At 60.4% G+C, this 230686-nt stretch carries 215 protein-coding genes, 4 tRNA genes and 1 pseudogene (2 of these 220 only partly in view); 134 read left to right on the forward strand and 86 right to left on the reverse strand.

What is annotated here, in order from left to right; all coding sequences use genetic code 11:
• The 5 genes from M5J06_RS01275 to M5J06_RS01295 all read left to right on the forward strand — a co-directional run.
• Nucleotides 1-183, forward strand: partial view of an AAA family ATPase gene (locus M5J06_RS01275; protein ID WP_250223774.1) — the final stretch only. It extends 2391 nt beyond the left edge of the window; the window shows 183 of its 2574 coding nt (coding positions 2392-2574); the start codon falls outside the window, past its left edge; it ends in the stop codon at nucleotides 181-183.
• A 24-nt stretch (nucleotides 184-207) separates the two neighbouring features.
• A complete protein-coding gene (locus M5J06_RS01280) occupies nucleotides 208-717 on the forward strand; it encodes a MarR family winged helix-turn-helix transcriptional regulator (RefSeq protein WP_070531202.1) in 510 nt (169 codons plus the stop codon).
• Nucleotides 718-783: 66 nt separating this feature from the next.
• Nucleotides 784-1077: a molecular chaperone GrpE gene (locus tag M5J06_RS01285; protein ID WP_250223775.1), complete on the forward strand. Its 294-nt coding sequence runs from the start codon at nucleotides 784-786 to the stop codon at nucleotides 1075-1077.
• Nucleotides 1078-1259: 182 nt separating this feature from the next.
• Nucleotides 1260-1466, forward strand: coding sequence for a hypothetical protein (locus M5J06_RS01290; RefSeq protein WP_154737117.1), 207 nt, complete (start codon nucleotides 1260-1262; stop codon nucleotides 1464-1466).
• A 308-nt stretch (nucleotides 1467-1774) separates the two neighbouring features.
• Nucleotides 1775-2215, forward strand: a complete 441-nt coding sequence (locus M5J06_RS01295; protein ID WP_250223776.1) for a hypothetical protein — start codon at nucleotides 1775-1777, stop codon at nucleotides 2213-2215.
• Between the two features lie 202 nt (nucleotides 2216-2417).
• On the opposite strand, the gene M5J06_RS01300 is transcribed toward M5J06_RS01295, so the two are convergent.
• The 6 genes from M5J06_RS01300 to M5J06_RS01325 all read right to left on the reverse strand — a co-directional run bounded on the left by M5J06_RS01300 (nucleotide 2418) and on the right by M5J06_RS01325 (nucleotide 9220).
• Nucleotides 2418-2491 (reverse strand) — tRNA-Arg (locus tag M5J06_RS01300).
• A gap of 138 nt (nucleotides 2492-2629) precedes the next feature.
• A complete protein-coding gene (locus M5J06_RS01305; protein WP_070597091.1) occupies nucleotides 2630-4222 on the reverse strand; it encodes an alpha/beta hydrolase in 1593 nt (530 codons plus the stop codon).
• A 104-nt stretch (nucleotides 4223-4326) separates the two neighbouring features.
• Nucleotides 4327-4956: a LutC/YkgG family protein gene (locus M5J06_RS01310; protein WP_144014730.1), complete on the reverse strand. Its 630-nt coding sequence runs from the start codon at nucleotides 4954-4956 to the stop codon at nucleotides 4327-4329.
• On the reverse strand, nucleotides 4953-6458 hold the full coding sequence (locus M5J06_RS01315; RefSeq protein WP_250223777.1) for a LutB/LldF family L-lactate oxidation iron-sulfur protein: 1506 nt from the start codon (nucleotides 6456-6458) through the stop codon (nucleotides 4953-4955). Before M5J06_RS01315 ends, M5J06_RS01310 begins: the two co-directional genes overlap by 4 nt.
• Nucleotides 6458-7243 (reverse strand): (Fe-S)-binding protein, encoded by a 786-nt coding sequence (locus M5J06_RS01320; RefSeq protein WP_070708381.1) that lies wholly within the window; start codon nucleotides 7241-7243, stop codon nucleotides 6458-6460. The genes M5J06_RS01315 and M5J06_RS01320 overlap by 1 nt, the downstream gene beginning before the upstream one ends.
• A gap of 324 nt (nucleotides 7244-7567) precedes the next feature.
• Entirely contained in the window at nucleotides 7568-9220 is a 1653-nt protein-coding gene (locus M5J06_RS01325; protein WP_070562998.1) for an L-lactate permease, read from the reverse strand.
• A gap of 236 nt (nucleotides 9221-9456) precedes the next feature.
• On the opposite strand from M5J06_RS01325, the gene argS reads away from it, so the two are divergent.
• The 4 genes from argS to thrB all read left to right on the forward strand — a co-directional run bounded on the left by argS (nucleotide 9457) and on the right by thrB (nucleotide 14882).
• A complete protein-coding gene (gene argS / locus M5J06_RS01330; RefSeq protein ID WP_250223778.1) occupies nucleotides 9457-11118 on the forward strand; it encodes an arginine--tRNA ligase in 1662 nt (553 codons plus the stop codon).
• A gap of 12 nt (nucleotides 11119-11130) precedes the next feature.
• On the forward strand, nucleotides 11131-12468 hold the full coding sequence (lysA, locus tag M5J06_RS01335) for a diaminopimelate decarboxylase (RefSeq protein WP_250223779.1): 1338 nt from the start codon (nucleotides 11131-11133) through the stop codon (nucleotides 12466-12468).
• Nucleotides 12469-12619: 151 nt separating this feature from the next.
• Complete coding sequence (locus M5J06_RS01340; protein ID WP_070563008.1) at nucleotides 12620-13942, forward strand: homoserine dehydrogenase; 1323 nt, start codon at nucleotides 12620-12622, stop codon at nucleotides 13940-13942.
• A 16-nt stretch (nucleotides 13943-13958) separates the two neighbouring features.
• Nucleotides 13959-14882, forward strand: coding sequence for a homoserine kinase (thrB, locus tag M5J06_RS01345; RefSeq protein WP_070525147.1), 924 nt, complete (start codon nucleotides 13959-13961; stop codon nucleotides 14880-14882).
• Nucleotides 14883-14887: 5 nt separating this feature from the next.
• On the opposite strand, the gene M5J06_RS01350 is transcribed toward thrB, so the two are convergent.
• The 4 genes from M5J06_RS01350 to M5J06_RS01365 are packed head-to-tail and all read right to left on the reverse strand — an operon-like array spanning nucleotide 14888 to nucleotide 18388.
• Nucleotides 14888-15586 (reverse strand): helix-turn-helix transcriptional regulator, encoded by a 699-nt coding sequence (locus tag M5J06_RS01350; RefSeq protein WP_250223780.1) that lies wholly within the window; start codon nucleotides 15584-15586, stop codon nucleotides 14888-14890.
• A gap of 57 nt (nucleotides 15587-15643) precedes the next feature.
• On the reverse strand, nucleotides 15644-17374 hold the full coding sequence (locus tag M5J06_RS01355; protein ID WP_250223781.1) for an ATP-binding cassette domain-containing protein: 1731 nt from the start codon (nucleotides 17372-17374) through the stop codon (nucleotides 15644-15646).
• A 9-nt stretch (nucleotides 17375-17383) separates the two neighbouring features.
• Entirely contained in the window at nucleotides 17384-18106 is a 723-nt protein-coding gene (modA, locus tag M5J06_RS01360) for a molybdate ABC transporter substrate-binding protein (protein ID WP_250223782.1), read from the reverse strand.
• 21 nt (nucleotides 18107-18127) lie between these two features.
• On the reverse strand, nucleotides 18128-18388 hold the full coding sequence (locus M5J06_RS01365) for a DUF2249 domain-containing protein (RefSeq protein ID WP_070563016.1): 261 nt from the start codon (nucleotides 18386-18388) through the stop codon (nucleotides 18128-18130).
• A 93-nt stretch (nucleotides 18389-18481) separates the two neighbouring features.
• Here M5J06_RS01365 and M5J06_RS01370 point away from each other — a divergent pair, with 93 nt between their 5' ends.
• Complete coding sequence (locus M5J06_RS01370) at nucleotides 18482-19681, forward strand: beta-carotene 15,15'-monooxygenase (protein ID WP_070563019.1); 1200 nt, start codon at nucleotides 18482-18484, stop codon at nucleotides 19679-19681.
• Nucleotides 19662-21035 (forward strand): multicopper oxidase domain-containing protein, encoded by a 1374-nt coding sequence (locus M5J06_RS01375; protein ID WP_070563023.1) that lies wholly within the window; start codon nucleotides 19662-19664, stop codon nucleotides 21033-21035. Before M5J06_RS01370 ends, M5J06_RS01375 begins: the two co-directional genes overlap by 20 nt.
• On the opposite strand, the gene mobA is transcribed toward M5J06_RS01375, so the two are convergent.
• From mobA to M5J06_RS01400, 5 genes are all read right to left on the reverse strand, one after another.
• Nucleotides 21022-21588 (reverse strand): molybdenum cofactor guanylyltransferase, encoded by a 567-nt coding sequence (gene mobA, locus M5J06_RS01380; protein WP_070563026.1) that lies wholly within the window; start codon nucleotides 21586-21588, stop codon nucleotides 21022-21024. The two genes, M5J06_RS01375 and mobA, sit on opposite strands and share 14 nt — an antisense overlap.
• Before the next feature lie 5 nt (nucleotides 21589-21593).
• Nucleotides 21594-22079 (reverse strand): cyclic pyranopterin monophosphate synthase MoaC, encoded by a 486-nt coding sequence (gene moaC, locus M5J06_RS01385; RefSeq protein WP_070563029.1) that lies wholly within the window; start codon nucleotides 22077-22079, stop codon nucleotides 21594-21596.
• A 128-nt stretch (nucleotides 22080-22207) separates the two neighbouring features.
• A complete protein-coding gene (locus tag M5J06_RS01390; RefSeq protein ID WP_070563236.1) occupies nucleotides 22208-23425 on the reverse strand; it encodes a molybdopterin molybdotransferase MoeA in 1218 nt (405 codons plus the stop codon).
• A gap of 10 nt (nucleotides 23426-23435) precedes the next feature.
• Entirely contained in the window at nucleotides 23436-24569 is a 1134-nt protein-coding gene (moaA, locus tag M5J06_RS01395) for a GTP 3',8-cyclase MoaA (RefSeq protein ID WP_250223783.1), read from the reverse strand.
• Between the two features lie 50 nt (nucleotides 24570-24619).
• Nucleotides 24620-26371: a long-chain fatty-acid--CoA ligase gene (locus tag M5J06_RS01400; RefSeq protein WP_250223784.1), complete on the reverse strand. Its 1752-nt coding sequence runs from the start codon at nucleotides 26369-26371 to the stop codon at nucleotides 24620-24622.
• Between the two features lie 467 nt (nucleotides 26372-26838).
• Here M5J06_RS01400 and rho point away from each other — a divergent pair, with 467 nt between their 5' ends.
• The 21 genes from rho to M5J06_RS01505 all read left to right on the forward strand — a co-directional run bounded on the left by rho (nucleotide 26839) and on the right by M5J06_RS01505 (nucleotide 45874).
• Nucleotides 26839-28743: a transcription termination factor Rho gene (gene rho, locus M5J06_RS01405; protein WP_070525168.1), complete on the forward strand. Its 1905-nt coding sequence runs from the start codon at nucleotides 26839-26841 to the stop codon at nucleotides 28741-28743.
• Complete coding sequence (gene prfA / locus M5J06_RS01410; protein WP_046648926.1) at nucleotides 28743-29819, forward strand: peptide chain release factor 1; 1077 nt, start codon at nucleotides 28743-28745, stop codon at nucleotides 29817-29819. The genes rho and prfA overlap by 1 nt, the downstream gene beginning before the upstream one ends.
• 24 nt (nucleotides 29820-29843) lie before the next feature.
• Nucleotides 29844-30740: a peptide chain release factor N(5)-glutamine methyltransferase gene (gene prmC, locus M5J06_RS01415; RefSeq protein WP_167595745.1), complete on the forward strand. Its 897-nt coding sequence runs from the start codon at nucleotides 29844-29846 to the stop codon at nucleotides 30738-30740.
• Between the two features lie 54 nt (nucleotides 30741-30794).
• Nucleotides 30795-31472, forward strand: a complete 678-nt coding sequence (locus tag M5J06_RS01420) for an L-threonylcarbamoyladenylate synthase (RefSeq protein ID WP_070597073.1) — start codon at nucleotides 30795-30797, stop codon at nucleotides 31470-31472.
• A 10-nt stretch (nucleotides 31473-31482) separates the two neighbouring features.
• Nucleotides 31483-32658 (forward strand): MraY family glycosyltransferase, encoded by a 1176-nt coding sequence (locus tag M5J06_RS01425; protein WP_070525174.1) that lies wholly within the window; start codon nucleotides 31483-31485, stop codon nucleotides 32656-32658.
• A gap of 16 nt (nucleotides 32659-32674) precedes the next feature.
• Nucleotides 32675-33109, forward strand: coding sequence for a Cg1360 family ATP-synthase-associated protein (locus M5J06_RS01430; RefSeq protein ID WP_070525176.1), 435 nt, complete (start codon nucleotides 32675-32677; stop codon nucleotides 33107-33109).
• 447 nt (nucleotides 33110-33556) lie between these two features.
• Nucleotides 33557-34369: a F0F1 ATP synthase subunit A gene (gene atpB, locus M5J06_RS01435; protein ID WP_070525178.1), complete on the forward strand. Its 813-nt coding sequence runs from the start codon at nucleotides 33557-33559 to the stop codon at nucleotides 34367-34369.
• 99 nt (nucleotides 34370-34468) lie between these two features.
• Nucleotides 34469-34711 (forward strand): ATP synthase F0 subunit C, encoded by a 243-nt coding sequence (locus M5J06_RS01440; RefSeq protein WP_010187073.1) that lies wholly within the window; start codon nucleotides 34469-34471, stop codon nucleotides 34709-34711.
• A gap of 45 nt (nucleotides 34712-34756) precedes the next feature.
• A complete protein-coding gene (locus M5J06_RS01445; RefSeq protein ID WP_046648931.1) occupies nucleotides 34757-35329 on the forward strand; it encodes a F0F1 ATP synthase subunit B in 573 nt (190 codons plus the stop codon).
• 6 nt (nucleotides 35330-35335) lie between these two features.
• On the forward strand, nucleotides 35336-36151 hold the full coding sequence (locus tag M5J06_RS01450) for a F0F1 ATP synthase subunit delta (RefSeq protein ID WP_070563259.1): 816 nt from the start codon (nucleotides 35336-35338) through the stop codon (nucleotides 36149-36151).
• Between the two features lie 60 nt (nucleotides 36152-36211).
• The gene (gene atpA, locus M5J06_RS01455) at nucleotides 36212-37852 is read left to right on the forward strand and encodes a F0F1 ATP synthase subunit alpha (protein ID WP_070528750.1); all 1641 of its coding nucleotides are present in this window, start codon (nucleotides 36212-36214) and stop codon (nucleotides 37850-37852) included.
• A 56-nt stretch (nucleotides 37853-37908) separates the two neighbouring features.
• Entirely contained in the window at nucleotides 37909-38892 is a 984-nt protein-coding gene (locus M5J06_RS01460; protein ID WP_070531166.1) for a F0F1 ATP synthase subunit gamma, read from the forward strand.
• Nucleotides 38893-38895: 3 nt separating this feature from the next.
• Nucleotides 38896-40344: a F0F1 ATP synthase subunit beta gene (atpD, locus tag M5J06_RS01465; RefSeq protein ID WP_070528745.1), complete on the forward strand. Its 1449-nt coding sequence runs from the start codon at nucleotides 38896-38898 to the stop codon at nucleotides 40342-40344.
• A 10-nt stretch (nucleotides 40345-40354) separates the two neighbouring features.
• A complete protein-coding gene (locus M5J06_RS01470; protein WP_046648936.1) occupies nucleotides 40355-40723 on the forward strand; it encodes a F0F1 ATP synthase subunit epsilon in 369 nt (122 codons plus the stop codon).
• A gap of 197 nt (nucleotides 40724-40920) precedes the next feature.
• Nucleotides 40921-41406 (forward strand): DUF2550 domain-containing protein, encoded by a 486-nt coding sequence (locus tag M5J06_RS01475; RefSeq protein WP_070624897.1) that lies wholly within the window; start codon nucleotides 40921-40923, stop codon nucleotides 41404-41406.
• Nucleotides 41407-41429: 23 nt separating this feature from the next.
• Entirely contained in the window at nucleotides 41430-42122 is a 693-nt protein-coding gene (nucS, locus tag M5J06_RS01480; RefSeq protein WP_010187052.1) for an endonuclease NucS, read from the forward strand.
• Nucleotides 42122-42406 carry an Rv1322 family protein gene (locus M5J06_RS01485; RefSeq protein WP_083303765.1) on the forward strand — a complete coding sequence of 95 codons (285 nt, stop codon included), beginning with the start codon at nucleotides 42122-42124 and terminating at the stop codon, nucleotides 42404-42406. Before nucS ends, M5J06_RS01485 begins: the two co-directional genes overlap by 1 nt.
• 10 nt (nucleotides 42407-42416) lie before the next feature.
• Nucleotides 42417-42725 (forward strand): thiamine-binding protein, encoded by a 309-nt coding sequence (locus tag M5J06_RS01490; RefSeq protein WP_070525199.1) that lies wholly within the window; start codon nucleotides 42417-42419, stop codon nucleotides 42723-42725.
• Nucleotides 42722-43645, forward strand: a complete 924-nt coding sequence (locus M5J06_RS01495; protein WP_070624899.1) for a tetratricopeptide repeat protein — start codon at nucleotides 42722-42724, stop codon at nucleotides 43643-43645. Before M5J06_RS01490 ends, M5J06_RS01495 begins: the two co-directional genes overlap by 4 nt.
• A 205-nt stretch (nucleotides 43646-43850) precedes the next feature.
• On the forward strand, nucleotides 43851-45428 hold the full coding sequence (locus M5J06_RS01500) for a peptide ABC transporter substrate-binding protein (RefSeq protein WP_101736617.1): 1578 nt from the start codon (nucleotides 43851-43853) through the stop codon (nucleotides 45426-45428).
• 47 nt (nucleotides 45429-45475) lie between these two features.
• Entirely contained in the window at nucleotides 45476-45874 is a 399-nt protein-coding gene (locus M5J06_RS01505; protein ID WP_070563045.1) for an arsenate reductase/protein-tyrosine-phosphatase family protein, read from the forward strand.
• A gap of 91 nt (nucleotides 45875-45965) precedes the next feature.
• On the opposite strand, the gene glgB is transcribed toward M5J06_RS01505, so the two are convergent.
• Both glgB and M5J06_RS01515 read right to left on the reverse strand, forming a co-directional pair.
• On the reverse strand, nucleotides 45966-48086 hold the full coding sequence (gene glgB, locus M5J06_RS01510) for a 1,4-alpha-glucan branching protein GlgB (protein WP_250223785.1): 2121 nt from the start codon (nucleotides 48084-48086) through the stop codon (nucleotides 45966-45968).
• 106 nt (nucleotides 48087-48192) lie between these two features.
• A complete protein-coding gene (locus tag M5J06_RS01515) occupies nucleotides 48193-50199 on the reverse strand; it encodes a maltotransferase domain-containing protein (protein WP_250223786.1) in 2007 nt (668 codons plus the stop codon).
• Between the two features lie 108 nt (nucleotides 50200-50307).
• Here M5J06_RS01515 and M5J06_RS01520 point away from each other — a divergent pair, with 108 nt between their 5' ends.
• The 8 genes from M5J06_RS01520 (at nucleotide 50308) to M5J06_RS01555 (ending at nucleotide 59864) form a co-directional block, all read left to right on the forward strand.
• Nucleotides 50308-51105, forward strand: a complete 798-nt coding sequence (locus M5J06_RS01520; protein WP_369815762.1) for an ABC transporter ATP-binding protein — start codon at nucleotides 50308-50310, stop codon at nucleotides 51103-51105.
• A 50-nt stretch (nucleotides 51106-51155) separates the two neighbouring features.
• Entirely contained in the window at nucleotides 51156-51983 is an 828-nt protein-coding gene (locus tag M5J06_RS01525) for an NUDIX hydrolase (RefSeq protein WP_070531149.1), read from the forward strand.
• A gap of 12 nt (nucleotides 51984-51995) precedes the next feature.
• Nucleotides 51996-53147 (forward strand): THUMP-like domain-containing protein, encoded by a 1152-nt coding sequence (locus tag M5J06_RS01530; RefSeq protein ID WP_250223787.1) that lies wholly within the window; start codon nucleotides 51996-51998, stop codon nucleotides 53145-53147.
• A gap of 34 nt (nucleotides 53148-53181) precedes the next feature.
• Entirely contained in the window at nucleotides 53182-53982 is an 801-nt protein-coding gene (locus M5J06_RS01535) for an electron transfer flavoprotein subunit beta/FixA family protein (protein WP_250223788.1), read from the forward strand.
• Between the two features lie 11 nt (nucleotides 53983-53993).
• Nucleotides 53994-54953 (forward strand): electron transfer flavoprotein subunit alpha/FixB family protein, encoded by a 960-nt coding sequence (locus tag M5J06_RS01540; protein ID WP_070561702.1) that lies wholly within the window; start codon nucleotides 53994-53996, stop codon nucleotides 54951-54953.
• Entirely contained in the window at nucleotides 54953-56077 is a 1125-nt protein-coding gene (locus M5J06_RS01545; protein ID WP_250223789.1) for a cysteine desulfurase family protein, read from the forward strand. Before M5J06_RS01540 ends, M5J06_RS01545 begins: the two co-directional genes overlap by 1 nt.
• A 90-nt stretch (nucleotides 56078-56167) precedes the next feature.
• Nucleotides 56168-57421, forward strand: coding sequence for an alpha/beta hydrolase (locus M5J06_RS01550; protein ID WP_250223790.1), 1254 nt, complete (start codon nucleotides 56168-56170; stop codon nucleotides 57419-57421).
• Complete coding sequence (locus M5J06_RS01555; protein ID WP_250223791.1) at nucleotides 57408-59864, forward strand: bifunctional lysylphosphatidylglycerol flippase/synthetase MprF; 2457 nt, start codon at nucleotides 57408-57410, stop codon at nucleotides 59862-59864. The genes M5J06_RS01550 and M5J06_RS01555 overlap by 14 nt, the downstream gene beginning before the upstream one ends.
• On the opposite strand, the gene M5J06_RS01560 is transcribed toward M5J06_RS01555, so the two are convergent.
• Nucleotides 59861-60265, reverse strand: a complete 405-nt coding sequence (locus M5J06_RS01560; RefSeq protein ID WP_154762065.1) for a hypothetical protein — start codon at nucleotides 60263-60265, stop codon at nucleotides 59861-59863. The two genes, M5J06_RS01555 and M5J06_RS01560, sit on opposite strands and share 4 nt — an antisense overlap.
• Before the next feature lie 197 nt (nucleotides 60266-60462).
• On the opposite strand from M5J06_RS01560, the gene M5J06_RS01565 reads away from it, so the two are divergent.
• Nucleotides 60463-61617 (forward strand): glycoside hydrolase family 25 protein, encoded by a 1155-nt coding sequence (locus M5J06_RS01565; RefSeq protein ID WP_250223792.1) that lies wholly within the window; start codon nucleotides 60463-60465, stop codon nucleotides 61615-61617.
• Here M5J06_RS01565 and M5J06_RS01570 read toward each other — a convergent pair.
• A complete protein-coding gene (locus M5J06_RS01570) occupies nucleotides 61614-62456 on the reverse strand; it encodes a spermidine synthase (protein WP_250223793.1) in 843 nt (280 codons plus the stop codon). The genes M5J06_RS01565 and M5J06_RS01570 overlap by 4 nt on opposite strands.
• 102 nt (nucleotides 62457-62558) lie before the next feature.
• Between M5J06_RS01570 and mnmA the strand changes: the two genes are divergently transcribed.
• The gene (gene mnmA, locus M5J06_RS01575; RefSeq protein ID WP_250223794.1) at nucleotides 62559-63644 is read left to right on the forward strand and encodes a tRNA 2-thiouridine(34) synthase MnmA; all 1086 of its coding nucleotides are present in this window, start codon (nucleotides 62559-62561) and stop codon (nucleotides 63642-63644) included.
• 2 nt (nucleotides 63645-63646) lie between these two features.
• On the opposite strand, the gene M5J06_RS01580 is transcribed toward mnmA, so the two are convergent.
• Nucleotides 63647-64015, reverse strand: a complete 369-nt coding sequence (locus M5J06_RS01580; RefSeq protein ID WP_070525234.1) for a PH domain-containing protein — start codon at nucleotides 64013-64015, stop codon at nucleotides 63647-63649.
• Between the two features lie 108 nt (nucleotides 64016-64123).
• On the opposite strand from M5J06_RS01580, the gene M5J06_RS01585 reads away from it, so the two are divergent.
• On the forward strand, nucleotides 64124-65032 hold the full coding sequence (locus M5J06_RS01585; protein WP_250223795.1) for a uroporphyrinogen decarboxylase/cobalamine-independent methonine synthase family protein: 909 nt from the start codon (nucleotides 64124-64126) through the stop codon (nucleotides 65030-65032).
• Here M5J06_RS01585 and M5J06_RS01590 read toward each other — a convergent pair.
• The 6 genes from M5J06_RS01590 to M5J06_RS01615 all read right to left on the reverse strand — a co-directional run bounded on the left by M5J06_RS01590 (nucleotide 65029) and on the right by M5J06_RS01615 (nucleotide 69078).
• Nucleotides 65029-66159 carry an ATP-binding protein gene (locus M5J06_RS01590; RefSeq protein WP_154737048.1) on the reverse strand — a complete coding sequence of 377 codons (1131 nt, stop codon included), beginning with the start codon at nucleotides 66157-66159 and terminating at the stop codon, nucleotides 65029-65031. The two genes, M5J06_RS01585 and M5J06_RS01590, sit on opposite strands and share 4 nt — an antisense overlap.
• Nucleotides 66160-66267: 108 nt before the next feature.
• The gene (locus M5J06_RS01595; protein ID WP_070528679.1) at nucleotides 66268-66531 is read right to left on the reverse strand and encodes a FitA-like ribbon-helix-helix domain-containing protein; all 264 of its coding nucleotides are present in this window, start codon (nucleotides 66529-66531) and stop codon (nucleotides 66268-66270) included.
• A gap of 4 nt (nucleotides 66532-66535) precedes the next feature.
• Nucleotides 66536-66820 carry a hypothetical protein gene (locus M5J06_RS01600; protein WP_144015104.1) on the reverse strand — a complete coding sequence of 95 codons (285 nt, stop codon included), beginning with the start codon at nucleotides 66818-66820 and terminating at the stop codon, nucleotides 66536-66538.
• A 9-nt stretch (nucleotides 66821-66829) separates the two neighbouring features.
• On the reverse strand, nucleotides 66830-67828 hold the full coding sequence (locus tag M5J06_RS01605; protein ID WP_154737049.1) for a serine hydrolase domain-containing protein: 999 nt from the start codon (nucleotides 67826-67828) through the stop codon (nucleotides 66830-66832).
• Nucleotides 67828-68343 (reverse strand): ArsR/SmtB family transcription factor, encoded by a 516-nt coding sequence (locus M5J06_RS01610; RefSeq protein ID WP_070563064.1) that lies wholly within the window; start codon nucleotides 68341-68343, stop codon nucleotides 67828-67830. The genes M5J06_RS01605 and M5J06_RS01610 overlap by 1 nt, the downstream gene beginning before the upstream one ends.
• Nucleotides 68344-68406: 63 nt before the next feature.
• The gene (locus M5J06_RS01615; protein WP_070563067.1) at nucleotides 68407-69078 is read right to left on the reverse strand and encodes a 3'-5' exonuclease; all 672 of its coding nucleotides are present in this window, start codon (nucleotides 69076-69078) and stop codon (nucleotides 68407-68409) included.
• A 145-nt stretch (nucleotides 69079-69223) separates the two neighbouring features.
• Between M5J06_RS01615 and M5J06_RS01620 the strand changes: the two genes are divergently transcribed.
• Genes M5J06_RS01620 through M5J06_RS01635 form a run of 4 tightly spaced genes read left to right on the forward strand, consistent with a single transcriptional unit; the run spans nucleotide 69224 to nucleotide 74083 of the window.
• On the forward strand, nucleotides 69224-70483 hold the full coding sequence (locus tag M5J06_RS01620) for an ATP-binding protein (protein ID WP_250223796.1): 1260 nt from the start codon (nucleotides 69224-69226) through the stop codon (nucleotides 70481-70483).
• Nucleotides 70484-70536: 53 nt separating this feature from the next.
• Nucleotides 70537-72561, forward strand: a complete 2025-nt coding sequence (gene ligA / locus M5J06_RS01625; protein ID WP_250223797.1) for an NAD-dependent DNA ligase LigA — start codon at nucleotides 70537-70539, stop codon at nucleotides 72559-72561.
• Nucleotides 72558-73328, forward strand: coding sequence for an HAD family hydrolase (locus M5J06_RS01630; RefSeq protein WP_154737051.1), 771 nt, complete (start codon nucleotides 72558-72560; stop codon nucleotides 73326-73328). The genes ligA and M5J06_RS01630 overlap by 4 nt, the downstream gene beginning before the upstream one ends.
• Nucleotides 73325-74083, forward strand: coding sequence for an HAD family hydrolase (locus tag M5J06_RS01635; protein WP_250223798.1), 759 nt, complete (start codon nucleotides 73325-73327; stop codon nucleotides 74081-74083). Before M5J06_RS01630 ends, M5J06_RS01635 begins: the two co-directional genes overlap by 4 nt.
• On the opposite strand, the gene M5J06_RS01640 is transcribed toward M5J06_RS01635, so the two are convergent.
• The gene (locus M5J06_RS01640; protein ID WP_070525255.1) at nucleotides 74080-74739 is read right to left on the reverse strand and encodes an ACT domain-containing protein; all 660 of its coding nucleotides are present in this window, start codon (nucleotides 74737-74739) and stop codon (nucleotides 74080-74082) included. The two genes, M5J06_RS01635 and M5J06_RS01640, sit on opposite strands and share 4 nt — an antisense overlap.
• A 201-nt stretch (nucleotides 74740-74940) precedes the next feature.
• Between M5J06_RS01640 and gatC the strand changes: the two genes are divergently transcribed.
• Nucleotides 74941-75243, forward strand: coding sequence for an Asp-tRNA(Asn)/Glu-tRNA(Gln) amidotransferase subunit GatC (gene gatC, locus M5J06_RS01645; protein WP_070525257.1), 303 nt, complete (start codon nucleotides 74941-74943; stop codon nucleotides 75241-75243).
• 2 nt (nucleotides 75244-75245) lie between these two features.
• Nucleotides 75246-76730 (forward strand): Asp-tRNA(Asn)/Glu-tRNA(Gln) amidotransferase subunit GatA, encoded by a 1485-nt coding sequence (gene gatA / locus M5J06_RS01650; protein ID WP_250223799.1) that lies wholly within the window; start codon nucleotides 75246-75248, stop codon nucleotides 76728-76730.
• A 163-nt stretch (nucleotides 76731-76893) separates the two neighbouring features.
• Here gatA and M5J06_RS01655 read toward each other — a convergent pair whose 3' ends face one another.
• Nucleotides 76894-78168 (reverse strand): HNH endonuclease signature motif containing protein, encoded by a 1275-nt coding sequence (locus M5J06_RS01655; protein ID WP_250223800.1) that lies wholly within the window; start codon nucleotides 78166-78168, stop codon nucleotides 76894-76896.
• Between the two features lie 234 nt (nucleotides 78169-78402).
• Nucleotides 78403-78726: a hypothetical protein gene (locus M5J06_RS01660; RefSeq protein ID WP_250223801.1), complete on the reverse strand. Its 324-nt coding sequence runs from the start codon at nucleotides 78724-78726 to the stop codon at nucleotides 78403-78405.
• A 48-nt stretch (nucleotides 78727-78774) separates the two neighbouring features.
• Here M5J06_RS01660 and M5J06_RS01665 point away from each other — a divergent pair, with 48 nt between their 5' ends.
• The 6 genes from M5J06_RS01665 to M5J06_RS01690 all read left to right on the forward strand — a co-directional run bounded on the left by M5J06_RS01665 (nucleotide 78775) and on the right by M5J06_RS01690 (nucleotide 87113).
• Nucleotides 78775-80151: an MFS transporter gene (locus M5J06_RS01665; protein WP_250223802.1), complete on the forward strand. Its 1377-nt coding sequence runs from the start codon at nucleotides 78775-78777 to the stop codon at nucleotides 80149-80151.
• A gap of 22 nt (nucleotides 80152-80173) precedes the next feature.
• On the forward strand, nucleotides 80174-81205 hold the full coding sequence (locus tag M5J06_RS01670; RefSeq protein ID WP_070524457.1) for an ATP-dependent 6-phosphofructokinase: 1032 nt from the start codon (nucleotides 80174-80176) through the stop codon (nucleotides 81203-81205).
• Between the two features lie 39 nt (nucleotides 81206-81244).
• The gene (locus tag M5J06_RS01675; protein ID WP_250223803.1) at nucleotides 81245-82843 is read left to right on the forward strand and encodes an aspartate:alanine exchanger family transporter; all 1599 of its coding nucleotides are present in this window, start codon (nucleotides 81245-81247) and stop codon (nucleotides 82841-82843) included.
• Between the two features lie 43 nt (nucleotides 82844-82886).
• The gene (gatB, locus tag M5J06_RS01680; RefSeq protein ID WP_250223922.1) at nucleotides 82887-84392 is read left to right on the forward strand and encodes an Asp-tRNA(Asn)/Glu-tRNA(Gln) amidotransferase subunit GatB; all 1506 of its coding nucleotides are present in this window, start codon (nucleotides 82887-82889) and stop codon (nucleotides 84390-84392) included.
• 55 nt (nucleotides 84393-84447) lie between these two features.
• Nucleotides 84448-85503 carry an NAD(P)-dependent alcohol dehydrogenase gene (locus M5J06_RS01685; protein ID WP_250223804.1) on the forward strand — a complete coding sequence of 352 codons (1056 nt, stop codon included), beginning with the start codon at nucleotides 84448-84450 and terminating at the stop codon, nucleotides 85501-85503.
• Between the two features lie 185 nt (nucleotides 85504-85688).
• Entirely contained in the window at nucleotides 85689-87113 is a 1425-nt protein-coding gene (locus M5J06_RS01690) for a YkvI family membrane protein (protein ID WP_250223805.1), read from the forward strand.
• Here M5J06_RS01690 and M5J06_RS01695 read toward each other — a convergent pair.
• Complete coding sequence (locus tag M5J06_RS01695; protein WP_250223806.1) at nucleotides 87110-87799, reverse strand: LysE/ArgO family amino acid transporter; 690 nt, start codon at nucleotides 87797-87799, stop codon at nucleotides 87110-87112. The two genes, M5J06_RS01690 and M5J06_RS01695, sit on opposite strands and share 4 nt — an antisense overlap.
• 70 nt (nucleotides 87800-87869) lie before the next feature.
• Between M5J06_RS01695 and M5J06_RS01700 the strand changes: the two genes are divergently transcribed.
• The 4 genes from M5J06_RS01700 (at nucleotide 87870) to M5J06_RS01715 (ending at nucleotide 90638) form a co-directional block, all read left to right on the forward strand.
• The gene (locus tag M5J06_RS01700; protein WP_070524444.1) at nucleotides 87870-88754 is read left to right on the forward strand and encodes a LysR family transcriptional regulator ArgP; all 885 of its coding nucleotides are present in this window, start codon (nucleotides 87870-87872) and stop codon (nucleotides 88752-88754) included.
• 28 nt (nucleotides 88755-88782) lie between these two features.
• Nucleotides 88783-89757 (forward strand): DoxX family protein, encoded by a 975-nt coding sequence (locus M5J06_RS01705; protein ID WP_250223807.1) that lies wholly within the window; start codon nucleotides 88783-88785, stop codon nucleotides 89755-89757.
• A gap of 132 nt (nucleotides 89758-89889) precedes the next feature.
• Complete coding sequence (locus M5J06_RS01710; RefSeq protein ID WP_070564297.1) at nucleotides 89890-90327, forward strand: hypothetical protein; 438 nt, start codon at nucleotides 89890-89892, stop codon at nucleotides 90325-90327.
• Entirely contained in the window at nucleotides 90324-90638 is a 315-nt protein-coding gene (locus M5J06_RS01715; protein WP_070564300.1) for a transcriptional regulator, read from the forward strand. The genes M5J06_RS01710 and M5J06_RS01715 overlap by 4 nt, the downstream gene beginning before the upstream one ends.
• Before the next feature lie 86 nt (nucleotides 90639-90724).
• On the opposite strand, the gene M5J06_RS12425 is transcribed toward M5J06_RS01715, so the two are convergent.
• The 7 genes and pseudogenes from M5J06_RS12425 to M5J06_RS01740 all read right to left on the reverse strand — a co-directional run bounded on the left by M5J06_RS12425 (nucleotide 90725) and on the right by M5J06_RS01740 (nucleotide 96243).
• Complete coding sequence (locus M5J06_RS12425; protein WP_144676010.1) at nucleotides 90725-91021, reverse strand: IS30 family transposase; 297 nt, start codon at nucleotides 91019-91021, stop codon at nucleotides 90725-90727.
• A gap of 77 nt (nucleotides 91022-91098) precedes the next feature.
• A complete protein-coding gene (locus M5J06_RS01720; RefSeq protein ID WP_250223808.1) occupies nucleotides 91099-91329 on the reverse strand; it encodes a hypothetical protein in 231 nt (76 codons plus the stop codon).
• Between the two features lie 305 nt (nucleotides 91330-91634).
• Nucleotides 91635-91904, reverse strand: a pseudogene (locus tag M5J06_RS12430) (hypothetical protein); the annotation flags it as partial.
• 9 nt (nucleotides 91905-91913) lie between these two features.
• On the reverse strand, nucleotides 91914-92474 hold the full coding sequence (locus M5J06_RS01725; protein ID WP_250223809.1) for a hypothetical protein: 561 nt from the start codon (nucleotides 92472-92474) through the stop codon (nucleotides 91914-91916).
• 99 nt (nucleotides 92475-92573) lie between these two features.
• A complete protein-coding gene (locus M5J06_RS01730) occupies nucleotides 92574-93842 on the reverse strand; it encodes a glycosyltransferase family 87 protein (protein ID WP_250223810.1) in 1269 nt (422 codons plus the stop codon).
• Between the two features lie 11 nt (nucleotides 93843-93853).
• Nucleotides 93854-95707 (reverse strand): dihydroxy-acid dehydratase, encoded by a 1854-nt coding sequence (ilvD, locus tag M5J06_RS01735; RefSeq protein ID WP_250223811.1) that lies wholly within the window; start codon nucleotides 95705-95707, stop codon nucleotides 93854-93856.
• Nucleotides 95708-95709: 2 nt separating this feature from the next.
• Nucleotides 95710-96243, reverse strand: coding sequence for a PH domain-containing protein (locus tag M5J06_RS01740; RefSeq protein WP_070533040.1), 534 nt, complete (start codon nucleotides 96241-96243; stop codon nucleotides 95710-95712).
• Between the two features lie 314 nt (nucleotides 96244-96557).
• Between M5J06_RS01740 and M5J06_RS01745 the strand changes: the two genes are divergently transcribed.
• The 10 genes from M5J06_RS01745 (at nucleotide 96558) to M5J06_RS01790 (ending at nucleotide 109058) form a co-directional block, all read left to right on the forward strand.
• A complete protein-coding gene (locus tag M5J06_RS01745) occupies nucleotides 96558-98390 on the forward strand; it encodes an acetolactate synthase large subunit (protein ID WP_250223812.1) in 1833 nt (610 codons plus the stop codon).
• On the forward strand, nucleotides 98383-98898 hold the full coding sequence (gene ilvN / locus M5J06_RS01750) for an acetolactate synthase small subunit (RefSeq protein WP_070528612.1): 516 nt from the start codon (nucleotides 98383-98385) through the stop codon (nucleotides 98896-98898). Before M5J06_RS01745 ends, ilvN begins: the two co-directional genes overlap by 8 nt.
• Before the next feature lie 109 nt (nucleotides 98899-99007).
• Nucleotides 99008-100021 (forward strand): ketol-acid reductoisomerase, encoded by a 1014-nt coding sequence (ilvC, locus tag M5J06_RS01755; RefSeq protein ID WP_070564318.1) that lies wholly within the window; start codon nucleotides 99008-99010, stop codon nucleotides 100019-100021.
• A 112-nt stretch (nucleotides 100022-100133) separates the two neighbouring features.
• Nucleotides 100134-101927, forward strand: a complete 1794-nt coding sequence (locus M5J06_RS01760; protein ID WP_070524423.1) for a GmrSD restriction endonuclease domain-containing protein — start codon at nucleotides 100134-100136, stop codon at nucleotides 101925-101927.
• 28 nt (nucleotides 101928-101955) lie between these two features.
• Nucleotides 101956-102840: a hypothetical protein gene (locus M5J06_RS01765; RefSeq protein ID WP_250223813.1), complete on the forward strand. Its 885-nt coding sequence runs from the start codon at nucleotides 101956-101958 to the stop codon at nucleotides 102838-102840.
• A gap of 44 nt (nucleotides 102841-102884) precedes the next feature.
• A complete protein-coding gene (gene serA, locus M5J06_RS01770) occupies nucleotides 102885-104471 on the forward strand; it encodes a phosphoglycerate dehydrogenase (RefSeq protein WP_070528608.1) in 1587 nt (528 codons plus the stop codon).
• Nucleotides 104472-104606: 135 nt separating this feature from the next.
• Nucleotides 104607-105626, forward strand: coding sequence for a 3-isopropylmalate dehydrogenase (locus M5J06_RS01775; RefSeq protein ID WP_070685221.1), 1020 nt, complete (start codon nucleotides 104607-104609; stop codon nucleotides 105624-105626).
• 17 nt (nucleotides 105627-105643) lie between these two features.
• Entirely contained in the window at nucleotides 105644-107512 is a 1869-nt protein-coding gene (locus M5J06_RS01780) for a DUF294 nucleotidyltransferase-like domain-containing protein (RefSeq protein ID WP_250223814.1), read from the forward strand.
• Nucleotides 107513-108130, forward strand: a complete 618-nt coding sequence (locus M5J06_RS01785) for an exonuclease domain-containing protein (protein ID WP_144675810.1) — start codon at nucleotides 107513-107515, stop codon at nucleotides 108128-108130.
• 118 nt (nucleotides 108131-108248) lie between these two features.
• Nucleotides 108249-109058, forward strand: a complete 810-nt coding sequence (locus M5J06_RS01790; protein WP_185963178.1) for a fumarylacetoacetate hydrolase family protein — start codon at nucleotides 108249-108251, stop codon at nucleotides 109056-109058.
• An 8-nt stretch (nucleotides 109059-109066) separates the two neighbouring features.
• Here M5J06_RS01790 and M5J06_RS01795 read toward each other — a convergent pair whose 3' ends face one another.
• From M5J06_RS01795 to M5J06_RS01830, 8 genes are all read right to left on the reverse strand, one after another.
• The gene (locus M5J06_RS01795; RefSeq protein ID WP_250223815.1) at nucleotides 109067-110170 is read right to left on the reverse strand and encodes an isochorismate synthase; all 1104 of its coding nucleotides are present in this window, start codon (nucleotides 110168-110170) and stop codon (nucleotides 109067-109069) included.
• A 79-nt stretch (nucleotides 110171-110249) separates the two neighbouring features.
• Complete coding sequence (locus M5J06_RS01800; protein ID WP_250223816.1) at nucleotides 110250-111599, reverse strand: choice-of-anchor M domain-containing protein; 1350 nt, start codon at nucleotides 111597-111599, stop codon at nucleotides 110250-110252.
• Nucleotides 111596-112492, reverse strand: a complete 897-nt coding sequence (locus M5J06_RS01805; protein WP_070524407.1) for an anchored repeat-type ABC transporter permease subunit — start codon at nucleotides 112490-112492, stop codon at nucleotides 111596-111598. Before M5J06_RS01805 ends, M5J06_RS01800 begins: the two co-directional genes overlap by 4 nt.
• Complete coding sequence (locus tag M5J06_RS01810) at nucleotides 112489-113217, reverse strand: anchored repeat-type ABC transporter ATP-binding subunit (RefSeq protein WP_070683074.1); 729 nt, start codon at nucleotides 113215-113217, stop codon at nucleotides 112489-112491. Before M5J06_RS01810 ends, M5J06_RS01805 begins: the two co-directional genes overlap by 4 nt.
• Entirely contained in the window at nucleotides 113210-114109 is a 900-nt protein-coding gene (locus M5J06_RS01815) for a choice-of-anchor M domain-containing protein (RefSeq protein WP_250223817.1), read from the reverse strand. The genes M5J06_RS01810 and M5J06_RS01815 overlap by 8 nt, the downstream gene beginning before the upstream one ends.
• Complete coding sequence (locus tag M5J06_RS01820) at nucleotides 114102-115601, reverse strand: anchored repeat ABC transporter, substrate-binding protein (protein ID WP_250223818.1); 1500 nt, start codon at nucleotides 115599-115601, stop codon at nucleotides 114102-114104. The genes M5J06_RS01815 and M5J06_RS01820 overlap by 8 nt, the downstream gene beginning before the upstream one ends.
• Nucleotides 115601-116698 carry a choice-of-anchor M domain-containing protein gene (locus M5J06_RS01825; protein ID WP_239248679.1) on the reverse strand — a complete coding sequence of 366 codons (1098 nt, stop codon included), beginning with the start codon at nucleotides 116696-116698 and terminating at the stop codon, nucleotides 115601-115603. The genes M5J06_RS01820 and M5J06_RS01825 overlap by 1 nt, the downstream gene beginning before the upstream one ends.
• A 16-nt stretch (nucleotides 116699-116714) precedes the next feature.
• Nucleotides 116715-119057 (reverse strand): choice-of-anchor M domain-containing protein, encoded by a 2343-nt coding sequence (locus tag M5J06_RS01830; RefSeq protein WP_250223819.1) that lies wholly within the window; start codon nucleotides 119055-119057, stop codon nucleotides 116715-116717.
• 162 nt (nucleotides 119058-119219) lie between these two features.
• Here M5J06_RS01830 and gltX point away from each other — a divergent pair, with 162 nt between their 5' ends.
• The 4 genes from gltX to M5J06_RS01850 all read left to right on the forward strand — a co-directional run bounded on the left by gltX (nucleotide 119220) and on the right by M5J06_RS01850 (nucleotide 121711).
• Nucleotides 119220-120719, forward strand: a complete 1500-nt coding sequence (gltX, locus tag M5J06_RS01835; RefSeq protein ID WP_083306845.1) for a glutamate--tRNA ligase — start codon at nucleotides 119220-119222, stop codon at nucleotides 120717-120719.
• Between the two features lie 172 nt (nucleotides 120720-120891).
• Nucleotides 120892-120963 (forward strand) — tRNA-Gln (locus M5J06_RS01840).
• A 55-nt stretch (nucleotides 120964-121018) separates the two neighbouring features.
• Nucleotides 121019-121094, forward strand: a tRNA-Glu gene (locus M5J06_RS01845).
• 53 nt (nucleotides 121095-121147) lie between these two features.
• Complete coding sequence (locus M5J06_RS01850; protein WP_250223820.1) at nucleotides 121148-121711, forward strand: RBBP9/YdeN family alpha/beta hydrolase; 564 nt, start codon at nucleotides 121148-121150, stop codon at nucleotides 121709-121711.
• Here the strand turns inward: M5J06_RS01850 and M5J06_RS01855 are convergent.
• Nucleotides 121706-122035, reverse strand: coding sequence for a transcriptional regulator (locus tag M5J06_RS01855; RefSeq protein ID WP_193634272.1), 330 nt, complete (start codon nucleotides 122033-122035; stop codon nucleotides 121706-121708). The two genes, M5J06_RS01850 and M5J06_RS01855, sit on opposite strands and share 6 nt — an antisense overlap.
• On the reverse strand, nucleotides 122028-122432 hold the full coding sequence (locus M5J06_RS01860) for a hypothetical protein (protein ID WP_250223821.1): 405 nt from the start codon (nucleotides 122430-122432) through the stop codon (nucleotides 122028-122030). The genes M5J06_RS01855 and M5J06_RS01860 overlap by 8 nt, the downstream gene beginning before the upstream one ends.
• Nucleotides 122433-123066: 634 nt before the next feature.
• Between M5J06_RS01860 and M5J06_RS01865 the strand changes: the two genes are divergently transcribed.
• Nucleotides 123067-123139, forward strand: a tRNA-Glu gene (locus M5J06_RS01865).
• Between the two features lie 238 nt (nucleotides 123140-123377).
• Here the strand turns inward: M5J06_RS01865 and M5J06_RS01870 are convergent.
• A complete protein-coding gene (locus tag M5J06_RS01870; RefSeq protein ID WP_250223822.1) occupies nucleotides 123378-125105 on the reverse strand; it encodes a hypothetical protein in 1728 nt (575 codons plus the stop codon).
• A gap of 228 nt (nucleotides 125106-125333) precedes the next feature.
• Between M5J06_RS01870 and M5J06_RS01875 the strand changes: the two genes are divergently transcribed.
• Nucleotides 125334-125696 (forward strand): helix-turn-helix domain-containing protein, encoded by a 363-nt coding sequence (locus M5J06_RS01875; protein ID WP_250223823.1) that lies wholly within the window; start codon nucleotides 125334-125336, stop codon nucleotides 125694-125696.
• Between the two features lie 873 nt (nucleotides 125697-126569).
• Nucleotides 126570-127994 (forward strand): hypothetical protein, encoded by a 1425-nt coding sequence (locus M5J06_RS01880; protein WP_250223824.1) that lies wholly within the window; start codon nucleotides 126570-126572, stop codon nucleotides 127992-127994.
• A gap of 529 nt (nucleotides 127995-128523) precedes the next feature.
• On the opposite strand, the gene M5J06_RS01885 is transcribed toward M5J06_RS01880, so the two are convergent.
• From M5J06_RS01885 to M5J06_RS01900, 4 genes are all read right to left on the reverse strand, one after another.
• Nucleotides 128524-128793, reverse strand: coding sequence for a hypothetical protein (locus tag M5J06_RS01885; RefSeq protein ID WP_250223825.1), 270 nt, complete (start codon nucleotides 128791-128793; stop codon nucleotides 128524-128526).
• A 74-nt stretch (nucleotides 128794-128867) separates the two neighbouring features.
• Entirely contained in the window at nucleotides 128868-129902 is a 1035-nt protein-coding gene (locus M5J06_RS01890; RefSeq protein ID WP_250223826.1) for a site-specific integrase, read from the reverse strand.
• Nucleotides 129903-130242: 340 nt separating this feature from the next.
• Complete coding sequence (locus M5J06_RS01895; protein WP_250223827.1) at nucleotides 130243-131109, reverse strand: site-specific integrase; 867 nt, start codon at nucleotides 131107-131109, stop codon at nucleotides 130243-130245.
• 9 nt (nucleotides 131110-131118) lie between these two features.
• On the reverse strand, nucleotides 131119-134496 hold the full coding sequence (locus tag M5J06_RS01900) for a type ISP restriction/modification enzyme (protein WP_250223828.1): 3378 nt from the start codon (nucleotides 134494-134496) through the stop codon (nucleotides 131119-131121).
• 157 nt (nucleotides 134497-134653) lie between these two features.
• Here M5J06_RS01900 and M5J06_RS01905 point away from each other — a divergent pair, with 157 nt between their 5' ends.
• Both M5J06_RS01905 and M5J06_RS01910 read left to right on the forward strand, forming a co-directional pair.
• Nucleotides 134654-134977, forward strand: coding sequence for a helix-turn-helix domain-containing protein (locus tag M5J06_RS01905; RefSeq protein WP_070684224.1), 324 nt, complete (start codon nucleotides 134654-134656; stop codon nucleotides 134975-134977).
• Between the two features lie 54 nt (nucleotides 134978-135031).
• On the forward strand, nucleotides 135032-135943 hold the full coding sequence (locus M5J06_RS01910) for a site-specific integrase (RefSeq protein ID WP_250223829.1): 912 nt from the start codon (nucleotides 135032-135034) through the stop codon (nucleotides 135941-135943).
• On the opposite strand, the gene M5J06_RS01915 is transcribed toward M5J06_RS01910, so the two are convergent.
• Entirely contained in the window at nucleotides 135940-136782 is an 843-nt protein-coding gene (locus tag M5J06_RS01915) for a hypothetical protein (RefSeq protein WP_250223831.1), read from the reverse strand. The two genes, M5J06_RS01910 and M5J06_RS01915, sit on opposite strands and share 4 nt — an antisense overlap.
• Nucleotides 136783-137360: 578 nt before the next feature.
• On the opposite strand from M5J06_RS01915, the gene M5J06_RS01920 reads away from it, so the two are divergent.
• Both M5J06_RS01920 and M5J06_RS01925 read left to right on the forward strand, forming a co-directional pair.
• Nucleotides 137361-138263 (forward strand): hypothetical protein, encoded by a 903-nt coding sequence (locus M5J06_RS01920; RefSeq protein WP_250223832.1) that lies wholly within the window; start codon nucleotides 137361-137363, stop codon nucleotides 138261-138263.
• A gap of 207 nt (nucleotides 138264-138470) precedes the next feature.
• Nucleotides 138471-139046, forward strand: coding sequence for a hypothetical protein (locus M5J06_RS01925; protein WP_250223833.1), 576 nt, complete (start codon nucleotides 138471-138473; stop codon nucleotides 139044-139046).
• 988 nt (nucleotides 139047-140034) lie between these two features.
• Here the strand turns inward: M5J06_RS01925 and M5J06_RS01930 are convergent.
• The 4 genes from M5J06_RS01930 to M5J06_RS01945 form a co-directional block, all read right to left on the reverse strand.
• Nucleotides 140035-140676 carry a helix-turn-helix domain-containing protein gene (locus M5J06_RS01930; protein WP_250223835.1) on the reverse strand — a complete coding sequence of 214 codons (642 nt, stop codon included), beginning with the start codon at nucleotides 140674-140676 and terminating at the stop codon, nucleotides 140035-140037.
• Nucleotides 140657-141484 (reverse strand): TIGR04255 family protein, encoded by an 828-nt coding sequence (locus tag M5J06_RS01935; RefSeq protein ID WP_250223836.1) that lies wholly within the window; start codon nucleotides 141482-141484, stop codon nucleotides 140657-140659. Before M5J06_RS01935 ends, M5J06_RS01930 begins: the two co-directional genes overlap by 20 nt.
• A gap of 270 nt (nucleotides 141485-141754) precedes the next feature.
• On the reverse strand, nucleotides 141755-142471 hold the full coding sequence (locus tag M5J06_RS01940) for a hypothetical protein (protein WP_250223837.1): 717 nt from the start codon (nucleotides 142469-142471) through the stop codon (nucleotides 141755-141757).
• Nucleotides 142472-142586: 115 nt separating this feature from the next.
• Entirely contained in the window at nucleotides 142587-142877 is a 291-nt protein-coding gene (locus tag M5J06_RS01945; protein WP_070708426.1) for a hypothetical protein, read from the reverse strand.
• 223 nt (nucleotides 142878-143100) lie between these two features.
• Between M5J06_RS01945 and M5J06_RS01950 the strand changes: the two genes are divergently transcribed.
• Nucleotides 143101-143847: a chymotrypsin family serine protease gene (locus M5J06_RS01950; protein WP_246816443.1), complete on the forward strand. Its 747-nt coding sequence runs from the start codon at nucleotides 143101-143103 to the stop codon at nucleotides 143845-143847.
• 76 nt (nucleotides 143848-143923) lie between these two features.
• On the opposite strand, the gene M5J06_RS01955 is transcribed toward M5J06_RS01950, so the two are convergent.
• Nucleotides 143924-144637 carry an IclR family transcriptional regulator gene (locus tag M5J06_RS01955; RefSeq protein WP_070524385.1) on the reverse strand — a complete coding sequence of 238 codons (714 nt, stop codon included), beginning with the start codon at nucleotides 144635-144637 and terminating at the stop codon, nucleotides 143924-143926.
• 48 nt (nucleotides 144638-144685) lie between these two features.
• Here M5J06_RS01955 and leuC point away from each other — a divergent pair, with 48 nt between their 5' ends.
• The 3 genes from leuC to M5J06_RS01970 all read left to right on the forward strand — a co-directional run bounded on the left by leuC (nucleotide 144686) and on the right by M5J06_RS01970 (nucleotide 147719).
• Nucleotides 144686-146128 (forward strand): 3-isopropylmalate dehydratase large subunit, encoded by a 1443-nt coding sequence (gene leuC / locus M5J06_RS01960; RefSeq protein ID WP_250223838.1) that lies wholly within the window; start codon nucleotides 144686-144688, stop codon nucleotides 146126-146128.
• A 16-nt stretch (nucleotides 146129-146144) separates the two neighbouring features.
• A complete protein-coding gene (gene leuD / locus M5J06_RS01965; protein WP_070682996.1) occupies nucleotides 146145-146735 on the forward strand; it encodes a 3-isopropylmalate dehydratase small subunit in 591 nt (196 codons plus the stop codon).
• 75 nt (nucleotides 146736-146810) lie between these two features.
• A complete protein-coding gene (locus tag M5J06_RS01970) occupies nucleotides 146811-147719 on the forward strand; it encodes a hypothetical protein (RefSeq protein ID WP_250223839.1) in 909 nt (302 codons plus the stop codon).
• A 46-nt stretch (nucleotides 147720-147765) separates the two neighbouring features.
• Here the strand turns inward: M5J06_RS01970 and M5J06_RS01975 are convergent, their stop codons facing one another.
• Nucleotides 147766-148764, reverse strand: a complete 999-nt coding sequence (locus M5J06_RS01975) for an NUDIX hydrolase (protein WP_070708422.1) — start codon at nucleotides 148762-148764, stop codon at nucleotides 147766-147768.
• A gap of 147 nt (nucleotides 148765-148911) precedes the next feature.
• Here M5J06_RS01975 and M5J06_RS01980 point away from each other — a divergent pair, with 147 nt between their 5' ends.
• The gene (locus M5J06_RS01980; RefSeq protein ID WP_144675796.1) at nucleotides 148912-149910 is read left to right on the forward strand and encodes an NAD(P)H-dependent glycerol-3-phosphate dehydrogenase; all 999 of its coding nucleotides are present in this window, start codon (nucleotides 148912-148914) and stop codon (nucleotides 149908-149910) included.
• Nucleotides 149911-149931: 21 nt separating this feature from the next.
• Complete coding sequence (locus tag M5J06_RS01985) at nucleotides 149932-151002, forward strand: D-alanine--D-alanine ligase family protein (protein WP_070524372.1); 1071 nt, start codon at nucleotides 149932-149934, stop codon at nucleotides 151000-151002.
• A gap of 50 nt (nucleotides 151003-151052) precedes the next feature.
• On the opposite strand, the gene M5J06_RS01990 is transcribed toward M5J06_RS01985, so the two are convergent.
• Complete coding sequence (locus M5J06_RS01990) at nucleotides 151053-151967, reverse strand: DUF3515 domain-containing protein (RefSeq protein WP_070623535.1); 915 nt, start codon at nucleotides 151965-151967, stop codon at nucleotides 151053-151055.
• Between the two features lie 57 nt (nucleotides 151968-152024).
• Here M5J06_RS01990 and M5J06_RS01995 point away from each other — a divergent pair, with 57 nt between their 5' ends.
• From M5J06_RS01995 to M5J06_RS02030, 8 genes are read left to right on the forward strand one after another with little or no spacing between them, the layout of a single operon-like run.
• A complete protein-coding gene (locus tag M5J06_RS01995; protein WP_070623533.1) occupies nucleotides 152025-153023 on the forward strand; it encodes a thiamine-phosphate kinase in 999 nt (332 codons plus the stop codon).
• A 35-nt stretch (nucleotides 153024-153058) separates the two neighbouring features.
• Nucleotides 153059-153667, forward strand: a complete 609-nt coding sequence (locus M5J06_RS02000) for a uracil-DNA glycosylase (RefSeq protein ID WP_185963192.1) — start codon at nucleotides 153059-153061, stop codon at nucleotides 153665-153667.
• 10 nt (nucleotides 153668-153677) lie between these two features.
• Nucleotides 153678-155063, forward strand: a complete 1386-nt coding sequence (locus tag M5J06_RS02005) for a DAK2 domain-containing protein (protein ID WP_070623527.1) — start codon at nucleotides 153678-153680, stop codon at nucleotides 155061-155063.
• A 3-nt stretch (nucleotides 155064-155066) separates the two neighbouring features.
• Nucleotides 155067-157163, forward strand: a complete 2097-nt coding sequence (locus M5J06_RS02010) for an ATP-dependent DNA helicase RecG (protein ID WP_070623524.1) — start codon at nucleotides 155067-155069, stop codon at nucleotides 157161-157163.
• Nucleotides 157164-157205: 42 nt separating this feature from the next.
• Entirely contained in the window at nucleotides 157206-157808 is a 603-nt protein-coding gene (gene rsmD, locus M5J06_RS02015; protein ID WP_070532990.1) for a 16S rRNA (guanine(966)-N(2))-methyltransferase RsmD, read from the forward strand.
• 2 nt (nucleotides 157809-157810) lie between these two features.
• The gene (gene coaD / locus M5J06_RS02020; RefSeq protein WP_070524357.1) at nucleotides 157811-158287 is read left to right on the forward strand and encodes a pantetheine-phosphate adenylyltransferase; all 477 of its coding nucleotides are present in this window, start codon (nucleotides 157811-157813) and stop codon (nucleotides 158285-158287) included.
• Between the two features lie 6 nt (nucleotides 158288-158293).
• The gene (locus M5J06_RS02025; protein ID WP_070532989.1) at nucleotides 158294-159049 is read left to right on the forward strand and encodes a sulfite exporter TauE/SafE family protein; all 756 of its coding nucleotides are present in this window, start codon (nucleotides 158294-158296) and stop codon (nucleotides 159047-159049) included.
• 25 nt (nucleotides 159050-159074) lie between these two features.
• Nucleotides 159075-159929 (forward strand): PPK2 family polyphosphate kinase, encoded by an 855-nt coding sequence (locus M5J06_RS02030; RefSeq protein WP_070532988.1) that lies wholly within the window; start codon nucleotides 159075-159077, stop codon nucleotides 159927-159929.
• Nucleotides 159930-159932: 3 nt separating this feature from the next.
• On the opposite strand, the gene M5J06_RS02035 is transcribed toward M5J06_RS02030, so the two are convergent.
• From M5J06_RS02035 to M5J06_RS02055, 5 genes are read right to left on the reverse strand one after another with little or no spacing between them, the layout of a single operon-like run.
• Complete coding sequence (locus M5J06_RS02035) at nucleotides 159933-160463, reverse strand: hypothetical protein (protein ID WP_070532986.1); 531 nt, start codon at nucleotides 160461-160463, stop codon at nucleotides 159933-159935.
• Nucleotides 160460-160978 (reverse strand): hypothetical protein, encoded by a 519-nt coding sequence (locus M5J06_RS02040; protein WP_070532984.1) that lies wholly within the window; start codon nucleotides 160976-160978, stop codon nucleotides 160460-160462. The genes M5J06_RS02035 and M5J06_RS02040 overlap by 4 nt, the downstream gene beginning before the upstream one ends.
• Nucleotides 160975-161496, reverse strand: coding sequence for a YbjN domain-containing protein (locus tag M5J06_RS02045; RefSeq protein ID WP_070532982.1), 522 nt, complete (start codon nucleotides 161494-161496; stop codon nucleotides 160975-160977). The genes M5J06_RS02040 and M5J06_RS02045 overlap by 4 nt, the downstream gene beginning before the upstream one ends.
• The gene (locus tag M5J06_RS02050) at nucleotides 161489-162004 is read right to left on the reverse strand and encodes a YbjN domain-containing protein (protein WP_070524343.1); all 516 of its coding nucleotides are present in this window, start codon (nucleotides 162002-162004) and stop codon (nucleotides 161489-161491) included. Before M5J06_RS02050 ends, M5J06_RS02045 begins: the two co-directional genes overlap by 8 nt.
• A 35-nt stretch (nucleotides 162005-162039) precedes the next feature.
• Nucleotides 162040-163437 carry a TIGR01777 family oxidoreductase gene (locus M5J06_RS02055; protein WP_193629634.1) on the reverse strand — a complete coding sequence of 466 codons (1398 nt, stop codon included), beginning with the start codon at nucleotides 163435-163437 and terminating at the stop codon, nucleotides 162040-162042.
• A gap of 161 nt (nucleotides 163438-163598) precedes the next feature.
• On the opposite strand from M5J06_RS02055, the gene pyrR reads away from it, so the two are divergent.
• From pyrR to secG, 29 genes are all read left to right on the forward strand, one after another.
• A complete protein-coding gene (gene pyrR / locus M5J06_RS02060; protein ID WP_070532978.1) occupies nucleotides 163599-164189 on the forward strand; it encodes a bifunctional pyr operon transcriptional regulator/uracil phosphoribosyltransferase PyrR in 591 nt (196 codons plus the stop codon).
• Nucleotides 164190-165161, forward strand: a complete 972-nt coding sequence (locus tag M5J06_RS02065) for an aspartate carbamoyltransferase catalytic subunit (RefSeq protein WP_070524337.1) — start codon at nucleotides 164190-164192, stop codon at nucleotides 165159-165161. It abuts the gene before it with no gap.
• Between the two features lie 44 nt (nucleotides 165162-165205).
• A complete protein-coding gene (locus M5J06_RS02070) occupies nucleotides 165206-166564 on the forward strand; it encodes a dihydroorotase (protein WP_250223840.1) in 1359 nt (452 codons plus the stop codon).
• A 103-nt stretch (nucleotides 166565-166667) separates the two neighbouring features.
• Nucleotides 166668-167831 carry a glutamine-hydrolyzing carbamoyl-phosphate synthase small subunit gene (gene carA, locus M5J06_RS02075; protein ID WP_250223841.1) on the forward strand — a complete coding sequence of 388 codons (1164 nt, stop codon included), beginning with the start codon at nucleotides 166668-166670 and terminating at the stop codon, nucleotides 167829-167831.
• Between the two features lie 30 nt (nucleotides 167832-167861).
• The gene (gene carB, locus M5J06_RS02080) at nucleotides 167862-171203 is read left to right on the forward strand and encodes a carbamoyl-phosphate synthase large subunit (protein ID WP_070564407.1); all 3342 of its coding nucleotides are present in this window, start codon (nucleotides 167862-167864) and stop codon (nucleotides 171201-171203) included.
• On the forward strand, nucleotides 171187-172035 hold the full coding sequence (pyrF, locus tag M5J06_RS02085; protein WP_250223842.1) for an orotidine-5'-phosphate decarboxylase: 849 nt from the start codon (nucleotides 171187-171189) through the stop codon (nucleotides 172033-172035). The genes carB and pyrF overlap by 17 nt, the downstream gene beginning before the upstream one ends.
• Nucleotides 172036-172305: 270 nt before the next feature.
• Nucleotides 172306-172626: an integration host factor, actinobacterial type gene (gene mihF / locus M5J06_RS02090; RefSeq protein WP_010186801.1), complete on the forward strand. Its 321-nt coding sequence runs from the start codon at nucleotides 172306-172308 to the stop codon at nucleotides 172624-172626.
• Nucleotides 172627-172634: 8 nt separating this feature from the next.
• Nucleotides 172635-173204: a guanylate kinase gene (gene gmk, locus M5J06_RS02095; protein ID WP_070524324.1), complete on the forward strand. Its 570-nt coding sequence runs from the start codon at nucleotides 172635-172637 to the stop codon at nucleotides 173202-173204.
• Between the two features lie 38 nt (nucleotides 173205-173242).
• Complete coding sequence (gene rpoZ, locus M5J06_RS02100; RefSeq protein ID WP_070524322.1) at nucleotides 173243-173545, forward strand: DNA-directed RNA polymerase subunit omega; 303 nt, start codon at nucleotides 173243-173245, stop codon at nucleotides 173543-173545.
• Nucleotides 173546-173654: 109 nt separating this feature from the next.
• Nucleotides 173655-174980, forward strand: a complete 1326-nt coding sequence (gene coaBC / locus M5J06_RS02105; protein ID WP_496197094.1) for a bifunctional phosphopantothenoylcysteine decarboxylase/phosphopantothenate--cysteine ligase CoaBC — start codon at nucleotides 173655-173657, stop codon at nucleotides 174978-174980.
• A gap of 115 nt (nucleotides 174981-175095) precedes the next feature.
• Nucleotides 175096-176319, forward strand: coding sequence for a methionine adenosyltransferase (gene metK, locus M5J06_RS02110; protein ID WP_250223843.1), 1224 nt, complete (start codon nucleotides 175096-175098; stop codon nucleotides 176317-176319).
• An 11-nt stretch (nucleotides 176320-176330) separates the two neighbouring features.
• Complete coding sequence (locus M5J06_RS02115) at nucleotides 176331-178373, forward strand: primosomal protein N' (RefSeq protein ID WP_250223844.1); 2043 nt, start codon at nucleotides 176331-176333, stop codon at nucleotides 178371-178373.
• 152 nt (nucleotides 178374-178525) lie between these two features.
• Complete coding sequence (gene def, locus M5J06_RS02120) at nucleotides 178526-179035, forward strand: peptide deformylase (protein WP_250223845.1); 510 nt, start codon at nucleotides 178526-178528, stop codon at nucleotides 179033-179035.
• Between the two features lie 88 nt (nucleotides 179036-179123).
• Nucleotides 179124-180122 (forward strand): methionyl-tRNA formyltransferase, encoded by a 999-nt coding sequence (fmt, locus tag M5J06_RS02125; RefSeq protein ID WP_250223847.1) that lies wholly within the window; start codon nucleotides 179124-179126, stop codon nucleotides 180120-180122.
• Nucleotides 180119-181693 (forward strand): RsmB/NOP family class I SAM-dependent RNA methyltransferase, encoded by a 1575-nt coding sequence (locus M5J06_RS02130; RefSeq protein WP_250223848.1) that lies wholly within the window; start codon nucleotides 180119-180121, stop codon nucleotides 181691-181693. Before fmt ends, M5J06_RS02130 begins: the two co-directional genes overlap by 4 nt.
• Before the next feature lie 28 nt (nucleotides 181694-181721).
• The gene (rpe, locus tag M5J06_RS02135) at nucleotides 181722-182399 is read left to right on the forward strand and encodes a ribulose-phosphate 3-epimerase (protein ID WP_070565344.1); all 678 of its coding nucleotides are present in this window, start codon (nucleotides 181722-181724) and stop codon (nucleotides 182397-182399) included.
• Complete coding sequence (gene ribD / locus M5J06_RS02140) at nucleotides 182396-183421, forward strand: bifunctional diaminohydroxyphosphoribosylaminopyrimidine deaminase/5-amino-6-(5-phosphoribosylamino)uracil reductase RibD (RefSeq protein WP_367615185.1); 1026 nt, start codon at nucleotides 182396-182398, stop codon at nucleotides 183419-183421. Before rpe ends, ribD begins: the two co-directional genes overlap by 4 nt.
• Nucleotides 183422-183439: 18 nt before the next feature.
• Nucleotides 183440-184078: a riboflavin synthase gene (locus tag M5J06_RS02145; RefSeq protein ID WP_070532956.1), complete on the forward strand. Its 639-nt coding sequence runs from the start codon at nucleotides 183440-183442 to the stop codon at nucleotides 184076-184078.
• Nucleotides 184079-184089: 11 nt separating this feature from the next.
• Nucleotides 184090-185352, forward strand: a complete 1263-nt coding sequence (locus M5J06_RS02150) for a bifunctional 3,4-dihydroxy-2-butanone-4-phosphate synthase/GTP cyclohydrolase II (RefSeq protein ID WP_070532954.1) — start codon at nucleotides 184090-184092, stop codon at nucleotides 185350-185352.
• A 42-nt stretch (nucleotides 185353-185394) separates the two neighbouring features.
• Nucleotides 185395-185877: a 6,7-dimethyl-8-ribityllumazine synthase gene (gene ribH, locus M5J06_RS02155; RefSeq protein WP_070524305.1), complete on the forward strand. Its 483-nt coding sequence runs from the start codon at nucleotides 185395-185397 to the stop codon at nucleotides 185875-185877.
• 83 nt (nucleotides 185878-185960) lie between these two features.
• On the forward strand, nucleotides 185961-186584 hold the full coding sequence (locus M5J06_RS02160; RefSeq protein ID WP_070524303.1) for a PH domain-containing protein: 624 nt from the start codon (nucleotides 185961-185963) through the stop codon (nucleotides 186582-186584).
• Complete coding sequence (gene uvrC / locus M5J06_RS02165; RefSeq protein WP_144014409.1) at nucleotides 186584-188638, forward strand: excinuclease ABC subunit UvrC; 2055 nt, start codon at nucleotides 186584-186586, stop codon at nucleotides 188636-188638. Before M5J06_RS02160 ends, uvrC begins: the two co-directional genes overlap by 1 nt.
• A 38-nt stretch (nucleotides 188639-188676) precedes the next feature.
• A complete protein-coding gene (rapZ, locus tag M5J06_RS02170; protein ID WP_070524299.1) occupies nucleotides 188677-189558 on the forward strand; it encodes an RNase adapter RapZ in 882 nt (293 codons plus the stop codon).
• Between the two features lie 76 nt (nucleotides 189559-189634).
• The gene (locus tag M5J06_RS02175) at nucleotides 189635-190633 is read left to right on the forward strand and encodes a gluconeogenesis factor YvcK family protein (RefSeq protein ID WP_070524298.1); all 999 of its coding nucleotides are present in this window, start codon (nucleotides 189635-189637) and stop codon (nucleotides 190631-190633) included.
• 165 nt (nucleotides 190634-190798) lie between these two features.
• The gene (whiA, locus tag M5J06_RS02180) at nucleotides 190799-191788 is read left to right on the forward strand and encodes a DNA-binding protein WhiA (RefSeq protein ID WP_070524296.1); all 990 of its coding nucleotides are present in this window, start codon (nucleotides 190799-190801) and stop codon (nucleotides 191786-191788) included.
• Between the two features lie 481 nt (nucleotides 191789-192269).
• Nucleotides 192270-193277 (forward strand): type I glyceraldehyde-3-phosphate dehydrogenase, encoded by a 1008-nt coding sequence (gene gap, locus M5J06_RS02185; protein WP_070532937.1) that lies wholly within the window; start codon nucleotides 192270-192272, stop codon nucleotides 193275-193277.
• A 237-nt stretch (nucleotides 193278-193514) separates the two neighbouring features.
• Nucleotides 193515-194732, forward strand: coding sequence for a phosphoglycerate kinase (locus M5J06_RS02190; protein WP_250223850.1), 1218 nt, complete (start codon nucleotides 193515-193517; stop codon nucleotides 194730-194732).
• Between the two features lie 42 nt (nucleotides 194733-194774).
• The gene (gene tpiA, locus M5J06_RS02195; RefSeq protein WP_070532934.1) at nucleotides 194775-195554 is read left to right on the forward strand and encodes a triose-phosphate isomerase; all 780 of its coding nucleotides are present in this window, start codon (nucleotides 194775-194777) and stop codon (nucleotides 195552-195554) included.
• A 186-nt stretch (nucleotides 195555-195740) separates the two neighbouring features.
• Nucleotides 195741-195974: a preprotein translocase subunit SecG gene (gene secG, locus M5J06_RS02200; RefSeq protein ID WP_070524288.1), complete on the forward strand. Its 234-nt coding sequence runs from the start codon at nucleotides 195741-195743 to the stop codon at nucleotides 195972-195974.
• 108 nt (nucleotides 195975-196082) lie between these two features.
• Here the strand turns inward: secG and pgl are convergent, their stop codons facing one another.
• From pgl to tkt, 5 genes are all read right to left on the reverse strand, one after another.
• Complete coding sequence (pgl, locus tag M5J06_RS02205) at nucleotides 196083-196844, reverse strand: 6-phosphogluconolactonase (protein WP_250223851.1); 762 nt, start codon at nucleotides 196842-196844, stop codon at nucleotides 196083-196085.
• Nucleotides 196845-196916: 72 nt separating this feature from the next.
• Nucleotides 196917-197849 (reverse strand): glucose-6-phosphate dehydrogenase assembly protein OpcA, encoded by a 933-nt coding sequence (locus tag M5J06_RS02210; protein ID WP_070532931.1) that lies wholly within the window; start codon nucleotides 197847-197849, stop codon nucleotides 196917-196919.
• Nucleotides 197850-197870: 21 nt separating this feature from the next.
• Nucleotides 197871-199403 (reverse strand): glucose-6-phosphate dehydrogenase, encoded by a 1533-nt coding sequence (zwf, locus tag M5J06_RS02215; protein WP_250223852.1) that lies wholly within the window; start codon nucleotides 199401-199403, stop codon nucleotides 197871-197873.
• A 130-nt stretch (nucleotides 199404-199533) separates the two neighbouring features.
• Nucleotides 199534-200622: a transaldolase gene (tal, locus tag M5J06_RS02220; RefSeq protein ID WP_070532929.1), complete on the reverse strand. Its 1089-nt coding sequence runs from the start codon at nucleotides 200620-200622 to the stop codon at nucleotides 199534-199536.
• 44 nt (nucleotides 200623-200666) lie between these two features.
• Nucleotides 200667-202742: a transketolase gene (gene tkt, locus M5J06_RS02225; protein WP_250223924.1), complete on the reverse strand. Its 2076-nt coding sequence runs from the start codon at nucleotides 202740-202742 to the stop codon at nucleotides 200667-200669.
• Between the two features lie 340 nt (nucleotides 202743-203082).
• Between tkt and M5J06_RS02230 the strand changes: the two genes are divergently transcribed.
• Complete coding sequence (locus tag M5J06_RS02230; protein ID WP_101736369.1) at nucleotides 203083-204027, forward strand: heme o synthase; 945 nt, start codon at nucleotides 203083-203085, stop codon at nucleotides 204025-204027.
• A gap of 19 nt (nucleotides 204028-204046) precedes the next feature.
• Here M5J06_RS02230 and M5J06_RS02235 read toward each other — a convergent pair whose 3' ends face one another.
• From M5J06_RS02235 to mptB, 5 genes are all read right to left on the reverse strand, one after another.
• Entirely contained in the window at nucleotides 204047-205018 is a 972-nt protein-coding gene (locus M5J06_RS02235) for a quinone oxidoreductase family protein (RefSeq protein WP_070596572.1), read from the reverse strand.
• A 102-nt stretch (nucleotides 205019-205120) separates the two neighbouring features.
• Nucleotides 205121-206131 (reverse strand): COX15/CtaA family protein, encoded by a 1011-nt coding sequence (locus M5J06_RS02240; RefSeq protein ID WP_250223853.1) that lies wholly within the window; start codon nucleotides 206129-206131, stop codon nucleotides 205121-205123.
• Nucleotides 206132-206213: 82 nt separating this feature from the next.
• Nucleotides 206214-206975: an ABC transporter permease gene (locus M5J06_RS02245; protein ID WP_070524271.1), complete on the reverse strand. Its 762-nt coding sequence runs from the start codon at nucleotides 206973-206975 to the stop codon at nucleotides 206214-206216.
• 45 nt (nucleotides 206976-207020) lie between these two features.
• Complete coding sequence (locus tag M5J06_RS02250; RefSeq protein WP_437177581.1) at nucleotides 207021-207941, reverse strand: ABC transporter ATP-binding protein; 921 nt, start codon at nucleotides 207939-207941, stop codon at nucleotides 207021-207023.
• Nucleotides 207942-209705 carry a polyprenol phosphomannose-dependent alpha 1,6 mannosyltransferase MptB gene (gene mptB / locus M5J06_RS02255; protein ID WP_250223856.1) on the reverse strand — a complete coding sequence of 588 codons (1764 nt, stop codon included), beginning with the start codon at nucleotides 209703-209705 and terminating at the stop codon, nucleotides 207942-207944.
• Between the two features lie 198 nt (nucleotides 209706-209903).
• On the opposite strand from mptB, the gene M5J06_RS02260 reads away from it, so the two are divergent.
• From M5J06_RS02260 to M5J06_RS02290, 7 genes are read left to right on the forward strand one after another with little or no spacing between them, the layout of a single operon-like run.
• Entirely contained in the window at nucleotides 209904-210554 is a 651-nt protein-coding gene (locus M5J06_RS02260) for a helix-turn-helix transcriptional regulator (RefSeq protein ID WP_154736555.1), read from the forward strand.
• Nucleotides 210555-210576: 22 nt separating this feature from the next.
• Entirely contained in the window at nucleotides 210577-212022 is a 1446-nt protein-coding gene (gene sufB, locus M5J06_RS02265; protein ID WP_070532920.1) for a Fe-S cluster assembly protein SufB, read from the forward strand.
• On the forward strand, nucleotides 212023-213213 hold the full coding sequence (sufD, locus tag M5J06_RS02270) for a Fe-S cluster assembly protein SufD (RefSeq protein ID WP_250223857.1): 1191 nt from the start codon (nucleotides 212023-212025) through the stop codon (nucleotides 213211-213213).
• A 27-nt stretch (nucleotides 213214-213240) separates the two neighbouring features.
• Entirely contained in the window at nucleotides 213241-213999 is a 759-nt protein-coding gene (gene sufC, locus M5J06_RS02275; protein ID WP_070524257.1) for a Fe-S cluster assembly ATPase SufC, read from the forward strand.
• 59 nt (nucleotides 214000-214058) lie between these two features.
• Complete coding sequence (locus tag M5J06_RS02280) at nucleotides 214059-215306, forward strand: cysteine desulfurase (protein WP_070532914.1); 1248 nt, start codon at nucleotides 214059-214061, stop codon at nucleotides 215304-215306.
• Nucleotides 215303-215752, forward strand: a complete 450-nt coding sequence (sufU, locus tag M5J06_RS02285) for a Fe-S cluster assembly sulfur transfer protein SufU (RefSeq protein WP_070524255.1) — start codon at nucleotides 215303-215305, stop codon at nucleotides 215750-215752. The genes M5J06_RS02280 and sufU overlap by 4 nt, the downstream gene beginning before the upstream one ends.
• Complete coding sequence (locus tag M5J06_RS02290) at nucleotides 215753-216178, forward strand: metal-sulfur cluster assembly factor (protein WP_070524254.1); 426 nt, start codon at nucleotides 215753-215755, stop codon at nucleotides 216176-216178.
• Here M5J06_RS02290 and M5J06_RS02295 read toward each other — a convergent pair.
• Entirely contained in the window at nucleotides 216175-218187 is a 2013-nt protein-coding gene (locus tag M5J06_RS02295) for a fructose-specific PTS transporter subunit EIIC (protein WP_239248646.1), read from the reverse strand. The two genes, M5J06_RS02290 and M5J06_RS02295, sit on opposite strands and share 4 nt — an antisense overlap.
• A 161-nt stretch (nucleotides 218188-218348) precedes the next feature.
• On the opposite strand from M5J06_RS02295, the gene M5J06_RS02300 reads away from it, so the two are divergent.
• Nucleotides 218349-219980, forward strand: coding sequence for an ABC-F family ATP-binding cassette domain-containing protein (locus tag M5J06_RS02300; RefSeq protein ID WP_250223858.1), 1632 nt, complete (start codon nucleotides 218349-218351; stop codon nucleotides 219978-219980).
• A 147-nt stretch (nucleotides 219981-220127) separates the two neighbouring features.
• Here the strand turns inward: M5J06_RS02300 and M5J06_RS02305 are convergent, their stop codons facing one another.
• The gene (locus M5J06_RS02305) at nucleotides 220128-221336 is read right to left on the reverse strand and encodes an IS110 family RNA-guided transposase (protein WP_005297392.1); all 1209 of its coding nucleotides are present in this window, start codon (nucleotides 221334-221336) and stop codon (nucleotides 220128-220130) included.
• Nucleotides 221337-221887: 551 nt separating this feature from the next.
• Here M5J06_RS02305 and M5J06_RS02310 point away from each other — a divergent pair.
• The gene (locus tag M5J06_RS02310) at nucleotides 221888-222625 is read left to right on the forward strand and encodes a DUF2785 domain-containing protein (protein ID WP_250223859.1); all 738 of its coding nucleotides are present in this window, start codon (nucleotides 221888-221890) and stop codon (nucleotides 222623-222625) included.
• Nucleotides 222626-222655: 30 nt separating this feature from the next.
• Here the strand turns inward: M5J06_RS02310 and M5J06_RS02315 are convergent, their stop codons facing one another.
• The 4 genes from M5J06_RS02315 to M5J06_RS02330 form a co-directional block, all read right to left on the reverse strand.
• The gene (locus M5J06_RS02315; RefSeq protein WP_230307856.1) at nucleotides 222656-223198 is read right to left on the reverse strand and encodes a hypothetical protein; all 543 of its coding nucleotides are present in this window, start codon (nucleotides 223196-223198) and stop codon (nucleotides 222656-222658) included.
• 37 nt (nucleotides 223199-223235) lie between these two features.
• Complete coding sequence (locus M5J06_RS02320; protein WP_154761970.1) at nucleotides 223236-223925, reverse strand: MerR family transcriptional regulator; 690 nt, start codon at nucleotides 223923-223925, stop codon at nucleotides 223236-223238.
• 73 nt (nucleotides 223926-223998) lie between these two features.
• A complete protein-coding gene (locus tag M5J06_RS02325) occupies nucleotides 223999-225363 on the reverse strand; it encodes a PFL family protein (RefSeq protein ID WP_070564503.1) in 1365 nt (454 codons plus the stop codon).
• Between the two features lie 15 nt (nucleotides 225364-225378).
• Complete coding sequence (locus tag M5J06_RS02330; RefSeq protein ID WP_070524521.1) at nucleotides 225379-225648, reverse strand: ACT domain-containing protein; 270 nt, start codon at nucleotides 225646-225648, stop codon at nucleotides 225379-225381.
• 79 nt (nucleotides 225649-225727) lie between these two features.
• Between M5J06_RS02330 and M5J06_RS02335 the strand changes: the two genes are divergently transcribed.
• Nucleotides 225728-226417, forward strand: a complete 690-nt coding sequence (locus M5J06_RS02335; RefSeq protein WP_250223860.1) for an SDR family oxidoreductase — start codon at nucleotides 225728-225730, stop codon at nucleotides 226415-226417.
• On the opposite strand, the gene M5J06_RS02340 is transcribed toward M5J06_RS02335, so the two are convergent.
• The 5 genes from M5J06_RS02340 to can form a co-directional block, all read right to left on the reverse strand.
• Entirely contained in the window at nucleotides 226414-226911 is a 498-nt protein-coding gene (locus tag M5J06_RS02340; protein ID WP_246816444.1) for a hypothetical protein, read from the reverse strand. The two genes, M5J06_RS02335 and M5J06_RS02340, sit on opposite strands and share 4 nt — an antisense overlap.
• A 257-nt stretch (nucleotides 226912-227168) precedes the next feature.
• Entirely contained in the window at nucleotides 227169-227951 is a 783-nt protein-coding gene (locus M5J06_RS02345) for a hypothetical protein (protein WP_250223862.1), read from the reverse strand.
• 98 nt (nucleotides 227952-228049) lie between these two features.
• Nucleotides 228050-228607, reverse strand: coding sequence for a hypothetical protein (locus tag M5J06_RS02350; RefSeq protein WP_250223863.1), 558 nt, complete (start codon nucleotides 228605-228607; stop codon nucleotides 228050-228052).
• A 282-nt stretch (nucleotides 228608-228889) separates the two neighbouring features.
• Nucleotides 228890-229462: a TetR/AcrR family transcriptional regulator gene (locus tag M5J06_RS02355; RefSeq protein WP_070520589.1), complete on the reverse strand. Its 573-nt coding sequence runs from the start codon at nucleotides 229460-229462 to the stop codon at nucleotides 228890-228892.
• Nucleotides 229463-229632: 170 nt separating this feature from the next.
• Nucleotides 229633-230686: the 3' portion of an aconitate hydratase gene (can, locus tag M5J06_RS02360; RefSeq protein ID WP_210386600.1), read on the reverse strand. 1763 nt of this gene lie beyond the right edge of the window; the window shows 1054 of its 2817 coding nt (coding positions 1764-2817); its start codon lies beyond the right edge, outside the window; it ends in the stop codon at nucleotides 229633-229635.

Below are 230686 nucleotides of genomic sequence, written 5' to 3' on the forward strand. Positions count from 1 at the left end.
GTGCCTGTTTTGATCGATGATGCGTTGGGTTCCACGGACTCCCAGCGCCTTCAGCTCATGGCGGCGCTGTTTAGTAAGGCAGGGAAAAGCACCCAGGTCATCGTGCTGACCTGTATGCCGCAGCGCTATTCCTGGGTGCCTGGGCGCATGGAGCTAGATATGGAGAAACTTACAAGGGCCTAAGTCCCGGAGTGTAGGGTATGAGCCATGACAGCGGACACTCGATGGCTCACCGAAAGCGAACAGGATCTGTGGCGCCACATTCTAGCTAGCATTCGCAAGATCAATCGCGGTATGGAGGAAACCCTGTTGGCCTGCGGCGATATCTCAGCCGCGGAGTTTTCGGTGCTTGTTTCTCTTTCGGAAGCACCCGCGCACACGCGGCGCCTGCGCGAACTCTGCACGGAGTTGGAGTGGGACCGCTCCCGCGCCTCCCACCAAATCACCCGCATGGAAAAACGGGGTTTGGTGCGCAAGGAAAAGTGTGCGGGCGATGCGCGCGGCGTGGAGGTCGTCATGACGAAGTCCGGCCGGGAGCGTCTAGAGGCGGCGGTACCTGAGCACGTCGAGTCCGTGCGCCGCATGGTTTTTGATCACCTCGATCCTGCCGACGCTCCGGCGGTCCTGCGTTTCTGCGAAGGCGTCCTTTCAGAAAGCAACCTTCCGGGATATGACGGCTTCGTGCCGGATGAGCGCTTGGGTATTCACACCGACTAGTTGTGCTTCGTACGGGTAGTGTTAGTTTTCGACCGTTTACTCACCAGGAGGTGATCTGTCCGCACCATGATGGGACAAGAACTGTTTGAGCATCCCGAGCGCCAGTACGCTACGTACGGCATTACTCCGCTGAAAGAGCTCAGCGCCCAAGTCGGCCCGGTCGATGATCTGGATGAGCTCTCCGAGGAACAAGCCACCGCGCTTGAGGCGGCCCTCGAGCAGCACCCGGAGGGCGCGCTGACCTTCGATGACGCCTCGCAGCTGTGGATTATCGGCGCGGATGAGGATATTGAGCGTATGTTCCAAGACCGCGAGGGATTCGTCGAAGCGCTCAACAACAACGAAGACCCTGGGGTCTAACCCACAGTCGGTGTCATACTAAAGGTGGATGGCGGCTAGATTTACTGGGTTTAACTACGGGCGGCTCTGTTTAAACTGCTAAGATACTCTGTGTTAAAGGGCGAGCATCCCCGCGCTTTTCAGAGGCAGCTTGAGCGAGAGTGCCATCTGGCTAGGGGAGCTAAGTGAAAGGACAAAACATAATGGTCGAGCGCGATTTGGCTCAGGAACAGCGCGAAGCAGCTGCACGTGACAAGGCTGACGGCTGGGTATCCGTCTTCGTTCAGTGGATTCCCTCTATGCTTCTCTCCGTGGTGATGCTGGGCGCCATGATGTTCGGCATGTACTACATCGAGCACGGCACCTTGGACATCACCCAGCCGATCGTCAACCAGTACATCACCCAGTAACCTGGTTCGCTCCCTCGCTGCCGCCTGGCAGGGGGAGAACAGCTTGACTTTAAGCCCCAGCAGATTTGCCTGCTGGGGCTTCCTCTTTATCACCAGGCTCATCTCTCTAACTCGTGCCGTGGATCCATCAGGCGGCTTGAGCCACTGCTAAGCCTGAGAATTAATCTCCGAGTGCGATGTCTCGAGGCATGATGACTCCTACACCCTTCGCGCTCACCGTCGTTCCTTGATCAGCCGCCGCCCGTCCTTTCGGTGAGCGCGAAGGGCGTATTCGTCCGAGAGAGCGCTAATCCGATAGCCTGAACTCCATGGACTCTCGCATCTACATTCGCTATCTCAACGGTCCGCTCCTGTGGATGGGAATAGTCGTTGGCCTTGCCGTCGTGTCAGCGGTGGTGCCCACGATGATTGATTCCACGTGGGCAGCAATCCTATTTGGTGCCCTAGTCATCATTGCAACCGTGGCCTGCCTGCTGATGCGGGTGAAGATCGCCGTCAACGATGGCGAGGTTGCGGTGTCCGTCTTTGGCGTCTTCACAAAGAGAATTCCCCTGCGCGAGATCACCGGGGTGAGTATCGGTCCTGAGACGGGGCTTAAAGAAGGTGCGGGCCCGCGCATCGTCGATGGCGCACCAGCCTATATCGTCTCTGGGCCGACGGTGCGCTTCGAGTACGGCTCAAACGCTCTTGTTGCCTCGGCGAAGAATCCAAAGCAAGTGGTCGAGGATGTAGAGGCGCGCTTGCGATAGTTCCATATCCCCAGACCTCGATCCCGAAACCTCCTGGTGGGTGGTGGGGCGTTGGTAAGCGCTAGGCGACGCCCACCTGCAGGTTGCGGGTTTCAGGTCTGGGGAGATGCAAAATGAGACAAGCCGCCCACCCGCAAACGTGGCGTCGTAAAAAGTGGGCCGGGGCGTACTGGCCGATTCGGGGTAGGCGGGCATGAAAAAGTGCCCCTGACAGGACTCGAACCTGCGACCTTCGGTACCGGAAACCGATGCTCTAATCCGCTGAGCTACAAGGGCATTGCTGGCGAAATGCCAACGATGCGATTCTAACCTATAAAGACTGAAGCGCAGTAATTGGCCTAGCGCCGATGGGGGTGTGGTGGGAAAGAAGCAGCGGCCGGAGTAGCCACTGCTTCGAGTTTTTCGCTGGGGCGCTTACTGGGCCGGCTGTTCCTGGGGCTGGTCAAAGAAGCCCGGGGCATCCGCGGTGTGGACCTCGCCAGTGCGCAGGTAGTCAACCACAATCTGGTCAACAGCCTTGTTGCCCACCGCGAAGTGCCCGTGACCTGGGCCGTGGACGGTTACCACGCGGGATTGCATCGGGTCAGACAGGCCGCGGTAGAAAGCGTATGGGGTCTGCGGGTCACCGGTAGCCTGCAGCTGCAGCGGCTTGGTCTGCAGCTTGTCACCAGAAACGGCAATCGGGGTAGTGATCGGTGCGCGGCCGGAGCAACCGGCGCCGGAGGCATACATCGCGTTGAACAGTGAGAACGGGTCAACCGTGACATAGTTAGACCAGAGGAAGGCCGGTATGAAGGCCGGATCCGTCGGCGCAGTGTTCTCATTGCACATGATGATGTTCTGCATGCTCATGGAGTTGAGAATCTCTTGCTGGACCTTTTGCGGGTCCTGCTCGCCCTGTTGTGCGGCCTGCGCCTCAAAGTTGATGGCTTCGACGCCGCCAATGTGCTTGGCTAGGGAGTCCCACGACTCCGGGCGGGGAAGGAGGTCACGGGTAGCGGTGAGCGTCGGCGAAGTGGCCTGAACAGCCTGCGGGTTCTGGACCTTGCCCGCGAGGTGCTCTGCCTGTACGCGCAGCTCACCGGTCGCAGTCATGACATTGGCGCCGGGCTGGCCGGCAAACTCGAGCCCCGGCGGGAGGTCACCAATCTGAGCGTTCGGAGGAAGCACGGTGGGGCGCACGCCCGCCTCCGCGGCCACAATCTGAGACCAGCGCTCGTAGGCCTTCAGCGGTGTCGTGCCGGCGTGGTAGGTGGCGTCGTTCTTCGCCACATAGCTAAAGAAGTCATGCAGAGCATTCTCATAACCAGCCTGCTGAGAAGCGAAAATCTGGTTCCACGCCATGTTGGGGTTCATTCCGGAGTCCAGCACGACCTTGTCGGTGTGCTCCGGATAGAGCGTGGAGTACGTGGACCCCAAGAAGGTGCCGTAGGAGAGGCCGAAGATGTTGATCTTCTCCTCACCAAGCGCCTGGCGCACGACATCCCAGTCCTTGGCGGTGTTCTCCGTGGTCAGGGAATCGGTGTAGCCCGGAGTGTTCTTCTCGCAGTCATCGCGGGTAATGGAGCCGATCTTTGTCAGCTGTTCTAGAGGGTTTCCGCCCGCCTCAGTTGACGAGCAGTTCACCTGTGCGGACTCGCGCAAACCACGCGGTTGAACGCCGATGATGTCGTATCCTTGTTTGACTTCCTCAGGCCAGGCAGCGAAGTTGACCCAGCTATACGCGTCACCGCCTGGACCGCCCGGGTTGGTGAACAGAGTGCCTTGGCGCTCGCCCGTGGCCTTCAACCGGATAAGGCCGACGTCGATAGTGCCCTTCTCGGGAGCATTATGGTAGGTCGGCACGGTCACGTGGCCGCATTCGGCGCGCTCTTCGGTGACCCCTTCCGGGCACGGGCCCCAGTTGATGGCGGGTTGGTCGGCGTGAGCAACGGCAGGTGCCGCAACCAAGCCAGCGGCGATGGTTACAGGTCCTAGAACCGAACCTAAAACGCGAGAAAGACGCATAGAACAAGGCTCCTAAAATCGTAAATTGATACGAGCCTTATCCTATGCGTCAGGGGTGATGTGAGCCGAGCTCTCATACAGGGCGGGTGCCCCCGAAAGCCTCACTACTTAACAATCACCACAATGAGATCGCGCGGGCCGTGGACACCCTCCACGCGGGAGAGCTCGATATCCGAGGTCGCGGAAGGGCCCGAGATCCACGTTGCCGGGCGCTCAGGGTTGATGCGGGAGACCATCTCCGGGACACCGTAGACAATCTGGTCCTTGCGCACGATGCACACGTGACGGTCCGGCACCAAGGTCAGCGCGCGACGGCCGCAGGTCTCATTGGATTCGAGCACGATGGTGCCGGTCTGCGCGGAGGTGACGTGGGATTCGGTCACCACGGCGTCGACGGCGTCGAGCTCACGCGGGTCCTTGGCGTTGTCATCCGGGGTGATGGTGCCCTCGAAGCCGGCGAGAAGCCCAGCGTCCATGCCGGGGGCGTAGACGACGTTCGAGCAGCCGCGCTCCTTGAGGATGCCCACGAGGGTGGAGTTCAGGCCGGACTCATCGGTGACGTGCACGTCAGCCTTGTAGTCCTCGAGGCGGTCCACGAGCATCTCACGCAGCTCATCTTCGTTGAGCGTGCCTTCCTTCTGGTATTCGCGCGGGATCTCTACGTGGTCCGGCAGGCCGGCCTGCTTTTGGGCGGCGGCAATGCGGTTGAGGATTTCCTCTTTGGCGGTGGTCACTTGATGCCCTCCTTCTTGGCTTGGGCGAGGAGTTCTTGAGCTTCGTCAGAGTTGAACCATTGGCGGAAGGACTTCTTCGGCGGAACGGCAGTATCGCGTACCTCGGACCAACCAGACATGAACAGCGGTAGCTTGTCGATGACTCCGTTGAAGCCACCGAGGACACGGCCGAGCGCCACCATGTGGGTGATCTGGTTCCAGATCTTCGGGTTCTTCCACACCAGCTCCACGACCTGGAAGAGCTTTTCCTCCACCGGCGGGGTGGCGTTAGTGACCTTCTGGTAGCGGTTCTCCAAAATGACTTGGGAGAGCGGGATGCGCACCGGGCATACTTCGTCGCAACGGCCACACAGGGAGCAGGCATAAGGCAAGCTTGCCGACGGATCGTTGTGGTCCTTCATACCAGTCAACTGCGGCGTCAGGGAGATGCCAATTGGGCCCGGGTAGACAGAGCCGTAGGCGTGTCCGCCGGCGCGCTCGTAGACCGGGCAGACGTTGAGGCAGGCAGAGCAGCGAATGCACTTGAGTGCTTCGTGGCCCTTGGGAGAGGACAGGGCTGCGGTGCGGCCATTGTCCAGAAGCACGATGTGGAAGTTCTGCGGGCCGTCGCCTTCGGTCACACCGGACCACATTGAGGTGTACGGATTCATGCGCTCAGCGGTGGAGGAGCGCGGCAGCAGCTGCAGGAAGACCTCAAGGTCCTGGAAGGTCGGGACCAGTTTCTCAATACCCATGACAGTAATGAGGGTCTCCGGCAGGGTCAGGCACATGCGGCCATTGCCCTCAGATTCTACGATGTTGATGGTGCCGGTTTCTGCGACACCGAAGTTAGCGCCGGAGATGGCGACCTTGGCCTTCATGAACTGCTCGCGCAGGAAGCTGCGGGAAGCCTCAGCCAACTCCGCCGGCTCGGCCTTGAGGGAGTCATCGGTGTTCGGCATCTTGTTGACAAAGATGTCCCGAATCTCCGCGCGGTTGCGGTGGATGGCCGGGACCAGAATGTGGGAAGGCTTATCCTCACCCAGCTGGACGATGAGCTCCGCCAGGTCAGTCTCCTGGGCGTGAATGCCGGCTTCTTCCAGGTGCTCGTTGAGCGCGATTTCCTGGGTAGCCATGGATTTGATCTTGACCACGTCGGTCTCACCGGTCTCGCGGATGAGGCCCTCGATGATCTCGTTGGCTTCCTTGGCGTCGCGCGCCCAGTGGACAATGCCGCCGCGCTTGGTCACCTGCTCTTCGAACTGGACTAGCAGTTCGCCCATGCGAACAGCAACGTCATCCTTGAGAGCGGAACCGGCGTCACGCAGCTGCTCCCAGTCCGGGGTTTCCTCCACGGCGTGTTGGCGCTTGTTGCGAATGGTGGTGGTGGCGTGGTGCAGGTTGCGGCGCTGGGTGGCGTTATTGAGGCCAACGTGTGCCAGCGGCACGAACGCCTTCGAACCACGCAGGTTGCCGTAGCCTTCTGGGGCGCGGGGAGGGGTGGTGTCGAGGAAGGAAGTCATTAGAGCATCTTCTCCTTGGAGTAGGCCGCGGAGGTGGGAGTCCACGGGTGTTCCTTGGTGGAGGCGAGGATTTCCGCCAGGTGGATAGCGCGAACACCGGAGCGCTGGCGAGCCAGAGCGCCTCCAATGTTCATCAGGCAGGAGGAGTCACCGCCGGTAATATATTCGGCCTCGGTTTCACGGATGTGGCGGGTCTTGTCACCGACCATCGCTGCAGAAACCTCGGCGTTCTTGAGGGCGAAGGTGCCGCCAAAACCACAGCACTCCTCAGCATTAGGTAGCTGGACGAGGTCGATTCCTTCGACCTCCTTAAGAAGCTGGTAGGGGCGGTCACCCAGTTTGAGGAAGCGCAGGCCGTGGCACGAAGGGTGGTAGGTCACGCGGTGGGGGAAGAAGGCACCGACGTTGGTGACACCGGCGACGTCGACAAGAAACTCCGGCAAGTCCAAAGTTTTGCCGGCGGCCTTCTTTGCACCGTCCACATCGGCGGAGGTGCCGAAGCGGTTTGCGATCATCTCGTGCTGCTCGCGCACGGCCCCTACACAGGAGCCGGAAGCGGAGACGACGTAATCGATGGATGGATCCGCAAAGGCATCCGCGTAGGTGCGGATCATACCCAAGGTCTGCTCCTGGTAGCCGGTGTTAATGTGCATCTGGCCGCAGCAGGTCTGTTGCTCCGGGAAGACCACCTCATGTCCTAAGCGGGAGAGAATGAGGGCCGTGGCCTTGTGTGCATCGGGGAAGAGTGAATCACCGATGCAGGTGGAAAACAATGCTATTCGCATTTGTGAGCGCTCCTTAATCTGCCTCCATGTGGCTTGTCCCGTGCTGTGCACAGCGGAGTTGTGCTCGGATGCGCGCTACCAGGACAGCCGCACTGGGCATTTTTCGAGTGTGTACCTTTAAGCCTACCGCCCAAAACTCACATTATCGACACAGGATTACCCCTCCTACCTGGCTTTTTATCGCAACACTAATGTTGTGAAATTCCTAACGTGCGGTGATGGTCGCAGCGGTCGCGGCCGATATGAGGCAACCCCCAGACTGGGCGATGAAGACGCCCGAATCTGGGGGTAGTTAGTGGTGTAGAACTTTATGGCTAAACCCTTTTAGGGGACCAAGAAGCCCAGCACGTTGGTCATGAGGAAGACGATGACGCACACGACGGCGAGGAAGGCCACGGAGTAGCCCACGACCGCCTTGAAGATGCGGGATTCCTCGCCCTCCATCTGCACGGCGGTGGCGGCGATGGCCAGTGACTGCGGGGAGATCATCTTGCCCACAACGCCACCGGAGGTATTGGCGGCCAGCATGAGGTCCGGATTGACGCCGATGCGCTCGGCGGCGGTGACCTGCAGGTTGGCAAAGAGTGCGTTGGCGGAGGTATCCGAGCCGGTGACGGCGGTGCCGATCCAGCCCAGGACGGGGGAGAAGAGCGCGAAGATGCCGCCGACAGAAGCCACGAACTGGCCGATGGAGATGGTTTGGCCGGAGTAGTTCATGGTGTAGGCCAGTGCGAGGACCAGGATGATGGTCAGCGCGGAGAACTTCATGCGGGAGACAACCTCGCCGAACTTGGTCAGCGGCGCGGAGGCGTCCAGCTTGTAGCGGCCGTTCTCGTTGAAGGTCATGTAGATAAGGGCCACGATGATGCCGGAAATCAGCAGTAGGGTTCCCGGGTTGCCCAGCACGTTGAACGTGAAGGCGGTGTCCATGGCGTGGCCTTCGGCGTCGAAGACGGTGCCGTCGAGAAGCGGCCAGGCAACGTTGACCTGGAGGAAGCCGAAGATGGCCGGCCATGCGGTGGCGATGGCGAAGACAGCGGTGACCACGGCATAGGGCAGCAGGGCCATCCAAATGCGGCTGCTGTTGAGATCCGTGACCTCCTCCTGGGCGGGCAGCTCCATGCGCTCGCGCAGGCTGTCGACACCCTTGGGCTTCCACACACGCAGGAAGATGAAGCCCGCGCCGAGGGAGACGATGCAGGCCACGACGTTGGTGAGCTGGTAGGCGAAGAAGGTAGCCGCGGCCCACTGGGCAATGGCGAAGGAGATGCCGATGACGGCCGCGGCGGGGCCGGCCTCCTTAACACCGCGCATGCCGTCAAGGATAAAGAGGATGAAGAAAGGCACGACGGCGGCAATGAGCAGGACCTGGAGGGAAATCAACGCGGCGATGTCAGCGGTCTGCTCGGCGGTGCGCCCGCCGACCGAGCCCGCGGTGGTGACTGGGATGCCCACCGCGCCGAAGGCCACGGGCGCGGTGTTGGCAATGAGCACCGTGGTGGCCGCCTTGAGCGGCTTAACACCCAAGGCCAGGATCATGGTCGCCGTAATCGCCACGGGGGCGCCGAAGCCGGCGAGGGCCTCCAGCAGGCCGCCGAAGCAGAAGGCGATGAGGATGGCCTGGATGCGGATATCGCCATCGCCCAGCAAGTCAAAGGTCTTGCGCAGGTCATTGAATCGTCCGGAAGCCACGGTCACTTCGTAGAACCAGATGGCGGTGATGATCACCCAGACGATGGGGAAGAGGCCGAAGAGCCCGCCGCGCACCGCGGAGGACAAAGCCATGCCGGTTGGCATGCCCATGCCGAAAATGGCGATGAGAACCGCTACGAGAAGCGCTACCGCACCCGAGGTGTGGGCGCGGGCCTTGATCCCCAGGAGCATGATGAAGAACGCGATGAGCGGCAGCGTGGACACCAGCGCGGTAAGCCCCACGTTGCCAGCTATGGCGTCGGTGGTGATTGTGAATGTAGACATAACGCTCACTTCAGGTTGAGTCCCGCCGGCGTCCCTGCGGTGGTCCCCGCGGTGTGGCACCACAAGTTTCGGCCGGGCGAGAGAGGCGAAAGAATAAATCGGTTCAGATATCAAGTTTAGGGTAAAACCATGCGAGTGCTTGTGTCGCCGGATTCAGACTACGGGGGTGGGTGACCTTGCTAACGTCCGCGACCTGATAGTGCCTCCCAGCGGCGGGGACGATAGACTTTGGCCCTATGAATCCTGAAGATCTTTCTGTCCTGATCAAGAACACCGCTGCCGCCGTGCTCACCGAGCATGAGCTGGACGCCTCAGTCCTGCCAGAGACCGTGACCGTGGAGCGCCCGCGCAACCCGGAGCACGGCGATTACGCCACCAACCTGGCCCTCCAGGTGGCTAAGAAGGCTGGCGCCCAGCCGCGCGAGTTGGCGCAGTGGCTTGCCGACGCCCTTGCAGGCAACGACGCCATCGATGAGGCCTCCATCGCGGGCCCGGGATTCCTCAACATTCGCCTCGCTGCCGCCGCACAAGGTGCCATCGTGGCGCAGGTTCTTAACGCCGGCTCAGAGTTCGGCAGCAATTCCACCTACCAGGGCAAGAAGATCAACCTGGAGTTCGTCTCCGCGAACCCGACTGGTCCCATCCACCTGGGTGGTACCCGTTGGGCCGCCGTGGGGGACTCACTCGGCCGCGTGCTCGAGGCCTCCGGCGCGGACGTGACCCGCGAGTACTACTTCAATGATCACGGCGGACAGATCGACCGTTTTGCTCGCTCCCTCGTGGCCGCGGCCAAGGGCGAGCCCACCCCGGAGGATGGCTACGGCGGCGACTACATTAAGGACATCGCGCAGGCGGTAGTGGAGAAGAACCCGCAGGCTCTCGAGGGCAGCGATGCCGAGGTCCAGGAGAACTTCCGCGCTGACGGCGTGGAGATGATGTTTGCCCAGATCAAGGAATCCCTCCACGAATTCGGCGTGGACTTCGACGTGTACTTCCACGAGAATTCCCTCTTCGAATCCGGTGCCGTGGAGAAGGCTATCCAGACGCTCAAGGACAACGGCAAACTCTACGAAGCCGAGGGGGCGTGGTGGCTGAAGTCCACCGAATACGGCGACGATAAGGACCGCGTGGTCATCAAGTCCGATGGCAATGCTGCCTACATCGCCGGCGACATCGCTTATGTGGCCGATAAATTCGACCGTGGCCACGACCTGGCCATCTACATGCTCGGCGCTGACCACCACGGTTACATCGCCCGCCTGCGCGCCTCGGCCCAGGCTTTGGGTTATGACCCGGAGGCCGTTGAGGTGCTCATCGGCCAGATGGTGAATCTGGTCCGCGACGGTAAGGCGGTCAAGATGTCCAAGCGCGCGGGTACCGTTATCACCTTGGATGACCTCGTCGAGGCCATCGGCGTCGACGGCGCGCGCTACTCGCTGGTGCGCTCCTCCGTGGACTCCAGCCTGGACATTGACTTGGGCCTGTGGGCCTCCCAGTCGTCCGATAACCCGGTCTACTACGTGCAGTATGGCCACGCCCGCATCTGCTCGATCCTGCGCAAGGCCACGGACCTGGGCTTCGACACTGCCGCGCTTGGCGACGCCCCCCTCGACCTCCTCACCCACGACAAGGAAGGCGACCTTATCCGCACCCTGGGCGAGTTCCCCGAGGTTGTGGCCACCGCCGCCACGCTGCGTGAACCGCACCGCATCGCGCGTTATGCCGAGGAGCTCGCTGCCGTGTTCCACCGTTTCTATGACCAGTGCCAGGTGCTGCCGAAGGCAGGCGAAGAGACCGAGCCGATCCACTCCGCACGCCTTGCCCTGGCTGCAGCCACCCGCCAGGTCATGGCGAATGCCTTGACCATGGTCGGGGTCAGCGCGCCGGAGAAGATGTAAGAAAAGGTATCGATGACTGATTTCAATTCTCTTCCGGCCCACGTGTGGCCGCGCAACGCCGCACGGGACGCTAACGGAGTGGTATCGATTGGCGGTGTCTCCCTGACCGAGCTGGTTGCAGAATACGGCACCCCGCTCTATGTCTTCGACGAGCAGGACTTCCGCTCGCGCTGTCGGGATATGGCCCAAGCCTTCGGCGGGCCCGACCACGTGCACTATGCCTCCAAGGCCTTCATTACCAAGCGCATCGTGCGCTGGGTTGACGAGGAGGGCTTGTGCCTCGACGTGGCCTCCCTCAACGAGGCCAAACTGGCGCTGGCCGCAGGCTTCCCGGCGGAGCGCATGACCGCCCACGGCAACAACAAGGAAGACGAGTACCTGCAGCTGTGCGTGGACAACGGTATCGGGCACGTCGTCCTCGACAACGAGGAGGAACTCTCGCGCCTCAACAGCATCGCGGCATCCGCCGGCCGCGTCCAGCCGGTGATGATCCGCGTGAAGCCCGGCGTGGATGCGCATACCCACGAGTTCATCGCCACGGCTCATGAGGACCAAAAGTTCGGCATTTCCCTGTCCACCGGTGCAGCCTTCAATGCCGCACAGAAGGTGCTGGAATCCGCCAACCTTAAGCTCGTGGGCCTGCATTGCCACGTGGGTTCTTCGGTGTTTAATGCTGATGGTTTCAAGCTGGCCGCCGAGCGCGTGCTCAGCCTGTACAAGCGCATCCACTCCGAGCTCGGCGTAGCCCTCGAGGAGCTGGACTTGGGCGGCGGCTTCGGCATTCCCTATATGGAATACGAGGAAGCGCTCGACGTCGCCACGCTGGCCAAGGATCTGCTCGACGCCGTGGAGCGCACCGCCACCGAGCTCGACATCACGCCACCCTTCGTACTGGTGGAACCAGGCCGCTCCCTGGTGGGTGCTTCCGCGGTCACCGTGTACCGCGTGGGCACGGTCAAGGATGTAGAAACCGGCAAGGCGGATCTGCCGATGCGCCGCTACCTCTCCGTGGACGGCGGCATGTCCGATAACATCCGCCCAGCCCTCTATGGCTCCGAGTACGACGTCCGCGTGGTCAACCGCCGCACCCGGGGCGAGCCCGTGGATTCGCGCATCGTGGGCTTCCACTGCGAGTCCGGTGACATTCTGGTCAACGAGCGCCGTTTCCCCTCGGATATCACCACCGGTGATCTCCTCGCCTTCGCCACCACCGGCGCCTATCAGTACATGATGGCCTCGCGCTATAACGGTGCTCTGCGCCCGGCGGTCGTGTCCGTGCGCGACGGCAAGGCCCAGCTCATGCTGCGCCGGGAGACGGTGGAGGACTTGCTGGCGTTGGACGTCGATTAGCGCGGCGTTGTCACAGCTCACCGTATTTTATTCACTATGACATGGCCGGTCGCGCCCAGTGCCGGCCATTTTGTATAGAAATAGACAGCTCGTTCTGTATAGTGATGGGCTAGCACGTAAGAATCAAACGCAACATCAACAAAGGGACACCATGACGACGAACCGTAGCAAGAAGCCCGAAGGCGAACCAGTAGGTATTGCGCTGCTTGGGTTTGGCACCGTAGGCGCCGAGGTTTTCCGCCTCGTGCAGGAGAATGCGGACGCTTTTGCGCACCGCATCGGCGGCCCGGTGGAGATCCGCGGCGTAGCCGTGCACAACAAGAACAAGCTTCGTCCGGGCGTGCCGAAGGAGCTGCTGACGGACGACGCCAAGGCGCTCGTCCTGCGCGATGATATCGATCTCGTCGTCGAGGTTATCGGCGGCATTGACTTCCCGCGCGAGCTCGTCCTTGCCGCCCTTAATGCCGGTAAATCCGTGGTCACCGCTAACAAGGCCCTCGTGGCCGCGCACGCGGATGAGCTGGCGGAGGCTGCTGAGCGCGCTGACGTCGACCTCTATTTCGAGGCCGCCGTGGCTGCTGCCATCCCGGTCGTCGGCATGCTGCGCCGTTCCCTGGCCGGTGACAAGATCCAGCGCATCTCCGGAATCGTCAACGGAACCACCAACTTTATCTTGGACGCCATGGAGACCACCGGCGCCTCCTACGAGGACGCGCTGGCTGAGGCCACCCGTCTGGGCTACGCCGAAGCCGATCCCACCGCGGACGTGGAGGGCCACGACGCCGCCTCCAAGGCCGCCATCCTGGCTTCCCTGGGGTTCTACACCCGCCTGACCTTCAACGACGTCTATTGCGAGGGCATTTCCAAGATCACCGCCGATGATATTAAGGCTGCCAACCAAGCCGGTTATTCCATCAAGCTGCTCGCTATTTGTGAGCGCTTGGTTGATGAGGAGACCGGTGAGGAATCCGTCAATGCCCGCGTGCACCCGACTTTGGTCCCGAAGGATCACCCGTTGGCGTCGGTTAGCCAGTCCTACAATGCCATCTTCGTCGAGGCGGAGGCCGCCGGTTCCCTGATGTTCTACGGCAACGGTGCCGGCGGCAACCCGACGGCTTCGGCTGTGCTGGGTGACGTCATCGGCGCCGCACGCAACATTGTCCACGGCGGCCAAGCGCCGGGGGAGAACACCTACGCCAACCTACCTATTGCGGAGTTCGGAGAAGTGGAAACTCGTTATCACATCGACATGGAAGTTGAAGACCGCACCGGCGTGCTTTCTGCCATCTCCGGTGTCTTTGCCCGCCACGGGGTCTCCCTGCGCACCGTGCGCCAGGAGGACGGCGATGCCACCGCTCGCCTCATCGTGGTGACCCACGCGGCGAAGGAAGCGGTGCTCGAAGATATCGTCGCCGCCCTCGGCGAGCTCGATGAGGTTAAGGCCGTTCACTCCGTCATTCGCCTGGGCGTATAGGGACTCAGAGAGAACAATGAGTATCGATATCGAAGTAGGCACCAAGGTCACTGTCCAGGTTCCGGCATCCTCGGCCAACCTGGGCCCGGGCTACGACACCCTGGGTATTGCGCTGAGTCTCTACGACACCGTGGAGGTGGAAGTCACCCGCTCCGGCCTGGAGGTGGAGATTTTCGGCGAGGGCGCAGACGAGCTGCCCCGCGACGGATCCCACCTCGTTGTCAAGGCCATCCGCTCAGCGCTGAAGGCTGCCGACGTGGAGGTTTCCGGCCTGCGCGTGGTGTGCACGAACAACATCCCGCAGTCCCGTGGCCTGGGCTCCTCGGCGTCCGCCGCGGTGGCCGGCGTGGCCGCGGGCAATGGCCTGGCGGGATTCCCGCTTTCGGAACAGCAGGTCGTTCAGCTCTCCTCGGCTTTCGAGGGACACCCGGATAACGCCGCTGCCTCTGTGTTGGGCAATGCCGTGGTGTCCTGGACCACCGTGCCTGTCGACGGCCGCTCGCTGCCGGAGTACCGTGCCGCCACCTTGGACGTGCACCCGAGCATTAAGGCCACGGCCTTGGTACCGGATTTCCATGCGTCGACGCAGGCCGTGCGCCGCGTGCTGCCCTCGCACGTCACGCATGCCGATGCCGCCTTCAACGTCTCCCGCACTGCAGTAAACGTGGCGGCGCTGACCACCTACCCGGACCTGCTGTGGGAGGGTACCCGCGACCGCCTGCACCAGCCCTATCGCGCTGATGTCCTGCCGGTCACCGCGGAGTGGGTGAACCGCTTGCGCAACCGCGGCTACGCCGCCTATCTCTCCGGCGCTGGCCCCACCGTCATGGTCCTGCACACCGAGCCCATCGAGGAGGAGATCCTCGATGATGCCCGCGGGCAGAACCTGCGCGTGCTGGAGCTGGAGGTCGCCGGGCCGGTCTCCGTCGAGCGCGGTTAGCCTAGCTAGCTGCTCTTTTCCACATCGATTCGGCACACGCCGTTTCCGGCTTTAGGAATGAGCTTCAGGCTAAGCCGCCCGCCGGAATCGGCAGCCGCTTGATCTAGGTAGCCATCATGGATGGCGCAGACGAAGGGGGAGGGCTGAATTCCGGCCGTGACGAACGGGCAGGCGTGGAGTTGCACTGTGGTGCGGCCTTCTTCGGCGAATTGCTCCACCGAAGTTACCGGGTCAAAGCCCATATCGCGCATCGTCTGGTAGAGAGGTGCCAGCGCCTCAGCACCGCGGCTGTTCGCCGTGGCTTTAGCCCACGCGCGGCCGATCTCTCGCGCTTGCTCGGATGAAAAGTCATTGAGCTGGTCTTTATCCGCCAGCGCTGCGACTAAGACGCTAATTAGCGTGACGTATTCCTCCGCCACCGAACGGTTATCGGGTACACGTACTTGGAAGATCAGGGAGGGGCGCCCGCGCCCGTGCGCTGGGGCGGTGACTACACGTACCGCGCCGGCGTTAACGAGCTCATCTAGGTGGCCGCGCGCGGTGTTGACGTGCATCCCCAGTTCCTGTGCGATCTCGGCGGCGCGTGCTCCTTGCGGGAATGTCTGCAGGGTTGAGAGAACCTCGCTCTGCTTGGGGGAGAGCTTCATCGTGTCGGGAAAAAGCTCAGTAGACGAGCGCGGGCTATGCGCAGATGACGTAGACATAAACGGCCTCTCCTTGGACAATGCTACGAGGATCTTACATCTGCTCGCAGCTCTTCCCTATTTCAGTGCATAAAGCCTTAAAGCAGCGGAATCGAGGAACACAGGCACAACCTCACCGGGGGCCTTGCTGTGTGCCGGTTGGTCTAGAGTCACCCGTTGGCCATCGATCTCTACCAGGGTTGAGCTGCCTAAGTCAGCAAGAATTGTGGCGCTCAGTGCCCCGGCAGGGTCGAAGCGCAGAGCGCTGTGGGGGAAGGCCGCCCAGTGGTCACCGCTGCGAGCAGGAGTGAACACTCCATCGCGGAGGCTACCTCGTAGCAGATTAACGCCTGATAGCTCTGCCATGAAATGAGTGGTGGGCTGCTCCAATAGCAGGGACACGGGTCCTTGGGAGATGACCTCGCCGGCTTCCATTACAGCGATGTCGTCTGCCAGCGTGGTGAGGTCCACGCGGTTGTGGGTGACAATGATGGTGGTGCGGTCGGCCGCCGAGAGGCGCAACAGGTGGCGCCACCGGGCGGCGGATTCGACGTCCATGGCGGCAAAAGGCTCGTCCACGACCAGGACCTCCGGGCGCGCCGCAAGCGCGCGCAGGAGGGCAACCTGCGCGGCCTGCCCGCCGGAAAGCTCGGAAACATGGCCCAGCTCCTGCAATCCGGCTGCGTTGAGCAACTGCCGGGTGCTTTGTCCATCCTTGGTCACCATGGTCAAAGCTTGTTCCACTGTGGCGGTGGGAGGCAGCCCGGGGTCTTGGGAGAGCATGACCACACGCTCGGCATCTGTCTGGGCTCCCTGTAAGCGCCCGCTAATGAAACGCATCAACGTGGTCTTTCCCGCGCCGTTGGGGCCAACCACTGCAGTCACGCGCCCGCCACGGAACGTCGTGGTGGTGTCGCCGACCGTGGCTAAGAGATCGCGGGGAGAGTCCTGCGGGGAGGTCATCGTGCGGAGCTTAGCCGTGTCCATCGGCTGCAAAGCGCGCACAGCTTGCTCGCGGCGGCGGCGCAGCAGCAGGGGTATTCCGGCGGCGGTGAGCGTGAGGATGGCTATCCCGATCAATACGGCCGACAGCGCATAGGCATTGTCCGCGCTGACCTCACGCTCAAGGTAAATGCCGCTGGGCATGGTCCGAGTAGAACCGGGCAGGGATCCGGCGAAGGTGATCGTCGTTCCGAACTCACCCAGTGAGCGGGCGAACGCAAGAGCACCGCCGGTGAACACGGCAGGGAGGATTGCGGGCAGGATGATGCGCCGAAGAATGGTGCTGGGGCTCAGGCCAATGCCCCGCGCGCTGGCCACGACCTCGGGGTCGAGCTGCCGCAGCGCAGAATCTACCGCCACCACCACGAAGGGCAGGGTGACGAATAAGTGAGCTGCCACAACACCGGGAAAGGCGAAAGACACGTGCAGCCCAGCCTGCTCCAAAACCGGACCAAGCAGTCCGCGGCGCCCGAGCAGCGCGGTGAGTGCCAACCCGCCCACCACGGGAGGCATGGCCAAAGGGAGATAGACCACCAGACGCACAAGGTGAGACACGCGGCGTAGCTGCTGGAGCCACAGAGCCAGACAGGTGCCCAGGATTGTGGATAGCAAGGTAGACAACGCCGCCGCGGAAAGGCTGACGCGGAGGAGGTCATGGGTCGCCGGAGCGCTCAGCGTGTCGGCGAGGTTCGGCCAGGGCACTCGCAGCCCGAGGGTGAGCACCGGGGCAAGGATGTAGACCGCAGCGAGCACGCCGGCGGCGATGACCGGCCACGTTGTCCGCGGGCGCTGTTCGCGCAAAATCACGCGTGACACTTAGTCCACCGGGGTGAAACCGTATTTTTCCCAGGTGCTGTCAAAATCCGAATCGAGGAGGTTGAGGACATCCTGGGCTTCGTCGTGCCGGGGTGAATCAGTTACCACCGCGCCCATGATCTCATTGCGGAAGTCTTCCGCGTGGTCCAGCGGGATGGCCTCGACGTCCTCACTAGCAGCGGCATCGGTGGAATAGACCCATCCGGCGTCCGCCTCACCGGAGGCGACCTTACCCAGGACGTCAGCTACCTGTCCCTCCAGGGAGGAAGCGTGCAGGTCCCAGCCGTTGGCCTCCATGATGCGCGTAGAGATGGCACCGCAGGGCACGCTTGGGTCGCAGAGCACGAGGCGTGCCGAGGGATCCAGGTCGGCTGCGGAGCGCAGTCCCAAGGGATTGCCCTTCGGCACCACCATGACCATAACGTTGCTGGCTAGGGTCACGGGGGTGTCGACGGTGCCCTGAGCAGTCGCATCATCCATGGTCTCCCGGGAAGCCGTGAGGAGCAGATCCGCGGGAGCGCCTTCATTGATTTGCTGAACTAGGGCGGACGAGCCGCCGTTGTTAAACGCCAGCGGGGTTTCGGCTGCGCCGGAGAGGTCGTCATTAAGCACGCGCGTGGAGGACGCGGCGAAAACCTGCAACGGTTCATCGGAGCTGGAGGTGCAGCCGGCGATAGTCAGTGCGGCGGCGAGAGCGGGGACAGCAATTTTGAGAAGGCGCATGCTTAGTACCTTACGGCTCCTCTACGCGGTTCGCGTGAATTTAATGTGAACTTCCTTTGGTTCCTTCTTGAGGTATTCACGGTCGAAGGATTCTTCGCGCTGGTCCACCTCTGTGAGCAACGGAAGCGGGTCGTGTGGAGCAATGAGAATCATGGATTCGCCCACGTTGAGGGTGCCCAGGGCTCCATGGATGGCGCCGTGGCGCACTGCATGAGGGATTTCGGACGCGTTAAGGGTGGGAATGTCGCGGCCCTTGGAAGTGTCGACAAGCGGCAAGTTCATTGATGGATTCCTTTCGAGTTCTAGGGCGGCGGGCGTTGCTGCCCGTGCAACTAATTTACTACGATTATATCCGTGCAAATAAGTATGTCAGATATGTCTCTGCGTGATGTCTCCCTGGCTTCGCGCCGGCGCTGGCACACCCTTGCCTTTAGTCTCGTCGCGCTCTGGATCACGGTCGGCGTGGGAATCACCGTGGCAAGTTTTTGGGGAGCACCCGTCGTGTGGTGGGACCTCATCCACCCATTTACCCTCGGCGCGCTGACCACCGCGATCCTCGTATTCAGTACCCACTTCACGGAGGCGCTCACCCGCACTCCGGCCGCCGGTTTCCGCGGGGTGGGCGCGCGGGTAGGCCTGGTTCAGGTGGGGCTGGTTCTTCTCCTTGTTGATCGCGCGGGCTATGACTGGGGCGTGCTCTCAGATAGCGGCTCCGCACTGGTCATCGTTGCCGTTGCGTGGCACCTGTGGGCGCTGTGGACCACGCTCCGGGGCTCTTTGTCTGGTTCTTTCGCCGTGACCGTGCCTTTTTATCTGGCGGCGGCCTGCTTCATGGTGTTCTCGGTGCTACTGGTCATTCTGGCTGCGCACGGGGTAGGGAATTACTCGCTGTTGGTGGCCGCGCACTCACGCGGGATGGTGTGGGGCTTCGGCCTGCTTACCATCCTGGGCACGGTCATCACGCTGTTGCCCACGTTGACCCGAACCCCAATCTCAGCGGTTGCGCGGGCGCGGTGCAGCCGGGCTTTGACCGTGCATTGCGTGGGGCTGGGGGTGGCCATGCTTGCCGACGCCTCCGGGCTCACCCGCGCCGCCGGCATGGCGCAGCTGCTCACCGTGCTTGCTGCCGTGCTCATCATCCAGCCAGTGCTGGCCGGCGCGCTTGGTGGCGAGAAGACCACGGCTAGTGTGTCCGCGATGGCGGGGCTGGTGTGGATGGTGGCTCTCTGCGCTGGTGACGCCGCAGCCACCATCGCAGGGGCCTACCCACGCGCGGTGACGTTACTGCTCATGCCGGTGTTTCTTGGCGCCGGCCTGCTGCAGCTGGTCACCGGGGTGCTCCATCACATGCTGCCCATCCTGGCGGGTGCGGCCCGTCCCGCGCACGGGCATGTTGCTGGGTTCCTGCGCGTGGCGCTCATTAACGTGGGCGGTGTGCTCAGCCTCCTCGGCATTGCCGGTGTGTCTGTGGTCGGGCTTATCATGATGGGGCTTGGACTCATCGCCAATAGTGCGGCCCTGGCATGGGCCGTCGCATCATCTCAAGGAGAAGTTCATGTCAAGCGTGCCCGTTAAGAAGGAGCATTCCGAAAAGAAGTGGGCGTCCTGGCTCATCATCATCGTCGCGCTCCTCGCTGTCATTGGACTGGCTGTGTTCAACTCGACCACAGGCAAGCAGGACCCAGCTACGGTGGCATCCGCCGACGCCGTGACTGTTGACGTCTCCGTGGACGGCATGGCTTTTGTCCCGTCCTCCATTAACGTGGCAGCGGGCAGCCACCTCGTAGTGAATTTCACCAACACCGGTGACCAAGTTCATGACCTGAAGATTGGGCGCGAGGAGACGGGCCGGGTGGAACCGGGCGAGACGGTGCAGCTCGATGCTGGAATCATCGAGGAGTCCGTGGAGGGCTATTGCACGATCGCCGGGCACAAGATGCAGGGCATGACGTTCATGGTTAACGTCGGGGAGTCAGCCTCCGGCGAAAATGATCACGCGGGGGCGTCGGCAAGCACGGGCTCCGCAGGTGCCCCGGCGACGGTACCCTCGGCTGCCGAGCGCATGGCAGCCCGCGAGAACTTTAAGGCTTTTGATGCCTCCCTTGCCCCCGCCGAAGGGGACCTCCATGAGGAAACGTGGGTGATGACCGAGGAAGAAGTCGAGGTTGCCCCAGGCGTGCGCCAAACCCGGTGGCTTTTCAACGGGCAAGCACCCGGGCCGACCTTGCGCGGCAAGGTGGGGGATAGATTCCGCATCACCATCAAAAACGAGGGCTCGATGGGGCACTCGGTGGACTTTCACGCGGGTGAGGTCAACCCGGATGAGAACATGAAGACGATCCAGCCGGGTGAATCGCTGACCTATGAATTCGTGGCACATAGGGCGGGTATCTGGATGTATCACTGCTCGACCATGCCGATGAGCCTGCACATTGCCAACGGCATGGCGGGAGCGGTCATCATCGATCCTCGCGGGGAGGACGCGCTGGCAGACGTCGATGCGGAGTACGTCATGACGGCGAACGAGGTCTTTCTAGCCTCTGCGGGTAAGGAAGCTGAGGGCGCTAACGCGCAGCGCGTCAGCGACGGCGACTATGACCTCACGGCCTTCAATTACTATCCCAACCAGTATGATGTTGCTCCGCTGCGCGCCAAGGTGGGCGATACCGTGCGCATCTGGGTGGTCAACCTCGGCCCGGATCTGCCGTTGAGCTTCCACGTCGTGGGCGAGCAATTCGACACCGTGTACAAGGAAGGCGCCTACCTGATTAAGGGCGCGAAGGATTCCGGATCCCAGGCGCTCGACCTTCTACCTGCCCAGGGCGGATTCGTGGAGATGACCTTCAACGAGCCGGGCACCTACTCTTTTGTCAACCACCTCATGACGAACGCGGAGAAGGGCCAGCACGGCCAGATTATCGTTGAGTAGCAAGGCGCTCGCGCCGTAGACGTAATTCGTCCAAGGTGTCGATATCGCGTACTGCGTGCGTTGCCTCGACCTCGGCGATGGTGCCCGCGAGCCTCAGTAAGTGCATGGCCGGCTTGTTGCGTGGATCTCCGAGCTCCTCCAGCGCGCGGGTGAGGGCCTTAGTGCGCCACAGCGCACACAGCGGTTGTAGGCTCCCGTCGAGGGTAGCCACAGCGACATCCGCGCCCGAGCTAGCCAGAGACTTGTGGAGGGCGGGCAGTACCTGCGGGGAATCCGGGGCATCGACGGCAAAGATTGCTGTGGTAGTCCTCGCGTCACCAGCCAGTGCGGCGTGGCCCGCGGCGATACCTGCAGCTGGCCCGCCGAAGAGGGGGCTTTCGCACACCTGGGGCATGCCCAAACGATAGGGCGAGACAACCGCTACCGGCGCGCCATAAGGAAGCTGGCGCAGTAGCCGGTCGATGAGGCGTTCACCGGCAAGCCTCACGCTAGCCTTGTCCACGCCTCCCATGCGCTGGCCGCGCCCGCCGGCCAAAACAATGACACCTGGCACTTTGCTTAACCTTTCGTTCCGGGCAGCTCGCGGGACCAATCACCGGAGCGGCCCCCGGACTTCGCGGTGATGCCGCAGCGCCGGATATAGGCGGAGCGGTCGACGCCTTTGACCATGTCAATGACCGCCAAGGCGGCGATGTTCACCGCGGTGAGCGCCTCCATTTCCACACCGGTGCGGTCAGCGGTGCGCACTGTGGCTTCGATGAAGACGTGGTCTTCACGCAGCTCAATGTCCACCGCACAGCCATGCACCCCAATGGTGTGGGCCAACGGAAGGAGATCGGGAACCTTCTTGGCCGCCGCGATGCCAGCCACACGCGCAACCGCAAGCACGTCCCCCTTAGGCACGGTTCCCTCCCGCAGCGCGGTGAGAACTTCTGGTGAGCACGCGACCTCGCCTTGGGCGGTAGCGGTGCGTACCGTGGGCTGCTTTTCGGTGACGTCCACCATATAGGCGGAGCCGGCGTCGTTGAGGTGAGTGAACTTCATGTCTAAACAGGGATCCTTTCCTAGCGTGGACCTAGCCTAGCTGACGAAGAGTGGACCGATCTGGGTGTTCAGATGCGCGATCTTTGGCAGCATCGGAGGGGTGGGGGATGTGGAGGTGGATTGTGAAGCTAGTAAGGGTAGACGGTAAGTTGCTCGCCGGCGGCGACCGGACTCGTCAGCAGCGCAAAGCCGTGTGTGCCCGGAAGGGCGGCAACGTGGTGGCTGCGCATACGCGGACCCGGCGGTGGGCTTGCGGTAATGGATTCCGTCATGGTGATGGAGCACGGCTGAATGAGCGGGTGGTGAGGTTCGGGGAAGTCCGCACCGGCGACGGCCGTGAGGCACGGCCGGTCCTTGACACCCGCGGGGCGGGGCAGTCCGCGCAGAGAGCGCAGCAGTTGGGTGAGGTAGAGGTGTGCGGAGACAAACGCCGCCACCGGGTTGCCCGGCAAACACACCACGGGGATACCGTCCCAGAGCGCATGGCCCTGAGGCGCGCCGGGCCGTTGGTTGACGTGGCCGAACCAGTAATCATCGCGTTCCACGGCATCCTCAATCACGGCGCGAACCACGTCGAAGGCGCCGGCCGAGACGCCGCCGGTGGTGACAATGAGATCGGAATCCGCAGCGGCCGCGTTGAAGCGCCGGTGCAGCTCAATGGGGGAATCTCCACAGACCGTGCGGGTGATCTCGCAGAGACCGGTGGAAGAAATGAGGGCTTCGAGCATGGGCCCATTCGAATCGGAAAGCTGGCCGTTGATCAGCTCCTCACCCGTGGCAATGATGGTTACTCGTGGGATGCGGTGAACCACGGCGCTGTCAACGCCGGAGGAGAGGCTGGCGGCGATAAGGGGGGCGTCGACAAGCGTGGCAGATCCAGCGAGTTGGTGGCCGGCGTCGATGTGGGAACCGCGTCGCCGGATATGGTTACGGTCGGGCAGGTGGTGCACCGTAACGGTTTCAGGCACAGGTCCGGGCCCTAGGGGAACATCGGTGTTTTCTACTGGTATGACCAGGCCATCAAAACCCTCCGGAACCTCCCCGCCAGTCATGATTCGCACCGCGGTCCCAGGCTGCGGGACCTGAGTGGGTGAGCCTGCTGGGACATCACCTATAACAGGCAGCGTGAATGGGGTGGTTAAGTCATCAGGTGACGCCGGAGCTGGGATGAGGAAGCCGTCCATCGCCGAATTATCCCGCGGCGGGAGGGGAAGACGGGCGAAGAGTGGCTCGGCCAGAACGCGGCCTTGTACAAGGGGAGCGCGCTCCGCAGGCAGGACGCGAACCAATGCGTGGAGGCGGTCGAAATACTCCTCGATGCTTAAGTCAGTCCCAGTGCTTGTCATTGCACCCAATCTAGCCGCCGATGGCGGACATCGGGCGATCGGGCTGGAGGAATCCTTCATCATCCACACCATGGCCCGGCAGCTTCTTCCACATTTCGCCCGCCCACGCGGCGGCGAGTTCCGCGTCGCTAGCGCCGCTGCGCAACAAGTCCCGCAAGGACGTCTCCGAGTTGCCGAACAAGCAATTACGCACAGCGCCGTCCGCAGTGAGTCGCGTGCGGTCGCAATTGCCGCAGAAAGGCCTTGTCACGGATGCGATGACGCCGATTCGGCCTACCTGTATTAAGCCATCGCGCGCTTGCGCGGTCCACAGTGCGGCGGGGGCGGAGCCTCGGGGCTTCTGCACAGGCGTGAGCTCGAATTCTTCTCCCAAACGAGCCAAAATATCTTCTGCGGTGACCATCCGGGAGCGTTCCCATTCTTCGCGCGGGCCTAATGGCATCTGCTCGATGAAGCGCAGCTGCGCGCCTCGCTCGAGGCAGTAGCGCGCCAAGGGGACGATGTCCTCTTCATTTACTCCGGGCATAACTACGGCATTAACTTTGACCGTGCCCAGACGCCCTTCGCGGTGGGCGGCTGTGGCGGCTTCGATGGCGGCGAAGACATCGCCAAGCCTGTCGCGCCGGGTGAGGCGGGCATAAAGCTCAGGATCAATGGTGTCTAGGGAGATGTTGACGCGGTCCAGTCCAGCCTCAATGAGACCGTCCAGGCGGCGGGGGAGTCCCAAGCCATTGGTCGTCAGTGCGGTGGCGGGGGCCAACTTTTCGTCTGTGCGTAGCTGCGTGGTAGCGGCGATAATCTTCTCTAGCGACTTGCGCAGCAAAGGTTCGCCGCCGGTAAAGCGCACCTGGCGAATGCCCAAGTGGGTTACGGCAATCCTGATGAGGCGGATGGTCTCGTCGTCGCTGAGCGTCTGTGCAGTGGGCATCCACTCGAGGCCCTCGGCGGGCATGCAATACGTACAGCGGAGGTTGCAGCGATCGGTCAGCGAGACTCGAAGGTCGCGCGCTTGGCGTCCATAACGGTCGAGCAAGTCGCGGCGACCATCGCTTAATGCAGGCGGCAGGTCCGGAGGCGTTGCGTCGGCACCGCCGCGGGTGGAACCGCGCGGGGAGGGCGTAGGCAGAAAGACGCGATCAGACATTAACCACACTTTAGCCGGAGTAATAGCAGATCTATAGTCGCTCGGCCCCTCTACTGCGTGGCGCCCTCTTCGGTATCGAGGCGCTGCGCCTCGCCCGGGCCCTTCAGCCGGATGATGTTATAGGCGCCTTCGGCAAGATGGGCACGAAGATCCTTCTTGTCGAACTTGCCCACCGAGGTCTTGTCGATGGACTTCACGAAGGTCCAGTACTCCGGCAGCATCCACGATGGAAGCTCAGAGCGCATCCCGTCACGCAGGCGCTCGGCGGTCTCAATCGTGGGGCTGATATCCGCGGCGAGTACGGTGACGGCCAGCGGGCGCTCGACCCACTGCTTGTCGGGGTAGCCAATGACGGCGCATTCGAGCACCACCGGGTTGGCCATGATGAGGTTTTCCAACTGGACGGAGTAGATCCACTCGCCGCCGGAGCGGATGACATCGCGCGCGCGATCCTCCACGGTGAGGAAGCCATCCTCGGTGACGAATCCGACGTCACCAGTGCGCAGCCAGCCGTCGGCCGTGAACTTGGAGGTCGCATCTTCGACGTCCTTCCCGCGGAATTCGTGGGCGGCGCCGCCGTCCTCTGACGTGGGCGAGTGATAGTAGGAGCCGGTCACCAGGTTGCCGCGTACCTGGATCTCGCCGGCATTACGGTCCGTGGTGTTGACCACGTGGCCGTCATTGACCACTCGGTATTCCAGGGAGGAGGGGAAGCGCCCCTGGGAAATGCGGTAGGCCCACCGGGCCTCGCCCGAGGCGCCTGAGGGCGGGCGCGCCACGGTACCCACCGTGGTGGTTTCCGCCATGCCCCACACGTGAACCACGTCCACGCCATAGCGCTCCTCCCAGCTCTTGATGAGCTGCGGCGGGACGGGCGATCCGCCGGCGAAAATCTCCGTCAGCGTCATGCGCTCCGGCGGGTTCTTGAGGTAGTGCACGAAGAGCTGAATCCAAATGGTGGGCACGCCATGCGCCACGCGCGGGGAGGTGGCGGCGATGATCTTGGCCAGGGTAGCGGGGGAGACGTCGGCGTCGGGAAGCACCAGCGGCGTGCCCGTCATCCACGCCGCAAAGGGAACGCCCCAGCTCAACACGTGATAGATGGGAATGCAGCACAAGAAGGTCTCACCATGGGTCACGCACAGGGAGTCGGAAGAACGCAACTGCATCCCCTCCAAAAACAGGGCGCGGTGCGAGTAGAGCACACCTTTCGGAGCGCCGGTGGTGCCAGTGGAGTAGCACAGGGCGGCGGCGGTGTGCTCATTCAACACCGGCCAGTTGTACACGGTGGAGCGCCCATCCAGAAGCTGTTCGTAGCTATAAACCTCAACGTTGCCCGGCAGGGGAATGCTGGGCTTGTCGACGCCCGTGAATACCACCGCGCGCACGCACTCCACGCCGTCCAATACGCGCGCGAGCTGATCCGCTAACCGGGCATCTGCGACGATGACGCGAACCTCGGCGTGGTTGATGATGTGCCGGATCTGATCATTCATGAGCTGCTTGTTGAGCGGCGTAAACACCGCTCCCTTGCAGGCAGTGCCAAAAAGTACTTCGAGGTGCTCTGCGCAATTCCACATCAGGGAGCCCACGCGTTCATCACCAGTGATGCCGAGCGTGTCATGCAGGGCGTGGGCGAAAGCGGCGGCGCGTGCACCGATATCGGCGAAGGTCGTCTCTTCGCGTTCGTTGCCGGGATTGGCGCTGTGCCACGTGACTACCTGGGTTTGGCCGTGAACGGAGGAGCCGTACTCCAGGATGCGGGTGAGGGACAGCGGGATATCCTGCATTGTGGAGAGCATGCGCACCACTTTAGCCGTGTCAGTGTGAGCGCGGTGGATGGATGCGGTATAGTTGTTCGCGACTGGCGGGGAAAGCCTTCCTCGCACCTCCGAGCTCCCTCCACGGCGTGCACACCTGCGGTGAAAAACTCATGGCAGTCCAACGGTGCGCGCGGCAATGAGAGGGTAGAGATACGCTCGCAGTCGCCTTCTTAAAATATCTCCCCGCGATTGACCCGCGGCCGCTTCCTTGAGTTCTTTTCGGAGTGCAGCAAGGAGTTCTTCACGTTCCGCTCCGCAGGGCCGGAGAGGGGGGAGAGCCAAAGAAAACCACCGCCCACGGGGATCGCGGTTGCGTGAACTCGCTGGTGGCGGCGGACCATCTCAATTACACACTGGCTTCCAACGCCCACGTGGAGCGGCACCACGCACAGTGCGGGTGCGGCTGAATAGACGGCGCGCGTTGGTGAAGCGACGAAAGGATATCCGTGAGCGATACGGACAAGACCGCAGCACAGGATCTCGCGTCCCTGAAGCTGCCGGAATTGCGCAAGCTGGCTGCGGAGCGCGGACTTCGCGGCGTCTCCGGACTGCGCAAGGGGGATCTCATCACCGCACTGACCACCGGCCAGGTGCCAGCGCGCGGCGCGAAGGCCGCTGCCCAAGCGGAGCCCAAGAAGGACGAACAGCCGCGCCGCGCTACCCGCAAGGCTTCTCGCCCTGCCGGCGCCGCAGACCAGGAGTCCGAGCAGCCGGAGCAGGATAAGAAGCGCAAGCAGGACCAGCCGAAGCAGCAGAATGATGAAGCTGCCAAATCTGACAAGGCTGATAAGTCCGAGCACAACGACGGTAACGACGAGCACCGTTACGAGTCCCGCTCCCAGGCTCGCCGCGCCCGCCGCAACCGCGCCCGCCGCCAGGAGCGCGAGGCCCGCGAAGAGGCCAAGGGTAACGGCAATGGGAACAACAACGGTGCCGAGGACAATAACGGCAAATCCGAGGACAACCAGTCCCGCGGTGGAAACAACTCCGATAACGGCGATCGCGGCAATGGCGGCAACGGTGGCGGCCACAACAATAACCGCCGCGACAACCACCGCAACGACGATGACAACAATGGTGGCGGCCGCCGCAACCGCCGCAACCGCCGTAACCGCCGCGGGCGTGACCGTGATGGTGGCGGCAATGGCGGCAACGATCTGCAGATCCGCGAGGGCGATGAAGTACAGGTAGTCGGCGGCATCCTGGAGGTCGTGGACAACAACGTGGCCTTCCTGCGCACCACCGGCTACCGCGCGGCCAGCTCCGATGTCTTTGTTAACAACAACCTTGTGCGCCGCCTGGGGCTGCGCTCCGGCGACGCGCTGACCGGCAAGGTCAAGGTTTCTGGCCCGACCCACACCCACGGCAACGGCCGCAACCGCCGCAAGTACAACCAGCTGGTGGAGGTCGACACCGTCAACGGACTGGATCCGTCGACTGCGAAGGACCGCCCGGACTTCTCCAAGCTCACCCCGCTTTACCCGAACCAGCGCCTGCGCTTGGAGACGGACCCGAAGATCCTCACCACCCGCGTCATCGACCTCATCATGCCGATTGGTAAGGGCCAGCGCGCGCTGATCGTCTCCCCGCCGAAGGCCGGTAAGACGACGATCCTGCAAAACATCGCCAACGCCATCGCCACGAACAACCCGGAGTGCTACCTCATGGTGGTCCTCGTGGACGAGCGCCCCGAAGAGGTCACGGACATGCAGCGCAGCGTCAACGGTGAGGTCATCGCCTCCACCTTTGACCGCCCGCCGTCAGAGCACACCTCCGTGGCGGAGCTGGCCATCGAGCGCGCCAAGCGCTTGGTGGAGCAGGGCAAGGACGTCGTCGTCCTCCTTGATTCCATCACCCGCCTGGGCCGCGCCTACAACAACTCCTCCCCGGCTTCCGGTCGCATCCTGTCCGGTGGTGTCGACTCCAACGCCCTGTACCCGCCGAAGCGCTTCTTGGGTGCTGCCCGCAACATCGAAAACGGTGGCTCGCTGACCATCATCGCCACCGCGATGGTGGAAACCGGCTCCACCGGTGACACGGTCATCTTCGAGGAATTCAAGGGCACCGGCAACGCCGAGCTCAAGCTCGACCGCGCCATCTCCGAGCGCCGCATCTTCCCGGCCGTGGACGTCAACCCGTCCGGCACCCGCAAGGACGAACTCCTCCTGGTTCCGGAGGAGGCGCGCATCATGACCAAGCTGCGCCGCATCCTTTCCGGCCTGGATTCCTTTGCTGCCATCGATTTGCTGATCAAGCAGCTCAAGAAGACCCGCTCCAACGGCGAATTCCTCATGCAGGTGGCCTCGTCTGCGCCCATGGCGGCAGATATGGATGAGGAGGACTACAAATAATGTCGAACCAGGTTTCCCTCGTTGATGACATCGTCTCCGAGTACCAGGGCATCGAGATGCAGATGGCTGACCCGGACGTAGCCGGAGATCAGAAGCAGTTCCGCAAGCTGTCCAAGCGCTACGCTGAACTGCGCCCCATCGTTGCTGTCAACGATGAACTTGTCCAGGCCCGCCAAGACCTGGCCGACGCCAAAGAGATGGCCTATGAGGACCACGAGTTCCAGCCCGAGGTTGAGCGCCTCGAACCGCTCGTCGTGGAACTGGAGGAGAAGCTCGCGGATCTGCTTGCTCCGCGCGATGAGCAGGACTCTGAGGACATCATCATGGAGATCAAGGCCGGTGCCGGCGGCGAAGAGGCAGCACTTTTCGCTGGCGACCTAGCCCGCATGTACGAGCGCTTCGCCGACAAGGCCGGCTTCCAGTGGGAGGTCCTGGGCCTCAACGAGTCCGACCTCGGTGGCGTCAAAGACATGTCCATCTCCTTCAAATCCAAGACCCCGTCTCGTGATGGCGCGTGGAGCGTGTTCAAGTTTGAGGGCGGCGTCCACCGCGTGCAGCGCGTTCCGGTGACCGAGTCCCAGGGCCGCATCCAGACCTCCGCAGCCGGTGTGCTGGTCTACCCGGAGCCGGAAGAAGTCGAAGCAGTCAACATCGATGACAAGGACATCCGCGTTGACGTCTACCGTTCCTCCGGTAAGGGCGGCCAGGGCGTGAACACCACCGACTCCGCCGTGCGCATTACCCACCTGCCCACGGGCCTGGTGGTGACCTGTCAGAAGGAGCGCTCCCAGATCCAGAACAAGGCGCGCGCCCTGCAGGTGCTGCAAGCCCGCCTGGATCAAATGGAGCGCGAGGCACGCGAGGCCGAGGCCGGCGAGCAGCGTGCATCCCAGGTGCGCACCATGGACCGCTCTGAGCGCATCCGCACCTATAACTGGCCGGAGAACCGCATTACCGATCACCGCATCGGCTACAAGGCAAATAACCTCGACTCCGTTCTCAACGGCGACATGCACGACCTCATCGAGGCCCTGCAGGCCCAGGAGCGCGCCGAGCGCCTCGAGGCCGAGGGATAGAAGGCCAAGGCACGGTTATTAGCGGTGACTTTTCACACCTATAGGGAGGCGCTTCGTGATGCCACGGAGCGCCTTCGCGCTGCCGGGGTGCCTTCACCCGAATGGGACGCGCGCCTGTTGGCCGCCCACCTCATCCACTGCGGGCACATGGACATCCCCCTCGACGAGCAACCGATCCCCGGTTTTGACGTGGCCTATGGGGCGTTGGTGGGGCGTCGTGAAGCGCGCGAACCACTCCAGCACATCCTGGGCGTCGCGTGGTTTGGTCCGCTCGAGCTTGAGGTTGGCCCGGGCGTGTTCATTCCACGCCCGGAAACGGAAGTGCTCGCCGACTGGGGAGTTAAGTTTCTTAGGAAACTTAACTCGTTGGAGTCGAAGGAATTTAACTCGCAGCCTCCCCGCGTCGTGGACTTGTGCGCTGGGTCCGGTGCGCTCGGGCTCTACGTCGCACACTACGTGCCACAGGCTGAGGTGTGGGCGGTGGAGCTTGCCGACGCCTCCCTGGCCTACACCCGCCGCAACGCCGCGACCGCAGTGCACGGCGGGGCGGGAACCGTACACGTGGTCCAAGGGGATGTCACCGAGGCGGACCTCTTGTCGGAGCTGCACGGCACCGTTGACCTCGTGCTGACGAATCCGCCATACGTACCGGAGACCCCGGACCTGGAACCGGAGGTCTACCAGGATCCTCACGAGGCAGTGTTCGGGGGAGTAGATGGCATGGAAACCATCACCGCGATGATCCCGACCATCGCTGCGCTGCTTCGCCCCGGTGGCCGCGTGGGCATCGAGCACGACGACGACACCTCCCAACAGGTGCAGGAAGCCCTGCGCGCGCATGGAGGGTTTAGCCGCATCGAGGTGCTCAAGGATCTCACTGGCACCGCCCGCTTTGTCACGGCACAGCGGGGAGTACAGTAGATTGGTCGAAGATTGGTCGACAAGCCGACAGGAACGGGATTAAAGGAGAGACCAATGCAGGGACAGATTTATAACTGTGCGGACGCCGCCGAGCGCGAAGAAGGAATGGCTTTTGCCGTCAAGGCAGCCAAGTCGGGGCGGCTCGTGGTCATGCCCACTGACACGCTCTACGGGCTGGGCTGCGATGCCTTTGATAACGACGCCGTGGCGAGCCTGCTGGCCACCAAGCACCGCGGCCCAGACATGCCGGTACCGGTGCTCGTGGGCTCCTGGGATACCGTCAAAGGTCTCGTAGCGTCGTTGGATGATACCGCGCAAACGCTGATCGAGGCCTTCTGGCCGGGCGGACTATCCATCGTCGTCCCGCAGGCGCCTTCGCTTCCGTGGAACTTGGGCGATACCCGCGGCACGGTGATGCTGCGCATGCCGCTGCACCCCATCGCCATCGAGCTGTTGCGTGAGGTCGGCCCCATGGCGGTATCCTCAGCGAATATCTCCGGCCAAACCCCACCCACCACGGCGATTGCCGCCAAGCAGCAGCTGGGTAAGGCCGTCACTGTCTACCTGGACGGGGGAGAGGCCGAGGTAGGCAAGCCTTCCACCATTATCGATCTGTCTGGCTCCCGCCCTTATCTTTTGCGCGAAGGCGCATTGAGCGCTGAGCAGATCGGTGAGGTCATCGGAGTATCCGCAGAGTCCTTGCGCACCCGTCCGGGCGCCCAATCCTCTTAAGGAGACATCAGTGGCTGGAACCGGAGTGCCGCTGCGCGAGCTAGCGTTGGTGATCTTTGTCGCGGCGGCGTTTACCTACCTCACCACCGGACTGGTGCGCACCTTCTTAGTACGCAGCGGCCAGGTGGCGGAGATTCGCCTGCGCGATAGCCACTCCCAGCCCACACCGCAGCTCGGCGGGGTGGCGATGTTCACGGGTTTTGCGGCCGCCGTCTATCTCGCAGGCCAGCTTCCAGCCTTGACTCGCGGCTTTATGCCCGTCACGCCTGAGATGAATGCTGTGCTGTGGTCAGCCGCAGCCATCGTCCTCGTGGGCGTGGTGGATGACTTGGTAGAGCTGAGTGCTCTGGTCAAGCTCATCGGTCAGCTCGTCGCCGCGGCCATCATGAGCGGGTTGGGGTTGACGTGGACGCTTCTCTTCCTGCCTTTTGGCGATGGGACTACGGTCATCCTGGACCAGGTCCAGGGGACACTCTTGACTACGTTCTTTACGGTCCTGCTTATCAATGCCATCAACTTCGTCGACGGGCTCGACGGTTTGGCGGCCGGGCTGGGCATGATCGCCGGCGGCGCCATCTTGGTCTTCTCGCTGACGGTTCTGCACGACCAGGGCGGTGCAGTGTCCGCGTATCCGCCGGCGATTATCGCCGCCGCTCTTGTTGGTGTGTGTGCCGGGTTCCTACCTCACAACTTTGAGCCCTCCCGCATCTTCATGGGGGATAGCGGTGCGATGCTCATTGGTTTGCTCCTTGCGGCGGCGTCGACGTCTGCCTCCGGCAAGATCAACATGTCGTTGTACGGCACCGTGGACATTGTGGCGTTGATGTCACCCGTCATCGTCGTGGTCGCCGCGGTCTTTATTCCAGTCCTGGACCTTGTCTGGGCCGTCATTCGCCGCGTATCGCAGGGGCGCTCGCCTTTCGCTGCGGATAAGGCGCACATTCACCACCGGCTGCTCTCCTTGGGGCACACGCACCGACGCACAGTACTGGTGCTTTATTTATGGGTCTCCGCGGTGGCGTTTGGGGCCGTCTCCTTTTCTATCGTTCCGGCCCCTGCGGCCGTGGCTTTGGCGGTTCTCGCGCTTGGCGTGGCCTTCGGCGTGACCCTGATTCCGCTGCGCCAGGGCAAGATTGGGCGTCGGCCGCGGGCTACCAGTGTGGTGCTGGAAACTGATCCTTCCTGAGGTAGGGTATGGGGCTGTGACTGATTCAACGACCTCCGAAGAGCTTTCGCCCTACGACGATCATCGTCGCCCCCTGAAGCGCGCCCTGCGCCTCGGGGTCATCGGCCTTATCGTCGTAACCATCGCGTCCTTATCCATCTGGGGTGGCGTTCGCGGGGTGCCCGGAATTTGGGGAGTGCTCGTCGGCGCGGCCATCGGCGGCGGCTTCGTGCTCTTTACCGCGGCCTCGGTGCTTATTACCGCACGCACGACACCCTCGACGACGATGGCTGTGGTCCTAGGTGGCTGGTTGCTTAAGGTCGTCATCCTCATCATGGTGTTGTTGCTGATCAAGGACCTAGAGTTCTACGACACGATGGCCCTCTTCGTCACCGTCCTACTGGCGCTGGCGGTGACGTTGGGAACTGAGGTATGGGGTGTGGTCACCTCCAACGTGACCTACGTGTCTTAGCCTTTCTCGACCTTTTTCAGTGAGCCACTGCTCCCGGTGACCCCGGGAGGGTGGCTTTTTGTGTAGCGAAATAACGCCGCTTCGGGCGCTCATTACCCCCGTCAAGGTGGGAAAACGCGGGTGTGTGACCAAATACACTTAGTAGGGTTTTGGCAGAATGTGGGCGTTTTATGCGGCCGCACGGCGTTGGGCTGTGCCTTTAGGTTCACAACGCTGCCCCCACGTGCGAAAACTTGAGGGCGAACTGATAGCATTCTCTTCGGGTTACCGCGGGTTAGCGTCATGCTATCCCGAAAAAGTACGGTTTATCCTTGCCCTGTTTACGCTGATGTGCGACGGAGTCCGTGAGCAGGGCAAAGAGCTTGAGACGTCCATCGCACCACATAGCCTTCGACAAGCTGTGTGGCCCGAACACGGGAGAGAACGCTGAGCGTTACGACATTGGCCATGAAGGGTGAGTTTCACGCACCCGAACTGGATCCAGAATTTTTCCCGGGGCACGTAACCGAAGATGGTGGAGTCGTCGATCTTCTTTTCGCCGATTTCGCCAACGGTTGGTTCGCTTTGGATCGCATCATGCTGGTCCGCCTGTTTATGGCGGCTATCTTGGTGCTCCTTTTTGTTGTCGCCTTCAGGAACCCGAAGCTGGTTCCTAAAGGATTGCAGAACGTAGCGGAGCATGCGATTGACTTCGTACGAATTCACATCGCAGAAGACATTTTGGGCCGTAAGGAAGGACGTCGTTTCCTTCCGATCCTGGCCACGATCTTCTTCGGTGTTTTGTTCTGGAACGTAGCAACTATTGTTCCAGCCCTAAACATCTCTCCGAATGCTCGTATTGGTATGCCAATCGTGCTGGCAGTCGTTGCGTACATCGCCATGATTTACGCCGGCGCAAAGCGCTTTGGCTTCGGCAAGTTCGTCAAGTCCTCGGTGGTTATTCCTAACCTTCCGCCGTTGCTGCACGTGCTTGTTGTACCGATTGAGGCTTTCTCTACGTTTGTCATGCGTCCAGTCACGCTGGCTCTTCGTCTTATGGCGAACTTCCTGGCTGGCCACCTCATTTTGGTCCTGTTGTACTCGGCAACGAACTTCTTCTTCTTCCAGTTCAACGGTTGGACCGCACTGAGTGGCCTCACTCTGGTCGCAGCGGTTCTGTTCACGCTGTACGAAATTATCGTCATCTTCCTGCAGGCATACATTTTCGCCCTGCTGACGGCGGTATACATCGAACTGTCGCTGCATGCAGATTCGCACTAACAACAACGCGAACCTCGCGGTTAACTAAATACCCCAGAAATCACCACTTCCCCCGCGGAACAATTCGCGGGAAAACATTGAAAGGGAACGACTTTCATCATGAACGAAATCATTCTTGCTCAGGCTGCTGACGAGTCCACCCTCAAGGGCCTCGGCGCTATCGGCTACGGCATCGCAACCATCGGCCCGGGTCTGGGCATCGGTATCCTCGTCGGCAAGACCGTCGAGGGCATGGCTCGCCAGCCGGAGATGGCCGGCCAGCTGCGTACCACCATGTTCCTGGGTATCGCCTTCGTTGAGGCCCTCGCCCTGATTGGCCTCGTTGCAGGCTTCCTGTTCTAAAGAGCGCTTTACACAAAGTAAATCGAACTTTAAGAACGGAGCCCCATGAACAACGTCATTTACTACCTTGCAGCAGAGGGAAGTGAGCACCTGCCGCTGGAGAGCGGCAACTCCATCCTTCTGCCCAAGATGTACGACTTGGTCTGGTCGATCATTCCGTTCGCCATCATCCTGATTGTGTTCTGGAAGCTTGTTCTTCCGGCATACAACAAGATGCTGCAGGAGCGTGAAGACCGGATCGAAGGTGGCCTTAAGCGTGCGGAGGCTCAGCAGGCCGAAGCAAAGGCCGCTCTGGAAAAGTACAATGCTCAGCTCGCTGATGCTCGAGCAGAGGCTGCGGAGATCCGCGAGCAGGCGCGCGAGCGCGGCAAGCTGATCGAGGCAGAGGCTAAGGAAGCTGCAGAGGAAGAGTCTCGTCGCATCCTGACCGCCGGCGAGAAGCAGCTTGAAGCTTCTCGTGCACAGGTCGTGTCTGAGCTGCGTTCCGACATCGGACAGAACTCCATCAACCTGGCAGAGAAGCTGCTCGGCGGCGAACTTTCGGACGCCACCAAGCAGTCCTCCACGATTGATAACTTCCTGTCCGAGCTCGACACTGTGGCACCGGCCGGAAAGTAGGCAACGATGAAGGCAGCTAGCCGCGAAGCACTCGCTACCGTTGAGTCCAAGCTGGATGAGTTCCTCTCCGGCGACCGCTCGGTGGCGACTGCTACTCAGGCAGGCCAGGACCTCTTCGAGGTTGTCCGCGTCCTCGACGGTGACCGCGAACTGCGTGTCGCGCTGACCGACGACGCCGCTACCTCCGAGGAGCGCAAGTCCCTGGCCCAGACCCTTTTCGGCGGAAAGGTCACCCCGGTTGCACTCCAGGTGCTGCAGGAGGCCGCCGCCGCACAGTGGTCGACGCCGCGTGATATCGCCCGTGGCCTCATCATCCTCGGCCGCCGCGCACTGCTGCGTGGCGCTGAGTTTGAGGGCAAGCTGGGCCAGGTGGAAGACGAGCTCTTCTCCCTGTCGCGCGTGCTTGACCGCGAAGGCGAACTGACCCAGCTGCTTTCAGACCGTACTGCTACGTCCGATCGTAAGGTCGGGCTGCTGGCAAGCGTGCTCTACGGCAAGGTCACGATGGTTACTGAGGCGCTTGCGCTGCAGGCCATTGGCCGCCCGGAGCAGAACCCGATTGATGATCTCGCCGGTTTGGCGGACACCGCAGCCAAGCTGCAGGGCCGTACCATCGCGCGAGTGACCACCGCGGGTGAGCTGAACGATAGCCAGCGGGCAGCACTCGCTGAAAAGCTGGGCAAAATTTATGGTCGTGCGATGTCCATCCACTCTGAGGTTGACACCAGCCTCCTCGGTGGTATGACCATCCGCGTCGGCGACGAAGTCATCGATGGCTCGACGGCAGGCAAGATTGCTCGCCTTCGTGCGCAGATGGCATAAGCCGAAACGACAGAAACGATTAAGTAATTGCTGGAAGATACTACCGAGAGCAGGAAGAACATGGCGGAGCTGACGATCTCCTCCGACGAGATCCGTAGCGCGATTGCGAACTACACCTCGAGCTACTCCGCGGAGGCCTCCCGTGAGGAGGTCGGCGTGGTCATTTCGGCAGCTGACGGTATTGCGCAGGTTTCGGGCCTGCCGTCCGTCATGGCGAATGAGCTGCTCGAGTTCCCCGGCGGCGTGATTGGCGTCGCACAGAACCTTGACACCAACTCCATCGGTGTCGTGGTCTTGGGCAACTTCGAGTCGCTTAAAGAAGGCGACGAGGTCAAGAGGACCGGCGAGGTTCTCTCCATCCCTGTGGGCGAGGAATTCCTCGGCCGCGTAATTAACCCCCTGGGCCAGCCGATCGACGGCATGGGCCCGATCACCGCTGAAGAGGACCGCGTCCTCGAGCTGCAGGCACCGTCCGTGCTGCAGCGCCAGCCGGTGGAAGAGCCGATGCAGACCGGCATCAAGGCTATTGACGCGATGACCCCGATTGGTCGCGGTCAGCGTCAGTTGATCATTGGTGACCGTAAGACGGGTAAGACCGCTGTCTGTATCGACACCATTCTGAACCAGAAGGCTAACTGGGAATCTGGCGACAAGAACAAGCAGGTTCGCTGCATCTACGTCGCCATCGGCCAGAAGGGCTCCACCATTGCTGGTGTGCGCCACACCCTGGAGCAGCACGGCGCACTGGAGTACACCACCATCGTGGCGGCTCCGGCGTCCGACGCCGCTGGCTTCAAGTGGCTGGCACCGTTCTCCGGTGCAGCTCTGGGTCAGCACTGGATGTACCAGGGCAACCACGTCCTGATCATTTACGATGATCTGACCAAGCAGGCTGAGGCCTACCGTGCGATTTCCCTTCTTCTGCGCCGTCCGCCGGGCCGCGAGGCTTACCCGGGCGACGTCTTCTACCTCCACTCCCGTCTGCTGGAGCGCGCTGCGAAGCTCTCCGACGACATGGGTGCAGGTTCCATGACCGCATTGCCGATCATCGAGACCAAGGCGAACGACGTCTCCGCCTTCATTCCGACCAACGTTATTTCTATTACCGACGGCCAGGTCTTCCTGGAGTCCGACCTGTTCAACCAGGGCGTCCGTCCGGCAATTAACGTCGGTGTGTCGGTCTCCCGTGTTGGTGGTGCCGCACAGACCAAGGGTATGAAGAAGGTCGCCGGTAACCTGCGTCTTGAGCTGGCTGCCTACCGCGATCTGCAGGCCTTCGCGGCCTTCGCATCCGACCTGGATCCGGCCTCCAAGGCTCAGCTGGAGCGCGGTGAGCGTCTCGTCGAGCTGCTCAAGCAGTCCGAGTCCTCCCCGCAGCCTGTCGAGTACCAGATGGTGTCCATCTTCCTCGCAGACCAGGGCATCTTCGACGTCGTTCCCGTCGAGGACGTACGCCGCTTCGAGAAGGAGCTGCACGATCACCTCAACTCTGCAACCCCGCAGGTGTTCGAGCAGATCCAGGGCGGTACCGCTCTGACCGACGAGTCCAAGGATGCACTTGTTGCAGCTGCTAAGGACTTCATTCCGTCCTTCCGCACGACCGAGGGCAACAACCTCGGCACCGAGGCACCGGTTGACCCGCTCGCCGCGGATGACGTGAATAAGACCGAGCTCAACGTCTCCCGCAAGACGGCCAAATAGAGTTTCGCACGCTCTAAGAATTAACCGTCTAGATAAAGAAGGGAGGAGCGAACACCATGGCTAATCTTCGTGAACTGCGTGACCGTATCCGGTCCGTCAATTCCACCAAGAAGATCACCAAGGCACAGGAGCTCATTGCTACCTCGCGCATTACCAAGGCTCAGGCCAGGGTAGAGGCGTCCCAGCCTTATGCACGTGAACTGTCTAACGTGCTCAACAAGCTGGCGGCGCACACGTCCCTGGATCACCCGATGCTCCGGGAACGCGAAGATGCAAAGGTGGCCGCCATTCTCGTGGTCTCTTCGGACCGCGGTATGTGCGGTGGCTACAACAACAACATCTTCAAGAAGGCGGCCGAGCTGGAAGCCCTGCTCAAGAGTGAGGGTTTCGAGACCGTCCGCTACGTGACCGGCAACAAGGGCGTTGGCTTCTACAAGTTCCGTGAGGCCGAGGTCGCAGGCAGCTGGACTGGATTCTCGCAGGATCCAACCTGGGAGAAGACGCACGACGTGCGCCGCCACATCATCGACGGCTTCGTTGCCGGTTCGAATGGCCAGGCCAAGACCCGCGAGGGTATTCACGTGGAGGGCGAGACCGTTCGCGGTTTCGACCAGGTCCACGTTGTGTACACCGAGTTCGAGTCCATGCTGACCCAGACCGCGCGTGTGCAGCAGCTGCTGCCGGTGGTACCGGTTATCGAGGAAGAGGACTACAACATGGGTGAGTCCGCGCTTTCCGACGCCGAGCCGAACAATCAGATCACTCCTGATTACGACTTCGAGCCGGATGCGGACACCCTCATGGACGCACTGCTTCCGCAGTACGTGTCCCGCCTCCTGTTTGCGATGTTCTTGGAGTCCTCGGCCTCCGAGTCCGCCGCACGCCGTACCGCAATGAAGTCTGCAACTGACAACGCAACCGAGCTGGTCAAGGACCTCTCGCGCGTGGCCAACCAGGCCCGTCAGGCGCAGATTACCCAAGAAATCACAGAGATCGTCGGTGGCGCTGGGGCGCTCGCCGAAAGCGCAGAAAGTGACTAGATTATGACTACAGCTCTGCAAGAGCAGAACACACAGTCGTCGGCTACCGCCGGCCGTGTGGTGCGTGTCATCGGTCCGGTCGTCGACGTGGAGTTTCCGCGTGGCGGGCTGCCGGCACTGTACAACGCACTGACCGTCGAGGTTTCCCTCGAGGCTGTTGCAAAGACCGTCACCCTTGAGGTCGCTCAGCACCTCGGTGACAACCTCGTCCGTGCCGTGTCCATGGCTCCGACCGACGGCCTCGTCCGCGGTGCAGCCGTGACCGACACCGGCAAGCCGATTTCCGTCCCGGTGGGCGATGTGGTCAAGGGCCACGTCTTCAACGCCCTCGGTGACTGCCTTGACCAGCCGGGTCTGGGCCGCGATGGCGAGCAGTGGGGCATCCACCGCGAGCCGCCGGCATTCGACCAGCTGGAGGGTAAGACCGAGATCCTAGAGACCGGTATTAAGGTCATCGACCTGCTGACCCCGTACGTGAAGGGCGGCAAGATCGGCCTCTTCGGTGGTGCAGGTGTGGGTAAGACCGTTCTTATCCAGGAGATGATTACTCGTATCGCACGCGAGTTCTCCGGTACCTCCGTCTTCGCCGGCGTCGGCGAGCGCACCCGTGAGGGCACCGACCTCTTCCTCGAGATGGAGGAGATGGGCGTTCTTCAAGACACCGCACTTGTCTTCGGCCAGATGGATGAGCCGCCAGGAGTCCGTATGCGCGTGGCTCTGTCCGGCCTGACCATGGCGGAGTACTTCCGCGATGTTCAGAACCAGGACGTGCTGCTGTTCATCGACAACATCTTCCGTTTCACCCAGGCCGGTTCTGAGGTGTCGACCCTGCTGGGCCGTATGCCTTCCGCCGTGGGTTACCAGCCGACTCTGGCTGATGAGATGGGTGTGCTGCAGGAGCGTATTACCTCCACCAAGGGTAAGTCCATTACCTCCCTGCAGGCCGTGTACGTGCCGGCCGATGACTACACCGACCCGGCTCCGGCGACCACCTTCGCCCACCTCGATGCCACCACCGAGTTGGACCGTGGTATTGCTTCGAAGGGTATTTACCCGGCAGTGAACCCGCTGACCTCTACCTCTCGTATTCTGGAGCCGTCCATCGTGGGCGAGCGCCACTACGAGGTGGCACAGCGTGTCATCGGTATCCTGCAGAAGAACAAGGAGCTCCAGGACATCATCGCCATCCTTGGTATGGACGAGCTGTCTGAGGAAGACAAGATCACCGTTCAGCGTGCTCGCCGCATCGAGCGCTTCCTGGGCCAGAACTTCTTCGTCGCAGAGAAGTTCACCGGCCTGCCGGGCTCCTACGTGCCGCTGGCCGATACCATCGATGCTTTCGAGCGCATCTGCAACGGCGAATTCGACCACTACCCGGAGCAGGCCTTCAACGGCCTGGGTGGCTTGGACGACGTCGAGGCTGCGTACAAGAAGCTGACCGAGAAGAAGTAGGGAGAGGCACATGGCTGACATCACCGCCGAATTGGTTTCCGTCGAGCGCCTGCTGTGGACCGGAAAGGCCACCATGGTGACGGCTGAAACCACCGAGGGTGAGATCGGCGTGCTTCCTGGCCATGAGCCCATGGTTGGTCAGTTGATCGACAATGGCGTAGTGACCATCCACCCGGCCGACGGCGAGCGTCGCGTCGCCGCTGTCCAGGGTGGCTTCCTCTCCGTGTCCGAGAACAAGATCACCGTCCTCGCCGATTGGGCCATCTGGGCCTCGGAGGTCGATGAAGCACAGGCACAGGAAGACCTGAAGTCTGAGCGCGAGCTGACGAGGTCCCGTGGCGATGCCGCATTGCGCGCCGCCCGCCGCTTCAACAGCTAACGGATGAGCGGAGAGGGAAACGACGGGCAGCAATGACCGCCCTTCCCACTCTCACCTAGGAACCCCACCCCCTCGCTAAGAGGGGGTGGGGTTCCTTCGTGATCTGCGCCAAAGGTCAAGCAAGGACTAGCATTGTCTCCTCCGCGAGCGGTAGAATCAACGCAACGTTTCTTACTCGCGGTGAAGGAAATCAACCCATGAACTCTCAGGTGCTCCAAGGGCTATCTATTCTTTTAGGTCTGTGCGCACTGATTCTTCTGGTTGTCGTCATTCTGGCCGCAGTTCGGTTTTTTACGGTGCGTTCCCGCGGAACGAGCATCCTTCTGCGCCGGCTTCCTTCGAAGGACTCCCATACGTGGCGTCACGGCCTCGTGCGCTATGACGGCGAGTATATGGAGTACTTCAAGCTTCGCTCCGTATTGCCGCGCGCCAACAAACGCTTTAATCGCCTCGACATCGAACTGGGCAGCACCCGCCCAATGGATGATGACGAGGCTTCTTTTATGCCCTCTGGTCACCAGATCATCCGTATTAGCATCGATGGGCGGGACTATGAGATTGCCTCTGATGCGCACGGAATCATGGCGTTGAATGCGTGGGTGGAATCGGCGCCGTCGAAGCGCCAAGAGAAGTTGGATTATCGCCAGATGCGCCAGCGAGCTACCCGCTTACCAAAGAAGTAGCGCCCAACGATAGGGTAGAGGGCATGCGTGTTGTCATCGCCCAATGCTCCGTAGATTACGTAGGCCGCCTCGACGCCCACCTTCCCATGGCGGACCGTCTCATCCTCATCAAAGCCGATGGTTCGGTGTCCATCCATGCGGATGACCGTGCCTATAAGCCGCTGAACTGGATGACTCCGCCGTGCACCTTTGAGGAGTCGGCGATTGAGGATATCGACGGCGAGGACACAGGAGAGAAACTGTGGCTGGTAGAAAATCCGAAAGGTGAGCAGCTGCGCATCACCATCGCTCAGATCCACCAGGAGATTGACATGGATCTGGGAGAAGACCCCGGCTTGGTCAAGGATGGCGTGGAAGCCCACTTGCAGGAGCTGTTGGCGGAACATATCGAAACGTTGGGGGAGAAGTACTCACTGGTGCGCCGCGAGTACCCCACCGCGATTGGTCCGGTAGACATCATGGCCAAGAACTCCAAGAATGAATTCGTAGCGGTCGAGGTCAAGCGCCGCGGCGGAATTGATGGCGTCGAGCAGCTCACGCGCTACCTTGAGCTGCTCAACCGCGACGACTTGCTAGCACCGGTCCACGGTGTGTTCGCAGCGCAGGAAATCAAGCCCCAAGCGCGGACCTTGGCGGAAGACCGCGGTATCCGTTGCGTCGTCCTGGACTACCAAGAGCTGCGCGGCATCGAGTCCAACGAGCTGCGGTTGTTCTAGTGCCGCGCCGCAATCGTAGGATCCGCGAAGAGGCACGGTCACTGCCGCGCGACGGCAGTGCCTTCCTCGGCTCGCAGACGGTACCAGGGCCGAGCTGGACCCATGGCGAGCCTTTCGTTATGAGACACGTCGGCAGCGCGGCCGCTCAGAAGTACTACGTGTGCCCGGGATGCAACCAGAACATACCTCCCGGGGTGGCGCACATCGTGGCGTGGCCGCGGGATACCGGTGGGCGCGCTGACGACCGTCGCCATTGGCACCGGCACTGCTGGGAGCGGCGGTAGGATAGCGGGCATGATTGTTGCCTTTTCCGTAGCCCCCTCCGTCGTGGGCGATGAACGCGCTGAGATGTCCGAGGCCGTCGCCGAAGCCGTGCGTGTGGTCCGGGCCTCCGGCCTGCCCAATGAGACCAATGCCATGTTTACCCTTGTTGAAGGCGAGTGGGATGAGGTCTTCGCGGTTATCAAGGAAGCCACCGATGCCGTGCGCGCGGTTTCGCCCCGCACCAGCCTGGTGATTAAAGCCGATATCCGCGAAGGCGTGACCGGGCAGATAACCCAAAAAGTAGATTCCGTTAATCGTTACCTGGAGGAGAATAAGTGACCGGACCGTACGTAGGAGGAGCCCTCGACCTCGGCGCCATCAAGCAGCAGGCAGAGGCCAAGGCGAAAGCACAGGAACAGGGTACTACTGGTGCCTCGGCAGGTGTACAGCCCTTCTTTGAGGTCACCGAGCAGAACTTCGAGAATGACTTGGTGCGCCGCTCCGCCGAGGTGCCCGTCATCGCCCTGATCGGCTCGCCGCGCTCCCCGGCCTCCGAGCAGCTCAAGAAGGACTTCGAGGAGATGGCGGCTGCCGGTGGGCTCAAGTTCATCGTCGGCTATATCAACGCTGATGTCGTGCCCCAGGTGGCGCAGGTCTTCGGCGTGCAGAATCTGCCGACCACCGTTGCCATCGCAGCCGGCCAGCCCGTCACCAACTTCGAGGGCGGACAGCCGCGCGAGAACCTGGAGCAGTGGGTAGCGGCGATCGTCGACAAGCTCGGCCCCCAGCTCAAGGGCTTGCCTGACCAAGATGTGGCGGGGGAGAGCTCAGAGGAAGAAGCAGCAGATCCTCGCCTGGGCCTGGCTGAGGACGCGCTCAACCGTGGCGATTTCGACGCTGCCATCGCTACCTACGAGGAGATTCTGGCCGCTGAGCCGGATAATGCGGAGATTAAGCAGGCGCGCGACACCACTCTGCTGCTCAAGCGCTTGGACCCGGCTAACCGTAGTGAGGATCCCATCTTCGCTGCGGATGCTGCCCCGGAGGACGTGGCAAAGCAACTCGACGCCGCCGACGCAGAGGTCGTCGCCGGTGCCCCCGACCGCGCCTTCGAGCGCCTCATTGAGGCCATGAAGCGCACCGCTGGGGATGAGAAGGAACAGCTCAAGACCCGCCTCTTGGAGCTCTTTGGTCTCTTCGATTCCGGTGACCCGCGCGTACTGGCCGCGCGCACGAAGCTGGCCAGCGCGTTGTACTAAAGACGGCGTAGTAAAAGGACCCAAGTTGTGCCGGGTCCGAGAGCGACCTTCCCGGACTGTCGCGGGCTGGACCCTCAGGATGGCTCAGTTGAGTCCTCTCCTGGGGGTCTTTTTGCGTTTAAGCAATGATGTGACGTACGGCATGTTAAATTCCTTTTTGTGCGATACGGCACAATGGTTGTTTGACTCTTTCAGGAGGACTCTCATGCGCAAGCTCCTCGGCGTCGTTGGCGCCGCCTCTCTTGCTCTTACCCTTACCGCCTGCGGAAGCGATAGCTCCGATAGTGCCGGCAGCTCCAATTATGTTCGCGTGCTCGGTACCGAACCGCAGCAGGGGCTCATTCCCGCGATGACGAATGAGAACGGCGGCGGACGCATCGTCGACATGCTGTTTTCCGGATTGGTGTATTACGACGCCGACGGCAATGTGCACAACGAGATGGCGGAGTCCATCGACAAGGAAGGGGAGAAGACCTACAAGGTCACGCTCAAGCCTGACCTGAAGTTCTCTGATGGCTCAGCCGTGACGGCCGATTCCTTCGTCGATACGTGGAACTACGCGGTGGCCAATGAACAACTTAATGAGAGCTTCTTCTCCTCCATCAAGGGCTACGGGGAAGGCGTCAAAGAAATGGAAGGCCTCAAGGTCATCGATGAGCGCACCTTCACCATCGAACTCACCCAGCCGGAAAGTGACTTTCCGAGCCGCTTAGGCTACAACGCCTACTTCCCAGTCCCCGCGGCCGCGCTGGAGGACCCGCAGGGCTTTGGCGAATCCCCGGTGTCGAACGGCCCCTACAAGATCAAGGAATGGAACCACAACCAGAACCTGATCATCGAACCGAACCCGGAGTATAAGGGAGACCGCGCAGCGCAGAACGACGGCATTGAATTCGCCTTCTACGCCGATTCCAGCGCAGCCTACATGGACCTGTTAGCGAATAACCTCGATGTCCTCGAAGCCATTCCTTCGTCTGCCTTCGGTAGTTATGAGCAGGACCTGGCCGGCCGCCAAGAAACCAAGCCGGCTGCTACCTACCTGGAAATGTCCATCCACATGGAGACCCCGCACTTTAGTGGGGAAGAGGGCACGCTGCGCCGCAAGGCAATCTCGATGGCTATCAACCGTGAGGAGATCGCGGAGACCATCTTCCATGGCACCCGCACACCGGCCCGGGAGTTCACGTCACCGGTGCTGAATGGCTACAACGACAGCCTTCCGGGTTCGGAAAACCTGGACTATAACCCGGAGGAGGCGAAGAAGCTGTGGGCGGAGGCCGATAAGAAGTACGGTGCTTTTGAAGGCTCGTTCCCGATCAACTACAACACCGATGGCGACAACAAAGACTGGGCCGATGCCGTGGCCAACAACATCAGCAATACGCTGGGAATTCAAGCCGTGGGGAACCCTTACCCGGACTTCAAGTCCTTCCGCGATGCCTACCGCACCGAGCGTATGGATGGCGCCTACCGCACGGCTTGGTTCGCTGACTATCCCTCGATGGGTAACTTCCTTGGCCCGAACTTCACCACGGGTGTAGCTTCCAATGACTCGAAGTACTCCAACCCGGAGTTCGATGAACTGATTGTGAAGGCCAACGGCGCCGCGAATGAGGAGGAAGCCGCGAAGCTCTACAACCAGGCGCAGGAGCTGTTGCTGCGTGACCTTCCCTCAATCCCGCTGTTCTACCCGAACGTGGTCGGCGGCTGGTCCGAGAACGTCCAGGACGTGACCTTCAACTGGAAGTCCCTGCCGGTGTACTACGCGGTGAAGAAGAACTAGGGCTCTGGCCCTACAGGCACACCGAAATATGACTAAAGTGCGGAGGCATGACCTCCGTACTTTTCCTTTGCAATACCAACCGCGGTAAGTCTCAGATGGCGGCTGCCTTAGCTAAGAAGCATGCGCCCGATTGGGAAGTTCACTCCGCAGGCGTAAAGACCACTGAACAGCATCGTGCGCAGGGCGTGAACGCCGAGGCGCAGGCCTCTCTTGCAAAGGTCGGCGCCGACATGTCAGGAACGCCAACGTTGCTTGATGCCGGCCTCGCGTCTTCGGTGGATCACGTCATCATCGTCGGTGATGCCGACTATGACGGAGTGGCTGAGCGTTGGGAGATTGAGGACCCGTCCGTGCGTGGTCTAGAGGGAGGGGAGCGAATGGATGCGTTGCGCGATGACATTGATGCTCGCGTAAGAGCTTTCCTCGATACTCACGCACGAGACTGAAAACTGCAACTGCCCGAGTTGCCAAAACTAGCGGCTGGAATTCGATCTCAGCGGTGATCTTTGGCAGGTCGGGCAGTTGTGTTCTTAGAAACTAGCCACGGAAGGCATACCACTGCACCGAGTTGGCCGGCAGGTGCAGCTGTACGTGGTTGCCTTCGGAGCGCACGCGGTGGGCAAGGTCGTTGCCAGCACCCTGATAGACGGCGTCGTCTGTGTTGATGAGCAGCTCCCACTCGCCATCGCGCGGCACCCAGAGGTCATAGTTGGGCACCGAGCTACCGGAGAAGTTGCACACTGCCAACAAGGCGGAGCCGTCCTTGCCATAGCGGACGTAGCCGAGCATGTTGTTGTTCGAGTCATCAGCCTTAACCCACTGGAAGCCATCCTGCGTAAAGTCCTGGGTCCACAGGGCTGGCTGTTGCTTGTACACCGCGTTGAGGTCGCGCACTAGGCGCTTAATGCCGTGGTGCCACTCGTTGCCCCAGCCCTCCAAGTTGGACCAGTCCACGGAGTGGCCCTCTGCCCATTCGGTGGTCTGGCCAAACTCCTGGCCCATGAACATCAGCTGCTTGCCCGGGTGGGAGAACATGTAGCCGTACAGCGCGCGCAGGCCCGCGGCCTTATTCCAGTCATCGCCCGGCATGCGCTCCCACAAGGAGCCCTTGCCGTGCACCACTTCGTCGTGGCTAAACGGGAGTACGTAGCGCTCCGAGTAGGCGTAGACCATGGAGAAGGTGAGCTCGCCGTGGTGGTAGCGGCGGTGAATCGGCTCGTGCTTGAAGTACTCCAGGGTGTCGTTCATCCAGCCCATGTTCCACTTCAGGCTAAAGCCTAGGCCGCCCTCATGCGTCGGGGCGGTCACGCCCGGCCAGGAGGTGGATTCCTCGGCGATGGTTAGCACGCCCGGGTGGTTACGGTTCAGCGTGGCGTTGGTCTCCTGGAGGAATTGGACTGCCTCAAGGTTCTCGCGCCCGCCGTAGATATTGGGCAGCCATTCCTCGCGGGAGTAGTCCAAGTAGAGCATGGAAGCAACGGCGTCGACACGCAAGCCGTCGACGTGGAACTCCTCGGCCCAGTACAGGGCGTTAGCCACGAGGAAGTTGCGAACCTCGTTGCGGCCGAAGTCGAAGACGTAGGTGCCCCAATCGGCCTGCTCACCGCGGCGCGGGTCCGGGTGCTCGTAGAGTGCCTGCCCGTCGAAGCGGCTCAGCGCCCATTCGTCCTTGGGGAAGTGCGCGGGCACCCAGTCGATGAAGACGCCGATGCCAGCGTTATGCAAGTCGTCGATAAGCGCGCGCAGCTCATCCGGGGAGCCCCAGCGCGCGGAGGGAGCGTAGTAGCCGGAGACCTGGTAACCCCAGGAACCGCCGAAGGGGTGCTCGGCCACGGGCAGCAGCTCCACGTGGGTAAAGCCGTGCTCAACCAGGTAAGGGATGAGTTCTTCGCGCAAGCTGTTGTAGTTGGCGCCTACCTTCCAGGAGCCGACGTGGAGCTCGTAGACGCTCATCGGGACGTCGAGGTCCCCGGTGCGCTTGCTTATCCACTCCTCATCACTCCATTTGAAACTGGAGCGGGCCACCACGGAGGCGGTTTCCGGCGGGGCAATGGTGCGCTTGGCCAGGGGATCCGCCTTATCAATGCGCGGGGAGTTCTTGCCGTGGACCGCAAACTTATAGCGCTCGCCTTCGCCCACGCCGGGGATGAAGACCTCCCAAATGCCCGTGGAGCCGAGGCTGCGCATGGGGTATTGGGTAGGGTTCCAGCCGCAGAAGTCACCGACCACGGCCACGCCCTCTGCGTTGGGCGCCCACACAGCAAAGGCCGTGCCCTCGACTACTCCCATGTCGGTGGTGTAGCTCTTGAGATTTGCGCCCAGTACTTCCCAGAGGCGCTCGTGGCGACCCTCGCCGATGAGGTGCTGATCCAATGTTCCCAGGGTGGGCAGGAAGTGATAGCCGTCCGCTACCTCGATGGCGGGCTGGCCCGGGTAGGTGATACGCAGACGGTAGTCTGCTTCCTCTACGAGCGGGGCCTCCCAGATATCATCCCCAACCGCGCGCATGGCGACGGTTTCAGTGGCGGTGACGAGCTCGACGGCTTCGGCACCGGGGCGACGAGTGCGGACGGTTCCGTCGTGCCAGCCATAAAAATCATGGGGCGCGTGGTGGCGGCAGTTGTTAAGGCGTTCGAGGTCTGAGGCCGGGATGTTCATACAGACCAAATTACCGAACAACACCCGCTCGCGGGGCAGAAAAGAAACCCCGCGCTACCCATGAAGGGGGTACGGGTTCAGCGCGGGGTTTCAGGGGCCTAAGAACCTAGGCGCGGTAGTCGTTCACCCGGCGCCAGGCAATGCGCTCCTGCAGGTCATGGTGGGCTGGCGGGAGGATGAAGATGTGGGCGACGTCACGCAGCGGCTCCAGGCGCACGAAGTTGCGGTCGGACCACTCGTAGGCGGCACCACTGATGGTGTCTTGCACCGTGAAGTGTTCACCCGGATGGCGGCCCACCGCGGCCAGATCCACAAAGACCGTGGCCTCCTGAGCATTGCGCGGATCCAGGTTGACCACCACGAGCACTACGTTGCCGGTAGCAGGATCGGCCTTGGAGTAGGCGATGATGGCCTCGTTATCCGTGTTGTGGAAGCGCAGCGTGCGCAGCTGCTGGAGGGCCGGGTTTTCGCGGCGGATGAGGTTGAGCAGGCGGATATAGGATTCCAGGGAATCACCGGACTTGACGGCGGCCTGGAAGTCGCGCGGGCGCAGCTCGTACTTCTCCGAGTCGAGATATTCCTCGCTGCCCGGCTTGACGGCCTGGTGCTCGTAGAGCTCGAAGCCCGAGTACACGCCCCACAGCGGGGAGAGAGTCGCAGCCAGCGTAGCGCGAATGGCGAACATGGCGCGCCCACCGGTCTGCAGGGATTCGTGGAGAATATCCGGGGTATTGACAAAGAGGTTGGGGCGGCAGATATCGGCCTGCTCCACGTGCATCTGCGCGAATTCGGTGAGCTCGTGCTTGGAGGTCTGCCACGTGAAGTAGGTATAGGACTGCGTAAATCCAGCCTTGGCCAGGCCAAACAGGCGTGGGGCGCGGGTGAAGGCCTCGGCGAGGAAGATGACCTCCGGGTGAGTCACATGCACCTTGGAAATCAGCCAATTCCAGAAGTTAGCCGGTTTGGTGTGCGGGTTGTCCACGCGGAACGTATGCACGCCGGCCTCGATCCAGATCATGACGATGCGATAGATTTCCGCGTAGATGGCATCCGGGTCGTTATCGAAGTTCAGCGGGTAGATGTCCTGGTACTTCTTCGGCGGGTTCTCCGCGTAGGCAATGGTGCCATCGGCCAGGACGGTGAAAAATTCCGGATTGGTCTTAGCCCACGGGTGGTCCGGGGAGGCCTGCAGCGCCAGGTCCAGCGCCACCTCCAGGCCCAAGTCGGCGGCCTTCTTAACCAGCTCCTTGAAGTCCTCCATGGTGCCCAGGTCCGGGTGCGTGGTGGAGTGATCTTGGATGGCCCACGGCGAGCCCACATCACCGGGCTCAGCCACCACCGAGTTATTGCGGCCCTTGCGGTGCACCTCGCCAATGGGGTGAATGGGCGGGAAGTAGACGGTATCGAAACCCATGGCTGCCACACGCTCGAGCGCCTGTGCCGTGGTCTTAAACGTGCCGTGCACGGGGTTGCCCTCGTCATCCCAACCGCCGGTCGAGCGTGGGAAGAGCTCGTACCAGGAGCTGTAGAGGGCCTCGCGGCGTTCCACGAGGACCTCGTGAATGTCACCCTCCACCAGCAGGTGGCGCAGGGGGTGGTGGTGGAGGACGTCCGCGACCTCGTCGGACAGCGCGGTGCGCACGCGCTTGTCGACGTCCCCCGTTTCATCCTTCAGCTCCTTCGCCGCCTTAAAGAGCGGATCCGCCTTGTCGCTCGGGCACTGGATTGCCGCCTCCTCGAAAAGTTCGGCGCCGTGCAAGAGATCGTTGCTGAGCTCCTGTGCGGATTGCCCGGCCTCCATCTTCTTGACCACCGCGTTGCGCCAGGTGGACATCGGATCGGACCAGGCGTCGACGCGGAAGAACCAGCGGCCGGCAGTGGCCGGGCTAAACACGCCGTGGACCCGATCCGGGTTCTCCGGGTCCACCGTCATGGTCACGGCAGAAGTGGACGGGGAGTCAGTGTTCCACACCGACAGCGTCGCGGCGACGGCATCGTGGCCCTCACGCCACACCAGCGCGGTAACAGGAACGACCTCTCCGACTACGGCCTTCGAGGCTGCATTACTGGAGAGGGAAGGGCGGACATCGTCGATACCAAGGCGTTGAGTCATGCCCATAGAATAATGCAGCTGTGTCAGTTTCACCGGGGGCGGAAGGTTTCGGCCACAATGGTGCGTGTGAACACTCCAGAGCAACAAAGCCAGCAAGACCCTGAACTTATGGACACCGACGAAGATTGGTTGATTGACTTCCGCGGCGTCGAACTGCGACGGGGTGGGCGCACGCTGGTGGGGCCCATCGACTGGCAGGTGGAGCTCGACGAACGCTGGGTCATCATCGGCCCCAACGGCGCGGGCAAGACCTCGCTGGTGCGGATGGCCGCCGCCGAAGAGTTTCCCTCCGCCGGCGTGGCATACCTGATGGGGGAGCGCCTAGGTAAGACGGATATGCGTGATCTGCGCGCCGCCATCGGCATTTCCTCCGCCGCTGTTCAGCACCGCATCCCGGACAACGAGCGCGTGGATGACCTCGTGGTCTCCGCCGGCTATGCCGTGCTCGGCCGCTGGCGTGAGGACTACCAAGACATGGATTTTTCCCGCGCCGATGACATCCTGGCTCAGGTCGGCGCATCCCACTTGGCCAAGCGCACCTGGGGCACCCTCTCCGAAGGTGAGAAGAAGCGCGTCATCCTCGCCCGCGCGCTCATGGCCAACCCGGAGCTGCTCATCCTGGATGAGCCCTCCGCCGGCATGGACTTGGGTGGACGCGAGGACCTGGTGGGCTACCTCGGGGACCTAGCGCTCGATGCGGATGCCCCGGCGATTGTCATGATCACCCACCACGTGGAGGAAATACCTTACGGGTTTACGCATGCGATGCTCTTGGATGAGGGTAAGGTCGTGGCCAAAGGACTCATTAATTCTGTCCTGACGTCGGAAAACCTCTCCAAGGCCTTCCACCAGCCCATCCAGGTGGACCGCATTGGGGAGCGGTACTTCGCCCGGCGCACCCGCTAATCTTTAGTTCACCTCAAGAATTCTGCTCCTTCGCGGACACGGAAAGTTGCATGAGCCAGTCCATCCACGACAGCCTTGACGCCATCGACCCTGGCGAAACCACCGGCTTCAATGGGGCACGCTTGGCCGCTACGGTCCTCCTGTTGCGCGATACCGCAGAGGGCCTGCGCGTGTGGATCCAGGAACGCGTGCGCACCATGCGCAATTACCCCGGCCACGTCGTGTTTCCCGGCGGCGGGGTAGACCCGCGTGACTTCCCGCCCCGCACCTGGGACTCCGGCGAACTGTGGGCAGGCCGCTCAGTGGTGTCCATGGCACGCCGCATGGGTGTCACCAAGTACAAGGCCCACGCCCTTGTCTTCGCCGCGGCCCGGGAACTCTTCGAAGAGGCCGGCACGCTGCTGGCCATCCGCGAAGACGGCCTGGTCTCTGATGCCTCGCGCTATCACCGCGAGCGCGAGCTACTGGAATCTCACGAGATTTCTTTTACCGAATTCCTTGAACACAACGGCATGCGTGTCGACGCCGACATGTTCCTTCCCTGGTCCCGCTGGGCAGGCGAGGACAATAACCACTGGTTCGACACCTTTTTCTTCATCGGTGTGCTGCCCGAGGGCCAAGAACCGGATGGCGAAACAGGGGAGGCCGATGACGCCGGTTGGTTCGACCCACAGCTGGTACTCGACGGCTGGCGCGCCGGGCTGGTACGCCTAGCCATCCCCACCTGGGCGCAGCTCAAGCGCCTCACGTCCTATTCCAGCGTCAAGGAAGTCTTGGACGATGCCTCCTTCTCCGATCTGCGCCCCATCATCGGGGATCCCCGGGACGATGAACGCTACCGCGAGTACTTCACCACATTCCCCGTCAACCGCATCTAGAAAAAGCACACCATGAGCTACACCCTGGACGAAGTCGCCTTCCTGCGCGAGAATGCAGCCGCCATCGACGCCGCCGCGGCGGACCTGGAGGGAACAAAGAAGGCGCACCTGAGGGACGTCGCCAAGCTGCAAGCACAGTTCGGTGATTATGGGCGTGCCGTGGCCGAACTCATCCAAGCACGCAGCTCCGGAAAGCTGCCGCAGGATTGGCTCATGGACCACGACTCTGCACAACAGGCCACGCCACCTGCGGTGGCGGCCTACCGCGCACAATTCCTCCAGGAGCGCAACGTGGACCTCGTCCACGACCTCACGTGTTCCATCGGCACCGAGGGGCAGGCTTATCGCCCCGGCGCTTATGTGGGCAGCGACCTCGACGCCTCACGCGTGGCCATGGCGCGGCACAATATTGAGCACCCCGTCTTTCGCGCAGATGCGCTGACAACAACGACGACCGCCCAGGTCTGCATCGCCGATCCCGCCCGGCGCCAAGGCGGCAACCGCATCACCCGGCTTGACCAACTGCTACCACCACCGGCAGATCTGCTGGACACCCACGGTGAGATGGCCATCAAATGCGCGCCGGGAATCGACCACTCCGAATGGGAAGGTCTGGCCTGCGTGGTCAGCCTCGACGGCGGGGTGAAGGAAACCTGCCTGTACACCCCGGGCCTGGGAACGGGGAAGAGGGCAGTGGTCCTCAACACCACGCCCGAAGGAGTGACCACGGACGTCATTGATGACGGCATCGCAGAGCACGAGCTTCCCGACGCCGGCCCCATCGGCCGCTTTCTCATCGACCCCGACGGCGCCATCGTGCGCGCCGGGCTGGTGCGCCACTACGCCGCGCGGGAAGGCCTGCACCAGCTGGACCCGCGCATTGCCTACCTCACTGGTGACCGCCTGCCTCACGGCACCTCCGGATTTGAATTCATCGAGTTGGTCCCCATGAAGAAGCTCAAGGCGGCCATGGTTGCCCATGATGTTGGCTCGCTGGAAATCCTGGTACGCGGGCAAGACGTGAACCCGGATCAGTTGCGCAAGAAGCTCAAGCTTAAGGGTTCAACGGCCAAAACCCTCGTGGTCACGCGCATTGGTGCGAAGGGAGTCGCGGTGTTGTGTGGACCGCGAGTAGTATCGTCCGAAGGTAATTACGCACCCTAATAGTTTCAAAATTTACGGAAGGGGAAGTGCCCACATGCCAGTCATTGTGGCTCTGGTCAAGCACGTACCGGATACGTGGTCAACGAAGACCCTCGAGGCGGACCACACGTTGGACCGCACCTCGGTGGATAACGTCATCGATGAGGTCAACGAGTACTCCGTCGAACAGGCCTTGCGCCTGCGCGACGACAACGCTGATGCCGGCTACGAGGTCGTCGCACTCACCATGGGCCCGGCGGCTGCCGACGAGGCCCTGCGCAAGGCCCTGGCCATGGGCGCGGACCACGCCGTGCACGTGACGGATGACGCCCTCGCCGGCGCCGACGCCCTGGCTACCGCCTGGGTCCTTAACGCCGCCATCAATAAGGTGGCTGAGAAGTTCGGTGAGGTTCAGGTCATCACCTTGGGTAATAATTCCTCGGACGCCTCCACCGGCCTTCTCGCTGGGCTCTTGGCCGAGTACCGCCAGCTGCCCGCGCTCACGGAGCTCAAGGCAGCCTCCCTGGCCGGCGCCACCGCCACCGGCACCCGCGAGGACGCCCACGGCCATTGGGAACTTGAGGCCAACCTGCCGGCCATTCTGTCCTTTACGGATAAGGCCGACAAGCCGCGCTTCCCCAACTTCAAGGGCCTGATGGCCGCCAAGAAGGCTGAGGTCACCACGCTCGCTGTTTCGGACCTGGGCATCGACGGCGTGCCGTCCACCACCACGGTTACCGCCTCAGCGCAGCGCCCGGCCCGCACCGCCGGTGAGGTCATCACCGATCCTGATCCGGCCGTGGCTGCCGCCAAGATCGCGGACTTCCTGGCCGCCAAGAATCTCATCGAGGGTTAAGGAGAAAACACATGTCTCACGTTTATGTCCTGGTTGAGCACGAAGCAGAGCAGCTCAGCCCCGTTACCGGCGAGCTGATTACCGCCGCCCGCGCACTCGGTACCGTCTCCGCCGTGGTCGTGGCCAAGGATGCCGCTACCGCCGCCTCCTTCGACGCCGAGCTGGGCAACCTCGGTGCAGCCCAGGTAGTTCAGGCCACCGCCGCGGACTATGAGCAGCGCATCGTCACCCCGGAGGTTGACGCCCTCCACGCCCTGGCCGCCAATAACCCGGCGCCCATCGTGCTGGCAGCCACCCCGACCAACAACGAGATCGCCGGCCGCCTCGCCGCCCGCCTGGGCTCGGGCGCCCTGGTCAACGTCGACGGCATCAACGCTGACGGCTCCGCACACCACACCATTTTCGGCGGCTCCTACGAGACCTCCTCCACGGCCACCGGCTCTGTGGTCTACACTCTGCGCCCTGGCTCCGTGGCTGCTGAACCCCAGCCGGTCACCGCGGCACCCGCGCCCTTCGAGCTGCCAGCCGCCACCGCGAAGGACGTCACCGTCACCTCCTTCACCCCGGCAGAGAAGACCGCCCGCCCGGAGCTGACCTCCGCGAAGGTCGTCGTCGCCGGCGGCCGCGGCGTGGGCGACAAGTTCGCCGACGTGGTGGAGCCGCTTGCCGACGTCCTCGGTGGCGCCGTCGGCGCCACCCGCGACGCCGTGGACGAAGGCTTCTACGACCCGGCCCACCAGGTGGGCCAGACCGGCGTGACCGTCTCCCCGAAGCTCTACATCGGCCTCGGCATCTCCGGCGCTATCCAGCACACCTCCGGCATGCAGACCTCGGAGACCATCGTTGTGGTCAACCAGGATCAGGACGAGCCGTTCTTCCAGATCGCCGACCTCGGCGTGGTGGGTGACCTCCACGAGATCGCCCCGGCGCTGGTCACCGAGCTTGAGTCCCGCAAGGGGGCCGGCAACTAATGCCTCGCTACCTCGATTACGCAGCTACCCAACCCATGCGCCAGTGCGCCATCGACGCCTGGGTCGACGCCGCCGGGTCCCTGAACCCCGGCTCGGCTTATGGCTCCGGCCGCAAGGCGCGCTCCGTGTTGGATGACGCCCGCGAGACTGTCGCCGAGCTGCTCGGCTGCGAACCCATCGAGGTAGTCTTCACCTCCTCCGGCACGGAGGCGGACAACATTGCCATTCAGGGTCTCTTCCGTGCGGGGTCGGATACGACACCGCACATCATCTCGACCCCCATCGAGCACCCCGCCGTCCTGGAGACCGTGGACAAGCTCCGCGCTGAGCACGGCGCTACCGTTGACCTGCTTCCGGTCGATTCCACCGGCCACGTCAGCGACCTCGCAGCCCTGGATACCCCGGCCGCGGTGGCCACCTGCATGTGGGCCAATAACGAGACCGGCGCCATCCAGCCGGTCGCAGACATTGTTCAGCGCGCCGCCGCGCAGAGCACCCCTGTGCACATCGACGCTGTGCAGGTCACCGGTAAGCTGCCCATCAATTTCCATGAGCTGGGTGCCACCACATTGGCGGCCAGCGCCCACAAGTTCGGCGGGCCCCGCGGCATCGGCCTGCTGCTCGCACGCCGCACCCCGGCGCCTCAACCCATTGCCTTCGGCGGCGGCCAGGAGCGTGGCATCCGCCCCGGCACCGTGGACGTGGCCAGCGCGAGCGCACTCGCCGCGGCTCTGCGTGAATCTGTCGCGGACATGGAGCAGGAGACCGCTCGCCTGAGCGCACTCCGCGATAAGCTCAAGGCCGGCATCGAGTCCAGCATCGACAACGTCATCATCAACTCCGTCGAGCCCACCTTGGCTTCTCACCTCCACGTGTCCTTCCCGGGCACGGATGGTGACAGCCTCATCATGCTTCTCGACGCCTCCGGTATCGAAGCCTCCGCCGGCTCCGCCTGCCACGCGGGCGTTAACCGCATGTCCCACGTGCTCGAGGCCATGGGCATCGACGAGGAACACGGTCGCGGCAGCCTGCGCTTCAGCCTGGGGCGCCTCACCACCGACGAGGACATTGACGCCGTCCTGGCAGAGCTTCCGGAGCTCATTCGTCGCGCTCGTTCGGTTTAGCGCAAGTATTCAATCAAGATCACAGCTATTCGGGCATATTCACAGGGAGACTACAGCGCTTTCGGCTCGGCGCGGGTCTAAGTTTAATCCGTGAATAATTTCATCCAGTCCGTGCTGGGCTTACCGCTGACGGATCCCGTGAACGGTGGGATCTACATCGCCATATTGGGCATCAGCGCGATTCTCATCGCATGGCGCCTGCACAAACGCGATTTCGTGTCCTTCCTTCTCGCCGCAGTCATTGCCACCGTGGCCTACTTCGCGCTTAAGCATTGGGATGTTCCGTTCTACCTTTTCGTTGCCGGGCTGGTCCCCATCGCGGGGCTCATCTCCCTCATTCACCATGCGGGCCGACGTGTCCTTATGGCCGTGATAGCAGCATTCTCGGCACTTGCGGTGGCTGGCCTGGCCAATATGGAGTACCAGTCCTATCCGGACATCGCCTCGCTCGATCCCACGCCGGTGGCCCAGGAGATGGACTACGGCCAATTCAAGGCCATCAAGTCCGCGGATTCCGCTGCGATTGTGCACCTAGATCTTCCGGGTACCAAGTCAGGATTCACCGCACGCCAGGCCATTGCCTACATCCCGCCGGCCTATTGGAGCAAGAAGGATATGAATCTTCCCGTCCTAGTCCTGCTCCACGGCAACCCGGGTGGGCCCGAGCAGTGGTTCGGCTCTGGCGAGGCGGCCGAAACCGCCGATGCTTTCCAGCGCGCCAATGGGGGACTAAGTCCCATCGTCGTGGCGGTCGACGCCACTGGTAGCGAGACCGCCAATCCCATCTGCGCCGACTCTTCCGTGGCTAAGGTCATGACGTACCTAGCTATCGACGTGCCGAAGGGCATCAAGAGCGCCTTCCGCGTGGACGAAAATCAACAGCAGTGGACCGTTGCTGGTTTGTCCTACGGAGGAACCTGTTCGTTGCAGATCCTCACCAACCACCCAGACGCTTATGGCAATGCCGTCGACATCTCCGGCGAGGCGGAACCGACCATTGGCAAGCACGTTGATACCGTGGCCAAGTTTTATGGGGGCGATGAAGCCGCTTACCAAGCCGCTAATCCCGCACACCTGCTAGCGACGAAAAAGTACCCCGACCACCAATCAATCTTCATCGCCGGAAATCGCGACGCTGCCGCGGTGAAAGCACTCAGCCAACTGAGCGATGCCGCGCGCGAAGCCGGCATGGCCACCTACTATACCTCCCGTCCAGGCGGCCACTCCTTCGAGGTGTGGCGCCCAGCCCTGCGTGAGACTTTCGCCTGGATTGCCCGCCGCGGCGGGCTCACCGACATCACCGATCCCTTCGATGGAGTGCAGAATTCCGATGTCCACCGCTAATACTGAGACCGTCACTAGTTCCACAACCACCACCAGCACCATTACTGCGATTCTTGGCCGCGCACCCGTCGCCTGGCTGCTTATTGCAGTGATGTGGCTGCTCGCTGTCCTTAACGCGCTGGATAAGGGGATCAGTGATGCCATTGTCAGCATGGGCCTGACCGGCCGCACGTTAGGTGCCGTCGTGGCGTTGACGTTCATGGCTCTGGGCTTCGTCCTCCCGGCGGAACGCACACTCGGCTCCCTGAAAACTCTCGGCGTCGGCGTGGTTTCCCAACTCGTCTCAGTTCCGGTGGCTTTCGTGGCTGCCCACGGCATTGAGGAAGTTGGCCTTAACCGCTGGGGCGATGACCTGCTCAGTGCCACCGCGCTGTCACCTATCGGTTTCATTGTCGGCACGGCGGGATTCACCTCCGCGTGGATGCCGCGCCTGTGGCAGCGTCGTGTGCGCCTGTCCATCCTGGCGCTCACCGTGACGATGGCGCTTTACGGTGGCACCTTTAGTGACGTCCTCGGCGTAACCGCTTCCGCGCTATCAATCCTCGCCGGCATTCTGTGGGCGGTCTATGCGCCGAATACGAAGGCCGAACGCCCCTCAGCGTTTCGCCGCGCCTCGGTTCCTGAACGCCGCGTGCTTACCGCACTCGTCCTCGGCATTGTGGCCATCGGCCCAGTCTTCGTGGCGCTTGACCCATTGGCGGAGGGCCCGTTCAGCCAAGTTACGCGGCTCATGTGGTCCTTTAACTCTGCTAATTACCATGCCGCTGAAGTATGCCAAGATGCCCCTGCAGGCCAGGCCTGCCTAGCTGCTCTCGATGTTGCCCGCGTCCACGGCGTTGGACCGGTCATCGCCAGCCTCATGCCGTTGCTGATCCAGCTCGTGCTTTGTTTCGGTCTGATCCGCGGACGCCGCCTGGCCTGGTGGCTGTCCGGTGCGGTGCAGCTCCTGGTCATCGCGGTGCTGTTGGTGCAGCTGCGTGACTTCGGCGAGGACGGCATTGTTCTCTACGGCGTTAACCTCGCCGCCGTGGTGCTGCCCTGGGCCGCATGCCTTGTCGTACTCGTCTGGAACCGCCGCGTATTCCACATCCACGAAAGCGCCCGCGCACTGGGCAAGTCCGCAGTAAAGATTGCGGTTGTCTTCGTCATCACGGCTGCCCTCTGGTTCTTCGGAGCATTGCTTTTCAAAGGCGGCTTCGTCGAGTCAGCCACCGCCGGCACCATCCTCGCCGAACTCCCACTGCGCTACGTCCCACCAGTTGTGGCCACGCTGCTACCGCTCAAGCTCGCGCCGACCACGTGGCTGACCTGGGCCCTCTACGAGTGGGTCGGCACACTGTTTTGGATGTACACCGCCTGGGCGGCCTACCGAATGTTTGCGACACCAGCGAACCCTGAGGCCGCAGAGGCCCGCGAGCGCGCCCGCGCCATCCTTGAACAGGGTAGCGGCGACCACCTCTCCGCCATGACCCTGTGGAAGGGAAACCGCTACTTCTTCGCCGCTAACAACTACGTGGCCTACCGCGTCCACAACGGGATTGCGCTCAGCCTCGGCGAGCCAGTGGGCAATGACCCGCAGGCCACCGCAGCCGCCTTCGAAGAATTCGCCCGCGAACAAGGCTGGCGCCCAGCCTGGTACTCGGTACGGGAAAGCTTCACCCGCCCAGGCTTCCGCCGTCTCGAAATAGCTGAGGAGGCCGTCCTGGACACCTCTAACACCGAGTTCAAAGGCAAGAAATTCCAGAACATCCGCACGGCCCGTAACAAGGCCAGCAAGGAGGGCGTGACCACGTTGTGGACGGAGTGGAAGGACCTTGATCTTGCCACCCGCAACAAGATTGCGGAGCTCTCCGAAGAATGGGTCTCTGACAAAGCTCTCCCGGAGATGGGCTTTACTTTGGGCGGTGTTAAAGAGCTGCGGGAGGAAGGCACCAAACTACTACTCGCGCTGGGGGAGGACGGCACGCTGCACGGCGTGACATCCTGGCTCCCTGTTCGCGAAAACGGCAGCGTGGTGGGCTACACCCTCGACGTCATGCGCCGCGCCGACCACGGCTTCAAGGGCGCTATCGAGCTGCTCCTTTCCGAGGCCATGATCATTGCCGCCGGCGAAGGCTGTGCCTGGATTTCACTCTCCGGCGCGCCCTTGTCAGGTACACCAGAGGAACCCGGGCTTCTCGACGCCCTCCTCACCCGCCTCGGCGAAGAAATGGAGCCTCTCTACGGCTTCCGCAGCCTGGCTGCCTCCAAACGCAAGTTCCAGCCGGAAGAGCACAAGTGGTACCTAGCCTACAACGATGAGCTGGCGCTGCCTGCCATCGGCTTGGCCGTCGTCCACGCCTACGTACCCGACATGAGCGCAGCTGACGCCGCCCGGGCGGTGAAGACGTGGCTGCAGGAGCGTCGCCAAGCACTGCGCGATTCCCAGAGCCGTGGCACCTAGAACATGAACTTCGGCCCGAAGTAGACAACGATGGGCACGATACTCAGGATTGCTAGCACAAGTGCGAAGAAGGCGGTCCTCCTGCGCGAGGATGGTTCATCGGATAAGAGCGACTTGAAGCCCAGAAAGGCAAAGAGCGGTGCGAGAACCGGGGTGGCGAAGCACAGCCCAATGAAGGCGAAGATTCCGAAGAAACCGAATAGGGCCGAGGCGGGTTCCTCGACGGCATCGGCGACGAATAGTGAGAGGAACCCAAGCGCCCAGCCGCACAGAATGGTGATGGATCCCCACAAGGCGAGTTTCTCGTTGAAGACTCTTGCCAGGCCACGGCGTAAAGGCAGCCCTGATTCCTGGGATTCTTGGAAAGCCTGGGGCGCGGAGGGCTCGGCGTTCTGATCCATGGAGCTGTCCTTCTTCGGTATCAGTCTGTGGCGCTGTCAGTGGCTAAGCGATCGGTGGTGAATTTGATGCGCAGTGTAGCAGCGGTTGTTGCTGCTGGGAGTGATGTCCAGGACTGCGTTAAGGATGTGGCAAACGAGTTTAAAGTTTCGCGTGTTGCAACTGTGACTGATGTTGTTAAAGCGGTAGTGTGGCGCGCATGAGCCATGCACGTCGCCTTGTTACCGCCGCCGTTACCGCAGTAGCGGCCGTGGCACTGTCCGTATCCACCGCCGTTGCCATCCCGTCCACCGCACCTTCCGGTGTGGATGTTTCCGGCAATAACCACGCGTCCCTTCGCGGAATCGATTGGGACGCCGTGAAGTCCGATGGGCAGTCCTATGCCTTCGTGAAGGCCACTGAAGGCGTTGGGTTTGTTAACAACCACTTCGTACGCGATGCCAATGCCGCCGCAGCTGCTGGACTGAAGGTCGGCGCTTACCACTACGCGCGCCCGGCTGGTGATGCCAAGCAGCAGGCGGCCAGCTTCGCCTCCCAGATTGCACTGGTGCCGACGCAAACTCTGCCGCCGGTGCTCGACATTGAGGTCGATGAGGGCCTGAGTACTGCTCAGCTGGAGGAGTGGATCGACACCTTCATGACTGAGGTGAAGACCCTAACCGGCCGCACGCCAATGCTGTACACCTATAAGTACTTCTGGATGGGCCAGATGGGCAATTCCACGCGCTTCTCCGAGTATCCGCTGTGGTTGGCGGCCTACCAGGACACCGCGCCGGAACCGGTCGGTGGCTGGGACAAGCTGGCTTTCTGGCAGCGCTCCGGCAGCGGCCGTGTTGCCGGTATCGAAACCGATGTTGACATGAACCTCTTTAACGGTACTGAGGCACAGCTGCAGTCCTTCTCCGGCGGCAACTACATTGATTTCGGCGGAATCTTGGATGACATGGTCATCCCGGGCGTTGACCTGGGCGACGACGCCGGCGTGCTGATCGCTGGAATCCTGGCTCTGGCAGCGGGTGCTGTGGCCGTGCCGGCCGTCGCCGATGCCGCCAAGAACGCGGGCCTCGACGTCGATGCGACCGGCCTCATTGAACAGGCGGAAAAGCTGCTTAACGACGGCGCCATTAGCACCGATGACCTCAAGGACATGGCCAACAATGACGCCAGCATCGGCGATCTAGCCATCTTCCTTGATAACGCGCAGCACCTCCAGGACGTTGACGCCGATAACGTCAGCCAGCAGGACGTGGAGAACGCCGACCGTGCCGCACGCAGCGCTGGTCACGCCGCAGGCGTTGCGGTGCCTAATCTCGACTCCAAGCAAGTGGCGGATCTGCTCAATAGTCTGCGTTAATCGCTACCCGGTGACGGGGCGTCGTGGCGCGGATTAGCCCCCTTAAAGAAGCGGCGGGTCCAGGACTCGTCGCGAAAGTGCGCGGGCACCGCACCGGACAGCAGTGGTTTAGAAAGCGCGGCGGCTTGCGGGGAGCCGTCGACAGGCAGCTCGGTGTCTGAGCCGATGAGGATGATGTTGCCGTAGCGCCGGCCTTTGAGCATGGGAGGGTCGGCAATAACGGCAACGTGTGTAAAGACTTCTGCCATTCCGGCGAGTTCTGCCTTCGCCCCTTGCAGGTCGGAGTGGTCACCGCAGTTGGCCACGTAGAGCCCGTCTGGGGTGAGCGTGGCGTGGGCGTGCTGGAAGAACTCTTGGGTGGTGAGAGGCTCCGGCGTGACGGCGCCGGCGAAGACGTCGCGGATGATGACGTCGAAGCGATTCGGAGGGAAGCCTTCCGTCACTGCGCGTGCCTCACCGGCGCGTATTTTCACGCGGGGAGCGGCAGGGATATCGGCCAGCTCACGGATGAGCTCGGCCAGTTTCGCGTCGAGCTCTACCACCGTGTTGTGGGACTCCGGCCACAGGTCTGCGAAGTAGCGGGGGAGAGAACAGCCACCGCCGCCCAGGTGGAGCAGGCGCTTGCCAGGCGCTAGGTTTTCTACCGCTGCAGCAATCCAACGCATGTACTCGAATTCGAGGGTGCGTGGCTCTTCGGGGATGAGGTGTGAGGAGGGCACGCCGTTGATGTTGAGGATGAAGGCGCCATCGCTGAATGGGTCGGCTTCGATGACGAGCTCGCCGGTGGAAATCTCGTAGGTGCCCGCGATTGAATCGGTCTTGTTGCGCTTTCTTCCCATAATGCCTTTTAGCTTAGGGAATAGAGCGTGAGTTCAGTGTGTTGGGGTATGGGGTACACCGCGACTAGCCTAAGTGGACGAAAGAAGGAAGAAGGGGAAAGCATGCGAGTATTGGTAGCCATGTCCGGCGGCGTCGATTCCTCGGTCGCAGCCGCACGCGCGGTGGAGGCGGGCCACGAGGTCATTGGTGTGCACCTGGCCCTGCACAAGGATGCGCAGCAGACTCGTGAGAAGGCGCGCGGCTGCTGCTCCTTGGAGGATTCCGCCGATGCCCGCCGTATTTGCGACAAGCTCGGCATTCCTTTCTATGTGTGGGACTTCTCCGAGGAGTTCAAGGAAGCCGTCATCGGCGATTTCGTGGACTCCTATGCCCGCGGCGAGACCCCGAATCCGTGCCTGCGCTGCAACGAGAAGATCAAGTTCGCAGCCCTTCTGCGCAAGGGCATGGCGCTGGGCTTCGATGCGGTGGCTACGGGCCACTATGCCACTATCGACGCCGACGGCTACATGCGCCGCTCCCTGGATGAGAACAAGGACCAGTCTTATGTGCTGGGTGTTATTACCAAGGAGGAGCTGGACCACTGCTTCTTCCCGATTGGTGATACTCCGAAGCCGCAAATCCGCGAGGAGGCCAAGCGCCATGGTTTCTCCACGGCAGCCAAGCCGGATTCTTATGACATCTGCTTCATCCCGGACGGCAATACCCAGGCCTTCCTGGGTCGTTCCATCGGCCTGCGTCCAGGCATGATCGTGGACACCGAGGGCAATGAGCTCAAGGAACACGATGGCGCGTGGAACTATACCATCGGCCAGCGCAAGGGCTTGGACATCAAGACGCCGACTGCCGACGGCTCCCCGCGCTACGTCACCGACATCGACGCGGCCACCGGCACCGTCACCGTCGGGTCGCGCGCAGACCTGGCCGTGACCCGTATCGAGGCCGACCGCCTGAAGTACCTGCACCCCGCGATGGAAGGTGACTTCGACTGCGAGGTGCAGGTGCGCGCCCACGGTTCCGTCGTTCCCTGCCACGCTCACGTGGACCGCGAAGCCGACCGCATGACGCTGGAACTGAAGGAGCCTCTCTCCGGTGTGGCTCGTGGCCAAGCCGCTGTGCTCTATCTGCCGAGCCCGGACGAGCTGGGCGATATTGTGCTGGGCTCCGGCACCATCTGCGGGACCGAGTAGTTTTAGCGAAGCACGCAGTCAGCGATGAGTCGATCGAGTGCCCGAATATCGACTTTGGGCCCGATGTTGATTTTGAAGTGGCCAGCTCGTGTCCAGAGCTCCAGTTCAGCATTTACGTCTAGGAGCTTCCCTGCATTCTCCGTCGACCACATATTAATGGAGGAGTAAGGGAGAGAATAGATTTCGACTTTCTTTCCAGTGAGACCTTGAGAATCTCGGATAATCAATCGGTGGCTAGTGAAGACCGCTGCGTCTCGGACAGTTTTAAATGCGCAGATGGGCTTTTCGTTGGCTGCGAGAACTGACGGAATATCGCTCGGAATCTCGCAAGGAGAATAGAAGGTCCAGCCAGAAAACTGTTCAAGTGCCACGGGAGTATCCTTTACTATCTGCGACTTAGTGGTTTGTGAATTGCATTATAGATGTCGCAGTAGTCTTTGATTCGGTATTAGAAGAAAAACATTCGGGAAGGAGAACGGATGACGGGATTTGCCCTTGGCCCCATGCCCGGCACCTCCATGGCGGAGGCCGCGGACATCATCATGGGGGAGACCGAACTTCCTGCCATCCCGCAGCTGCCCGAGCGTGGGTTGGGGTCGGATGCGGTGGGCCGCACGGCCAGCATGCTGGAGGCTATCTCCATCGACCGGGGCCCGCGCTCGTGGCGCATGACTGCGCGCCCGCAGCTGCTGACCCGCCGCACGTGGGACCGCTTGGAGCGCGACCTCGACGAGGTCCAGGAAGTCTGGGGCGAAACCGTGCCTCGCGTCAAGGTGCAAGCTCTTGGCCCCTGGTCGCTCGCGGCGAGCATTGAGCTTTCCGACGGGCACCGCGTCCTCACCGACCGCGGCGCCTTTAACGAGCTCGCGGAGTCACTTCTCTACGGAGTCCGTGTCCACGCCGCGGATGTCGCGCGCCGTTTCCACGGGGAGGCCGTCGTCCAGCTCGACGAGCCCCTGCTTGCCGACGTCATCTTCGGCCGACTCCCCGGCACCACCGACTTCGACACCATCCCGGCGGTCCCGGATGAGGTCGCGCTCGATCTCCTGCAGTCCTTCGAAGCAGACTACCTACACGCCCCGCCGCTGTGGTCGCTAGCGCCTGCTGCCAAGACCTTCCTCACGGATTTCCGCGGTCTGGAGACCCCGCGCCACCTTGATGGCTTGGGCGAACACCTTAACGCGGGCCACCGCATTGGTCTGGGCATTGAAGGCTCCGATGCCCGCGCGGAGGCCATCGCGCTGGCCCAGCACCTCGACCGTATTGGCATGCCATGCGACCTGCTCGTCGACCGTTTCGACGTCTATCCCGTCAAGGCCTCCGCCAGATCCCTGCGCTCGGTTACCGAGACCGCCGGCATCCTCACTCGCGATGCCGGTGACCTTTAGTCAACCCGCCCCAAGCTATCCGTCGCGGTGAAAAAAGACTCCATATACGGGATGACGAACTGGAGCTGGCCGTGGGCGGTGGGTTCGATGAGGTCGGCGTCGATAAGCCGCTGGCGCGTGGCCGACAGTGAGCGCACCGTCCGGTCCTGGTGCGCGGCGATGTTCTTGATTTCTGCCGTACCGTCCTCCATGACCGCGCTCATCGCTTCGAGGAAGAGACGCTGCGCCGGCGGAAGCTTCAGGGTAGCGGGCTGGTGGACCTGGGCGCCCAGCACTGAGATAGCCTCGGCCGACACTGCTGCGACGTCACTCACCTCGATACTGCTTCCACCATCACGCTGCGCCTTCCCCCAAGCCAGTGAGCCCACCAGCTGCACCATGTAGGGGTAGCCGCGCGACAGCCTCACCGCTGCCGCAACCGCATCATCGGTGAACTCGAGCCCGGACTGTGAGGCGGTTTCGGTGAAGGCCACCTCGGCGTTTGCGGGGGAGAGCGGGCCCAGAACGAACTTCTGCGCGCGGCGCAGGAAGGTTACACCAGGCAGGTCTAGCAGGCGGTTGACTCCCTGCGGAAGACCCGCGGCGACAATGGCGACATCGAGCTCATCGCGCACCAAGTCTTGGTAGGTCACGGCCAGGGAAGTTAGGTCCTCCGCGTCTGCGTCCTGTACCTCGTCGATGGTCAACAGCACGCCAGTGCCTTTGAGCATGCCTAAAAGCTCGCGCAGGCGGGTGTTCAACGTGGGTTTGTAGGCCTCCTCAGTGTTGTGCTGGATGCCAATGGTTGCCACACCACCAATGCCGACGCGGTTGACCTTGTGCTTGTCCGCCGGGGCCAGCTTGTCCATGATGCGCGGGATGGTGGTGTCAACGAGCTCGTCAACCATGGAGCTGCGTCCCGAGGCTCGCAATGTGATCCACCCGCGACTAGAGGCGATATCTTCTATCTCGTTGAGCAGGACCGTCTTACCGATACCGCGTGCGCCGCTAATGATGAGCGAGCGGCCCGGGCTGCCTGGTTGGGAGTCAAGCGCTGCGCGGAAGGTGTCGAGCACTGCCGTGCGGCCGACCCAGAATAGTGGTGGAACGCCGAAGGTGGGGCGGAAGGGATTCTCATGCTGGGACATAGGCCCATCCTAGAGTATTGGGAGATTTGGGAGACTTTTTAAACTCAGGAGATTTGGGAGACTTTTCTGAGGGTGTCGACTAGGGAGACCAACTATCTCTCTCGTCCTCTATGCGTCTCGTCCGGCGCGGATTGCGGCGACGACGTCGAAGTCTCCCTTCACATCGATAGGTGCACGCTGGGAGAGTTCGGTCGCCTTTTCTTCGATGGACTTTCTGTTAGCAGTGAATGGGGATGACGCGGCCATAGTGAGGATGTTGCGCACGTAGTCTTCGAGGGAAACACCAGCGGTAGCGGCGCGGTGCTGAAGAGTTGCGATGGTTGTACTGTCTACGTCCTGAATTTCAACGGTGCAGGTAGGGGAGGAGCTCATAGTGCTATCGTACGGGAGCTTCTTGACCAGCGTCTGCGTGGCTAGAAGGCTGCACGGCCTGCCAAGCTACCGCGCCGATGTGTAGCGAGCAGGCTGCGACAAGGGCGTACCACCAGCCAAAACTGACCGAGGTATGCCAGGGCATGGCGTAGCCGACAAAGAGTATGGCGAGGATCGCAATCGCCGCGGTGACGATGTGATTTGCCGTGGAAAGGGGCTTTCTCAGGGCCTTCCATGCGGCCCAGAGCTCCGAAGCGGTGATGACGGCGAGCGCTACGGTGAGGAACATGGTTACTCCTTAAGATGCGAGCTCGTCGAATAGAGCTTGGGCAAGATCTTCGGTGCCGACGGGGGAATCGTTGTTGGCGAAGGCGGCCCGTTTGGTTTCCGGATCGATGACGAGCATGGTCGAGTAACCGTAGGTGCCGCCGTTGTGCCAGTACCCAGCATTGTCCTTGCTGGGAGGCTGCCAGCCGTAGTCGATATCGCCGTTCTTCATAAACCACTCAGCGAATTTGGCCATGTCACTCGCCGTAGAGCGAATCGCTCCCGCAGGTGCGGAGCCTTCCATCTCCCAGGGGTCAGCGTGGCGGCCGGTGGCGGTAAGTCCCCGTGGAGCGTCGGCAGGCACAGAGCCCGGCGTCATGAGGTAGGTCTCCGTCATGCCGGCCGTTTTGAAGATGCGCTCCTTGAGCATCTGCTCATAAGGCTGCCCAGCGGCGGTTTCCACCATGTGGCCCAAGAGTCCGTACCCAAGATTGGAATAGGACTCTTCGCCGCGGCCTTTCAGCTCAGACCGCGTGGCTGCATCCATGATGTCTTCGGTGGTTTCGCCCTCATAAGGGTTGGCGCCGGTAATGGCCGAAATAAGGCTGCCTAGAACATCGTTGCTGGCCAGCCGAGGAAGGCCAGAGGTGTGGTCGAGCAGCTCCCTTACAGTGACGTCGGCGACGGGTGCATCGCCAACCTCGAGGACTTCGCCGACGGTCGTGTCGGGGCTCAGCTTCCCCTCTTCAACGAGCTGGTGGGCTAGCTCGCCGGTAAACATCTTGGTGACGGAGCCGATTTCGACCTCCGTGTGCTCGTCGCTGCCTAACCCTGCGAAGGTGGCCTCGCCGTCCTGGAGGGTGAAGGCGGTGAGGTTGTGGAAGCCGGACTCTGAGTGCTGTTCCAGCTGGGTGGCTAGGGTTTCGTCGCCAGTCTTGTCTTGTGCCAGCGTAATTCTCTGTGGGCCTGCGACAAGCAGGACGGCGGCAACGGCAGTAGCAGTGATGACGGCTAGGACAATTTTGCGCATTAATGGTCCTCGCTTGCGGTGATAATGGTGAGCAGGGGAATGACGCGGGGCGGGCGGATGGAGTATTCGCCGCCAGACTTCGTGGTCCAGCCCGCATGGGTTAGGGCGCTCAAGTGGTGGTAAGCGGTGCCGGTGGAGGAGACGATGTTTTCTTCGACAAGCTCGGCGGCGGTGGCGGGTGCGGCGAGGAGGCGGCGGAGGATTTCGCCGCGGACGGGATGGGCCAGCGCGGAGAGGCGCTCGAGATTCTCCGCCCAGCTCTCATCGGTAACGAACGTGGTGGGGCGCTGCCATTGATAGGCGTACGAGCGCTTGCCGACGTTTATGTTGCCGCCAAAGATGACGGAACCGTCGGGAAGCTGCTCGTTGGGTGCGAGGGCGTCGACCAGCCAGTAGGTCGAGTCTTCTTCAGTGGTGGTGGGTGTAGGTCTGGCGTCGGCAGTGTTCGTGCGCCCTTCGAGCGCGGCGACGCGCGCTTCAAGCTCGGCGAGGCGTGCTTCGACTGTTGTGTCCATGGTTTCTAGAATTCCAGAAATCTAGAAACCTGGCAAGGATTAGTTGAGGATTGGGTACTGGAGTTAAGAAATCATCGGCCACGCGGTGGAGACATCCGAGGCATCCCGACCGCGTCCTTCCAGGTACTTCTTGAAGGACTCGCGGTCCTTGTACCACTCGACGGCCTGGTATTCCATGAGCTCGTTGGTGTCCATCTGCGCTAGCTCGGGGAAGTGCTGGCGCACTTGCTTCCAAGCGACGCGGGCGGCCGCGAGGGCGTCGGCAGTAGCCTCATGCGCGTTGCTCAGCTCCACGCCATAGTGGGCGGAGACCTCCTCCAAGGTGCGCTTGCCCTTGCGCCACTTGTCCTTCACCCGGTCGATGACGAAAGGATCGAATACCGGACCATTGACCGTGAAGTCCCCGGTCAGCGCGCGCAGTACGGAGAGATCGTAAGCGGCGTTATAGACAATGAGCGTAAGACCTTCCTCCCAGGCCTGGTAGATGGCATCGACCGTCTCCTTGAGGACTTCGTCGTGCGGGCGACCCTCCGCGCGGGCCTTCTCAGTAGTGATGCCGTGAATCTTGGCGGCCTCCTCGGGGATCTCCACGCCTGGGTCAGCGAGCATCTCCCGCTTATCTACCTCGCGCCCGTCGATACGAACCAGGGCAGAGGTGACGATGCGGGCTTCTTTGGGCTTTACGGAGGTGGTCTCGAGGTCGAAGGAGAGCATACGGGTGGCGTCGAAGTTCATGGACAACACTCTAGCGCCCGGCTCGGACATGCACTGTGGAAGTCCTGCAGAATGACGGACGAACCCTTGCAGAATGACGGACAAACAGCTGCAGAATGACGGACGAACCCTTGCAGAATGACCAACTGCAGGTAGAGTGTTATTTATGGAACGGTATATTAGGCGCGGCATGGAAGGTTTTGCCCGAGAAGCATTGACCTTCTCTCCCGTTGTCCACGTCACGGGCGCACGGCAGGTTGGCAAGTCGACGTTGACAAGGCATCTCGGCCTTGAACGTGCGGTATATGTAACGCTCGATGATCCCGCAGCCCTTTCACTAGCGGAGGAAGATCCGACGACCTTTGTGCAGCAAGGCGGTGACGCAACGCTGATTATTGATGAAATTCAGCGGCTTCCCGAGCTCACCCTGCCGTTAAAGGCTGAGGTGGATAGGAACCGCCGGCCAGGTCGATTCATCATTACCGGTTCCTCAGATTTTGCCCGGGGAGTAGGTAAGAAGGATTCCCTTGCAGGAAGAATTATTGATCTCCATTTGCACCCACTGAGCCAACAAGAAATTTGTGAAACGGTCAGTGACGGCGCCTTTGTAGATAGGCTCGATGAGCTCCTCGGATTGCCTGTGCGTTCGGTTCCTACGGAACAAGTAGATCGAGCTGGCTTGGTGGACAAAGTACTCAAGGGTGGCTACCCGGTTGCATTAGAGCTGCAAGATCGGATGCGCCGAGCTTGGTTCGAGTCTTATGTTTCACATGTGACGGTGATTGAAGAAACCCTATCCCGGGAAAGCGCACAGCCGGGAAGGTTGCAATCGTTGTTGCGACTACTCGCAGCACATCAGGCGGGGGAGTTAGTTCCGGCGAAGCTCGCACGTGAAGCGGAAATCCCAGCGTCCACTGTCCGCTCCTACCTCGATACATTGTCAAGGCTGTTTCTTTCCTCACAGGCGAAAGCGTGGAAACCAAATCTGACGTCGCGAGAAATATCCAAGCCCAAAAGTTGGGTCACTGATTCCGGTCTGGCTTCCTGGTTAGCGGGGCAAACTCGAGACATGCTCATGAATCCGCTGGTGCAGTCGCATCTAGGGCATTTAGTGGAAGGGTTTGTCCTTCAGGAACTTTCTGTCCAGCAGGGTTGGGCTGAAAGTCAGCATCAGCTGCTCCACTGGCGTGATAGTGCCGGGATGGAAGCGGATGTTGTCATCGAATTCGCGGACAATAGCATCGCTGCGCTTGAGGTTAAATCCGGTGCGACAGTCAAGGCAGGACAGGTTCGGCATTTGCGTGCACTGAACGAGAAACTAGGGCCCCGTTTCCGTGGAGGATTTGTCTTGGCTCCGATTCCCTATATGCAGCCCTTGGGAGACAAACTTTGTGCGCTACCGATGTCATATTTGTGGCGTGGATAGGACGTTTGGCCAGGAACATGCTGTGTCCGGCAGCCCCGCTACACTAGTGACTCGTGAGTGATGCAGTAGATATCCAACGCGAATGGTCCGAGCTTGCCCAGGAAGTGCGCAAGCACCGCGAGCTGTACTACAACGGCGAGCCGGCGATCCCGGATGCGGACTTTGACGCCCTTTTCCAGCGCTTGCTGGCGCTGGAAGCGGAACACCCGGAGCTTCAAACTCCGGATTCGCCTACCCAGCAGGTCGGTGCAGCCCCGGAGGGCGCCGTTGACATCGAGCACCTGGAACGCCTGTACAGTTTGGACAACGTTTTTAGCGCTGACGAGTTGCAGGACTGGCTGGACCGCACCCCGGCAAAGGCCTATCTCACCGAGCTCAAGATTGACGGTTTGTCCATCGATTTGGTCTATCGTGACGGCAAGCTTGCCACGGCCGCCACGCGTGGTGATGGTCGCGTGGGTGAGGACATCACTGCTAATGCGCGTGTTATTCCCGATATCCCACGTGAGCTGACGGGCAGCGAAGAATACCCGGTTCCCTCCCTGGTAGAGGTCCGCGGCGAGGTGTACATGCGCCCGGATGAATTTGAGGAAATTAACTCCGCACGCCGCGAGGATGGCAAGCCGACCTTTGCCAATCCCCGTAACGCGGCGGCGGGCGGGTTGCGTATGAAGGACCCGGAGGACGTCAAGAAGCGCCGGCTCCACATGGTCTGCCACGGCATTGGCGCGCGCGAAGGATTCCAACCAGCCTCGCAACACGACGCCTACCAGGCCTTGGAAGCGTGGGGCTTCCCGGTTTCTCCCTATACCCAGCGGGTCACCACCGCCAAGGAGGTCCAGGAGCGCGTGACCTACTGGGAGGAACACCGCCACGATGCTTACTTCGAGATGGACGGTCTCGTCATCAAGGTCGACGACCTGGCCAGCCAGCGCTCCTTAGGCGCGACTTCACGTGCGCCACGTTGGGCCATCGCGTATAAGTACCCACCGGAGGAGGTCACCACCAAGCTGCTCAACATTGAGGTCGGTGTCGGTCGAACGGGACGCGTGACGCCTTTCGCCATCATGGAACCAGTCTTTGTCTCCGGCTCGACGGTTTCCATGGCCACCCTGCACAACCAGTTCGAGGTCAAGAACAAGAACGTCCTCATCGGGGACACCATTGTCATCCGCAAGGCCGGAGAGATCATCCCTGAGGTTCTCGGCCCCGTCCTAGACAAGCGCGATGGCAGCGAGACCGAATGGGTCTTCCCGGAGAACTGCCCTGCATGCGGCACGAAGCTGGCACCGCAGAAGGAAGGCGACCAGGACTGGCGCTGCCCGAATACCCGCAGCTGCCCAGCGCAGCTGGCGGCGCGTCTGGAGTATTTGGCCTCCCGCAAGGCGCTCGACATTGGTGAGCTGGGGGAGAAGGCTGCTGCGGATCTGATTTCCTCCGGAGTGCTCGTGGACGAGGCGGAGCTCTTTGATCTCGATGAAGACGCACTCCTCAAGTCCTCGGTCTACACCACCCAGAAGGGCGCGCTCAACGCCTCGGGCAAGAAGCTGCTGGAGAACCTCAAGTCCGCCCGCCAGGCTGAGTTCTGGCGAGTGCTCGTAGCGCTGTCCATCCGGCACGTTGGCCCCATTGCCGCACGTGCGTTAGCCACGCGGTTTGGCTCCATGGAGGCGCTGCGCGCAGCATCGGTGGAGGAGCTGGCGGATACCGATGGCGTGGGCGGCATCATCGCGGAATCCTTCAAGCAATGGTTTGAGGTGGACTGGCACGACAACATCGTGCAGAAGTGGACCGCCGCCGGGGTGACCATGGAGGAAGAATCCAGCGATAAGCCCGCGCAAACGCTGGAGGAAATCACCGTGGTGGTGACCGGAACCCTAGAGAACTACAGTCGCGATTCCGCCAAGGAAGCCATCATATCCCGTGGCGGCAAGGCCTCCGGGTCGGTGTCGAAGAAGACCAACTACGTCGTCGTAGGAGAAAACGCCGGTTCAAAGGAACAGAAGGCCCGCGACCTTGGCTTGACCATCTTGGATGAGGAGGGCTTCAACCGCCTCCTTGAAACGGGCGAGGCATGAAGCTAGCCGCCTTCGACCTGGACGGCACTATCTACTTTGATGGCCACATGCCCGAAGACGTGCCGGAGGCGATTGCCGGTTGGCGCGCTGCGGGCAACCTTGCTGTCGTGGCCACGGGCAAGTCTCCTCATTCTGCTCGGCGTGCACTAGAGCCTTTTGGCGTTGACTTTGACTACTACCTACTCTGCAACGGCACCGTCATCATGGATGGCTCTTATGAGTTGCTCTACGAAAACCATGTACCGCCCGAGGTGGTTCGTGCCGTGTATGAGCGGGTGCATGACACACCAAAGCTCGACCTCTATTGCACACGTTTGACAGGCCCGGACGGCTACCTCGTGCGCAACGTGGCGGGCGTGCACAACCCCATCATCAGTGAGCCCGTGCCGGTCCCGCCGTCACGCATTGAGGAAGAGGTCTTTCCGCTTGTTGCCGCCTGGACCCCGGGCAACCCAGACCTGCAGAGGAAGATCGCGCAGTGGGTCACGGAACGCTTTCCTGTTGGTACCGCGATGAACCGCAACTTCTTCGACATCATGCCGCCCGGCCACGACAAGGGCTTTGCCTTGACCTGGCTGCTTCGTCACCTGGAAATTGAGCGCTCTGACATTGAGCTCATCACCTTCGGGGACGGGCACAATGACCTGCCCATGCATGCGCTTGCCGACGTCTCCCTCACCTTCCCCTGGGCACAACCCGACATCCACAAGGCGTGCTCAGCGGTTGTGGACTCAGCCGTTGAAGGTCTAATACACTACGGTTCATGAAGATTGCGGCTTTAGACATGGATGGCACTGTTTACGTCAACGAAGACATAACAGAGGCCACACAAAAAGCCATCGCTGAGTGGCGTGCCGCAGGCAACTTGGCCGTCTCGGCGACGGGCAAGTCCATCGCCAATGCGCGCAACACACTCGAACCCTTCGGCGTGGAGCTGGACTACCACGTGCTCTACAACGGGACAGTCATCACCGGCGGCGACTATTCCATCCTGCACGAGGAGCATCTGCCGAGTGAGGTTGTGCAGTCCATTGTCGCTCGTTTCACCGGCCTGCCGTTGAATATCTACCTCACGGGGTTGACTGGTGCTGATCAGGTGGCGTGGGATGGCCTCGCAGGCCGGGAGTCCTCCATGGTGGCGAATGCGGAGGCGGTGGATCCGGGGGACGTCGCCAAGCGCAGCACTGTGTTGTTGTCCCTGTGGATCCCTGGCAACCCTGAGCTGCGCCGCGAGGTGGACGAGTGGGTCCGCGAGAATTGTGCCGTCGAATCATCCTTTAACTGCGATTTCTACGACATCATGCCACCTGGTCATAACAAGGGTGAGGGCTTGACGCGGTTGCTTGATCATCTCGGCCACGAAAAAGCTGAACTCTACACCTTCGGCGATAGCTTCAATGATCTCTCGATGCACTCTATCGCCACCGAGTCCTTCACGTTCCCGGGAACGCAGATCACCGAAGAGGTGGACCACGTGGTCCCCGATGTCGCCGCGGGACTCAACTCGTTGCTTGCCCGCTAAGTAAGAAACGCACCCAAGATGGCACCCAAGTCACCCAAGTGCTCAACTTCGGAGGCGAGGTAATCGGGTCCACCAACGCGGCCCATCACCACCACGTAGTTCGTTCCCACGAGGGGAGCAGCGGCCAGCGCGGATTCGATGAGCGTCCAGGATTCCGGAATCCACGTGTCCTTTTCAGGGTTGAGCACGCGAGCCGTTGTGATGTTGAGGTCGGTGGGGATCGAGCCGTCGTCGGCAGGCGCGGCGTCCGACGCGGCGATGCGGCTGATGTTCTCGTCGTTCGCGATGACAATGGCCCAATTGGACGTCAGCGCCTTGGGGATGGCGGCGCAGACTTCACTCATTGCGGCCGTCACGTTGCGTTGTGCGGCAACCTTGGCCAGCACGTGGATTTGCCCGCGGCGGTCAACGCGACCGCTGAAGGGGCGAATGGAGTCGACCTCGACTCCTTCCACGGTCTGTGCTGCCGTGATGATCTCATCCGCCATGGTGGACTGGGGGAGATCCAAGACGATGTCATCCATGACCGTACCGTCTGGGAAATTCTCCACAATGTCGACGGAGCGGATATTGGCCTCGATGCTGCCCATCGCGTTGGCAAGGAGGCCAAGGCTGCCGGGGGTGTCAGGGAGAAGGACACGGACGAGGTACGACATATCGTTCTTTCTGGGGAAGGTGAATAAGTAGGGAGGGAATATTTGGCTTTCTAACTCGATCGATGTTACCCAACCTGTCGAATACTATTCAATAGTATGAGCTTCACTTAGGGGAGGAGTGGTGGTGGCGCGGCAACAGCTGTGCAGTACCATGGGTGCTTAGCTATCAACCGTCTCAATGAATAAAAGGATGGAGTTCGCGTGTCTGATATTTCGCGTGACGAGGTCGCGCACTTGGCAAAGCTGTCGCGATTGGCCCTGAGCGAGGAAGAACTGAAGCAGTTCGCCGCGCAGATCGACGAAATCGTGGACTCGGTGTCCGCGGTGGGCAAGGTCGAGGCTGAAGGTGTGGAGCCAATGTCGCACCCGCACTCCGTACATGCTCCAATGCGTGAGGACGTTATTGTGCGCACCCTCACCGCCGAACAGGCCCTGGACCAAGCGCCGGCAGCTGAAGATGACCGCTTCATGGTTCCGCAGATTCTGGGTGGAGGAGACGAATAAGAATGGCACAATTCATTGCGCCCACCGAGGGCATTACCGCACTGACCGCCGCCGAGCTGGCTGAGAAGATTCACTCCCGTGAGCTCACCTCCCGCGAAGTTACTCAGGCATTCTTGGATCGCATCGCGGAGACCGATGGCGAGCTCAACGCCTTCCTCCATGTTGGCGCGGAGGAAGCACTGGCGGCTGCCGACGCCGTCGATAAGGCCCTCGACGCCGGCGAAGAACCCGCCTCTGCCTTGGCTGGCGTGCCGCTGGCGCTCAAGGATCTCCTCGTTACTACCGACGCCCCCACGACCGCCGCCTCCAAAATGCTGGAGGGCTGGGTGTCACCTTATGACGCCACGCTGGTGACCAAGCTGCGCGAGGCAGGTATCCCGATTCTGGGTAAGACGAACCTCGATGAGTTCGCGATGGGCTCCTCCAATGAGAACTCCGCCTACGGTCCAGCCCACAACCCCTACGACACAGAGCGCACTCCGGGCGGCTCCGGCGGCGGCACTGCTGCGGCTCTCGCCTCGGGCCAGGCTCCGCTGGGCATCGGTACTGACACTGGTGGCTCGATCCGCCAGCCTGCTGCACTGACCAACACCGTTGGTGTCAAGCCGACGTACGGCACGGTGTCGCGTTACGGCCTCATCGCAGCTGCAAGCTCTCTGGACCAGGCAGGTCCGACTGCCCGCACGGTCCTCGATACCGCACTGCTACACGAAATCATTGCCGGACACGATTCTTTTGATGCTACCTCCGTGGATAAGCCGGTTGCCCCGGTAGTCGCCGCCGCTAAGGAAGGCGCCAATGGCGACCTTTCCGGCGTCAAGGTTGGCCTGATCAAGCAATTCGAGCGCGACGGCTGGCAGCCGGGCGTGATGGAGGCCTACCACGCTGCGGTTGAGCAGTTGAAGAACCAGGGCGCGGAGATCGTCGAGGTTGATTGCCCGCACTTCGACGATGCACTGGCTGCGTACTACCTCATCATGCCGTGTGAGGTGTCCTCCAACCTGGCCCGCTTCGACGGCATGCGCTACGGCCTGCGCGTGGGCGATGACGGAACCCACTCTGCGGAAGAGGTTATGTCTCTGTCCCGCGCTGCTGGTTTCGGCCCTGAGGTTAAGCGCCGAATCATGCTGGGTACCTACGCGCTCTCCGTCGGATATTACGACGCCTACTACCTCCAAGCACAGCGTGTGCGCACCCTCATTGCACAGGACTTTGAGCACGCTTTCGAACAGGTCGATGTCCTTGTTTCCCCGACCACGCCGACCACAGCCTTCAAGCTGGGGGAGAAGGTTGAGGATCCGATGGAGATGTACAACTTCGACCTCTGCACCCTGCCGCTGAACCTTGCCGGCGTGTGCGGCATGTCTGTACCCTCCGGCTTGGCATCTGACACCAACCTGCCGACCGGCCTGCAGATCATGGCTCCGGCGTTCAAGGATGACCGCCTGTACAAGGTTGGTGCCGCCTACGAAGCAGGACGAAAGTAGCGCGCAGAACTGCACCTTGTAGTGCTCCTCGGCCGGTGACCTTTCACGGAAACGTGGGAGGCCGCCGGTCTTCGTCGTTTTATTCGACGGTGGGTGTGCTCTTGGGTTCCTTTCCTTTCGTTGTAGTGGTTGGGTTTCGTCGTTTGGGTCGACGATTCAGGTTTTAGAAGGGGATGTCCTCGCCGCTGTCGGTGTCGGTGTTGGTTTGGGTTTCGGCTTCGGTTTTGGCTTTGGCTTGTTGTTGTGCGTAGTCGTCGAGTTCTTGTTTGAGGTGTTGGGCTTGTTCGCGCACGCGTTTTCTGGTGGCGGTGATGTGTTGGGCTACGGTCTGTGCCCACCGTTTTTGCTTGGGTGCCAGGGGTCCTTCTGCTTCGTTGATGGTCCAGGTACCGTCAGCGAAAAGCCAGATAACATCCCCACTGTAGGGGTCCAGCAGGTATTTGAGGGTGCCATCGGTTTTCATGTTGTGATGGCCTTGGCATAAGCATGCCAGGTTTTTCGGATGTGTTGGCCCGCCTTCAGCCCAGTTATGTCGGTGGTCAAGCTGGGTAAGAAAGGCAGGTTGTTCACACCCGCCGACCCGGCAGGCCCCGTCGCGACCTTCGACATGCTTGCGCATGACAATACCTGGTTGGTAGCCGTCTGCTTCGTCGATGTCACCGGTTAGATCCCGGGCTTTATCATGCGGCATGGCTTCTTGGCGCCAGCCGAAGCCTTCAATGAAGGTTGGGGCATTGTCGATATCGCAGGCTTGGTAGGTGTGTAAGACTACGGTGGCTGGTGGTTGTATCTCGCCGCTTAAGAGTTTGATGACTGCTTCAGGAATCGTCAGGTCATGCTGGGCTGCGGTTTTATGAATGAAGGCATCGAGTTTAATGCCGGTGTCTTCTTCAACCTGGAGTTCCAGCCAGGCAGAGGTTCCGTTGGAGGAGAAGCGGTAGGTGTCTTTGGGGCGGGTGTCGCGATATGCGATGGAGTCATCCAGGGTTTTACAGATGTCGCGGACTTTACGCCTGATTTGGCTGCGGGTAGGAAAAGCCTGATTCGCCTTAGTGGGGGTGAAGAAGTCGGCCAGGATGGTGTCGATGAAATCCAGGGTTTCATCCGTCAGGGCTGTCAGGGCCGACATGGGTTGGTCAATAGCAATCAAGGACTCGATGTCGAGCAGGCAGTGGGTGTCTTGTATGGCTTTGACTTTCGGCAGGCTATCAAGCCGGTGGATGGCACGCAGTCCGGATTTAATGTGACCTTCCGGAAGTGACCAGGCCGCCACTAAAGATAGGGCGGTGGTGTTGATATCGGCTTGCAGGCTGGGCATAGCAGCAACCCAGGTGTCATAGATGGCACGGCGGGCTTTAGCGCGAGCAACCGCGTGTGGATTATTCGGATTGGTTGTTGAGAAGAAAAAGGTAGGTGGGCGTGTGACAGTGGTGGTCATGGAAGTCTCCCCCGAGACAGATACTATTTTAGAAGCTGTGTTCTAACAATGATTCTACCGACCCTCACCGCACACAGCTATAGCCTGCGATGAATTCACGTCAAGTCGTTACTACAAACGGGGGTAGCCACCACGGGTTAGCTAGGCCGTTCGATCCTCAATCAGTAGCGGTGACTGGGGGCAAAACGGTTAATGCCCCGCGCGCATTGTTGGTGGCACGTGGGGCGTGGGGATCTACTGGGCGTCGGAAAGCGCGTAGGCAGAGCCAGCGCTTGCGGCGGTGACGGCCAGGACTGCCGGCCAGGAGCCAATCTTCTTAGCCAGCGGGTGAGAGAGGCCAAACGCGCCGGTGTATAGAGCGGCAAGGCTAGCCGTAGTGGCAGGGTTCGTCTTAGCCCACCAGCTGCGTCCGGCCCAGACGCCAGCGGCTGCGAGTACAACGCCGCCTAGCGGGCGGATTCCAGTTTCCCGAGCTGTGAGCCAACCGCCAATGAGACCCAGAGAGACGGTCGCGGCCGTCGATACGTCCTGTGGTTTCTTGATGTCAATCATTCCCATGCGCTTCAGTTTAGGCCGCCTGCATGGGCGGTGGCTAGACTTCCCTCCATGAATCACGCAGCAACGCACACTTCAGAAAAGCAAGCTTGGCTCGCCATGGTGGCGCTGTCACTCGGCTTCTTCATGTCGTTGCTCGACCAATCCATGATTGCCGTTGCGCTTCCCGACGTCCGTCGTGAGTTCAACGCCGACGTCAATCAGGTGCTGTGGGTCTCCGCCATCTATTTGCTCGCCGTGGTCGTGCCGCTCCTGTTTACTGGAAGGCTAGGGGATATTTACGGGCAGAAGCGAATGTTTCAGCTCGGAAACGGACTCTTTGGCCTTGGTGCACTGCTTTGTGCGCTGGCACCATCCGTAGAATTTCTCATCGCCGCACGTGCCCTGCAGGGGCTAGGTGCCTCCATTCAGATGCCCCAGACCATGGCGGTGATCAACCGAATTTTCCCTCGTGAGCGGCGCGGCCGTGCGCTGGGTGCCTGGGGCGTGGTGGGTTCGCTGGCCACTCTTGCTGGACCGCTAGTGGGAGGCTTCGTCGTAGCCGCGTTTGGGTGGCAGGCGGTCTTTTGGATCCACATTCCCATTGTCATTGCAGCGATTGTGCTTTCCGGCCTGTGGGTGCCTGCCTTGCCGACGGCGACCGGAAGGATTGATTTCGTGTCGGTAGGGGCGTCGTTTGTCGCGTTGGCCTGCTTCGTCTTTGCGGTGCAACAAGGGCCAGAGACTGGCTGGCCGTGGTGGATTTGGGCCCTCCTCGTCGCCGGAATTGTCGGCATGGCTATCTTCGTGCGCCTGCAATCATCCCGTGGGGCGGCAGCGCTCGTTCCGCTTGGGTTGTTTAAGGACCGTAACTACTCCGTGGGCACGGTGGCCATCGTGTCCATGGGCTTTATGGCTGCGTCGATGATGATTCCGATCATGATGTGGTTGCAGGTCGAGCAGGGTTTATCGGCGGGAGATGCCGGAATGATCGTCACGCCGATGGCTCTGGTTTCTTTGTGCGTGTCACCGCTAGCGGGCATTTTGGCAGATAGGCTGCATCCGCGACTATTAGCGCTCACGGGATTCAGCATTTTGATTGCCACTTTCGCAGTGCTGTGGTTCCTCATGCACGCGGGTGTTTCGGGGTGGTGGCTGAGCCTGCCATGTGCGGCCTTGGGGGCGGGACAGTCCTTTATTTGGGGATCCAATGCCGCGACGACGATGCGCGATATTGATGCACATCTCATGGGAGCTGCTTCCGGTGTCTATAACACATCGCGACAGGTGGGTTCGGTGATTGGTGTGGCCGGCGTATCAGCAGTCATGCAGGTCGCCGGCGCGGCGGACTCGCTGGTCGCTATCGCTGCGATCCTTTTCGTCGGGTGTATTGCTTCGCTCTTCTTCCGGGATACCCTGCACGCTGGTGTGGAGACTGCGAGCCAATAGGGAAGCGAGTAGATTGGATGTCATGCGTCTTGCTGTACTGACATCCGGTGGTGATTGCCCCGGTCTGAATGCTGTTATCCGCGCGGTCGTTCGCACCGCATCCAACGAGTTCGGCGATACGGTCGTCGGCTACGAGGACGGCTGGGTTGGTCTGATGGAAGACCGACGCCGTGACCTTTATGACGACGCTGAAATTGACCGCATCCTCCTTCGCGGCGGAACCATCCTTGGTACTGGCCGCCTCCACCCAGATAAGTTCAAGGCTGGGCTGGACACCATCAAGGCCAATATGGCCGATGCTGAGGTTGATGCGCTCGTCGCCATTGGCGGCGAGGGAACTCTCAAGGGTGCTAAGTGGCTTTCTGACAACGGTATCCCAGTTGTCGGCGTTCCAAAGACCATCGATAACGACGTCAATGCAACGGACTACACCTTCGGTTTCGACACGGCCGTGTCCGTGGCCACCGATGCGATTGACCGCCTTCACACCACTGCTGAGTCCCACAACCGCATCCTCATCGTGGAGGTCATGGGCCGCCACGTTGGGTGGATTGCGCTGCATGCAGGCATGGCCGGCGGCGCGCACTACACGGTGATCCCCGAGGTCCCATTCGATATCGCAGATATCACCAAGGCGATGGAACGCCGCTTCCAGATGGGTGAGAAGTATGGCATCATCTGCGTCGCCGAAGGCGCACTTCCCAAGGAAGGCACCATGGACTTCGAAGCGGGCGGTGTCGATCAGTTTGGTCACCAGACCTTCAACGGAATTGGCCAGGTCATCGGTGATGAGATCAAGAAGCGCACCGGTTACGACGTGCGCACGACGGTCCTCGGCCACATCCAGCGCGGCGGCACGCCGACGGCGTATGACCGCGTCCTGGCAACCCGTTACGGCACCCACGCCGCCCGTGCCGCGCACAATGGTCAGTCCGGAATGTGCGTCGCCCTCCACGGTGAAAACATCGACCTCGTCCCGCTCGAGGATGCCGTGGGCAAGCTGAAGGTGGTTCCGGCAAAGCGCTATGCCAACGCGCAAGCCCTCTTCGGTTAAACGCCGCGACAAGGCCGCCCATAGTTAATAAAGGTTTCGATGACAAGCGTATTAGCTTTCCTTGCTGAGCAGCCGGTCCTGTTGGTGTTTTTGCTGATTGGCATCGGCATGGCGCTCGGCGGCATCAAAACCCGGGGAATTAGCTTAGGGGCGGCCGCCGTTCTCTTCCTTGGTATTGCTTTTTCGGCCGCCGCCTCCGCCGTTGGTGTGGAGGCCTCCGTACCTCCCATTCTGGGAATGCTCGGGTTGGTGCTCTTTGCCTTTGGCATTGGCAATAATTCTGGGGTGTCCTTCTTTAAGTCGCTGAAAACCGCGACGGGCCCAGTGCTGTCGATGATTGGAGTCTTCATCGTCGCGGCGCTTGCCGCGTGGGGGTTGGGCACTTATGTCTTTGGGCTATCGAATGCCACCATCGCGGGTACTTTTGCCGGCGCTGTGACGAATACCCCCGCGTTGGCGGCGGCGTCGGAAGCTACGGGTGATCCCGGCGCAGCAACCGTGGGCTACGCGGTTTCTTACTTATTCGGCGTCATCGGCATGCTCGCGGCCACGGTGCTCGTGCTTCGCGACGCCGGGAATGACGACGACACCCTGTCACCCGTCACGCGCCAGCACATGCAGATTTTGAGAGAAATCGCGGTGGCAGAGATTGCAGACATCGGCAACGGGGAAGTGCAAGTGACCCGCCTGCGGCGCGTCGGCAGCAATGATATCGTCCTGCCGAAGTTTTTCGATGTGTTGCACCCAGGTGATGTGGTCACGCTCGTCGGTGCCCCGGAAGATCTGGACAATATCATTGAGCGCGCTGGCCGTGAATCCCCGCAGATCCTCAACGATGACCGCCACGAGCTAGACTTTCGTCGCATTACTATCTCCGAGCACAGCTTGGCTGGCCTGACTATTGCGGAGCTGAACAACCAGCTGTCTGACCGGTGGGGCGCGCGCATTTCGCGCGTTCGCCGTGCGGACAACGATCAGGTTGCTATCCCCGAACACATCGTGGAGCTGGGAGATCGCGTGCGCGTCGTGGGCTCAAAGAAGTCGCTGCGCGAGATCTCAAACTTTCTTGGGGATTCTTCGCAAGGCCTAACCGATATCAACCCCGTATCCCTCGGCCTCGGCTTGGCCCTTGGCATCTTTGTAGGGCATATCGATATCCCGCTTCTGGGCGGAACTTCCTTCAACCTCGGTGCTGCCGCCGGCGTTCTCATCGTCGCGTTGGTCATGGCGCGGATTGGGCGAATCGGCAATACAGTGACCGCATTGCCGCACTCAGCCAATACGATTCTTTCCGAGCTCGGCCTGTTGCTCTTCTTGGCCCAAGCCGGAACGAATGCGGGCGGGGAGATCGCCGGTGCCTTTACAGGCGGCGCGTGGTGGAAGATTCTTCTCCTTGGCATCATCATTACAACGCTGGTTGCATTCGGGTTTGCCTTTGTGATGCGCCGATTCCTGCGCGTCGGCGCTACAAAGACGGCGGGTGCTATGGCCGGAGCTCAGACTCAACCGGCAGTTCTCGCTTTTGTGAATAATCGGACGAGCACTGATCAGCGTGTGTCCTTGGGCTATGCCATGGTGTATCCGGCAGCGATGATCGCCAAAATTCTTATTACGCACGGCATCACCTTGTTGGGTTAGGCGGTTGCGCACGGTGACGCGTTAACATACTAAGATGGCACGCATGACTGCTGCGATGTATGACCTGATGGACTACGACGAGGTCCTGGAAAAGTTCGAACCCGTAATGGGCATGGAAGTTCACGTGGAGCTCAATACGGAAACCAAGATGTTCTCCACCTCGCCCACGAACTTCAACGCAGCCCCCAATTCCAACGTGGACCCGGTTTCGCTGGGTCTGCCCGGAGCATTGCCGGTAGTGAATTCTAAGGGCGTGGAAGGCGCCATCAAGATCGGTCTGGCGCTGAACTGCAAGATTGCGGAATCGTCGCGCTTTGCCCGCAAGAATTACTTCTACCCGGATCAGCCGAAGAACTATCAGATCTCTCAGTATGATGAGCCGATTGCATACGACGGCTACCTCGACGTCGTCCTCGATGACGGCACCGAGTGGCGCGTAGAAATTGAGCGCGCCCACATGGAAGAGGACACCGGAAAGCTCACCCACTTGGGCGGTGCCGACGGCCGCATCCATGGCGCGACCTCCTCGCTGGTGGATTGCAACCGCGCGGGCATCCCGCTCATCGAGATTGTGACCAAGCCGATTATTGGCGCCGGCGAGCGTGCCCCCGAGGTTGCCCGCGCCTATGTGTCCGCACTGCGCGAGCTCGTCGCGGCGCTGGGGGTCTCCGATGCCCGCATGGATCAGGGTTCGATGCGCGTGGATTCCAACGTGTCGCTGCGCCCGGTGGGCCAGGAAGAGTTCGGCACCCGCACCGAAACCAAGAACATCAACTCCCTGCGCTCCGTCGAGCAGGCGGTGCGCTTTGAGATGCAGCGCCAGGCGCAGGTGCTTGTCGACGGTGGCGAGATCGTCCAAGAAACCCGCCACTATCAGGAAGCGGATGGCTCCACCTCGAAGGGCCGCCCGAAGGAGACCGCGGAGGACTACCGCTACTTCAACGACCCGGACCTGCCGCCGGTGATTGTCTCCCGCGAGTGGGTTGAGGAAATCCGCCAGACCCTGCCAGAGATGCCGTGGATTCGCCGCGCCCGCATCCAAGAGGAGTGGGGCCTCAAGGACGAGGAGATGCGCGATCTGGTCAACGCCGGCGCCTTGGATCTCATCATCGAAACCGTGGAAGCCGGAACCAGCCCGGATGAGGCCCGCTCTTGGTGGGTTTCTTACCTGACCGGTAAAGCTAATGAGGCGAGCGTTGAGCTGAGCGCCCTCGACATCACCCCGGCTCAGGTCGCGCGCGTGGTCGAGCTGGTCAAGGAAGGCAAGCTGACCACCAAGCTTGCTCGCAAGGCGGTTGACGGCGTCCTCGAAGGCGAGGGGGATGTCGACGAGGTCGTCGCCAAGCGCGGGCTCGAGGTCGTGCGCGATGACGGCGCAATCGAGAAGGCCGTTGATGATGCCCTGGCTGCGAACCCGGACATCGTAGAGAAGTACAAGGCCGGCAACAAGAAGGTCACCGGCGCCATCGTTGGCGCGGTCATGAAGGCCACCCAGGGTAAGGCTGACCCGGGGCAGGTCAACAAGCTGATTGCGAAGAAGCTCTCCTAATTGGTATAAATTTCCATTAGGCGAGGTCAGGCGGCTGCGGGGTACCGTGGTCGCCATGACTATTTCTACTAAAGCACTCCAAAAGACAGGCCCAAACGAACCTTTCAAGGTTGTGACCATCCAGCGTCGTGACCCGCGCGTCGATGACGTCGTCATCGACATCAAGGCCGCGGGCATCTGCCACTCGGACATCCACACCATCCGCAATGAGTGGGGTGAGGCGCACTTCCCGCTGACCGTGGGCCATGAGATCGCCGGCGTGGTTTCCGCCGTGGGGGAGGACGTCACCAAGTTCCAAGTGGGCGATCGCGTCGGCGTCGGCTGCCTAGTGAACTCTTGTGGCGAATGCGAGCAGTGCCAAGCTGGAATGGAGCAGAACTGCCTTAATGGTGGTGTGGGCACCTATAATTCCACCGACGTCGACGGAACGATCACCCAAGGTGGTTATGCGGAGAAGGTCGTGGTGAACCAGGATTTCGTCCTGCGTATTCCGGATGCCCTTGACTTCGATGTCGCCGCGCCCTTGCTGTGTGCCGGCATTACCACCTACTCTCCGCTGGCTCGCTGGGACGTCAAGGAAGGGCAGAAGGTGGCCGTCGTGGGCCTCGGCGGTTTGGGGCACATGGGCGTGCAGATTGCCGCTGCCAAGGGCGCGGATGTCACTGTCATCTCGCGCACCTCGCGCAAGGCTGAGGAGGCCGCGAAGCTCGGCGCGAACCGTACGCTCGCCACCACCGAAGAAGAGGACTTTTTCAAAAACCACCGCGGGGAGTTCGACTTCATCCTCTCCACGATTTCCGCCGAGTACAGCCTCGAGGACTACCTGCGGATGCTTAAGCCGCGCGGCATCATGTCTGTCGTGGGGCTGCCGCCGGAGGCCCTTCCATTGCGCCTCAACCGCCTAGTAGGCGGCGGCAAGGTGCTCACCGGCAACAACATCGGCGGCATCGCCGAAACCCAGGAAATGCTGGATTTTTGTGCCGAGCACGGCCTGGGAGCGGTCATTGAGAAGGTGGGCGTCGATGACGTCGATGCCGCCTATGAGCGCGTCGTTGCGGGTGATGTGAAGTTCCGATTCGTCATTGATACCGCTACGTTTGCCGAGCATTAAGAGGTGAGCCGCCTCATGCTTTAGCGGCCATTGGAGCAAGCTCTCTACGGCCGCACACATGTTTTCCTGTCATGATGGAGTACCGTGGTAGTAGTGTGCCGCCGTACTCCATCAAAGGTATGGCGCGTTTTTATGCGCTAGCTATAAAGCATAAAGAGAAGAAACTAGAAAACAGATAGGAAAACGTGTCTTATAAAAACGTCGTAGGCATCGCTTTGTCCTTCATTGGCTTGCTCGTGGGTGCGGGCTTTGCCACGGGACAGGAAGTTGTCCAGTACTTTACGTCCTTCGGTATTTCCGGCATGTGGGGAATCCTGGTTGCCGGTTTGGTGATGACGCTCGCCGGTACAGTCTTTCTTCAACTAGGAAGCTACTTCCACGCCAGCGAACACAACCAAGTCTTCCGCAACATTACCCACCCGATCATCTCGCGCATTCTTGATGTTGCGGTGATTCTCACGCTGTTTGCGGTGGGCTTTGTCATGCTGGCAGGTGCTGGCTCCAACATGGAGCAGCAGTTCGGTTGGCCTGCCTGGGTAGGTTCGTTGCTCATGCTCGTGCTTGTCATGGTTACGGGTATGTTCGACGTAGACAAGGTCTCCCAAGTTATCGGCCTTTTGACCCCGACCATCATCATCGCCGTTCTTTTCGTGGGCACCTATACCTTGCTGCACATGCCGGAGAGCGTTGATGCGGCGATTAGCGCCTCTGAAGCGATTGAGTCCCCGATCTCGAATTGGTTGGTCTCCGCGCTGAACTACAACGGCCTCGCCCTCATTCTGGCTGTATCGATGTCCTTGGTGATCGGTGGCGATAACATCAGCCCGCGCGAGGCCGGCGTTGGTGGCATCGTAGGCGGCGCGGTGTACGCGGTGCTCATGGGTATCGCTGGTTTCTCCTTGCTGATGAACGCGGAGAATGTGGGAGATTCAGATATTCCGATGCTGACCCTAGTGGACAACGTTCACCCAGTCCTTGGCGTTATCATGGCAGTCATCATCTACCTGATGATCTTCAACACGGCCATCGGCATGTTCTATGCGCTGGGTAAGCGTTTGTCCTCCGGCAACGAGTCCAAGTACTGCATCATCTTTATCGCCGGCTGCCTTGCAGGTTTCGCGGTTTCCTTCGCCGGCTTCAAGGCGCTCATGCAGTATGTGTACCCGGTTCTGGGCTACATGGGCATCGTCCTCGTCGTCATCCTGGTGGTTGGATGGCTGCGCTCCCTGGGCAAGATCAAGGATGAAGGCTTGCGCCGCGAGCGCATCCGCGCCCTGCTTCACCTGAAGCTGCACCCCGATTCGGAATATGACGCAGCGCGTTACGACGATGAGATTGGTCAGCAGATCGCCGATTCCAACATGGATGATGAAGCCCTCTTTGAGGATCTCGTCTCCGATGTGGTCGATGAGCTGGATTCGGACGAGGAGCTCGACTTCGACAAGGAAGAGTGGGAAGAAAACCGCAACGATCACTCCTATTACACCGAGCGCGACGCCGTGGAGCAGGACCGCAGCGACGAAGAGATCAAGGCCTGGGTGGAAGAAACCGGCGCGGTGGGAGACCCCGCCGAGGATGAGGACCTCCCCGAGGAATCACAGAAGAACTAGTGGAGCAAGAGCTTCGCTGTTAGCGCAAACATGACGCAGCCGATGACGATGTTGACGACGCGCCACGTCGTAGGCTTGTCCAGCACGTGGGAGAGCTTGTAGGCGCCAAAGCCCAAGGAGGGGAACCACACTGCGCTGGCCATGATGGCGCCGGTTGCAAACACCCAGCGCTGGTCGCCGTACTGGTTTGCAATGGAGCCCAGCATGACCAGCGCGTCGACGTAGGCCAAGGGGTTGAGCCACGTCAGCGCCAATGCGCCAAGGACAGGCCTGACCCAGGATTTCGAGCGCATGCGGGGGCGGATCTTCGTAAGCACTGAGTTCCCCGGTGTCCCAGAGGAACCCGAATTCTCATCAACCACTTGGGCCACCGGTGCGGTTTCCTCAATGACAAGCGCTTCCTGTTCCTTCTTGAAGGCATCGCGGAAGCACGTGAAGCCGAAGTAGATGAGGTAGGCCGCGCCGAGGTACTTCACCACGACGAGCGCGGTGGGGAAGCGCTCCACAAGGACGCCGACGCCGGCGGTGCCGCCGGTGATCAGGATGACGTCGGAAAGCAAGCATGCCAACAGGATGGGTCCGACATGGTCGCGTTTAATACCCATCTTGATGATGTAGGCATTCTGCGGTCCGATGGCGATGATGAGGGACAGGCCCAGCGCAAATCCTGCGAGCAATACTGACATGGCTTCTAGTGTGCGTATATCGACATATGAAGTCCAGTTAAATGTTCTACATCTGGTTTAATATTGCTTCATGAACCCGCTGCATACCGAAACACTGCTGGCCATTATCGATGAAGGTTCCTTCGAGGGTGCCGCGGCTGTGTTGGGAATCACTCCCTCGGCCGTGAGCCAGCGCATCAAGGCACTGGAGGTGTCGACGGGCCGAATACTCCTGCGCCGCGGGACCCCCGTCACCGTGACTGAGGCGGGGGAGATCGTTGCCCAAGCCGCGCGGCGCATGGCACTGGTCCAGGCGGAAGCGGATGCGCGGCTTACCGAGCGGTTGTCCCGCGTGCCACTGACCGTTGCCATCAACTCGGATTCCCTGGCCACGTGGTTTCGTCCTGTAATCCAGCGCACCGCCGAGCGCGGTGCGGCGGCGCTGCGCATCCGCATCGAAGATGAGGCCCGCACGCTCGCAATGCTGCGCCGCGGTGACGTTCTGGGAGCTGTGACACGCGAGCAAACACCGGTCTCCGGCTGCGAATCCACGTACCTCGGTACCATGCGCTACTTTGCCGTCGCCGCGCCGGAGCTGGCGGAGACCTTTGAGGACTGGGAGACGCTGCCCATCGTGGGTTTCGGGCCGAACGACGCCACCTTGGATGACGCCATGCGTGAGCGCTTCATCGACTCCCACGTCCTGCGCGCACGGGTATCTCAGATTCCCTCCTCGGAGTCCTATGTGGAGGCCGTGCGCTATGGTTTGGGCTGGGGCTTGGTACCGCGCCTGCAGGCCCAGCCATTGCTGGAGTCCGGGGAGCTGGTGCTTCTCGACGACTTCCCGCTCGACATCGACCTCTACTGGCAGCGCTGGCGGCTGGAGTCGGAGTTGCTTGCTGACCTCACAGAAGACGTCTTAAACGCTGGCCATGCGGTTTTAGCTTCGCGCCGCGCCGGTAAAGATGCACCATAAGGGTGCTGTGCTGCCTTAAGTTGGAGGTATGAGCGATAAAACTCCTGATAAAGCCACCGACTTTGATGACGATATCCCGACCTACACGGGTAAGGACTCCGTGAAGGACAGCACGCCCGCGGAAACTGCGACCGAAAAGCCGAAGAAGAGCAGCCTCTTCCAGCGCCCGGGGCGCGCCGAGCCGCAGGTGATCAAGCCAAAGAAGGCTGAAGAGTCCGCCGTTGAGGCCGAACCCGAGGCGAAGACCGAAACCTTTGAAAGCACCTCCAAGGAATCCCTGTCTTTCGACAGCTCTGCCGCTGATACTGAAACTGAAACTACTGCTTTCCCACGCGCGGAGGCGACGGCAGGAACCGATACGGAAACGACTGCAATGCCGGCGGCTGAGGCTGATGAAGAGCCCAGCGCCGTTGCCGTGGCTGACCCTGCGGCTGAGCCAGTCACCGCAACCGAGGCGGAGGCCGTAGAAGAAAAGCACCCGTCGGCCCGCCGCGGCACCATTGACTATGGTCTGCTTTTCGTGCGCCTGGCGCTCAGCGTTTACCTGCTCGTGGCGGGTGCTTCGACCTTCTTCAAGCTCGGCGGCAACGAGGGGCTGTCAGGCTTGGAGAACGAGTTCAGTGAGTACACCATGGCGGCGGCCTTGGCCATCGGCGTGCCCACCGTTCAGCTCATTGCCGGTGCCTTCCTGCTTCTGGGTCTAGTTACACCGCTGGCGGCCATGTTCGGCCTCATCGTCACAGGCTTCTCCGCTATTCACGGCCTCAACGCCTCCGGTGCCGGATTGGATGTCTTTGCCTGGAATGAGAGCGTCTGGCTGGGTCTGGTGCTCTTTGTTATCGCGGTGGCCCTGCAGTTCACCGGTCCGGGATTCATCTCCCTTGACTTCAATCGCTCCTGGACCCGCCGCCCACTGGCAACCTCGTGGGTCTTCATCGTCATCGGCGTTGCCGCGTTCGTGGCTATCTGGTGGTTTGGCGCTGGCGTTAACCCGTTGAGCTAAGAGTTTTAGCGCCTACTTAAGCTCCCAGCCTGCAGTTATACACCAACTGTTGTTGTTTTCCATTGCGTAAAGTAAGTTGGTTTCCGTGATGGAAAACAATGACTTTGGTGCCGCAGGAGGGGAGCTTTAGTTTTGTCCGATCAGGATGTTCGAGAAGCACTCGCATTTGAGGAGCAACAACAGCTAGCCGCGGCGAAGCGGCCGCCTATCTGGCTGAGCTTGCTCGCATCGGCTGCTTACGGCGCGTGGTTTGCCTACATGTGGATCAAGGATGACGTCCATCCTCTCGTTCTTGTTGGTGGACTGCTTCTTGTACTCGGGCTCTTGGTGAGTCTTGCCTTCTTTTACCGCACGGGGGTGCGGGATTCGATGCGTCAGAAGGTTGATCCGCACGCCTCCAGGAATGTGACCTGGCGCTTCTACGCAGGATTGGGGTTTATGATGCTGCCGGCACTGTTCAATCCCTTTGTTGAAGGGCACGTTATTGCCTCGTGCATCGCAGGTGTGCTGTGCAGTTTGTCGGTCTTTTGGACGTTGCACACCGGTGCGCTGAATAGGATGCCGCGATGAGTGAGCTCGATCCGATAATCCACCCGCTCAACCGCTTTAAAATTTGCGCCACGCTCAATGCCTTCGGGGCCACGCAGGGTGGGGAGGTAAACCGTGAGATGAAATTCGCCGTGTTGCGCGACCGCACGGAGCTTTCCGACGCCTCCCTGTCCAAGCAGCTCGGAGCGCTAGAACAAGCCGGCTACGTGACTCGCTTCCGCGAATACGGCACCAGCCGCGCTAAGGACTCGGTGTGGGTCGCCTTGACTGAGCAAGGCAAGATCGCCTTCGACGGTCACTTGGCAGCACTCAAGGATTTAGCTGAGGGTTGAGTTGGGCGCATGGTATGGCGTCGCTGAGGTGCCAATGTTGCCAAAGTTTTCCCGCCCGCCGCAGGCGGTTTCAAGTGGTGGATGCATCACTTGAATAGTTCTTGGATTTTCTCTTCTGGTGTGTACCAGTTGAGGACTTTTCTGGGGCGCCCGTTGAGTAGGTCTTGAATGTGTTGAACGCCCTTATCGGTCAGGGTACTAAAGTCGCTTCCTTTGGGTAGGAAGTCTCGGACTAGCCCGTTGGTGTTTTCGTTGGTAGGACGCTGCCAGGGTGAGTGTGGATCGCAGAAGTAGACTGCGAGCTCAGGTTCGATGCTCAGCCTGTCTACTTGGGCTAGTTCCACACCTTGGTCCCAGGTCAGTGTTTTGGTGATGTTGCGTATTTTTTCCGGTAAACATCTCGATTAACTTATCGATAGTCGTGGCGGAATCATGCACATCAAGCAGCGAGCCCATATGACTACTTGTTCAAGCCGGTTAGAATCCAAGCACTACCCGGATTATCCAGAGAAAAACTGAGAGCAACTGTCGTTGACTCCATGGTTAAAGAAGGCGGACTTGATGGAGAACACAGATCGAGAGCCTTTCGAGAGAACTTCACCCATTGTTCGCTGTCGCCCTTTCCTCTAAGAAAGAGGAAGTTTTCTTGATCGGAGAAGCCGTGTTCTGGAACAGGGGGATCATCAGCCATAAGTGTTTCTTTGACTGTTTGATACGGAGTGTATGGGCACACGAGCGAAAACTCAGTCCATTCTGGTCCGTAGAGTTCCTCCAGTGTGATGGACTCAGTAACGGGGGTTGCATGTCCCGATCGTCCTAGGGACGCGAGATGAGAAGCCAATGGGTCATCAAAACTACAAGAGGAGAGTAATAGGGAGACAATACTAGTGAACCCTATCCGTGCCATCATGCGTCTCATTAACATAACCCCCTTCTCGTTCCTATCCTAGGAAAGTGTAGATAGCAGTCCAATGCTAGCCCAGAGGGCGCACTGGTTCAGAGCAGAAGTGAAGTGCCCCGATTTTTGTTCCTAGGGGCAGGGCTCAGCAGCCAAGGGGAAGGTGACCACTTCGTGTTCAACCCCTCGATGACAAAGGCCCGCAACTGCGGGTTGGTATCGAGTTTACGGGGTTTAGGCCTGGCTAAACGGTCTACAGCACGGTTTTGCGCCACGAGGGCATCGTAGCCATGCTCAGTCATCCCACGGGCGATTTCCCTGCTAATCGTCGACTGATTCCGGCCAAGCTGGGCTGCAATCTCACGATGAGAATGGCCCTACTTCAGCAGATAGGCCATCGCTATTCGGTTATGGCGGATAAGACGTTTTCCGCGTCCTACCTTCGATTCGGATTCGGTGGGATGATCATTGAGCACCAAACGCCCAGACATGCGATTATGGTGCCACGTTTTCACAGTGTCAGCGCAGTGATCAACTACCTGGCCGACTTCCTTATAGCTTTTGCCAGCATTAACAAGTTTCAAAGCTTTAGCAATGCGATCCCGCTCAATTTGTATGGCTCCACCGCGACTGTTGGCGAGTTCAATACCGTCTCGCGCAAGGTATCGGTAAGCGGTCTGTGGGAAACCTGTCTCTTTCAGTGCGCTATACGCAGACTGGCCGCTTTCTACAAGAGCAATGATCTTTTGGTATTGATCTTTGTACTTATCCTCATTCAGGCTCCGACGGCGCTTGCCACGGCTAAGGCCCTCAGCCTGGCGCCACACCTTCGCCGTAGCCTTCGAGCCCCCCAACTCCTTGAGGATCACCGACATCGGACGCGCATCATGCAGATACGCCTGCACATACCGCTCACGTAGCTTTCTATCGCCTAACATCTACACAACCTCCTAGCTGTATAGATGCATTCACCACCTGAGCCCGCCGCAGGCGCGGCGCATAACTTTGGCAGAACGGGCAGTTTTGCGTTTCGGGGCTTAGGTGGTTTGGGCCGCAGCGAGTGCAACATGGGGCTTGTCGGATTGAGTGCCCTTAACCTTGAGGCAGATGGCGTAGAGAATCCAGCTGAGGAGTGCTAGCCACACGAAGTCATCGACCAAGAACTTCTGATACAGCGGCATCGCGTGGACATCGATGCTGTCACCAAACCACCACTTCGGCGGAACGGTGAGCAGCATGCCCGCCCAGACGGCCAGTACAGCCAGCAAGCTGCCAGCGACCCAGGTGGAATTGCGCCAGGACCATGCGCGGTAGACCAGAAGCGGGACGATGAGGGACAGCCACACCCAGTGGTGGGACCACGAAACGGGGGAGATGAGCAGCATGGTTGTGGCGGTGGTGAGGTGGGCGTCGACAAGCAGGCCGCGCCGCATCTGCGCCAGGATGAGGGCTGAGCCGAGCCCGATGACTGTGAGCGCCGCGAGAAGCCACAGCACGTTGATGAGCATGCCGTGGTTATCCATGGCCTCCTGGGAGGTGAAGAGTCGCTGGATGACACCCTTGAGCGAGGAATTGGACTGATAGTCCGTGGCCACACCGAAGTCTACGCCCTTGCCCATATCGAGAAGCTTCGAGGTGAAGAACTCGACGAAGGCTTCCCAGCGGTAGGCCGCGGCCAGCAAGGTGGCCACAACGGCGGAGGCGAAGGCCGTGAGGATCGGCTTCCACTCGCGGCGCAGCAGGAAGTAGAGCAGCATGGCCAAGGGGGTGATCTTGATGGCCGCCGCGAGACCGATCAGCCAGCCTTGCGGGAGCTTGCGCTTGCGGGGGACGAGATCGAAGATGACCAGCGCCATGATGACGATGTTGATTTGCGCAAAACCGTTGTTGAGGCGGATGGGTTCAAAGAACATGGCAGCAGCCCACGCGATAGTCACGGTGGGCCACAGGTGAGGCACCTTGAGTGCACGGAAGATCGCGTAGAGGCAGGCGAAGATCAGCGCATCCGAGAGGACGATCATGATATCGCCCGCAAGGGCGTCGCTCATCCAGTCAAAGGCTGTCAGCGGCACCATGACCAGTGCCCCGAAGGGCGGGTAGATAAAGGGGAGTGCCAAATCCCCAGCGTACATGGGCTCCGAGTAGACCGAGCGGCCCTCCATGAAGGCGCGGACGCCCTCACGGTAAATGATCATGTCCACAGGGTAGTCCGTGTGGAGAACATGGCGTATGACGCCCACCAGGCCAATGATGAGCCCGGCGGCGGTCAGGAGTGTGCGCCTTGCGGCGTTAGTGGCGAAATTCATCGCCCCATACTCTAATTGACGTAACCATCCACCACGCGCACCGCACCACGGTCAGCGGACGTGGCCATGTTGGCATAGGCACGCAGGGCCTTGGTGACCGGGCGGTTGCGGTCCTTCGGCGTCCAGGGCTTCTCGCGTTGCTCCTCGGTGGCGCGGCGGCGTTCCAAGACTTCTTCGTCTACATCGAGAGTGAGCTGGCGCTCGCGGATGTTGATGGTGATGGGGTCACCGTTTTCCACTAGGCCGATGAGGCCGCCGTGGGCAGCCTCGGGGGAGATGTGTCCGATGGACAGGCCGGAGGTGCCGCCAGAGAAGCGGCCATCGGTAATCAAGGCGCAGGCCTTGCCCAAACCGGAACCCTTGAGGAAGGAGGTCGGGTGCAGCATCTCCTGCATGCCGGGACCGCCCGCGGGGCCCTCGTAGCGGATGACGATGACATCGCCAGGCTGGACCTCCTTTTTCAGGATGATGGACACGGCCTCTTCCTGGGATTCCACCACGCGGGCTGGGCCGGTAAAGGTCCACAGTTCCTCTTCAACGCCGGCGGCCTTGACGATGGCTCCGTTGGGGGCGAGGTTGCCGCGCAGGACAACGAGGCCGCCGTCGGAGGAGAAGGCATGCTCGGCGTCGTGGATGCAGCCATTGGAAGCGTCAGTATCCAGCTCATCCCAGCGGTTGGACTGGCTGAATGGCTCGGTGGTGCGCACGCCGCCGGGCGCAGCAAAGAAAAGCTCGCGGGCAGCGTCGGTAGCCTTGCCGCCGCGGATATCCCAATCATCGAGCCACTCCTCGGCGTTGTCGTAGAGCGCGGTGTGGACTTTGAGGTTCAAGTGGCCGGCGCGGCGCAGTTCTCCCAGGATGGCGGGGATGCCGCCGGCGCGGTGCACGTCCTCGATGTGGTAGGTGCCGTTGGGCGCCACCTTGGACAAACAGGGCACGCGGTAGGAAATCTCGTTGATGTCCTCCAGCGTGAAGTCCACCTCGCCCTCCTGTGCGGCGGCCAGCGTGTGGAGGATGGTGTTGGTGGAGCCACCCATGGCCATGTCCAGTGCCATGGCGTTGGTGAAAGCTTCCTTGGTTGCAATCGAGCGGGGGAGGACAGCGTCGTCTTCTTCGCCGTAGTAGCGCTGGCACATCTCGACGATGGTGCGGCCGGCTTGTTCGAAGAGCTCGCGGCGTGCGCTGTGGGTAGCCAGCGTGGTTCCGTTGCCTGGAAGAGCCAAGCCGAGCGCCTCAGTGAGACAGTTCATGGAGTTGGCGGTAAACATGCCGGAGCAGGAGCCACAGGTGGGGCAGGCGGATTCCTCCACCTGGGCCAGGCCTTCGTCGGAGACGGCATCGCTTGCCGACGCCGTGATCGCCGTAATCAGATCCGTCGGCGCGTGCGCCACGCCATCGACAACAACGGCCTTGCCGGCCTCCATCGGGCCGCCGGAGACGAAGATGGTGGGGATATTGAGGCGCAGGGCCGCGTTCAACATACCCGGGGTGATCTTGTCGCAGTTGGAGATGCACACTAGGGCGTCGGCAGTGTGGGCGTTGACCATGTACTCGATGGAATCGGAGATGATTTCGCGTGAAGGCAGGGAGTACAGCATGCCGCCGTGGCCCATGGCGATGCCATCGTCGACGGCAATGGTGTTGAATTCCTTGGGCACACCGCCGGCTTCGCGCACGGCATCGGCCACGATGTCACCGACGTTCTTGAGGTGGACGTGGCCGGGGACGAACTGGGTAAAGGAGTTGGCAATAGCGACGATTGGCTTGCCAAAGTCACTCTCCTTGGAGCCGGTAGCGCGCCATAGTGCGCGCGCACCGGATGCCTGGCGGCCAACAGTCGTGACTTTGGAGCGGAGCGGGTACATGGTTAATCCTTTAATTCGGGGTGTTTCTTGAGGTACTCGGCGTATTCCTCCTTGGTGAGGAGGACTTGCTGGCCATCGCGGTGGACGATGATGACCTTGTCGTCGGCGGCGTTGCGGCCTGCAGTCAATGCGTCGGGGATGCGCCCATTGGAAGCGGCGGCAAGGCGGGGGAGGGAGTTGAAGGTCACTCCCGGCAGGTTGAAGTTGTTGCCGCTTGTGGTGCGGGCGTAGGCCCGCGAGCGCTGGAAGCCGATTCCCTTGAAGTTGCCCCACTCGATGTTCTTGGGGCCGCGGAAGCCATAGGTGATGTGGATGCCCTTGCCGTCGACGGTGGTGCGTGCGCGTAGAACCCACCAGATGGCCAGCACTGGGAAGATGAGTACCCAGAAGAGGTACTTCGGGGCCCAGCCAATGCTGAGAAATGCAATGGCGGCGAGGATGCCAATGCCGAGGAGGTGTTCGCGGGTGGGCTTGAACGTTTCGGCCGTGGGGTGTTCGGCACGAGTTGATGCGTTCTGCGGATGTGAGGACGTCATAGTGGGCCATCGTAATTGACTGTGCGGCGCGGTGGCGAACCGCCCCACCTGTGCAATCTCGCAAAATGAGAAAAAGATCCCAAAAATGGGGGTAAATGCCAGCGGTGGTGTTTCTATCAGTGTACAGTTTGTCCCATGATCATTATTCGACTTCACCTCGTAGTAGTACCCGGGCGGCGCGAGCCGTAGCGAGTCCACAAGTGACGTCGACCAGCAAGCGCCCCCGTTACCTTCACACCCAGGAAGGAAAGACGGGGGCGTTACTCGTTGGATGATCTCTTCACCACCCACCCCACTGAAGGAGCACATCAACCGTGACAGCTTCCACACCGCCACAGCGGGCGCCCGAGCGCATCACGGGCGCACACGCCATTGTCCGCACCCTCGAAGATCTCGGCACCGAGCTTGTCTTCGGCATTCCGGGTGGCGCCGTGCTTCCGCTGTACGACGCCCTCTTTGAATCCACGAAGCTGCGCCACGTGCTCACCCGCCACGAGCAGGGGGCCGGCCATGCAGCCGAAGGCTACGCCCAAGCATCCGGAAAGGTCGGCGTCATGATTGCTACCTCCGGCCCGGGTGCGACCAACCTGGTGACCCCGCTGGCTGACGCTAACCTGGACTCGATTCCTGTCGTGGCAATCACGGGCCAGGTGGGCAGCTCCCTGCTGGGCACCGATGCCTTCCAAGAGGCTGATATCCGTGGCGTGACGATGCCAATTACGAAGCACAACTTCATCGTCACCAAGGCAGAAGATATCCCCGGGGCGATCGCGGCAGCCTTCCATTTGGCCGCCACTGGGCGCCCAGGGCCTGTGCTCGTGGATATTCCGAAGGACGTGCAGAACGCCTATATGGAATATTCGGGCCCAGTGATGCCGGAGCTACCGGGGTACAAGCCCACGACTACTCCGCACCCGCGTCAGATTGCCCAGGCTGTTCAGCGTATTGCGCGCGCCGAGCGTCCGGTGCTCTACGTTGGCGGCGGCGTCATCAAGGCCGAGGCCTCCCGCGAGCTGTGCGAGTTCGCGGAGCTAACCGGAATCCCTGTGGTGACCACGCTCATGGCTCTCGGTGCCTTCCCGGATAATCATCCGCAGCACATGGGCATGCCCGGCATGCACGGAACCGTGCCCGCGGTGGCGGCCCTGCAGCGCGCGGACCTTATCATCGCCGTGGGCGCACGCTTCGACGACCGCGTGACCGGTAATACGGACACCTTTGCTCCCCACGCCGAGGTGATTCATGCCGACATTGACCCGGCGGAAATCGGCAAAATCCGCGAGGTGGCTGTTCCGATCGTGGGCGATGCCCGCGAGGTGCTTCTGCGTCTGACCAAGGCTTATGCCAATGATGCGGAGCTGGATGCCCCGCGAATTGGTCCGTGGATGGAGTATTTGGGGAACATGCAGCGCCGCTTCCCGCGCGGCTTTGAGCCGACGTCAGATGGCCTGCTCAACCCGCAAGAGGTTATCCAAAAGCTCAGCTCCATTGTCGGCCCGGAGGCTATCTACTGTGCGGGCGTGGGCCAGCACCAGATGTGGTCGGCGCAGTTCCTCGACTTCGAGCACCCCCGCAGCTGGATCAACTCCGGTGGCGCCGGCACGATGGGCTACGCCGTGCCCGCGGCGCTGGGGGCAAAGGCTGCCTGCCCGGAGCGAGAGGTCTGGGCTATCGATGGCGATGGTTGCTTCCAGATGACCAACCAGGAGCTGACCACCGCGGCCGTGGAAGGCTTTCCCATCAAGGTTGCCGTGATCAATAACGGCAACCTGGGCATGGTGCGTCAGTGGCAGACGCTCTTCTATGACAACAAGTACTCCCACACCAAGCTGCGCGAGCACGACGAGTATGTGCCGGACTTCGTCAAGCTCAGCGAAGCCTTGGGCTGCGAGTCCATTCGCGTCACCACAGCAGAAGAGATCGGCCCCGCGATTGAGCGTGCGCGCTCAATTAATGACCGCCCAGTGGTTATTGACTTCATCGTGGGCCAGGATGCCCAGGTGTGGCCAATGATTGGTGGCGGTGCCTCCAATGAGGAGATCCAGTACGCCCTGGGCCTGCGCCCGCTGTTTGATGACAATGAGTCCGCGGCCGAGGAACCGGCCGACATCCACGAATCTCTCGAGGAGGCCGAAAACAATGGCTAAAGACGACATCACCCGACACATCCTCTCCGTGCGGGTTCAGGATATCGAGGGCATCATCTCCCGTGTGACCGGCATGTTCACCCGCCGCGGCTATAACCTCATCTCGCTGGTGTCCGCTCGGACCGAGACGGAAGGCATTAACCGCCTGACCATCGTCGTGGATGCCTCCGAGGTCATCATCGAGCAGGTGACGAAGCAGCTCAACAAAATCGTCCCGGTGCTCAAGGTGGTTGAGCTCGAGGAAGAGAACACGATTGCGCGCTCCATCATGTTGGTGAAGGTAGCCGCGGATAACTCTAACCGCCCTCAGGTGGTCGATGCAGTGAACATCTTCCGCGCACGCATCGTGGATGTATCGCCGGAGTCCGTGGTGGTTGAGGCCACCGGTACCCCGGGCAAGCTGCAGGCGCTTCTCGACGTCCTCGAGCCCTTCGGTATCCGCGAACTGGTGCAATCTGGCAACGTCGCACTGGGACGCGGCCCGAAGGCAATGGCACCGACGAAATAAAATCTCACAATGTGGGCAAACTGTCCCAAAGTGTGATACAAATTCAATAGACCGAGTCACTACTGGATGCGTAGTGCGAACGAACCCAAAAAGAAAAGGAACATCAAACATGGCTATTGAGACTCTGTACGAATCTGATGCAGACCTGACCATCATCCAGGGCCGCAAGGTCGCCATCATCGGCTACGGCTCCCAGGGCCACGCCCACGCTATGAACCTGCGTGATTCCGGCGTTGAGGTCGCCATCGGCCTGCGCGAGGGCTCGAAGTCCCGCGAGAAGGCAGAGGAGGCTGGCTTCAAGGTTTTCAGCAACGCTGAGGCCGCCAAGTGGGCTGATGTCATCATGCTGCTGGCGCCGGATACCTCCCAGGCGACGATCTTTACAGATGATATCGAGCCGAACCTGGAGGACGGCAACGCGCTGTTCTTCGGCCACGGCCTCAACATCCACTTTGGCCTGATCAAGCCGGCGGAGAACATCACCATCGGCATGGTTGCTCCGAAGGGCCCGGGCCACCTGGTTCGCCGCCAGTTCGTCGACGGCAAGGGCGTTCCCTGCCTGATCGCCACCGAGCAGGATCCGAAGGGCGAGGGGCGCGAGCTGACCCTGTCCTATGCTGCGGCCATCGGCGGTGCCCGCGCCGGCGTTATCCCAACCACCTTCAAGGATGAGACTGAGACCGATCTCTTCGGTGAGCAGGCGGTCCTGTGCGGTGGCGTGGAGTACCTGATCATGAACGGCTTCGAGGTCCTGACTGAAGCTGGCTATGAGCCTGAGATGGCTTATTTCGAGGTCTGCCACGAGCTGAAGCTTATCGTTGACCTCATCGTTGAGGGCGGCATCAAGAACATGAACTACTCCTGTTCCGACACCGCTGAGTTCGGTGGCTACCTCTCCGGCCCGCGCGTCATCGACGCTTCCGTGAAGGAACGCATGAAGGATGTCCTCACTGATATCCAGGACGGCACCTTCGTCAAGCGCCTCGTCGCCAACGTAGAGGGCGGCAATAAGGAGCTGGAGGAGCTGCGCGCCAAGGTGAACTCCCACCCGATTGAGCAGACCGGCTCCCAGCTGCGTGACCTCATGAGCTGGGTCAAGAATCCGTTGGATGCAACTGCCTAAACTGCGCTTTGACTAAAGAATCCCGTTGGCCATTGGTCAGCGGGATTTCCTTTTGATGTGATGTTCGCACATAAACGGGCATATTCCCACATTTAGTTGTAGGCTCGGGGCCATGGGTTTCTCTACGCCAAGCTATGACCTTAATGACCTTTTCGCTCGCATCGATCGCGGTGATATTCAGCTGCCCGATTTCCAGCGCTCCTATGCCTGGGATGAAGACCGAATTCGATCGCTGATCGTCACCGTCCTGCGCGGCTACCCGCTCGGTGCATTCATGGCCTTGGATACCCGCAATGAAGCCATGCGCTTTCGGCCACGGCCTCTCGCGGGCGCGCCTAACACTGGGGTGAACCCCGGCCTGCTCCTGCTCGATGGGCAACAGAGGCTCACCACCCTGTATCACTGCTTCCGCGGTGAGGGCTTTGTGGATACCACCGATTTCCGCTCCAAGAAAGTCTCCCGCAAGTACTTCGTGGACCTGCGCAAAGCTACCTCCGAGGACATCATGCCGGATGAAGCTGTCTTCGCCATCAACCAGCACGGCGAACTGCGCTCCCACTTCGCGCCGGACATCGAGGGCACCTTGGATAGTCGCGAGGCCGCAGTGCAGGCGTGCTGCATCCCGGTTTCGGCGTTGCTGAGTGAGGAAGGCACCAGCATGCTCTTCGAGCTCGCCGCTGCCAACGATGGCGCCACCCGTGACGTCGTCGCTGCCTTCAATAACCGGATTCTACGGCCCCTGTCCGGCTACACGGTGCCGATGATTCGCCTCTCCCGCGAGACGGCGAGCTCGGGAATTGGCTCCATTTTCGCTCAGGCCAACTCGGCCGGTTTGCAGATGGACGTCTTCGATCTCCTGACGGCTGTCTTTGCCTCTGAAGATCCGGACTTTCACCTGGCGGAGGATTGGGCAGGCGTCGAGAAGCAGCTGCGTGCCTTCCCTGCGCTCGACGGCATCGGCCGCAACGAGTTCCTTTCGGCAGTATCGCTGCTGGTGTCCGGGGAGAAGGGGAACGCTGGCGGCCAGCGCGAAGATATCTTGCAGCTGTCACTGAATGAGTACCGCAAGGCCTCGCAAACCCTGGTGATTACTTTCCGTGAGGTCGCTGAGTTCTTGGCCGAGCGCTGCATTCTCTCCCTTGAGCAGGTGCCTTATTCCGAGCAGATCATTCCGCTGGCTGTCATCCTTGCGCGCCTGGCAGAAAAGAAGGGCGTGCTGTCCAGCCAGGACGCATGGGACCGCCTCAACCAGTGGTTCTGGAGCGGCGTCTTTGGTGAGCTTTATGGCTCTTCTGCAGTGAGGCTGCGCGCTGCGCGTGATGTCGATGAGGTCACCGCTTGGGTCGCGGGTGAGACCGAGGATGTCCCGAAGACTGTGCGCGATGCCTCCTTCCGCGAGTCCCGCTTGTTGTCTGTGGGGGAGCACGACGGGGTGTGGCACGGCCTCTATGCTCTGCTCATGGCACGCGGCGCGAAGGACTGGCGTACCGGCCGCCCGTTCAACCGCCACAGCTTCGAGGAGCTGCAACCAGGCTTCTTCCCGGTCTTCCCGCTTCGTTGGTGTGAGCGCCACGGCGTCAGCGGTGTACTGGCTAATTCCGTGCTCAACCGCACGCCGATGGGCAAGCGCACCGAGGTTGTCCTCGACGGGCACTCGCCGGAGCGCTACCTGCCGCGCGTGCAGTCGAAGTCAATCATGGAAGACGCCGAGTTCGACAGCGTGCTGGCCTCCCATGACTTAGAGCCGGAGCTGCTGACCGCGAAGACTGCGCATCAGTTCTTTGCCGATCGCCGCGAGCGTTTCGTGGGCATCGTTGAGTACGCGCTCAACAAGAAGGTTGTGCGCGACGTGGATGAGGCGAACCTTTCCGGCGGCGAAGAGGGCCCGCAGGCCTTTGCACGTTAAGGTGTCGTTGCTGGGTGCGCTGCGGGCCGTGCCTGTAGCGCTGCTGCTGGGCACGAGCGCGCTTGCGGCCGTGGGCTGCTCCTCGTTGGGGCGCGGTGAGCCAATCCTGACGCAGGACATTACCGCCCGCCCTGAGGCGGAGATTGACCTAGCCCGCGCGAGCGAAGAAAACCGTCTGCGGCTTATTGACCCGCAATTCGCCAACGAGGTTACGGTGGTTGAGGACCGCTGGGGAATTGACTCCGCGCGCTTGTTCTTCAAGGAAAGCAATACGCTGATCTTGGCCGAAGACTCAGATGCCGCTGCCCTGCGGGCCGCGACGCTGAGCGTATCGCAGCGCGTGCCAATGGTGACCTACGATTCATCGATTCGCCCGCAGATCTCGCAGCTGCTTACCGACCTTGACGTTGACCAGATCCTCGTCATCGGGGATGTCCCATGGGCTAGCCACAATGGCGAACGCGAAGTGGTGCACGATCCGGGAAACACCAAGGCGCTGGGGGAGTACACCGCATTCCGCTTTGAATCCAAGGTGGTGGTGAATCGCGAACGCATGGTGGACAGCATCACGCGCCTAGATTCTTCGACCAAGACGGAGTTGAAGGCCGCGTGGGAACCCCTGCCGCAGCACCTTACGAAGGAAAAGATGCCAGCGATTCCTGCCCAGGCGCGCCGTGATGCGCAGATGGCACCGGTGATCGTGGCGACGAAGGACAGCCCTTTAGCAAACGTGGTGAACGCCACCGCGTATGGCGGTACGGTGTTCGTGATGGCGCAACCGGATCCGACGGCAACGAAAGCCGGCGCGGCGATTACTGCGGGGTTGGCGGATGGCCCGATCGTGGCCCTCGGGCCGGAATTCGGTTCAGTGACAGAATTCACGCATAAAATCGCTCAGGGCTGGAAAGAATAAACTACACTTCTCGGCATCCACATTTCAGACTAGTGAAGGAAGTTATGTCGAAGCCGGTCGTACTTATCGCCGATAAGCTTGCAGAATCCACCGTCGATGCTCTCGGGGACACAGTTGAGGTCCGCTGGGTTGACGGCCCCAACCGCGCGGAGCTGCTTGCCGCGGTGCCGGAGGCAGACGCCCTCCTCGTCCGCTCCGCTACGACCGTGGACGCGGAGGTGTTGACCGCAGCGAAGAACCTGAAGATTGTGGGGCGTGCCGGCGTCGGCTTGGACAACGTTGATATCCCCGCTGCCACCGAGCGTGGCGTCATGGTTGTCAACGCGCCGACCTCCAACATCCACTCCGCCTGCGAGCAGGCGATCGCGCTGCTTCTCGCCACCGCACGCCAGGTTCCGGCGGCGGATCAGTCCCTGCGCCAAGGTGAGTGGAAGCGTTCCTCCTTCAAGGGGGTTGAGGTATACGGCAAGACCATCGGCATCGTGGGTTTCGGTCACATCGGCCAGCTCTTTGCCCAGCGCTTGCTGGCATTTGAGACCACCGTCATCGCGCACGACCCTTATGCCAACCCGGCCCGTGCGGCAGCGCTGGGCGTGGAATTGGTGCCCCTTGAGGAGCTCATGTCTCGCGCTGACTTCGTGACCATTCACCTGCCCAAGACCCCGGAGACCGCCGGCATGTTTGACGCCGAGCTCCTAGCGAAGGCCAAGAAGGGGCAGATCATCATTAACGCCGCCCGCGGCGGCTTGGTCGATGAGGCAGCCTTGGCTGCTTCGATCAAATCCGGTCACCACCGCGGCGCTGGCTTCGATGTCTATGCCTCCGAGCCGTGCACAGATTCCCCGCTCTTCGAGCTTCCGCAAGTTACCGTCTCCCCGCACCTTGGCGCGTCTACGGTCGAGGCTCAGGATCGTGCGGGTACCGATGTGGCTGCCTCCGTGCTCAAGGCACTGGCCGGCGAATTCGTTGCCGATGCCGTCAACGTCGAAGGCGGCCGAGTCGGCGAAGAGGTTGCCGGCTGGTTGGATCTGACACGCAAGCTGGGCCTCGTTGCAGGCAACCTGTTGGACGCTGCGCCGGTTGCCGTCGAGGTGGAGGCTTGCGGCGAGCTGGCCAACGAGGATGTTTCGGCTCTTGGATTGTCCGCTGTTCGCGGGCTGTTTTCTGGCGTGGTCTCGGAGACCGTTACTTTTGTGAACGCGATGCAGATTGCTGAAAGCCGCGGCGTGAGCGTGGACGTCAAGACCAACGTGGAATCGAAGGGACACCGCTCCTCCGTGAGGGTCAAGGTTATCGGCCCCGACGGCTTGGTATCGCAGCTCACTGGTGCCCTGACTGGCATCGACGGCGTCGAGAAGATCATCCGCATCAATGGCCGTGGCGTCGACATGCGCGCTACGGGCCGCAACCTCTTCTTCTCCTACAAGGATGCCCCGGGTGCCTTGGGCACTGTGGGTACGAAGCTTGGCGCTGCCGGCATCAACATCGTGGCGGCTGCATTGACCCAGGGCAAGGATGTCTCCGATGCAGTCCTTATCTTGCGAGTTGAGCGCGAGGTACCGGAAGAGCTTGTCGAGGAAATCAACGCGGCGCTGGGTGCTACCTGCCGCCAGCTTGATTTGGATGCCTAGTCTGGACAGCTGAACCTTTCATCCCAGCCCCCGTGAAGGACCGAGAACGGTTCTTTGCGGGGGTTTCGCCGCCCTCAAGGCAGAGGGGGTGGTACTCTCACATATATCCAATATGTGAGAAAGGAATCCCACAAAATGAAACTGGCAGTGATTGGCGGCGATGGAATCGGTCCCGAGGTAACCGCGGAAGCACTCAAGGTCCTGCGCGCGGTACGCCAGGACGTTGAGGTTACGGACTATGACCTTGGTGCACGACGCTACCTGCGCAACGGGGAGCTGCTTACTGACGCCGACCTGGCATCCCTGCGCGAACACGACGCCATCCTGCTCGGCGCCATTGGTGCGCCCGGTGAGGTCCCGCCCGGTGTGCTTGAGCGCGGCTTGCTGCTGAAGATGCGTTTCGCCCTGGACCATCACGTCAACCTGCGCCCCTCCAAGCTGTACCCGACGTCTACCTCTCCGCTGGCAAACCCGGGCGATATTGATTTCGTCGTCGTCCGTGAGGGCACCGAAGGTCTGTACTGTGGAAACGGCGGCACGCTGCGCGAAGGTACTGAACATGAGGTGGCCTCTGAGGTTTCCCAGAACACGCGCTTCGGCGTTGAACGCGTGGTGCGTGATGCCTTTCAGCGTGCGATGGGCCGCCGCAAGCACGTGACTTTGGTGCACAAGACCAATGTCCTTGTTAATGCCGGTGGCCTCTGGCAGCGCACGGTGGACGAGGTTGCGAAGGAATTCCCCGAGGTCACCGTAGATTACAACCACATCGATGCCGCAACGATCTACATGGTCACCGACCCAGCGCGCTATGACGTCATCGTGACCGACAACCTCTTCGGCGACATCCTGACCGACTTGGCGGGAGCAGTCACCGGCGGTATTGGTCTGGCTGCCTCCGGCAACATCGATGCCTCCGGCGCTAACCCCTCCATGTTCGAGCCGGTCCACGGCTCCGCCCCGGATATCGCAGGCAAGGGCATCGCGGATCCCACCGCGGCGATCCTGTCGGCGGCCATGCTGTTGCGCCACCTCGGGGATGAGGAGAACGCCGTGCGCATCGAGGAGGCCGTGGCTGCCGACGTCTCCTCCCGCGGCGACGCACAGGCGGGCACCACCGAAATTGGTGATCGAATCGCCTCCGCGCTCAGCGCCTAGCCCTGTATGGTTGGCGCATGAGCGTCGAAATAGACGAGGTCACCAGCTTCCTGGCCAAGAATGAGCCTTTCTCCCACTTGCCGGAGGAAGAGCTTAACGCGCTGTCCTCACAGTTGAGCATGATCTACCTGCGCCGAGGGGATATCCCCATCAAGCTGGGGCAAGAAAATGCCAACCTGCACATCATCCGCACCGGCGCGATTGATGTGCTGGGGGAGGACGGCATGCTGCTAGACCGCCGCGAATCCGGCCTCACCTTTGGCTATTCCACGCTGCAGGGGGAGCCTCACTCCGCTTATGAGATGGTCGTGGTGGAGGACAGCCTCGTCTTCACCCTGGCGCAGGAGGACTTCAGCGAGTTGTCCCGCCGGAACCCCGACATTGGGCGATTCTTTTCAGCGCAATCGCGCCAGATCCGCGCCGCAGCACGCGAGCTGTCTGAATCCACTTCGACCGACGTTTTACGCACGCCGCTGCGAGAGCTCACTCGTACCGACATATTGACTGCGCCGGCTGCCACCACCATCCGTGAAGCCGCGATGCTGATGACGGACCGCGGCGTGTCCTCACTGCTCGTTGTTACACCGGGTTCAGGTTCAGCCAAGCGTCTTGCCGGCATTGTGACCGACCGTGATCTGCGCACCCGCGTGCTCGCCGCGGAGCGTGACCCTGCTGAATCGGTGGAGGAGATCATGACGCCTCAGCCCCTCACGGTATCGGCAGATGCCCCCGCTATGGAGGCTCTGCTGCACATGGCGGAGCGCGGAATCCACCACCTGCCGGTGGTTAAAGAAGGCACCCTGCAGGGGATTGTTACGCAGTCGGACGTTACCCGGCTGCTGCACAATGATCCGGTCTACCTTGCGGCGGATCTTTCACGGCGCTCCAGTGTTGCGGAGCTGAATGGTGCCTTCAACGAGGCCACGCGCCTGGCCGGGCGCTTCGTGGAACGTGGCTCGACACCGGCGGAAGCCTCGAGCTTGGTCACGCTTGCCGCCGATGCGGTAGCGCGCCGTCTGTGCACCCTCGCCGAGGAAGAACTGGGTCCTCCGCCAGTGGAGTATGCCTTCGTGGCCGTGGGTTCGCAGGGGCGGCGCGAGATGGCGCTGGCCTCGGATCAGGATAATGCGCTCGTCCTCGCGGATGATTATGATGCCAACGCGCACGGCGAGTATTTCGCACGGTTTAGTACCTTCGTGTGCCAGGGCCTTGCCGCCGCCGGTCAGGCTCTGTGCCCAGGTGACATGATGGCCATGAACGCCGAGTGGCGGATGACGCGCTCCCAATGGATCGACACCTTCCGCAAATGGATCCGGGACCCCCAACCGGAGGCGCTGCTCAACGCCCAGATTTTCTTCGACTTCCGCGTGCTCTACGGAAGCGAGGAGCTGGCCCGTGAGGTCCACACTGCCGCCGTGGAGATGGGCAAGGGCGCGACGCGCCTGCACGCTCACCTGGCTAGCCTGGCCGCGCGCCGCGAGCCGCCGCTGACGCTCTTCCGCGGACTCGTGGTGGAGCGCGATGGCGACTATGCACATACCCTCGACATCAAAAAGGGAGGTACCGCGGGTATTGTCCAGATGGCCCGGCTCTTTGCCTTAGCATCCGGCTCCACGATTGTGGACACCCGCCAGCGCCTAAGCGAAGCCGCCGGGAACGCGGTGAGCCGCCGCGGTGCACAGGAGCTTCTCGACGCCTTCGACTACCTCCGATCCCTTTCCTTCGAGCACCAGGCCCGACAGTTGCGGGAAGGGCACAAGCCGGATTACCACATTGACCCCAAGAGCTTGGGGCGGATGGATCGCGAGCACCTGCGCGATGCTTTCCGTGCGATCAAATCCATGCAGAACGCGCTTGCCACCAAGTACCCGGTGAGGAGTATCTAGATGTGGAGCCGGTGGAGCCGCCGCGCGGATTGGGGCGCGCCCGCACGAAGTACCCCGCTCGAAGAGCTAGGGCTACTCGCCGTAGATATGGAGACCACGAGTCTTGATCCGCGCACAGGAAAGATTGTTTCTATCGGGTGGGTACCGGTGAACGGCGGTGTTATCGACCTATCTGGCGCCGGCTATACCGTGGTGCGCGGCGCGAAGGTGGCCGAAGATGCACATGTCCACCTGCTGACGCAGGAGGTTATTGATGCCGGCGAGGAACGCGAAGTGGCGATGAAGCAGTTGCGAAAGGCCCTGAACGGCCGAGCGCTACTCGCTCACTTCGCGCCTGTGGAGGTGGGCTTCATAGAAGCGGCTTCCAAAGAGATATTTGGTCAGGTCCCTCGGCTGAGCGTGGTTGATACCTTTGCTATCGAGCGGCGCCACATGGAACGCATGGGCACTTATCCGCGCGGCGAGGACCTGCGGCTTCCCCGAGTTCGCGCGAGATACGGTTTGCCACGCTATGGCAATCACAATGCGCTGAGTGATGCTTTGGCCTGCGCTGAGCTATATCTAGCACTGCGGGGGAGCACGCGGGCGGTGACCTTGGGGGACGTCGCCAAGCGCTAGGCGGCCGAGCGGGCGTTGTACCACAAGTTGGACGCCTGCAGTATCATCGCGTTCTTTGCAAGCTTTACACCTAGCCCCTGAACGCGAGTGAAAAACCCTTGCGAGTAGTATGGCCGTCATGCGTTTAGGACGAATTGCTCACACCGAAGGTATTTGTTTCGCCATCATTGATGGCCCCGCCGACGCCCCGCTTGACCAGCTGGTGGCCAAGGAAATCTCCGGCACCCCGTTTACCCCGCCGGAGCCAACTGGCCGCGAGTGGCCGCTGAGCGAGGTGCGCTTGCTGGCGCCGACCCTGCCCACCAAGGTCGTGGCGCTTGGCCGAAACTACGCCGACCACGTGGCTGAGGTCTTCAAGGAATCCGCGGAGCACCTGCCGCCGACGATCTTTATTAAGCCCTCCACCGCGGTCATTGGCCCTGGTGCCCCCATCAAGATCCCGGAGTTCGCCACCAACGTGGAGTTCGAGGGAGAGCTCGCGGTGGTGATCTCAAAGGTCTCGAAGAATATTGATCCGGAGAAGTGGCGGGATCACGTCGTTGGCTACACCATCTGCAACGACGTTTCTTCGCGCGACCTGCAGTTCCAGGATGGCCAGTGGGCACGTGCGAAGGGCATTGACACCTTCTGCCCGCTGGGCCCGTGGATTGAGACGGACCTGGACTGCATCGACCTTGATGACCAGAAGATCAACGCTTACCTGACCCACGATGGCAAGCGCGAGCAAAAGCAGGATTCCAACACCGACCAGATGATCGTGAAGATGGGCGGCATCATCGCGGAGATCTCGCAGTCGTACACGCTTCTGCCCGGCGATGTCATCACCACAGGTTCCCCGGCTGGTACGGCGCCGATGGTGCCGGGCGATACCATCGAAATTGAGATCCCCGGCGTGGGCAGCCTGACCAACCCGATTGAGCGCGCCTAAAGGCCGCTTTAGAGGCCGAGTGCTTTGAGAATGGTGCGCAACTTCGCCGTGGTTTCCTGAAGCTCGGCCGTCGGGTCGGAATCCACGACGATTCCGCCGCCCGCCCACGCGCGGGCGGAGAGTCCATCGCCGGCCACCTCGGCGCAGCGGATGGCCACCATGTATTCGCCGTCGCCGGAGTCATCGCACCAGCCCACTGCACCGGCGTAGAAGCCGCGGTCGGCTTCGGCGGTTTCGATCAGTGCTTGCGCGGCTTCCGTGGGGGTGCCGCAGATGGCGGGGGTGGGGTAGATCAGCTCGGCTAGTTCGAGTGCCGTGAAATTTGAATCCTTCAGTGTTCCCGCGATCGGGGTTCCCAGATGCCACATCTCGTTCGTGGAGGTCAGCTGCGGGGTGGTGGGGGCGTCGAGAGTACTGCACAGCGGCTGCAAGATCCGGCGGATGTGGTCCACGACGAAGGCATGCTCGCGCAGATCCTTGCCTGAGTTTTGGAGGTCTTGACCGGCCTTGATATCGCGTGCCTTATCGGCCTGGCGGGGCGCCGAGCCAGCTAGGGGGAAGGCCGTAACCGTTGAGCCTTGCTTCTTAATCAACACTTCCGGGGAGGAGCCCACGAGCATAGATCCCGGGCGCCCCGCCGGCGAGAGGTCGGCGATGAAGCCGTCGCGGTGCGAGGATAGATCGATCAATCGCGCGGCCACGAGGAGCGGATCCACCGGAGCATTGAACTCAATGTCAACGGCGCGAGCAAGAACCACCTTGTCCAGTTTGGAGGCTTCGATCGTAGCGATGGCGGCTTCAATGCGGCGCAGGTGCTCTTCCGGCTCCGGATCAAAACCGGTTACGCGCGCATTGAGCTTGCCGCTGCGGTAGTAGGCATGGGGCTCAAGAGGCCCGTCCTCACGAATGACGCTGCGCGGCACGGTGAGCGCAGCTGGATCACCCTTGTGAAAGGGGAGTGCGCCGACGACCATGGGCGCGCTGCCGGCACGTAGTGCGGACACTGCATCATCGACAGCGCTAAAGGTGGTGGTTGAACCTTGGGTACGCACAGACCCCGTCGCGCGGGACAGGAGGAAGTCGGGGGCGGTAGAGGGTCTGTTTTCACACATAAGGAATAACTCTAGTTCCTTCCGCTGCTAGCGCCGAAACCAGATCCCTTGCTTTTGTGATATGACCGGTATCGAGGAGCTAGTCGCGATTGCGGGGGCGGAAGAACTGCACGGCAACAAACAGCCCGATACCAAGTAGCAGGGCCAGGGAGCCCATGCCTGCGAGAAAGCCTGCCCAGAAGCCGACCATCGGGGCTCCATAGCTCATGGCCTGGATGTTTTCGGCGTCAGCATAGTCTTCGTTGGAGTCGGACGCAGAGTGCTGTTGCTGTGCTTCCTGCTTTGCGCCGCGTTCCCGGTTGGCAGCGGTGTTGCGCGTGGAGCCTTTTTCTCCTGAGGAAGCAGTGCTTGGCGACGCCCCACGGTGTGCCGAATCTCTCTGTCCTTGCGCTGTGTGGGCTACACCGTTCTGTGCTGAGTTCTGGGACTGCGACACTGAGCGCTGGCCATCAGCTGGGCGTTCAGTACTGGGCTCTTTAGACGTTGGTGATGTTCCCGGTTGTGCTTTACTGCGCGCACTCGGACGCGTGGAGTGCCGCGAATCCTGAGCCCGACTTGTTTCGGAGGGCTTTCCACCGTTGAGGAAGGTATCTGCCTCCTTTAGTGTTTTGTCCATAGTCTTATCCAACTGTGCGATGGACTTGGTGGTGTCATTAATGTCTTTCGCCAGTTGCTGCGGCCGGTTCTTCGGGCTGCCCGAGCCAGCATTGTCGCCTTCGCTGGAGTCCCACTCCAATTCGCAGATGTCGGAGGCATCGGCGTCGCCGACCAAGAACGGTACGTCGATGGAGTGCTCGGAGCCATCGTTGAGCGTGAACGTGAAGGTAGCGGCGTATGCTCCCGGTTCGGTGAAGATTATCCCGGTGTGGCTGTGGAAGTGATCGGGGTAGTCCCAAGTGATATCCGGGTTATCTGAATCAAAGAGCACGGTGGGCGCAGCGCCCAAGGTGTTCTGGAAGCCCACCATGCGTCCGCCTTCCGGGCCGCTGTGCAGCGTTAAGGACAAGGTGGCATCGGCCGCAGTGCTCTCATCGAGGTAGCTGGTGTTGAACCCCACCCAGGGGATGTTGGGATCTTGGGTTTGGGGGATCTGCCAACCGCTCGATGGGATATCGCTGCCCGCTGATTCATCGAAAGCGGCGTTGCTACCGACTTCTACGTAGAACTCCCCGGAGGCATAGTCCTTACCGGATTCATCATCGCGGGCTATAAAAGAAAGGTCCCCAGAGTCACCAACCAGGGCGAGGTCTTGGTGCCCGCGGGTAAAGGCGTGCAGGGAGTCGGCATCGCAGGAGGCCTCGCTCGCGTGCTCTTCGGCGAGGGCTGGCGGTGCAGCGGCCACCAAGGGCGGGGTACTGAGAGCTAGTGCAGCGACAGCGGTCAGGGTAAGCGGGCGGAAGCTCATACGTGTCATATGGAAAGAGTTCATGCGGACAAGGTCTCCTTCGAGGTGTGTGATTGCGAGGTGGATGCCGCGTCGCGGCGGGAATGCAGTAGAGGGGAGAGTGCCCACGCCACAAGGAAGCAGGCGGTAAGCAGCAGCACGATGGTTGCGCCGGCGGGAAGATCGATGGCCCATGCGAGGTAGATTCCGAAGAAACTGCCCAGCGAACCGATCACCGCGGAGGCGACCATCATTGACCCCAGCGAGTCACAAAGCAGCCTGGCGGTCGCGGCTGGGGTGATGAGGAGGGCCAGGACGAGGACGTTGCCGATGGTTCCCACGGAGATAACCACCGCGCCCGTGACGCAAAGGTAAAGCACGATGTCTAGGACAAAGACGGGAAGCCCCATGGCACGGGCAGTCTCTTTGTCCAGGCAGGTGGCTGTGAGCTGGGGGCCGAGGAGCAATACTGTGGCCACGATGAGCACCGAGACGGTGAACGCGGTGTAGAGATCTGCGTGGGAGACGCCCGTCAGCGAGCCGAAAAGAAAGCTGGTGAGCGAAGCCGTGTAACCCTCCACGCGTGAGATGATCACCATGCCGAGCGCAAAGGAAGCGGCAAAGAAGATGCCGATGACGGAATCTTCGCGCACAGTTCGCCGCTGGGAGAAGCACGCGATGAGCACGGCCACCGCGCAACCCGCCACGGCGCCGCCCAGCAGTACTGACCCGTGAAGTGCGAAGGCGATGGCCAGTCCCGGGAACACTGCGTGGGACACTGCATCGCCGATGAAGGCCATTCCACGCAGCACGACGTAGCACCCCACCACGCCGCACACGATTGCGGCGAGAAGGGAGATCCCTACTGCGCGGGCGAGGAAGTCCAAGTGCGGGTTGGTGAGGTCTTGGAAGAACTCAACTAGCGAGATGTCGATCATGCCGCCACCCCAATCGCGGAGAGCAGGGGCGAGGAGGCTGAGACCCCGAAGGTGGTGCTCCAGGGCTGCGGGGTTAAGCGCAAGGTTTCCGCCGGGCCGTCAGCGATGATGCCCCGGTTGAAGAGCACAAGCCGTGAGCAGGAATGCACGGCCTCTGAGAGGTTGTGCGTGGACATGACAACGCTGGTGCCATCCGTAGTGAGCTTGTCAAAGAGAAGCAAGAGCTCTTCGGTATTGGGGGCGTCGAGTCCGGTGAAAGGTTCGTCGAGAAGCAGCACCTCTGGTTCGCAGGCTAAGGCGCGGGCGATGAGGACGCGCTGGCGTTGCCCGCCGGAAAGTTGGGCTATAGGACGCCGTGCGAATTCTTCCAGGTTGGTCAGCTCGATGGCGCGCCGTGCGGCCTCCTTATCGAGGCGCCCTGGGCGCCGGAACCACCCCACTAGTCCAGTGCGCCCACTCAGCACCGCCTTGGCCACGCTGATGGGGAAGTCCCATTCCACGTCGTGGCGCTGCGGGACATAGCCAAGCGAGGTGGTCACGTCGATGGTCCCGGTAAAGGGCACGAGGCCTAAGACAGCGCGCATGAGCGTGGTTTTGCCAGCGCCGTTCGGGCCGAGGAGGCCGATAAACTCGCCAGGGTTAACAGAAAAGCTTGCCCCGTCGATGACGCGGCGGCCGGACAGCGATACGGACAGATCATTTACCGTAATGAAGGGATTAGCCACGCCGCCCACCCTTCGCGCGTACGACCGCGATGATGGCACCGATGAGCACAAGGACGCCTACGCCCGCGAGCACCAAGATCCACGTCGGCACCGATGCCGACATAGAGCCGGACGTGGCGGAGGACTCGGCATTCGGGTCCCATTCCACGGCCTGTGCTTGCGCAACGTCGGCGTCATCGCCCACAGCGAAGGTCAAGGTGGCTTCGGCAGCTACCTCTTTTCCGGCGCTTTCTCCTGCGCCCTCGCCGCTCATGCGGACCCGGATCTGGTGAATGCCGGGCTCGGTGAACACCCAATTGGCGTGGGTATGAGTGCCCAAGTCCACCCAGAAGCCTTCTGAGTCCCCGGTTGCTGTAGACCACAGCAGCTGAGGTTCTTCGAAGCCGCCGTTTTGCAGGAAGAGGGAGAACTCACCCGGGCCTTGGTGCCCGAGGAACTCCATGGTCACTCCTCGCTCAACATTGTCTGCCAATGAGGGAGCTTGGGTATTCCAGCCCAACCACGGAACGTCAGCCTGCTCCGTTTGCGGTACGACCCACACCTGCGAGCCAGGTTCTGCGCCAACGAAGGAGAATGCCTTGTCCTCCGGCAGAGTCAACAGGGCGTTGTCACCCACCTGAAAGACCACATCCTCGGGCTGGCGCCACACGGGTGTTTCAGCCGAATCATCGCGAGCGAGGAACTCTGCTTTTCCTTCGGAGAGCAGGAGCCCTAGGTCGACGTGCCCGTGATCGATGGTGGCAGCCGTTCCAGGCGCGGCTACCTCTTCGTTAGAGCTGACCACCTGGGCGAGATCTCCGGCGAAGGCAGCTGCCGGTGCGAAAGCCAAGGCCGCGGCGGTAAGCGTTGCCGCAAGCGGCATAGTGACGGTTCGGATGGTGAGTTTAGACATGAGATTCCTTTGTTGTGTTGCTGAGACAGCGGTTGAGTGAGTGCGCGTTGAAGCGCACGAGGTCGAGATACGTCGGAACGGCGTCATCAAGCGTGTCGCCGTAAATCGGGCATACAGCCACTCCGAGGGAATCGGCGGCTTCCCGGATGACATCCGCGCTGGCTTGTTGCGTCGGTTCCACGAATACGGCGGGAAGCTGGAGGTTCTCCAAGGTGCGGCGCAGAGCGATGACATCGCGCGGCGAGGGCTCGATGGCCGGGTTCGGAGTAACGAAGCCCGCGATATCAATGCCGTAGCCTTGCTCCAAGTAGGCATACCCGTGATGCGGCGTAACCAGGTGTCGGTTGCGCTCCGGGATGGCGGAGATGAGCCGTCTTACTTCGGCATCGGCTTCCCGCAATTGCGTGATGTAGTCCTGTGCGCGGGCGCGGTAATCCGCGCCGTGCGAGGGGTCTGCCTGGGCAAGCTGTTCAGCGATGACCTCGGTAAAACTGACAACGTTGGCGGCGTTATGCCACAGGTGCGGATCCACCTCACCGTGAATGTGCTTTCCTAACACCGCCTGCGGCAGGAGATAGGTTTCATCGCCTGGACGGCCTAAGAAACGGTAGGAGGGATCCGGCGGGATCTCCTGCAGCGCGGAGTTAGGCACGCGCAACACCGTGGTCTTCGGATCAAAACGCTCGCCTTGGTCCTCTAAGTCGAGTTTTCCTGTAGCCATGTCAGCGGTGATATCCACGTGGCCCGCATCGATTTCGCGCATCCCCTCAGGTGCGCTTACGCCGACGGCCACTGTGAACTCCTGCGGGGAGCCATCGTGAGCGCCAAAGCTCATCCTGTAGATACCGGGCCTGCTAAAAGCCCAGGACACGTGCGTGTGGGCGTTGGCTGGCAGCGTCGTGGAATCCTCGCGCGGATCTATCCCATCGGCGGTGTTAAAAAGGACCTCTGGCGTACCGAATGTCGAGACCACGTAGGCGGCGGCATCGCCCGGGCCTTCTGCGTCGATCAGGCGCAGGTCGACGCTTGAGGTCCCCGGGGGCGCGTTGCGCACGCGCAACCCCAGCCACACGGCGTCGAGCGCGATGTTCTCCACCAGCGGGACCAGCTTCGCGCCGCGGGTGGATGCTTGGTCCGCCACTTCAGCGACGGGCGCATCCGACGACTCCTTCATGGATTTCAGCAGATTCTGTGGCTCGAGAAGAAACCCGTTGGACAGCAGTACGTCTGCGTTTGCGATGTCCCGCACCGAGCGCAGGCTCGGTTCAAAGGTATGGGGATCCTTTCCCGCGGGGATCAGGGTCGTCACCGTGGCGTCATGTCCGGCCACATGCTTGGCGACGTCCCCCAGTATCGGTGTCGTCGCCACCACCTTCACCTTTGCATCGTCTCCGCTGGCAGTGCTCGCGCAGCCACTCAGCGCTGAGGCGCCGAGAGAGATGGCGGAAAGAATCGCGGTGCACGCCATCCGAGTGCGTACTTTCCGAGGCATCAGTCGCGTCCCTTCAGCAGTGCGAGGCGCGCTAGCGCCAGGCCCAGCACAAGCATGCCCAGGCCGAGGATGCCGATGCCCCACGGCAACAGGTTTTGCCCACTGTCGTAGTAGCCGGCCGCAGCCACCGTGTCCACATTCTCCCCGTCCGCAGTTTCGGCGGATCGGTGAGAAGGCTTGCGCTCCTTCCTTTCCCCGCGAGCTGTGCGGTCTTTACGCTCCTTGTTGTGGGCCTGTTGTTTGGTGTTTTTGGCACCGGCAGCGGGGGCCGAACCGCGGGCAGCGCCTCCATGGCTTCCGGCTCCGGTGCTTCCAGCGTGAGAGCGTGAGCCGGAGTTGGAGGAAGCAGGTTGCTCAGGGGAGGCGGCACCTTGCGCTGCCTCGTGGTCATCGTCGGCACCGTCAGTGCCATCATCGACGCTGGATTCCTCGTCCCCGGAATCCTGGGGAGCGGCTTCGCCGTCGCCGACGTCCCAGGTATAGGTGACCTGATTACTCGTGTCGCCGTTGGATTCAGCCTGAACAGTCATGGTGTACGTACCCGGTTCGCTAAACGCCCAATTGACGTGTCGGTGCGCCGGGTAAGCCTGATTGATGACGTCACCGGATACCAAGTCGAGCTCGCCGGCGTTCGTGACCGGTTGAATATCGCCAAAGCCTGCGGTTTCGAAGATGAAGATGTCACCGGGCCCGGTGACCTCAACAAATTCGAAGTTCACGTCCTTATATCCAGCAGATTGGGCCGCTTGCGTATCCCAACCCGGCCACAGGAGTGAGCTGTCCTGGGTCTGGGGGAGGTAGTACGTCGGTGTGCCGATGCCATCGATGCGCTCGGTCGCCTCGCTCCATGCCTCCTCAGCCACCTTGAGGGTGACATCGTTACCGGGCCTGATGACGCCACTACCAGTGACGTCTTCCTTCATCGACAGCGTCAGCTGACCACCCGGCGCGGAGACATAGAAGGCATCCACGTGCCCAGAATCTATAAGCTCGCCTTCGGCGCGGGCAGTCGCTGGAAGGCCCAGGACGGACACGAGAAGTGCCACGGCGATGGCGCACACGGCGGCATTGAATGTTTTCAGCGGTGCGGTATGCAATCGAAGTGTGTCCTTTCTAGCGGTGAAGCAGACCGTTGAAGCGGGCCTCAATCTGGGCTCTGTGGTCGTTGTAGAAATTGAAGAGGCGTTGGAAAATGAGGGCCACGACGGCCGGAAGCACTAATCCCCACAGGCTGTCGAGCTTGGGCTTAGAGGACGTCATCCCCTTATCTCCACTGGGTTTCGTGTTTCCTGGCTTCTTACCGCCGGGTGTGTTGGTGCCTTCGCCTTCGCTTCCTTCCTTTGAGCTTGCGCAGTCCTTGATTGCGGCGTCGCCAGCCGCGACGGTGAGCACCTGGGGTTCGGAAGAAATTTCTTTGCCATCTGTGGTGGTGGCCGTATAGCTGACTTCGAGTTTGTAGATACCCGGCTTGGTAAAGACCCAATTGCTGTGGGTATGCGAGGCAAAAGTGGTCTCGATGGACAAGTCTCCTGCGGCTGAGTTGATCAGCGGGGTAAAACCTTTGCCTAATCCTTCAGTGGTGAAGAGCCCAATTTCTGCGCCTTCAGGCTTCTCGACGGGCTTGATATTGAGCATGACCTTGCCGTCTTTGTAGTCCTTGTAATTGAGAGCTTGGGTGTTATATCCCGGCCAGATGATGCTCTGCTCTTGAGTCTGGGGGAGGAGGAAGAATTTCTCCTTGCCCAGGTAGTCGAATTCCTTGCCGTTGAGCGCGGCGGGGCGGGAGCGCAGTGCGTTATCGTGTACTGCGAGGACGACGTCGTCAAGCGGGCGCTCGACGGTCTTCTTATCCACGATGGCCGTTTCATCCTTGAGGCGGGTGAGAAACTTATCGCCGTCACGGGATACCGCAATATCGACGTGTCCGTGGTCGAGCACTGCCTTGTCGGCGCAGACACCGGTGTTGTCGCCGGGTTCGGGCTGAGGAGTGTTATCTGGGGCTGGCGCAGGAGCCTGAGCCCCAGCGCCGAGTTTGCCCACGCGCTCGTACGTTTTTCCGAAAGCGAAATTGTCGGTCAGCGTGATGCTGCCGGAGTCTTGCGTGATGCTTGGGTGCGGAAGAATATCGAGGCGCACGGTATTGCCGTTGAAGTTTGCATCGGCACCGACGACAAATTCCGCGCGGCCGCGGGTGATAGTGCCGTCGAAATCGATGTCCGGAAGCGAGTTTCCCTTGCTAAAGAAGCCACCGTGCACGTAGCCTTCCAGGTTTTTATCGGCTGCCTCCAGGATGATGCGGGTGGCGTCTTCGCCCTCCGGAACGGCGCGCGCGGACAGTCCCGTGTCAGATAGCGAAACCTCTTCTCCGGAGAAGAGTTGACGGGGGTTTGTGGTCTCGGTCCAGGACTCCGCGGACGTCTTCGAGGTGGTGGCTACTTCTGCGCCCTCGGAGTACTTGAGCTGCTCGGATACCCACCGCGGGCTGCCATCTTCTGGGGTGTACACCACCTGAATCTCGGAGGATTCTGGGCCTAGGAACTCGTCAAAGTGGGCTTTGCCGTCGGTAACGGGCAGGTCGGTGAGGAAGTAGCCGTCGATAAGCAGCGTGAGCGTGCCGTTACTGCCCCCAGTGAAGTCGATGGAGGAAAGCCGCTCGTCTCCATCTTTGTCACGGGACTTAGCAGGGGCGATGCGCAGGCGATAGTCCTTCTGGCTAGCGTCCCCTGCGGATGCCTGTTCGAAGCGCTCCTTGAGGGAGGGAGTGCTGTGGTCTGACGGGCGCTGCCCTCCGACCTGAATGGACGTGGTTGTCGGCTTGGAGGAAATGAACTCGCCGTCTTTGTTTCGCGCGGTGGTTTGGTAGGTGAGCTGGTAGCGCCCGGGTTTGGAAAAGACAGTGAAGTTGTGGGTATGCGTGCCGCTAGTCAGCCAACCGGAGTGAGGTGCGCCCTCCGACGTGCCAAAGAATCGTTGAAGCCCGCCAGGGCCGGGGTAGTAGCCAAACATCTCTACTTCGCCCGGTCCATCGACGCTTAACAGGTCGAGGGAGGCGATGTTATCGCGGAAGGTGTCGACAGGAAGCTCAGTGTCCGCGCCAAAGCCCATCCATACCGGGTCCAGGCTGCCCTGCACGCTGGCAGGGGCCATGTAATAGGTTTCGCCCGGCTTCCCTAGGAAGGAGAGCGCAGGGTCTTCAGGCACGGTGAACTGGTATTGGTTCGTGCCGTTCTGGTCCCAGCCTTTGCCTACCCATGTGACGGTGTCGGCGAGATCGTGGTCGGATTCGGCTGAATGGCTCTTGAGGTTAAGAGAATCGTCTTCCCAGAATGCTTTGGGGGAATCGATGTGCGTTTGGGTGGCGACGTGTTTGCCGTCGTCAGGGCCGGCTACGGCGGTAGCGGGGGAGAAGAGAAGTGTGGCGCAGGTAAGCAGCGCCACGGAGCGAGTTCGAGCCACAGTGTGGAACCTTTCTTCAGTTCTGTCGAGAGAATTTCACTATAGGGAATGGAAATCAATTCCGTTTAGTCTGGATCGAAAACCCAGTTCACGCTTAGTGGAAACCGGGTTCAATTACCCCCAAGTGGGGCGGGCGGTGCCGTAACTCAGCGCTGAACTACGATGGTTGACATGACTGAAACAACTTCCGACGTCCGCGTACGTTTTTGCCCGTCGCCCACAGGAACGCCCCACGTGGGCATGGTCCGCACGGCGCTGTTCAACTGGGCCTATGCCCGCCACACCGGCGGCAAGCTCATCTTCCGCATCGAGGACACCGATGCCGCTCGTGACTCCGAGGAGTCCTTCCAGGCCATCATTGATTCGCTGAACTGGCTCGGCTTGGGCTGGGATGAAGGCGTCAATGTGGGTGGTCCGGACGAGCCGTACCGTCAGTCGCAGCGCATGGATATTTATGCCGATGTCCTGCAGAAGCTCAAGGATGGCGGCTATGTCTACCCGGCTTATTCCACCAATGAAGAAGTGCAGGCGCGCCACAAGGCAGCCGGACGCGACCCGCAGCTTGGCTACGACAACTTTGACCGCGACCTCACTCAGGAGCAGATCGATGCCTTCGAGGCGGAAGGCCGCAAGCCGGTGTGGCGCCTTCGCATGCCGGACAAGGACTGGACGTGGAATGACCTGGTGCGTGGAGAGCTGACTTTTAAGTCGGAGACCCAGCCGGATTATGTGGTGGCCCGCTCCAATGGCGCACCGCTCTACACGTTGGTTAACCCCGTCGATGACGCGCTCATGGGGGTTACCCACGTGTTGCGCGGCGAAGATCTGCTGTCTTCCACTCCGCGCCAGCTCGCCCTCTACGAGGCGCTCATTGAGTTGGGCATTGCCAAGCAGACCCCGGAGTTCGGCCACCTGCCGTTCGTGATGGGTGAGGGCAACAAGAAGCTGTCCAAGCGCGATCCGCAGTCCAACCTGTTCAACCACCGCGATGCGGGTATCATCCCGGAGGGAATGCTCAACTACCTGTCCCTGCTGGGCTGGTCCCTTTCCGCGGACAAGGACATCTTCTCCGTCGATGAGCTCATTGCCAACTTCGACGTGCACGACGTGCTGGGCAACCCCGCCCGTTTCGACCAGAAGAAGTTGGAAGCCATCAACGCCGACCACATTCGTTTGCTTGAGCCGGCTGACTTTGCCCAGCGCCTGCGGGATTACCTCACCGAGTACACCGACTTCCCTGCGGATTACCCGGAAGACAAGTTCGCCTTCGCCGCCGACCTGGTGCAGACCCGCATTAAGACGCTGTCTGACGCTTACGGGCTTATGTCCTTCCTGACCACGCCGGACGCTGAGCTGGAGCTCGACGCCAAGGCGGCCAAGAAGAACCTCAAGGAGGAGGCTGTTCAGCCTCTCGAGGTCTCCATTGCCAAGTTGGAGGAGCTCGGGGAGTGGAAGACCGAAGAGATTGAAAAGGTTCTCTCTGGCGCACTTATCGACGACCTCGGTCTCAAGCCCCGCAAGGCCTACGGCGCCCTGCGTGTCGCGGTCTCGGGACAGCAGGTTTCCCCGCCGCTGTTCGAGTCCATGGAGCTGCTGGGCAAGGAGTCCACGCTGGCTCGCCTTAAGGCAGCTCTGGCCGTGACTCCGTGGAGCGCTGAGTAGTCTCAAGCGCTAGTCTCACAGGCCTGTAATTTCGGGGCATTAAGAATCGTTCTTAATGTCCCGAAAATGCTATCTGGCCTGGCGATTTGTGTGTATCGGTGGTGCTGGATATAGTAATAAAGCGTTGCAGCGAGCGGCGAGGGGTTAACCCCAAGCAAGCTCAACGCGATAGTGGCCTATGGTGTAATTGGCAACACAACGGTTTCTGGTACCGTCATTCTAGGTTCGAGTCCTGGTAGGCCAGCAGTGATAACTGCGTAAAGTGCTGCGGCACTTTGCGTCAGTGGTCACAGTTCTATGCCCCGTTCGTCTAGCGGCCTAGGACGCCGGCCTCTCACGCCGGTAACACGGGTTCAAATCCCGTACGGGGTACCACTTAAAGAGTGGCAAGCGCAATAAACTTGCCACTTTTTTTATAATTGGCGACCATGCACTTCTACATTATTCATGGATACCAAGCCAGCCCTGACAGTCACTGGTTCCCGTGGCTAGAGCGCCTGTTGACCGCCGATGGCCACACCGTTCACACCATCGCGCTGCCGGAACCGAACGCTCCGAAGCTCGATGAGTGGGTAGAGTCGATACGCAACGATATTGAGCGTCCAAACGCTAATACCTGCATCATCACGCATAGCCTGGGCGGCACCGCGTTGCTGCACTATCTCACTGCATTGGAGGGTGAGTGGGAGCTTCCTGGGCTCTTCATTGTCTCTGGGTTTGTGGAGAAGCTTCGTGTGATCCCAGAGCTTGACGAGTTTATTGGCCAGGCTCGCGTCGACGTGCCGGCTGTCAAGCACCACATCGCGCACACAGAGGTCTTCGTGTCTACTGACGATGTCCTGGTGGACCCTTCCCTCACGCAGCAGCTTGCCGACGCCCTCTCGGCCGTGTCCATCACCATCCACGACGCGGGACACTTTCTTGAAGACGACGGCTATACCGAGTTTCCACAGCTGGGGGATCGCATCACGCAGTGGCTGCGCAGCCTATAGGCCCTCAGTCATCGCTTTGAGCGCCTCGACGTGCTGCACGTAAGCTTGTGCACCCGCCTCGGTGAGCGCGACCCACACGGCGTCCTTGGCGCGGGTAGAACCATACTCCCGGGTGCGGCTAATGTAGCCGTGATCCTCGAGGTGCTTTAGCTGCTTGGAGAGCGTATCGGCGGGAAGCTCCGTAAGCTCGGCGAGTTGACCGTACTTCATCTGCCGTCCTTCGGTGGCGCCGGCGGAGTAGAGCGTGGCGCAGATCTTGAGCCGATTGATGGGGTGAATGACCGGGTCCAGCTCAGGGGGCTGGTGAGATGCTTGCCTAGACATTGATGCCCTTTATGGCAGCGTTGCTGTTCTCATAGAGCATCCAAGCTGTCGCACCAGTAACCATCACTCCGCAAGCAATCATCCACGGCCACGTGTCGGGGGTTGATGCAGTGGACATGATCATGGCGAAGGGGAGGACTACGCGTGACCATGTCGCGCGATCGTTCCTCGGCCCCTGGTTGGGGTTAGGGCGAACAAAAGGGTTCGCGATTTTGTCCTTGAGGAGGAAGCCGAGGATGAACGTCGGTATCAGGATTGCGAGTGTGTACCACCAGGACAACTTGGATAGCGCAAGACTGCTACCGATACCGAGCGCTACAAGTGCTACCGCCCACCAGCTTTGTGTCCAGGCGGTCCGCTGTTGGGCGTCTTGAATGATCTTGAGTTCATCGTTCACGTCTTCACTCCTTTGATTGCATCAATGGCAAGTGTATCACTTGCATGAGGTGCAAGTAAGGAGATGAGGGCTGCGGTAATTGCTGAGTGGTGCGGTTGTGCCCCTTACCAGAAGGTGAAAAGTCCAAGTAGGGGCGGACTTGGGAAAGCTACCAGGGGGTATACCAGTGGTCAATTGGTCTAATTCCTTCCGCTATGCCTTTGGTGGTCATACACTGCAGGTATAAGGCATTCCCGACAGAAAGGAGAGCGGATGGCGGAAGCTGATAATCATCACTATCGCCGACGCGACTCTAGCAGATAATACGAGGCGGCATCGCCATAATCCACAACTTCTTAAAGCCAACATTCGAGCGAAGTAGGAGCCTTGCACCACATGCTGTTAGCGCACGTGTCCTCCCGAACCTCTAGCGATGACTAGCGAGTGCTCCGGCCCCAGCTGCCAACGGCACGCCAGCGGAATAACCACTGATTCGATCCGCGCCCGGGCCTTGAGAGTCAATGATTTCATCGCAGTCGAAAGCGGCAATGAGGTTCGGGATTTTCTTTGTGTAAAAGCCATGCTAGCTGCTGATTTGTGTATTCTTTCGCCGATCCTATAGTGTTTAGCAAGTCCACAACGGACAGCTAAACGAGCCCCGTTCGTCTAGCGGCCTAGGACGCCGGCCTCTCACGCCGGTAACACGGGTTCAAATCCCGTACGGGGTACAAAAAGGCGGTTTCACGGTTCTGACCTGCAGAGTTCACGAAACTGATAAACGCCAAACGAAATCCCGATTCTCGTTACTGAGAATCGGGATTTTGCTTGTTTTACTCGACCCCTGGTGCTTAAAAGCAACAGAGATAGAGTGAAATTTCGGCTAAATGGGCACTAGCCCACGACCTGTAGACCACGGCCCATACGGGCGGTGGTCTTTGTTGGTCTTTAGGCAGCAGCCGGGGGAGCCTAGGGTGCGACGTTGCCGAACGTGTTCCAGTCAGAGACTCGCTTACACGGTTGAGTTGGAACCGGGTCGCTGGGGTTTGTATTCAAGTCGAATACGACTCGGTGAAGGAACTTCTGAATCAGGTGAATGTTGACACCCACGATGCCCAAAGCGGTTACGAGGGTCGCGTTAGCGAACCCACGAACGAGACGGCGAGTCTTGTCGCCCAATCCCATGCGACCGTTCTTGAGAAGGGCGTTACGGCTCTCGATCGTGTTACGACCACGACGGTACGTGTCAGCCCATTCCTGCGTTCCCCAAGAAGGTCCCGTCTGAACGTGTTTTGCTGCTGCATCCACAGGGATACGAATCTGCGTCTGCTTGAAGACAGCACTGTTACGGTCTTCCTTAGTCAAGTCACGAGCGAACACCTTACGCAGGGTGGCACCTTCTAGAGTCTTGTCAACGCCGATTCCGTCAACCTTGAGCTTGGCACGCTTGCCACGGGCCGGGGAATAGAAGTCGATAGAGCCGTCCTTGTGCATCTTCTTTACTTGAAGAGCGAATGCTTGGCGACGGTCGATAATGTCGAGTAGCTCGTCACGATCCATTTCGCCAGCGGCAAACAGGGCGCTAGCGTCGCGCCAGCGTGCGGGCATGCCCGGGAAGTGCCAAGAGCCGTCAATAAGCTGAGCTCCGTGGTAGGTAGCCTGTAGGCCCATCTGGCCCTTGACGAGGTCGCCCATGACCTTGTAGCCCGCCTTGCGCAGCGGGATCTGCAGCTTCTCAGGCTTGCTCATCGGGTAGTAGATACGGTCACCGATAAAGGCACCCTTCGGCACGGATTCGTCGGCGATGAGATGCTGCAGGGCATCCATGGCACGATCTGCCGGCGCGTGGCCCGGCTTGTCCATTGCCATGCCGACAATGAGCTGTGGCAGGTTGTCCTGGCGGGCAGGGAACGTCTGTGTGACGATCGTGGCCTCGTATGCCCAGTACATCTTTTTAGGCGCGGACTTGGCCTTGTCGCCGTTGTGATCACCTTCGCGGATGTACCAACCTGCGTCAGGGTCTGACGAGCGCTTCGGCTTGCGGTCACGCGGGTTGCCCGACTTAGCGGCGAGCACAGGGGTGCCGTCTACAGCTACGTCGCCCGTCCATGCGTCTCGGTACTCTTCGGGCAAAAGGCGCACTGACGCGGCGATGAGTGCGTTGGTGAACATGGTCAGTCGCAGGTAACGCTTGCGGGTTTCTTCCGGGTTAGCCAGAGAGACTAGGTAGTCGAACTCGTCTGTCGTAAGGCGCTTGCGGTAGGTCAGGGTCGGGTTCGGATCCACGACATCCTTAACCTTGTTCCATGCTCGGTAGACCTTCTCGTACCACGCCTGGCGTCCCTTGTAAGTGGTGTAATCGGTCTCGTGACGCTGCGGCAGACCGAGCGCGCGCAGGACCTGGTTGTTCGCACGATCGGTGATGATGTTGACCGCTTGCTGGATGTGCAGCGGCTTGGCTTCGATGGTTAGCATGGCCATGAGCGCGAGAACCGTGCGCGGCTGAATCGTGGCTGGACGGCCACCCTTGCTCGGGTCGTATCCATCCTCGGCACGCCAGGTATCGATGAGCAACTCCACGCCCGAATCGTCAACAACGTCAATGGCACGCTTGGGGGAGTTCATGCCGACCACGTCGAGGCTGATGATGCCGACCTCGGCTGCGTCACCTGCGGCAGTGAAAGCCTGGTTGCTCATGGGCTGGGGTTCACCTCCCTGCGCGTACTTGAGGAATGGATGCTGGAACGTCACTTAAGCGACCCCACAATCTGTTGTGAGGCCGGTGAAACTAGCTACGACACGGCTGGAGTCCTCCTGATCGGTGGTGCGTAAACGCACCATAGATTCCGTACTGTACCGGTAAAGATCGACGACATCCAGGCGAGTGGAATCTGAATCGGATCGTGTGTTCGATACGCTTGTTACATGCCCGCCCGACAGCCGACTCCCAAAGAGCTCTACCCTGAGTGGCCCGACGCTCAGATCAAGAACCTGGCGCACGCCCGTCTGCAGCTTGCCGCTCGCAATATTCGCCGTCACGTTCGCGACAACATTGAGTTGAAGTCGCTTAAGGATTTGGCAGAGGTTACCGGCGTTGGACACTCCACGATCAGCGACTTTGTTGCTGGCCGCGCTTGGCCAAGTGTCTTGACTATTGCCCAGATTGAAGTTGGGATCGATCGCGAAATCTGGCCCAGAGGTTTGGGCGAGGGTCGTCGCATAAAGCCCACCGAAATCGCGAAGTTTGGTCATAAGAAGGATCGTTCCCGGTTTTCGCGAGGGCATTGAAAGGGATCTACGACTTTTTGTTTGAACGGGAAAACACCTGGGGTTTAGTTAAAAAATTCTTCTTTTTCGACCGGGTACCCGGTTTGTGAGATCTGATGTGTTTGGTTGAAACTATGCGAAAACTAGGGGAGAGCGAGGATAGTGTGCCGGACTATACAACCGAAGAAAGGTCGTTCCCGTGACCCATCATCACTTTGAAAGACTCGGCGGAGTAGTCAATGAAGATTATTGGCTCGTCGGCTCTCAGTCACCTACACGTATTCCTATTTCAGAGCTTCACACACGCCATGCGGGCCACTATGCTGTGCCGTTCGGTTGTGTCTCCTGGCCGTAACTATCAGGCGTGGATGATGAGATTCTTGACCCCGGCGTAGGTCGAGAAGGTATGTATCGACAGGTTGATCAGTAGCTGCACGATACCTATTCGCTAGAGAACACATTCCCCGAAATGTCGGTGGCTGGGTTCAGCACAAGAGCTATTGACGAAGCCGTTGTTGTCGTTAATGGGGGTGATCTTGACGCTGTACGCAAGTACATCACCAACGTGTGCAATCACGCTGTGGCGAACAAGCGAGACTATCTCAACCGGATTGCAGTCTTGAAGTCGATCAATGTTTATCCCCGAAAGCTTCGCTTATTCCCGTATCATTCGAGTATCGCGAACGATACGGATGAACTGAGCTGGCGTGAGTATCTCGCTGTACTACATCGTTCAAGACGCTCATGAGCTTGGCCGTGAGTCTGGAAGTGTGAAGGGCTTGCACTTGTTGATGAGTGAATGGAACTGATGTAGTTGTTCTCGGCTCAGGGGCGGCGAAAAGGGGCCAGGTGAAATCCCGTTTCTCCCCGTTTCATTTGCGTGATAATAGGTGCATGGCTGCGAAAGAACTCACCGAACGGCAGAAGAAGGTTCTTGAATGGATCGTGCGCGGGTGTGCCGGCAACCCGCCTTACGAGACATTCAAGACCACAGCACGCATGTTGGAGGGGCACGGCCTGGTCAAGATTTCGGGTCGTGGTGCAGCATGGAAAGCGGTTGCAACAAAGCGCGGTGAGCGTGTTCACAATGGGACTGAAGCTCTGTCCGTGAAGAGGCGAGGGAAGAGCGCGGCTTCGTCTGTGCCTGTCTCACAATCTCACGTTCCTGTGAAACCACCCGCGCCTTCTGAGTCTAAGATTGATCTTGAGCCTTACGTACAGAAAGTGTTGAGTGCAATTGAGCACTCAGACCTCGATGCTTTCTGGTGTGCAGCGAGTGAATCTGAGTTGAAACGAATTTGGATTCCGGTCGGGAAAATATTGGTCAAGAACTATGGCGACTCGGAGTCAAACATCATCTATGACTACGTTGCAACACAGCCGGGGTGGCGAACTCAGGGCAGTTTCAAAGTGGGAAAGCTTCAACTTGAGCCGATGCGGCTTCCTGATTGGCGGGCGCTGATTCGTGGTGAGAAACGAATTTCTAAGTATCACCCAGCTGTGAAAACGACTTTCGAGTGGCGCAAAGGAAAACTCAGTCCTGACGTGTACGCGCGTGCGAAGCGGGTGTTGCATGTCGTCTTCACGTTGTTTGAGTTGTACGGCGGCACTGTGGAAGTTGATCAGTGGTACAACGACTGGTCGAAGAAAACGGTTGTGCGTGGAGTCTCGGCGGGTATTGGCAGCATGTCGAAGGTTTTAATTAAAGAGGGCTACGAAAAGTCCGAGCGCGAGCCGACCACAGAAGAAATCGAGAAGCATAATCGGTGGCATAAGGGTGAGCCGATGCACCGTTACTACAATCATATTCCCAATGGACAGCTGACAATTGAGGTTGGTTACGGTCTCAACGCGCACGATACAAAGCGAAATCCGAACGGAATTGAAAACGGTATTGAACGCTTTTTCATGTCGCTGCGAGTAAGAGATTTTTGGTACGGGGTTAATGCTGAACTCTCACGACGGCGAAAAGAATTTAGGGAGCGGCAGGCTGAATTTGCTCAGGGCATCGCGGCGAAAACTGTTACAAAGGATTTCTATTTCGATGTGTTGTACAAGCGTTCTCAAGAGTTGAAACAGTTTGAAGCAGTACGCGAATACCTTGATTTCATAAAGCGAAACGAGCCTGAAAGTCCATGGATCGCGTGGGCAGAAAAGTATCTCGACACGTTTGATCCTCGACACAATCTGGCAATGCCGAACCCGCCGGAGCTCGATGTGAAAGCTCATGCAGGACTGATTGAAAAGATCATTGGTGTTCTTGGCGAGGATGAAAGCACGTGGCGTGACGCGTTCCAGGACGGTGAGTATCACGGCTGAGGTGTTACACGCGCGCGGGAGCGGCATGAACGTGCGTAGCTGCGGTGGGGGAGTGGCGTGTGTGTTGGATTGGTGGTGCGTATAAGTACTGTTGATTCGGGGTGGTTAGGGCGGTCGTGAGTGGCTTCTAGGTTCTCTTCCACTGCGGCGCGGGCCAGATTAGCTGGGTTATGGCCCTCGCAATCCTGCCCGATATTCGGCCCTATATCGAGGCGGTCTGTAGGGCTTTTAGGGGTGCTCTCAATGCGAGGTTACGGGCGCTGGAGAATAGCCCTACGAGAGCTTGATTCTCGCTCCTATAGCGCTTGACTGGTAGTTCAGCCGAAATACAGCCAGGAACACACATAGACACGCGCCCGAACAGGCAAAACAGTGTCTCCAGGGACCGAACGGGGGGGAACTGCTAACAACGTAATGGGTTGCGCTGGAGTTCCTGGATCGACAGCACATGCTCTTGAGCTGACCTCAATCTTCCAATATCAAACACAAGCACCCACTCCGAATCATCGTAGTGGGTGCTTCGTCGTACCTAGCGCCCTGCCGGCTCAGAGACGAACCGCAGCGACGGGGTAAATGCTGACGTGACGTGGTGGCCAGGTTCATGCTCCATGTTCCATGCCGGCTTGCAGCTGAGGGCAAAGCCGAACTCCCTGTCACGGTCGGCACAGCGGACGTGGTGCGTGTGCGACGGGATGAATAGGACTACCTTGTCGCCGACGTAGCGGTGGATGATCATAGGCGTGTCGGTAACCTGAACCCAGCTGCCGGTCGGGACGGAAAGTGGACGGAGAAAGGACATGTGACCTCCAGGTGTTGAAGTGGAAACCGGAGATTACCGGGTCCGTCGCTGCTTTGTCCGGTTGTAACGGCAGACTAGGTGTAGCGCTCGACTTCAATTGGATCGCCGCCCCAATGCTCCACGACACAGTCGCCCGCACGTGCTCGCTCCCGAGCGTTGAGAGAGTTCTCGACAACCCAGCCGCGACCTTTGCAGGTTGGGCAGGCATGAAGATCCACAACCCAGCCGGTATCGGGATTCCACGCAGCTACCGCGCCGTCGCGTCCCCACCCTGAGCAGTCCTCGCACAACATGGGGTAGGTGGTATCGGTCCTAAAAATGTCTGGGGTCGTGGTGTTACGGACACGCGGGTGCTTCCAGGTCGTTTCGAGGTACGCCTGGACAATGTGATCGTGATCCTCGGCACTAAGAGTTTCATCCGGGTACTCGTAGGTAAAGTCAGGTTCAACGCCAGCTGTGAAGTGCGCTGAGGTCACGGCGGGCCGCGGCTCAGTGGGAACAGCAAGCTTTGTGGGTTCGACAGCAACAGGTTCGAGACTCTCCACAGCTGATAGCTCTGATGAGCTGCTGTTCTCGTGGAAGAGTCCACGCACCGACCAGATGTCTTGATCGGTCTCAAAGCCTCCGACAATCTCATCGAAGTAGCGGTCGTTTGTTATGCCAGCGACTTTCTGTACCACTCGGGGCGGGATACCAGCCGTAACGCACTGGTTGATCCAGGTAATTCGCATACGGCTAAGCGTTGGGATAAGCCCTTGATCCGCGCTGCTGACGATGACTGCCGTTGCACTTTGCAATCGTCTCTTGCGAGTGGGAGTTAAGACATAGTCAGAAAGCCCATCCTCGTGGACCGGTCGATTCTCCCTCAATGCCCGTTCGAAGTCATGGTGCACGGGAATATCGCGGTCAGGAAGATGTACGACAAAGCCTTTCGAGTCAAAAGTAATCTGATTCCACCTCAGCTCGTCCATCTCTTTGCCCGTCAGGCCAGCACCTAGACCAAGTGCAAGCACCAACCCTTTGTTGCGCGTTACGAACCCTCGTTGCTTGAAATTAGCCCAGTCGCGAATCTCTACGATGTCGTGCTCCGTGTACGGCTTGTCAGGCACGGAGCGTTTGAAACTCGGGGCGACTTGTTGTGCGTAAGGAGCAATGACTTTCGCTACTGCATATGCGCAAGGTCGTTCGGTATATCTGAGATCGGCAATGACAACAAGCTCCGCCAATCGAGGCTCAACGAAAATCTCGTCAAGGGGGTCTTGTGAGTCGGCAGCAAGAAGCACCTTGGTCACAGCACTAGTGAATACATACGGCTTGCCGATACGTTCAGGAGCCTCGTTCCGAGCGCGGCTGACAGCTTCAATGACTCGGTCTCCAACCTGTTGCCACTGTTGGGGTGTCACTTGCTGCGGTTTGCGGACTTCTCCCTGTGCGAACCACTCCGGCCAATTAGACACTGCGCAAACCCCTGTCGGAGCCATGGAACCATGAGCGAATGGTTGCTGGTGAGTACTCCACATCGGCACGCAGACTGCTGTAGCGTCTCAGCGTCGTTGTCCCGGCGGCGAGACAGATGAGCTCGTCGTTTACCCCAGCATTCATGAAGTGCTGAATCCACGTGACGCGCAGGCGGGCGGGCTTCGGGGCTAGACCTTTCGAGTGGTACATCGTTGAGAAGTTGGATGCGATGTTGCTTCGGTCTGCCTTGACGCTGTCGGGAGCTAGGACATACTGTTCGGGGCGGTACTGGTTCTTACCGTGGATGAATGGCTCGGCGTAGCGTTGGCGCACCGGCACGTCGCGACCTGTCACATCGAGCAGCATCACACCTGTCTCATCGACGTAGACCTGTGCCCATGTCAAATAGGACGCTTCTTTGGCCCTGAGACCCGCACCGAGACACAGTGAGACCATCAGCTGCTTGTTGAGTACGTTCGTTGCGGCGTTCGCGGCGTAGTTCATCCAGACCTCGATTTGCTCAATCTCAGCTGGGGTATAGGGCTGTGGAACGGAGGTCGGCTTTACTGGGGTTCGAGCGGTTGGCTCGCTGAAGCTTGGGTTGACGATACGGGCGATGGCTCGCAGTCGTGCGCGCCGGCGTTGCGCTGTTCCCGACGCGTAGGCGGGGATGAGGGACTCAGCATAAGCGTTGATGATGTCCCAGTCGAGTACGTACTCAACGGCGAGTTCGTAACCCTGCTTCTCCACGGCCCACGTCACGAGATCTGTCAGGAACAGACTGTCCTGCGAATCGGGGGACAGGTCGGGATGGGAGAGCAGCTGGGCTACGAAGTCGGGGATGGGGGTAGTGGACATGTGTGGGGCTTAGAGTAGTGTGCCTTGATTCTTCGACCCGCCACGAGTGATTTGAGCTTTAGCGGGTGAATCCAAGAGTGCTTTCGCGGGGATAGTTTCGCCATCAATAACCTGCTGTAAGAGGATCTTTGCAGTTTCTTCTATGTTCACCATGAACTCCACAAGCCAAAGCAGATCCAGCAACTCCCCATCATGAGTCCAACCCTTTGCTTGAATCTGATCCAAAGGCGAGCTGGAACGTCCTGAAGGGGTTTTCATCCGATACCCAAGCCAGGATGAGACAACTCTTAGGCCAGAGACTTCGAAATCCATTAGGTTCTTGGATACGTTTGAGAAAACTGCATCACCGACGTGTAGCTCTTGGGTTGCCTCAACATACTGCCAATTCTCTGGGTATACGCCTGTCGAGCTCGCTTTCATCATCTTGGACTTGCCGCGATAGAGGCTTTTTTGAGACACACCAAACTCATTGAGGTCAGCTGCGCGATTACCAGCAGTGGACTGGAAAATGATCTCTTTGCCTAAGGCGCAAACTGACTTGAAGGTCTTTTCGGACTTAGTGAAAATTACGCATGGGCTTGATTCGGCTAGTTCGTCAGCGAATAGCTCTGTGTAAGCCCCCGTGCCGAGTTGGCCTATTACATATGCAGCAACGTCCTCAGCGTTGACTTCAATTCCTAATTCGGAAGACAGGACCTCGACCAAATGCGCTGGAATATTGGGTTGTTGACATAGCTTGTCGGTGTACAGAGGGAAGGTACTCTTTGCACCGAAAGAACCTCTGAAATAGTCAAAGTCTGGGACAAGCTCCGTAACAGTGACGGCTGGACCTCTTCCAAGTGCAATTGAAGTCAGCGATTGAATGAAGATTTGATTACTGTTTTCAGACTGAATTGCCCATGCAGATCCAGGGCGGTCGATGAGGCGATGGTCCGCCAGACAGTATTGGCGGTCAAAACTTCGGTATCCGTAGGGGACGGCGACAATAGAGTGCAAGTCTGTTTCTTCATAAATAGACTTGCTCTTCGTTTCCGATTGCACAATCAAATCAGACTTTGAGTTAGTACCGTATTTCTTGCCTGACGGGGAGTCTGCAAAAAGAACTTCACCATACTCAAAATCTCGATTGTCATTGAGAACTTCTAGCCGTTGAGTCAGTGCCTCGACTGTTGGCGCAATGGGCCACTTTCGTCCAGCCTTGGAGCCTGAGAAGAACCAGGGAAATACGGAGTCAAGCGGGACACCATCACTGAGCGCCGCTGCGCTCGATGGGACAAATTTGTCAGTCCAGTCTGCTTCATCGAGCTTTAGCCAGTTGTTCTGCTGATCGGGGGCTTGCACTGCGTTGAGTGAGTCCAGTTTCTCCCTTCGCGTACCGGAAACCCGAAGGTAGTAAACCTGGGCCTTTTGATTCATCCGGTTGTCGTGACGCTTCTTTACGAACGTGCCAGTCTGCTTGTTAAAGGTGTTCTGATGCTGAACACCAACGAAGATTGCAACTGGCGTTTCGATTGAGAACACGTTTTCATCCTTGCGCGCAGCACGATTGTCGCCGGCCAGATCAATGATCCAAATCTCATCGAAGACCCTACGCATGTACTCTCGGACACCAGCGAAACCTGGGCCGCGCAGGTACGAAGATGAAGTAATGAACGACACCACGCCAGGCTCCTGAGGATTCTGCTGACATGCTTTCCACAGTGCCCAGCGGATGAAGTACACGTACAAGTTGTAGAGGTTCTTCGCCTGTCCGCCCGCACCAAGTTTCTTCAGCGGAGCGATGAAGTCATTGATGAGCGGCTCGTTGCCATCGAAGTCTTGGAGGACCACGTTGGGAATTTCAGCTGTGCCAAGAGAGTCCTCCCGCTTTCCGCGCTTGTAGGGCGGGTTGCCGATAATAACGCGAACGGGAGTCTGCTTGTCTTTGATAATGCCAGCTCGCTTGGACTCTTCGCTGAGGTCAGCCTCGACATGCCACAGCGCATATTGGGAAGAGTCTTGAGACAAGTCTCCAGCGGCGAGCAGCGTGTTAGTAAACAGAACCTGCACGCCGTCCTTGTCGAGTTCGAGACCAGTTGCTTCGAGCGCCTGGGTCATGCGCAGGTGCGCCACGGAGTATGGCCCCATCAGCAGCTCAAAGGCACTTAGCCGCTTCGACAGTGAGCGGGCTGCGTCCTGTGGTGCTGCGGAATCTTTCAGCACATGCTCGGTGATAGCCAAGGGGTAAGTCGCGGTGCCGGCGGCGGGGTCGAGGATATTGACTGAACCGTCACCGAGTCCCTTGGGGCGACCGATTCGGGTCTTGATTGCGTGATCGGCAAGGCGAACCTGGGCGCGGACAATCTCAACAGGCGTGTAGTAGACACCTGACTCCTTGCGCATCTTCGGATCGTACGCGGCTAGGAAGTCCTCGTAGAAGTAGAGCCACGGATCTGTGTCCTTGGTGAACTTCGCTGAGTCAACGGCACCGAGAGTGGCTTCTAGGAGGTTAATCGGGTCTTCGACAAGTTCGCGAAACTGTTCTTGGCCCATCAGTTCCAAGACGGCACCTAGTAGTTTGTGCCCGTTGCGCCGCAACCCTCGGGTAAGTGTGTTCACGCTGAACTCGTCGGCTGGGATGTCGGTCTCCACACGAGCGAGCAACAAGGCATAGGTGAACGTCTGCGCGAACGAGTCAGCGAACTGTGCCTTGGTCGCACCAGGCATGAAGTCGATCTTCCAGCGGGCATAAAGGCCATCAAGGGCATCATCTTCGTTGTCCCCAATGACTTCCTTGACGCTGTCGCGCAGGTATGCCGTCAGCGGAGCAAGGAGATCTGCCAGAGCGCGGGGAGATGAGGGAGTAGTTGGTTTCCACGTCAGGAACGCCGTGAGAAGCTCAGCTAGGAGTTCCAGCTGATTGTTGGGCACGTTACCTTTCGAGTCGGAGTCGAGGATTACGTGACAGAGCGGAGCCTTGAGACCCTGACGGACTAGTGACCACTCCCAGCCGTTTGTGTAGATGAGGTTGGAGTGGTTCTTGAGTTTCCTCCATTGGGCCTTGTCGTGTTTGGACCATCCTTGAGCCTTGTAAGGGTTTGCGCCCTTGAGCGAGGATTTGAGTTCGACGTGTCCGATGAGTGGTCCTGTAGTGCGCTTGATAGCCATATCTAGTCGAACACCCTGAATATCATCAGCTGCGGTCTGCCGATGTTCGGTGACCACACGGATCTTGCGCATCATAAGGTCAGCCGCGCCCATGAGGAAGTTGTGGATTGGTGTCTTGAGCTGATCCTCGGGACTGGTTCGACGGTCCTTTCCGAGTTCGTCGTCGATTACTGCAAGTTCACGAACGAGTGTAGAAGCAAGCAAGACAAAATCAGCCGAGCTGGGAAATAGGGCAACCACAGTGATCCTTTTGGTCGGGGATAGCTGGGTTTAGTCTATCGATTCGGGACTGGGGTGGATTAACTTTACGGCAGCGAGTTTGGTGTTTTCGGTTGCTCTGGTGCTTCTACGCACCTACGATCAGTCACAGCTGCCGTTGCCTAACAAAAGAGGTCGTATGCCCGCACAGAAGCGTCTCGTGGACATGTATCCCGACTGGCCTAATACCGATCCTGTAGATATACGCAACGAGGTTCATCGTCGCTTGCTCCTGTTGGCGAAGAACGTACAGATGGAGGCTGGTAAACACGGCTCTGTTCGCTATGTGGCAGAGCGCTCGCAAGTCTCGCACACAATGATTACTCGCTTCGTTCGCGGCGAGTCGATCCCCAGAGTCGATACCATCATGGCGATTGAACAATTCGTCGAGACGAGCGTGTGGCCGGTACGTGAGACCACGGCTAAGCCTGTCGAGTTGCCTAAGGGATCCTGGACCCGGTAGACCGGTAAGTCATCCCTACTACCTCGATTCTGTCGAGAGAAAAGGCCGGTGAACATGGCCCTCGAAACCTACCAACCGTCCACCATCCATCATGACCGTTGGGAATCGATTCGCGACTTCACGGTGAGCCTTGGGCAGCAGTACCGCGACCTGCACCCAGAGATTGCCTACAACCGCTACATGCCTGTTCTAGCGCGCCTGGTCGATGTGGTGTGCAACAGGGACGGCTATGAGCAAGACATCGAGGTCGTGCTTGACGCTGAGATAATCGAGATGATGATCCGCGATGAACTAGACGATCTCTCCGTTCATTCAAGGGGCGTATACAAGACCACGCTGCGCAGGCTCGGAGAAGCGCTCAACCCGAGCTGGATGGGGCAGACGATCTACAAGAAGTACGCCCGTACGACCTCACAGCCACCGTACACCCCAGCTGAGATCACCGACGTTCTCGACTGGTGTGTGGACACGGACGAGTTCATTAGCTGCGAGCGACGCAAGATCGTGGGGCTGGGGTTAGGCGCAGGGTTGACGAGCCGGCAGGTGAGTGGGCTGAAGTGGTCAAGTGTCGAGGTTGACGAACGGGGAGTGCTCATCCATCTGCCCGACCGCACAATTCCCGTCACAGCTCGCTGGGTCTACCTTCTCGATTTGGACAAGGCGGGGCGAGATGAGTACGTTCTACGCCCCAATGTGACGAGCCGAGAGCCTGATGATGTGACGGGCAGGACGGCACGCAACAAGATCGAGTCAGGAATGCGGCCTGATATTCGCCGACTGAAAGCGACATGGATCGTGGACTTGATGAATCGCTTTGTGCCCGATGCGTTTATCTGTCACGCGGCGGGGATTAAGACGTTGAAGCGCTACGAGCCGTTCCGCCCAGAATTAGGGGATAAGGATCTTGTGGCGGTGCGGGGGTTATTTCACAGAGACGGACGTGGCGAGGGACTGCGGGTGGTTTAAGGGGCGGGAGCGACGTTGTTCTCGGCCATCCAAGCTACGAACTCGTCATGGACTGCTTTGCGTATGCCTAGCAATATGTCGAGGTTAGAGTACGCAGTAGCAGTCTTTGTCTTATCTCGATAGTTGACGAAGGAGCGTGCAGCGTAGTCAGCTGCTGCTAACGCGTCTAAGACGAAGCGAATCGTCCGAAGCTCTAACGGCAAAGGGTTGTGAATAACGTAAGTTCTGTGCTTGTAGGCTGTCCAAGCATGCTGGTGCGTATATGCGCTCGTCTCCTTGTACATCCGGTAGCCGCCTAAGACTTTAAGCGTTTCACGTACTAGCGCGGTATTGCTAGGGAACTCAAAGTTCGTCCCACGGTGCCGGTCCGTGTGGATTTTTGTTGCTTCTTTGAGCCGGGGGAATACACCTGGGACGAGGTCACGCTGCTTTTCATAATGAATCTTGTCTGTGACCGCTCGCATGGCCCAGAAGCATCGCTCGATCGGTTCAAACGCATTGAGGTAAGCGATCTGCGCACTGGTCTCGATTACTGCACGAGCAATGGGGGCGATGGTCACGGGGCTGACGAAAGGGCCATCGAGAAGGTTGTTGATCGTGTAGAGCCACCCGCCAACGAGGTCTGCAGACCCTCCGGTTATCTCTTCGCCGATGAGAGCAACGTTGTAGTCCTCGGCTTGGAAATACTGGTTGATGTCTTGCTTTTCTTCCGCAGTAAGACTGAGGTTGGCCTGGCCTATCGTCTGGATATTCTGAGCTGTTTCTCGACACAGCCTCGCTAATGCTGGAAACCAATGGTCAGGGAAGGGGCGAGAATAATTGGCGTGGGTTTGCATCATGTCGAATAGGATAGCGAGTCATCAGGGCATGAAAGTGTCGTTCAATTTCCAGTTCTCCCGCTACGATGCTTTTTATGTCCCCTAAACCATTCCTTGAACCGCGTTCTCCCGAAGATGTGGAGCTAGTAGTCATTAATTCCAAGACGCAATGTCCTGTTTGTGGTCGCGTCGTGAGCGTCAATGTGAAGCGTGGATTCCTTTATTCGCACGCTCCCAAAGGTCGAGCTGGGAACTGCGCAATTCGCACGCCCTACTATTTGCGAATTGAATCAGTAGCTCAGCCGACTCCAAAACTTCCGCCCTTGACGTCCCGTCCCGCTCAGCCGCAGCCGACAAAGAAGCCAATTTACTTTGACAAGAGCGTCTCAGTAAGAACCGTGTCGGGAGGTTTACCTGGGATGCGTAGGAACAGGAGATTTTAGGGCGGGTCTGATAGAAGATTCTCCCCTCCCGCCGGATCGACAGGAGGGCAGAGATCAGTGGTGCTTAAAAGCTACACTCAGCGGTTGGATGCGCAGGAGAAAAGTTCATCGACCAACTAACTGCGCGCTGAGCCGTTGATCCGTCATAATAGATTAATGACTATCTCTCGTTCTCTTATTGCACTCGCAGCGGCTACCGCCGTGGCATTTGGCGGTGTGACCATCGCACAGACTGCATCTGCTCAGACCACAACTCGTGAGTGGGGCTTCCTGGACATTTCCGACAGCGACACCCAAAACGGAACATCGTTGACGATTCATAACCCGTCAGGTGTGGAGCTGAATTGCACGGCAGAGGGGAGTGATGAGAGATATGCTAAGCCGCGTTTCGCACCGTGGGTGCAAGAAGGCATCTCTTACGCAGAAGCTCACAAACTATCTTCGGAGGCCTGGGATAACCTAGGGCGAGCTATGTATCGGGATGGTGCAGCTTTCCATCGTGGCAGTGTGCAATATTTATCTCCTGGAGAGACTATGGAAATGTCAATCTACCCACCATTGAAGGCTGGATCCGGAATTTACATGACTTGTACTAATCAGACTCAGGGGGGCGATGAACTGTTTGCCTACGGCGTTGTTCAATCTGATTTTTCTGTCAAGTCTTCAATTCCTGTGGACGACAATGAGTATCCGCTCTCAACGACTACGCTCCCAGTGACTACCACGGTTACCGCCACGGCCACTGTTACCAAGTCGGTTCCCACTACGGTTACTAAATCGGTTCCCACCACCGTCACCAAGTCTGTTCCGACCACCGTTCGCCAGACCGTTGTCTCTCAGCTCCCCGCCGAGACTGTCACACAAACTCAGACTGCAACGGTGACTTCGACCCTCGCAGCTCCGACGGTCACCAGAACCGTTTCAGCTGAGCCAAGCGACTCCGGCTCATCTGACGGCTCCGTGATTGGCTGGATCATCGGCATTCTCGTCGCCTTGGGCCTCGGCGGTGTTGCTGGGTTCATGGCTCAGAACTTCAACATTCCTGGCCTGAACTTCTAGTCTCAGCTGCTGACATCGCCCCCGCTCCGCCTGCTCAACGGAGCGGGGTTCGCTGATCCTGCGCCCGTCCGGCATACTCTCTCTTGTCCCTACGTCTTTGGAGCACCATGACCGACTCCCTATTTTACTACCGACGGCTGCTGGATCATCGGAGCCGAGACCAAAGCTGCAATCCCACGATCCGGGTTCCCACCCGACACCGTGGCGATGATTGATCTGCTCACGGCTCGACGGTACTGGCCGTACCTCCCACACGTGGATCTCGACCTGATGGAGCAACACCACCCAGGAGCCAAGGTACTTATCACTGACCTGAATCGCGCTTTGCATAACGAGTGGGACATGCTCGGCGGTTGGACGGGACTGTATGAATCTGGTCAAGCCCAGCGAATCGTAGCGCAGGTGACAGCCGAGGTCGAGGATCGAGAGCTGGCTTCTTTTTGCGGCGGTATCATCGAGGATTTGTTCCTGTGGGCCATGAACGATGAGCGTTCAGCGATGGAGGGGCGTGGAGCGCTCAAGGAATACGGGGTGCAGTCCCCAGAAGTCCTGTTGACGTTCCCGTATAACCCAGCTGGGCTTGCCGGAGGGGAGCTGGAGTTGTGGCATACAAAGCTGCGGCGTAACTATCTGCATTGGCTGATTCAGAATGCTGTGGCAGCGGAACGGGAGGGGGATAGATTACCGGCGTGGCAAGTGACGGGGTTCGCGGCGGTGAGGGGGTGGCTTAATTTAGGGTCGAGGTCCAAAGTTCAAGCTAAGCAAGATACGAAATATCATTAGTAGAAGTGTAGCAAGGCGGCATCTTGAAAGAGCTCGGATCCGGGAACGTAGGCTATATATCTTGCTCAAATGGGCATCGGCCCTTTTTCACTCTTATGATAGAAGTCAAAAGAGATCCGAGTTGAAATATGAAGCCAATTCCTGGGAGCAGGAATAGTTCTTCACTAATCGCCCAGATTCGCCGCGTGTGGCGATAGATTACGCAAACTGAAACCCTCACAAGTCGTAGTGTCACTTGGGTGGGATACCCTGTGAGTTTTTAACTGGACTAATTAGAGGTTCTTCAAATACTGGCGCATTTCTTTGCGGACTGGTGCTCTTTCTTGACTAGATTGGAGCCGCTTCTGCCGAGTTAAGTCTGGTTCAGGACCCTCACGTAACCACTCCAAACATCGCTTTGTCTGCAGATTTATTTCTTCAGGTGTGGAACTCCCGAAGTGTTCACACCACTCTTCGACCAAATCAGTCTCGGTGAGGAATGGTTCTGTGGCCTCTTGAAAGTTCTTTGTGGGAATTACCACTCTGGACGAGTAATGTACCCACCGTTGAAGCAAGAGATTTATTCCTAGGGGAGATAGACAAGCGACACGCTCCGTTAGCTGGTCCGAAGACACCAGATGTAAGTCGTCAAAGCTAGCAGACCAGTTCTTACCGCTTGGGGCCGCATATTCGAGCTGCGGCAGTTCCATTTTGGCAAAATAACGTTGCCAGTCTGATTCGACCCATGGCTTCGTCTTCTTTATTTGAGCGACTAAGAGTCTCGAACGCAGAGTGATCCCATTAGATCGCATGGAGCATGGATGTTGCAGGATAACGACGGGACGGGCTTTAGCGGAAGGATCAGCGCTGAGCTTAATGAGAAACACATCACCGGTGAGAACGGGCCGATAAGGACTTACATCGTTGCCCTGTGCCAAATAGAGCTGTTCCCCAGTTAACTTTCCATTACGAAATGGACTTTCAAGGCTAATAGACATTGGAACTCTTATTAATCCTTTTCGGGGGAATCGACCGGCACTATCGAGTAGGAGCCGTCATTTGCGATAACAGCCTTAAAGTTAGATTTGTACTCTTCTCGCCATTGAGAATTGAATCTTGTCATGATCTCTTCAGGATCAGAATGCTGTGTTGCTAACCTAAAAACTAGGTCTGGTCGGTTGGAAGAATATAAATCAATTGGTGTAATTGGTATGCCCTTGATGATTGGAATTTCGAACCACGATGCGACATCAGGAACAATATACTGCGTCGAAATTATGTGGGTTAGGGCGGTTGTCGCTGCCAGCTCAAGGTGACTATCAGGTGACACTTTGGACCCATTTCGCCATTTTCTAACTGCAGGGACGGAGACACCGATCATCTGTGCGATGTGCCGCCAAGAAAATCCTTCATCTGCCAACGTTTCAAGGAGTTCTAGTGCTGGACGTTTGCGCATCTCATTGGTCGTTACTCTCCAATACTTTATTTGAGAGTCTTCATGAACTTGGTCAGCTTCAGAAGAAACAACCTGAGCTTTTGTGCTTAAGTATCCTGCGTCCTCTACTAGCTTTGATAAGGGGTTAAGTGTGCCCCGCTGGGATGGGAATGTTTCTAGAGAAAGGTCTGTGATTTTATTTAGAGTGTCGGTCATTTTCAAGTACCTCTTTTCGGAATTTATCGGTTATTAGGGATTCAAATACTCCGCGAGCTGTAGTGTGGAGATCGTCAAGTTTTTGAGGCAAAGCCTGGAGAGGAGTTTCGGGGGTAAAAAACGACTCGGTTGTGATATCTAGCAGAAAATACGGCCCAGGTGATGGCAATTCACGGGAAAAGTCATTTACACCCTCAAATTCATATCCCTGACCCTGCCCGTGTCGGATCTTCACAAATTTATCATCTTCGGCCTGTAGGACAGACAAAGTTTGTAGCGGGATGGGGCTTTGAACAAAGTTACGAATTGGTTTGAGAGGACGCAGCAAATCCTCCGAAACCCAGAGCTGCCAATCGATATGACCAGTGGTGCTGTCTGAGGGTACGCGAAGCTCATCGAGGTATCTAAGTTCAATTCGCCTAAGATCTGGGTTTTGAACTGAGTCAAGTAAGTTTTCTATGGCGGCGGATACAAGTTGGTTGAATTTTTCAAACCCTTTGTAGTCGGTGGTTTCAACTACTGCGGTGACGATTATCGATCCATCGGGATCGAGCGGGGAAAACTGCAAATAATGATGCATTCTTCTATCTCGGGACAGCCACCTCGGGGACGAAATTACTTTAGTAGTTGCGGCTTCCGGAGACTCCTGATCGATCTTGATTTGGTGAGAGAGCAGGTCTTTACGCTCCGGTAAGAATTCTTGCAGCTCGCGACTTGTCGTAAGTGTTGGGATTTTTTCCACTTTAATGTCGATCTGACATGAAACAAGAGCTAATGGATCGTTGGGGTAAATTTTTAGAGTTGGCATACGATTATTCTACAACAGGATTGAAACCCGTAGTGAAACCAAAACAGTAACCGCTAGGTAATTGCGTAGCGTAATAGCTTCCCCTGGCAATCAATCATGTCTGTGAATGTCGAAGCTGGTAGCCGCCTTTTCGTGGTGCAAGCCCCGAAATTCTGTGGTGCAGGGGTATTAGCAGGCCAGGGGTTCAGACTGGTGAGGGAGTTTCGTGAAACCGCCAAAATAAAAGGCGGCAAGCGTCATGCTCGCCGCCTTTTCGGTTTGGGCTAAAGACTAGACAATGAGGATCTCAGCGTTATTGCCGCCGGTGCAGCGAATGACCTCGTGCTCATCGGTTTGGCATGTCAGTGAATAGTTCTGTTGGGTAATGGGGCTGTTGACGGTGACCTGTCCGGGGATGAAGGACCGGAGGTCGTCTTTAGAGCCTGGCGCCAAGGTCATCAAGCGGCCTGCTGTGGAACGGGCGAAATCGCAACTGGTGTTCGTACCGGCCATGACGAAAGCGATGTTATAGCCATCGCCCATCTGGCACACAGTGGCGGGCGTGCCGTAAACGTTGACTGACGCGCCGTTGGCGTCGCCCTCGGGGAGTTGTTCAGAAAGGCTGTTATACGTGGCTGTTTGTGCAGTCGGAGAAGTCTGGTGTTGGCCTGTGGCTGGTTGGGCAGCTTGGGCTCCTTGTATGTCCTGCGCTTGAGTATCCGGCTGTTGAGCCTGGTCCGCAGGCTGATTGCCTGCGTTGTCCGGCAAGGTTGGTTCAGGGTCGTCGGGGGCTGCCTCGTCGACAGTGTTCGGAACGTGAAGCTCAGCGTCATCGTTAAGCGGCTGAAATGCCGGGTAAGTGTTCTCAAACGTTGGCTCACCCGATGCCGTTTCCGTCCTCGACGGCGCTGCCATCTCGGATGACGTGGAGCATCCGACTGTTAGAACACCGGCGGTGATTATGGCTGCAAAAGCTGCGATGGGACGGTGGGCGCGCGTGGAAGTCATAAAGCCCACCCTAACGAGATGTGTGGCGATGCGCTGGGGAAAACGGGGAAAGCTGCCCAATAACAGTGACGTGCACTCAGAGTGGGCAGCTCAATAAACAGAATCGGGGTAGCTCTTAGTGGCAATCCCAGTGGCCGTCATGTGCCGCGTGGCGGTGACCATCATGCAGGTAGTCCACGTGGTCGCCATGGGGAATAGCGACGTGCCCGCAACCCTCGCCGTGCTCGTGTTCGTGGGCATCGTGAACGGTGTGCTCGGATGCCTCGCACTCGTCCCAGTGGCCTTCATGCTCGCGATGAATGTGGCCGTCGTGTACGTAGTCGGTGTGATCGCCGTGCGGGAAGGCGACGTGGCCGCAGCCTTCGCCGTGGACGTGGGTGTGCTCGTCGTGGATGGTGTGGGTCATGGCTCCTCCTGGAGGTCGGGGATTTTCACTACATTTTCAGTAGCTGTCAATGTTAGTAAAGCGCGTTTCCAATACACTTTCAATAGCGGGGGTGGGTGGGGGTATCGCCGGAGCTGAACGCGGGGCGTGAAGGGAGAATTGGCCTAGCCCAGGCTAGAGTGGGGTGATGATGAAAAGGTCTCCGCAACTTCGCTTTTCCCGTGTCTTACCAGGCTTTGCATTCATGGCTGGCGCATGCTCGCTGGCCTTTGCTCTCGCCGCCCCCGCGACCGCTGCTGAGGGGGTGCCGGTTCGGCAAGGACAAAAGATCGCGGCTTCTGATGGCGCGTTGTGCACTGTTGGTTACGTCGAGGCTAATCGGGCGTGGACCTCGGCGCACTGTGGCTTAAATGGCGAACAAGTGTATAACGAAGCAGGCCAGCACCTAGGAACGTTGCGTTGGTTCACGCCCTCGGGGGCAGCGGGGCATGACTTGGCCTATATTCAATTCGCCGGCGGAACCTATTCGGCAGGCAACCCGCTCACCGGGGATGGCATGGCACCGGTGCCTGGTGAAGGCTCAACGGTGTGCTTCGACGGACAGGCCGCGTCGCGTCAGTGTGGCACCGCGGTGAAGGGGCCGGGTGTCTTTCCGGGCATGAACTATGCGGCCGATGTGTCGCTGGCGCCTGGGGATAGCGGTGGAGCAGTGTCCGTCCCAGGGCAGCCGGGCGTTGTGGGCATCTACCAGGGGATTACCCAGGCTAACCGGGACGGCCGGACAGTTACATTCTCAAATTATGCGCGCATGCCACATGCGGATGAACTAGCGCGCCTGCCACATCAGGGTTGGGTGCCGCGCCGCCCCAACCGGGAGCCAGGAAATCCAGTCCGGGTGGCCCAAGAAACAGGTGAGGCATTGTCCTCGACGAGTAGCGCGGGACCGGAAGGGCTGCGCGGCCTTGCGATGTATTTCGGTCTCGGTATTTAGGAACGCAGCCTCGAGGCTTTAGACTCCTCTGCGCTGCATTGCGCTGCGCTAAGTGGCCAGTTCTTAGCGGGTTGTCTTAGCGGTGGCCGTCGCGTGGCGTGCCATTGGAGAGTGCGGCACTTAAGCGGTTGGATGCGCTAACCAGGACATCTGCGAACTTTTCTGCCGGGGAAGGGCGGAAGCGTTCGGCGGAACCGGAGACGGAAAGGACGGCGATGAAGTTTCCTGCGCCGTCGAAGACGGGGGCGGAAACGGAAGCGAGGTCTGACTCGCGCTCTTCGATGGATTCGGAGTAGCCGTTGGTGCGCGCGAGCTCGACATCGTGCTCACTAAAGATGGCATCGGGAACATGGACATCAGCAAAGGCGGCGAAGACGCGGGCGGCGGAACCGGAGGTGAGTGGAAGCTGGCGGCCTACGGGCACCACGTTGTGGAGTCCGATCTCCGGCTCACGCGTGGCGATGCACGTGCGCGTGGTGCCGGAGAGTTCGTAAAGCTGGACGGACTCACCGGTGGCGTCGAGAAGCTCCTCCATAATGGGGCCTGCGGTTTCGATTATGCGATCACGGTTGCCGGGTAGGGCCGGCCCAGCGCCCCACTTTCCATCGGGGGTGCGGGTGAGGATTCGGTGCGCCTCGAGCGCTGTGGCGAGACGGTGTGCCGTTGCCCGAGGCAGGCCGGTGGTCTCACAAAGCTCGTTGAGCGTAGAAGGCTGATTGGTCGCGGCCATCATGATGGCTACCGCGCGATCCAATACCTTAATTCCTGATACTGCGCTATACTCTCCCATATAATGAAATCTACGTCCCATTAATTGAGATTTCAAGTGGAGAGGCACATGACTGAGAAACTGACACTCGCAGAGAAGGTATGGCGCGACCATGTCGTGCGTAAAGGTGAGAACGGTGAGCCCGATCTCCTTTATGTTGACTTCCAGCTCTTGCATGAAGTTACCAGCCCGCAGGCTTTCGATGGTCTTCGCCTGGCCGGTCGCAGGATGCGTCACCCAGAGCTGCACCTGGCCACTGAGGACCATAACGTTCCGACCGTGGGTATTAAGTCCGGCAACCTTTTAGAAATCAAGGATGAGGTCTCCCGCACGCAGGTATCCACGCTGCGCAAGAACTGTGAAGAGTTCGGCGTGCGCCTGCATTCGATGGGTGATGCGCAACAGGGCATCGTTCACACAGTGGGTCCTCAGCTGGGCATTACCCAGCCCGGCATGACCATCGTGTGCGGTGACTCGCACACGTCGACGCACGGCGCCTTCGGTTCTATTGCCATGGGCATCGGTACCTCTGAGGTGGAGCACGTCATGGCCACCCAGACACTTTCACTTAAGCCCTTTAAAACAATGGCCATCGAGGTCAGCGGTGAGCTGGCGGAGGACGTTTCCGCCAAGGATTTGATTTTGGCGATCATTGCCAAGATTGGCACCGGCGGCGGCCAAGGCCACATCATCGAGTACCGCGGTGAGGCCATTCGCAAGATGTCGATGGAAGCCCGCATGACCATCTGCAATATGTCCATCGAGGCCGGTGCCCGCGCCGGCATGGTGGCTCCGGATGAGACCACTTTTGAGTACGTCAAGGGCCGTGAGTTCGCACCCCAAGGAGAAGATTGGGACGCGGCCGTCGAGTACTGGAAGACGCTGCCGACTGACGACGGCGCCGAATTCGACACCGTCGTGGAGATCGACGGCTCCGCGCTGACGCCTTTCGTGACTTGGGGTACTAACCCGGGACAGGGCTTGCCATTGAGCGCTGCGGTGCCCGACCCAGAGGAGTGCGGCGACGACGGCGAAAAAGCCGCCGTCGAGAAGGCCTTGGCCTACATGGACCTGAAACCCGGCACGCCGCTGCGCGATATCCAGATCGACACGGTCTTCCTTGGATCGTGCACGAACGCGCGCATCGAGGATCTGCGCGCGGCCGCCGAAGTGGTCAAGGGGCGCAGCATCGCGGCTGATACCCGCATGATGGTGGTTCCGTCTTCGGCCGTGGTCAAGGCCCAGGCTGAGGAGGAAGGGCTGGACAAGATCTTCACCGACTTCGGCGCCGAGTGGCGCACCGCTGGCTGCTCGATGTGCTTGGGCATGAACCCGGACCAGCTGAAGCCGGGGGAGAGGTCGGCGTCGACAAGCAACCGCAACTTTGAGGGCCGTCAGGGCCCTGGTGGCCGCACCCACCTGGTGTCCCCGGCCGTCGCTGCGGCAACTGCCGTTCTGGGCCACCTGGCCGCACCAGCAGACATCGACGATTCCGCTTTCGCCGGCGCTTAAGGAAAGGAAAAAGACAATGGAGAAGTTTATTACTCACACGGGCGTCGGCGTTCCGCTGCGTGTCTCCAATGTGGACACCGACCAGATTATTCCCGCGCGTTACCTGAAATCCGTGAAGCGCACCGGCTTTGCCGACGGCCTGTTCTCCAATTGGCGCAGCGATAAGAACTTCGTGCTCAACCAGGAACCGTTTAAAGAAGGCTCCGTGCTCTTCGCAGGCCCGGACTTTGGTACCGGTTCTTCCCGTGAGCATGCGGTGTGGGCGCTTGCGGAATTCGGCTTCAAGGCGGTGTTCTCCTCGCGCTTCGCAGATATCTTCCGCGGCAACTCCGGTAAAGCAGGCTTGCTGACGGGACTCATGGAACAAGAAGACATTGAGCTTATCTGGAAGCAGCTGGAGGCCGGGGAGACCGAAACCACCGTCGACTTGGAGGCGCGCACGGTTACCGTGGGCGGCAATAGCTATACCTTCGATATCGATGACTACACCCGTTGGCGCCTTATGGAGGGGCTCGACGACATCGGCCTGACCTTGCGTAACGAGGACGATATCGATGCCTTTGAATCCAAGCGCCCGGGATTCAAACCGCGCGTCCTTGCGTCTTAGCGGAGGCGGCATCGGTGGGGTAGTATTCCCCGCCTCCTGTGGCGCGGTGCACATAGCGCCGTTAACATCCTCCGCATGACTAATCCTTTTGACGGCTTTAGCAGAGAGAACGGCAATCAATTCGACGGCAACACCGGGTACGGTGGCTACGACTATCACCAGCCCGGTGGCTACGACTATCAACAATCCGGGAGTTACGGCTACCAGCAACCCAACGGCTACGGCTACCAGCAGACGGGAAGCTACGGGTACCACCAGCCCGGCGCAGTACCTGGCAACCCACCCGGCGGGGCAGGCGTACCGCCCATTGACGCCATGGATATTCTGGGCCAGTCATTCAAGGGTTACTTAAAGCAACCGGTGCCAGGAATGCTGGCCATGCTGGTGCATCTCATTATCACGTTTGCTCTTCTTCTTGTGCCGGGAACCGTTGTAGGCGGTGTATTCGCAGTAATGGAAGGAAATGGCACGGACATCGAGCCTTTAGCGACTACCGTGGGGATCCCTCTCATGGTTGTCATGGTGCTAGCCGCCTTCGCTTATCTTTTCTGGCTGATGGCGAACCTTTTTAATGGCTCCCGGAAGATCGCTGATGGGGAGAAGGTCACCTTCCGCGACTACTTTAGGTTTGCCCAGCTGAATGGTTGCGCCGGCGTCTATGCTTGCTTCTTTATTTTGGCAATGCTCGGAACAATTGCGGGCGGCTTCCCCGGACTGATTCTCTTTGCGCTTCTGTGGCCAGCGCCTGTCATCAAGGCTGATGCCCCGGATAAGCCTCTCATGGAGTGCTTCCGGGAGGCTTTGAACTTGGTCATTGAGAACCTTGGGCAATCGCTGCTCTTTATCTTGATCTGTTCCCTCATCACGAGCTTTGTCATATTTATCCCCATCGTCGGCTTCCTTGCCGCCTACCCGATCTGGGCTTTGGGGATGGTCCTTTTCACCCGCGCTATGCAGCGCCGCCCTGCTGTGCGGTGGGAATAGAGCAGCAGGGCGGCGAAAGGTACCTAGTGAAGTGGCGATGTAGTGCTTATCGCACGGGCAGCGGGCTAGCGAGGTAGTCTGCGCCGGTAAGTTCACCGTCGTTGAAGGAGAGCACCCACACCGAAGCCTTCTTGAACTTGAGCTCGTCGATGGGAGTCGTGATGAACTTCGGCGCGTAGGATTCGATAATTCCCGGAATGGTTAGTCCCTGGCTCACAATGACGGGGACACCGCCGCCGTCAACAACGCGCTGGAAGGCCGCGCGGGCGGCTTCAGGCGATTCGGTGAAAACATCATCGCCAAATGCTTTGTTCACAGCGATGTCCATGCCGAGCTCATCCGCCAACGGTGCGGCGGTGTGCTGGCAGCGCTGCGGTGGGGCGCTGTAAATGGCGGTCGGGTGAAAAGGCGTGAGCATCGGCACGAGCATCTCTGCTTGGCGGCGGCCTTTCTTATCCAGCGGGCGCAGGTCATCATCGCCCTCCCAGGAGCGGCGCTGGTGAGCGCGTGCATGGCGCACATACAGCACACGCGTCGTCGGAGCCAGGCGTAGGCGCTTCTTGGCCTTCGCCAGCACCTGCGTATCAACGTCGTAGGAGAGCAGCGTGCAGGCCTCGTCGATTGTCATCCAACGCAGCTCATCGGTCTCCGAATTCGTGGTGTATTCGCCGTCGAGTACACGTGCCAGCCAGTAGTAGACAACCTTCGTGCGTCCTTGAACGGGATAAGCCACCTTGCCAATGAGCTTGCCCAGGCGCACGGTGTAGCCGGTTTCCTCGAAGATCTCGCGCGCGGCGGTGACGGGAAGGGATTCGCCCGGATCGACCTTGCCCTTAGGTAGCGACCAATCGTCGTAGTGCGGGCGGTGGATGATAGCAACCTCCGGATCGTGTGGATCCCCACGCCAGAGAACCGCGCCAGCGGCAAGTGTCGTCCGCTTGAACTCATCCGCCGGATCGACAGGGATCTCCTGGTGGCGACCAGAGATGAAGACCTCCGATCGGATATCTTTATCCGTCTCATGCATGTTCTTTGCCTTGGGCATGCTGCTCCTTTGTGCCTGTAGCTTGTGACCTTCTCCATCTTCCTCCACTCGCCGCCACGATGCAGCTTTACGCGCCGAACGTATTTCAATGCCGGGCGTGCTTTAATGGGAAAAGTCGATGCAGTGGAATTGATCGTGAGGTGGCACATGGCAAACGTGGCAGTAATGGGCGCGGGTTCGTGGGGAACCACGCTGGCGAAAGTCTTTGCTGACGCCGGCAATGACGTCAGCTTGTGGGCGCGCCGCGAGGAACTGGCAAACACCATCAACACGCGCCACGAAAACCCGGACTATCTCCCGGAGCTCTTACTGCCTGAGTCGATCCGGGCAACCACCGAACCCGCCGCTGCTTTGGAAGCCGCAGACATCGTCATCTTCGGCGTTCCTTCTCAGACCCTTCGCGGAAACCTGGAGAAATGGGCGCCGCTCTTGCCGGAGGACGCTACCTTGGTCTCAATTTCGAAGGGCGTGGAGAAAGCCACGCTTAACTTGATGAGCGAGGTCATCGCGGACGCCGCCGGCGTATCCACTGGCCGCATTGCCGTGCTCTCAGGGCCCAACTTGGCCAAGGAGGTGGCCCAGGAACAGCCGGCTGCCACGGTTATTGCCTGCAGCGATGCTGCTCGCGCGGAGGCCGTCCAGCACGCAGCTGCCGCTCCATATTTCCGCCCCTATACCAACACCGATGTTATCGGCGCAGAAATTGGTGGCGCTTGCAAGAACGTTATTGCTCTTGCGTGTGGTATGGCCGCTGGCAAGGGGTTGGGCAATAACACGATGGCGACCATTATCACGCGCGGGCTGGCTGAGATTACCCGCCTTGGTGTGAAACTGGGCGCGGATCCATTTACCTTCTCTGGACTAGCTGGAATGGGTGACCTGGTGGCGACGTGCAGCTCGACGCTTTCGCGCAACCGAACCTTTGGCTACCGCCTTGGCCAGGGCGGGACTCTGGAGGAAGCTACCGCGGCCACCAACGGGCAGGTCGCGGAAGGCGTTATCTCTTCCGATTCCATCTTTAGGTTGGCGCAGCGCGCGGGCGTGGAGATGCCCATTACCCAGGCGGTCTATGGAGTGTGTCACCGCGGCGTGACTGTCGACGACATGATCGTCGCTCTGATGGGTCGTACCAAGAAAGCTGAGTAAAGCCGAGTAAAGTTGCTCGGTATGACTGAAGCGAAACCTGTGCGCGTAGCCGTTGTGTACGGCGGCCGCAGCTCCGAGCACTCGGTGTCGTGCATTTCCGCCGGCGCGATCATGGAGCACCTAGATCCGGAAAAGTATGAGGTCGTGCCGATCGGTATCACGCGGGAAGGCACCTGGACCCAGGGCAACCGCGCGGGCCTCGCCATTGTCGATGGGCGCCTGCCTGAGGTGGAACTCCACGATGAGTTGGCACTATCTCTCAACCCCGCAACACGGGGGCGCATCCACAATGTCACCCGCCACGAGCACTACACAGAGGTGGATGTCATCGTTCCGGTTCTCCATGGACCCTATGGGGAAGATGGCACGGTACAGGGCCTTTTTGAGCTTTCCGGAATCCCCTACGTCGGCGCGGGCGTACTGGCCTCTGCGGTGGGTATGGACAAGGAGTTCACCAAGAAGCTCCTGGTGGCCGAAGGTCTTCCCGTCGCACCCCAAGAAGTGCTTAGCGGTGGAGATACGCTGAATGATGCTCAGAAAGAGCGCCTTGGTTTGCCTGTCTTCGTGAAGCCGGCGCGGGGCGGTTCCTCCATCGGTGTCTCCAAGGTTTCCGCGTGGGAAGATTTTGACGCGGCGCTGGCCCTGGCTTATGAGTCCGATGACAAGGTCCTAGTCGAGCCAGAGATCCGCGGAGACGAGGTTGAGGTGGGCGTCCTCGAGCACCCGGACGGAAGCCTGCAAGCCTCTGTTCCGGCCAAGCTTTTGGGGACCACCGAGTCGGAGGAAGGCTTTTATGACTTCGACGCCAAGTACATCGATGAGGGAGTGTCGGCGGCGATTCCTGCGCCGCTGAGCGCGGAGCTCATCGACGAGCTGCGTCAGCGCGCCATCGAGGCCTTCCGGGCGCTGGGCGCAACGGGGCTGTCGCGCGTGGATTTCTTCGTTAGCGAAGACTCTTATTGCATCAACGAGATCAATACCTTCCCTGGATTCACGCCGATTTCGATGTACCCGCAGGTCTTCGCCGCCGTGGGAGTGGGTTACGCCGAGCTGCTCGATACTCTCATCCAGACCGCCCTCGCGCGTTCCTAGTCCCTGAGCAGTGCGCGAAAGGAAGGTGGTGAAGAAAGAGGCCGCGACACCTACTGAGCGGGGGTGGCTTCAACGAGGGCGTCGCTAAGCCGCACCAGTGCCGAGTTCGCCGCTTCTTGCGGGGCAGACAGCGCGAGGTCCTCCGCGCGGCCGAGCGCGAACCACGTGCCGGCCGTGGTGCCTTCCGCCAGCGTGGTGTCCTCGAACCAAGGGACGTCATTAACCTGCTGGAGCTGAACGCCCGCGCGGTAGTTCTCCGGAGCGGCGACACCGCAGCGCACAACTATTTCCTCATAGCCCGGCGCGCTGTAGACCCAGGTGTTCTTATCGCCAGCATCCGTGCGGCGCGTATAGCCCTCTGCGAGTGAGTCTGGCAGAGCCTTGTCCAGTGCGGGGCACATGGAATCCGGACCTGCCTTGAGTTTGGATAGCGGTGCCGGATTGGGGTCTTGAGGCTTCTTATCTAGTTTGTTGAGGGCTTCTGTTAGCCCTTGCGGGGCGTCGGACTGTGCGTCGCCTGTAGGCGTAGTCACGGCGACCGCAGGAGTGCGCTGGGTGCTGTACCACGTCGTGAGGTTCGAGCCGGGGGTGGCGTCAATGACCTGCAACCAGGATTCGCCGTCGGCCTCGATGGTCTGGGAATAATCCGTAAACTGCTGCGGCAGGTCAACGCCACAGCGCAGAGTTACTTTGTCCTCCGAGCTCTTCGTCCAGGCTGCGGCACCCGCCGGGGCTGGGTCGACGAGTTTGACCCGTGAGTATCCCATGAGCTTTTCCGGCAGAGCGTCGACGACAGCGGCGCATTCGGGGGAGTCCGCTGCTTCAGACGGAGTGGGAGGCAGCGCCACCGGCTGTTGCGCGGCGCTGGTGATGACGTACTTTGCCCCAAAAATCACCGCGAAGACCATCGCGATGGCAATCCCGAGTGAGATGTATATAGCGGTGCGGTTAAATTGGGTATCCATAGGGGCTTATCCTATCGCTGATAGCCCAAGAAGAACGAACGTTGAAGGCATACCAGAATGGTGCGCCATCTGCGCAAGGAAAAGGAGTCCGTGACGGTGGGTTTATCCCATACCCTCGACCAAGCCGGCGAACGGCACGTTATCCATGAAATCGTCACCGCAGCGCCGAGCGCGCTCAACGGCGATGATGCCGCGGTGCTTTATCCGGCGGCGCCTAATTCACGCACTGTGGCCTCGACGGACATGATGGTGGAAGGCCGGCATTTTCGGCGGGACTGGTCCACCGCCGCGGAAGTCGGTCACAAGGCCATCGTGCGCAACTTTGCCGATATTGAGGCAATGGGGGCTCGGCCCACTGCAGCGCTTCTGGCGATCGCCGCCCCGGGCGATACCCCGGTGGATTTCGTGCGTGGAATAGCGCAAGGCATTGCTGAGCGCTGCGCGGTGTACAACGCCGAGCTGGTCGGCGGTGATTTGACCCGCAGCGACAGCCTGGTCATCAACGTCACAGCGATGGGCTCTTTGGGCGGAAGCGGCGCACCGTTAACTCTGGATGGTGCGCGTGCGGGCCAGAAGCTAGTGGCGCACGGCAAGATTGGGTATTCCGGAGCGGGCTTGGCCCTCTTACAACGTTTTGGCCGCGCGCTGCCCCCGGAGCTGGACGAGCTCTGGCCGCTGATCGACGCCCACTGCGCGCCCACCCTCGCACCCGGGCGCGGCGTCATCGCTCGGGCAACCGGCTCGACCGCGATGACGGATAACTCGGATGGACTCGTGCGCGATGTGGGGCACTTGGCCGAGCGCTCCGGGGTGCGCATCGATTTTGACCGCGGCGCCATTGCCCCCGATCCGCTTGTGGCCGCCGCCGGTGCGGTGCTCGGCATCGACCCTTGGGAGTGGGTCTTGGCGGGTGGGGAGGACCACACGCTGTTGGCTACGACGTTTAAGGCTGCCCCCTCTGGGTTCCGGGAAATTGGCCGGGTGATGCGCGGCACCGGAGTAACTATCAATGGAGAGGAACCTCGCTATAGCGAGGGCTGGGAGGGATTTGCGTGAGCCACATCGATACTTCTCACATCCACTATTCTTGGATGCCGCACATCAGGCAGGCCTTGGAGGACAACCTCCCACGCATCGAGCGCTCGATTGGGGCAGAGTTCTTGCCACCGGCCGAGGACGTCTTCGCCGCCCTGTCGATGCCCCTCGAGGACGTGCGGGTGCTCATCGTGGGCCAGGATCCCTATCCCACACCGGGGCATGCCATGGGCTTGTCCTTTTCCACGCGGCCGGGTGTTCCGGCCCCGCGTTCGCTGAAGAATATCTACGCCGAGCTTGGCGCCGACCTCGGCATCCCCGGCCGCGCCGATGGTGACCTGCGGGCCTGGTTTGACCAGGGCGTGCTACTGCTCAACCGGGTACTCACCGTGGCCCCGGGCCAGGCGGGCTCGCACCGCCGCCTCGGGTGGGAGGCGATTACCGAGGCCGCCATTAGGGCGCTGGCGGGGCGCGATATCGTGGCCATCCTGTGGGGCCGCGACGCCCAGTCCTGCCAGGCCTTCCTACCGGGCACGGACTGTATTACTTCCCCGCATCCCTCGCCGTTGTCAGCGCGGCGTGGCTTCTTCGGCTCGCGCCCTTTCTCCCGCGCAAACGCGGCCTTAGAAGCCCGTGGCGTCCCCGCGGTGGACTGGCGCTTGTAAACTAGCCACCATGTCATATCCCGCCGAGTTGGATGCTCGTGGTTTGCACGAGTGGGCCGCACGAACCGTGGAGGAGCTGCAGCGCCGCCGCGCTGAAATCAATGCCCTCAACGTTTTCCCGGTGCCCGATTCGGATACGGGATCCAACATGGCGCACACCATGGAGTCCGCCTTGGCGGAGGCCGATAAGGGTGAGGCGGACGTCGCCGAAGCATTGGCCATCGGCTCGGTGCGCGGTGCCCGCGGCAACTCGGGGATGGTGCTCTCGCAGGTGCTGCGTGGCGTTGCCGATGCCACAACGGACTCGCGCGTAGATGGTGCGGTCCTCGCTGATGCTTTGACGCTGGCTGTCACGTTGGTCGATCGCGCGCTTGCCGCCCCAGTAGAAGGCACCATCATTACCGTTTTGCGCGCTGCGGCGGCCGCTGCCAGTGAGGCCGCCGGGCAGCCCGGTGCCCAGCTACACGGCATCCTGGTCGCGGCACTCGACGCCGCACGGCAGGCCTTGGCGCAGACTCCGTCGCAACTGCCCGCGCTGCGCGAGGCAGGTGTCGTGGATGCCGGCGGTACCGGCTTCGTGATTCTGCTGGAGTGCCTCCTTGCACAGGTCACCGGTGAAGAACCCACCAACCAGCCGTTGAGCGTTTCGGCGCCAGAGAAACCTGAGAAGCTCGCAGAGATCGAAGCCGTCTTCTTCTTTGAGGGAAACCTCGCTGAGGTTGAACAAACCTTGGCCCCGCTGGGCAATAGCCTCGTCATCGCGCGGGCGACGGACACCTCTGGCAGCGTTCACATCCATAGTTCTGAGGCCGGCACGGTGATCGAAAAGGCCTACGGCCTGGGAAAGGTCAGCAACCTGCGGCTCGAAGCGCTGCCGCCCGCAGAGGCGGGGGCGTGCGCCACGAAGCACAGCGAGGGCGAGAGCCCGCAGCGGCGCATTTTTGCCGCGGTGCCCGAAGGTGCCGCGCGGGAGCTATTTGAGAAGGCTGGGGCGCGAGCAATTGGGCCCGGCGAGGATCTAGAGAACGCTGCGGTAGGCGATCTTTTCCTGCCCAACGGGTGCGGTGGGGATCCAGGCAGGGCGACAGTCATACCGACTGGCTCCATCGTGGCCGGGCTCGCCGCGCTATCGGTGTATTCGCCCAACCCCTCTCGTTCGGCCGAAGTAGTGGCCGCTATGTCCGATGCCGCGCGTTCCATGCGGGTGGCTCATCCGGAAACAGAAAGCCTCGACGGCATCATCGCGGCATGCCGCACCCAGTTGGCCTATGGGGGCGAACAAATCACTGTGTTGTCCGGCTGTGACATCGATGCTGAAGAGTTGACGCAGATTCTTGGTGTCGACGTCGTTGTGCTTCGAGTTCCCGGATTGCGCACGGAGATCGGGGTGGAGTAGACCATGCTGGGATGGCAAGACGATCGGGCGCTGACGGAAGTACTGGCGAAGAAGGATGCCGCGGCGTTCAAGCGCGCCTTCGGCTACACCACGTGCGGGGAGCTGCTTAGCCATTATCCGCGTGACTATATCCGCCACAACAAGGACGTGGGCCTCGGCGGTGCCGAGGACGGAGATCACGTCACCATCACCGGCGTCATTGAGGAGGCCCGCGTCAAGCACACCTCTAAAGCCATGGTGTTTATCCTCTACATGGATAACGGAGTCCAAGCCTCCTTCTTTAACGCGCACTACGTCCAGCGCGTGCTGGGCCGAGGTATGCGCGTCATGCTCTCCGGCAAGCTGAAATACTTTCGCGGATATCCCAGCCTGCAGCACCCCGACTTTCTCATCCTTGATCCCGGCCGCTATCAGGAGTCCCTACTGGATAGCGCAACCGGGCAGGGGACAGGCTCGCTCAAAAAGCTCTCCCAGTTCGGTTCACTAGACACCTTCTTGCAACGTGAATGGATCCCCGTCTACCCGGCCAGCGGGAAGGTGACGTCGTGGTACATCATGGGTGCCATCCACAAGGTGCTCGAACACACCTCGCCTATTCCGGAGCCGCTGGACTATCGGATGATGGTCACCCTGGATCAAGCCGTGCGCGAAATCCACGAACCGGGAGACAGCGGGCCGGAACGCGCCATCCAGCGCCTGAAATACAACGAGGCCTTGTCGATCGGATTGGTCATGGCCCTCCGTCAGCGCGACGTCAAGGCGCGCACGGCAACCCCGATGCCGGCCATTCTGGAGGGCTACCGCGATGAGCTGCTTTCTGAGCTGCCCTTTGCGCTGACCGACGGCCAACGCCGCGTCATTGCCGAAATCGATGCTGATCTCTGCGGCACCGCGCCCATGATGCGACTGCTGCAAGGTGAGGTGGGCTCAGGAAAAACGCTCGTTGCCACGTGTGCCATGCTGCAAGCGGTAGACGCCGGCAAGCAGGCCGCGCTCTTGGCGCCGACGGAGGTGCTGGCGGCGCAGCATGGGGCGTCGATAAGCGCCAGCGTTCCGGATGGTGTCACCGTTACGGTCTTGACCGGGTCGATGAAGACGGCGGAGAAGCGCAAGGCGCTGCTGGAGATTGTTTCTGGTGAGGCCGATATCGTCATCGGCACCCACGCCATCATCCAAGACAGCGTAGAGTTTTTCGATCTTGGCCTGGTCATCGTGGATGAGCAACACCGCTTCGGCGTGGAGCAGCGCGATAGTCTGCGCACCAAGACGCGTGAGGGCATCAGCCCGCACGTGTTGGTGATGACAGCAACCCCCATTCCGCGCACCATTGCCATGACCGTCTTCGGTGACCTGGCAGTCTCGACGCTCAAGGAGCTGCCCGGTGGGCGCAAACCCATCCTCTCGGCGGTGGTGCCTGAATGGAAACCGGAATGGGTGCGACGCGCCATCGAGCGCATTCGCGAAGAGGTGAGCAAAGGCCACCAGGCCTATATCGTCTGCCCGCGAATTGAAGGCGAGGGCGGGGTGGAAACCATGTCTGTGCAATTGCGCAACCTGCCTTTTCGCGGGCTTCGAGTGGAGATGCTCCACGGCAAGATGCCTGATAAGGATGAGGTGATGGAGCGATTCGCCCGCGGGGAGATTGACGTCCTCGTGGCCACCACGGTCATTGAGGTCGGCGTCGATGTGCCCAATGCCACCGTCATGCTCATCCGTGAATCAGAGAATTTTGGAGTCTCGCAGTTGCATCAGCTGCGCGGGCGCGTGGGCCGCGGCGGAAACGAATCCGTGTGTTTGCTGCATACGCTGGCTGAGCCTGACAGCAAGTCCTTTCGACGTATCAAAGCCATTGCGGATACGCCGTCCGGCTTTGACCTTGCCGAATTGGATCTCACGCAACGCCACGAAGGCGACATCTTGGGAACACTCCAATCCGGCACGAAGCGCACGCTCAAATTGCTCGACCTTGTTTATGACAGGGACATCATCGAGCGCACGCATGCCGATGCCGCCGCATTGGTTGAGCGCAATCCTGACCTGGCGGAGCAGTTGACGCACAACCTGAGCGCCGATGAGCAGGGCTTTTTAGAGAAGAACTAGGGGAGTCTCCGCGGCAGGGACAGGGGAGATAGGGTAGAAGCCATGACCAGAATCATCGCCGGGGAGGCCCGCGGGCGCACCATTAAGGTGCCCGAAGCCGGGACTAGGCCCACGTCCGACCGTGCCCGTGAGGGCCTTTTCTCATCTCTGAACGTGCGTTGGGGTTTCATTGATTCCCGCGTGCTGGATCTGTTTGCGGGCTCAGGTGCGCTGGGTCTGGAGGCGGCCAGCCGCGGTGCCGAAGAAGTCGTCCTCGTCGAGAACAACGCCGCGGCCGTAAAGGTCATCCGCCATAACATTGGGGTGGTCAAGCACCCGCGCGTAGAGGTACGAGAAATGAATGCCTCCTCCTACCTGGCCACCGCACCGCGCGGCTATTTCGACATGGTGCTCGCGGATCCGCCGTATAGCTTCGATGACGTCGACGGGCTTCTCGCTGCGATCGAGCCGGTGCTGGATGATGCCGCGATTGTTGTCATCGAGCGCCATGTAAATTCGCCCCAGACACAATGGCCGGAAGGTTTCGAGCCCACCGGTCAGAAGCTCAAGAAGCGGACCTTCGGTATCGCGCGTTTTGATATGGCGATTTATCACCGCGACGCGGAGACCTCGGACACCAATCACACCGACAACCAGGAGGACTAGCCATGCCGACCCACGCCGTATGCCCCGGCTCTTTCGATCCCATCACGCTAGGGCACGTTGACGTGTTTAACCGTGCGAGCGAGCTCTTTGACAAGGTCACGGTGCTGGTGACGGGCAACCCAGACAAGCCTTCCGGGTTGTTCAGCGTGGAGGAGCGCGTGGATTTGATTCGCCGTACCGTCGCCCCGGAAATCGAGGTGGACTGGTGGGGCGGTCTGCTCGTGGACTACACCAGCGCGCATGGCATAGACACGATTGTGAAGGGCCTTCGCTCCTCCTTGGACTATGAATACGAGCTGCCCATGGCGCAGATGAACCGGCGCCTTTCCGGAATCGATACGGTCTTCTTGCTAACAGATGAGAAGTATGGCTACATTTCCTCCTCGCTGTGCAAGCAGGTGGCACACTACGGAGGCGACGTCAAGGGTATGTTCCCGGAGCATGTGGCTGCTGCTGTCATGGAACGCTACCGAGGCTAAGGGGACATGTCTGTACTGGCAATACCGCTCGTTGTTCTCTTCACAGTTCTAGCTGGCTCCTGCCTGCAACGAGTGTCCGGCATGGGCCTTGGCCTCATTGGTGGACCAATCCTGACCCTCTTCCTCGGCCCGGTGGAAGGCATCATGGTCATCAATGTTTTGGCCTGCCTTAACGCTGTTCTCACGACCTATTCGATGCGTGAGAACGTGGATTGGGGAAAGTGGCTGCGCATCGGCCCCTTCATGATCCTCGGCTCAATCCCGGCAGCCCTGCTCATCGCGCGTATTGATACCGCAGCATTGTTGGTACTCGTTGGCGCGGCCTTGTTGATCGCGTTGGGTGTGGTGGTCTTCGGGCGAAAGTTCGTCCCGGAGATGCGCGGTACGGGCCCGGCCATTTCCGCGGGCATTTTGGGCGGGTTCACCAACACGCTCGCGGGCGTGGCCGGCCCTGTCATCACGGTGTATGCGCAGGCAGCACGGTGGCCGAAGGAAGTCCTCGCGCCAACCTTGCAGCCCTGTTTCTTTATCGGCGGATTGTCCTCGGTGCTAACGAAATCCTTCTTGGGTTCTGGCGGCTTCGAGGGACTGCACTGGCTGGTGTGGCCCTGTGGGGTAATTGGCATGTGCGTTGGCATCTTTTCAGGAAAGAAGATTGCCGGACGGGTCTCGCGCGATAAGGCGCACAAGCTCTCGCTTTCGCTCGCCGGCTTGGGTGCGTTGATCGCACTACTGCGAGGCTTGTTCACTCTGGGTGCTTAGACAGCGCCTGGGTAGGGTGGGACCCATGGCGAAATTCAAGATTGAGGACGCACTGTCCCTGCGCGCTGGCAAGAATTTTCAGATTGATTCGGTCGATGCTTCGGCAACGCCCGGTTTTGACGGCGATAAGGAGGAGCTCGCCGCTCGCTTCTCCAAGTACGATGATGAGCTGTATGAACTCCAAGAACGGCTTTTTGCCAATGGCCGCAGCTATGGTGAGGACGCCCCGGCGGTACTCATTGTCTTGCAGGGCATGGATACCTCAGGCAAGGGCGGGGCTATCCGCCACGTGTTGAGCACCTTTGACCCTCAGGGAACCACGACCGTGAGCTTTGGCAAGCCCACCGAGGAGGAACTAGAACACGACTTCTTGTGGCGCATCCGTAAACACGACCCACAGCCGGGACAAATCGTGGCCTTTGACCGCTCACACTACGAGGATGTCCTCATCCAACGCGTACACGAGTGGGTCGATGAAGAAGAAGTGGACCGACGCATCGACGCCATCCGCGACTATGAGCTGGATCTGACGGCGAAGGGCGTCAAGGTCATCAAGGTTTTCTTGCACCTGTCCAAGGACGCGCAGAAGAAGAACCTACTGGAGCGCACGGAACGGGAGGACAAGTTCTGGAAATATGACCCTTCCGATGTGGAAGAGCGCGCCTATTGGGATGAGTACATGGCGGCCTATCAGGATGCCATTCGGCGCACAGATGAAAACTACGCACCCTGGTACGTCATCCCCACCGATAATAAGAAGTATGCCCGGATGGCGCTGAAGTTCCTCATCGTGGATCTCCTACGCCACCTGGACCTGGAATGGCCAGCGCCCGACTTTGATCCGGAAGTAGAGCGCCAGCGCATTAAGGACGCCGACTAAGAGCTAGTCGCTTTCTGCGTCATCGACGTCGCGGGCAAGTTCACGGGCCGCGGCGTTGAAGGTATCGAGAACAGAGAGCAGCGCTTCTTGGGCATTAATCACGCCCACGTTAAGCGCGTGGAAGAGCTGGTCCTCGTTCAGGCCCGCCGTGGTGACGAAGCAAGAGTCACCGCGCAGCTCCACCTCATCCTCGACCAGCCCGACGAGCGCGCGCCCATCGAATGCGCCTGCATTGAACTCATTGCACAGGACGTGGAAGATGGGGAGCATGTCGGCGTTGAGCTGCGTGGAGAGCACGCACTCGATGCGCACAAGGCCCTCTTCCGCAGTGATGACCCAATCAAGATCGTTGAGGCGGGCAACTGCGGTAGTCGCATCCTCCGGGTGCGCGGTGGCCGCCATGTCCAGTTCGGTGCTGTTCAGCGCGGTGAGCACGCGATCCCGGCTCACGGTGGGCAGCGGCGAGCCGGACAGGATATCGAAAGGATCAGAACCTACGGATGCATTCTGGTTCGTTGTCGAGTTTTGGCTCATGCTTGCTCCTTCTTATCCCAGGTGACTGCCTGCGGGAAGCGCTGCGCCACGATATCGAAGATTTCCGCGAAGCTGGACAGGGAACTCAACAAGAAGTGGCCCAGCTGGGCCAAGGAGAGGCCTTCGCCCACAGCCATGGCGCGGTTAGCACCTAGGTGGATTTCCTCGTTTCCCTTTGCATCCTCTTCCACGAGATAACTCAACGTCGGTGCAACGCTAGCCCAGTTCAGCTCCGCCACGGCGGCGGCCACGTCGTGCTCCAAGTGTGCGGGAAGCGTGCCTTCCCAGGAAGCGAAGGCGCTCAACACGTCACCCTCGGCGTCAAGGTCACAGTGCACCGCGATATGGGGCACACCGGTTTGCAGCACGCGCCGCGCGGCCGGGGAGTTGTCGGCGGCCGCGTCCTCGTCGGCTTCAGGTGCTGCCTCGATGAGGGCATAGTCGGCGTCGATAAGCTCGCACAACTGCGCCAGCCGGTCGATGGTGACCGGCTCAACCACGTGGAGATCGGTCACTGCTGTTCACCCTGGGCGGCCTCGGATCCTTCTCCCGCCTGCGCGGCGGATTCCGAACCGAGCTTGGCCATTTCCTCGGCGGCGGCGACCATAGCGTTCTGCGCGTTGATGACACCATCCACGGAGGCGCGCAGTGCGGCTGCCAACTGTTCGTCATTCATACCGGCCGCACACGGAAGGTCGGCCTCAGTGCGCACGAGGAGCATGCCGTCGAAGTCCGCGATCACCGCGCGGGCTCCCATGGCCACGGAGTTGATCTGGTTGGCCGCCAGGAAAAGGCCTGCATCAGCCTTGGCGTAGTTGACGTCCGTCGGCACATCACAGCGCACGATGGCAACGCTCTCCAACACGGCGAACATGCAGGGCAGACCGTTGAGGTTTGCAGTGGCGGCATCGTCGCGGCCGGTGACTGGCTCGAGTTCGATGTCGAAGGTCTTCATCGCCTCGATGATGCGGTCGAGGGTGACCTCCGGCAGTGCGTGCGGGTCTTCGGCGGCGGTGGTTGTCGGATTAGTCATGGTTGTGCTCCTTCCAGGTAACGAGCTGCGGGTACTGCTGTTCAATCCACTCGAAGGACTGCAACACGGCATCCAAGGTAGACATGACGAACGCGCCAAGCTGGTTGCGGGAGGCGCCATGTGTCACGTCGAGATCACGCGCACCAGACACCGCCAAGGCGTTATCGGGCGCCTCGAAGAAGCGGAAAGTCGGGGTGAAATGGTCCTGGTTCCACGCGTTGATGTGCATGAGGAGCGCAGGTCCCTCGGAGGCGGGGACCGAGCCGCGCCACACGGAATCGACGATGAGTGAGGAGCCAACGAGCTGGAAGGCTATGGCGGCGTTGGAGAAACCGGTGCGCAGAAGGTTGACCGTCTGGCCGTCCTGGGTCTTTTGCTCTTCGATGCGGTACTCCAAGTTCTCTGACTCAAAGATCTCCGCGATGCGCTCGAGGGTGACCTCCTCGATGGGGGTGTCGGGCTGCAGCTGGCGCTGCTGCGTGTCGTCGTGATTAGTGGTGTCCGTCAATTCTTCTACTCACTTTGCTACTTGCTACATATTTCTTAATCTTTTCCGGCCCCGACACTACCGGAGCCGTCCTCCTCGGGTGCGCAGGTGGGGGCATCGACGAGCTGTTCGCCGCCGAGTTCGTGGGCAAGCGCTGGTTTTAGCTCTGGGTAGCGGAAGACGTGGCCCAGATTCTCCAGCCGGCTGGGCACCACCTTCTGGTTAGCCAGTGCGAGCTCGCGTGCGCCTTCCTTACCCAGCAGCAGGGCGGGCCCGACGCTGGGAATGGGGATGAAGGTGGGACGGTGGAGCAGGGCGCCGAGGGCGTCGACATAGTCTCGGTTGAGCACCGGCTGCGGAGAGACCGCGTTGATCGCGCCCTGCCACTCTGGGTCGAGCGCGGCGCGGACAAACATGTCTGAAAGATCGTCCTGCGCAACCCAGCTATTCCACATGGTGCCCTTGCCGAACGCGCCGCCGAGTCCAGTAGAAAACAGTGCACGCAGCAGCGGGAGGATACCCGCGTTGGCTGATTGCACTATGCCGGTGCGCAGGTTCACCACGCGCTTTCCCGCCTCGCGCGCCGGCGCGCAGGCCTCCTCCCACGCCCCCACGACGTCGGCGAGGAAACCATCCCCACGCTCCGATTCTTCGGTGAGATCCTCGTCGCCCCGGTCCGGACCGTAGATGCCGATGGCGGAGGCGCAGACCATCGCTGACACGGACGGTGTCTGGGCTACAAGCTGGGCCAACAGGTGAGTGGGGCCCACGCGCGAATCCCGGATCGCCTCCTTGTGAGCGGAATTAAAACGACCGAAGATTGGCTCCCCGGCTAGGTGGATGAGAACATCGATTCCCTCTAACAAATCCTTGGCGGGAATGTTTGGGCGCCACAAGCGTTCGCCGGCACCCGGGGAGGAGCGCACTAGAGGCACGACGGTATGGCCCAAGGTGCCAAGTTGGGCGGCCACAGCAGCGCCAACCGTCCCGTGCGTTCCCGTAATCGCTATAGTGCGGGTCTCGGCGTTGAGCTCACCGAGCCGTTGGGCAAAGCGAAAGTCTTCGATGAGCTGTTGCTGGCGGTAGGCAAAGACCGACTCCACCGCACCCGTGGGAATGCGTGTGTCCACCTTGTCGGTGATGAGTGTGCCTTCCGGGTGATCCTCAAAGAGGTGTTCATGGCGCCAGTTCGCCAGCGAACGGAAGGGGGCGTTGATGCACACATCCGCAAAGGAACGCCGCGGCTGGTACCTACTCAAATCATGCCGGGCAACCCATTTCAGGCCGCCAGGCAAGCTCAAGACCGATGTTCCGTCTGCCAGTGACTCGGCCTGCTGCAGGGGAGTCATGAAACCAAATGGCGCGGTGAGGCGGGCGAGCGCCCCGGGGCGGGTGTGCCATTGCCATACCTCTTCGCGCGGGGCTGGAACAACGTGCTGGGTAGTAAAACTCACTGTCTATGGACCTGCCTGAGAAAATTCGGGGGTGCGAGGGCGTATACAGCACGGATGAAGAGTGCTATGGTTGGTGCTGGCTTTCAAGCATAGACAAGTCCTATTAACCATTGTCCGACATCCTTTAAAGACCGCACCGTGAGGCGGGGAAGGAGGTCACGATGAGTGAAACCGGCACCCACGCGGAGTCCAACGAGCTGCTGAGCTCGAAAGACGTCGCGCGTACCGTCGCACGCATCGCGCACCAGATCATTGAGAAAACGGCGCTTGATTCGAGTGAATCTCCTCGGGTCCTGCTCTTAGGCATTCCCTCTGGTGGCGTGCCTTTAGCGCAGCGCCTTGCCGAAAAGATTGAGGAATTCTCCGGGGTGGAGGTTCCCTGGGGCTCCCTTGACATCACGTTGTACCGCGACGATCTATATGCTCGCCCGCACCGGGCATTGCAGCCCACCACAGTCCCAGCCGGTGGTATCAACGGCGCCACGGTCATCCTTGTTGATGATGTGCTGTACTCCGGCCGCACCATCCGCGCCGCGCTGGACGCCCTGGCAGATATCGGGCGCCCCGACATTATCCAACTTGCCGTCCTCGTGGACCGCGGGCACCGCCAGGTGCCTATCCGCGCCGATTACGTGGGCAAGAATATCCCCACTGCGCGCGACGAGGACGTCACCGTCTACAACGCCGACATCGACGGCCGGGATGCCGTCGTTCTTACCCGCTTCACTGCACAGCCCGGCAAGGAGGCATAAATGAAGCACCTCATCAATATCGCCGACCACAGCGCCGAGGAAATCCTCGGGCTCATGGATGAGGCCGACCGTTTCCGGGAAGCCTTGGACGGCCGCGAAGTCAAGAAGTTGCCGACTCTGCGCGGGCGAACCGTGTTTACGTTGTTCTATGAGAACTCCACCCGTACTCGTTCCTCCTTTGAAACGGCGGGAAAGTGGATGTCGGCGGATGTCATCAACCTGTCTGCCTCGACGTCCTCGGTGAAGAAGGGCGAGTCCCTCAAGGACACTGGGCTGACGCTGACCTCCATCGGCGCCGATGCCATCATCATCCGCCATCCTTCCTCCGGCGCGGCGCAGCAGCTGGCCGGTTGGGTAGCACCGGGAGGACAGGGCCCGAGCGTGATTAACGCCGGCGATGGTGCCCACCAGCACCCCACGCAGGCGCTTCTCGACGCCGTCACGATGCGCCAGCGCCTACACCTTGGTACGGATCGCTCCGCCTCTGGCACCGGCTTCGAGGGCCTGAACGTCACCATCGTCGGTGACTGCCTGCACTCCCGCGTCGTGCGCTCCAACGTGGACCTGCTGTCGACGTTGGGCGCTGAGGTTACGCTTGTCGCTCCGCCGACGCTGCTGCCCTTTGGCGTCGACACCTGGCCGGTGCGCGTCTCCCATGACTTCGACTCCGAGGTGGCCAAGGCCGATGTCGTCATGATGCTGCGCGTCCAAGCAGAGCGTATGAACGGCGGCTTCTTCCCCTCGCACCGCGAGTATGCAGCTCTTTACGGGATGTCCAAGGACCGCGCTGCTGCCATGAAGAAGGACGCCATCATCATGCACCCGGGCCCCATGGTCCGCGGCATGGAAATCAACTACGCGGTGGCTGACTATGACAACACCGCGGTGCTCCAGCAGGTCCACAACGGTGTCCACGTGCGCATGGCCACACTCTTTACGCTGCTCACCAACGGCGAGAACGCCGGTATCTAAAACGAGTTATCTCATAAATCAACGAGGAGAGCTTTTCAGAAACCATGACTACTTATCCAGACACCGGCGTGCTCTCTGCTCCCGCGGCGGGCACCTTGCTCATCACCAATGTTCGCCCCTATGGGGAAGGGGAACCCACTAACATCCTGATCAAGGATGGCGTCATCGAGGCGATCGGCGCCGCCGATATCACCCCAGCGGAAGGGGTCGACCGCACCATCGACGGGGGCGGCAACGTGCTGCTGCCGGGCCTGGTGGACATGCACGTCCACCTGCGTGAGCCGGGTCGCGAGGACACAGAAACCATCGAGACCGGTTCGCGGGCCGCCGCCAAGGGCGGGTTTACTGCCGTGTTCACCATGGCGAATACCTCCCCGGTCACAGACCAGCCGATCATCGCGGAGTCCGTTTGGGCCAAGGGCCAGGCGCGCGGTTTGTGCGACGTCCACCCGGTTGGCTCCATCACGAAGGGCTTGGAGGGTAAAACGCTGACCGAGTTCGGCATGATGGCCCGCTCGGATGCCAAGGTGCGCATGTTCTCCGACGACGGCAAGTGTGTCCAGGACCCGCAGCTCATGCGCCGTGCCTTGGAATACGCCAAGGGGCTCGACGTCCTGCTGGCCCAGCACGCGGAGGATCACCGGATGACCGAAGGCGCGAGCGCCCATGAGGGCGAGGTTGCCGCCCGCCTGGGTCTGCGCGGCTGGCCGCGCGTGGCTGAGGAATCGATCGTGGCGCGCGACGCACTGCTCGCGCGTGACTACGGCAACCGCATGCACATCTGCCACGCTTCGACGAAGGGCACAGTCGAGCTGCTCAAGTGGGCCAAGGAACAGGGGATTCCGCTGACTGCTGAGGTGACCCCGCACCACCTTTTGCTGACCGATGACAAGCTGGTGACCTACGACGGCGTCTTCCGCGTCAACCCACCGCTGCGCGAGGAATCCGACACCCTGGCCCTGCGCCAGGCATTGCTCGACGGGCTTATCGACGTCGTGGCAACGGACCACGCCCCGCACGGCAGCGAAGACAAGTGTGTCGAGTTCGAGCACGCCAAGCCGGGCATGTTGGGACTTGAATCCTCCCTGGCGGTCATCGCCAAGCTCTTTGTCGCCACCGGTCTGGCGGATTGGCGCTTCGTTGCTCGCGTCATGTCGGAGCGTCCGGCGGAGATTACCCGCCTGCCCGGCCATGGTCGCCTGATTGCAGTCGGCGAGCCGGCCAACCTCACCATCGTTGATCCGGAACATGAGTGGGTATCAGATTCCACTCGCCTGGCCTCGAAGTCGGAGAACAACCCCTATGAGGGGGAGGAGTTTGGCGCGCGCGTTACCTACACCATCCTGCGCGGCGCGGTGACCTATGACCTCTCTGCTGAAAGTGGTGACGAGGCAGACGAATAATCGGGATAATCGAGAGTCAGAGTTGCTCAACCCGAGTACCCAACGCTCATAGCCAACACAACCAACCCTTCACCGACAAAATCACTGAAAGGTTTAACGCACAGTGACTTCCACTAGCACCACTCCCGCCATCCTGGTCCTCGCCGATGGCCGTACTTTCCGTGGCTTCGGCTTCGGCGCCACGGGCACAACCCTGGGCGAGGCCGTCTTTACTACCGCCATGACTGGCTACCAAGAGACCATGACTGACCCGTCTTATCACCGTCAGATCGTGGTTGCCTCCGCGCCCCAGATTGGTAATACGGGCTGGAACGATGAGGACAGCGAGTCCCACGACGACCAGATTTGGGTTGCCGGCCTTGTTATCCGTGACCTTGCCCGCCGTGTTTCCAACTGGCGCGCCGCCCGGTCCCTGCCGGAGGAGATGGAGAAGCAGGGAATCATCGGCATCGGCGGAATTGATACCCGTACCCTGGTGCGTCACCTGCGTAACCACGGCTCCATTAAGGCCGGCATCTTCTCCGGCGAGGCAGCTGAGCGGGACGTCGAGGAGCTCATCGCTGAGGTCAAGAATCAGCCATCCATGGCAGGTCTCGACTTGTCCGAAGAAGTCTCGACCGATGAGGTCTACACCTTCCCAGCTGTAGGGGAGAAGCGCTTCACCGTCGTGGCCTATGACATGGGTGTTAAGACCGCAACCCCGAAGAATTTCGCCGAGCGCGGCATCGAGACCATCGTGGTGCCAGCCAACACTCCTTTTGAGGAGATCAAACAGTACAACCCGGATGGCGTGTTTGTCTCTAACGGTCCGGGCGACCCGGCTACCGCTGACACCATGGTGGGCATCGTGCGCGATATCCTTGCTGCCAAGTACCCCTTCTTTGGCATCTGCTTTGGCAACCAAATCCTCGGCCGCGCGCTGGGTATGGACACCTACAAGCTGAAGTTCGGTCACCGCGGTATCAACGTCCCGGTGCGCAACCAGCTCACCGGCAAGATCGATATCACCTCCCAGAACCACGGCTTCGCCCTGGCCAGCCCCTCGGGCAAGGAAGACCCGGCGGGCGAGGAGTTCGATACTGACTTCGGCCCGGCAGTTGTGTCCCACACCTGCCTCAACGACAACACCATCGAGGGCGTAGCGCTCAAGAACGGTATGGCCTACTCCGTGCAGTACCACCCCGAGTCCGCCGCCGGCCCGCACGATGCTAACCCGCTCTTTGACCAGTTCATCGAGCTCATGACTGAGAAGTCCCCGAACAAGTAGAACGCAACCAGGAAGAGGAAGAAGAAGCTAATGCCAAAGCGCAACGACATCAATCACGTCCTGGTTATCGGCTCCGGCCCGATTGTTATTGGCCAGGCCTGCGAGTTCGACTACTCCGGCACCCAGGCCTGCCGCGTGCTCAAGGAGGAAGGCCTGCGCGTCACGCTGGTCAACTCCAACCCGGCAACGATTATGACCGACCCGGAGTTCGCCGACCACACCTATGTGGAACCCATCGAGCCGGAGTTCATCGAGAAGATCTTCCAGAAGGAAAAGGAAGAGGGCAATCCTATCGACGCCGTGCTGGCAACCCTCGGTGGCCAGACCGCCCTCAACGCCGCCGTACAGCTGGACCGCCTGGGCATCCTGAAGAAGTACGATATCGAGCTCATCGGTGCCGATATCGACGCCATCGAGCGCGGCGAGGATCGCCAGAAGTTCAAGGACATCGTGGCCTCCATCGGCGGCGAATCCGCACGCTCCCGCGTGTGCCACACCATGGATGAGGTTCACGAGACCGTCGCCGAGCTCGGCCTCCCGGTTGTCGTGCGCCCGTCCTTCACTATGGGCGGTCTGGGCTCTGGTCTGGCCTTCAACGAGGAGGACCTCGACCGTATCGCCGGCGGCGGCCTGGCCGCCTCGCCGGAAGCGAACGTCCTCATCGAGGAGTCCATCCTGGGCTGGAAGGAGTTCGAGCTCGAGCTCATGCGCGATGGTGACGATAACGTCGTGGTCATCGCCTCCATCGAGAACGTCGACGCCCTTGGCGTCCACACCGGTGACTCCGTCACCGTGGCCCCGGCCTTGACCTTGACTGACCGCGAGTACCAGAAGATGCGCGACCAAGGCATCGCCATCATCCGAGAGGTCGGCGTCGACACCGGCGGCTGCAATATCCAGTTCGCTGTGAACCCGGATGACGGCCGCATCATCACCATCGAGATGAATCCGCGTGTGTCCCGCTCTTCGGCGCTAGCTTCTAAGGCCACCGGTTTCCCGATTGCCAAGCTGGCTGCCAAGCTGGCTATCGGCTACACCCTGGACGAGGTTCGTAACGACATCACCGGTGTGACCCCGGCCGCCTTCGAGCCGACGCTGGACTACGTCATCGTCAAGGCCCCTCGCTTTGCCTTCGAGAAGTTTCCGGGCGCTGATGACACCCTGACCACCACGATGAAGTCCGTGGGCGAGGCCATGGGCATTGGCCGCAACTACATCTCCGGCCTCAATAAGGTCATGCGCTCGCTGGAGGGCAAGCCTTCTGGTTTCTGGACCAAGCCGGATGAGTATTTCGCCGGTGAGCGCGCTACCGACCTCGACGCCGTGCTCAAGGATCTAGAGCGCCCGACCGAGGGCCGTATGTACGACATCGAGCTGGCGCTGCGTTTGGGTGCTACCGTTGAGCAGCTCCACGAGCACTCCCACCTGGACCCGTGGTTCTTGGCGGAGCTCGAAGCACTCGTGCAGTTCCGCGAGGAGCTCGAGAACGCCCCAGTGCTCGATGCGCAGTTGTTGCGCCGCGCCAAGGTCTTTGGCCTCTCAGATGCCCAGATTGCCGCGCTTCGCCCGGAGTTCGCCGGTGAGGATGGCGTGCGTTCCCTGCGCTGGTCCCTGGGTATTCGCCCGGTCTACAAGACCGTTGATACCTGTGCGGGCGAGTTCGAGGCTCAAACCCCTTACCACTACAGCACCTACGAGATGGATCCGAACGCGGAATCCGAGGTTCGAGCCAGCTCCGAAAAGACCAAGGGCAAGGTCATCATCTTGGGCTCCGGCCCGAACCGCATCGGTCAAGGCATTGAGTTTGACTACTCCTGCGTGCATGCCGCGCTGGAACTCTCCCGCGAGGGCTATGAGACGGTTATGGTCAACTGCAACCCGGAGACAGTATCGACGGACTACGACACTGCAGACCGCCTCTACTTCGAGCCCTTGACCTTCGAGGATGTCATGGAGGTCTACCACGCAGAGGCCGCCTGTGGTGAGGTAGCCGGTGTCATCGTCCAGCTGGGCGGGCAGACTCCGTTGGGCTTGGCCGAGCGCCTGACCGCCGCGGGCGTTCCGGTCGTCGGTACTTCTGCCGCCGCCATCGACCTGGCGGAAGACCGCGGCGAGTTCGGTAAGGTGCTTGCCGCTGCCGAGCTTCCAGCACCGGACTTCGGCACCGCCACCTCCTTCGATGAGGCCCGCGAGGTCGCCGCGAGCATCGGCTACCCAGTGCTGGTCCGCCCGTCCTACGTGCTGGGCGGCCGCGGCATGGAGATTGTCTATGACGAAGACTCCCTGCGTGACTACATCGAGCGCGCCACCGAGATCACCTCGGATCACCCGGTGTTGGTGGACCGCTTCCTCGACAACGCCATCGAGATCGACGTCGACGCGCTGTGCGACGGCGAGGAGGTCTACCTCGGCGGAGTCATGGAGCACATCGAGGAGGCGGGTATCCACTCCGGCGACTCCTCCTGCGCCTTGCCGCCGATGACGCTCGGCCCGGAGGATATTGAAAAGGTGCGGGAGTCGACGCGTCGTCTAGCGCACGGTATCGGCGTCAAGGGCCTGATGAACGTCCAGTACGCGCTTAAGGACGACACCCTCTACGTCATCGAGGCCAACCCGCGCGCGTCCCGCACGGTGCCGTTCGTGTCCAAGGCCACCGGTGTGCCGATGGCTAAGGCCGCAGCTCGCGTCATGCTCGGCGCGTCCATCGCGCAGCTCAAGGATGAGGGAATCATCCCGTCCACCTATGACGGCGGCTCCCTGCCCATTGAGCACCCGATTGCGGTTAAGGAAGCCGTGCTGCCGTTCAACCGCTTCCGCCGCCCGGACGGTCAGCTGCTCGACACGCTGCTCTCCCCGGAGATGAAGTCCACCGGTGAGGTCATGGGCTTGGCCGACAACTTCGGCGCAGCTTATGCCAAGGGTGAGATGGCCGCCTTCGGCGAGCTGCCGACGGAGGGCACGGTCTTCGTGTCCGTGGCCAACCGCGACAAGCGCACGCTGATCTTCCCGATTCAGCGCCTGGCCTACATGGGCTACACCATCGTCGCTACGGCAGGCACCGCGCAGATGCTGCGCCGCAATGGCGTGGAGTGCGAGGTGGCAGTCAAGGTCTCCGAGGCTGAGGAGGGACAAGAGTCCATCGTCGACGCCATCCTGGCCGGCAAGGTCGACCTCATCCTCAACACCCCGGCCGGTTCCGCCGGTGCACGCCACGACGGTTATGACATCCGCGCCGCGGCAGTGTCCGTCGGAGTTCCGCTGGTGACGACCGTCCAGGGCGTTACCGCGGCGGTGCAGGGCATCGAGGCGCTGCGCCAGGGAGACCTCAAGGTACGCGCGCTGCAGGAGCTTAAGCATGACCCAGCCAACTAATACGGCACCTACCTTTGGTGATCGCCTTGTTGCCGCGGGTAGGCAACGAGGCCGTCTGTGCGTGGGTATTGACCCACACCCACACCTCCTGGAGGCGTGGGGCCTGTCAGTCGATGTCGACGGACTGCGCACCTTTAGTATGCGTTGCGTCGAGGCATTCGCCGACACGGCAGCTGTAGTCAAGCCGCAAGTGGCGTTCTTTGAGCGCTGTGGTTCGCGCGGATTCGCCGTCCTCGAAGAGGTTCTGGCAGCACTGCGCGAGCAAGGCTGCCTGAGTCTGGCCGATGCTAAACGCGGCGATATCGGCTCCACCATGGCTGGTTATGCCGAGGCCTGGCTGGGGGAGGACTCGCCGTTGCGCGCGGACGCGGTGACGGTATCGCCTTACCTCGGTGTGGGAGCGTTGAGTCCTGTCTTCGATATTGCGGAAAAGACCGGTGCTGGTGTTTTCGTCCTTGCGGCGACCTCCAATCCGGAGGCCGTGGCGTTGCAATCGCTGAGCGTCGATGGCCGCAGCGTAGCGCAGCGCGTCGTTGATGAACTCGGACAGCGCAATGCCGCGGCAATGGCCACGGATGACGCTGTAGGAGCGCTCGGAGTGGTTGTTGGTGCGACACTCGACGCGCCGCCGGTATTAGACCATTTACATGGTCCGGTTCTTCTTCCGGGCGTGGGCGCGCAGGGCGCGACTCCAGCTGATGTAAGGCAACTCACCTCCGCGGCGCCCGAGCTGGGCTTTGCCAACGTCTCCCGAGCCATCCTTTCGGCAGGACCAGACGTTGCTGACCTGCGCAAAGCCGTAATTGATACGGCTGCTGAATTCCGAGACTAAAGAGCTCGGCCTCAAACGGCGCGCTGGATTAACAGGCGCGCCGTTTACCTGGTATTTTGTTTAAGGCATGTGCGTTGACGTGCAGGAACCTTTAGTAGAAAGGGGCCGGGTTACGTCATCGCGTACAGACCAGTGCTAGGATTGCCAGAAGTCGGTTCGCGGCGGTAGCAAAAGCTACCCCGCGCTGGGGAAATCTTCCCACCGTGAGCCGAGATTCTGGTGTTAGCCATCAGATGACAATGTTCGTACTAATGAAATCGGAGGAAACCCGTGGCCCTTCCCAAGTTGACAGATGAGCAGCGCAAAGAAGCTCTCGCAAAGGCCGCTGAGGCTCGCAAGGCTCGCGCTGAGCTCAAGGCTGCGCTGAAGCGCGGCGAGACCAACCTGCAGGAAGTTCTGGAGAAGGCCGAGACCGATGAGATCATCGGTAAGACCAAGGTCTCCGCGCTTCTCGAGGCTCTGCCGAAGGTTGGCAAGGTCAAGGCTAAGGAAATCATGGAGGACCTGGAGATTGCTCAGACCCGCCGCCTGCGTGGCCTGGGTGACCGTCAGCGCCGCGCCCTGCTCGAGCGTTTCGGCTACGGCGAGTAATTAGCGCAATGGCTGACGAAACTGCACGCGGGCGCCTGGTCGTTCTGGCCGGGCCGTCCGCTGTGGGTAAGTCCACTGTGGTTTCGCGCCTGCGCGATGATGTAGACAACCTTTACTTCAGCGTCTCGATGACGACGCGCCAACCCCGCCCCGGCGAGTCTGATGGGGTGGACTACTTCTTTGTCTCCCCGGAGGCTTTCCAGGAACACATAGACGCCGGAGACATGCTCGAATGGGCAGAGATCCACGGTGGTTTGCAGCGTTCTGGTACGCCGGCTCAACCCGTTAGGGAAGCGATGTTGGCTGGTCGCCCAGTGTTGGTGGAGGTTGATCTTGCAGGCGCCCGCAACGTGAAGGCGGCGATGCCGGAGGCGGAAACCGTGTTTCTGGCCCCACCGTCCTGGGAGGTTTTGGTGGAGCGCCTGACTGGGCGCGGTACCGAGCCACAGGATGTGATTGACCGCCGTTTGCACACCGCAGAAACGGAACTTGCCGCGCAAAAAGAGTTCGACCACATCGTTGTCAATGACAATCTCGATGAGGCCGTTGCTGCAATTAGTGCTATCCTGCGTGGATAGACCACGATTTTGACCATCTACCAACAGTAAAGGTGCATGTGACCAACGTGACCACACCTGCCAATTCTGAGGCCGCAAAGCCGGAGCCAGTATTCGATCCGCCGACGGGTATCACTGACCCGCCTATCGATGAGCTGCTGGGCAAGGTCTCGTCTAAGTACGCCCTGGTGATCTTCGCCGCTAAGCGCGCACGTCAGATCAACAGCTACTACAAGGAACAGGACGAAGGCGTCTTCGAGTTCGTCGGACCGCTGGTGACCCCGGAGCCGGGCGAGAAGCCGCTGTCCATCGCACTGCGCGAGATCGACGCCGGCCTGCTGGACCACGAGGAAGGCAACTAGTCTTTGCCCCGTGAAGGCAGCAGCCTAACGCGTATTCCGAAATAGACCCACCCTAGTGTCGCTTGAGGCGCTTGGGTGGGTTTGTTGTGTCTTGGGTACTATCGTCCGAGTGAAGGATGTACAGCAAACCCCAGATAGTCCAGAGAGCAGCACTGCCTCGGCTCCCGCAGAGGCGGCTTCATCGGGTGCAGGCGGAACCACGCAGCCGCGTCGCATCCTTGTTGGCGTGGCCGGCGGAATCGCAGCCTATAAAGCGTGTCATTTGATTCGGGACTTCACTGAGCACGGCGATGATGTCCGCGTGATTCCTACAGAAGCCGCGTTAAATTTCGTCGGTGCAGCCACCTTCGAGGCGCTGTCGGGGCATCCGGTCTCGACTACCGTTTTCGATGCTGTTGATGAGGTGCAGCATGTCGCGCTGGGGCAGCAGGCCGATGCCGTCGTCATCGCCCCAGCTACCGCTGACTTGATCGCTCGGCTGGCTTGTGGCCGCGCCGATGATCTGCTGAGCGCCTCTGTGCTGGTTGCTACGTGTCCTGTCATCATTGCCCCAGCTATGCACACGGAGATGTGGCTCAATCCCGCGACGCAAGACAACGTGGCGACATTGCGTCGTCGCGGCGTTATCGTGATGGAACCGGCCCATGGGCGGCTCACCGGCGTTGATTCCGGTGCAGGCCGCTTGCCGGAACCGGGGCAGATAGCGGAGTTTGCCCGCACAATTATTGCTGGCCACCGCGTGGATCATGATTGGCAGGGGCTCAAGGTCGTGATCTCTGCCGGGGGGACGCAGGAGAACCTAGATCCGGTGCGGTACCTGGGCAATCGTTCCTCTGGTCGCCAGGGCTTTGCCTTAGGAGAAGTAGCCGCGCAGCGCGGTGCAGATGTAACTATCGTTGCCGGCAATACTGACGCGCTTCCGATTCCATCAGGCGCCTCCGTTGTGCGGGTGACTTCCACTCGCGATATGCACAAGGCAATGAACGCTGAAGCAGCGGATGCGGATATCGTCATCATGGCTGCAGCTGTTTCAGACTATCGGCCGGCTTCCGTCGCGGACTCCAAGATGAAGAAGGGGGCCGCTGACGAGGACTTAGCTCATCTCGAGTTGGTGGAGAACCCAGATATCCTCAAGGGGTTGGTGGAACGCCGCGAGAATGGGGACTTGAAGCGCGATGCCATCATCGTCGGTTTTGCAGCGGAGACCGGGGATGCACACACGAGCGTGCTCGAGTACGCCCAGCAAAAATTCGTGAAGAAGGGGTGCGATGTACTCATGGCCAACGAGGTTGGGGAGGGCAAGGTCTTCGGACAGCCAACGAGTGCAGGGTGGATCCTTCGGAAGGGTGCTGATCCGGTGGAGGTTGAACCGGGATCGAAGCAGGTTGTAGCTGCCCAGATACTTAACGTGGTGAATGAAATTCTGGAAAGGTAGCGCTCGTTCTTGCAGCTGTAGACCGCTTGGTCTACGATGGGGCGGTGTTATTAGCCGGGACGTGGGATAGGCGCTGCCTTGCCCACGGCGCGCAGAACTAGTTTAAGGAAGATTTGTGACTGAAACAGCTGTTCAGGCGGTACGTCTTTTTACCAGCGAATCCGTGACAGAAGGTCACCCGGATAAGATTTGTGACGCTATCTCGGACGCCATTCTTGACGCCCTTCTTAAGGAAGACCCAAACGCACACGTCGCCGTGGAGACTCTGGTCACCACGGGCCAAGTTCACGTCGTGGGTGAGGTGCGCACCTCCGGGTATGTGGAGATCCCGCAGATTGTACGCAAGACCCTCGTGGAGATCGGGTTTACTTCCTCCGACGTGGGATTTGACGGCCACACCTGCGGAGTCAACGTAGCGATTGGTGAGCAATCCCAAGAGATTGGCGCCGGAGTGGACGCCTCAACCGAGGTTCGCTCGGGCCAGTTTGAGGACGACGATCAATATGGCGCTGGCGACCAGGGCCTCATGTTCGGCTACGCAACGAATGAGACTCCAGAATTCATGCCGCTGCCGATCTCTACGGCACACCACCTTTCGCGTCGCCTCACCCAGGTCCGCAAGGAAGGCATCGTTCCTTCCCTGCGCCCAGATGGCAAGACCCAGGTCACCTTTGCATATGACGAGGACGATGTGCCGACTCGCTTAGAGACGATTGTCATCTCCACCCAGCATGATCCGGAGGTGACCCAGGACTGGCTCGCGGAGCAGCTTCGCACCCATGTCGTCGAGTGGGTCGTCAACGATGCGAACCTGAGCAAGTACTACACCGAAGACACCGAGCTCCTCATCAACCCCTCTGGTTCCTTCATTCTTGGCGGGCCAATGGGTGATGCAGGCCTGACTGGGCGCAAGATCATCGTCGATACCTACGGCGGCATGGCCCGCCACGGTGGCGGTGCCTTCTCCGGCAAGGACCCGAGCAAGGTGGACCGCTCAGCCGCCTACGCTATGCGTTGGGTAGCTAAGAACATCGTGGCGGCCGGTCTGGCCGATCGCGCCGAAGTGCAGGTTGCATACGCTATTGGCCGCGCGAAGCCCGTTGGCCTCTATGTGGAAACCTTCGGCACTGCTCACGCCGGTCTGAGCGATGCCGACATTCAGGCTGCGGTGGACAAGGTTTTTGATTTGCGCCCCGCCGCCATTATCCGCGAGCTCAACCTGCAGCGCCCGATTTACCGTCAAACCGCGGCTTATGGTCACTTTGGCCGCACCGATGTTGACCTTCCGTGGGAGGACACCTCGCGGGCTGTCGACTTGCGCCGCGCCGCCGGCCTGTAGAATCGGGCGCTATGCCCAAGAAGACACCCGCCGCCCAGCAACCGGTCGCGCGGGTGTTGCCTTTGTTGGGGGTAGCGCACCTGGACCGCGAATTCGACTACCTCATCGATGAATCGGATTCGCAGGCCGCCCAGCCAGGCGTGCGCGTGCGTATTCGCTTCAACGGCCGGCTGGTCGACGCCATCCTCCTCTCCCGCGCCAGCGATTCTGACTTCGCTGGATCGCTTCGTTATATCGATCGCGTCATTTCCCCCTATCCGGTGTATTCGCCGGAAATGTCGGCGCTCATCGAATCCCTTGCTGCCCGCTATGGCGGCGTGCGCTCCGATATCATCCGCGCCGCCATCCCGGCGCGTCACGCTAAGGCTGAGGAAGCGGATGTCGATACACCGTGGGAGGACTTAGGCACAGCGGAGCACCCGGATCTCTCTGCGTGGTCCGGGTACCAGCATGGTGAGTCCTTCGTGGACTCGGTGCTGTCGGGCCATATTGCGCGAGCAGCGTGGCAGATAGCGCCGGGGGAGGATTGGGCAAGCGCGCTAGCAGCGCTGGGTACCAGTATGGCGCTCCAAGGCGGCGGCGTGCTCATGGTCGTACCCGACCAGAAGGACCTGGATCAGCTCGAGGAGGCCTTTCGCCGCCACGTCTCTGCCAAACAAATCACGGTGCTCGCGCACAGCACCGGCCCCCAGGCGCGCTATCGCCGCTATCTATCGGCGTTGACGGGTCAAGCTCGAATCGTCATCGGAACGCGCTCTGCCGCCTTCGCCCCGGTCAAGGGCCTCCAATTGGCCGTCCTGCTCAACGATGGCGACGATAGCCTGGTTGACAACCTCAAGCCATATGTCCACTCCAGGGAAGTGCTGAGCACACGCTCCGCGCAGGAAGGTTGCAGCCTTATCCTCGCCGGCCACGCCCGCACCGCGGAGGCCCAACTGCTCGTTGAATCGGGGTGGGCCCACGATCTTCTACCCGCCGCGAACACACTGGAAGATAGGCGCCCCGAAATCGTTGCGGTGGGTGCGTATGGCGTCAACGTGGCCCGCCATATGCGGGGAGGCACGACGTCGGTAAGCGGCCCCGCCTTCCAAGCCACGCGCGCAGCCCTCGACCGGGGCGAGCCCGTCCTTGTTCAAGTCCCGCGCAAGGGCTATGCCCCAATCCTCGCCTGTGGGCAGTGTGCATCTCCTGCACGGTGTCGTCATTGCAACGGTCCCTTAGGTCTGCCTTCCGCTCGCGGCTCGAAGCACGAGTCGACCGATTCTGCGGCGCTGCCCACGTGTCGGTGGTGCGGGCGCGTTGACGCGCATTACCGCTGTTCGGAGTGCGGCTCACCGCGGTTGCGTGCCATCGTGTTGGGCTCCGAGCGCACTGCGGAGGAGATGGGCCGGGCTTTTCCCAATACACGCGTGATTCAATCCGGTGGGCCCACCGTCGTAGATGAAATCCCAGACGCGCCGGCGCTCGTCATCGCTACACCCGGCGCGGAGCCGCGCGTGGCGAAAGGCGGGATGTACGGGGCTGCGCTTCTAGTGGAAACCGGGGCGTTGCTCGGTCGCCAGGATCTGCGCGCCACGGAGGACACGTTGGCCACATGGGCCGCGGCTGCCGCCCTCGTAGCACCGGCCAAAGAGGGAGGTGCGGTCATAGTCGCTGCTGACGAACAGCTGCCGCTGGTGGATTTCTTTCGCCGGTGGGACATGGTGGGGGCTGCGGCGGCCGAGTTGCAGGCGCGCCGCGAGGTTCGCTTTCCGCCCGCGGTGCATATGGCGGCGATCGACGGGGCAGACGCCTCCCTCGACGCCTTCCTGGAGCTAGCGGAGTTGCCGGAGCATGCAGAGCTTCTCGGGCCCGTACCGTTGCCGCCTGGCGTGAGCTTGCCGGGTGAATACGACCATGAGCGCGGCGGCGAACCGCAGCGTCTGCTAATTCGAACCCCGCTAGGTCCGCGGTCCCTGCTGGGCCAGGCCTTGCGCACAGCCAATTCCTTGCGCAGTGCTCGCAAGGATGTCTTGCCTCTGCGTATCGCCGTGGATCCGATAAACATTGGTTAACGCTGCGCTCCTTTCCACCCCTGTCGAGCGCCTCCCGCGGGAGGTGAACTATTCTCGGTGCAGGAGCGCGGAGGGCCCTGGGCAGGCGAGGAATGCCTAGACCGACAACCCCCGCACGACGTGACATACCGTCAACCACGAGGAGTACCACTATGACCGTGCGCGAGGTTCGTCTCTACGGCGACCCGGTCCTCACCACCAGAGCTGAGGAAATCACCGAGTTCGGGCCATCATTGGAACGCTTGGCTCAGGACATGCTGGAAACTATGGAAGCCGCAGGGGGAGTAGGTTTAGCGGCCAACCAGATCGGTGTGACCAAGCGCATCTTTGTCTTCGATTGCTCGCATTATCAGCATGGTTTGCGCGGTGCCGTCATTAACCCGGTATGGGAGGCGGTGGGCCAGGAGAAGCATTTGGGGGCCGAAGGTTGCTTGTCCATCCCCGGTATTTCGCAGCCCACTGAACGGTTTTCTACCGTACGTCTGCGCGGTTTCGACCCACACGGCCGCCCGATATCCATGCTTGCCTCTGGGCTGATGGCGCGTTGTATCCAACACGAAACGGACCACTTGGATGGGATCTTGTTCTTGCAGCGTCTGAGCGATGAACTGCGGAAGGACTCTATGAAAACCATCCGCCAATCGGAGTGGTTCAACACATAGCCGTAGTCCTTCTTAATCAGCAGTACAGCAGATTCATTCTTGAACATTAGATTTAAAAACTCTCACACGAGAAAGGCATGCTCTAGCAGTGCGTATTGTTTTTGCCGGAACCCCGGAGCCCGCAGTTGTGGCTTTGGAGAAGCTCATCGACTCACCCCATGAGGTGGCCGCAGTCATTACTCGGCCTGACGCCCGCCGGGGCCGTGGCCGCACCGTTCATCCAAGTCCGGTGAAGGCACTGGCGGAAAAGCACGGTATCGAGGTGCTCACGCCGACCACACTTAAGCCAGGCACCGAGGACGGTGATGCCCTGCGTGCACGACTAGCAGACATTGCTCCCGAGGCTATCCCCGTGGTTGCCTACGGAAACCTGATCACCGAGGACTTGCTGAGCCTTCCGACGCACGGTTGGGTGAACCTTCACTTCTCCCTGCTCCCGGCGTGGCGAGGCGCGGCACCGGTGCAAGCAGCCATTGCGGCTGGGGATACTCGCACGGGTGCTACGACCTTCCGCATCGACCAAGGCCTGGACACTGGGGACATCCTCGCCATGATCGACGAGGACATCCAAGACACCGATACCGCGGATGACCTATTGACGCGGCTGGCCTATGCCGGTGGCGACCTCCTCGTGCGGACCATGGATGGGTTGGAAGACGGCAGCATCGCGCCGCAGCCGCAGGTAGGTGAAGCCTCTTATGCGCACAAGATCTCTACCGACGATGCCCGCATCGACTGGACTGCGCCCGCCGAGGCCGTTGATCGCCACATTCGCGCGCACACCCCGGGGCCGGGTGCTTGGACCATGTTGGGGCAGTCTCGCTTAAAAGTCGGTCCAGTAAACCTTGTGCCACCCACAGAACTTAAGGACCTTAATGAACACTCCGCGCTTTCCGCATTGCAGCCGGGTGAAGTCCACGTGGCCAAGAAGGAAGTGGTGGTCGGTACCGGCAGCTCCCCGGTTCGTTTGGGAAAGATTCAACCGCCAGGCAAGAAGATGATGAATGCCGCCGACTGGGGCCGCGGGCTTGCACACCAGGCTTCGCAGTCAGTAGAAGGCGGCGAGGATGAGGTGGTGTTCTCATGAGCGGAGGTTTTAGATCCCGCAGCAAGTCAGGCGATCCTGCAGACCGCGCGCCGCGTGGAAAGCAGCAACGCGGCGGTGCGAAACGCACTGCCAAAGGCAACAGGGAGCGTCGCGGCGGTCAGCGTCACGATACACGTCGCCCAGCGCCGTCGACCTCGGTGCTTTCTGCCGCGCAGCGCTGCGGGGTGGATCGTCCACGCGCGGTGGCTTTCGAAGTATTGCAACGCGTGGATGCAGACGATGCCTTTGCTAACCTCACGCTGCCGAAAGCCGTACGTGCCAATAACCTCAGTGGCCGCGATGCTGCCTTCGCCACCGAGTTAACCTATGGCACGCTGCGGACCGAGGGCGTGCTCGATGCTGTCATCGCCGAGTGCGCCTCTCGTGACCTCGACGCTATCGCCCCCGACGTGCTCACCGCCCTGCGAATGGGAACCTACCAGGTGCTCTATACCCGCGTTGAGGCACACGCGGCGGTCGATACTACCGTGCGCCTCGTGGAGGCAGCTGGCCAGGACAAGGCTAAAGGTTTTGCCAACGGCATCATGCGCACCATCACCCGTACGCCGGCGCAAGCGTGGTTGGATCAACTTGCTCCCCAAGGCCAAGTGGCTGCTTTGGCCTTCCGCCATGCCCATCCGGAGTGGATTGCCTGCTCCTTCGGCCGTGCCTTGGGTGTGTTGGAACCCGATGGCGCTGGTGTGCTCAGCGCCGATCAGTCGCGTGAACTGGAGCGCGCACTCGAGGCGGACTCCCAACGCCCTGTTGTGCACTTGGTAGCGCGCCCCGGTGAGATTTCCGCCGAAGAACTCGCCCTGATCACCGGTTGCGAGGAAGGTCGCTATTCTCCCTATGCGGTCTACCTTGAGCACGGGGATCCTGGTTCGCTAGAGCCGGTTCGCCAACGGCTAGCGGCGGTGCAGGACGAAGGTTCGCAGCTCATTGCCCGCGCGGTAACGGAAGCCGAGCTCAGTGGTGAAGACACCGGACGCTGGCTGGATCTGTGCGCCGGACCTGGTGGCAAGGCCGCCCTCATGGGTGCAATTGCACGCATAGAGGGCGCGACAGTCGATGCCGTCGAAGTCTCCCCGCATCGCGCCACGTTGGTGGAAAAGACGGTGGGGGACCTGCCAGTGCGCGTGCACCAAGCGGACGGCCGAGCGCCAGGACTGAAACCAGGCTTCGACCGCGTGCTGGTCGACGCCCCCTGCTCAGGCCTAGGCGCGCTCCGGCGGCGCCCGGAAGCTCGCTGGCGCAAGGCCGAATCAGATATTGCGGAGCTGAACCAGCTGCAAACCGAGCTCCTGGAATCCGCGTTGGAGCTGGTGCGCCCAGGTGGCGTCGTGGTGTACTCGACTTGCTCGCCGGATCTGCGTGAGACCAGGGGCATCGTGGATGCCGCCGTGCAGCGGCACGCAGAGGGAGCAGCGATTCACATCGAAGAACTAAATACGCGCGACGTGCTGCCGGAGATGGGGGACCTTGGCGCCGAGCTGTCCGCGCAGATGTGGCCGCACCGCCATGGCACCGATGCGATGTTTTTCGCGGTCTTGCGCCGAGTAGCGGACTGAGGCTGCGAGAGGGACTAGGCTGAAGGTCATGTCTGCACTCTCGTCTGGTCCCATTATTTCCCCGTCCATCTTGGCCGCCGACTTCACCCGTTTGGGCGAAGAGGTTCGTGCCGTGGCCAACGCGGATTGGATCCACGTTGACATTATGGATGGACACTTCGTCCCGAACCTGTCCTTTGGCCCGGATATCACTGCGACGGTGGACGGGATTACACCGCAAACGCTGGACGTTCACCTCATGATCGAGGAACCCGAGAAGTGGGTAGAAACCTACGCCAAGGCCGGCGCCGATTGCATCATCTTCCACGTCGAGGCCGTCGCCGACAAGGACGCGGCCATCGCCCTGGCGCGTACAATCCGGGATTTAGGTGTGCGCGCGGGCTTTTCCATTAAGCCGGGCACGCCGATCGACCCTTGGCTGGACGCCCTCGAGCACTTCGACGAAGTGCTCGTTATGTCAGTTGAGCCGGGCTTTGGTGGTCAGAGCTTTATGCCGGATCAGCTGGACAAGGTGCGCGCCTTGCGCGCGGCCATCGACGAGCGTGGTCTGGACGTCCTCATCGAGATTGACGGTGGCATTTCCGCTGAAACGATTCGCTCCGCCGCCGAGGCGGGCTGCGATGCTTTCGTCGCAGGTTCCGCCATTTACAAACAAGCAGACAAGGCAGCGGCCGTCGACGAGCTGCGTAGCTTGGCCACGCTGTGATCCCACACCTAAACTCAGCGGTTCTCACGCGGGCGCTGCGTGTGGCCATGGAGGCCGGCGATAAGGTGCGCGGCACGACGAGCCCAAACCCGCCTGTAGGAGCAGTCATACTTGATGCCGCCGGCCGCGTCGCCGGTGTCGGCGCAACCCAGCCCCCGGGCGGTCCGCATGCCGAAGTCATGGCGTTACGCGAAGCGGGCGACAAGGCGCGGGGCGGCACGGCGGTCGTGACCTTGGAACCCTGTAACCACACCGGACGTACTGGGCCCTGTGCGCAGGCGCTTATCGATGCCTCTGTGGCCGCCGTTTACTTCCTTCACCCAGACCCCACCCCGGAGGCCGGCGGCGGCGCGGCCACATTGCGCGGCGCCGGCATTGCCGTGGGGCAGATTGAGGCGCCGGACGGCGTGAGCGATGCACTCGCCGGGTGGTTGGGTGCGGTGCGCTTGGGCCGGCCGCACGTGACGCTTAAGTTTGCCCAAAGCCTCGACGGGTTTACCGCCACAGTGGATGGCAGCAGCCAATGGATTACCGGGGAGCAGGCTCGCGAGCATGTGCACCGCGACCGGTCAAAAAGGGATGCCATCCTCATCGGCACGGGCACCGCGCTGGCTGATAACCCGTCGTTGACGGCACGTTACCGGGACGGCTCCTTGCGTGAAACGCAGCCGCGGCGCGTCGTCATCGGCTCCCGGGACGTGGACCGAGGCGGAAGCAGTAATCTGGCAAAGCTAGGTTTCGAGCACTATTCCACCCCGCAGGAGGCGCTAGCCGAGCTGTACGCCAGCGGCGCGCGCGACATTCTCGTCGAAGGCGGCGCTGGACTCGCGACGAGCTTTATGGAACTGGGCAGCGTGGATTGCATTCAGGCATACATCGGCAACGTCATCCTTGGCCAGGGCAGAGGAGTACTCACTCGGGCTGTGGCCTCGAACTTGGCGCTGGCTCCGAGGTGGCAGCGCGCAGCGGTTACCGAGCTTGGCGCCGACCTGCTCGTGGAATACCGGAAGAACGAAAGGTAGGAAAGGGGAGTACGGACTATGTTTACCGGACTCGTAGAAGAAATCGGGCACGTCGATAGCGTGGAACCGCAGGGCGATGCAGTCCGTTTGGGCATCGCGGCATCCACCGTGCTGAGAGATGCGCAGTTGGGTGATTCCATCGCTGTCAACGGCGTCTGCCTGACAGTAGCCGAGCTGGGAGAAGGAACCTTTATCGCAGACGTTATGAAGGAATCCTTGAACCGCAGCTCCCTCGGCGAACTCGAGGTGGGATCGCCGGTCAACCTCGAGCGGGCGGTGCTCCCAACGACTCGTTTGGGTGGCCACATCGTGCAGGGCCATGTCGACGGCACCGGCACGCTGCTTTCCCGCACCCCCTCGGAGCACTGGGAGGTGTTGCGTTTTAGCCTGCCGCGGGAGCTCGCCCGATACGTCGTGGAGAAGGGATCCATCGCCGTCCAAGGAACGTCCCTGACGGTGTCCGCGGTGTCGGCGGATGAAGATAAACCTGGCGCGGATGGCTTTTTTGAGGTCTCTCTCATTCCCACCACATTGCGCGATACCGTGTTTGGTGCGATGGCGCCCGGCGCCCGCGTAAACCTCGAGGTAGACGTGGTTGCAAAGTATGTTGAGAAAATGGTTCACCCTAACGCCCACGCCGCGGGCGCAGAGGGATAGAGTTAGTCCTTATGAGCGCTGCAGATTCAGCATTTAGTTTAGATAGCGTCGAGCAAGCCATCGCCGACATCGCGGCCGGCAAGGCCGTCGTCGTCGTGGACAATGAAGATCGGGAAAACGAAGGTGATCTCATCTTCGCCGCCGAGCTCGCCACCCCGGAACTCGTGGCTTTCATGGTGCGTTATAGCTCCGGATATATTTGTGCACCTTTGCTCCCAGAGGACTGCAAGCGCCTGAACTTGCCCCCGATGATGGCGGTTAACCAGGACGTGCGGCAGACCGCCTACACCGTCACCGTGGACCTGGCTAATGGCTCCACTGGCATCTCCGCTACCTCGCGCTGTGAGACCATCCGCAAGTTGGCTGATCCCTCCTCCGAGCCGTCGCAGTTTACGCGCCCGGGCCATGTCGTCCCGCTGGCTGCCCGCCCGAATGGTGTGCTCGAGCGTGATGGCCACACGGAAGCCGCGATCGATCTGGCACGGTTGGCGGGGCTCCGCCCGGCCGGCGTGCTCTGTGAGATCGTTTCCGAAAAAGACCCCACGGATATGGCTCGCTCGCCGGAGCTGCGCCGCTTTGCCGACGCCCATGGGCTCACGATGATCTCCATCGAGCAGCTCATCGAATGGCGCCGCCACAATGAGCAACAGGTTCACCGCGAGGTAGAAACCCGCCTGCCCACCGAGTACGGCGAGTTTCGCGCGGTGGGCTATGTGAATGGCGTCGACAAGCGCGAGCACATTGCCCTCTTCGTCGGTGACGTGGAGAGCTATTCCGGTGCGGAAGACGTACCTGTCCGCGTGCACTCTGAGTGCCTGACCGGTGATGTCTTCGCATCTGAGCGCTGCGACTGCGGCCCGCAGCTGCAGGAATCCCTCCGCGCGGTCCAAGCGGCCGGGCGTGGCATTGTCATCTACCTGCGCGGGCAGGAAGGGCGTGGCATTGGCTTGGTGAACAAGCTCAAGGCCTATCGCTTGCAAGATGACGGGATGGACACCGTCGACGCCAACGTGGAACAGGGGCTGCCTGAAGACGCCCGCGAGTACTCCGTTGCCGGGCAAATCCTACGCGATGTGGGCGTGAAATCCGTCAACCTCTTGACCAACAACCCTCACAAGGGTGAAGGGCTACAGGGCTTCGGCATTGACGCCACCGCCCGCACCGGTCTGGCTACACCTGCCACGGCGGAAAACATTAGCTATCTGCGCACGAAGCGCGACAGGATGGGCCACGACCTGCCACAGGTGGCCGAATGGGATCTCAAACACTCCTAGAGCATTAAGACCAAACACTGGAACAAAACAAAGGAGCACACCGTGAGCAAGGAAGGCCTGCCAACCCCGAACAATGTCTCGGGAGAGGGACTGCGCGTCGCCGTAGTCACCGCCACGTGGAACGCCGAGATCTGCGATCAGCTACACCGCCGCGCGCTTGAGACCGCCGAGGCCGCTGGCGCTGAGGTCACTCCGTTGCGCGTCGTCGGCGCCCTAGAGCTGCCCGTCGTGGTCCAGGCTGCAGCGCGCACCCACGATGCTGTCGTGGCGCTGGGCTGTGTCGTCCGCGGCGGCACTCCGCACTTTGACTACGTGTGTGATTCGGTCACTCAGGGGTTGACGCGGATTGCTCTCGACGAGTCGACGCCCGTGGGAAATGGTGTCCTGACGGTGAACGACTATGAGCAAGCCGTCGATCGCGCCGGATTTGAGAACTCTTCAGAAGATAAAGGCGCGGAGGCTATGCATGCAGCTTTAGAAACCGTGCATACGTTGCGTACACTGAACGAGTCGACCCTAAAGTAGGCTGCCAAGCGCAACCACGGCGATCTGCATATCGCGCAGGCCCGTGGCCTGTCTTAGCGGAGTGATGAGGAGATGGAAACTCGATGACGGATCCACAGGTGCCTTCGGCGCACGAAGAGCGCGCGCGGTCAGCCCGCGCTGGCAAGGCCTCCCAATCCTCGCAGCCGGGCGCGCCCGCTGCGTCTGGGGGTTCCTCGAGCGTGAGCGATGAGCAGGTGCGGGCTTATACCAGCGCCGATCCCTTCGCCCAGACTTCATCCAAGCCCTGGGAGTATGAGGCCACCTCGCCCTATCTGCGCAAGGTGGCAATCATCTGGATCATCCTTGTGATGGCAGCGCACCTGTTTATGGGCTTCACGGTTGGCTTGTCCTTTACCGGCGCGACTGTGACGACGATTGATAAGTTTGCCTTCCCCGGCGTCGGCGTGATTATCTCCATCCTGTCTTGGTTGGCACTGACGCGTCCGCGGCTGCGCGCGAACTCCGATGGCGTAGAGATCCGCAACATTGTGGGAACCCGCTTCTACCCGTGGCAGGTCATCTATGGCCTGTCCTTTCCCGAAGGCTCGCGCATGGCACGCATCGAACTTCCTGACTTTGAATATGTTCCGGTGTGGGCCCTGCAATCGGGCGATAAGCAGGACATTGTCACCAAGGTCCGCTCTTTCCGTGACTTGGAAGCACGCTACATGCCGCAGGATGACTAGTGGCTGATCCCTCTGAGTACCGCCCTGCGCCCGGAAGCATCCCCACGGATCCGGGCGTTTATAAGTTCCGCGATGACAATCGCCGCGTCATCTATGTGGGCAAGGCAAAGAATTTGCGGGCGCGGCTATCGAACTACTTTCAAGACATCACGCAACTGCACCCGCGGACCCGCCAAATGGTCCTCACTGCGGCTTCGGTGGAATGGACCGTGGTGGCCAGCGAAGTGGAAGCGCTGCAGTTGGAGTACACGTGGATTAAGCGCTTCGATCCACGCTTCAACGTCATGTACCGCGATGACAAAACGTATCCGATGCTCGCGGTATCTGTGGGGGAGACCATCCCGCGAGCGTTTTTCTACCGCGGCCCACGCCGTAAAGGTGTGCGCTACTTTGGTCCCTATTCCCACGCCTGGGCAGTGCGTGAATCCCTCGACCTGCTGACGCGAATTTTCCCCATGCGCACGTGTGCCAAAGGGGTATTCAACCGCCATGAGCGCTTGGGGCGGCCTTGTTTGTTGGGTTATATCGGAAAATGCGACGCCCCTTGCATTGGCAGGGTGAGCGCCGAGGAACACCGTGAGACGGTGAACCAGCTGCTGAGCTTCATGAACGGCAATACCGGTCCTGTGCGCAAGCGACTAACGCAGCGAATGGAGGAGGCCTCAGAGAACCTCGAGTTCGAGTTGGCTGCCCGCCTGCGCGACGATCTCGGCGCGATTGACAAGCTCATGGAGCAACAGGCTGTGGTGCTTTCCGACGGCACCGACGCCGACCTCATCGCGTTTAGCTCTGACGAGTTGGAGGCGGCAGTTCAGATCTTTCACGTGCGCGCGGGGCGCATCCGCGGCCAGCGCGGCTGGGTGGTGGAACGCTCCGGTGACCAAGCCATCACGGGGCCGATCGAGGAAGGCCAGCCTGATCCGGGGCTTCCGGCGCTCCTCCAGAATTTCTTAATCCAGTTCTATTCGGATGCCGTGGAGCGTCAGCGCCAAGAGGCCGCGGAAGACGCCAAGCTGGAGCGCAGGGGAGTAGACCAGGAATCCCATACCGCGGTTCATCGGGGAAATGCCATCCCGCGTGAGATCTTGGTCCAAACGCTGCCGGACGAAGCCGACGAAGTGAAGATAGTCCTGGAGGACCTGCGGGGCGCGCAGATTGACTTGCGGGTTCCGCAACGCGGTGACAAGCGCGCCTTGATGGAGACCGTCGAGCGCAATGCGAAGGAGCAGCTGCGGCAGCACAAACTCAAGCGAGTCGGAGACCTTACTGCCCGATCCGCAGCCCTGCAGGAGCTGCAGGAAGCGTTAGACATGGATTCCGCGCCGCTGCGCATCGAGTGCACGGATATCTCGCACATTCAGGGCACCGATGTCGTGGCCTCCCTGGTGGTTTTCGAGGATGGGCTACCGCGCAAGTCCGATTACCGCCGCTACCGCATCAAGGAGGCGGCGGGCGATGGCCGCTCCAACGACGTGGGGTCTATCGCTGAGGTGACTCGGCGCCGCTTCAAGCACCACCACGAGGACAAACGAGCGGTTCCGGACGAGGAGCTGGAGAACACCACCTTCGCTGAAGAAATGGTCCGCGAGGAGGCCGCGAGCCAGACCAAACGCAGCTCCTATCCGCCGCAACTGTTCATCGTCGACGGTGGCGCACCGCAGGTGGCGGCGGCGCAGGCGGTGTTCGACGAGCTTGGCATCGTCGATGTGACACTCATCGGCCTGGCTAAGCGCCTGGAAGAAGTGTGGGTCCCAGGCGATGATGAGCCGGTGATCCTGCCACGTAATTCGCAGGCGCTATTTCTTCTACAGCACCTCCGCGATGAGGCGCACCGCGTAGCTATTACGTATCACCGACAGCAGCGGTCGAAGCGGATGCGCTCGTCCGTACTCGATGCGGTACCGGGATTGGGGCCGCAGCGGCGCACCGATCTGGTGAAGCACTTCGGCTCAGTGAAGAAGCTCAAAGAGGCCAGCGTGGAGGAGATTGCTGCGGTGAAGGGGTTTGGCCCGAAGCTGGCGCAGACGGTATTTGATCATCTCCAGGATTCCTAAGCAGGATTCCCTCCTTGCCTCGTGATCAGATGGTAAGAATGGAAGTCATGACGCTGTTAGACTCCCCACCCATTTTGATCACGGGCATGTCAGGCGGTGGCCTGACGTCGGCGGCTAAAGTGCTGGAGGATAAGGGCTATTACGTAGCCCACAACATTCCGCCGAAGTCTATCGTCGACCTGCTGAGGCTGTGCGCTCGGCCCGATTCCCCGGTGACAAAGATTGCCGCGGTGACCGATGTGCGTTCCCGAATGTTTCCGGGTTCTTTAGCGGAAACCTTGGAGGAACTCGAAAAGCTGGACATGAAGCCCACCTTGCTTTTCCTCGATGCGCGCGATGATGTGCTCATCCGTCGCTTCGATTCGGTGCGGCGTACCCACCCGATGCAGGAGGGTGAAACCCTCAAAGCAGGCATCCAACGAGAGCGCGCAGCGGTGCAATCAATTCGCGAGCGCGCGGACATCATCATCGATACGACCAACCTGTCCGTCCATGATCTGCGGCGCGCTATCGAAGCATCCTTCGGCGAAATGGGTCATGAGAAGCAACACGTCACGCTTGAGTCCTTCGGCTTCAAGCATGGCTCCCCGCGTGACGCGGACCTTGTCGTTGATGTTCGGTTTCTTCCCAATCCCTATTGGGTACCTGAGCTGCGGGGGTACCGTGGCACCGACGAGCCGGTTGCGGATTATGTCTTGTCTCAAGAGGCGGCTGAGCCCTTTATCGAGCGGTTCATCACCATGTTTGACTCGATGCTCACCGGCTACCGCCATGAGGGGAAGAACTTCATCACCGTGGGCATCGGTTGTACCGGTGGGCACCATCGCTCGGTGGCCGTTACGGAAGAAATCGCCCGCCGCCTCAGGGACCGCGGTGACCTCGATGTGAGCACGTTGCACCGAGATATTTCTCGCGATTAGGTGCGATAAGATACATATTCATTCCCTACCTGAATAGTTGAAAGCTAGTGTTCCCGTGACGACTCTCCCTATCCACATGGCTAGCCTGGGCGGCGGCCATGGGCTGTATCAAACTCTGCTGGCCGCACGCCGTACGGGCGCGGAGACAATCTCCGCCATTGTTACCGTGGCCGATGATGGCGGTTCCTCCGGCCGGTTGCGCCGTGAGATGGACATAATCCCGCCTGGTGATTTGCGCATGGCCCTTGCAGCTCTGTCGAGCGATTCGGAAGAAGGACAGCTGTGGGCTTCTACTTTGCAGCATCGATTCCAGAGCACTGGTGCCATGGCTGGGCACGCTGTGGGCAATCTCCTTATCGCCGGACTCAACGAGGTGTTGGGGGACTTCCAGGCGGCGCTCGATGCCGTTGCGCGTTTGACGGAGTCGGCCGGACGGGTGCTGCCGGCCGTAAATCTACCGCTCGAGATTGAGGCGGATGTTTCCGGGCTTGACGACGACCCCCGTATCATGCGCTCCGTGCGCGGCCAGGTGGCCGTTGCCTCAACTGTGGGGCAGGTGCGCCGCGTGCGCATCATCCCGGAGAAGCCGGAAGCTAACCCGGAAACGATCGCTGCGCTGCACGACGCGGATTTGATCACCTTGGGCCCCGGCTCGTGGTTTAGCTCCGTGCTCCCGCACGTTCTCGTTCCAGACATCGTCAACGCTATAACGTCGTCGGATGCCCTTCGCGTGGTGGTGCTCAATCTTTCCGCCGAACCAGGGGAGACCCAGGGGTTTTCTGCGGAGCGCCACCTGCACGTGCTAGCGCAGCATGCGCCAAACCTGCGGGTCGACAAAGTCATCGTCGACGGCACCGGTCTCCCCAATGAATCGGAGCGAGTCTTTGTGCAGCGCGCTGCTAGTGTGCTCGGCGCCAGCGCAGTATTTCGGGATGTCTGTCAGACGGACGCTGACGGGAACTCGCTGAACAAACACTGTCCAGACAAGCTAGCGCAAGTTCTCACCGAACTGTATTCCGAGTACGCTGCCGAACGTGGGGCGACGGCGGGTGCCCCGGGCACTCATCGGGGCTAGGCGCACGATAGACTATGGGGCATTCATTGTTCACTGCTACGTCATAGCGCACAAGCGCGGCGCGACGCGTTGCGTGCCTTCCAGAGTGAGGTCAGGTTGCGTCGTACTGCGCTACTGCCGACGTTCGCGGTGCACTGTGTCAAGAGTCGAAAGGGGAGGCACGAGGTGTCTGCGTCGTTGACCGAGCAGGTCAAGGAAGAGCTTACGGCGGTGTCCGTACCGCGCCAGTCCGCTCGTGCGGCGGAGGTTGCCGCAATTCTCAGGTTTGCCGGTGACCTCCACATCACCGGGGATCGAGTGAGGTACGAGGTCGAATTGGAATCCCAGAGCGTGGCCAATCGTTTGGTCACTGCGCTCGATGAGCTGTACTCAATCGCGGCGAGCACCCATGTGGCGGGTCCCGCTGCATCCTCTAAGAAGAGTAGAGTGCAAGTGCGAATCACCTCTGGGGCCAAGGAGCTTACGAGGCGGCTGGGTTTGGTAACTCGTTCCGGACACCCCGTGGTGGGCCTGCCACCGCAGGTCATTTCAGGTTCTGTTGCTGATAATGAAGCGGCGTGGCGTGGAGCCTTCTTGGCTCAAGGATCATTGACAGAGCCGGGCCGCTCTTCAGCGCTCGAGGTGACGTGTCCGTGCCAGGAGGCGGCTCTCGCCCTCGTGGGCTGCGCGCGCCGTTTGGGCGTGGTGGCGAAGACCAAGGAAACACGCGGCGCCGACCGCGTCGTGGTGCGCGATGGCGACGCCATTGGCGCGTTGCTGACCCGTATGGGCGCTCAGGAGACTCGCCTGACGTGGGAAAAGAAGCGCATCCAGCGAGAGGCTCACGACACCTCCCGCCGCCTCGACAACTTTGACGATGCCAACTTGCGCCGTTCCGCTCGAGCGGCAGTAACCGCTGCGGCCCGCGTCGAGCGTGCCATGGTGATCTTGGGTGATGACGTGCCGGAGCACTTGGCTGATGCTGGCCGCCTACGTGTGCAGCACCGCGAAGCCTCCTTGGAAGAACTCGGGCGTTTGGCAGATCCGCCGATGACCAAGGACGCGGTGGCTGGACGTATTCGCCGCCTATTGTCCATGGCGGATAAACGCGCCAAGGAACTTGGTGTACCGGATACGACGAAAGCGGTGACTGAGGATCTCTTTGAGGAGTCCTAGAATCCAAACGTCTTAGTTTCCAATCCTTGCCCCAGACAGAGTCGTGGGTGCCCGTTCGGGCACTGAAAGGCTCGTCTGGGGCATTTTTCACGGTTTGGGTGCCCGTACTGTTTTGGGTTAACCCGCTCTTTTCCGGTTAAGTGAGATATCCCACCCTACAATTCCGACACCCAACACAATCCCACATAATCGGGCATTACCGCAGGTGTCTGAACTTTGGTCCCCCACCATCCCCGATAGAAGCCTTAACAGTGTACGCCTCTTTGTGCCGTCATGTGAGAGCTTGCAACAGGAGCTCACATGCTCACTGCGGGAAGCACAATGGGTCGGTACTATCGGCCGTGTTGGGAAAACCACCGAGCACGTCACGGAAGTGGCAGAGCAACGGTTCCGCGGAAGCGGTTTACCGCACTGCCGTTAAAGACAGAGTCTCGGAAGCCCCACAACAGAACTTCACTCGATTATTTGAGGAGACATTACAGTGACCATTCGCGTAGGTATCAACGGATTTGGCCGTATCGGCCGTAACTTCTTCCGTGCAGTTGCACAGGGCAACACCGACCTCGAGGTCGTAGCCGTCAATGACCTGACTGACAACGGCACTCTTGCCAACCTGCTTAAGTACGACTCCGTGCTGGGCCGCTTCGACGGCACCATCGAGCACGACGAGGAGTCCATCACCGTCAACGGTCACCGCATCGCTGTCTCCGCAGAGCGTGACCCGAAGAACCTGAAGTGGTCTGAGCACAACGTTGACATCGTCATCGAGTCCACCGGCTTCTTCACCGACGGTGAGGCTGCCAAGGCTCACATCGAGGCCGGTGCCAAGAAGGTCATCATCTCCGCACCGGGCAAGAACGTTGACGGCACCTTCGTCTACGGCGTCAACTCCGACAAGTACGATGCTGATAAGCACAACGTCATCTCCGCTGCTTCCTGCACCACCAACTGCCTGGCTCCGATGGCAAAGGTCCTCAACGACAAGTTCGGCATTGAGAAGGGCCTCATGACCACCGTTCACTCCTACACCGGTGACCAGCGCCTGCAGGATGCTCCGCACCGCGACCTGCGCCGCGCCCGCGCCGCCGCCGTGAACATGGTTCCGACCTCCACCGGCGCTGCTAAGGCTGTCGCTCTGGTTCTGCCGGAGCTCGAGGGCAAGCTGGACGGCTACGCAATGCGCGTTCCGACCATCACCGGTTCCGCCACCGACCTGACCTTCGAGGCTTCCCGCGAGGTTACCGCCGAGGAGATCAACGCTGCCATCAAGGAAGCTGCTACCGGCGAATTCGGTGAGACCCTGGGCTACACCGAGGACCCGATTGTCTCCACTGACATCATCACCGACCCGCACGGCTGCATCTTCGATGCCGGCATGACCAAGGTCTCCAACGGCAACCTGGTCAAGGTACTCGGCTGGTACGACAACGAGTGGGGCTACACCAACCAGCTCGTCCGCACCACCTCCTTGGTTGCCTCCAAGCTCTAAGGACTCGATTCTTAGAATGAGCACAGTGAACCAAGCTGTGATTGCCTGCGGTAGCACCACAGGTTAGAAAACCGGCCCATGCGCCACGCCTCATGATTACGTGGCGTGCGCTGGGCCGTTATTCGTCTATCCAGAACGTACACGGCGCCCCGAACCCGCCGTGCTAGGCGTTCACCACACTTTCTAATTGAATAGCATTAACCTTTAGCTTGAATACCTACCTTTAAGGAGAACACTATGGCTTTCAAGACTGTGGACGACTTGCTCGCAGAAGGCGTTTCCGGCCGTCACATCCTTGTTCGTTCGGACTTCAACGTTCCGCTCGATGACGAGGGAAACATCACCGACTCTGGCCGTATCACCGCCTCGTTGCCGACTATCAAGGCATTGATCGAAGGCGGAGCCAAGGTCATCCTGTCCGCGCATCTGGGTCGCCCGAAGGGCGAGGTCAACCCGAAGTACTCCCTGGCACCGGTTGCTGAGGCACTGTCTGAGGCCCTGGGCCAGTACGTTGCCCTGGCCGGCGACGTCAGCGGTGAGGATGCCCATGAGCGCGCCAACGGCCTCAATGATGGCGATGTCCTGCTGCTCGAGAATGTTCGCTTCGATCCTCGCGAAACCTACAAGGACGAGGCCGAGCGTGGGGCCTTTGCCGATGAGCTCGTTGCACTCGCTGCGGATAATGGCGCCTTCGTTTCTGATGGCTTTGGCGTCGTCCACCGCGCACAGGCTTCGGTGTATGACGTCGCCAAGCGCCTGCCTGCCTACGCCGGCAAGCTGGTTCAGAAGGAAGTGGAGACCCTCGCCGCAGTGGCGGAGAAGCCTGAGCACCCGTACGTTGTCGTACTCGGCGGCGCTAAGGTTTCCGACAAACTCGGTGTGATCGAAGCTCTTGCTGGCAAGGCCGACAAGGTCATCATCGGTGGCGGCATGTGCTACACCCTCCTGGCTGCAAAGGGCTACAACGTTCAGAATTCCCTGCTGCAGGAAGACCAGATCGACAACTGCAAGGAACTACTCGAGCGCTTCGGCGACAAGATCGTCCTGCCGGTCGACCTCGTTGCTGCAACCGAGTTCAACGCTGACGCAGAGAACAAGGTCGTTGCACTCGACGGAATCCCGGAGGGCTGGATGTCCCTCGATATTGGACCGGAGTCTGTAAAGAAGTTCGACGAGGTCATCGCTTCCTCCAAGACCGTCTTCTGGAACGGCCCGATGGGCGTGTTCGAGATGGAGGCCTTCTCCAAGGGCACCGCAGGTGTCGCACAGGCCATCATCGATGCCACCGCGAAGAACGGTTCCTTCACCGTCGTTGGCGGTGGCGACTCCGCAGCCTCCGTCCGCCTGCTCGGCCTCGACGAAGAAGGCTTCTCCCACATTTCCACTGGCGGCGGCGCTTCCTTGGAGTTCCTGGAGGGCAAGGAGCTGCCGGGCGTTAAGGTCCTGGAATCCTAGTCATATACACCGTCAACACAGTCTGATCTAGAAAGGCTAATCATGGCACGTACCCCGCTTATTGCTGGTAACTGGAAGATGAACCTCGACCACAAGGAAGCCATCAGCTCCCTGCAGAAGTTCGCCTTCTCCCTGCCGAAGGACTACTACGAAAAGGTCGACGTGGCCTTCATGGTCCCGTTCACTGATATCCGCACTGTGCAAACGCTTGTCGACGGCGACGACCTCCAGTTCACCTATGGCGCACAGGATATTTCCAAGCACGAGTCTGGCGCCTACACCGGTGAAGTATCCGGCAAGATGCTGTCCGCCTTGGGCTGCTCGTGGGCAGTCGTAGGCCACTCCGAGCGCCGTCAGTACCATGGCGAGACCGACCAGCTCGTTGCGGAAAAGGCTGCAGCGGCACTGGCTAACGGAATCAGCCCGATTGTGTGCGTCGGCGAACCCCTCAACGTGCGCGAGGCTGGCACCCACGTCGACTACGTGGTCACCCAGACGCGCAACTCCCTGCAGGGGCTTGCCGCAGAGGATCTTGCCAAGACCGTCATCGCATACGAGCCCGTGTGGGCAATCGGCACCGGCAAGGTTGCCTCCGCTGATGACGCACAGGAAGTGTGCGCCGCTATCCGTGAGCTCATTCGCGAGCTGGGTGGCGATGAAGTGGCCGAAGGCATCCGCATTCTCTACGGTGGTTCCGTCAAGGTCGACTCCATCGCAGAGATCGTGGGCAAGCCTGATGTAGACGGCGGCCTCGTCGGCGGTGCATCCCTGAAGGGCGAGGAGTTTGCCAAGTTGGCGGCTAACGCTGCACAGGGCGCTTAGTTCTTCCAGCTGATCGCATCTGCACCACTCTGTCGTGGCGGGTCGGAATGGTTTCTGGCCCGCCACGTGGTGTATCATCAAGGTTTATTGCGCCCGTTCGCTGGCGCCCCTTTTCCAGCGTGAAAGTGATGCACACCTTCACGCGCCACACTAACCGTTTGAACGCGTACAACAAGGAACTATTTCATGATCTTGGCACTGGAAATCATCCTCGTGATTGCCGCAATCTTGATGTCTATCTTCGTGCTGCTGCACAAAGGTAAGGGCGGCGGCCTGTCCAGCCTCTTTGGCGGCGGCGTACAGTCCAACCTGTCTGGTTCCACCGTGGTGGAAAAGAACCTCGACCGCTATACCGTGGTCATGGTGGTCATCTGGCTCGCCTGCATCGTAGCCCTGAACCTGCTGCAGGCTTATAGCTAAAGGCCGCTGACGAGCCTCCGGCTCCGGACACGATTAACGCCGCGTGCCTCCTCACGTCGAGGGGGACACGCGGCGTTATAGGTTTTCTCGGCCCGGGCGCACGCGTTGTTAGAGCTTCTGCGCGGCGTCTTCGCTCACGAAAAGCAGGGTCTCTTCCGCTCCCTGGGCGCCAGCGGCCGGCCAGTCTTCTGCGGCAGCGCCAGCAACAAGGTGTGATACCGCCTCGGCTTTTTCTTCTCCGGAGACAAGGAACCAAATGCGCTGGGAGCGGTTGATCGCGGGATAGGTTAGCGTGACACGCTCCGAAGGCGGCTTCGGGGAATCGTGGACAGCGAATGCATAGTCCGAGTCCTCGTAGACTGCCTCCGAATGCGGGAAGAGGGAATTGATATGGCCTTCGTGTCCCATGCCGAGGAGATGCAGATCAAAACCCTCAGGTGCGAATTCACGAATCTCGCCTTCGTAAGCCTGGGCGGCGTGTTCCATGGACACGGCGCCCAAGTCATAGCCGTGGATATGGCGCTCGGGAACGGCGACCTGGCTCAGGAGTGCTTCGCGGGCTTGGCCCTCGTTGGAATCAGGATCACTGACCGGCACGTTGCGCTCGTCGCCGAAGAAGACATGGACTCGCGTCCAGTCCACCGAGAGGGCAGGGAAGTCGGTTCCTTGCTGCTGGGCGGCGTGAGCAAGGCGAGCCAATTCGCGCAAGACAGCAATGCCTGCACCGCCACCGGTGAGGACTACGCGGGCTACTCCGTCTTTGTGAAGGCCTCCGCCCGGGGCTTGAACCGCCGCAACCGTCTCAATAAAGGCGAGTGCGGCGGAGGATATGAGCTCATCGATGTCGCTAACGCGGCGAAGCGTGACCATAGTGCAGAAAGATCCTTGTGAATGCTGTGTCTAGGGGGTCTAGGGGTCTAGGTGAAAAAGTAAAGTTTACGACTACACACTGTAGTCCACTCGAGCTAAAGCGCGGAGAGAATGGGCGTATGTCTTATCTGCGTCGAGGTGGCGGAGTTCCTCTGAGAGTACTTCCGCTTCGGAACGTACGGTGAGGCTTACGAGGGACTCTGGGGAGCCGGGAACGCTGACCCTGACCGTCTCGGAATCGACAACGGTCACGCTGACATCTGCAGTGGGGCGGCGGAAGACTACCGAGGAGATCGGGAAAGGACCCGCGGTGCAGTCCGAGACGGTGCGGGTGACGGGGACGGAGAGGGCGTCGAGAAGCCAGCCAGCTGCAAAGTCGACTGCAGCGTGGTGCTCAGCACCAGAAATTTCGACGGAAATGACCGGCTCATGGGGGTGACGGTCAAGCGCCGAGGCTACGATGCCACGCCACAGGGTAATAGCGCCCCACGACATGTCGGAATCACCAGGCGTGTAGCCCGAAGACAACACGTGCAGGTCATACTGGTCAACGCCGCTGCCGAAAGCCACGTTCGTAATGCGGCGTTGGGCGAGTGCGCCGATGGGCACCGCGGCTGGTGACGGTGGGCACGCGGTGGGCCACCATGCTACGATTGGGGTATCGGGAAGGAGAAGGGGAGTAACCACTGACTCCGCTTGGTCCGCTAGCGCGCCGTGCAGGTGCATCACGACGATTTCGGAAGCGCCCGCTTCGCCGCCCACGCGCAGTTCGGCGTCGAGTCGCGTCTCTTCCTCCAAGGAACCCGTGGCAATCACGATGACGCGAGAAGGGTGCTCGTGGGAGGCATCACGAACCGAGGCGAGAAGGTTGTCTAGGTCATCGCCTTCCTCAGTCATGACGATGAGGGTGAGGACGCGGCCTGTCGTGAGCGTGTAATGCTCCTGCATCTCCACGAGCTTCTTGGAGATCTTGCGCGTAGTCGTATCGGGCAAGGGGATAATCATTAAGCCATTCCTCCTAGGGGCCTACGGACGACGCCAGGAATGTCCCCGGCGGCGCAGCATTTTATCGGCAGACTCCGGTCCCCACGTGCCGGCGCGGTATTGCTCCGGCTGACCAATGTTGGACCAGTATTCAATGATGGGATCGAGGATGGACCAAGACAACTCAACCTCTTCATTGGTGGGGAAGAGGGAGGACTCGTCAAGGAGGGCGTCGAGAATCAGGCGCTCATAGGCCTCGGGAGACTCCTCCGTAAAGGCCTCGGCATACGCGAAGTCCATGTTGACATCGCGGACCTCCATCGTGGATCCGGGGACTTTGGAACCAAAGCGCATGGTGACGCCTTCGTCTGGCTGCACGCGGATTACCACGGCATTCTGGCCTAGGGCCTCTGCTTGGCCTTGATCAAACGGCTGGTGGGGTGCTGTCTTAAACACGAGCGCAATTTCAGTCACGCGGCGGCCGAGACGCTTGCCAGTGCGCAGGTAGAAAGGAACGCCCGCCCAGCGGCGGGAATTGACCTCAAGAGTGCAGGCTGCATAGGTTTCCGTCGTGGATTCCGGATCAAAACCCTCTTCCTCCTGGAGGCCTTTGACATATTGCGATCCTTGCCAGCCGGCGGAGTATTGGCCACGAGCAGTGGTCTTGTTCAGCGGATGCACGGCGTTGGTGGCTCGCAGCACCTTAATCTTTTCCGCCTGAAGAGCCTCGGGGTCGAAGGAGGAGGGCTCCTCCATTGCTACGAGAGCAAGCAATTGGAGGAGGTGGTTTTGGATGACGTCGCGCGCGGCGCCGATGCCGTCATAATAGCCGGCACGCCCGCCCAGCCCGATGTCCTCAGCCATCGTGATCTGCACGTGATCGATGTAATGCGCATTCCACATTGGCTCGAAAATCTGGTTGGCAAAGCGCAGGGCCATGATGTTTTGGACCGTTTCCTTGCCCAGGTAGTGGTCGATGCGGAAAACCGAGGACTCAGGGAAGACGGCGTTGACAATTTCGTTGAGCTCGCGCGCGGAAGCCTGATCGTGTCCGAATGGCTTTTCAATGATGACGCGGCGCCAGGAATTATCTGTGCTATCGGCCATACCGACGCGCTCAAGCTGGTGGCAAATATCGGAGAAAAACTCCGGAGGTACCGAAAGATAGTAGGCCCAGTTTCCACCCGTGCCGCGGGAGTCATTGAGCTCCGCCAGCCGTGCAGAAAGCTTGTCAAAGCCGGCGTCATCGAAGTTGCCCTGCACAAACTCGATTCCCTTGGCAAGGTGCTCCCACACATGCTCGTTGAAGGTGGTTCGCGCACCTGCTTCGGCGGCCTCGCGGACATAGTCACAGAATGCCTGCTTGTCCCAGTCGCGACGGCCGTAGCCGACCAAAGTAAAACCTGCCGGAAGCAATCCGCGGTTGGCCAAGTCGTAGATGGCGGGGAGGAGCTTCTTGCGCGCCAAGTCACCCGTGACGCCGAAAATCACCATGCCAGAGGGGCCGGCGATGCGTGGCAGGCGCTTATCCTTCGAGTTGCGCAACGGGTTGACCCACGCGCTGCTAGTGCTCACTAAGTGTCCTTTCGGTCTGTGTGAGGTAAGTCCAACAGCCCAGCATAGCGACACGCGCCCCGCCGACCATAGTTGCATGGCCATTTGCGGTGCGCGCGGCGATTGTAGGCGGTCAAGAATTCACGTTCGATTAGGAGAGGCGATCGGTCATGGAGGCAAGCAATTCCTCCCAGGCGTTGACGAACTTGTCGACACCCTCCTTCTCCAACACAGCAAAAACATCGTCGAAGTCGATGCCGACTGCCTTCAGTTGTGACCACACGTTCTCTGCCTGCTCAGCAGAGCCACTGAGAGCGTCGCCGTGCAGGTTGCCCTGTTCGAGAACAGCATCGATGGTTTTTTCCGGCATCGTGTTGACGGTATCTGGGCCAGCTAGCTCGGAGACGTACAGCGTGGCGGGGTAGTCGGGGTTCTTGACGCCCGTCGACGCCCACAGAGGGCGCTGCGGGTGTGCACCAGCCGGCAGGTGTGCGCCTGGCTCCTTGAATTCCTTGAGGAATAGGGCATAGGCACGCTGGGCGTTGGCAACCCCGGCCTTTCCACGCAGTGCGAGGGCCTCCTCAGTGCCGATCAGCTCGAGGCGCTTGTCCACTTCGGTATCCAGGCGGGAGATGAAGAAGGATGCCACGGAATGAATCGTGGAGACGTCCTTTCCAGCCTCGGCAGCGCGTTTGATTCCCTCCTTGTACGCAGCGATGACGTGGGCATAACGCTCTACGGAGAAGATCAGGGTGACGTTGACGGAGATACCTTCCGCAAGCGCCTCGGTGATGGCTGGGAGGGAGCCTTCCGTAGCCGGAATCTTGATCATGAGGTTGGGGCGGTTAACCTTGGTCCACAATTCGCGCGCCTGCTTCAAGGTTGCGTCTGCATCGGCGGAGATGCGTGGATCAACCTCGATGGAGACGCGGCCGTCGCGCCCGCCCGACTTCTCGTAAATCTCAATGAAGATATCGCATGCGTTGCGGACATCGTCGATTGCCAGCGAGTACACTGCCTCATCCGCGGTAGCGGACTTTTCCTTCAGCGCTGCGATTTCGGTGTCATAGGAAGTGCCGGAGGACATTGCCGCGGCAAAGATTGCTGGGTTCGTGGTGACGCCCACGATGGACTTGGTGTCCAAAAGCTCACGAAGATTGCCGGAGTCTAGGCGCTCGCGGGAAAGATCGTCGAGCCAGGTCGACGTCCCGAGGCGAGCCAATTCATCAATATGCGTCATGGTGTTGTGCAGATCCTTTCGTGGTGAGAACTCGGAACGGGAAACTAGCTTTCCTTGGCAGCGTTCAGTGATTCGCGGGCGGCGTCGGCAACAGCGTCGGCGGTGAAGCCGAACTTCTCAAAGAGCTCTGCGGCAGGTGCGGAGGCACCGAAGTGTTCCAGGGATACAGTGCGGCCGAAGGTACCGGTGTACTTGTGCCACGGCATCGAGATGCCAGCCTCCACGGAGACGCGAGCGCGGACCGAGGAGGGAAGGACAGATTGGCGGTAGGAGGCGTCCTGCTCGTCGAACCACTCCAGGCACGGAGCGGAGACAACGCGCGTTGCCGTGCCTTCAGCCTCGAGCTGCTTGGCGGCTTCTACCGCGAGCTGAACCTCGGAACCGGTGGCGAGGAGAATGACGTCCGGGGTTTCCTTCGATGCTTCAACGAGGACGTAGGCGCCGCGGCGAACACCTTCGGCGGCCTTCTCCTTGGTGCCCTCGAGCACGGGCAGGTTCTGTCGGGACAGCGCCAAACCCTTCGGCGCTGCCTTGTATTCGAGTGCCGCTGCCCATGCCTGGGCAGTCTCATTGGCATCGGCCGGGCGGATGACGGAGAGGTTGGGGATGGCACGGAGGGCAGAGAGCGTCTCCACCGGCTGGTGGGTGGGGCCGTCTTCACCCAAACCAATGGAATCGTGGGTCCACACGTAGTAAGTATCGGTGGACATCAAAGCGCCGAGGCGGACGGCAGGGTACTGGTACTCGGAGAAGATGAGGAAGGTACCGCCGTAAACGCGGGTATTACCATGCAGCGCGATGCCATTCATGATTGCGGACATGGCGTGCTCACGAATACCGAAGTGCAGGTTGCGGCCGTAAGGCGTGGCCGTCCAGGCGCCCGTGGTGATGGACTCCGGGCCGAAGGAATCCGCACCCTTGATGACTGTGTTGTTGGAACCCGCCAGGTCGGCGGAGCCGCCCCACATCTCCGGCAGGGAGGCTGCGAGCGCTTGGATAGCGGCCTCAGAGGCCTTGCGAGTGGCCAGAGATTCGCCTGCCTCCCAGGTAGGAAGGTCAGCGGCGAAGTCAGCCGGAAGTTCCCGGGCCTGGAGGCGGTCGAAGAGCTTCTTTTCCTCCGGGTGGGCCGCAGCCCATGCGTCGAACTTCTCCTGCCATTCGGCGTGCTTCTGTGCACCGCGGGCAGTCAGCTCACGGGTGTGAGCGAGGACTTCCTCGTCGATGTGGAAGGACTGCTCAGGATCGAAGCCGAGGACTTCCTTGGTGGCGGCGACCTCATCCTCACCGAGGGCGGCGCCGTGGACGCCACCGGTGTTCATCTTGTTCGGTGCCGGGTAGCCGATGACCGTCTTCACACGGATGAAGGAAGGCCGGGAGGTCTCGGCGCGGGCAGCGGCGGCGGCTGCCTCGATGGCTTCAACGTCCTCGCCGGATTCGACGGTCTGCACATGCCAGCCGTAGGCCTCGTAGCGCTTGGCCACATCCTCATTGAAGGCAATGTTGGTGTCGTCCTCAATGGAGATGCGGTTGTCGTCCCAGAAGACGATGAGGTTCCCCAGCTTCTGCGTACCCGCCAGGGACGAAGCCTCAGCAGTCACGCCCTCCTGCAGGTCACCGTCCGAGGCGATGACGTAGATGAAGTGATCGAAGGGAGACTCGCCCGCTGGGGCGGAGGCGTCGAACAATCCGCGCTCCTTGCGCGCGGCCATTGCCATACCAACCGCGGAGGCCAGGCCCTGGCCCAGCGGGCCGGTAGTGATTTCTACGCCGTCGGTGTGGTGCACCTCCGGGTGGCCGGGCGTCTTGGAACCCCAGGTGCGCAAGGACTTGAGGTCCTCCATCTCGAGGCCGAAGCCACCGAGGAAGAGCTGAATGTATTGCGTCAGGGACGAGTGTCCGACGGAAAGGACGAAGCGGTCGCGCCCGGCCCAGTGGGCGTCTGCTGGATCGTGGTTTAGCACGCGTTGGTAGAGCGTGTAGGCCAACGGGGCCAGGGACATAGCGGTACCCGGGTGGCCGGAGCCGCAGTTTTGGACTGAGTCGGCAGCGAGCACGCGCACAGTATCCACGGCGCGGGTATCGAGGTCACTCCAGTCCGAAGGGTAGCGGCGCTGGACCATAGCCTGCAGTTCCGGGGACAACTTATCGTGCGACACGGCGAAAACCTCACTTCGCTTCTGGAAACAGATATACCGTTTATCAGTGTAAAGGTTTTTCGATCCTCGGCGGGGGATTATAGAAACCAGGTTTCGGACGGTAATCTGGCATGGTTGACGCCGTTGCTCCCTGCTATCGGCCAGTGGCCGGCGAGTTTTCTCCGGAGAATGATCTGGATTCTCGCCACGAGGTTTTCAGGATGTGTTCTAGACGTCCTTGGGAACTTTCTAGCACGAGCAGACGACCACTACTTCAGACCAATAAGCCATTCACCCACGTGCCGGATTTACGGAGGACTGTTCCTTGGAGACTATCAAGGCCTATTTTGCGCTAACGAAACCGAGGATCATTGAGCTCCTCCTCGTGGCAGCAATCCCGGCTATGCTCCAGGCCCAGCGTGGATTCGAGGCGGTGTCGTCGAATTTCTGGCTCATCTTATCCACCATCTTTGGTGGCTGGATGGGTGCCGCAGCAGCCCACACGTTCAACAACGTTGTGGACTATGAAATCGATCAGAAGATGCAACGCACGCGCGCTCGTCCGCTGGTGCGCAAGACCATTTCGCGCCGTAATGCCGCCGCCTTTGCCTGGGTCATGCTCGCGCTGTCCGTCTTTTGGTTGGGCGTGCTGGCGCATTCTTGGCTGGCCGCGTTCTTCGTGCTGTTGACCAACTTTTTCTACGTTATCGTCTACACGAAGTTTCTCAAGATGCGGAATTCCCAGAACATCGTGTGGGGCGGTCTCGCTGGCTGTATGCCCGCCATGGTGGGCTGGGCAGTGATTCGGGATAACGCGCCCGCGGGGGAGCCCGATAAGTGGTGGCAGGCCGTGGTGTTGTTCCTCATCATTTTCTTCTGGACCCCACCACACACGTGGGCACTCGCAATGAAGTACAAAGAGGACTACCGCAAGGCTGGGGTACCGATGTTGCCCGTTGTTGCCGGAGAAGTGGAAGTAACTCGCCAAATCGTTTGGTACACAATCGGAACGGTCATCGTAACCTTCCTCATCATCCCGGCCGCTTCGTGGATCTATCTGGTGGCCGCGGTGGCTTCCGGTGCGGTCTTCCTGTGGATGGCCATCAGCCTGCACCAAGGAGTAAAGAAGGGCGCAAAGGTCAAGCCCATGCGCCTGTTTATCTACTCCAACAACTATCTGTCAGTTCTGTTCATCGGCCTGTCCATCGACGCCATCGTGGGTTGGGAGCCCATCGGGCGCATGCTGGGTTGGTCAGCCACGCTCTTTTAATTAGCTAGTGTTTATCTAGCTATTCTTCCTCCCGCACGCGCAAAACAATTGAGCCGGTGGTCTTGCGCTCTTGGAGGTCGCGGTGGGCCTGAGCGGCTTCTGCAAGCGGGTATTCTGCAGATACGCGGAAGTCAAGCTCGCCGTCGATAACCGCCTGCACCACGGCCTGAGCGCGCATCTGGAACTCGCCTTCTTGGGAGGTCCAGGCGCCGAGTGAGGGGCGGGTGAGGAAGATGGAGCCGTGCTTATTCAGCAGCTGCGGATCCATGGGCGGGACTGGTCCCGATGCGGCGCCGAAGAGCGCCACAGTACCGCGCGGGCGCACGACTTCGAGGGACTCGCCGAAGGTCGCCTTGCCGACGCCGTCGTAAACCACGTCAACCCCACGCCCACCGTTGTGGCGGCGTACCTGTTCGGCCAGGCCACTGCTGTAGCGGAAGACACAGTCAGCACCTGCGCTATAGGCCAGCTCTTCTTTCTCATCGGTGGAGACCACTGAGTAAACGGTGGCGCCGAGGGACTTGGCCATCTGCGTAAGGACTAGGCCGACGCCGCCCGCACCGGCGGTAATCAGGCACGATGCGCCTTCCCCAAGCTGATATACACCGTGAGTGAGGTAGTGTGCCGTCATGCCTTGGAGGAGCATAGACCCTGCGACAGCGGACGGGATCTCATCCGGGACGGCCACCACGCGGTCGCGCGGCACACAGACCTGCTCGGCATAGGAACCGAATGCGTGATCCCAGGCAACCATCGTGCCCGGGGCGATCTCCCCCTGGGGATCGTGCACAACCCGGCCGGTGCCTTCGAGGCCGAGGATGAAAGGCACAGAGGCGTTGTAGATGCCTTCGCGGTAGTAGGTGTCGATGTAGTTGACGCCGGCCACGGAGACGTCGACAAGCAACTGCTCCTGCGATGGCGTGGGGGAATCTACCTCGGCGTAGGTGAGGACCTCAGGCCCTCCGGTCGTGGTCACCTGAATAGCATGCATGGTGTCTAGGCTAAACGAGATCCCGGCCCCCGCGCAGCAAAAGCGCCGCCTTCCTCCTAGCGTGGTGGGGAAGACGGCGCTGTGAGCACCTACCGGGTTGCCCTAGCTTTGGGTTGCGGAGCTGCTTTCGACACCAGGTTGAGTAGCGCTGGAGGAAGCAATTTCAGTGGTGCGGACGCGGCGCAGTCCATGCGCCCACAGTAGGGCGGTGAAGGCCGTAACCACCGAGGACATGCCAACGTGGAAGGGGACTGTCCAGCGTGGAATGTGCAGGTAAAACTGCGTTACGCCAAGAGCCCATTGGATGACGATGCAGGCAATGAGCACCCAGCCGTCCTTCCTGGCCGCCTTGGGCGCACCAGTGCGGTGAAGGAGGAAGACCACGATGAGGGTCAGCGCCAAGTAGACGTACATGCAGATAGCGTGGATGACGGCCATGCCATAGGTATCGACTCCGAGGCGTCCCTCCATGCCCACGCCAGCGTCGCCGGAGTGTGTTCCGGAGCCGGTGACAAAGGTACCGGTCAGCAGCACGATGGAGAGCGCTACCGCAGCAACGACCGCGAGGGTGCGCACGGCGGCAGGGAAGAGGCGAGTAGGGGTTCCGTCATCGGGTTCGTTGATGCGGGAGAACAGCATGGCCGCAATCCACACCAGGGCCATAGAGGGGAGGAAGTGAATTGCCACGCTCCACCAAGAAAGCTTCAGCACGACCGACAGGGCGCCAATGAGTGCCTGCACGAAGATACCTGCGAGCCCCGCCCAAGCATAGACCTTGAGCTCCTTGCGGCGCTGCGCCTTGTGAACGGCCACGATGCTGGCGATGGCCGCCGCCGCAACAACAAAGGTCAAAAGCCGGTTACCGAATTCAATGGCTTGGTGCAGCATGGGGGCCGCGCCTTGAATGGGGACGAGGGAACCGGGGTGGCAGTTGGGCCACGTCACGCAACCAAGGCCGGAACCGGTCACGCGGACGATGGAACCCGATACTGTAATGCCAGCCTGACAGATTAAGAGGACGAGTGCGATAATGCGCTGTGTCTTCAGCGAGGGGCCTGCAGGATTTGTAGCAGGCGCAGGGGTGCGTTGAGAAGAAATGTTGGCAGTACTCACGGGTACTCAGCCTACCGTTCGGCACCGCTCCGGAACCAAAATCAGTATGTGCGTCACGCCGTGCAAGGGAGAAGAATCACTTTTAGCCCTCGAAGCGGAACCAACGCACCGCTGCAAACGACGCTACCGCTGACCAACCGATGAGGACGAGGATCTCAAAGACAGGGAATGCTCCTTTAAGAGCGATGTCGAGCCCACCGGCCATCGCCACAGTGGGCACGAGCGTGAGCACCCCATTATCGCCCAGACCCTGGGAATACATCACCCAGCCGACGGTACCGAGCAGAATGAACCAAATGAGGTTGGACACCGCCAGGACAGCTTCTGAACTGAGGGTCCCGCCGAGCAGCAAGCCGAGCGCTGTAAATGTGGCGACACCAAACGCCAACACCACCACGCCGATGGCGGCACCGCCGGCAGTAATACGCAGCCCGAGGATGGCAGCTGCTGTGCCCAGTACAAGGACCTGAAGTACCACCATTGAAAGAACGCCAAGGATCTTTCCCACCACGATGGCCCAGGCCGGAACTCCTGATGCGCCCGTTCGTTTGAGCGCGCCATAGCGACGGTCGAAAGCCAGAGAAATAGCTTGGCCGGTAAACCCAGAGGATGTAGCGCCGACGGCCAGGACCATGGGGAAGATCTCCTCTACGCCGTGGCCCGTACTGTCCTGCATCTTGGCGGCGCCGATCAGGATAGCGAGCGGAATGATGATGCTCAGTAGCTGTTGCTCGCCGTGCCGCAGCATCAGCTTTGACTCGATTGCCCCTTGGGCACGGGCCATGGCGGCAACGCCAACGCGCTGCGGATTCGGGCTGAATGTGCCGGGTGCGAAGGTGCTCATGGAGCTTCTCCTTGATCAAACAAAGTGGTAGGTGTCAGATGCGGGCTAACTGCGCATCTCGCGGCCGGTGAGATCTAGGAAGACCTCTTCGAGGTTTCGGTGCGAGGTTTGCAGGTTGCGGAGGACAACGTTGTGCGCGGCTAAGAACGTGGCGAGCTCTGCGATGACCTCTGGGCTGACCGAAGAGGTAAGGCGGTAGTGGAGGGGGCGGGTAGCGTCGGCGGAGATGCCTGCCTTACGCAGCGCCTCAAGGTCCACTGGAGTCGCGGTCTCAAAACTCACCTGAGGGATATCAGCGGAACTCGTCAGCGACGCTGCGGTGCCGCTGGCGACGAGCCGGCCGTGATCAATAATGACCACGCGGTCGCTGAGTGCTTCCGCTTCATCCATGAGGTGCGTGGTGAGGATGACTGTCACGCCATCTGCACGCAACGCATGGATGAGATCCCACACGGCAAGGCGCGATTGCGCGTCCATACCTGCCGTGGGTTCATCGAGGAAGACCAATTCTGGACGTCCAATGATGGCCAAGGCGAGAGATAGTCGCTGTTGCTGCCCGCCCGACAAACGGCGGTAACTATTCTTTTCCACCGCGCGCAGCCCTAGGGTATCCAGTAGCCATTCCGGGTCTAAAGGATTGTCGTTATAGGAGGCGCTAAGTTGCAGCATCTCCTTAACCTTGATTCCGGAATAAGAACCTCCGCCCTGCAGCATGATGCCAATGCGGGCGCGCACCGCGTCAGGGTTGCGTGCAGGGTCAAGCCCCAGAACCTCAATGTGGCCGGAGGTGGGTTTCTTAAATCCCTCACACATCTCGATGGTGGTTGTCTTGCCCGCACCATTGGGGCCAAGCAGACATAGAATCTCGCCGTAATTAGCGCGGAAGCTCAGCCCATTTACCGCGTTGACGTCGCCATAGGTCTTTATGACGTTTTCTAGGATGAGAGCCGATTTAGTCACGGGCAGTTAGTTTAAGACACGCACGCCCGCTCGACGCAACGCAACCCACCCCGCAGCGATCAGTGCTACGAACGTCACCGCAGCGGCCAAGTAGATAACGAAGACCGTGCCTGGGGGCAGGCCTAGCCCGCGCGGTAGGACGATGAAGCTCATCAACCCGGAGTAAATCATTACCGCCATACGGAAGAAGCGCCGGTTTGCCCACGCCGCGAGCGGCAGCACCGCCCACAGGATGTACCAGGGCTGGACGACTGGGAAGAAAACCACGAGCGCGAAGGTGGACACACCGAGTCCGCCCACCGGGTGGATGGCTCCGCGGAAGGTCGCATACAGCATGCGGAGCATAAAACCGGCGGCAATGATGACGCCGACAGTGCGGGTGACGCTGAGAATGGCCTCGGTGTGATCACCCAAACCCAACAGCATCCCGAGGAAGCCGGCGCCGACGCCCACGGAGGTCGTCGCAGAGAGCCAGGAACGGATCGTAGCCGCGCCGCCTTGACCAAAGATCCATCCAATATCGATACCCGTAATTATCGTGACTGCCGCAATAGAGACGGCGAGCAGAAGCAGCTGGGCTAGACCGGCGCCAAGGACCGCCCGTACGGCGGGCACACCGTGCTTGTCGACGAGCCTGCGAGCAGCCGCCATACCGACAAACCCAAGTCCAATGAAGCCGGTAACCTTCACCATGCCGGCGCACGAAATGAGGACGCCAGACGCGATGAACAGTGCCCATGCCCGCCAGCGAGCGGCGTGGGAATCGTTGACAGCCCGAAGACCCAATTCCACTCCGACGAGAGCCAGCCCCAGCATGAAGGATTCATTGTGAATGCCTCCTACCAGGTGAAGGATGGTCAAGGGGTTGAGGATGCCGAGCCAGAGTGCTGCCTCCGGCGCCACGCGGCAGCGGGTGGCGAGACGTGAAATGGCCCAGCCAGCAGCGATGATGCCGACGAGGGAAAACACTCGGTGCAGGACTACACCCCAGATGATGGAGTCGTGGGTGAGCCAGCTGACCAATGCGGCCAGTCCTAACGCCACAGGGCCATACGGGGAGGGGGAGTTTGCCCAGATGAAAGGGACGGAACGGGCAAGGTCGTTATCGGCACCCAGCAGTTCGACGGGGCCTGCGGAATAGGGATCGAGGCCTTGCAGCACGATGGATCCGTTGGCCAGGTAGGAGTAGATGTCTTGGGTGAAAAGGGGAGCGGTGACCAGTAGTGGAAGTACCCATCCCAGCCAGGTTCGCCACATTTGGCTTTGCGTCAGCACTCGGGGGGAGTGGCTAAACCTCGTATCTTCCCCGTCGCCCGTTGTCCCTGGATTATGTTCGGCCTTGCGCAGGCGCAGTGGAGCTCCCACGAGTGGGGCCATACAAATCCACGCGGTCACCATGAAGCCGACACCGATAAACACGATGGCGGAGGAAGACTGCAGCATTCGTGACATGAGTGAACCGAAAGGCAAGGACTCATACGGGTTTCCCACCACTGGGAGCGCGCCGGCGCCCAAGCCGCCGAGTGCAATGAGCAGTGCGCCGATCGTGCCGAGCCAGCGAAGCGTGAACAGTGTACGCAGCTGGGAGATGGTGCGGCGGTGGGCGTCGCCAAGCGCGGCGTGATCTGCTCCCTCGGCGGAGTCGGGGAAGTCTTGGTGAAGGAGCGCGGAACGGGAACCAGGAACACCCATGCGGGGAAGCTCATCGCGCACGCCCCAGATGACGCGGGGCAGCCGCCCCGATCGGGTGTAGTCGCGTTCCATATTCATGACTGTCTACCTTAGCGGCTCAGTGGTGAGCGGGAACTAGCTGCCCGCGACACGAAGGAAAGAGTGGAAATTGGGAATGAATTAAGGAACACTAGTGTTGTCTAAACAGGGAATGATTCACTTAAGGAGGTGTGCACCGTGACGAAGGAGTTACCCAGGGAGACTCGCTCGACCGAGGGCGATACTCGCCGCCACGTCATGTTGTTGCTTCTCAAGGACGGCCCGGTGACGGCGTCGTACTTAGGTGAACGCCTAGGTCTCTCTGCAGCCGGCATACGCCGGCACTTAGACATTTTGGTGGAGGAAGGACTCACCGAGGTTGTACACCGCCGCCCAGCAGCCCGCCCCGGGCAGTCGGCAGGCCGTGGTCGCCCCGCCAAGCACTTTCGCCTCACGGATCAAGGCCGTGCCCAATTCGGGCATGCCTATGACCAACTGGCTGCGGAAGCACTCACCGCGTTGCGGGAAGCGGGAGGGCCCGAGGCGGTCCGGCGCTTTGCTAAGGCCCGCTTCGAGCGGCTCGTGGAAGACGTGACTCCTTTGGTAGAGGAGGAAGAATCCGTACCTGAGGTGGCACGCCAGCTGGCCGCTGTGCTTGATGCACACGGCTACGCGGCCACGGTGACATCGGTGGGAAATGGAGTGCAGATTTGCCAGCACCATTGCCCGGTGGCCCATGTGGCTGCTGAGCATCCGGAGTTGTGTGAAGCAGAACAAGAAGTTTTCTCCGCGCTATTAGGCAAACACGTGCAGCCTTTGGCCTCCATCGCGGATGGCCACGGAATCTGCACCACGAATATCCCCTTAAAACCTGTCCCGCCGTCTGCGGTGGAACGGGAAAAAGACTAATCAACATAGAAAGGAGCGGGCTTTGACACAGGCACAACCAGCACCAGGGCTTGAGACCAAGATGAGCGATGATGAGATCATCTCCTCCATCGGTGGATATGACTACGGCTGGCACGATTCGGACGCGGCCGGCCAGGCAGCACACCGAGGTTTGAGCGAAGACGTCGTCCGCGATATCTCGGAGAAGAAGAACGAGCCGGAATGGATGCTTGAGTCCCGACTCAAGGCACTGCGCGTTTTCAACAAGAAGCCGGTGCCCACGTGGGGCCCGGATCTCTCCGACATCGACTTTGACAACATTAAGTACTTTGTCCGCTCCACTGAGAAGCAGGCCCAAACCTGGGATGACCTGCCATCAGACATTAAGGAGACCTACGACAAGCTGGGTATCCCGGATGCCGAAAAGAAGCGTCTTGTCTCCGGTGTTGCCGCCCAGTACGAGTCTGAGGTGGTCTACCACAAGATTCGTGAAGACCTCGAAGCCCAGGGCGTTATCTTCGTCGATACCGATACCGCTGTGCGCGAGTACCCGGAGATCCTCCAGGAGTACTTCGGCACGGTCATCCCAGCCGGTGACAATAAGTTCTCCGCGCTGAACAATGCCTGCTGGTCTGGCGGCTCCTTCGTCTATGTGCCAAAGGGCGTCCACGTGGACATCCCGTTGCAGGCTTACTTCCGCATCAACACGGAGAACATGGGTCAGTTCGAGCGCACCCTCATCATCGTGGAGGAGGGCGCCTACGTCCACTACATCGAGGGCTGTACCGCGCCGATCTACAACTCGGACTCACTGCACACCGGTGTCATCGAGATCGTCGTGAAGAAGGGCGGCCGCTGCCGCTACACCACCATTCAGAACTGGTCCACCAACGTCTATAACTTGGTGACCCAGCGCGCCAAGGTGGAAGAGGGCGGCACCATGGAATGGGTCGATGGCAACATCGGTTCCAAGGTCACCATGAAGTACCCCTCCTGCTGGCTGACCGGCGAGCACGCTAAGGGCGAGGTTCTCTCCCTGGCTTTCGCGGCGGACAACCAGGTGCAGGACACCGGCTCCAAGATGGTCCACATGGCGCCGAACACCTCCTCCAACATTGTGTCCAAGTCGGTGGCCCGCAATGGTGGCCGCGCCGCCTACCGTGGTCTGGTGCAGGTCAACGCCAATGCCGCCAATTCCACGGCCAACGTCGAGTGTGACGCGCTGCTAGTGGACAATAACTCGCGTTCGGATACGTATCCGTACAACGATATCCGCAACGACCACGTCACCTTGGGCCACGAGGCGACCGTCTCGCAGGTCTCCGAGGAGCAGTTGTTCTACCTCATGTCCCGCGGTATCGCCGAGGAAGAGGCCATGGCGATGATCGTGCGCGGCTTCGTTGAGCCGATTGCAAAGGAGCTCCCCATGGAATACGCATTGGAGCTCAACCGTCTTATCGAGCTGCAGATGGAAGGATCGGTGGGCTAAGTGGTAGCTTCCAACGAATTTAATCCTGCTGACGTCACCAAGGGTGACCAGTTCACATCATTCAACGTGGAGGACTTCCCGGTCCCGCATGGCCGCGATGAGGTGTGGCGCTTTATTGCCCTGCGCAACCTGCGGGGCCTGCACAACGGTGAGTTTGCGCCGGCAACCGCGCAGAAGATCGACGTCACCGCTCCGGAAGGCGTGACCTCCGAAACGGTTGCGCCTGACGACGAGCGCTTGGGCACCGCTGGCGCACCTGCTGACCGCGTTGCTGCACAGGCCTGGACTTCCATGCCGGAGGCACAGGTTGTCACTGTGGGCGCTGAGGCACAGTTGGACCAGCCGGTGGAGATCACCATTACCGGTGCTGGTGAGGGCGTGACCTCCTTTGGTGCGACCTCCATCCACGTGGGACACCACGCCGAAGCCACCATCGTGCTGAAATACGTCGGCTCCGGCACCCACGCGGACAATGTTGAGTTCGTGCTGGGCGACGGCGCCCACGTCACCGTCGTCGTTGACGCCGATTGGGAAGATGACGCCGTCCACCTGTCCCACCAGATCGCGAAGGTGGGCCGCGACGCCGTCCTGCGCCACAACACCGCCATCTTCGGCGGCGAGATTGTGCGCCTCGTTCCGCGCGTGGTTTTCGACGCCCCGGGCGGCGATGCCGAGCTGCTGGGCGTCTACTTCGCCGATGCCGGCCAGTACTTTGAGAACCGTCTGCTCGTGGATCACGATGTGCCGAACTGCCGCTCCCGCGTTTTCTACAAGGGCGCGCTGCAGGGCGCTACGTCCGCGCAGAAGGCCGAGGCTGGCTCCGCTTCCCGCACCCCGGAGGCCCGCACCTGCTGGGTCGGTGACGTGCTCATCCGCAAGAACGCGAACAACACGGACACCTATGAGACGAACAACAACCTGATTCTCACTGAGGGCGCGCGTGCAGACGCCATCCCGAACCTGGAGATCCAGACCGGTGAGATCGTCGGCGCCGGCCATGCCGCAACTGTGGGCCGCTTCGATGACCTCGAGCTGTTCTACCTCATGTCCCGCGGCATTCCGGCCGCCGAGGCACGCCGCCTCATCATCCGCGGCTTCTTCTCCGAAGTCATCTCCCGCATCCCGGTCGAGTCCCTGCGCGAGGAACTGGAATCCCGCGTCGTCGACGAGCTCGCCAAGATCAACGCTTAAAACTCCCCGAAAGCAGGTACCAACTCAATGTCTACTCTGGAAATTAAGAATCTCCACGCGCAGGTGCTCCCCAACGAGGAGGACGGCGAGCCGAAGGAGATCCTCAAGGGCGTCAACCTGACCATCAACTCCGGTGAGACCCATGCCGTCATGGGGCCCAATGGCTCCGGCAAGTCCACCCTGTCCTACGTCATTGCCGGTCACCCCAAGTACGAGGTTACTGAGGGCGAGGTGCTCCTCGACGGCGAAAACATCCTTGAGATGGAAGTTGATGAGCGCGCCCGCGCTGGCCTCTTCCTCGCCATGCAGTACCCGACCGAGGTGCCGGGCGTGAAGATGTCGCAGTTCATGCGCTCTGCCGTGACCGCTATTCGTGGCGAGGCCCCGAAGCTGCGCGAGTGGAACAAGGAGCTCACGGAAGCTCGTGAGAAGCTCTCCATCGACAAGTCCTTCGCCCACCGTTCCGTGAACGAAGGTTTTTCCGGCGGTGAGAAGAAGCGCCACGAGGTCATGCAGCTGGACATCCTCAAGCCGAAGTTCGCAGTCATGGATGAGACCGACTCCGGCCTGGACGTCGACGCCCTCCGCGTGGTTTCCGAGGGGATTAACCGCTACCAGGAAGAAACCAAGGGCGGCATCCTCCTCATCACGCACTACAAGCGCATCCTCAACTACGTCGTCCCAGACTTTGTCCACGTCTTCGCAGACGGACACGTCATCAAGACCGGTGGCGCCGAGCTGGCTGATCAGCTTGAGGCGGACGGCTACGAGCAGTTCCTCAAGTAGAACTCATCAGGCTGCACACACCACGTACGCAATCGATAAAGAACCGAGCACAAGGACCTATGTCTGAACTAGACGTTAATGCGATCAGGGAGCAATTCCCCATCCTCTCGCGCACCGTGCGCGACGGTAAGCCACTGGTGTACCTGGATTCGGGTGCGACCTCGCAACGTCCCCTCCCGGTGTGGAAGGCTGAGGAGGAGTTCGTACTCGGCACCAATGCGCCGGTGCACCGCGGCTCCTACCAGTTGGCGGAGGAAGCCGATGACGCGTATGAGTCCGCCCGCCAGGCCATTGCCGCTTTCGTTGGCGCGGACCGCGATGAGATTTCCTTCACCAAGAACGCCACTGAGGCGTTGAATGAAGTCGCCTACGTGCTTAGCGATGAGCGCGCGGGTCAGCTTTATGTCGGCGAGGGCGATACCGTCGTCGTCACCGAATTGGAGCACCATGCGAACTTGGTGCCATGGCAGGAGCTGTGCCAGCGCACTGGCGCGACGCTGAAGTGGTACTCCATGACTGAGGACGGCCGCATTGATCTTGATTCGCTCGAGCTCGATGACTCCGTCAAGGTCGTGGCTTTTACCCACCAGTCCAACGTGACGGGAGCCGTGGCCCCCGTCGAGGAACTGGTGCGCCGTGCCCGCGCTGTAGGCGCGATGGTGGTTCTGGACGCATGCCAGTCCGTTCCGCACATGACGGTGGACTTCCACGCTCTCGACGTGGACTTCGCTGCGTTCTCTGGGCACAAGATGTGCGGCCCAACCGGCGTCGGTGTGCTCTACGGCAAGGCGGAGCTGCTGGCACAGCTGCCGCCCTTCCTTACTGGCGGTTCCATGATCGAGGTGGTCAAGATGGAGGGCTCGACCTTTGCCGAGCCGCCGACTCGCTTCGAGGCCGGAACTCAGATGACCAGCCAGGTCGTTGGTCTGGGGGCCGCGGTAAAGTTTTTGAGCGAAGTGGGCATGGAGGCCATTCACGCCCACGAGCAGAAGCTCACCGCATTGGCTTTGGACAAGCTTTCCGAGATTCCTGGTCTACGCATCATCGGCCCCGAAAACACCGAGGATCGCGGGGGAGCGGTCTCCTTCATCGTGGAGGGCATCCACCCGCATGATTTGGGCCAGGTGCTTGATGCTCATGGAGTGTCCATCCGAACTGGTCACCACTGCGCGTGGCCACTGCACCGCGCGTGCAAGGCTAATTCGACCGCACGCGCTAGCTTTTACCTGTACAACACTGAGGACGAGGTCGACGCCCTCGTAGAGGCGGTGCGGGCTGCCCGTGCTTTCTTTGGAGTGAGCGAATGAACCTAGATTCCATGTACCAGGATGTGATCCTGGACCACTATAAGAACCCGAAATTCTCCGGCCTGCGCGATGGCCAGGCTGAGGTTCACCACGTTAACCCCTCGTGCGGCGATGAGATCACGCTGCGCGTGAAGCTGTCGGCCGACGGCAAAACTGTGGAGGACGTGTCCTACGACGCTGAAGGCTGCTCCATCTCGCAGGCTTCGACCTCCGTCATGGCGGAAGAAATCGTAGGCATCCCGTTGGAGGAGGCCAACGCCAAGCTCGAGGAGTTTGACCGCATGGTGACTTCCCGCGGCGAAATTGAGGGAGACGACGAGATCATTGGGGATGGCGTCGCTTTTGCCGGCGTGGCCAAGTTCCCTGCCCGTGTTAAGTGCGCGCTGCTGGGGTGGAAGGCCTTCCAGGCTGCCACCGCGCAGGCGCTGACTGAATTGGAGAAGTAGATGGCGGATACCACTAACGATAGCCAGCCGACCGACCCGTATCAGGACGAGAACGCCTCCTTCGCCGGCGGCGGAGTAAAGCCTGAACAGACCGAAGAGCAGATTGCCAAGGCATTCGACATCACCGAATACCTCCGGGACGTCATCGATCCGGAGCTGGGCATCAACGTTGTTGACTTGGGCCTGGTCTACGACCTCTGGCTCGAGGACATTGACGGCAAGAACACCTGCGTCATCAACATGACGCTGACGTCCCCGGCGTGCCCGCTGACTGACGTCATTGGTGAGCAGATCGACGACGTCGTCGTGGGCAACAAGCTTGCCGACGCCGTCCAGCTCAACTGGGTGTGGATGCCGCCGTGGGGCCCGAACATGATCACCGAAGAGGGCCGCGAGATGCTCCAGGCCCTCGGCTTCGCGGTCTAATCGTTTCGCTGCCCCACAGTGGGCAAGGACGCCGGATCCAGCGCCGAGGAGATGATATCGACGGCTTCTTCTTGGGTTGTAGCGGACTGAAGGCGAACGCGGAAGTCCTCCTTCATGATTGCCCGTGCCAGCTTGGAAAGCAGTTTGAGGTGTTGCTTGCCGGCGTCGTCTGGCACGGCAATGAGGAACACCATCGTTGTGGGCTCCTCACCCTGTGCCCACGTGATTGCTTCGGAAAGACGTGCAAAAGCCAAGGTAGGAACCTTCACGCCAGCTGAACGGGCGTGCGGGATCGCCACGCCATGGCCCACGCCGGTAGAGTGCTTCGTCTCGCGCTCAAGAGCCGCTGTGAGCACCGCAGAAGGATCAGCAAGGCGAGGAGAAACTAGCCGCACTAGTGCTTCGATGGTTTCGTCGCGAGTACTGCCCAGACTGTGGTCGAGGCTCACCGTTTCGATAGACAGCAGTGGTTGTCCCAGATGCGAGCTTTCCGCCGCGTTTGCTGAAGCTTTGTCCGCAGCGCCCTGGTCGCTCTTGCTCTCATTCTTCTCTGTCGTTTTCTTATGCTGAGTAAGTGCGATTAATAGGAGCATGACTGATGCACAGACGACAACGCCAATAAGCAATGCCACGAAGAAGCCCGCGACGTTGTCGACAGCACCGAGCACTGCGACGATGGGGCCGCCGTGCATGACATGGTCTTTAACTCCGAATGCGCCTGCTAGACCACCGGCAACCGCACCGCCGATGACGTTCGCCGGAATGACCTGCAGAGGGCGTGCAGCGGCAAGGGGAATTGCGCCTTCCGTAATGCCGAATAGCCCCATGAAAAGCGCGGCGATACCGGCGTCTTTTTCGGCCTTATTAAACCAGGCACGGCGGGCAAGGGTGGCAGCGCCCACCGCCAATGGCGGTACAGCGATAGCGGTAGCGGCCATTCCCATAGGGGCTGCATTACCAGCGGCAATCATGCCTCCACCAAAGAGGAACGCTGTCTTGTTGAAGGGGCCGCCCATGTCAAACGCGATCATCGCTCCGATAACGAGGCCAAGCACAACGACAGAGGAGCCTTGCATTCCTGCGAGGTACTCGGTCATGGCTTCAAATGCACCAGCTATCGGTGAGCCGACCAGGTAAATGAAGATAAGACCCACAATGAGGGTGGTGAAAATCGGGATAACGATGATCGGCCAAATCGGGGCGATGTATTTGTTCACCGGAATCTTCTTGATCCCTAGCGCCACATAGCCGGACAGGATGCCGGTGACGATACCTCCTAAGAACCCGGCACCGGCTTCAGATCCGTAGAGTGATCCAGTCGTAGCGATGAGGCCAGTAATCAGACCAGGCGCCAACCCAGGACGGTCCGCAATGCCCACTGCGATATAGCCGGAAAGAATCGGCACCATGAGTGAAAAGGCCAAACCACCCAGCTCGTTCAGCGTATTCCAGAAGGAATCCTCGGGAATTGCAAGGCCTTCGGGCGTCGGGGTTCCTCCAATTGACAGTGCTACTGCGATGAGGAGACCGCCGGTCACCACGAACGGGATCATGTGGGATACGCCGTTCATCAGCGCTTTATAGAGGGTCTGTCCCACGGCGCGCGCGCCATGGGCACTGCCGGAGCTGTCCTCGCGCTGAGATCCCTTCGGCTCTTCGGCAGAAAGCTTTTCTTCCCATTTCGACGCGGACAGCGAACGGCGGAGGAGCTCCTTTGGGTGCTTAATAGCTTCATCGACGCCCGTTGCTGCCAAGCGCTTGCCGCGGAAACGATCCTTGGCAATCACAGTGTCGGCGCCAATTACGATGGCATCGGCTTCTTCGATGTCCTTAGCGCTAAAGGTGCCTTCGACACCGATTGAGCCGTGGGTCTCAACTTTGATCCGGTAACCAAGTTCCGCGGCAGCGGCCTCGAGGTTTTCAGCCGCCATGTAGGTATGCGCAATACCAGTTGGGCAGGCGGTAATCGCGAGGATTAATGGCGGTTTCGATGTGGCTGATGTACTCATGAAGTCAATGTAGGCACATCTTTCATCTTGTATAGGTCAAGCGCGCCGAATCCGGGCCACGAATTCCCAGACGACTTATCCTCCGTACCGTTAGCTTTACGTCGATCAGCGCCCTGCCGCTGGTTCGGGTTTAACTGCCCTGGTTGCTAGACTGTTTCGACGTGATTGTGACCAATGATTTCGAGGTGCGCGTGGGCGCACGCACGCTTCTCGACGCCCCCGGCCAGCACCTCCGTGTACAGCCGGGTGACCGCATCGGGCTGGTCGGCCGCAACGGCGCGGGAAAGACCACGACGATGCGCATCTTGGCGGGGGAGACCGAGCCTTATGGCGGTTCGGTAACGCGCTCTGGCCCCATTGGTTACCTGCCGCAGGATTCTCGCGAGGGCAACATCGAACAGACCGCGCGTGAGCGCGTGCTCTCTGCGCGCGGCTTGGATGAGATCAAGCAGCGCATGGCCAAGCAGCAGGAGCTCATGGAGACGGCCACGGACGACAAGTTCCGCGATAAGGCCATCCGCAAGTTCTCCCGCTTGGAAGAGGAATATCATTCCCTCGGCGGCTACGAGGCGGATTCCGAGTGCGCGCAGATCTGTGACAACCTTGGCCTCCCGCAGCGCGTCCTAGATCAGCAGCTCAAGACGCTCTCCGGTGGCCAGCGCCGCCGCGTGGAGTTAGCGCAGATTCTTTTCGCGGCGTCAGCTGGCTCCGGCAAGTCCCAGACCACGCTGCTTCTCGACGAGCCCACGAACCACCTCGACGCAGATTCCATCACCTGGTTGCGCGGCTTCTTGTCCAAGCATGAGGGCGGACTCATCATGATCTCGCACGACGTGGACCTGCTCGAGGCCGTCTGCAACAAGGTCTGGTTCCTCGACGCCGTGCGCGCCGAGGCGGATGTCTACAACATGGGCTTTAAAAAGTACCTCGATGCCCGCGCGACCGATGAGGCCCGCCGCCGCCGTGAGCGCGCCAACGCGGAGAAGAAGGCGGCCGCCCTGCACAAGCAGGCCGCAAAGCTCGGCGCTAAGGCGACGAAGGCCGCAGCAGCTAAGCAGATGCTGCACCGCGCTGAGCGCATGATGAACGAGCTCGATGACGTGCGTGTGGCCGACAAGGTTGCCCACATCAAGTTCCCGGAGCCGGCTCCCTGCGGTAAGACCCCGATGAACGCGAGGGGCCTGACCAAGATGTATGGCTCGCTCGAGGTCTTCGCCGGCGTGGACTTGGCCATTGACAAGGGCTCGCGCGTCGTCGTGCTGGGCTATAACGGTGCCGGAAAGACGACCCTGCTGAAACTGCTGGCCGGCGTGGAGCGCACCGACGGTGAGGGCGGTATTGTCTCCGGCCATGGTTTGCGCATCGGCTACTTTGCCCAGGAACACGACAACATTGACCCAGACAAGACCGTGTGGGAAAACACCATCGAGGCTTGCCCCGATGCAGGCCAGCAGGATTTGCGTGGTCTGCTCGGCGCCTTTATGTTCTCCGGGGACAAGCTGGAGCAGCCCGCCGGCACGCTCTCCGGTGGCGAGAAAACTCGACTTTCTCTGGCGACGCTGGTGTCCTCGCGCGCAAACGTGCTGCTTCTCGACGAGCCCACGAACAACCTCGACCCCCAGTCCCGCGAGCAGGTTCTCGATGCGCTCGGTACTTATACCGGAGCCGTGGTTCTGGTAACCCACGATCCAGGCGCGGTAAAGGCCCTCAACCCAGAGCGTGTCATCATCATGCCCGACGGCGACGAGGATCTGTGGAACGACGAATACATGGAGATCGTTGAGTTAGCCTAGGGGGGTGTTCCTATATAGGTTGTCAACCTAGCGGGTGGAGAAATTGGGGGCGGATTCTCTCTGCGGGGTTGTTTGGTCGTGTTGTTTTCGGGCATGGCTGCTAGCCGACTGGGATTTTACCCGGTCGGCTATCTTTACTCTTAGTGTCTAGGCTGCTAGGTCTTCCTGTGATGGTGCGGGATCGTGGTAGTGCTTGTGGTTGCGCATCATGGCGTAGAGGACGTTGAGCCGTCTGCGGGCTAGTGCTACTACTGCGGCGTTGTGTCTCTTGCCTTCACGGCGCTTTCGTTCATAGAATTGCCGGGAACGCTCATGGAATCTGATGGATGCAAAAGATGATTGCCATAGGGCGTTCTTTAATTTTTTATTGCCAGCTCGGTTCAGTGAGTTCGACATGATCGAGGTCCCGGACTGGTTTGTCCGAGGTGATAAGCCAGCGTAAGAGGCTAGGTGCCCAGCTGTCGGGAAGTCGGTCATGTCGCCCGCGGTCATGAGAATTTGTGCTGCCGTCTTTGGTCCGATTCCTGGCATGGATAGCAGGATTTGAGTGTGGGGGATGTCGTTGATGAGCTCGATGACTTCCTGCTCGATTTGTGTGCGGTGCTCGAGCTTTAAAAGCGCGTCCTTCGCCGACATTGCTACGCCCATTTCGGCATAGTGTGCACCAGCAATGGCAACTGTTTGCTCAGAGATGGCAGCGAAAATGGCATCGAGGACAGGTTCAGGATTGCGTGCCTTATAGCGTCGAGCGAAGGCAGTTGCCTTGGCCTTTCCGAGGCGTTTTATCTTGGTCGGTCCGCCGTAGCGTGCAAGTAGGTGCAGAACCCACTTGCGGTGAATTATCTGACCGCGAAGGGCCTGTTCGAATTGCGGGTAGCAGCCTACTAGTGCACTTCGAATCTGATTGATGAGCCTGGTGTAGGAGCGCGCTAAATCTTCGTCGATACCGTTGAGGACCTTCAACTGGAGGAAGGCTTCTTCGACGCGGTCGACGCTGCGGAGGGATTCCGGAAGGTTCTTTGCAGCGTGGGCGATGATATAGGCGTCCCGGATATCAGTTTTGGCATTGCCAGCGTGGATGCGCGAGAGTTGACGCATAGCCAAACCGGGAAGGTAGCGCACGTCGATCCCGAGTTCTTGAGCAACCGCGACAGTTAGTCGACCAATGTTATTGGGCTGGTCCACGACGACAAGGACCTTGTGGTCGTGTGCGCTGAACGCTGAAAACAGTGCGCGCAGGGATTTTTCGTTTTGGTTGATGCGCTTAGATAGCACCTGGGTGCCGTCGATATCTAAGACGCAAGCGTGGTGAAAGTATTTACCGACGTCCATGCCGATGACATAGTCGTAGGTCATGCCAGACCTCCTAGCGAATTGAATGAGTATGGGACTTATTTCATCGCTGGTGGTCGGACATACTTCACGCTGGCATCCACATTACTTTGAGACCTCGCACATTCTGTGCGGGTCAGGTTCCTATTAGCAGTCTGGAGTATGCCACTGCCTTCGGCGGCATCACCCCCCCGGATCATTTTCAGACAGGGACGAAAACAAGCCATACCGAAGCCAGCGACTAGTTCCACTGCCCCAAGGCAGAAGGAACGCAGACAAACATAACCTGCCCCAGCATGGGGCTAGGAGTACGAATCCTGAGTTCCTTCAAGCGGAACTGCCAACAACGTAATGGGGGCTAGCTCCTAGCCCCAGAATCGGCAACGGCAACGCTCTATGTTCTTCTGGTCACCGTGGTACTTCGTGGCCTTCCATAAAACCTATAGTGCGCTAGAATCGGGGGCACACTCACGCACCGCTCAAGGCTCTTTTCTTGGGTCCTTCCGGCATCCCACGCACAAGGGTCTAGTAGCGCTACGACCCCAGCCGTGCTGCAGCAGGAGAGGACTGAAGCCATGAGCCACACCGATACCCTCGATTCTGTCATTGAACCACTGCTTACCGGTTTGGTGAGCAAGCGGCCTGAAGTCCGTGTGGACTGGGCCTTTGCCGAGCTTAAGGAAGGTATTGAGTCAGGTCAGTGGGATGGCCACATCGACCAGGTCCGGGATCGCCTCACCGGTTACCTGCGCACGGACAAGGTGTGGACCAAGGTCATGGCCGCGCGTTTACTCACTGTTCTCGCTGAGTCTGGCCACTGTCATTACGAGGACTATCTCACCTTCCGCGCATGGTATGTCACTGAAGAAGACACGCGTGGCGTAGTCAAGGACATCGGACACGTCATGGCGGTCGGCTACGGCGCGGACTACGTGGAAACCTGCGTGCGCATGGGGATGATTCCTGCCGTGGAAGGCGCGGCAATTATTTCTTGCCGCCTGCGCGTCCCAGGGGGAGTGTGGCACGACGATGAGGCAGAACGCTTAGCGCGTGCTGCGTGCACGGCGATTGCTAAGAGCACCTCGCCGCACATTCTAGAAATATGGACTGAGCGCCTGAGCAATACAGTCCTCAACGAGGGAGTGCGCAATGGTAATCGCGCGGTAGTGGAAAACTTCGCCCGCTTTCTCACTGCCACAGCGCACATGGTGCGTAGTGAACCCGAGAAATGGGGAATCGACGTTGACCGCGCGCAACTAGCACTACCTCTAATAGCGGAACTCGAAGAGAAACTTCGCAACGCCGGCGCATAAGTATTCTCTTTCCACCAGTGAAAGCGCCATTTAATGTTCGCGCGCAGCACTAAAGAAGCGCACCCTATCAACCTCCATCGGCTGGGGCCGCTGCCAGGGATAGCGATCCGGAGTGGCCATAACAGGCGCGCTCAGCTGCAGGAGGGTGTCCGTGCCTGCGGGGCCGCCTACTGTCAGCTCGCCATCGCGTATTTCGATCTCTGAGGCAAAACTGCGGTCAACGCTCTTATTCTGCACAATGGCAGTTGGTATCTCAGCGAAGACAGTTCTTCCGCGCCGCAAAACGGTAACATCGTCGGATATATAACTGGGGCGAATGCGCTCAGCGGCAATCAACCCCCACACGAAGATGATGGCCCACAGTGACAGCAGTAGCGCCACAACCCGCACCACACCTGTGGGGAGAATCAGGTGGACGACTACCATTTCAACCACCAACACCGCGGTGACAAAACCAAGTATTTGCAGCCTGCCCGGAGGGTGGGGAAGTGCCTGAGCACCGGCAGGCAGCAAAGTCTCGCCGCGTATCCAAAGCCACAAATCGCGGTAGAGGCTAAGTTCATACTTTGCCAATCGGAATCCAGGATGCTTTCCCAGGAATCTCCATATCCTATCCATGTGGCGCTCCCGCCAGTGCCGCGAGCGCTCTGCCCTGTGCACCAGTTGTCGGTGCATCGGTGGCGCTCAGCGGGACCTTACCTGGGCGCAACGTAGGATAGATTCCCCGCATGAGGCCGCGTTCGCCTAAATGCTGCAGCTTGGCGACGATTACCGCGACCCCGCGATCATTCGGGGACAGGGTACCAAGTTCACGCCACAGCGATTCAACGTCGCGGAGGACTCTCAAGCATTCGGCGTCTTCAAGGTTCTCGCGCAATTGTTGCCAGGTTCGTTTCGTTGCGACACCACACAGCGCCATCAGATCCCAAGAATCAAGCTCGAGCTGCAGCATTGCGGGATCATGGATCGCCTCTTTGAGTGATTCGCGGATGTCTCGTGGAGTCCCGTTGGGTGCTTGGGCAAGGGCGCGTAAGCGTTCACGTTGGTTCTTGAGCCGAGCGATGCGATCGTCGAGCACGCCGCATGAACGATCGATAGCATCCGGCAGATTTACGTCGGCGACGGGGACTCCGGCGTCGATAAGCGCACGCGCGCGCAGCACCGAAGCCAAGTCAGAAACAGAATAGTCGCGGTAGTTCCCGCTGGTGCGGGCGGGTTCAGGGACCGCGCCCGTCTCGTGTAAATGTCGTACAGAACGAACTGAGCATCCAGCGACCGCGGCGACGTCCGATATCTTCATAGGACAAAGCTAAACCCTCACATAGTGTGAGGGTCAAGTGCTTGGTGAAAACTAATCCGAGTTGCTGAGGCTTTTAGTTTCGGAATCCGTGTACCGGCGCCGGGATAAAGCCACCGCGGTTGATGAAGGTGGAGTTGCCCACCTCATTGACCGGAATGACCGGAGCGTAGCCCAGCAGGCCGCCGAAGTTGACCTCATCGCCAGCCTTGGTACCAGGGGCGGGGATAACGCGCACTGCGGTCGTCTTATGGTTCATCACGCCAATGGCGGCTTCGTCAGCAATCATGCCGGCAATAGTCTCCGCGGAAGTATCACCCGGAATGGCGATCATGTCCAAGCCCACCGAGCAGATAGAGGTCATGGCTTCCAGCTTGTCGATGGAAATAGCGCCGGTGCGCACCGCATCGATCATGCCCTTGTCTTCCGAAACCGGGATGAAGGAACCGGACAGACCGCCCACGCGGGAGCAGGCCATCATGCCGCCCTTCTTCACGGCGTCGTTAAGCAGTGCGAGGGCTGCCGTCGTTCCGTGTGTGCCCACCTGATCCAAGCCCATGTGCTCCAGGATGTGCGCGACGGAATCTCCCAGTTCCGCGGTGGGAGCGAGGGAGAGGTCGATGATGCCAAAGGGAACACCGAGGCGCTCCGAGGCCATCGAACCAACGAGCTGTCCGGCACGCGTGACCTTGAAGGCGGCCTTCTTGACCTCCTCGGCAACCTCATTAAGGGTGGCACCCTCCAAGGATCCGAGAGCACGGTCGACAACGCCAGGACCAGACACACCGACGGAGACAACGCAGTCCGGTTCCTCGATACCGTGGAAGGCACCGGCCATGAAGGGGTTATCGCCCACGGAGTTGGAGAAGATCACGAGCTTGGCACAGCCGATGGCGCTGCGGTCCTTGGTGAGTTCGGCAGCTTCCTTGATGATGCGTCCCATCTGCGCTGCGGCGTTCATGTTGATGCCGGCGCGCGAGGATGCGATATTCACCGAGGAACACACCAGGTTGGTCTCAGCCAGCGCTTCCGGGATAGAGCGGATGAGTGTCTTCTCCGCGGTGGTGGCACCCTTTTCAACCAGTGCGGAGTAGCCGCCGACGAAGTTAACACCTGTCGTCTCAGCGGCGCGATCCAGTGCACGGGCGACGTCGACCGGGTTTCCTTCGACGCCAGCCACGATAAGTGAGATCGGTGTGACGGAAATACGCTTGTTGACGATCGGGATGCCGAGCTCGGCCTCGATCCCTTCGCAGACTTCCACGAGCTGAGCCGCCCGGGTGGTCACGCGATCATAAACGGCCTCTGCGGTAGCTTCCATGGTGGAGCGCGTGCAGCCGAGCAGCGAAATCCCCATGGTGACGGTGCGGATATCGAGGCGGTATTTCTCGATCATCTCGATGGTGTCGAGAATACTGACGGTGTTGAAGCGATTAAGCATGACTGATTTTCGCTCCTAAATCTCATTCATGGCGGTGAACAGTGCTTCCGACTGCACGCGAATGGATTGTTTGATGGACTCACCGACGGTATTCATCCGCTCCTGAATCTGCTGGATGCTGACCTCATTCTCATCGAATTCGACGCGCAGGATCATCGTGAAGTACCCAGACATGAGGGTCTGAGAGACGTCAACGATGTTGATCTTGAGCTCAGCGAGGGCGGTGGAAACGGCAGAGATAATTCCGGTGTTATCAACACCGGTAACAGTCATGATGGCGATCATAGTTTGATTGTAGCCCGTGGGTTTTTCACGCTGCCCTGGGGTCATGCAGGATAGCGAGCCGGCGCGTACGGTGGCGCACATGACTGATACGACAACAACTGCACGCAAGAAGGTTCTGTACATTGGCGGCCACGGCAAGGTTGGGCTTTTGACGGCGCCCAAGCTTGTCGACGCCAACCTCACCGTCCATTCCCTCATCCGCAACCCGGACCAGGTCTCTGATATTGAGGCCCTCGGTGCCACCGCGGTGGTGCGCGATCTCACCGAGCTTTCTGTTGAGGACTGGGCAGAGCTTTTGGCTGACTATGACGTCGTCGTGTGGGGCGCCGGAAATGGTGGCCGTGCTGGTGCGGAGGTGACGTGGGCGGTCGACCGTGATGCGGCGCTGGCATCTATTGCGGGTCTGGAAAAGCTTTCTGCCGAGGGCAAGAACACTCCCGCCTACATCATGATTTCCTACATGGGTGCCACGGAGAACACGACCGATCCTGCGGATGAGAAGTGGTACGCCTACGTGGAGTCGAAGAAGGAGGTGGACAACAAGCTCAACTCCACCGACCTCAATTACCTCATCCTTGGCCCGGCAGCCCTGACGGAGGAGCCTTCGCGCGGCATCACCGTGCTAGATAAGGACGCAGAGCGCACCGGTAAGCTGACAACCTCCCGAGAGCTTGTCGCTGAGGTGGTCACCGAGGTCGCCGGCCGCGAAAGCTTCCCGACTTCGCCGCTAGAGTTCATCGATGGCGATGGCAGCGTGAAGGATATCTAAAATCGAGCGGATGCCGCCGCGTCAAGCGCGGCGATGACCTGCTCTCTGCTCAGTTGGTGGTGGAGGCTCGCATAACGAAGTGGCTTTGTGGACAGGTGGGCCGCGATATACCACCCTGTGGGGTGCTTGAACGTCGCTTGGCTTTGGAACCGTACCACGGCCACACCCTGCTCCCGGAAGGAGCGGGGAGAAGTGTGGGACTCAAACTCATCGCTGATGATTTCTTGAACTGTGCCATCTGGAAGGAAAATGCGCACTTTCGCCTTGTAGTAGTACTCGGTGGGATCAGCGTGCGGCACGTGTCGACCTGTTTGCCAGATCTCACTAAGCAGCGCGGGATAATACTCGATCCACCCATTTTCCGACGCCGTCCGTAGGCGGCGAGCACCCCACGTAGAGCTCCGAATTGCTCGAATGTTCCGACCGGCCGCCACGACGAGGAAGAGAACAAAGACCGCAACGGCCAATCCCTGCCATCCGGAACTAATAGACATATCTTCGCCGATAAAGGCTGATAGTGCGATAGCTAGGCCCACTACCGCCGTGATGAGGTTGTTCCGTAGACTTCGCCATTCAGGTGCGGCCCCGCCTGGGAGTGGCCCAGCCGCTGCGATCGCGCGAGCGATGCTAGATGTGCTTGATCTCAAGTTCGGGGCGGACACAGAACTCCGAGTGCGGGGAATGAGTCTCTCGGAGTAGTGGTGTTCCGGGAAGTCGAATGGTGCTAAAGCGTGGTCAGACATTCTTATCACTAACTTCTTACCCAGTTCCGCTCTGCAAAAGACAGTGCTGCTTCAATGTTCTTTTGGCGCAGACCATTGTGCAGTTCTGGCTGCGGTTTATCTGCATCTACCCGGTATCCCACTACACCCCATCCGTTGTTGTGGTTGAAGTCCACGGTGGCGACGAGGGGACCGTCGGCAAGCAGCCGGCCACGCAGCTTCAGCCAGTTCGGGTTTGGAGCAATGAATTCCTCGGTCATGCTTTTCGTCAATGAGCCGTCCGGCTGCAAGATCAGTATCGGGGCGGTGTAGTAATAGTCGGTCTTGTCGTCGTAATCAACGCGGCGCTTATAGGTCAGCTCGCCGATCAGTGCGGGGCGGTACTCGATCCAGCCATTCTCCCACGCGGTGCGAAGCCTTGTTGTGGAACCCAAGCGCCCCCGCAAAATCAAGATTCCAACGAAGACGAACACGAGGGCTACAGCTCCAGTGATAAGGCTGGCTATCGGAATATTCCCAATCGTTCCTCCGGCTCCGGGAAACAGGACTGATATAAAGAGCGTGTGAGCCACCGAGAAGAGTAGCGCTGAACCGCCAATGAAGATGAAAAAGGAAGCAACGATGACCATGCCGAGATTGGATTGGCCGATCGGAGACCCGACGCTATTAATAGCCTCGCGGATGCCGCTGCGATCCATGTTTGGGTTGGGGTGCTGATCGTGATCCTTCAAATCCTTAGGCGCGAGGGATCCTGCACTTGAAGAAGGAAGCTTCAGCGGAGTGCGGGGCAGCTGCAAAGGCGAGTGAGTCATGGATCACAGCTTAATGGTCGTGGTCTCCATTTTCTCGGTGACCATCGGCGGCTGGGGACTAGCCCCCAACGGAAGGAACTCAGTCTTAATTGGGAGAGCTAGCGCACCCACCGCTGTTCAGCGAATTGGAGCACGGCATCAAGTTGGCCGCTGGTGAGACCGCTGGATAGTTCCGCCTCCGAACTTGATCCATCAGCGCGGTAAGCCGCGACGGTCCATCCATTATTGTGCGCGGTATCCACGGTTGCTAGCCGGGAGCCCTCAGCGAGCGCGGCGCCCCGTGATCTCAGCCAGTTTGGATTCGCAGCGCGGAACTCACCGGACATGGCCTTCGCTAGTCTGCCATCTGGCTGAAGGAACAAAAGGGGCGCCGAGTAATAGAAATAGGTCCGTTCACGGTCTTCGGGACCTTCGGTCTTGCTGCGTAGGTAAACCAACTCACCGATGAGAGCGGGACGGTATTCGACCCAGCCGTTGCGCCACGCAGTTCGCAGACGCCGCGCGTTACCGACTTCCTTGAGAATATTCCGTAGACCTATAACGAAAAACACCAGGCTGACGAAACAAATAATGACTGGGATCAGCGCAAATATACCTACGTCTGAGAAGCTGACTCGCGGAGGACCAAAGCCACCAGCGAAGAATGAAAACGACATGGTACACATAAGCAGCCCAACCATACCGATAAATGCCCAGACGGAGACTTCCCTGAACGTGAGGCGCCCTGGCTGAGGCCCTGCCTCCTCGATGACCTCGCGGAGCCCTGAACTATCTATTCTCGGGTTCGGCTGAGCATCGTGGGCGCGCTGTTCTTTCGGAGCAAGCCGGGGTGTGGCGTTCAGACTAATTCCACACTGCGTCCGCGGAAGCTGTAGAGGTGTATGGTCCATGGGCCACAGTGTAGCGCCAATCACACTCAGACTCTGAGTGCTAAACACTTAGTGTTCGGCGCGGGAGCCGCGAATCGATTGCTCGACTAAGGACAACACCTGCTCTAAATTCTTCGTGTCACCGAGTGCTAGGCGGTTGATAAAACCGTCCATGAAGGTCTCCAAGTATGTCACGAGGGTGTCGATGGAGACGTCATCGCGCAGCCGCCCCTTTTCGGCGTTGGACTCCAAGCGGGCGCGGACTGCCTTATCCAGAACCTGCTGTTCTTCGTGCCAGCGCGCGGCGAAAGAGGGATCGGTGCGCAGCATCGAGGTGACGGCAAGGCGCGTGGCCAGCCAGTCATGGCGCTCCGGGTGGCGCAGCATTTCACTCATGACCTCAACCAGACCGTTGTTGGCAACGACCTCAGCTTCGCGGGCGGCGTCTTCGCGTGCCAAGGCAAGGAAGAGGGACTCCTTATCGCCAAAGTGGTGAAAGATTGCGCCCCGCGATTTACCGGTGGCTTCTTCAAGGCGGCGAACTGTAGCCCCGTCATAGCCGTGCTCAGCAAAACACTTTCGAGCACCAACCAAGATGTCATTGCGGCGGCGATGAAGTTCAGAGTCGCTCATAATTGGCATGGCTGGAATCTCGCTCCTTAAAGCACGGCGGTGGATAGACGGGGGATAGAAGTAGTTAATGGTTAGGAAACAGAAAGGCCAGCCAGCACTCCTTGTTGCTAGCTGGCCTCCTGCCTAGCTATGCGGGGGATGCCCATTGTTGGCTACCCCGCATGTCGGACAAGGCTGATTTAGGCCTTGACCATCTGGCGCAGAACGAACTGCAGAATGCCGCCGTGGCGGTAGTAGTCGGCCTCACCAGGTGTGTCGATGCGAACCTTGGCATCGAACTCAACGGTCTCGCCGGACTCCTTGGTGGCGGTCACGTGGACCGTCTTCGGAATGCCGCCCTCGTTGAGGGCTGCGATGCCGTCGATATCGAAGGTCTCGGTGCCATCCAAGCCCAGGGACTCGTGGGACTCGCCCTCCGGGAACTGCAGCGGGATGACGCCCATGCCAATGAGGTTCGAGCGGTGAATACGCTCGAAGGACTCAGTGATGACAGCCTTCACGCCAAGCAGGTTGGTGCCCTTAGCAGCCCAGTCACGGGAGGAACCGGTGCCGTACTCCTTACCAGCAAGGACAACCAGCGGAATGTCGGCTGCCTTGTAGTTCTCGCAGGCATCGAAGATGAAGGCTTGCGGTGCGCCCTCCTGGGTGAAGTCACGGGTGTAGCCACCGGCGACGTCGACCAGCTGGTTCTGGAGGCGGATGTTGGCGAAGGTACCGCGCATCATGACCTCGTGGTTACCGCGACGGGAACCGAGGGAGTTGTAGTCCTGGCGCTCCACACCGTTGGCATCCAGGTACTGAGCGGCCGGGGTACCCGGCTTAATGGAGGAAGCCGGGGAGATGTGGTCGGTGGTCACGGAGTCACCGAGCTTAGCAAGGACGCGAGCGCCCTTGATGTCCTGAACGGGCTCCGGCTCAGTCGGCATGCCGTCGAAGTACGGTGCCTTGCGGATGTAGGTGGAATCCTCGTTCCACTTGAAGGTCTCGCCCTCCGGAACGTCCAGGTTGCGCCATGCGTCGTCACCCTTGAACACGTCGGCGTAGTCAGCCTCGTAGAGCTCGCGGGAGATGGCCTGCTGGATGGTGTCCTCGATCTCCTTCGGGGAAGGCCAGATGTCCTTGAGGAAGACATCGTTGCCGTCCTGATCCTGACCCAGCGCCTGAGTCTCGAAATCGAAGTCCATGGTGCCAGCAATAGCGTATGCAATGACCATGATGGGGGAGGCCAAGTAG

This window comes from Corynebacterium intestinale (genome assembly GCF_023574125.1).
Classification (GTDB): Bacteria; Actinomycetota; Actinomycetes; order Mycobacteriales; family Mycobacteriaceae; genus Corynebacterium; species Corynebacterium hesseae.

Bases quoted from the DNA above. Each gene is read 5' to 3' on its own strand.
- ilvC (WP_070564318.1), top strand. From the start codon at position 99,008: ATGGCTATTGAGACTCTGTACGAATCTGATGCAGACCTGACCATCATC.
- thrB (WP_070525147.1), top strand. From the start codon at position 13,959: ATGAGTATCGATATCGAAGTAGGCACCAAGGTCACTGTCCAGGTTCCG.
- M5J06_RS01700 (WP_070524444.1), top strand. From the start codon at position 87,870: ATGAACCCGCTGCATACCGAAACACTGCTGGCCATTATCGATGAAGGT.
- M5J06_RS01375 (WP_070563023.1), top strand. From the start codon at position 19,662: ATGTCAAGCGTGCCCGTTAAGAAGGAGCATTCCGAAAAGAAGTGGGCG.
- M5J06_RS01905 (WP_070684224.1), top strand. From the start codon at position 134,654: ATGCCCGCACAGAAGCGTCTCGTGGACATGTATCCCGACTGGCCTAAT.
- M5J06_RS01515 (WP_250223786.1), bottom strand. From the start codon at position 50,199: ATGACTCAACGCCTTGGTATCGACGATGTCCGCCCTTCCCTCTCCAGT.
- M5J06_RS01470 (WP_046648936.1), top strand. From the start codon at position 40,355: ATGGCTGACATCACCGCCGAATTGGTTTCCGTCGAGCGCCTGCTGTGG.
- M5J06_RS01875 (WP_250223823.1), top strand. From the start codon at position 125,334: ATGCCCGCCCGACAGCCGACTCCCAAAGAGCTCTACCCTGAGTGGCCC.
- leuD (WP_070682996.1), top strand. From the start codon at position 146,145: ATGGAGAAGTTTATTACTCACACGGGCGTCGGCGTTCCGCTGCGTGTC.
- M5J06_RS02045 (WP_070532982.1), bottom strand. From the start codon at position 161,496: ATGACTAATCCGACAACCACCGCCGCCGAAGACCCGCACGCACTGCCG.
- M5J06_RS02150 (WP_070532954.1), top strand. From the start codon at position 184,090: ATGAGCGCTGCAGATTCAGCATTTAGTTTAGATAGCGTCGAGCAAGCC.
- nucS (WP_010187052.1), top strand. From the start codon at position 41,430: ATGCGTGTTGTCATCGCCCAATGCTCCGTAGATTACGTAGGCCGCCTC.
- M5J06_RS01290 (WP_154737117.1), top strand. From the start codon at position 1,260: ATGGTCGAGCGCGATTTGGCTCAGGAACAGCGCGAAGCAGCTGCACGT.
- M5J06_RS01450 (WP_070563259.1), top strand. From the start codon at position 35,336: ATGAAGGCAGCTAGCCGCGAAGCACTCGCTACCGTTGAGTCCAAGCTG.
- tpiA (WP_070532934.1), top strand. From the start codon at position 194,775: ATGGCACGTACCCCGCTTATTGCTGGTAACTGGAAGATGAACCTCGAC.
- M5J06_RS01665 (WP_250223802.1), top strand. From the start codon at position 78,775: ATGAATCACGCAGCAACGCACACTTCAGAAAAGCAAGCTTGGCTCGCC.
- secG (WP_070524288.1), top strand. From the start codon at position 195,741: ATGATCTTGGCACTGGAAATCATCCTCGTGATTGCCGCAATCTTGATG.
- M5J06_RS01790 (WP_185963178.1), top strand. From the start codon at position 108,249: ATGCGTTTAGGACGAATTGCTCACACCGAAGGTATTTGTTTCGCCATC.
- M5J06_RS02340 (WP_246816444.1), bottom strand. From the start codon at position 226,911: ATGTCTATTAGTTCCGGATGGCAGGGATTGGCCGTTGCGGTCTTTGTT.
- M5J06_RS01695 (WP_250223806.1), bottom strand. From the start codon at position 87,799: ATGTCAGTATTGCTCGCAGGATTTGCGCTGGGCCTGTCCCTCATCATC.
- tkt (WP_250223924.1), bottom strand. From the start codon at position 202,742: ATGGTCCAGCGCCGCTACCCTTCGGACTGGAGTGACCTCGATACCCGC.
- M5J06_RS02235 (WP_070596572.1), bottom strand. From the start codon at position 205,018: ATGCATGCTATTCAGGTGACCACGACCGGAGGGCCTGAGGTCCTCACC.
- M5J06_RS01850 (WP_250223820.1), top strand. From the start codon at position 121,148: ATGCACTTCTACATTATTCATGGATACCAAGCCAGCCCTGACAGTCAC.
- M5J06_RS01350 (WP_250223780.1), bottom strand. From the start codon at position 15,586: ATGTCTACGTCATCTGCGCATAGCCCGCGCTCGTCTACTGAGCTTTTT.
- M5J06_RS01545 (WP_250223789.1), top strand. From the start codon at position 54,953: ATGCCTCGCTACCTCGATTACGCAGCTACCCAACCCATGCGCCAGTGC.
- ilvN (WP_070528612.1), top strand. From the start codon at position 98,383: ATGGCTAAAGACGACATCACCCGACACATCCTCTCCGTGCGGGTTCAG.
- M5J06_RS01910 (WP_250223829.1), top strand. From the start codon at position 135,032: ATGGCCCTCGAAACCTACCAACCGTCCACCATCCATCATGACCGTTGG.
- M5J06_RS01780 (WP_250223814.1), top strand. From the start codon at position 105,644: ATGAGCGTCGAAATAGACGAGGTCACCAGCTTCCTGGCCAAGAATGAG.
- M5J06_RS01935 (WP_250223836.1), bottom strand. From the start codon at position 141,484: ATGCCAACTCTAAAAATTTACCCCAACGATCCATTAGCTCTTGTTTCA.
- M5J06_RS01535 (WP_250223788.1), top strand. From the start codon at position 53,182: ATGCCAGTCATTGTGGCTCTGGTCAAGCACGTACCGGATACGTGGTCA.
- M5J06_RS01805 (WP_070524407.1), bottom strand. From the start codon at position 112,492: ATGATCGACATCTCGCTAGTTGAGTTCTTCCAAGACCTCACCAACCCG.
- M5J06_RS02245 (WP_070524271.1), bottom strand. From the start codon at position 206,975: ATGAGCACCTTCGCACCCGGCACATTCAGCCCGAATCCGCAGCGCGTT.
- M5J06_RS02175 (WP_070524298.1), top strand. From the start codon at position 189,635: ATGGCTAGCCTGGGCGGCGGCCATGGGCTGTATCAAACTCTGCTGGCC.
- carB (WP_070564407.1), top strand. From the start codon at position 167,862: ATGCCAAAGCGCAACGACATCAATCACGTCCTGGTTATCGGCTCCGGC.
- ilvD (WP_250223811.1), bottom strand. From the start codon at position 95,707: ATGTACCCGCTCCGCTCCAAAGTCACGACTGTTGGCCGCCAGGCATCC.
- gatA (WP_250223799.1), top strand. From the start codon at position 75,246: ATGGCACAATTCATTGCGCCCACCGAGGGCATTACCGCACTGACCGCC.
- M5J06_RS01320 (WP_070708381.1), bottom strand. From the start codon at position 7,243: ATGCGAATAGCATTGTTTTCCACCTGCATCGGTGATTCACTCTTCCCC.
- M5J06_RS02335 (WP_250223860.1), top strand. From the start codon at position 225,728: ATGACTGATACGACAACAACTGCACGCAAGAAGGTTCTGTACATTGGC.
- M5J06_RS01500 (WP_101736617.1), top strand. From the start codon at position 43,851: ATGCGCAAGCTCCTCGGCGTCGTTGGCGCCGCCTCTCTTGCTCTTACC.
- M5J06_RS01955 (WP_070524385.1), bottom strand. From the start codon at position 144,637: ATGGGAGAGTATAGCGCAGTATCAGGAATTAAGGTATTGGATCGCGCG.
- gatB (WP_250223922.1), top strand. From the start codon at position 82,887: ATGACTGCTGCGATGTATGACCTGATGGACTACGACGAGGTCCTGGAA.
- M5J06_RS02115 (WP_250223844.1), top strand. From the start codon at position 176,331: ATGCCCAAGAAGACACCCGCCGCCCAGCAACCGGTCGCGCGGGTGTTG.
- M5J06_RS01800 (WP_250223816.1), bottom strand. From the start codon at position 111,599: ATGAACTCTTTCCATATGACACGTATGAGCTTCCGCCCGCTTACCCTG.
- M5J06_RS01940 (WP_250223837.1), bottom strand. From the start codon at position 142,471: ATGACTTCCACGCGCGCCCACCGTCCCATCGCAGCTTTTGCAGCCATA.
- M5J06_RS01540 (WP_070561702.1), top strand. From the start codon at position 53,994: ATGTCTCACGTTTATGTCCTGGTTGAGCACGAAGCAGAGCAGCTCAGC.
- rsmD (WP_070532990.1), top strand. From the start codon at position 157,206: ATGACCAGAATCATCGCCGGGGAGGCCCGCGGGCGCACCATTAAGGTG.
- M5J06_RS02160 (WP_070524303.1), top strand. From the start codon at position 185,961: ATGACGGATCCACAGGTGCCTTCGGCGCACGAAGAGCGCGCGCGGTCA.
- M5J06_RS01775 (WP_070685221.1), top strand. From the start codon at position 104,607: ATGAAACTGGCAGTGATTGGCGGCGATGGAATCGGTCCCGAGGTAACC.
- M5J06_RS01520 (WP_369815762.1), top strand. From the start codon at position 50,308: ATGGACACCGACGAAGATTGGTTGATTGACTTCCGCGGCGTCGAACTG.
- M5J06_RS01885 (WP_250223825.1), bottom strand. From the start codon at position 128,793: ATGTCCTTTCTCCGTCCACTTTCCGTCCCGACCGGCAGCTGGGTTCAG.
- M5J06_RS01980 (WP_144675796.1), top strand. From the start codon at position 148,912: ATGGCAAACGTGGCAGTAATGGGCGCGGGTTCGTGGGGAACCACGCTG.
- M5J06_RS01560 (WP_154762065.1), bottom strand. From the start codon at position 60,265: ATGGATCAGAACGCCGAGCCCTCCGCGCCCCAGGCTTTCCAAGAATCC.
- M5J06_RS02290 (WP_070524254.1), top strand. From the start codon at position 215,753: ATGGCGGATACCACTAACGATAGCCAGCCGACCGACCCGTATCAGGAC.
- tal (WP_070532929.1), bottom strand. From the start codon at position 200,622: ATGACGCATATTGATGAATTGGCTCGCCTCGGGACGTCGACCTGGCTC.
- M5J06_RS01720 (WP_250223808.1), bottom strand. From the start codon at position 91,329: ATGGCTGATGATCCCCCTGTTCCAGAACACGGCTTCTCCGATCAAGAA.
- M5J06_RS01400 (WP_250223784.1), bottom strand. From the start codon at position 26,371: ATGCTCTCCACAATGCAGGATATCCCGCTGTCCCTCACCCGCATCCTG.
- M5J06_RS01870 (WP_250223822.1), bottom strand. From the start codon at position 125,105: ATGAGCAACCAGGCTTTCACTGCCGCAGGTGACGCAGCCGAGGTCGGC.
- lysA (WP_250223779.1), top strand. From the start codon at position 11,131: ATGACTGATTTCAATTCTCTTCCGGCCCACGTGTGGCCGCGCAACGCC.
- moaC (WP_070563029.1), bottom strand. From the start codon at position 22,079: ATGAAGTTCACTCACCTCAACGACGCCGGCTCCGCCTATATGGTGGAC.
- M5J06_RS02280 (WP_070532914.1), top strand. From the start codon at position 214,059: ATGTCTGAACTAGACGTTAATGCGATCAGGGAGCAATTCCCCATCCTC.
- M5J06_RS01365 (WP_070563016.1), bottom strand. From the start codon at position 18,388: ATGAACTTGCCGCTTGTCGACACTTCCAAGGGCCGCGACATTCCCACC.
- argS (WP_250223778.1), top strand. From the start codon at position 9,457: ATGAATCCTGAAGATCTTTCTGTCCTGATCAAGAACACCGCTGCCGCC.
- prfA (WP_046648926.1), top strand. From the start codon at position 28,743: ATGTCGAACCAGGTTTCCCTCGTTGATGACATCGTCTCCGAGTACCAG.
- M5J06_RS02260 (WP_154736555.1), top strand. From the start codon at position 209,904: ATGTTGTTGCTTCTCAAGGACGGCCCGGTGACGGCGTCGTACTTAGGT.
- M5J06_RS01975 (WP_070708422.1), bottom strand. From the start codon at position 148,764: ATGCCCAAGGCAAAGAACATGCATGAGACGGATAAAGATATCCGATCG.
- M5J06_RS01600 (WP_144015104.1), bottom strand. From the start codon at position 66,820: ATGTTCCTCACCGTAGCGCTCGCCGTCATCACCGCTTCGGAGCTCTGG.
- def (WP_250223845.1), top strand. From the start codon at position 178,526: ATGACCGTGCGCGAGGTTCGTCTCTACGGCGACCCGGTCCTCACCACC.
- M5J06_RS01530 (WP_250223787.1), top strand. From the start codon at position 51,996: ATGAGCTACACCCTGGACGAAGTCGCCTTCCTGCGCGAGAATGCAGCC.
- M5J06_RS01475 (WP_070624897.1), top strand. From the start codon at position 40,921: ATGAACTCTCAGGTGCTCCAAGGGCTATCTATTCTTTTAGGTCTGTGC.
- M5J06_RS02190 (WP_250223850.1), top strand. From the start codon at position 193,515: ATGGCTTTCAAGACTGTGGACGACTTGCTCGCAGAAGGCGTTTCCGGC.
- mnmA (WP_250223794.1), top strand. From the start codon at position 62,559: ATGCGAGTATTGGTAGCCATGTCCGGCGGCGTCGATTCCTCGGTCGCA.
- M5J06_RS01815 (WP_250223817.1), bottom strand. From the start codon at position 114,109: ATGTCTAAACTCACCATCCGAACCGTCACTATGCCGCTTGCGGCAACG.
- M5J06_RS01285 (WP_250223775.1), top strand. From the start codon at position 784: ATGATGGGACAAGAACTGTTTGAGCATCCCGAGCGCCAGTACGCTACG.
- pyrR (WP_070532978.1), top strand. From the start codon at position 163,599: ATGAGTGAAACCGGCACCCACGCGGAGTCCAACGAGCTGCTGAGCTCG.
- atpD (WP_070528745.1), top strand. From the start codon at position 38,896: ATGACTACAGCTCTGCAAGAGCAGAACACACAGTCGTCGGCTACCGCC.
- pyrF (WP_250223842.1), top strand. From the start codon at position 171,187: ATGACCCAGCCAACTAATACGGCACCTACCTTTGGTGATCGCCTTGTT.
- M5J06_RS02320 (WP_154761970.1), bottom strand. From the start codon at position 223,925: ATGAAGATATCGGACGTCGCCGCGGTCGCTGGATGCTCAGTTCGTTCT.
- M5J06_RS02035 (WP_070532986.1), bottom strand. From the start codon at position 160,463: ATGAGCCAAAACTCGACAACGAACCAGAATGCATCCGTAGGTTCTGAT.
- M5J06_RS01950 (WP_246816443.1), top strand. From the start codon at position 143,101: ATGGCTGGCGCATGCTCGCTGGCCTTTGCTCTCGCCGCCCCCGCGACC.
- M5J06_RS02000 (WP_185963192.1), top strand. From the start codon at position 153,059: ATGCCGCACATCAGGCAGGCCTTGGAGGACAACCTCCCACGCATCGAG.
- M5J06_RS01505 (WP_070563045.1), top strand. From the start codon at position 45,476: ATGACCTCCGTACTTTTCCTTTGCAATACCAACCGCGGTAAGTCTCAG.
- M5J06_RS01795 (WP_250223815.1), bottom strand. From the start codon at position 110,170: ATGTGTGAAAACAGACCCTCTACCGCCCCCGACTTCCTCCTGTCCCGC.
- M5J06_RS01630 (WP_154737051.1), top strand. From the start codon at position 72,558: ATGAAGCTAGCCGCCTTCGACCTGGACGGCACTATCTACTTTGATGGC.
- M5J06_RS01590 (WP_154737048.1), bottom strand. From the start codon at position 66,159: ATGTCCCAGCATGAGAATCCCTTCCGCCCCACCTTCGGCGTTCCACCA.
- M5J06_RS01895 (WP_250223827.1), bottom strand. From the start codon at position 131,109: ATGTCCACTACCCCCATCCCCGACTTCGTAGCCCAGCTGCTCTCCCAT.
- M5J06_RS01615 (WP_070563067.1), bottom strand. From the start codon at position 69,078: ATGAACTTCGACGCCACCCGTATGCTCTCCTTCGACCTCGAGACCACC.
- modA (WP_250223782.1), bottom strand. From the start codon at position 18,106: ATGCGCCTTCTCAAAATTGCTGTCCCCGCTCTCGCCGCCGCACTGACT.
- M5J06_RS01390 (WP_070563236.1), bottom strand. From the start codon at position 23,425: ATGACAAGCACTGGGACTGACTTAAGCATCGAGGAGTATTTCGACCGC.
- M5J06_RS02325 (WP_070564503.1), bottom strand. From the start codon at position 225,363: ATGCTTAATCGCTTCAACACCGTCAGTATTCTCGACACCATCGAGATG.
- M5J06_RS02030 (WP_070532988.1), top strand. From the start codon at position 159,075: ATGGCGAAATTCAAGATTGAGGACGCACTGTCCCTGCGCGCTGGCAAG.
- M5J06_RS01945 (WP_070708426.1), bottom strand. From the start codon at position 142,877: ATGACCCACACCATCCACGACGAGCACACCCACGTCCACGGCGAAGGC.
- M5J06_RS01340 (WP_070563008.1), top strand. From the start codon at position 12,620: ATGACGACGAACCGTAGCAAGAAGCCCGAAGGCGAACCAGTAGGTATT.
- M5J06_RS01585 (WP_250223795.1), top strand. From the start codon at position 64,124: ATGACGGGATTTGCCCTTGGCCCCATGCCCGGCACCTCCATGGCGGAG.
- M5J06_RS01460 (WP_070531166.1), top strand. From the start codon at position 37,909: ATGGCTAATCTTCGTGAACTGCGTGACCGTATCCGGTCCGTCAATTCC.
- M5J06_RS01930 (WP_250223835.1), bottom strand. From the start codon at position 140,676: ATGACCGACACTCTAAATAAAATCACAGACCTTTCTCTAGAAACATTC.
- M5J06_RS01280 (WP_070531202.1), top strand. From the start codon at position 208: ATGACAGCGGACACTCGATGGCTCACCGAAAGCGAACAGGATCTGTGG.
- M5J06_RS01705 (WP_250223807.1), top strand. From the start codon at position 88,783: ATGAGCGATAAAACTCCTGATAAAGCCACCGACTTTGATGACGATATC.
- M5J06_RS01655 (WP_250223800.1), bottom strand. From the start codon at position 78,168: ATGACCACCACTGTCACACGCCCACCTACCTTTTTCTTCTCAACAACC.
- glgB (WP_250223785.1), bottom strand. From the start codon at position 48,086: ATGAACATCCCGGCCTCAGACCTCGAACGCCTTAACAACTGCCGCCAC.
- M5J06_RS01995 (WP_070623533.1), top strand. From the start codon at position 152,025: ATGGTGCGCCATCTGCGCAAGGAAAAGGAGTCCGTGACGGTGGGTTTA.
- M5J06_RS01565 (WP_250223792.1), top strand. From the start codon at position 60,463: ATGAGCCATGCACGTCGCCTTGTTACCGCCGCCGTTACCGCAGTAGCG.
- M5J06_RS02330 (WP_070524521.1), bottom strand. From the start codon at position 225,648: ATGATCGCCATCATGACTGTTACCGGTGTTGATAACACCGGAATTATC.
- M5J06_RS02345 (WP_250223862.1), bottom strand. From the start codon at position 227,951: ATGACTCACTCGCCTTTGCAGCTGCCCCGCACTCCGCTGAAGCTTCCT.
- M5J06_RS01570 (WP_250223793.1), bottom strand. From the start codon at position 62,456: ATGGGAAGAAAGCGCAACAAGACCGATTCAATCGCGGGCACCTACGAG.
- sufU (WP_070524255.1), top strand. From the start codon at position 215,303: ATGAACCTAGATTCCATGTACCAGGATGTGATCCTGGACCACTATAAG.
- M5J06_RS01740 (WP_070533040.1), bottom strand. From the start codon at position 96,243: ATGACGTCCTCACATCCGCAGAACGCATCAACTCGTGCCGAACACCCC.
- M5J06_RS01730 (WP_250223810.1), bottom strand. From the start codon at position 93,842: ATGAATTTCGCCACTAACGCCGCAAGGCGCACACTCCTGACCGCCGCC.
- M5J06_RS01305 (WP_070597091.1), bottom strand. From the start codon at position 4,222: ATGCGTCTTTCTCGCGTTTTAGGTTCGGTTCTAGGACCTGTAACCATC.
- M5J06_RS02355 (WP_070520589.1), bottom strand. From the start codon at position 229,462: ATGCCAATTATGAGCGACTCTGAACTTCATCGCCGCCGCAATGACATC.
- M5J06_RS01325 (WP_070562998.1), bottom strand. From the start codon at position 9,220: ATGTCTACATTCACAATCACCACCGACGCCATAGCTGGCAACGTGGGG.
- M5J06_RS01855 (WP_193634272.1), bottom strand. From the start codon at position 122,035: ATGTCTAGGCAAGCATCTCACCAGCCCCCTGAGCTGGACCCGGTCATT.
- atpB (WP_070525178.1), top strand. From the start codon at position 33,557: ATGAAGGGTGAGTTTCACGCACCCGAACTGGATCCAGAATTTTTCCCG.
- gltX (WP_083306845.1), top strand. From the start codon at position 119,220: ATGGTTGACATGACTGAAACAACTTCCGACGTCCGCGTACGTTTTTGC.
- rapZ (WP_070524299.1), top strand. From the start codon at position 188,677: ATGGAAGTCATGACGCTGTTAGACTCCCCACCCATTTTGATCACGGGC.
- M5J06_RS02210 (WP_070532931.1), bottom strand. From the start codon at position 197,849: ATGATTATCCCCTTGCCCGATACGACTACGCGCAAGATCTCCAAGAAG.
- moaA (WP_250223783.1), bottom strand. From the start codon at position 24,569: ATGTCTGATCGCGTCTTTCTGCCTACGCCCTCCCCGCGCGGTTCCACC.
- M5J06_RS02010 (WP_070623524.1), top strand. From the start codon at position 155,067: ATGCTGGGATGGCAAGACGATCGGGCGCTGACGGAAGTACTGGCGAAG.
- atpA (WP_070528750.1), top strand. From the start codon at position 36,212: ATGGCGGAGCTGACGATCTCCTCCGACGAGATCCGTAGCGCGATTGCG.
- M5J06_RS02305 (WP_005297392.1), bottom strand. From the start codon at position 221,336: ATGACCTACGACTATGTCATCGGCATGGACGTCGGTAAATACTTTCAC.
- M5J06_RS01490 (WP_070525199.1), top strand. From the start codon at position 42,417: ATGATTGTTGCCTTTTCCGTAGCCCCCTCCGTCGTGGGCGATGAACGC.
- M5J06_RS02005 (WP_070623527.1), top strand. From the start codon at position 153,678: ATGTCATATCCCGCCGAGTTGGATGCTCGTGGTTTGCACGAGTGGGCC.
- M5J06_RS01880 (WP_250223824.1), top strand. From the start codon at position 126,570: ATGGCTGCGAAAGAACTCACCGAACGGCAGAAGAAGGTTCTTGAATGG.
- gmk (WP_070524324.1), top strand. From the start codon at position 172,635: ATGGCTGACGAAACTGCACGCGGGCGCCTGGTCGTTCTGGCCGGGCCG.
- M5J06_RS01925 (WP_250223833.1), top strand. From the start codon at position 138,471: ATGATTGATCTGCTCACGGCTCGACGGTACTGGCCGTACCTCCCACAC.
- M5J06_RS02145 (WP_070532956.1), top strand. From the start codon at position 183,440: ATGTTTACCGGACTCGTAGAAGAAATCGGGCACGTCGATAGCGTGGAA.
- M5J06_RS02070 (WP_250223840.1), top strand. From the start codon at position 165,206: ATGACTACTTATCCAGACACCGGCGTGCTCTCTGCTCCCGCGGCGGGC.
- sufC (WP_070524257.1), top strand. From the start codon at position 213,241: ATGTCTACTCTGGAAATTAAGAATCTCCACGCGCAGGTGCTCCCCAAC.
- M5J06_RS02310 (WP_250223859.1), top strand. From the start codon at position 221,888: ATGAGCCACACCGATACCCTCGATTCTGTCATTGAACCACTGCTTACC.
- M5J06_RS01595 (WP_070528679.1), bottom strand. From the start codon at position 66,531: ATGAGCTCCTCCCCTACCTGCACCGTTGAAATTCAGGACGTAGACAGT.
- M5J06_RS01675 (WP_250223803.1), top strand. From the start codon at position 81,245: ATGACAAGCGTATTAGCTTTCCTTGCTGAGCAGCCGGTCCTGTTGGTG.
- coaD (WP_070524357.1), top strand. From the start codon at position 157,811: ATGCCGACCCACGCCGTATGCCCCGGCTCTTTCGATCCCATCACGCTA.
- M5J06_RS01525 (WP_070531149.1), top strand. From the start codon at position 51,156: ATGAGCCAGTCCATCCACGACAGCCTTGACGCCATCGACCCTGGCGAA.
- serA (WP_070528608.1), top strand. From the start codon at position 102,885: ATGTCGAAGCCGGTCGTACTTATCGCCGATAAGCTTGCAGAATCCACC.
- M5J06_RS02130 (WP_250223848.1), top strand. From the start codon at position 180,119: ATGAGCGGAGGTTTTAGATCCCGCAGCAAGTCAGGCGATCCTGCAGAC.
- M5J06_RS01685 (WP_250223804.1), top strand. From the start codon at position 84,448: ATGACTATTTCTACTAAAGCACTCCAAAAGACAGGCCCAAACGAACCT.
- M5J06_RS02065 (WP_070524337.1), top strand. From the start codon at position 164,190: ATGAAGCACCTCATCAATATCGCCGACCACAGCGCCGAGGAAATCCTC.
- M5J06_RS01620 (WP_250223796.1), top strand. From the start codon at position 69,224: ATGGAACGGTATATTAGGCGCGGCATGGAAGGTTTTGCCCGAGAAGCA.
- M5J06_RS01640 (WP_070525255.1), bottom strand. From the start codon at position 74,739: ATGTCGTACCTCGTCCGTGTCCTTCTCCCTGACACCCCCGGCAGCCTT.
- M5J06_RS01985 (WP_070524372.1), top strand. From the start codon at position 149,932: ATGACTGAAGCGAAACCTGTGCGCGTAGCCGTTGTGTACGGCGGCCGC.
- M5J06_RS01635 (WP_250223798.1), top strand. From the start codon at position 73,325: ATGAAGATTGCGGCTTTAGACATGGATGGCACTGTTTACGTCAACGAA.
- leuC (WP_250223838.1), top strand. From the start codon at position 144,686: ATGACTGAGAAACTGACACTCGCAGAGAAGGTATGGCGCGACCATGTC.
- M5J06_RS01970 (WP_250223839.1), top strand. From the start codon at position 146,811: ATGACTAATCCTTTTGACGGCTTTAGCAGAGAGAACGGCAATCAATTC.
- M5J06_RS01660 (WP_250223801.1), bottom strand. From the start codon at position 78,726: ATGGGAATGATTGACATCAAGAAACCACAGGACGTATCGACGGCCGCG.
- M5J06_RS01440 (WP_010187073.1), top strand. From the start codon at position 34,469: ATGAACGAAATCATTCTTGCTCAGGCTGCTGACGAGTCCACCCTCAAG.
- M5J06_RS01715 (WP_070564300.1), top strand. From the start codon at position 90,324: ATGAGTGAGCTCGATCCGATAATCCACCCGCTCAACCGCTTTAAAATT.
- rpe (WP_070565344.1), top strand. From the start codon at position 181,722: ATGTCTGCACTCTCGTCTGGTCCCATTATTTCCCCGTCCATCTTGGCC.
- M5J06_RS01605 (WP_154737049.1), bottom strand. From the start codon at position 67,828: ATGCGCAAAATTGTCCTAGCCGTCATCACTGCTACTGCCGTTGCCGCC.
- M5J06_RS02350 (WP_250223863.1), bottom strand. From the start codon at position 228,607: ATGTCGTTTTCATTCTTCGCTGGTGGCTTTGGTCCTCCGCGAGTCAGC.
- M5J06_RS01990 (WP_070623535.1), bottom strand. From the start codon at position 151,967: ATGGATACCCAATTTAACCGCACCGCTATATACATCTCACTCGGGATT.
- M5J06_RS01420 (WP_070597073.1), top strand. From the start codon at position 30,795: ATGCAGGGACAGATTTATAACTGTGCGGACGCCGCCGAGCGCGAAGAA.
- M5J06_RS01610 (WP_070563064.1), bottom strand. From the start codon at position 68,343: ATGGACACAACAGTCGAAGCACGCCTCGCCGAGCTTGAAGCGCGCGTC.
- pgl (WP_250223851.1), bottom strand. From the start codon at position 196,844: ATGGTCACGCTTCGCCGCGTTAGCGACATCGATGAGCTCATATCCTCC.
- M5J06_RS02025 (WP_070532989.1), top strand. From the start codon at position 158,294: ATGTCTGTACTGGCAATACCGCTCGTTGTTCTCTTCACAGTTCTAGCT.
- M5J06_RS01315 (WP_250223777.1), bottom strand. From the start codon at position 6,458: ATGACTTCCTTCCTCGACACCACCCCTCCCCGCGCCCCAGAAGGCTAC.
- M5J06_RS01915 (WP_250223831.1), bottom strand. From the start codon at position 136,782: ATGATGCAAACCCACGCCAATTATTCTCGCCCCTTCCCTGACCATTGG.
- M5J06_RS01370 (WP_070563019.1), top strand. From the start codon at position 18,482: ATGTCTCTGCGTGATGTCTCCCTGGCTTCGCGCCGGCGCTGGCACACC.
- M5J06_RS01445 (WP_046648931.1), top strand. From the start codon at position 34,757: ATGAACAACGTCATTTACTACCTTGCAGCAGAGGGAAGTGAGCACCTG.
- mptB (WP_250223856.1), bottom strand. From the start codon at position 209,705: ATGAATATGGAACGCGACTACACCCGATCGGGGCGGCTGCCCCGCGTC.
- M5J06_RS01295 (WP_250223776.1), top strand. From the start codon at position 1,775: ATGGACTCTCGCATCTACATTCGCTATCTCAACGGTCCGCTCCTGTGG.
- M5J06_RS01725 (WP_250223809.1), bottom strand. From the start codon at position 92,474: ATGTTAGGCGATAGAAAGCTACGTGAGCGGTATGTGCAGGCGTATCTG.
- M5J06_RS02295 (WP_239248646.1), bottom strand. From the start codon at position 218,187: ATGAGTACATCAGCCACATCGAAACCGCCATTAATCCTCGCGATTACC.
- M5J06_RS01760 (WP_070524423.1), top strand. From the start codon at position 100,134: ATGGGTTTCTCTACGCCAAGCTATGACCTTAATGACCTTTTCGCTCGC.
- M5J06_RS01670 (WP_070524457.1), top strand. From the start codon at position 80,174: ATGCGTCTTGCTGTACTGACATCCGGTGGTGATTGCCCCGGTCTGAAT.
- M5J06_RS01555 (WP_250223791.1), top strand. From the start codon at position 57,408: ATGTCCACCGCTAATACTGAGACCGTCACTAGTTCCACAACCACCACC.
- M5J06_RS01785 (WP_144675810.1), top strand. From the start codon at position 107,513: ATGTGGAGCCGGTGGAGCCGCCGCGCGGATTGGGGCGCGCCCGCACGA.
- M5J06_RS01820 (WP_250223818.1), bottom strand. From the start codon at position 115,601: ATGCCTCGGAAAGTACGCACTCGGATGGCGTGCACCGCGATTCTTTCC.
- M5J06_RS01920 (WP_250223832.1), top strand. From the start codon at position 137,361: ATGACTATCTCTCGTTCTCTTATTGCACTCGCAGCGGCTACCGCCGTG.